Genomic DNA, 230686 nt, shown 5'->3' with positions numbered 1-230686 from the left:
GAAGTATCGTATTTGGTCACGCTTCTTTAAACGAAGCGGCTCTAACAGGTGAATCGGTGCCAGTAACGAAGAAATTATCGGATGCTGTGTATACCGGCACAATTGTTGACACTGGCTATATTGAAATGATGGCAGAAAAAGTAGGGGATGACACTACCTTTGCAAAGATAATGGAGCTTATTGAAGAAGCGCAAGAATCAAAAACGAAGGCTGAGAAATTTCTTGATAAGTTTGGCAATATTTACACACCGGTCATCGCGCTGCTGGCCATCCTTGCTTTTGTAATTACTAAAGATTTGAAATTGGCGATAACTTTCTTAGTGATTGCTTGCCCGGGGGCTTTGGTCATAGGGGCTCCTGTTTCAAGTGTCGCCGGGATTGGAAACGGTGCGAAGAACGGCGCCCTTGTTAAAGGTGGTGAAGTGATGGACCGATTATCCAAGGTAAATGCCATTGTGTTTGATAAAACGGGAACATTAACGAGAGGAAAACCAGAAGTGACCGATATCAAGGTATTTAGTCAACTGGAGGAGAATGAGTTGCTTCAGTTGGTGGCCCAAGCTGAAACCATTTCTGAGCATCATTTGGGTAAAACCATTGTTAAGGAAGCTCTGGCAAGAGATTTATCCATTAATAAGGGCGCAGTGGAGGGAGAGGTCATTAAAGGGAAAGGCATTCGAGTGAACCTAGAAGAGCGTGATTTGGTTGTTGGGAACCGACAGGTCATGTCCTTAGAAACCATTAACATTTCAGAAGAGGTTGAAGCATATGCAGTTGACCGGGAAAAGGCTGGAAATACGGCTATATTTGCTGCAATAGATGGTGAAATTTCTGGAATCCTTTCCATTGCTGACCAAATTCGTGATGACGCAAAAACTGCCTTGTCAGAACTGAGAAAAAACGGTATCGATAAAATTGTTATGTTAACTGGAGATAACCGCTATACGGCTGCAATTGTGGCCAACAAACTAGGTGTAGATGAGTATTTGGCTGAACTTCTCCCGGAAGATAAAGTTGATTACGTAAAAAAGTTAAAGCAAGAGGGTTATGTTGTTGCTATGGCAGGTGATGGAATCAATGATGCACCAGCTATCGCGACAGCCGACATCGGGTTTGCTATGGGCGAAGGCGGGACTGATGTATCCATGGAAACAGCGGATGTAGTATTAATGGCTGATCGGTTAATGCAATTGGCACACGCCCACTTGCTGGCAAAAGCAACGATTCGAAATATCAAACAAAATACGTACTTTGCGGTTACGATTGTTTTTCTCTTGTTAGTCGGTGTTTTGTTTGGTTCAGTTCATTTGGCATCCGGTATGTTTATCCACGAAGCTAGCGTTCTCCTCGTTATTTTAAATGCGATGAGATTAGTCAAATTTAATCCAGGTAAGATAAAAGTGAATAGCATGACTCAGCTTGCACCAGGTTTATTAAAATAACGCTGGACTATATTTCCAATAAAGAAGAAAATAGAAGCAATGGATTATCGGGAGTGGTAGAAATGGAGTATAACCAACATGTATGTACAGGAACTCATAACGCATGTGTTTCTATAGTTCCAATTTTTAATCATTTGGAACAGGAACAAATGGAAGAAATTATGGTGGCGGCCAGGTCGGTTTCATACAAAAAAGGGGAGATCATTTATCAGGCAGGCGATCAATCAAACGCCCTTTATATCGTTAATAAAGGGAAAATTAAAATCTATCGCCTTTCAGAATCAGGAAAAGAGCAGCTATTACGGATTCTGACTCCGGGAGAATTTACCGGTGAATTAGCCTTATTTAACGAAGGTATCCACGAAGCATTTGCCGAGGCTATGGCAGACACGCAAGTGTGTATGATTAGACGCGCAGACTTACAGGCACTTCTGTTGAAATTCCCATCCATCTCCTTAAAAATTTTAACTGAGTTTTCCAAGCGATTGGAACAATCTGAAAAACAAACCGCACGCTTTGCCACTGAAAAGGTGGAAACAAGGCTGGCCCTGTTTTTGGCGGAATGTTTGGATCCAGATAGTCGCGAAGTTGAATTTACCCTACCGATGAGCAAAAAAGACTTGGCGTCCTATTTGGGAACCACCCCGGAAACGGTTAGCCGCAAGCTATCAGATTTTGAAGCAGCAGGTCTAATTAAACAAAAGCCTCATAAAAAAATTGAAATCATCGACTTGGACGAACTGCTCCTATTCTAATTTGTGTTTCAAGGACCAGGGGAACGTTGCTGCTGGATTATTTTTGGCGAAAGCGATTCTAAGAGAATCAAAGTTTGTCTTTTAACTGCCAGAAATCCACAACTCTGGGGTAATTCAAGTCCTTTTTTTTTGACAATATTTATTTTGCTAGAAAAAACAATCCACCCTTGAGTTAGAAACTCTGGTGGATATTTTTTCGAGTAATTTAAATCAGAGACATTAAAGAGAATGATTATTTTCAATCGCCCTCGTTAACTCTATTTTGACTAACTTCACCAAATGTTCCCTATTAAGCGAATTATCATTCTTGGTATAAACATTAAGATGTTCCAAATCACTTCAAATATAAACTCAATTAGGGTATCTTTAAAAAAGCCGTCTCTACTTCTTTTTTTATTTTTCATCTTCTAACTCCCAATTAATCAATCGTTGTTTAACTATCGATTTTAGCTCATTGAAACTTTTCTTACTCACATTTCATTAATATCATATAGAGCACCTCCCAGAACAAAAGGTACTCTATACACACGAATCTTTGAACTCTTTGTTATTCTTTTCCGCTAAACTCTAAAATATTTAAACCCTCAGATGCCTCTGGTGCTTCAAAAAATTTAGTAACATGAATAAACACCGCTTCCGTGTCAAAAGTTGCTCTTTCGGGTTGTTCGTTACGCCTTTGTGCAATTTGACGTAAGCATTGCTCGTTATTTAGATTAAGGAAAATTAGTTGATGGCTTGCATTGACCTCTGACACCATATCCAAAAACCATTTTCGCAGTTTTTGAGTGTTAGCTGGAAAATCCATCACTACATCTGTACCGACACTTAATATGTTTTGGACATGCTTTTTCACCAATGGCTTGAGCTGCGCTGAGAATTTTAGATAATCATCAAATGATGCAATCTGATTGGGATAAAGAGATGAAAGCCATTCATCCTCAGACAACAGTACCGCATGTTTATCTATCGCCAATTGTTTTGATTTAGTTGATTTTCCAGCTCCCATTTTTCCGCAGAAAAAGTATAGCGTCCCCAATTGTTTCATATTTTTTAAACCCCCGCACTTATTTTAGTTTAAACTTTTTACTTCGTTAGTTCCCATAGACTTTTTCCTCTTATTAATATTTAGATGTTAAGATTTATATCAAATTTACTTATTCTACCGATTTCATTTATATTCCTTCTTTAACAAACCTGGTTTAAGTGAAACCTCCACAATCTCCATGTGCAAGGGAATTGGACCAATGGACAGAGGAAAAATGGGAAGAGAATTATGAAAAACTATCTTTTGATGATGGTGGCTGGGTTCCGGCTGTTCCTAAAGCTAGAAGACGATGTCGGGTGGAGGGCTGCGATGGTATTCCTGAGCCTGATGAAAATTATTGTGATGAACATATTAGGGAATCTTAATTTCTTTAGTGGAGTGGAGGGAATACACTCTTTGTAGGTAGCATGGATGACTGCTCAAGCATAACAAGCTTTTTAAATAAAAAGCTCTGTTATAGCTTAATGTTGATTTCAATGTATTTGAAATAAACGTAAAAATTTCGTTTAAATTGGGAAATACCCTTATTTCCTTAAATATAAAGGAGGTTTTTCCGTTTATTTGATCCAAATCTTTGGATTTTGTCTAATTTTGAGCGGTTAATCGGAAATTCTCCGCTTATATCTGCTTCTTAATCTTCATCTATATACATTAGCCGGAAATTCTCCGCTTATTTCTGCTTCTTAATCTCCATCTATATACATTAGCCGGAAATCCTCCGCCTATGAATTCTCATGCCTACACGAAAATCAACAATGAATAATAACAGAGCCAAATAAAAAAGCGTAATATATGAAGGCTCAGAGCATAAGACTCTGGGCCTTTAAATAGTTACATTCTCTTCTTCCCGCATTTCTTTAGTTACATAGAAATATTGATTGGCAGACGCTTTTTTGGGGCTAATAGGAAGGGGATTGAAATGGAATTAAGAGTTCATTCTTTTTTGCCAGGTGTTTTGATTTTTTTCAAAATAAGGTCCGTTGCTTTTTTGGGATGTAAACGATATAGGAAGTCCATGATTTTTGCATCGTTTCCTGCTAATACTCGGTATTTATTGTTTTCCATCCCTTTAATAATGATCGCAGCCGCTTCTTTTGGACTGAGCATCTTATAGGAATGGTTGTCAGCCCCTTCGAATTCTATTTTCGCATTTTGGACTAGGTTGGTGTCGACTGCACCCGGAAAGACGATGGTTACGCCTACATTGGTATCTCTAAGCTCTAAATGCAGGCCTTCCGTTAACATTTTGACAGCTGCTTTTGAAGCGGAGTAAATCGATTGAAGCGGCACCGGAAGAAATCCACCCATGCTCGATACATTGGTAATGTATGCTTCTGGTCGAATTAAAAGGTATGGTAAGAACGATTTGCACATATAGAGCGTTCCATAAAAGTTGACATCCATGACTTTTTGAATTAGTTCATAATCAAGATCGTTAACGGTTTGAAACTGTTGAAGAACTCCGGCATTATTAATGATTCCATCTATGCAGCCGTGAGCCGCGATGATCTCTTCTGGAAGCTTTTCTACATCTTCTCTGTTAGCTACATTAGCCATGTGTATCGAAATCTTATCGCCGTATACAGTAGCGAATGATTTTATTTCCTCTAGCCCGTTTTTGTGAATGATGGCAGCGACTTTAGCTCCTTTTCCCAGGAGTTGGCGGACAAGCTCTTTCCCAATCCCACCACCAGCACCTGTTACGACAATCACTTTATTGAATACTTTCATCCTATTCCCCCATATTTTTGTTATGTAAAATTACCTATTCATCATATGTGAGTAAAGTGGATGAAATTCTTCTTTTATATCCAGCAGCCAAAGGTGTCCATTCATTTAGGATGCTCATTATATTACATTTAGCTATGAGTAAATAAAATCTAATTAGATTAAGCGTTACCATTTACAACTGTTTCTTTTGCATAAGTTTTCACACCAAATAACTTAAAGCATACTGGGGAAAAATTATTGACACAAAGAGAAAACTAATGATAAAATAAAAATTTTGATAAATAAGACAGAATGTGGTATCCTAATAAAGGTAACAAATATTGAATGATTAGTTTCTTAAGTTTGTTTTTCCATCGTTATCCAGTTGCTCATATTTTTAATGCGCCTCTTTATTTCCTCATAATCGATTATTTCTTATTTTTTCACCGCACAAATCGATATTTTCTGAATGAGTTAATTAAAGTAATTTTTAGAGTTTACAATTCTGATTTATACTGGCACGGTCAAGGAGCCGTAAGGATGAAAGAGAGGTAGGGCTTTCATTGTTTTAGGGTCAGGAAAGCAGTTTTTTGACAAATTGGAGGGATTACTTTTGAACATAACAAAATTAATAAATGAAGTTTCAGCAAAGTCAGAGCTGTCTAGGAAAGATGCAGAAATAGCTGTGGAGGCTGTATTCGATATAATCACACAATCACTAGTTAGCGGAGATTCTTTTGCGCTTTCAGGGTTTGGTAAATTTGAAGTTTGTCAACGTGAAGCCCGTACTCGTATCGACCCAAAAACGGGGGAAGAATCGATCATTCAAGCTGGCAAAGTTCCGATTTTCCGGGCAAGTAAGTCATTAATACAGCAAATATAGGTTTAAGGGTTATCCCAATTTAAGATGTGTGCCATGTTGTTACGAAAATCAGCATCGGTCTGTGGCTTCATATTAAATAAACTGAATAAACTTTCATCTATCTAGGGAATAATATAATCATATTCACACAATAGGAGGCAGCAATATTGGAAAAAGGTAAAGTAAAATGGTTTAACAGCGAAAAAGGTTTTGGATTCATCGAACGTGAAGGTGGAGAAGACGTATTCGTTCATTTCTCAGCTATCCAAGGTGAAGGCTATAAATCATTAGAAGAAGGTCAAGAAGTTACATTTGACGTAGAGCAAGGTCAACGTGGACCACAAGCTTCAAACGTTCACAAAGCTTAATAATAAGAAAAACGAATAAATAACAGTCTCTTTATGAGTCTGTTATTTATTTTTCAAAGGAGTTTTGATATGACAACATTTCAGGAAATGGGTATTCGTGAGCCCATTCAAAGAGCGATTACAGATATGGGATTCGAAGAAGCATCTCCTATTCAAGAGAAAGCCATTCCCATAGCTTTGACGGGTAAGGACATTATTGGACAAGCGCAAACAGGTACCGGAAAGACGGCTGCCTTCGCCATACCGATCTTGGAGAAAGTGGATACGAGTAAAAAATATGTTCAGGCGATTGCCATTGCACCTACAAGAGAATTAGCTATTCAGGTTTCAGAAGAGATCAATCGACTGGCGAAATACATGGGCATAACCTCTCTCCCAATTTATGGAGGGCAGTCGATAGATCGCCAAATTAAGGCATTAAAGAAGGGACCCCACATTATTACGGGAACACCCGGAAGACTTTTGGACCATATTCAACGGAAGACGTTAAAGTTAGACCGTATCTCTATGGTGGTATTGGATGAAGCTGATGAAATGTTAGATATGGGCTTTCTTGAGGATATCGAACGAATTCTCAAAGAGACCCCTGAAGAAAAACAAACCTTGCTGTTCTCCGCAACCATGCCAAAACCGATTCAAAATCTTGCGGAAAGGTTTATGAGGGATCCAGAGCTTATAAAGATGAAAGCCAAGGAAGTTACCGCTCCAACTGTTAAGCAAATTTATTATGAGGTTAATGAACGGGATAAATTTGATGTTCTTTGCCGTCTGCTAGACGTGGATAACCCTGAATTAGCGGTTATTTTTGGAAGAACAAAAAGACGCGTGGATGAATTAAGTGATGCATTGAATAAAAGAGGATATCTTGCTGATGGATTGCACGGTGATTTAAATCAACGACAACGAGATGTTGTGATGAATAAATTTCGTGAGGGTAACATTGATATATTAGTTGCGACCGATGTGGCTGCGAGGGGAATTGATGTTTCAGGGGTTACCCACGTCTACAATTTTGACATTCCTCAAGACCCGGAAAGTTATGTTCACCGAATCGGCAGAACGGGGAGAGCTGGGAAGACGGGGTTAGCTATCACATTTGCTACACCGAGGGAAACTGGACAAATTCGCAGTATTGAAAAAGCTTCTAAAGGACATATCCAGCGCAAATCAATACCGACGGTAGCAGAGGCAAGGGAGTCAATACAGCAAGCCGCAGTAGAAAAGATGATTCAATTGGTTGAAGAGGAGCAGTACACGCAGTTTAAACGCGCAGCAGGCGAATTACTCGATCAGTACGATTCTATCGCGTTAGTTTCAGTTGCCTTGAAATTGTTGTCAAAGGAACAGAGTGATGTTCCTGTTCAGTTAACTTCCGAGACACCCCGATATGCCAGTAAGCCTAAAACAAAAGTCCAAGAGAAATCAAGGAAAAACTCTAAAGGGAATATGGAATTTAGGGGGAAAGGGGGAAATAGCAATCGTAAGAAAACTTCCATGTCCTCTCGAAAAAAGAAAGCATAATAAATGAATACGGGAAGGATATTCTCGATGCATTAATAAAGAAGGGATAGCTTAATCGCTATCCCTTAATTTCTCTATCGACTCCCGTTAAATAAATTTGTTGTTTGTTTTTATCGAATGTTTTCGTCGCTTTTGTACTCCAAAATATCACCTGGCTGACAATCCAAAGTCTTACATATCGCTTCTAATGTTGAAAAGCGAACCGCTTTTGCTTTCCCATTTTTCAGAATGGAAAGATTCTCCATCGTAATTCCAACCCTCTCCGAAAGCTCCGTTACGCTCATTTTTCGTTTTGCTAACATCACATCAATATTAATAATAATTGCCATATCAAACACCTCAGATTGTCAAATCATTTTCTGATTTTATGTTAATCGCCTCTTGTAGAAGCCGTTGGAGGATAGCCGCAAAAACGGCGATAACCAACGAAGCAAAAATGATGAATATTCCCAGGAATCCAATAGGAGGGTCAACTTTCTTCGCTATAAAATGAAAGAGTGGCAAACCTAATACATACAAACCACTGATTGTAATCGCACAGTACTTTATGTTCCTTAACGCCTTTACAGATAATTCCGAGAACGCTGTGTTCTTGTCAATGTACCGTAAAAGATTGAAAGCCTGATAGAGAGCAAAGTAAAAAGGCACAGCTGCTCCATACATCACGATGAAAACGAGATATTTCATCTGGGCAATATTTGGATACATTTTTGCTGCGAAATGCGCCATAGGGGGCACTAAAAATATACATAAAGCAAGAACTGGTAGTCCTATTATAAAAACAGCTATTTTTAAAAACAATGTTGTGACTTCTCTCAAAATAAACACCTCACTAATTTAATTATAAAATGACTTTAACACGTAATTTATTGATTTACAATAAAATATTATCGTTATTTATTGTATTATTATTGTTATGAAATATCCTTTTTATTTTAAACAAAAATATAAAGCATTTCTAATTATTAGGCTGTAATTTAAACGTATTAGAACCTCACTTTTCTAAGGATAAAAAAATTTTATGGTAGTGTATAAATAATCAATATTTTTTTTATTTGATAAATTATGATAATTTTTATATAACGCATTTAATAAGCTTATTAAGTTGAGAAAAAGAGACAAAGAGGAGACGGGGATAGAAGATGAAAAGTGGGAGGGAATTGTCATGAGTAGAACTACGGGGCTTAACATTGCAAATCGTATGGACCGTTTACCTATTTCTTCGATTCACAAGAGAGTTATTTTTGCTTTAGCAGTTGCTTATTTTTTTGAATTTGCCGATTTGAATACGTTTTCATACGCAGCACCTGCATTAATGAAACAGTGGAATTTGCCAATGAATGTGATCGCAACCATTAACGCCAGTGCCTTCTTCGGAATGTTTTTGGGGGCAACCTTAGGCGGATGGCTTGGCGATAAAGCTGGAAGAAAGAAAGCTATTATGATTGGACTAGTCCTATTATCTGTATTTTCAGGGTTGAATGCGCTGGCTTGGGATGTTTGGTCACTCTCCATTTTCAGATTTGTAACAGGGATGGCTGCTTCAGCATTATTGGTGAATGCGAATACTTACATAATTGAATTCTTCCCAAAAGCTGTTCGTGGTAAGTATCAAGCATTAGCAGTAGGAATTGGTATTACAGGTATCCCAATTACGGGTTATGTTGCTAGTTTGGTAGTTCCTATGGCGGACTTTGGCTGGAGACTTGTATTTGTATGGGGAGCGTTGGGAATCTTCGCTTTATTCGGTATCGTAAAATTGTTTGAAATACCACGTTGGTATGAAATGAAGGGACAAGTAAGTAAAGCGAAAGCAACCATTGACCAAATTGAAAAAATCGTTGCAAGCGAAAAAGGTCCATTAGCTAAGCCAGATCCTGAAGTTTCAGTTGCTCGAGTAACTACAGGTAAAATGTCCGATGTTTTCAAGGGAATTTACCGTAAACGTACAACGATTTTAATTGCAGTGTGGATTCTTCAAACAATCGCTTTCTATGGATTTGGATCATGGGTTCCAACCCTATTGGTAAATCAAGGAATTGATATCTCGCGTACCTTACTTTATAGCACATTAATTACCTTGGGTGCTCCATTAGGCGCATTTACGGGTGCAATGATTTCGGACCGCTTTGAGAGAAAAACAAATATTATTGCTGCTTGTTTCTTCCTTGCCATTGCTGTGTTTTTATTCGGGGCCACATTAAATCCTGTAATGCTCGTTATCTTCGGTTTCCTTATTAACTATATCGAAAGAACCTTCTCATCCAATCTATATACGTATACATCAGAACTTTATGGAACAGAAGTGCGTTCTTTTGGACAAGGATTGACATATGGTATCGGCCGTGCATCCAATATTATCGGACCATTTATTATTAGTTTTGTATACACCGGATTTGGATACTTAAATGTATTTATTCTAATATCACTTGTTTGGGTTTTAACAGCTGCAGCTATATTCTTTGGTCCGCGTACTTCTAAGAGAAGTCTTGAAGAAATCAACGGGACACAAGTGAATAAAGAATTCCCACGATCATCTAATTTATAGATTGAAAAAATGGCACCCTAAGGGGTGTTGTTTTCATTTACAGATATAAATAGAGGTTTTTTCTGGATTCTCGAATCCGGGTTGGAGAAGCTAAACTAGTTTTAGCTTCTTTCTAGTCTTAACCTTTTTTATTTTCCTAATAATCTATCATAAAATAATTTTATGCACTTGCATAAATTTTTAATATTTTTTTTATTCCAAATACTATATTAAAGTTATATTAAAGGTTGATACATCATGAAAGGGGATTTAATCATGGAGACGGATGTTTTAGTTGTCGGTGGCGGGAACGCTGCTCTTGCTGCTGCACTATCAGCTCGCGATCAAGGGGTACAGGTGCTGGTAATTGAAAGGGCTCCTAAATTTTATCGCGGCGGAAATAGCAGACTTACCCGGGACTATAGGGTCATGAATACACGTGAGAATAAGTATATGACTGGCATGTATCATGAGGAAGAATTCATGGAGGATTTAAGGCGTGTTGCTGGTGGGGAAATAAATGAACCTATTGCACGATTAGTTGTGCGTAAATCCGAGGAACTTCCGGACTGGCTTAACAAACAGGGGATTCAATGGCAGCCGGCACTATCTGGGACCCTTCATTTAGGAAGAACTAATATCTTCCAGCTTGGCGGCGGTAAGGCTGTAATGAATTCGTACTATCAAACTGCTAAAGCAAAAGGGGTAGAAGTCTGGTACGATTCAAAGCTTGAAGATATTGAAATGAGCGGCACGAAGTTCAAGGCTGCTAAAGTTCGCAGGAATAACCGGATCGAGACAATTAAAGCAAAAGCGGTCATATTTGCCGCTGGCGGTTTTGAAGCAAATATAGAATGGCACAAACGTTACTGGGGAGACGCTGCTGAGAATTTTATTATCCGTGGTACCCCATATAATCAGGGGAATGTTCTTGAGATGCTCCTAAATAAAGGTGCATCCCAGATTGGAGAACCCGATGCGTTTCACGCCGTTGCGGTTGATGGCAGGGCACCAAAGTTTGACGGAGGAATTGTTACCCGGCTTGACAGTGTTCCATTTGGGATTGTGGTAAATAAGAATGGTGAGCGGTTCTACGACGAAGGAGAAGATTTCTGGCCGAAACGCTATGCCATTTGGGGAGGACTGATTGCCAGGCAGCCAGATCAAGTTGCTTACTCGATTATTGATAGTCAGACACTTGGAAAATTTATGCCATCGGTATTCGAACCAGTATCTGCAGGAACAATCGAGGAATTGGCGGAAAAACTGGGCCTTAATCCTACAGTGGTTGCTAAGACGGTTGAGGACTTTAACTATGCCGTTCGTCCAGGAACGTTTAATCCAGGTGAATTAGACGACTGTAAAACAGAAGGATTAAAACCTGTAAAAAGCCATTGGGCGGTACGGATCGATAAGCCTCCATTTTATGCTTATCCACTGAAGGCTGGAATTACCTTCACATACCTTTCAGTAGAAGTAAATGAACAGGCAAGGATCAAGTGGAAGGATGGAAGCCTCTGTGACAATATGTTTGCAGCAGGAGAAATGGCAGCAGGTAATGTACTGCGCCGTGGATATCTGGCTGGGTTTGGACTCACAATGGGCGCGGTTTTAGGAAGAATTGCAGGGGAGGAAGCAGCAAATGGAATCACAAGAGCTACTAGATGATGGAAAACGACAAATGAGATTATGTAATGCATGCCGCTACTGTGAAGGATACTGTGCCGTATGGCAATCTATTGAGTGGCGCCGGGATTTCACTGATAATGATATGACGTATTTGGCCAATTTGTGCCATGACTGCCGGGACTGCTATCATGCATGTCCATTTACAACACCACATGAATTTGGCATTAATCCGCCAAAACTGTTTGCAGAATTGCGAGAAGGTACCTATCGAAAGTATGCAAGTCCGAGAATATTTGCTAAGGCACTCGGAGAAAAACGCAGCGGTTTTTGGATTACATTTTTCTTTGGAATCATTTTAATGGTAGCTTTAATTTTGGGAACGAACGGAACTTCTGGACTTTTAGAAGCGCAAGCAGGATCAGGAGCATTTTATAAGTCCATGTCAGAAGCTGTCATGATTATTGTTTTCTTGGCTTTAGGAATTTGGATGGTTGGCGGCTGGTTGACTGGAATGAGCAGATTCTGGAAGGACATTAAGTCAGCTAAGTCTGAAAAAATCATTGGAAAAGATATTGTAACTGGTACAAAATATGCGCTAAGCCTTCGTTATCTGGGAGGAGAAGGGGCAGGCTGCAATTATCCAACAGAGGAGCCTTCTACTATTCGCCGTAAGTTTCACCATTTAGTATCCTATGGTTTTATGCTGGATCTTGCTTCAACAGCATTAGGTGCATTCTACGCACATATATTAAACATTCCTGCGCCATATCCTGTGTACCATCCAGTAGTCATTCTAGGAACCTTAGGCGGCATTGGAATTATTATTGGAACGATTGGACTGTTGGTGCTTAAAGCAAAAAGCGATCCTGAAATCAGCGACGAAAAAGCAGCAAAGTCGGGAACTTCATTTATAGTTGCATTACTAGTTGTTGCAGTGACAGGAATGATTTTGTTGCTGGCTCGTGAAACTGCAGCCATGGGAATTTTGTTGGCAATCCATTTAGGAAGTGTTGCAGCACTATTCTTCACAGCGCCATATACTAAATTTGCCCACTTTGTCTATCGTTATTTAGCTCTTATCCGTTATGCACAAGAAGAGCGCATTGCACATCAGCCTGTTGAAGTGAAAGTGGGAACGCAGCCTGTTAATACAGGTACAAAAGTTGCGGGCAAACATTGATTGCAGTATGTTATAATTATGAAAAAAAAAAGCAATGCCAGGGTTTAGTAATCACATATATTAATAAAATGGCTTTCGGTTGTTTACCGGAAGCCATTTTATTATGATCAAATATTTTTGTAACGGCGTGACAAATTTTAAGGCATTGGTCCATCTTTTAAAATATGGCAGTGTTATTCCTGTATGTATATCACAGTGTTTGAAAAATAAACGTAAAATTCCGCTTAAATTGGGAAATACCCATATTTCCCTTAAAATAAAGGAAGTTTTTCCGTTTATATCATCCAAATCTTTGGATTATGTCTTATTTAAAAAATTTAATCGGAATTTCTCCGCTTATATCTGCTTCTTAAGCTCCCTCTTTATACATTAGCCGGAAATTCTCCGCCTATTAATTCTCATACATTAAACATCAATAATGATAGAAATAAAAAAATAATCACGGCACGACGTTCACAGGTAGAATGTTGTGCCATGATTACGGAAGCAATCACTGATTTATTAATTGTTTTGGCTTTTCGTTAGTATAACTGGCTGCGGTGGCCCCGGCTATTTTTCCAAATACTGCGCCCGACATCAAACCTGATCCGCCAGGATAGTTACCGTAAAAAATTCCACCGATCATTTCCCCAGCAGCAAATAAACCCTCTATAGGTTGTTCTTCCTTGTCTAACACGTGGCCTAATGGATCTACGTGCAAGCCCCCAAATGCGAATGTAATTCCACATGTTACAGGGTATGCATAGAAAGGGGATTGTTCAATACGAAGCGTCCAGTTCGATTTAGGCGGAGTAATTCCCTTAGTACATTTGCCATCTTTCTCTGCAGGCCGATATTCACCTTCCTGGACAGCATTGTTGTACTCTTCAATTGTTTTAAGGAATTGCGATTTATTAACTGGCAGCAAATCAGCAAGCTCTTCTAGGGTATCTGCTTTATAAAAGGTTGCTTCATTCAGGTCGTATTCTTTCCGAAGCATCGGGCGGACCTGTGCATCATAAATTTGATAGGCTACATGACCAGGCTGTTTTAACACCTCGTGGCCATATTTGGCATAGGTGTAGTTTCTAAGATCTGCGCCTTCATCTACAAAACGTTTACCTTGATTATTTAACATAACGCTGTATGGATAGGAATGTTTTTTGAAGATATCTCCTGGCTTTGTAAAGTCACCAACTTTTGGAGCATTATAATCTGTTCCGATTGAATGACACCCAGACCACTCTCCAAATTTTTGAGCGCCTACTTCAAGAGCCATTTTAATACCGTCTCCAGTGTTAAACTCAGTTCCGCGGACGATGGCAGCTTCCCATTCCGTACCAAGGTTTTCCGTTCTCATCTGCTTATTGGCTTCAAAGCTGCCGCAAGCCAAAATAACACCCAATGTACTCACAGAAACAATAGTACCTTCTTTTTCAACCACTACCCCAGTAATTTGGTTATCTTCTGTTTCTAATTTCACAGCACGAGAATTATACCAAATATCAATGCCAAGTTCTTCTGCCCGTTCAAAGAGCCTCTTCATTAAGCCAACGCCTTTATCTTCAGTTTTAAGGGGTAATCCGCCCCAAAAATGACGTTTACCGTCTTGAATAAAGGACTGATTATCATAATTTAATTCAAACTTAATTCCGTGGTCTCGCATCCAGCAAATAGTTTCGTAAGATTTTGAGACCAATTGTTTTGCCAGCTCGGGGTTGCTTTTTCCATTTGTTACACGCATTAAATCATTATAAAAATCTGATTCATCATATTCCGGTAAAACAATCATTTCTGCTTCTTCATCTGTTAACTGAGGAATGACCTTTTTAATAGCCTCTAAATTATTGTATGCAACCCGAATGGCTCCATCGGTAAAAAATGAGTTTCCACCCCGTTTTTCAATCGGTCCCCGCTCCAATACGAGAACGCTTGCACCATTTTCTTTTGCAGAGATTGCTGCACATAAAGCGGCGTTTCCTGCCCCAACAACTACTACATTATAATTTTGTCTATTTTCCAATATAATCACTCCTTTTATGTTGATAATAAGGTAATATTTTGAATAAAAAAAATATTGTTTTTTTATTAGATTCCATAAAATTTATTTATAGATTTTTTTATCAATAAATCCTCCTATAGAAAGATAGATTTCTATAATATGTTGTAATATAATTTTAAAAATAAGATAATTTTTGGTTGAATTTAAATAACCATAAAAAATATTTATGGTAAAGGGAGAAAAAAGTTATGGATGAAAAAGACTGGAGCATGTTGGTCACTCTCTATGAAGAGCGAAATATAACGAAGGCTGCACAAAGATTATTTATTTCACAGCCAGCATTAACCTATCGTATAAAACAATTAGAAACTGAGTTTAAAACAAACTTGATTGCTAGAGGAAAAAAAGGGGTCGAGTTTACATTCAAAGGAGAATATCTTGTTCAATATTCAAAAGATATGCTTAACCAATTAAGAAAAGCAAAAGAACATGTTTCTAGTTTGGATAAAGAGGTGAAAGGAACGTTACGATTAGGGGCATCTGGCTTGTTTGCCCGCTATCAATTACCCGTTTTATTAAAGAACTTCCTCCACTTATACCCCGATGTTGATATTACCCTTAAAACAGGGTGGAGTTCTAATATTCTCCAAATGCTTCAAAAGGAAGAAGCACATGTTGGCATTGTCAGAGGACCATATAATTGGAACGAAAATAAAGTATTAATTCAAAAGGAAAAAATATTTATCGTGTCCAGCAAAAAAATAGATGTTAAGGATCTTCCATTTCACCCAAGAGTCAATTATATGACGGACCAGTCTTTACGAGATGTCATTGAAAACTGGTGGCAGGAAACGTTTACCGTTCCTCCTAATGTGTCAATGGAGGTTGACCGAATTGAAACCTGTAAAGAATTAGTTCTTAACGGTTTAGGTTACGCTATTTTACCGGAAATCTGTATTAAAGAAGATGACCCCCTTTATAAAGAACCGATTGTTTTAAATAATAATAGTTTTTTGCAGCGAGAAACTTGGATTTTTTACAGGGATGTTACGTTGGAATTATCACAGATTAAAGCTTTTATAGATTTTTTAATTGAAAGTAAACAGCCAAAAGGGGAGCTTTCATAAGGGGAGGGAACATGTTGAAAAAGTGGGATTTATCTAACCAAAGCAGAACGATACAATTTATAGCTGCTATTATAACCGCTTGTTTTGGAGGATGGCTCTTTCATCTAATAAAGGTGCCAATTCCCTGGCTTCTTGGGCCAATGGCAGCCCTTTTAATTGCATCACGATTCAAAAATGTTACATTTTATTGGCCAGTTGCCATGAGAGATACGGGATTAATAATTGTAGGGTATTCAATAGGAATTTCTTTTACAAAAAGTTCACTTTCAGACATTATTAGTCATCTCCCTTCCATGTTGATCCTGACAACTTTAATCGTCCTAGCTTGTGCAGGTATGGCGTTTGTCATCTCTAAATGGTCCGGAATTGATTATCCAACAGCTTTAACGAGCAGTATTCCAGGCGGGTTATCACAAATTGTTATCTTTGCTGAAGAAATGAAGGGGATTGATCTTACAATCGTTACCTTTTTCCATGTAACTAGAGTTCTGGTCGTTGTTTTTTTACTTCCGTTTGTCGTTTTCAGTCCTATCTTTTTAAAAGAAAGAACAATAGGCTCAGCAGAAATAGTGAACAACAGTACGCCATGGAATCAGTTTTTTCCGGATATCTTACTTTTCGCCGTCATTTGCTTGTTTGCAGCTATAATCGGGAAAAAAATTAAATTGCCGGCACCATATTTTTTAGCACCCGTCATGGTTGCTGCCTTACTTAACCTTTTTGTTTTAAAGGGATTACCTCTTCCTCCTACTTTCCTTAACTTCGCTCAATTTATGGTTGGCGGTTATATAGGTTTGCTATTAAAACCCGAAAAAATGGAAAGTAAAAAGAAAATTATATCCTTTGCTCTAATCAGCGGGATCATTATGGTGGGGATAACAATGGCTTTTAGCCTGTTGTTAACAAATACATATCATTTATCGACTATAACCGGATTTCTAAGTCTAGCCCCTGGCGGCATGGACCAAATGGGAATAATTGCTCATGAAGTCAATGCGGATTTATCAACGGTGACTAGCTATCAACTTTTTCGAATGCTTTATATCTATATTGCTGTTCCTCCTTTATTAAGATTGGTATTAAAATTAAGCATTAGAAAAAAACAACAAATCATAAATGTTCATGGAGTTCAAAGAAAAGAAGAAATCGAGTGATTTCTTCTTTTCTTTTTTTAAAAGCCAGGAAAGAAAATTTAGGAGAATAATAAATTATTTTTATAGTAAAACGAAAAAAACGATATTTTATTTATTCAGAAAATTAAACTACGATTAATGTAATCTAATAATTCACACTATTGGAAGGTTAAAAAAGGGGTGAACTTGCTTAATAAATGAGAGCTGAGCTATAGGCTGTGACAAGCAATACTCTAAAAAAATAAGGAGAGATTCTATGATGAACAGAAATGAAAGGGATTACAATGAGTCGAGTGTGGGGAATAGGAAAAATAAACTTATTAATTTAGCAAAAATGTCTTTGCTATCCTTAGCATTACTGCTTCCATTGGCAGGTTGTGGAAGCAATGCTAGTTCAGGCGGTGCTTCAAAGGAAGGAAATAAAGACTCAGGTATTCAAAAACTAGAAATTAAACTATCACATGTTGCATCGGATAACACGCCAAAGGGCTTAGCGGCACTTAAATTTAAAGAAATAGTTGAAGAAAAAAGCGCCGGCAAAATAAATGTTAAGGTTTTTCCATCAGGCCAGCTTTACGGTGATAATGATGAGATTGAAGCAGTCCAAGCGGGGAACGTGCAAATAATCATACCTGCAGCAGCTAAACTAAGTGGTTTTGAAGAAACATTCGAGATATTTGATTTGCCTTTTATGTTTAAAAATGAAGAACATCTTCGTGCTTTTGAAGATGGTGAGGCAGGTGAACAACTTCTGGCAACATTGGATAACCATGGAATGAAGGGTCTGGCATTTTGGCCAAATGGTTTTAAGCATATTACAAATAATAAAGTAGCTATTAACGAGCCAAAAGATCTGAAATCTTTAAAAATACGTACACATGGCGGCCAAATAATAAATGAGTTTTATGATGCGTTAGGTGCTTCTTCCACGAAAATATCCTTCAATGAAACATATCAAGCCCTTCAATTAGGTACAATTGATGGTCAGGAAAATAGTATTGTCAATATTGAAACACAAAAATATGGTGAAGTGCAAAATAATCTGACCATTACCGGTCACGCTAGATCAGAATATGCTGTTGTTACTAATAAACAATGGTGGGATGGATTAAATAAACAAACACAAAATCTATTAACAGATGCAATGAAAGCAGCGACTGAAGAAGGAAGAAATCAAGTAGAAAAGCTCGAGACAGAATCAATGGAAAAAATCAAAAATGAAAAGAAAATTAAGATCGTTGAATTGTCCGACCAAGACAAAGAGAAGTTTAAGCAGGCGACAAAACCTGTTTTTGATAAGTGGGCAAAAAAGATGAATCAAGAAATTTTAACTAAAGCTATTGAAGCTGGAAACTAAAAAGAGGGATCTTACTCTCTCTTTTTAGTAAAACAATTCAAATCTTACTATCAGCTTTTATATAAGGAGGCAGGGGCCTTGGGTATGATTAAAAAAATATATTTGTTTTTTGAGGACTTTTCCTCAGCTCTTTTTCTTATAGCAGGTTTAGGTCTTATGTTTTATGAGGTAATTATGCGCTACGTGTTTAATTCTCCGACAATCTGGATTAATGAAACAGCTAGTATTCTAGTAGTATGGGGCATTCTATTTGGGTTATCTGTCGGGCTTCGTGATAACCACCATATTAGCGTAGATATTTTTTATACATTATTTCCAAGAAAAATACAGAGATTCATTGATATTTTCGCCAATCTGGTTGGTATTGGCTTCTGTATGTTCCTGACTTATAACGGATTCGTGTTAGTGGAGCATTCTTTTAATAGCGGTCAAGTTACAATGGACACAAGGACACCGTATTGGATTTACTATCTTGTTATCCCTATTTCTGGGCTGATGTTTATGATCCGCTTTATTGATAAGACCATAAGGATAATCAAGAATGATGGAAAGGGGGAGAACCTAGATGGAAACCATACTGCTTTTTAGTACATTTGCTATACTCCTTCTTCTTAGGATTCCGATTGCTGTAGCTTTAATAGCTGCAACAACATTTATGTTTTGGCTGGATGGGAGTTTTAATATGTGGACTATTCCACAAAAGATTTTCACTAGCATGAATTCTGTTACGTTAATGGCCATTCCCGGTTTTGTCTTGGCTGGTACGATTATCGCTAAGGGGGGAATAGCCAAATATTTAATTGATTCATTAAGAGCTTGGATTGGTCATATATCTGGCGGATTATCAGTGGTTACGATTGTAGCTTGTGCATTCTTTGCTGCGATAAGCGGGTCAAGTCCTGCTACCGCTGCTGCTATTGGATCCATCATGGTTCCTGCGATGGTTAACGCTGGGTATAGTAAACGATATGCGATGGGATTAGTTGCAGCTTCCGGCACATTGGGCATTCTTATTCCACCAAGTATCCCGTTAATTGTATACGGTGTTGTAACAGAACAATCCATTGGTGCGTTGTTTATGGCAGGTGTCATTCCAGGAGTTGGATTAACATTATGTCTTGTTATTTATTCCATTATTTATGCTCGTATTAAAGGCTATGGAAAATTAGAAAAAGCAAGTTGGCGGGAAAGAATTCAAGCTTCAAGGAAAGCCATATGGGGTGCTTTTCTACCTGTTTTGATATTAGGATGTATTTATACTGGTACAACTACACCGACTGAAGCATCCATTGTATCAGCAGTATATGCTGTAATTGTTTCACTTCTGGTGTATAAAGAGACATCGCTTAAGAAATGGAAGGAAATCATTAATGAAAGTATTGGCATAACGGCTATGATTATGCTGATTATTGCAGGTGCAATGACGTTTTCACTGTTTATGACACAGGAACAAATTCCACAAGCACTTGCTGAAAAAATGATGGGTTTAGAGTCTTTAGATGTCTTATTATTTTTTGTTCTAACAGCAATCCTATTCTTTATTTTAGGTATGTTCTTAGAGTCTTCTTCTATTATGCTGATCACACTCCCGTTATTATTGCCAATCATGTTATCACTAGGGATTAATCCAATACATTTTGCAATTGTGATGATTATCAATATGGAAATCGCACAAATTACGCCGCCAGTTGGTTTGAACTTATTCGTCATTGGTGGCATAGCAAAGTCAAAATTAGGTGAAGTATTTAGGGGCTGTGTACCGTTTATCGTCCTCATGGTCATCTACATGGTGATCGTCATGGCGTGGCCAGAACTCTCTCTTTGGTTACCAAAACAACAAACGTAATCTATTTTGACAGTGAAACATGGGGACGGTTCTCGTGCACCATGCAATAATGGGCAAGCCTTTTTTATAGATAAGAAAATTTTGACTGTGTTTAGTTTAATGCATATATTAATTTGTTCAATGTGGAAAATGAGAGGAATAAAAGACCGAAACAGTAACAAAATCGCATACAAAAAGCCACGATTTGAAGTGACCCCCTAAGTTGGATATAACAATCCACTTAGGGGGTTTTTTATTTGGTGGAATTTTCAAGTAAGCTCTAACCTTTATCAAAAATGGCACAATGGCAGCGACAAGCACTGCACGGTCAACCCGATCGTTGCCATGACGTGTTAAATATCGAATCACTTCGCCACCACCTCTGCCAACGAGAGAGCCACCTAAAAAAGCAAGATGGACGAGACGTGCACGATAGGCTTGGGTGCTTTGCAAGCCCTCCCTATGCTTGCTGATTTTTTTTGCTGGAAACTCATGCCCGTAGAGGCTCCCTGGAAAGTGATAAAGTCCTTCCTCTAATCACCATAAGAAACTTTTTTACGGGTGGCATTCTATTTTTTCGGGGTAGATCTCACTAAGGCACAAGTAGCACTAAGTTATGGTTGTATTATATGAAATTTTACAAATATCGAGTAGTGAAAGGCACCCTTGTAACTTCTAATCTATTATTAACAGTTTTCGCTAAATAAGAATGAACACTTTATTCAAAAATATTCCAAGTTAATCTATGGGTACTATTATCAACTTAACTGGAGGACAGGAAAGGTGGAAAAATTACTTTTGTATATCGAGATTAATCAATTAAAAAGGCAGGGGTTTAAGATATCGGCAATTGCCAAAATACAGGGAGAAGTGTTGGATGCACTTCTTTTTTTATATGCAGTTTTCGTAAATATGGTTTCTAACACTATCGTGTACAATAAAGGATTCGTGACCTCTAATAGAGAATATTGTCTATATAAAAAAGGGTTTAATTAAATGCTGTCAGCTAAAAGGAAATATCTTTATTTCATCAAGTTTAGTATCATATTTTCTTTGTTTCTTACACTACTTGATGGCTGTGTTCTAAATCCAAACTAACCACCACTTGTTATCAATAAATATGAAGATGATGGTAAAGAGCACCATTATAAAACTATTAATAGTGACGATAAAATTAAAGATGTCAAAAAAGCCCTTAAAAATGCTAAGTGGGAAAATTCAAAAGCTGAAATGGAACTGATTATACCTTTTACTTTGACAATCCAAATGCAAAGGCAATTGAATATAGATTAAGGATTACACCGAAAAAGAATCAGGTAGAAGTTAGTAAAGGAATTGGCAAATTTGCCAAGTTATCAGAAGGGGACTCTGTAATCATTTTTTCCATTTTTGAAATCAAATACATTAGATGCGTTAGAAATAGAAGATAAATATTTGCAGAATTAAATTGGTACGTAACGTTAATGGAGGCAGGTATGGGACTTTTTGATGTTTTAAAAAGTATAGCACCAAAGTATGATAGCCGTGGGTATGATCAAGAAGGATACAACAGAGACGGATATGATCGATATGGATTCAATAAACAGGGTTTACATATGAACGGTAAAAAATTCAACAATGATGGTTACGATAAAGATGGCTATGACCAAGCAGGCTATAACCGGGTTGGTTTTAATAAGAATAATTTCAATAAAAATGGAATCCATAGAAACGGAACGAAGTATGATTATGATGGTTACGATTGCAAAGGGTTTAATAAGAATGGCTTCAATAAAAATGGAATCCATTTAAATGGAACGAAATATGATTATGACGGCTACGATATAGATGGTTATGATAAAAACCGATTTGACCGGGAAGGGTATAACCGCAGTGGTTATAACAAAGATCATTTTAATCGAGAAGTGTATGTTGCAGAAGGTTATAACGAGGCAGGGTATAATCAAAACGGATATAACAAGGATGAATATAACAGAGATGGCTATAACACTGCAGGATACAATCGTGAAGGTTATAACCGAGCGGGGTATGACAAGAATGGGTATGATAAATCGGGCTATAATATCAAAGGATTTAATCGATTTGGTTTTAATAGAGAAGGCTATGACGAAGCTGGATTTAATAGTTCGGGTTATGACCGTGATGGTTTTAATAAAAAGGGTTTTAATAAGCAAAGCATGCATAGGAATGGTACAAAATATGGTTCTAACGGATATGACCGTCAAGGTTTTAATAAAGAAGGCTATGACCGGGATGGCTATAATAAAGCAGGATTTAACCTAAATGGACGTAACAAGCATGGTCACTATGATATTCAGTATGATTACGTAACGTTTGACAAGGACGGCTATAATAAGGAAGGTTTTGATCGAAGGGGCTATGACCGTTCGGGCTATAATCATGATGGTTTTAACCGCGAAGGTTATAATAAACAAGGGTTTAATCAATCTGGTTATAATCGAAGCGGTTATGACCGTGAAGGCTATAGCCGTTCAGGTTTTAATCGTGCTGGATTAAACCGAGAAGGCTATAATAAGCAAGGGTTTAATCAATCTGGTTATAATGGTTTTGGATTTAACAAAGAAGGCTTTGATTATGAAGGCTATGATCAGGATGGGTTTAATCAAGACGGTTATAGTCGCGAGGGCTATGATCGAGAAGGCTATGATGGCAAATGGCATCATCATAAAGCTGGGTATAATGATGCGGGTTTTGATATTAATGGATATGACCGTGCCGGGTTCAATCAGCTTGGTTTGAGTAACGATGGCTATGATCGAAATGGATTTCATAAAGATGGTTACAACGATGAAGGTTATGATGTCAATGGCTATAATCGATTGGCCCTTAATGGTCACGGTGTAGATCGATATGGCTATGACCGAAATCGAATCCATCGAAATGGCTATAATAAAGATGGCTTGGATGAGAATGGTTATGATCGTGAAGGATACGATAAGCATGGATATGATTGTAGAGGTTATGACAAACAGGGTGTTCCATTGGGTGGATATGGTGAAGATGGTTATGATTTTATGGGCTATGACCGTGAGGGAAGGACTATCAATGGATTCAACCGAAATGGCTTTAATGGGCAAGGCGTGCATCAAAATGGGACCTTATTTGATTATGGCGGATTTGCAGCAAATGGATTTAATCGTGAAGGCTTTAATCGCTTTGGTTATAACAGAGGTGGTTTTGATAAAAACGGTTTTGACGCGGATGGCTATGACCGAGAAGGTTATAATCAATCTGGACTTGACCGGGAAGGGTACGACAAGAACGGCTTCAATCCTTTTGGCTATGACCGCGAAGGTTATAATCTTGATGGGTATGATACGAATGGTTTTAATCGTAAGGGATTTGATCAAAAAGGTTACGATATCCTCGGCTTCAATAAAGATGGATACGATATTCAAGGCTATAACAAAGATGGTGATTATAAACCGTTCGTCCGAAGCTATTTGAGAAAAAATGAAATGCATTTAGTAGATGAGGAGAAGATTCTAAACGTACAAGTTAAAGATATTTTGTGGGAGTTAAATGAAGTCGAAGATCTAATCCAGTATAAAAAATTTGACTCTGCTGTTCGTGCCCTTCGAACATGTGGGGAACTTTTTACAAAGGAATTAGCCAAACAGGCCAACATCGCTCGAGCCTTTCCCGACCAACAAAAAAGGTTGCAGTATCTATTGAATCAATCCATCATTTCAGTAGAAAAACACTATCAATTAAATAAAGTACGTTTACTTGGAAATCAGCCTAGTCACAAAGGAAAAAGCGAACGAAATATTCAAGAAAAAGATTTTACAACCCTTTATATGCAAATTAAAGAGTCTGTTCATCAGTGGATTGTTAGCAGCTAGGATTAAGAGTTAGAGTGCAAAAAAGTGAATTTTCCGTGCCTGTCACCACTCGAAAAATCTTGTTTCACAGAAATGTTTCACTAATAAAAGATTAGGGATTATAGGAAAAGAATAGAACAATTAGAGAATTAAAATAGAGAATTACATCTAAATTTGGCAAAGAGTTAGTAACACACTGGCAAAAATACACTTCCCCTGCCTAAACGAGTATTAGGCAGGGAAATTTAAATGATTAATAAAACTGTTCAAAATTAATTAGCAAAAAGTGTTCAAAACTACTTGACGGATACAACCCTAACTTAGTAGTAAAATCTTTTAGCCTTAATCAATCTCAGAAACCTTACAAACACCCGCTATAAGCCAAATAAAAAAGCCTGCTAGAACCAAGTCTAGGCAGGCCATCCATTAATTCATCGAGCAAACATGCTGTTAAAAATTGAGCAATCGACACTGGACACCGTATCGGGGAGTGATAGGCATAGGTATCTCAGCGGGCAATCCATTAATATGTGCAACTATCTCATGAAACAGAAAAACTAGGGTTGTGACGGCACTTTAACGAATGATTGGAATTACTTTATTTTGCTGCCTTGGAAGTTACCAATTTAAAAATTTCTTTAGCATTACTTTTAGAAATCCATCACTCTTTGCATCTAGTGCATCCTGTTTTTTCCATATTTCTTCTAATTCTTTACACCATCTGTCAATTCTTTGTTGGTCAAAATTTTCCTTTGCCTCTTCTTTATCAATTAATGCTAATAATGATTCAGCACGTTTATGTAATTGTGAACTTATATTATTTCTAATCTGCTTCTGGTTTTCTAAATCGGAAGCTAATCTTTGCCTCGTATAGTCAGCAATAACAGGAATCACTGCCTTTGCTGTTTCTTTTACCAGTGTTTTTCCAAACGAATTTATTTTCTTGGTATCTATTATTTCCATGTCTTTCACATCAAAATTAATAATCTCTAGACTTTCTTTAGATGAATTTTTACTCATTTTTTCCACCTACCTTAACTTTAAGAGTTAAATTTGAGAACAAGACTACGATAACCTTATTATACATTAGTGAATACCCAAAACTATTACCTTTTAAAAAATTTGGTAATTGTATCATTCGGTATACCCAGTGTAATTCTTGAATGAATAATGGCTATGCCAGAAATAAAGATATTATTCCATTCCCTTCAATCCATTGTCCTTATAATAATACTCAAGCATTCACTCCAAATCCTGCATAAACGTGATCCACTTACGTTCAGGGAAGTTGTATTCAAATTGATAGATGAAAGATAACGCACATTGGTTACTGGAAGGGGAAACTCGAAGAGGATTCTGGATAGAGTCCCAATCGATGATACTCAATCCCAACATAAGCCCGGCAGCTACTCTATCGGTAATCCGCAAGCTTCGCAACCATCCCTGCCTCAGCGGGTTAAACTGTATTTATCTCGTCAGCTCCATCTCACACATATAAGGGTTAATTTTCTTTTTCCTTTTTGCTGAAAAAAGAGCCGACGCTCGGCTCTCTACATGGCAAGGGTGCCTCTATTTTTGTCTTAAGTGGCTCTGAAATATGGCAATAATGGCTCTTTTCGATGACCGTAATCAGGTGTGCGATTTACTATATGATTTGCCTATTTTGCCCCCCTGAAGAGAACCCGTTAACATGAAGAACGGTCTTTTTTTTATGTACCTTATTAATAAAAGGGAGTATAGTCCATAACAAAAATTATGAAAAATGACTCTTGTTACATTATGCAGGCGTATTATATTGTTAAAACAACTTCAACATGCCAATTTAATATTTGCTTTGTTTATTAATTACGAAGACTAATAGAGTTGAAAATGTTTTCTTAGGAAAGGAAAAATCATATGCTTTATATGTGGGATATTGAGAAGATCATTACAAATACATTAAAAGAGCTTAAACTAAAAATAAATGTTGAATTCACCAACAAACTCGCTGCACCAATGAGTTATAACGTATCCACAAATACAATAAAGTTTAACTACCTACAAATTAACGGATATAACGCTAAAATTAACTTTAAAGTTAGAGAATCAGATGAAAACTTTACGAAAATTATTCTTTATCATCAGCTAGGTTATTATTTGGAATTCAGGAAAAATCCTCGAGTTTTAAAGACTCTCTATTATGGCAAAGAAGAAGAAAAGAAACAGCTTTTAGCAGAAGTCGAAGAGAATGCTTGGGAACATGGAAGAACACTAGTACCAGTAGATCTATTAAAAGCATATGATCAAGTACGTGAATTGGATAAACAACTGTTAAAGGTGTGAAAAATTGATTCTATTATAAAAATACTTAAGAAGGTTGTTTTTGACTAAACATATGTCTTACATATTTGAAATTTTTAATAGGCCGAAAATATACAAGTGTTTTAAACAAATGTATATTTTCGGCCTATTTTCATTCAAAACAAATATTTTTCTATTAAGCTGATTGCTTTATGTTTCTTTTTATTCGTTCTTCTTCTTTTTTAGATGATTTAGGCATTCTAAATAATAATATCAATCCGGCATTAATCATAAGAGTCCATACAAGGGCGTATTTATTACCACTAAAATATACCCCAGAGACAGGTATCACCAGTAACAATATGCTTTTTACATAATAATTTAGTTTAGGATTTATGACCATGAATACCGAAATAATAACAAGTACTGAAGCTATGGTGTTTTTACCCAAAAAGGAAAGATTCGTATAATTTACATAGATGTAATACGCAAATGATCCTACTATTGCAAATAGAGAGAGATAAAACCTTATCAATGAATTTTTATAAAACAGAATCCAAACGGCAATAAAGTTAATTCCTGCACACACTCCAACTACAAATAACGTATGCGGAAAAGTACTAATAGGATCTTTCATAAAGTTCAGAATGAAGTTGATGTCGAAAAAAACAGCCGCTACAACTAAAATCTTAAAGACTAGTTTTATCCAGAACATTTTTACTTTCTTTTTCTTATTTGTCGAAAAGAACTTGAATATCGAGGATACTCCTGCAAAGCCATGATCATCGGCTTTCTTGTTCTTCCCCATAGGCAATTTATTATTTTCTCGTTCCCTTTTGACAGCTTGCCTCGTCGGGTAATCTCTTTCTATATTTTCTTCTTCATTCTCTTTTTCTACTTGTTGATCTGACTGTGAATCATAATCCAATGAAAATCACCTCAAGTATTTTTTTTTCATTATATCTTATTTTGATATAATAATTAATTTCGAAGCTCTTTTAAAGCAGAGGAGCTTGGAATTACTCCAATTGTTTTAAATGGGGGGTGGAGGCTCCCATTAGGATTGGATAGAATCATAGTACTTAAAAGTTAGGAAACAATAAAGTTAAAATGTAACTGGTAACGAAAAAGGGGCATATAGTTGTCTTCCGAAATAGTTAAAAAGCTTCATGTAAGGTATCAGAAAATAGAGAAAAGGTACCAAAATGTGGAATATGGTGATAGAATACTTCAAGTTATTCCCCACACATGGTAGAATGTTGTGAGTCTCAGTTTTGGGAGAGTGGTTATTTTGAAAAATTTTCTAGACAACTCACGTGCAACGCACAGAGCAAAGAAGAAAAAAATTAATATCATTTTAAACGGATCAATTGTAATTGTCCTTATACTCATTGCTTTTGTATCTTATTCGATTTTTTCGGGAGGAGATGACAAGGCAGCATCTCAAAAAAGTGTTCCAGCTTCAGCCGAAAAAAAATCTGTTCAGAATAATATAGAGAAGGAGAAGCCGGCTGCGAAAGAGAGTTCATCAAGTGATCAAACAAATGACGAATCATCGTCTGAAGATCAAACTCAAAGTGATCAAACGAATAGTGATCCAGCAGCAGGCAATGCATCCTCATCTTCTTCGGATAGTTCACAGGTAAGTTCACCAACATCACCTGCACCGGAAACACCGGCACAAACGGATCAGCAGCATGTTACAAACTATGATTCAAGTTCTCAAGATTGGCAGCAAATGCTGCAAACAATCTCTTCTGCTACTGGAATCGATCAAAGCAATATGACTGTGTGGTTTTTAGGGAGCGACAAAAGCAACCCAGGCGGCTCAGTCGGGACGATATCAGCAAAGGAGCAAGGCTCGCCAAAATATCGTGTGTATCTGCAATGGAATGGCTCAGGCTACCAAGCAACAAAAGTTGAACCAGCTTCATAATAAGGATAAAGGGATGTACTAAGGAATGTCTTAAGGCTGTCTAGAAACATTAGACAGCCTTTTGTTTTGCTTTGAAAGAAAGTTGATATTTTATAACCATATAGAATTAACTGACCTAATTTCTATTGGATGGAATTATTAATACAAGAATATAAGGTGAGAGGATTGAAAAATACTTAAAATTTATGGCCGAAAATGCAATAAGTCTAAAGGATATTTACAAAAAATTCAGAATATAATATACAAAAGGATATAAGAAGGGGTATATTTGAGACGAATAGCTGATTTAATGTGGGAAGGTTTTACTTTAAAACAGATTTTCCATAAAAAAATAGTTATACCGTATCTTCTGTTTTTATGTTTTCTTATTTTATTTGAAGTATATTTGATTATTTTTCTGTTTACCTCACTTCAATTAGTTGCCCCAATTGGTTATAAGGCTACTTTCTATTTTTACGGTATTGTTTTATTTTTAATTTTCCTCTTTGGTTATTCAATAATGGTACTTATTGAAACAATTAAGGGAATTAGGAGAAAAAAAGGTTTGCTTATATAACCAACCAATAATGAGGTTGGTTTTTTTGTTTTACGGCTAATAACCGAACAAGGCTTTTCGAATCAGACAGATTTCGAAAAGGGATAATTAGAAAGGTTAAACTAACGGACAAAGGAATGGATTTAATGATAAGCTGAAGCTAAAATATTATTATATAGAGTGAAGAAAGTAGGAAAAATGAAAATGTATAGAATTGGCGTAGTTGGCCCTAGTTCGTCCGTACAGCGAATTCTCAATGTGGCGAATGAAATGGAACAAGAAATGGTATTTATCCCTTTCACCTATACAGAGGCGAAGGAAGTGGAAAAAATCATTACAGAACATGATAAACAAGTTGATTTTTGGCTTTTTTCAGGATATATCCCATACAGGGTTGCTACAAAAACAATATCATTGGACGAAAAGTCTGTTTATATATACTCAACGGAATCCAGTACCTATAAAAGTTTCATGGAACTGGTTTATTCTCAAGGGAGATTACTAGATCGAGTCAGCATCGATATATTTGCTCCCACGAATGTAGCCGAAGGAGAAAGTGTGAAGCAGTTACAAAAGACGATAACTGATCTTTACTTGAAAACGTTTGACGTTGACATTGATACCGAGGAATTGTTTCAATTCCATTATGATTTATGGGAACAAAAGAAAACTGATGGTGCTTTGACATGTTACCCCACTGTTCATGAGGCTTTAAGTAAAGCTGGTGTTCCGGCAAACGTAATGTCACCAACTCAAATTGAAATTTTTCAAACCATGAGGATTTTTTTCGAGAAGATCAAGACTTCATACTATAAAGATACTCAAATTGGTGTTGTAAAAATCGAGGTAGAAGATTTCGACTCTATTAAAGAGAAAATGGAGAAAACCTATCAAGTCCAATATTTAGAGCTAAGGATGAAGGAGACACTAATCCAGCTTTGTGAAAAAATAGACGGTTCTCTCTTTGAGGAAGGAAATGGACGGTATACCATTTTTAGTTCTCGGGGTGCAATTGAAAGGGAGATTCAGGCATTAAAGGAAAAGACCCAATTCTTGTCTCTTGAAGCTAATACAGCTGTTTCCGTTGGGATTGGATTTGGTAAGACGGTATTAACGGCAGAAATACATGCCCACCGTGCACTTCAACAGTCTAAGAAAAAAGTGGAACATGGGATTGTTATTATTCAAGATGATGGAATGGTCGTTGAGTCAGCAGGTCAGGAGGAGGAACTGACTTATTCTTACCGTACGGATGATAAAAATTTATTGGAGAAATTAAAGAATGGAAACATCAGTGTTAAAACTTTCAAGAAAATAGACGCTTTGATTAAAAAAATGAGTTGGAGTGATTTTACGACGAAGGAATTAGCTGCAAATCTTCAGATGGGTGAAAGAAATGCTCAGCGGATTGTGGCTGAACTGTGCGACATCGGCTTGGCCGAGTGTATTGGTGAAGAGTCGCAACATAATCGTGGAAGGCCAATTAAAATTTACCGGTTAAAATAAGCATTCCTAGAAGGATGCTTATTTTTTTTTGTAAAAAACTATTGAAGGAAACGAAATTTTCTCATAAAATAAATATAACGAAATTTTCGTTATATTGTCGTAAATAGAAAATAACTGTTACTCTTATGTTGGTAAAAGGAGGAAATCACAAGGATCAGCAAGTCCCATTTATTACTTTTAGTTGGATTCAAAAATGAAAACGCTACTAAAATTTGGTATTTCAAAAAAATGATTTTAGCTATTCCCCATTTTGGAATGGAAAGAGCGTATCATTAACAACTTCAAAAATTATTTGCATTTTTAAGAGGGGGAATTGGAAATATGATATCAAAACGCACAAGAAATTGGATTCTAGCGTTACTTTTTCTGGGGTGGTCATTAGGTAATGTAGATCGCTATTTAATGAATTTTGCTGTATTGTCCATTACGGAAGATTTACATTTGAGTGCATCCTCTACCGGACTCTTACTCAGCAGTTTTTTTGCCGGATATGCGATTATGCAAATGCCTGGAGGATGGCTGGCAGACCGATTCGGCCCTAGAAAAGTCCTCCTTGTCGCAGTTATCATGTGGTCAATTTTTACAGGATTGACCGGTGCTGCTTGGTCCCTTGCCTCTATGGCTATAATCCGCTTTCTATTCGGTATTGGAGAGGGTGGTTTTCAGCCTTCCGCTTCCAAAATCATATCGCTTACGTTTCCTAAAGAGGAACGTGCCCGGGCCATGTCGGTCATGCTGTCATCAAGCGGGATTATGACTCTTATTATCCCGATCGCATCTGCAGCGCTGCTTACAACGATCGGCTGGCGAACCACATTTGTCATCATGGGAATCTCCGGTGTTATTATCACAGTTCTTTACTGGTACTTCATTAAACTTCCAAAAAGCAATTTGGGAGATCACGCGACTCAAACTGTTGCATCGAATCAAAAGGGAATTTTCCGTTCGTTGTTTAAAATGCCTATGATATGGAGTTTAGTTATTGCTTATTTCTGTATTTATGCCGTTAACTGGGGACTGGCGACATGGATCCCAACCTATCTAGTGAAAACACGCGGTCTTGATTTAATTTCCCTTGGCTGGGTTCAGACGATTCCTGGTATAACGATGCTAGCTGGGATCTTTTTTGGTGGGTATATCATCGATAAGCTGCCAGCGGGACGAGAAAGATTGGCAGGAGGCCTTTCTTGTGCCGTTATTGGCATATTGCTGTACTTAATGTTTACTGCTACAAGTGTTACCTCTTTTATCACGTATCAAACGATTGTTAACCTATTTATTGCCTTTGTCATTATTCTATTACCAGCTATCATACTTAAACAATTGCCGTCCTCCGTCACTGGTACGGCGATGGGAATTGCCAATACTGGCGGACAATTGGCCGGCTTCATTACTCCGATGGCTATAGGATTTATCGTCGATGCATTTCATGGTTCCTTTAATGCTGCTTTTTGGATGTTAATTGTGTTCGCCATCATCTGTATTGGAGCGATATTAAGTATAAATGGTAAAAAAGCAGATCTCCTCCAGCCAAACGAAGAAGCTACAGCCTAAATGCATCATCCGTAAACAACTTTGAGGGAGGTCTTGTAAATGAATTTGCATGAACATATTTCTAAACTAATCGAAAAAAAGAGAGATAAAATGATTGAGCTGAGTGATCAAATTTGGAGCTGCCCGGAAATCTATTTTGAAGAACATCAATCTTCCAAATATATTTGTCAAGCATTGGAAGAGGAAGGGTTTCAGGTTGAAAGAGAGGTTGCCGGACTGCAAACCGGGTTTATTGGAAGCTATGGAACTGGTAAACCCATCATAGCTATTTTAGGAGAATTCGATGCTTTATCAGGTCTGAGCCAGCAAAAAGGCCTTGCCGAGCATGCCCCGTTGGTTTCAGGCGGTCATGGGCATGGATGCGGCCATAACTTGCTGGGAACCGGTTCATTTGCTGCTGCAGTTGCCGTTAAAGAATATATGGAGCAAACAGGTTTAAAGGGGACGGTCCGTTATTATGGTTGTCCGGCTGAAGAGGCGGGCTCTGGTAAAGCGTTTATGGCACGTGCGGGATTGTTTGATGATGTTGATCTGGCGCTTTCCTGGCATCCGTCGTCCGTAGCTGGTATATGGAATGTGAGCACCCTAGCAAACTACTCTGCGACGTTTAAGTTTAATGGAAAGAGTGCGCACGCTGCAGCTGCCCCTCACCTTGGCCGAAGTGCATTAGATGCGGTGGAATTGATGAACATCGGAGTCAATTATTTAAGAGAGCATATGATTCCGGAAGCGAGAGTGCATTATGCGATTACAGATACAGGCGGAACTTCTCCAAATGTCGTTCAACCACATGCTGAAGTTGTTTATTTTATCCGTGCCCCGAAAAAGCAGCAAGTAATCGATTTATACGAACGTGTATGCAATATTGCAAAAGGTGCGGCTTTAATGACTGGTACAACGATGGAAGTGGAGTTTGAAGGTACTGCATCAGATTTAATTCCAAATACAGCCTTAGCAGAGATTATGTACAAAAATTTAATGGCTGTCGGTGTTCCTTCTTATGATGAATTTGACCGGAAGTTCGCAAAAGAAATCCATGCGACTCTTTCTCCGGAAGACATTCGTGCAGATCTAGCTGGATTAGATAAAGAAACAGCAAAGAAATTAAAAGATAAAGAGATTGCAGATCTCATCCCACCTCTTGGCGATGAGGCTGCCTTATCGGGGTCGACAGATGTTGGCGATGTTAGTTGGGTTGTTCCAACGATGCAATGTTTGACAACCTGTTTCGCAATTGGAACGCCGCTTCATACCTGGCAAGTAGTGTCCCAAGGAGCAATGCCTATTGGCCACAAAGGCATGCTTCAAGCGGGAAAAGTGATTGCATGCACAGCCATCGAAGCTATGCAGAATCAAGATATTATTGATCAGGCGAAAGCAGAATGGAAAGAACGCTTGGAAGGGGAACCATATGTTTCTCTCATTCCTGAAGATGTGGTACGACCTCAAAAGGCGGTCTGTGTACAAAAGTAAGGTTATAAAAATATGTTCAACTAACAATAAGTGGGGGATGAAAACAACCCCCGCTTATTGTGGTTGCCCTTAATTTCGCATCTAAAGAAAGGAAAGATGGACCATGGCTGTTGCAATTCCGTATGATCAAGATAAAACATTTGAAATACAAAGGAATATGGTCAATTTAGATAAATGGGTTGAGGACTTTCGTTCCTATGCCAATGGTGGTCGATGTGCTTCCTATATTCCTGCCTTAGACAAGGTGAATCCATTTCAATTAGGAATTGCGATGGCAGGACCGGATGGAATGGTCTTAAAGTCCGGAGAGTGTGAAGCCACTTTTACCTTACAAAGTATTTCGAAGGTTATTAGCTTTATTGCTGCCTGTTTAGACTTCGGTACTAAATATGTCCTAGATAGAGTAGATGTAGAACCAACTGGAGATGCGTTTAATTCGATTATTCGGTTGGAAGTTCACAAGCCGGGAAGACCTTTTAATCCTATGATTAATGCGGGTGCGCTTACTGTAGCTTCTTTGCTTGGAGGAAGATCACCACTTGAAAAAATCGAATCGTTTTTGACATTATTTGAGAAGATGGTAGGAAAACGCCCGTCCATCAATGAGGAAGTATTTCAGTCGGAATGGCAAACGGCTCATCGTAATCGAGCCTTGGCTTATTACTTGAAAGAGACAGGATTTTTAGAATCAACTGTTGAGGAAGCTTTAGAGGTCTATTTAAAGCAGTGTTCTGTGGAGGTAAATACCCAGGATATAGCTATGATTGGTTTAGTTCTTGCTTACGATGGATTCCATCCAATTCGACGGGAACAGATTTTTCCAAAAGAAGTTGCCAAATTAACAAAAGCATTGATGGTTACCTGCGGAATGTATAACGCTTCTGGTAAATTTGCAGCTCATATCGGTTTACCCGCCAAGAGCGGAGTTTCAGGAGGTATCATGGTTGCCGTTCCGGCCCATGCCAGTACTCAGAAGTCTCCTTTTCCGGATGGATTTGGTATTGGAATATATAGTCCAGCAATAGATGAATGTGGAAATAGCGTTGCAGGGAAGATGTTGTTAAAGCACATAGCAAGAGAATGGGATTTAAGTATTTTTTGATGCTATCATGCACTCTAAACTAGGGCTTTATATCCAGGATATGTTGCAAAACTTGGATAAGCCGTTCATTTATGCACGTACGGATCTGTGAGAGGCGCATGAAATTCTTCATGCGCCTACTCTATTTCGCTAGGATTCTTTAATAAAAGTTTGGAAGAATTTTGATTGGTCTAATATTAAATAAATTAAGTAATTTTGTAGAAAAGTTTTCAGTGAAATGACCCTATAAAATATTGACTTTTCAGAATATTGTAATTAAAATGATAAAGTGAGTGAAAGTTAAAAAAATGAACGTTCATTTAAAAATACAACCTCTTTAACCTCTAAGCATTTCAAAAATTCCCACCTTCAGAAAAGCAAAAGCATATTTCAACCGGCAATAGAAAAAAATTCCAAAGCAATTTGTGGATCATTTAATATCCTTACATAACCTGATTTTTAAAGAAGTAGAATTGATCGTGTATTTGACGTTCCAATTGATGGGAATAGGTTTATCGACCGAAAACTGGCGGAAATTAAAGTTCTGCATCATGTGCGGTTTTTAATGCTGTCTCAATCTGCCGTCCCTCTTTTTGATAACGAAAAATCCACTGACCTAAGGAAGGGTAGACAAGGATTTAGATTGACTTTGTACCATAATCTATTAAATCAATACTGGTTATAAATGAGGGGGCAATTATGAGAGTTGGACATTTAAGGAGGTGGGAGCGGGAGTTTCAATCTAGCGGAATATATCTTTTATGTTTATTTAAAATCTTTGTAAAAAGCAGTCCTAAAAATGTGCAAAGGAGAATCACTAATGGCTAACCATCAATTTAGTATCGGCGTCGATATTGGGGGAACATTTACCGATTTAGTTGTTGTGAACGAAGAGGGGAAAGTTTTTCGATCAAAAGCATTTACCACACCGGACGATTACCCTGAAGGAATCATTCATGCATTAGAACGCATATGCAATGAAGAATTGCACATAAGTGTTTCCGAGCTCCTCCGGCAAACGAAAGTGTTTGTGAATGGGACGACCATTGTGACAAATGCGCTTGCCGAATTAAAGGGCATGAAGGTAGGCCTGCTTACGACACAAGGATTTAAAGATACATTGCGCATCGCCCGTTCTGCACGGACGAATGAATTCGATTTACAAACACAAGTGCCGCCTCCCGAGCTTGTTCAAAGAGATTGTATTGCGGAGGTTTGGGAGAGGGTTGATTACTCAGGTAAAGCGGTTGTCCCATTGAACGAGGATCAGGCACGGCAGCAAATCCGTTATTTGGTTGAGGAAAAAGGCGTTGAAGCCATTGCGGTTTGTTTCTTATGGTCTTTCCGCAATCCAAGTCATGAACAACGGGTGAAATCAATCATTCATGAGATGTACCCGGATTTATTTGTTTCGGTTTCTTCCGATATTTACCCTGTGTCCCGGGAATATGAACGAATGGTAACCACTACTTTGAATGCGTTTACATCAAGAGGGGCCCGTGAATATCTGACAAGCTTAGAAAAACGGCTAGCAGAAAGGGGATTGAGAGTTCCTGTAGGAATGATTCAATCTACCGGAGGAATTACCACAACAAGCGAAGCCAGTGAAAAGCCTATCAGCCTTTTAAATTCCGGCCCTGTTGGCGGAGTGGTTGCAGCCAACAGTCTTGGAAAAGCACTTCAATTGAAAAACATCATTACGGCCGATATGGGCGGTACAAGCTTTGATACTTCGGTTATTGTAAACAATGAAATCACCCATATTCACCGTGCCCGTGTCAATCGTCTTGATACAGGCCTATCGCTTGTTGATATCAATGCGATCGGGGCTGGCGGGGGAAGCGTTGCTTGGCTGAATGAGCAGGGACTCCCGCAAGTTGGGCCAAAGAGTGCAGGCTCACAACCGGGACCAGCGTGTTATAACCGCGGCGGAACAGAACCAACTGTAACGGATATTGCGGTTGCCCTCAATTTTATTGACCCCGACTATTTCCTTGGCGGGTCCGTTAAATTAAATAAAGAGGCAGCCATTAAAGCGATTGATGAAAAAATCGCCCAGCCGCTTGGTATTCCAACCGTAGAAGCTGCCGCTGGTCTATTTGATCTGGTCATCGCGAACATGAGCAATGCGGTTCGGGCCGTTTCCATTGAAAAAGGCCATGACCCTCGTGAATTTACAATGATTTCTTACGGCGGGGCATCGGCCTTGTATATTGCGGCCATTGCTCAGGAGCTTGGCATCAAAAATGTGATTATCCCAAATAATGCTTCGGTTTTCTCGGCATACGGCTTACTTTGGTCTGATTATAGCAGAAGCTACGTCCAAACCGTGAATTGGAATTTGGCAAATGGTGATGTCAATGCGTTGAACGATAAATTAGCTGAATTAACCGCCCTTGCCCAGAAGGATTTGGCGGATAATGGTTTTAATGAAAATGATATCAGGATTGTTTGGGAAGGCGACTTTAAATTTGGAACTCAAGCCTTTGAGTTGACGATTCCGCTTCCAAAACGGTCCTTGACCGAAGACGATCGCGCTGTATTGGCAAAAGCCTTCTCCGAAGAATACGAAAGATTGTACGGTACTGGAACATCATGGGATGGGGCCGATCACTTAACGATTCTATTAAATGTTAGGGTTACCGGAATCGGAACCATTCAAAAGCCATCGTTACAAACTTTTAGCCGAAGCCATTCCATCACAGGTTCTGCCAAGACAGCCGAAAGGGAAGTTTACTTGCCTCAGGAACGGCAGACAAAAGTAGTGTCTATCTATAAGGCTGAACTTTTAAATACTGGAATGGAGGTCAATGGCCCCGCCGTCATTGAAGCAAAAGATACCACCATTTATATACCTGAGGATGCCTACATCAGGGTGGATCAATATGGCAACTATTGTCTGACACTTGAAACTGTGGAGAACGAACAAAAAACGTTAGTTACCGAAGGTCAAGGAGGCAAATAATATGGCAATGGAAAAAGTCCAACCACAAAAAGAGTTTGATGCATTTACCGCCCAGGTGATTCAATCACGGTTGAAAAGTGTTGTGGAAGAGATGGCTACCACACTATTGCGGACTTCCGGTTCTCCAGTCTTAACGGAGGCGCAGGATTTTTCCACAGCTGTCTTTGATGTGAATGGTGAACATATTGCTTTTTCCGGTTACGTTGTAGCCCATATTGGCTCTTCGTTAATTGGCGTACAAGCTGTCTTACGGGAATATGAGCTCGAGGATATTCATCCGGGGGACGCCTTTATTTGTAATGATGTTTATTCCGCCGGGGCTATTCACCAAGGGGATGTTGGGATTATCTCACCGATTTTTTATCAGGATGAATTGGTCGGATGGTCATTTTCTAACGCTCACGTTCTCGATGTTGGCGGAATGTCGCCAGGTGGATGGGCGCCTGCAGCTTATGATGTATATAGTGAAGCAATCAGCTTCCCTGCTGTTCGGATTATGGAAAGAGGAAGAATGAATCGGGATATCCAAAGGATCCTGATGAACAATGTTCGCCTTCCAATCCCTGTCATTAATGATGTGAAAAGTTTAATCGCCGCCAATATTACCGCCGAACGAAGGGTTAATGCGCTGATAGATAAATACGGTTTAGAGGATTACAAGCGGTATTGTGAAATTAACAAGGATTTAGCTGAACAAACGATTCGCAAACGCATCCGGGATATTCCAAATGGAGTTTATCACACAAAAGAATGGGTGGAGTACGATGGTCATGGAGCAGATAATCTCTATCCGGTGGAATGTAAATTAACAGTGGAAGAAGATCACCTCCATGTTGATTTAAGTGGATCCTCCCCACAGGCAGATGGGTTTATCAATGCGGGACCAGGTGCTATTTATGGAGGATTGTATGGCGTCATTGCGATGACCATTGGCTGTGATATCCCGGTCAATGCAGGAATGCTGCGACCGCTCACAATTGAACTCGGACCGCCTGGAACGATTGTAAACCCTGTGATCCCGGCTCCTGTTTCGTGCGGGCACATGGAAACAACAGGAAAAGCGGGTAAAGCTTTTTACGAGGGAATTTTTAAAGCGTTGCAGCTCAGCGAAAATCCTTGGCTTAGGAACCGGGTTGCTGCGATTGGTCACAACAATTGGCCGGGGAATTCTTGGGTCGGGTTGGATCAATATGGCCAGTATACAGCGTTTCCTGCATTTGATTGCGGTTCTGGCGGTGTGGGTGCCCAGGCTACCTGCGATGGACTGGATATTGGCGCATTTGAAATGCAGCAGAATAATGGAATTCCTGATGTGGAAACAAATGAAGGGCTGTACCCGATGTTTTATTTTTACCGAAAAATTAACGTGAATTCCGGAGGTCCCGGATATCATCGCGGCGGTCAGGGAATGGATTATGCCTGGATGCCGTACAACAATCAAGGATTACTCGGTACCATTGAAAACGCCTGTGCCGAAATGCCTGCACATGGCACTCTGGGCGGATACCCGGGTGGAACGAGTTCTTTTAATAAGATTGATGAATTTGATATCAACCAGTTCATTGCTGAACATGGACGTCTGCCAATTCCTAATGAGCTTACCAATTATACGACCCTTCCCAACCATATTGCCGGAATGCCTCTTGGACCAAAGGCAGTGTTTAAGCAAGTGACAGGCGGTGGGGCCGGAATCGGAGATCCGTTATTGCGTCCGATTGCGATAGTGGAAAAAGATTTACAGGATGAATATATTACCCCTGATCTGGCTGAAAAAGCGTATGGAGTAATCTGGAATGCATCTGAACGAAGAGTTGACTTAGAGGCAAGCCATGAAAAACGCCGCTCCATTCGTCGTGACCGGATCGGCCGGAATCCTGAAGTTGAGGTCTCTGAACAGGAGAAATTAAAGGTTCCGTTAAAATTTGTCCATAAAGCAGGCAAAAAATTAGTTTCTTGTAACTTCTGCGATCATGAACTGTCCGAAAGCAATATGAACTGGAAGGAAGGAGCCGTACAGCGAAAAGCTGATTTAGTGGAAACGATGTCTGAACTGGGGATTTATGTCCAGCCCCGGGAATCTGGGAAGGCTGAACTACACGAAGCAATTTGTCCTTCCTGCGGCACCTTGCTGCAACAAGACGTGTTAACGGAAGAAGTTAAAGAATTTAACGATTATGTCCTCACAAACTAATCATTAGATAGTTACTACAAACTGAGTTCAGCTTACTGGACTCAGTTAGTCGTTATTTCTTAAATCAATAATTATATTATGTTAATTTAATTAGGAATATCTTTCCCCAAATCGATGATAGAAGGAAGTAAATGTGCCCCCTTTCTTAATTAGTAAGCATGGTCTTTTCCTTGATCCCTAAACCAAATATTTGCTTCTCATGAAGTATTTGCTATAATACTAGTTGAGTAATTTGCTTGACCAATTGAATCTGACATAGCTAGTAGGTGCCTTATCATTGGATAAGGTTAAAAGGGAAGCCGGTGTGAATCCGGCGCGGTCCCGCCACTGTTATTCGGGGATAACCTCGCAATACCACTGTTCCAGCTAAGGAATGGGAAGGAGAGGAAGTCATGTTACCCGTAAGCCAGGAAACCTGCCTATTAAGCTTGCCAACGAAATCCTTCGCGGAAAAGGATCGGCATAATCAGTATAAATATGTTTATTTTTTCTGATTTTCGCGCGCCCTGTTTCCGAATGGAAGCAGGGCTTTTTCGTTGTTATGGGAAAGACTTCAAGATATCAAGCTCATCTCGAACTATAAACGAAGGGAAGAGAATTGAGTAATGAGAAAGTTTTTGGCATTAATTTTGACTGTAGTAATGATGGTGACGATCAGCGCATGTGGGACAACAAAAGATTCTTCAGGTGCAGATAAAAACCAAAAATCCGAAACAGCAACGAAAGAGGTAACGGACAAAGCAACCGTTTACCCGCTTACAGTGAAGGATGCGACGGGTACTGAAATAACTTTTGATAAGGCGCCGGAACGTATTGTATCTACCTCTCCATCGGAGACAGAAATTCTTTTCGCTCTAGGCCTAGGCGATAAAATTTACGGTGTATCTGATTTTGATGATTACCCTAAAGAAGCAGTGGCAAAGCCAAAAGTAGGCGGGGTGACAAAGCCAAATGAGGAAGCCATTATAGCGGCTAATCCGGATTTAGTAATCGGTGGCATTTCAATGAAGGATGATATTGCTGAAAAATTTCGTGGTTTAGACCTTAAGTTATATAAAACTGAGCCTAAAAAGATGGAGGATATTTTAAATAATATTATCCAAATTGGTATCATTACAGATACTCAGGAAAAAGCAGAAGAACTCGTGGCACAAATGAAGGTGGATATTCGCACAGTAACAGAAGCTGCTGCAAAAATTAAGGAAGAAGATAAGAAAAAAGTCTATATTGAATTTTCTCCAGGTTGGACGGTTGGCAAGGGTGAATTTATGGATGAACTGATTACGATGGCTGGCGGCGTTAATATTGCCTCAGATATGAAAGGCTGGAATGCCATCAATGAAGAGAAGATCATTCAGGACAACCCGGATGTCATTCTCTACTCCGCAAATGTTGTTGATGATAAGTCTGGCAAACCGCTAGAGGAATTAATTAAATCTAGAAGCGGCTGGGATAAGATTACAGCTATTCAAGAAGGTCGACTGACGGGGATCGAAGGAAATATTATGTCCAGACCTGGACCGAGAATAACAGATGCACTGAAGCAAATCGCTGAAGCCATTTATCCGGAATCGTTTAAGAAATGAAAAGAAGATTAGCAATATGGGGGGGAGCGGGTTTCGTTCTCCTTCTTTTCTCAGGGGTCATTAGTTTATCGCTTGGTTCTGCTAATCTGCCGCTTTCGCAAGTTTGGGGAATTCTCTTACACCAGCTGCCTTTTTTACATAGTCTCATAGATTCCAACTGGCCTGAATCAGCTGAGCAAATCATTTTAAAAGTTCGTTTGCCACGGGTTTTTCTTGCCATTCTTGTTGGGGCGTGCTTATCACTTGCTGGTGCTGGCTTTCAAGGAGTGTTACGCAACCCGTTAGCAGATCCGTATACATTAGGGGTAGCATCTGGGTCAGCGGTAGGTGCTGCTTTCATCATTTTATTCGGGTATCATACTAGTTTATTTGGTAATTGGACGATACCACTGGTTGCATTTGTGACAGGGCTGATTAGTTTACTTGTTGTACTCCGTTTAGCAAATGTACATGGCAAATTTAAACTAGAAACCATCATTTTATCTGGGGTTGTCGTTTCTGCTTTTCTAGGGTCACTTGTTTCCTTTATGGTGTCAATGTCCGATCAAGTGGTGAATGAAATCGTCTTTTGGCTGATGGGGAGTTTAGCCCTAAGAGGTTGGTCATTTACCTTTGTACTCATGCCTTATTTAGCAATTGGAATCGTGGTGTTGCTGTCATATGGACGTACATTAAATTTGTTTGCATTAGGAGAGCGGCAGGCAGCACATTTAGGTGTCAACATTAAACGTACACGGCTAGTGGTGTTGGTCGTTTCCACCCTAATCACCGCTGCCGCAGTATCAATCGTAGGAACGATTGGTTTTGTCGGACTTGTCGTTCCACACTTAGTGAGGCTTATAGTTGGGCCGGATTACCGATTATTACTGCCATTGTCCGTGATATTCGGTGCCATATATGTCCTTTGGGCAGATACGATTGCCCGTACCTTACTTAGCCCAACGGAGATTCCGCTCGGGGTTGTGACCGCATTTCTTGGCGCTCCATTCTTTGCGTACTTACTTCGTAGAAGCAAGCAAATGACAGGGGGAAGTTGATGGATGCTTATTGAAGTGGAAAGCTTAAGTAAACGGTTTGATAACCAGTCTGTGCTTGATGAAATTAGTTTTTCTGTCAAACGTGGAGAATGCTTGGGGATCATTGGACCAAACGGAAGCGGCAAGTCTACATTGCTAAAGCTATTGTCGGGAGTGGATCGTGCGACGACCGGAAGAATTGAATTAAATGGGAAACAGATTGAACTTTATACCCGCAAGGAATTAGCAAAGTGGCTGGCAGTATTGCAGCAGGAATCTCTACCTCCAATTGGATTTACGGTAAGAGAGGTTATCGAAATGGGGAGGTTTCCTTTTCAAAATTGGCTCGGTGAAGAAAAAACAGAAATTGAACCACTTATCGATTCCATTATCGAGAAAATGGAGTTATCTGAGTTGAGTGATCGCCTGCTCGAAAGCCTAAGCGGGGGGGAGCGGCAGCGAGTAGCTCTTGGAAAGACGATGGCACAACAGCCAAAGCTTCTAATGCTTGATGAACCGACCACCTATCTCGATATTGGTCATCAAGTACTTTTGATGGATCGGATTCGAGAATGGCAGCAAGAAGATGATATGACCGTTATCGCGGTTCTGCATGATTTAAATATAGCAGCCCTGTATTGTGATCGATTGCTGCTGTTACATAATGGGAGAGTAGTAGCGGCTGGAGCTCCCAAGCATATCATTCGAGCAGATTTGATTCAACAAGTCTACGGTACTACACCAATTGTAATGGTGCACCCCGTTTGTGGTGTACCACAAATCATCCTTCAAGGAGAAAGTATAGCGGAGCGTACAATTCCTATGAAGAGAGGTAAAGAAGGAATCATCAGAAAGCGGAGGAATAGCTATGTCCATCAATAGAATAGTAGTTGCAGGTACGGGAAGCGGTGTTGGAAAAACAACACTGACAATTGGTTTAATGGCAGCGTTAAGAAAGCGCGGTTTAACGGTTCAAGGCTTTAAATGCGGTCCTGACTATATTGACCCTTCTTATCATAAATCTGTCACCAATCGAGTTTCTCGTAATTTAGACAGTTGGATGCTTACACATGATCGAGTTTTGGATATTTTCACGCATGGAAGTCGTGGAGCTGATATTTCGATTATAGAAGGAGTGATGGGATTTTTTGATGGGAAAAGTCCGGAAACGAATGAAGGCAGTACGGCAGAGATCAGTATCATAACCAAAAGTCCTGTATTGCTCGTTGTCAATTGTGAAAGTATGGCCCGAAGTGCAGCGGCGATCGTGAAGGGGTTTCAAATGTTTGCAGAAGGGCCCAAGATTGCAGCAGTAATTGCCAACAAAGTTGGGAGCGAAGGACATTTTCAGCTTGTCAAAAAAGCGATTGAACAGGAATGTCATGTTCCTGTGATCGGCTATTTGAAACGCGAGCTAGACATTGAAATCCCAGAAAGACATCTTGGACTTATTCCTTCTATTGAACGAGGAGAACTTATTCCATTTTTCGATCAATTAGGAGACTTGGTTTTAGAGACGATTGATATGGACAAGCTGCTTGAATTAGCTGTTGCTGAGCCGCTACCTGTAAGTGAAAAAACCTCCATGTTTGAACAGAAGAAAGAAAAGATCATGAAAATGGCAGTTGCAAAGGATGAAGCCTTTAATTTCTATTATCCTGAGAATCTAGAAATGTTGGAAGCGAATGGTGTAGAGATTGTTTATTTTTCTCCTTTGGCTAATGAAGAACTGCCAAAAGATGTTGATGGCCTTTATATAGGAGGAGGCTTCCCAGAGGAATTCGCTCATGTCCTTGAATGTAATGAAATGACAAAGGATTCTATCAAAAATGAAATTGAAGCTGGATTACCTACTCTTGCTGAATGTGGCGGGTTCATGTATTTAACCGAGTCAATCGAAACAACGGAAAAGAAGAGGTATCAAATGATTGGGGTAATCCCAGGCGAGGTACAAATGAAAACATCTTTGCAAGCTCTAGGGTACAGAGAGATTAGTGGTCTGAATGACAATTTTATTCTAAAAAACCAAAAAGCAAGAGGGCATGAATTTCATTATTCCTCCTTTTTGCCTAACGAAGAGAAGCTGCCACATGCCTATGAAACGAAAGGGATGCGGGGTGTAAGCAAGGAAGGATATCTACAACACAACTTAGCAGCTGGCTACACCCATTTTCACTTTGGCTCCAATCCAGCGCTGGTTGAGAATTGGATTGAAAAATGTTTAGAGTTTAAAGCTAGTAAGAGGAGAATAGGATGAAGAAACTTTTCGAATCGATTCCAAAAATTAACAAGGAAATGGGAAGACAGGTTAGTGACTATATTAATACGTTGACAAAGCCAATCGGAAGCCTTGGGAGGCTGGAGGAATTGGCAATTGAACTAGCAGAAATGAAAAACGAAGCATTTCCAAGTGTAACACCACCTGGAGTCCTCGTTTTTGCAGCGGATCATGGAATTACCGACGAAGGTGTTTCTGCCTATCCGCAAGCCGTGACAGAGCAAATGGTTCGGAATTTTTTAAATGGTGGTGCTGCGATCAATGTCTTTAGTAGACAAATAGGTGCCTTACTTGAGGTAATCGACATCGGCGTAGTAAACGATATTGAACATGAGAGTCTAATAAATAAAAAGATTCGTTATGGTACTGGCAATTTTTATCGTGAGGATGCGATGAGCCGGGAAGAAGCTGAACAAGCGATTGAAGTAGGTTACCAGCAGGGCTTACAAATCATCAAAAAAGGAGCACAGTGTCTCATCCTCGGCGAGATGGGGATTGGAAATACGTCTTCAAGCAGTGCCATCTTAGCTGTTCTTAGCGGTAGAGATATTTCTTTACTAGTAGGTAAAGGGACTGGAATTTCGGATGAAACCTTATTACATAAAGCCGAAATTATTAAACAGGCACTTGAAAGGAGAAACCCTAATCCAACTGATCCAATTGATATCCTTGCAAAAGTGGGAGGACTAGAGATAGCCGGAATAGCAGGTGCAATGCTTGCTGCGGCGAACAAAAGAGTACCGATTCTAGTAGATGGATTTATATGTACCGTTGCAGCTTTAATTGCCAAATCAATCTCTCCTGGTGTTGATGACTATATGATTGTCACGCATCAATCGATTGAACCTGGTCACAAAACAGCCCTTTCACTATTAGGGAAGAAGCCGATTATTGATTTAGGACTAAGACTTGGAGAAGGAACAGGTGCAGCCATTTCCCATTCTATTATCCAATCGGCTACATTAATGCTAAAAGAAATGGCAACCTTTCACTCAGCAGGAATTTCAAAAAATGACGAATGAAAACTTCACAAAACGAGGAGGCTCACACATGGAACAAGTTAACAAAAAGAAACAAGGCTTAACACTTGTGTACACAGGTCACGGTAAAGGAAAAACGACAGCAGCAATAGGTTTAACCGTACGAGCAGTTGGTAGAGGGTTAAAAGTAAAGATTTATCAATTTATAAAATCACCAGAGCGTTCGTACGGGGAACAAATTGCCTTACGTAAGCTTGGGGTTGAGATGGAACAGCTAGGAAGAGGATTCACATGGACAAAAACCCCTGATGAGCACAGAGAAGCGTTAAGGACAGGTTGGGCAAAGGCAAAGGAAACAGTAATGAGCGGAGAATATGATTTAGTGATTTTAGATGAATTAAACAATGCCTTAGCAATTGATACATTTCCAATTGAAGATGTTTTACCACTAAATGAAGTGATGGATCTAATAATAAATAGACCGTCCCATGTTCATCTCGTTTTGACAGGAAGAGATGCCAAGCGGGAAATTAGAGAGATTGCGGATCTAGTATCTGTTATTGAAGTGGAAAAGCATTACTACGATGAGGGCATACCAGCTGTAAAAGGAATTGAATTTTAAGGTGCAAAACCCAAAATGAAGGAGTGAATGCTTATGGGGAAAGCTGTTCCTTTAATGATTCAAGGTACTCATTCTGATGCTGGAAAAAGTGCGCTTGTTACCGCTTTATGCCGGATATTTGTTCAGGATGGCTTTAAAACAGCCCCTTATAAATCACAGAATATGGCTTTAAATTCTTATATTACCTTTGATGGGAAAGAAATCGGTCGTGCACAGGGTGTGCAAGCAGAAGCAGCTGGGATTCTTGCAACAACGGATATGAATCCGATTTTGATTAAACCAAGCAGTAACTGCGAATCGCAAATTGTCGTTCATGGAAAGCCATTTAAAAATATGAAGGCAGGAGAGTACCGCCAGGACTTTTTTCAACAAGGCTTAGCATTAATTCGAGATTCATATGAGAAATTGTCTGTTTGTTATGACCGGATCGTTATTGAGGGAGCAGGCAGTCCGGCTGAGATTAATTTAAATGATCGGGAGCTTGTTAATATGCGGGTGGCCCAACTCGCTAACGCACCCGTGATTATAGTTGGAGATATTGAAAAGGGTGGAGTATTTGCCAGTTTAGTAGGAACCTTGCAGCTGCTAGAACCGGAAGATCGAAAAAGAGTAATTGGTGTCATCATCAATAAATTCAGAGGTGATGTATCATTACTACAGCCGGGATTAACCTGGTTTGAAGAATATACTGACGTTCCGATTTTAGGTGTTGTTCCGTATATCGAGAACTTACTAATTGAAGCAGAGGATTCAGTTGTGTTAAACAACTATACTTCTAAACTCGATGCTACAAAGGAAATTGATATTGCGGTTATACGGCATCCCATGATATCTAATTTCACTGATATCGATCCTTTTTTTGAGGAAAAGGATTGTCATGTTCGCTTTGTAAAAGCTGTAGAAGACTTAGGAGAACCGGATTTACTGATTTTACCTGGGAGTAAAAATACCATTGAGGATATGATGATTTTACACAGCACAGGACTAGCCAATCGGATCTTGGATTTAGCACAAAAGAATACGATGATTATTGGCATTTGTGCCGGGTATCAAATGTTAGGAAATCGAATCGAAGATCCATACGGAGTTGAATCATCACATAAAAGTGTAGAAGGACTAGGGCTCCTTCCGATGCAAACCTCCATGACCACCCATAAGACAACCGTTCATTCTGAAGGAATGGCCAGTTTTGGCGAGGAAAGCATTCCAGTTGCGGGTTATGAGATTCATATGGGTGAATCGTACTTTGAAGAAGAATGTGACCATTTTGTTCAGTTAGCTGACAGAAGGGAAGGAACGATAACAAAGGACAAACGAATGATTGGGACGTACTTTCATGGTATTTTCCATAATGATCTATTCCGTGAGGTTTTTCTAAATGAGATAAGGTTAAAGAAAGGATTAGAGCCGATCAAGAACCGAGTCTCTTTTTCCCAAAAAAGAGAAGAAGGATTCGATGTATTAGCCAAGGTTGTGAGAGAAAATATCCAGTTAGACCGAATTAATAAGCTAATAACGGACTTTCAAAAGGAATCGAAATGATGGTAATGGTATATGAGCCAACTATTATATTCTGCACGATTTTATCTTCAGCGATTGTATTAGATTTGTTGATTGGTGATCCTAGGTGGCTTCCGCATCCTGTCGTACTAATAGGAAAATTAATCACATTTTTAGAAAAGAGCTGGAATAGAGGAGAAGGCAGAGTCTGGAAAGGGATTTGCCTTACCGCAACAGTTGTTCTGCTCGTTTTTTTCGTTTCCTTATTTCTCGTCTTTGTCGCCTATCAATTACATCCATTTGTTGGTGTTTTTGCACAGATCTATCTTATTTCCACTACGATTGCGATAAAAGGTCTTTCGTCTGCTGCAAAAGAAGTCCTAGTTCCTTTAGTGAATGGGAATTTAGTTGAAGCAAGATTAAAGCTTAGTATGATCGTAGGTCGTGACACGGACATCTTACCGGAGAGTGAAATTGTTAGAGGAACTGTTGAGACTGTTGCCGAGAATACGGTCGATGGCATAACAGCGCCATTATTTTGGGCCATCATTGGAGGAGCACCACTTGCGATGGTGTACCGTGCAATCAATACATTAGATTCTATGGTGGGACATAAAGATGAGCGATTCATGCAATTTGGATGGGCATCAGCCAAGCTTGACGATCTAGTAAACTGGATTCCCGCGAGGCTAACAGCCCTTTCGATGTGGCTTGCAGCTTTTTTTATAAAAGGATCTAAAAAGAGCAATGGATGGAACATAACGTGGAGGGATGCAAGAAAACACCCCAGTCCAAATAGTGGCTGGTCAGAGGCAATGGCAGCGGGGTTAATCGGAATTCAGCTAGGTGGAATCAATTACTATCGGGGAAAAAAGTCAGTTCGTGCACAAATGGGAGATCCTTTAAGGAATTTGGTGCGCTCCGATATCGAACAAGCGATTCGAATTATGCATGGAGGTTGGATTGTATTTTTTCTGATCGGTGTAAGCTTGCTCCTGTTAGTTAGATCGTGAAAATGAGGTGAAAATGATGAAATGGCCAAATCATGGCGGACAACCTGAAACAATAAAAAAACTCTTCCATATAGAAGGCGATAAAGCTTTGCTAGATTTTAGCGCAAACTTAAACCCTTTAGGACCTCCTTCTTGGATGCAAGATGCATTACATGAACATTATAGGACGATCACACGTTATCCAGAGCCAACTTATTCGAATAGTAGCGCTTCGGTAGCAGAGCATGAAGGTATAGACCAAGACCAGGTCCTATTAACAAATGGGGGAGCAGAGGCCATTTTTTTAGTAGCAAAATATTTCGAAAGAGGGAAAGCGCTCATTGCTCACCCTACCTTCCTGGAATATGAACGAGCCTGTCATCATTACCATATTGATGTGGAAGATATTTTAGTGGGTCATGAAAGTGGATTTACATTACCAGTCCAATTGATTCAACAAAAGTTTATCGAAAAAGATGTTCTGTTTCTTTGCCGCCCTAATAACCCAACTGGAACGGTAATAGCGGAAGAAGAATTGCAGCTTTTGTTAGAAGTGGGTAAAAAAACTGGTACATATGTAGTAGTGGATGAAGCCTTTGTCGATTTTCTACCGACATCCATTCCTACACTTACTCCGTGGTTATCGTCTTACCCACATTTAATATTATTACGTTCTTTAACAAAAATGTATACAATCCCTGGGCTGAGAATCGGATATATAATGGCCCATCCAACTATCATAAGTGTATTGAAAAACGAACAAATTCCATGGAGTATTAACTCTTTAGTAGATGCGTTAATTCCTAGATTACTTGAAGATCGTAGTTTTGTTGATGAAACAAGAGCATGGCTGCATGAGGAATCTCGAAATGTGTTTAAGAGATTAACTTCATTAGGATTTTACCTTTCCCCGTCACAAGTAAACTTTTATCTTTTGCGGGATAAGAAACAGCCGCAACGAACTGACGAGCTTTATTCCTTTTTATTAGAGCACGGAATACTTACGCGGCACACTCATAACTTTAAAGGACTAAATGGTGAGTTCTTACGAATTGCCATAAGGTCAAACTTAGAAAATGAACAGTTACTAACCGCACTTCAAAAGTGGAGAAATGAGTCATGATCCTCTTTATTTCAGGTGGTGCTAGGTCGGGGAAAAGTCATTTAGCAGAGCAAACGGCTCTTTCGTTTTTTCATAAAATGAAGGAGGAAAATCAAAGGGGTTCTCTTTATTACATAGCGACAGCTAAAAAAAGTGATGATGAAATGGAAGAAAGGATTCGAATTCATCAGCAAGATCGAGAGAAGAAGTGGCAAACGGTTGAAGAGTCCTTTCACCTTGAACCGATTCTGTCTCAATTTAAAAAAGGTGATGTTATTTTAATGGACTGTTTGACCATATGGTTAAGTAATGTCATGTTCGAGCTTGAACATAGAATGGAAATGATAGAAAACAGTGTGAATCGCTGGTTATGTCTTGCACGTGAAAAGCAATTTCACCTTCTAATTGTTTCGAATGATGTAAATGAAGGGATTCCTTCCAGCGATGAAGGTGTACAAAGATATATGTATACCTTACAGCGTCTCCATCAATCGATTGTTCAGCAATCAGACCATGCTGCACAGGTCCAGGCAGGGATTCCGATGTATTGGAAGGGAGAAATTTGATGAAGCAAATCTTCTTTGGATTTATACTTGCGGTTCAATTTCTAACACGAATTCCTCTTTCCTTTAAATGTCCATGGACCAAACGGACAAGCAGATGGGCATTAAGGAGTTATCCGCTTGTCGGTATAGTGCTGGGGTCTATAATCACGATCATTTTTTACATATTTCAGTCTTATCTTCCTTTACATTTCATGACATTGCTCATCATTTCTTTATGGGTATATCTCACTGGAGGATTACACTTAGATGGGTGGATGGATGTAGCAGATGCGGTAGGTTCAAATGCTCCTCTTGAGAGAAGGTGGGAGATTATGAAAGACGCACATGTCGGAAGCTTTGGTATCATTTCACTTCTTTTTTTATTAACATGGAAAACATTTTTGATATATTCGGTGATTGAATCTGGTTTCCTCCTGTATTCTTTTCTTTTTATCATGGCTTTTTCACGGTTAGGAGCCGTTGTTTTAATGATTTACCTGCCTACTGCTAAACAACATGGCTTAGCATGGGAGTGGAAGAAAAACGTAAATCGGCTTGACTGTTTGTATGCAGCAATCCCTGTATGTGTACTATTAATCTTCTTTCATGACTTCCTATATTTACTGCCAGCATACATTGTATTTATTGGCTTATTTGGAGCTTGGATTAAACATACCTTTAAAGGGACGAATGGAGATTTATTAGGTACAGCGATTGAAGGAGGCGAATTATGGGGACTAGCAATCACATGGATCTATATCTCGTTCGTCATGGGTTAACAAATTGGAATAAGGAGAAAAGGTATTTAGGCCATTCTGACATTGGAGTAATAAGAAGCGAACTATCACAGTTGAATAATCTGCAAACAGTGTTATCAGGATTAAATTTTGATCATGTATTTACTAGTGATTTACAACGCTGTCAGGAAACTTTAGCCTATTTAAGCATCCCGTCACAGGTTTCCATTGATTGTAGATTAAGAGAAATTAATTTTGGTGACTGGGAAGGAAAGACGTATGACGAGCTAAAGAATCAGATCGCTTATCGGAACTGGTTAGAGAATTGGGAGGCTTATTCCATACCGAATGGAGAGTCAGCTGATACATTTAAATCTAGAATTGATTCCTTTTTTAATGAGTTATTTCAACAAGCGATGGAAACTAGCCCTGCGAAAATACTTGTTATGACCCATGGAGGTGTCATCCGCTATCTTGTTTCCAAATATGTATCCTCCAGGTCTTTTTGGGATCTTACCATTTCACATGGACAGGGTATTCGCTTAACATTTGAGCAGCAGAAGGGGGAATGGGTATGCAGCTCGTTATCGGCGGTGCCTTTTCAGGAAAAAGAAACGTAGTAAAAGCAAATAATGGACCATGCAGTTGGGTATCTGCTTATGAGGGAGATAGTGTGGGAGATTGGGAGGCAAAATGGGAGAATGGTTCAACGTTAGTAATGGAGGGCTGGGAAAAATGGATTGAGTCTGAGCTTCAGAATCGTGAAAACAATGACGAGATTCGAAGGGAATTTAAAACCATATTTAAGACCCTCCTTCAGGAGGAGAGAAATAGAAAAAACAAAATAGTCCTTATCATGTTAGAGGTTGGGAAGGGAATTGTTCCTTTGCAAAAGGATGAAAGAAGACTTAGGGATCTGGCTGGGTGGATTGCACAGGATGCAGCAAGTGTTTCAGATGATGTGGATTTTGTATGGAATGGATTAGTGAAGAGAGTCAAATAGTTATCCGCTGAGATCCTATCAAGCTGGAGCGATACTTTTCTTGGGCTGCACGAGCAAAATAAGCCGCCTATTTTAACCAGTGCGTTACTTTTCTAGCGCTCACGGGCAGAATAAGCTGCTTATTTTACCGATTTGCTATTTTTCTAGCGCTCACGGGCAGAATAGAAGGTGTATTAAAGCCATTTTACATTCACAGAAGCTGTTTTTTTATTTGAACCTAAACTTAGGAGTGTTCTTAATCGGTCTCGGTGGGTTCTTTTGCTTCCTCTTAATACTTCATTTGTTCAAATTTAAAAATAAAAATTCAGAAAATATATTGACGAGATAATAAATATTACTTATTATAATATTCAGATAAGTAATATTTAATATTTTCGGTTTCAGGCATACCCTTTAAAAAGGCAGGTGTTAAAATTCAAGTTTAATAGCACCGACATGGTTTATTCTGCAAAATAACCTCCAAACCAATTTCATATCATGTATCTATTTAGAAGGTAAAAAGCCATGCCAGGGGAGGAGGAAGTTACAAAATGAAAAATAGAAGTGATCAGTTAGTCCATGAGCTTGGCAAGAAAATCGTAACAGGGGAATTCGCTCAAGGTGAGATATTACCAAAGGCAGAAGATATAAGTGAAAGATATGAGGTAAGTCGAACCGTAGTGCGAGAAGCCTTTAAAGGATTAACCACACTTGGGCTTGTTCGGTCAAATCAAAAAGCTGGGACGATTGTCCTTCCTCGTTCTGAGTGGCAATGGTGGAATCTTGATGTATTAACTTGGGTCATAGAGGACGAGAATAATACCGACTTTTTAGTGCATTTGACAGAAGTGAGATTGGGTCTTGAGCCGATGGCGGCAGCATTGGCAGCTAAACGAGCAACTGATCAAGACATGCTAAAAATAACAGATGCTTTTGAGCGTCTGGAGCAATCGCTTGGGGATGAAAAGGCCTGGGCAAGTGCGGATTATGATTTCCATGAAAGAATCCTGCAGGCTTCCTACAACGATCTCATTATAAACACGGTTAAAACACTTCGAAAAGCGCTAGTGAAAAGCCGTGAAAAAACGATAAAGGCTGCCAAGGATTTTCCGGAATCACCATATGATACGCCAACAAAAGAAGTGCTGGATCGACACCGTGCTATCTACGACGCCGTCATGGCAAGGGATGAAGAGTTGGCCCGGCAAAAAATGACGGATTTAATCTTACGTGTGAAAAGAATTTTAGATAAAATATACGGGTTTTAAAGCTAACTTTTTACTAAAAATAGTTCGACATAGAGAGGAGCAAAAAAATGGGATTACAAGTTGTAAGATTCGAAAAGCAAGGTAAAGAGTATTGGGGTGTTGTTTCAAACAATCAAATAATTGCCCTAAAAAATACTTATAGCACTTTAGCGCAATTTTTAGAAGAAGGTGCAGAAGAGGCTAGAAAAGTGAAAGAAAGTGGAATTGGGGAGACTATTTCACTAGATGAAGTGACTGTCCTAAGCCCGGTAACCCAACCGGCAAGAATTGTCTGCCAAGGGGCTAATTACTCATCTCACCGTGCTGAAGCTGGCTTGGAAGCAACGCGCCCGCCGTTTAACCTGATTTTTAGCAAGGCAGATAGCTCTCTTTGCGGAGCCTATTCGGAAATTATCCGACCTTCCCATGTGCAGCTATTAGACTATGAAATTGAATTGGGATTAGTAATCGGAACTGAGATTTCTCAAGCCGTAGAAGTGACAGATGAAACCCTTCATCAATATGTTGCCGGTCTTGTCATTATGAACGATGTATCCGCAAGGGATGTCCAACTTTGTGAAGGTCAATGGTTAAAAGGGAAAAGCTACCGAACATTTGGACCTACAGGGCCGTACCTATACTTATTAGACAAAAATGAAATCGCTCTCATTCATGACCTTGAATTAAAATGTTTTGTCAATGATGAGCTTCGCCAATCGGCCAACACGAACCAACTGCTTTTCAAACCAGCAGAGACACTTACTGAACTATCAGAAATCATGAATCTATCAAAAGGAGATTTAATTATCACGGGCACAACAGGTGGTGTCGCCTTAAATCTTTCTCCAGATGTACTTGGTCAAATTTCAAGCCTAGCACTCCCATACCAACAGAAATTAGACTTACTTGTGGAAAGCCAAATAAACAATGGTAAATATCTTGAAGATGGTGACGTGATTCGCTGCCAAATCAGAAGTGCAGATGGAACCATCGACCTTGGTGAGCAAGTGAACAAAGTAGTACCAAGTAAAGTTGCCATTTCCTAATTTACTTATCACATATTGCTGGGAACTACATAAGCCGTTCTAAATCATCCAGATCCCAGCCTCCTTTTATTGAAACCCAATTAGCATTACATTTTGAAATGGATCATAAGTGTTTAGTTGTTGGCTCTGTTATTATTGATTGTTGATTTTCGCGTAGGTATGAAAATTCATAGGCGAAGTATTTACGGCTATTTATAAAAAGGAAGCTTAAAAAGCAGAGATAAGCGAATATATTTCGGTTAACTGCTCGAAATAGCCCAAAATCCAAAGATTTAGATGGTATAACCGGAAAAACTTCCTTTATTTTTAAGTAAAAATAAGTATTTCCTAAAATAAACGAAATTCTTCCGTTTATTTTTCAAACTCAGTAAAATCAACATTCAGTTATAACAGACTTGTTTTAAATGTATCCGCTTACAAACGAGGGTTTGTTCTATTAATAATAGTTGAAAAGGGGTTTGGTAGATGAATCAAGAAATTCATGATGTTGCTATTGTCGGTTATGGTCCTGTATCAAAGCTTTTAGCCACCTTGCTTGGACAAAAGGGATGGAAGGTTGGCATATATGAAAGATTTCCTCACGAATATCCGCTGCCGAGAGCCGTTCATTTTGATGATGAAATTGCTCGGATTCTACAATCGGTTATTCCTGCTAGTGAAGTTGAGAGAATCACAGAGGTTGCCAACGATTTATACACCTGGTGTAATGCAGATCGGAAAACTCTTTTAGAATTGAACTTTTCTGAATTTGGGGTTTCGGGATGGCCGGGTCATTTATTCTTTAATCAGCCGCAGCTCGAAGGATTATTAGACAAAGCATGCCGCCAACAGGCAACAGTGGACGTGAATATGGGAAAAGAAGCTGTTGCATTAAACGAATTTGATGACCATGTAGAGTTAGTTGTAAAGGATTTACAGGGAGTAGAAACCAAAGTACATGCCAAATATGTAGTTGGCTGTGATGGGGCGAATAGCTTTGTCCGAAGAAATATGGAACATACAATTACCGATCTTGGATTTGTAGCAGATTGGCTTGTGGTAGATATCATTCCTCAAACTGAGCGGGAATGGACACCCATGAATTTACAACTATGTGATCCAGCTCGTCCCACTACAGTTGTTTCAGGTGGTCCCGGAAGAAGACGCTGGGAATTCATGGCCCTTCCTGGAGAAACAAAAGAAGATTTGAACAGGGAAGAAGTGGCATGGAAGTTATTGGAGCCTTGGGATATTACTCCTGCGAATGCTGTGTTAGAACGGCAAGCGATTTATACATTTAAAGCCTTATGGGTGGATGAATGGAGAAAAGGCAGGCTGGTATTGGCTGGCGATGCGGCGCACTTAACACCGCCATTCATGGGTCAAGGGATGTGTGCAGGACTTCGTGATGCCAAGAATTTAGCTTGGAAGCTAGATTTGGTCTTAAGTGGAAAAGTGGATGACAACTTCCTTGATATGTATACGAAAGAACGGAAACCACATAATCGTGATGTGGTCGAAGCAGCCTTGTTTTTAGGAAAAGTGATTTGTGTAACCGATCCAGAGGCAGCTGCACTTCGGGATGAGGCATTCTTTACCGGCAAGGTACCGCCAATGCCAGAATTTCCATTTTTAACCGATGGCCTTCTTGGGGAACCAGGGAATTACACGGGGAAACTATCTTTCCAGAGTCAGGTAAACTATCAAGACAAGAATGGATTGTTTGACGATGTCGTTGGAGACGGGTGGCTGATTATGAGTCCAGTCGATGACCCTAGGAACGTTTTACAGAAGGAACAGGTAACCTTCCTTGAGAATTTAGGTGCGAAATTTATAAAAGTTTCGGAAGCTTACGATCCACAAATAGAATCAGCTAATCAGGTAGTAGATATTGAGGGGAAATACAAACAGTATTTTCATACAACTGGCTTAGAGGCTGTTGTGGTTCGCCCTGATTATTATATGTTTGGGGGCGCTGCAAAATTGGCTGAATTATCCTTGCTTGTTGAAGATTTAATTAAACAAATGGGGCAGTTCATCAATAAGGCAGCTGTTAGATAACGATATGCTTCTAAGACAGCTGCCGAAGGATCATAAAGGACGGGAATCCTTTATGATTCGTTTCTGATTTGTTTGGGGCAAACCAGAAACAGTTGGTAGACTTGGGAAAGTCTAGAAGTACATTATACAATATTTTTTTAAAAAAATAATAATTTTGGGATTATAAACTTTTTAAAAATAAACCTTATGGGGGAATATGCAATGTCAAACGTAAAAATATTTCGTTTAGTGTACTTGGATTTTTTTGCAAAAAACAGTGAAACCATGGTCGACTATTATACCAATACAATGGGATATCGGATTACAGAGGAGAAGGACGGAGTTACCTATTTAAGTAACGGTTTCGACCATCATAATATTGTGATCACGCCAGCAGAAGAAAAGGCGGTTCGCAGATATGGCTATCAATTAGACGGGAATCTCACTTTAGAAGAGGTACAGGAACAATTACATGCAAAAGGAATTGCTTCTAGCTTGAAAATAGATGCCAAGCCGGGTGTTTCAAGATTACTAGAATTACAGGATCCAGCCGGTAATGTCATTGAATTATTTACAGAGATGGAGCAATCGGCTGTTGGCTTTGGTTCTTCAGGCATTGTTCCTCTTAAATTAGGGCATGTGGCATTTTATGCGAAAAACTTTCAGGAGACCATTGAATTTTATCGGGATGCATTAGGCTTCTCATTTACTGACCAAATTGGAGTAGGATTCGCTAATTTCTTAACATGCAATACAGATCATCATGTTTTAAATGTTGTTGCTTCAGATGAGACGCGTTTACACCATATTGCTTTTCAATTAAAGGATGCAAGTCATCAGTATGCCAGCTCAGATTTATTGGCCAAGCATGGTCGTCCAACTCTTTGGGGCCCTTCCCGCCATACTGCAGGACATAATATTGCGACTTACCATCATGATCCGGAAGAAAATGTTGTGGAGTTGTATATTGATATGGATGTATTTGTTCCAGAGCTTGGGATATTCGAGCCACGTCCATGGCATGAGGTACTTCCGCTCAAACCAAAGGTTTGGGAAGCATTGAGTGCTTGGGGAACAGAGTTTGAACTGGATTTGGCTAAAGTATAAGAAGTTACTGTAAGGGGATTCGACTCTATGGTACAGGAAATCATGTTGATTGATGTGAAACCGGGAACGGAGCAGGAATTTGAGAACGCTTTTAAAAAGGCAGCTGTTATCGTATCGTCTGCCAAGGGTTGCTTAGGATATGAACTACATCGATGCATGGAGCAAGAAAATAAATATTTGGTTTTCATTAAATGGGAAACAGTAGAAGACCACGTAACGGGATTTAAAAATTCAACAGATTATCAGGAAATGAAGTCTCTAATTGGCCCTTATTATTTACACGTTCCACATGCAGGGCACTATGAAAAAGTAGACTGAGAATAATACGGTTATTTAGATGAATTTTTATTAACGCAGGGGACATAGGTCAAGATAAGATGACTTTTTCGTCCCCTTTTTTCTTAATGAAATTGCAGGATTCTACATATAGAAAGAAGAAATAAAAGAAAAAATGAATACACAGGGGGAGATACCATGACAACTTATATTGTTGATGGAGCAAGAACAGCTTTTGGAACGTATGGAGGCTCATTAAAGGATATTAGTGATTTGGAATTAGGCGTGGCAGCAACTAAAGGGGCACTTGAAAGAAGTGGCATACCTGCTTCCGATGTTGATGAAATAGTATTTGGAAATGTCGTCCAGACTGGAGCCCATTCCGCCTATTTGGCCAGACATATTGGCTTAAAAAGCGGCTTAATAGATTCATCATCCGCCCTTACCTTGAATCGGCTCTGCGGTTCAGGATTACAGGCTATGGTAACAGGGGCAAAGTCCATTGCATTAGGGGAAGCAAAGGTCATTGTGGCTGGAGGCACCGAGAGTATGAGTTTAGCTCCGCAAATCTTAAAGGGAACGCGGTTCGGCTCCCCTGGCAAGGCACCAGTGGTGGTGGATATGCTATGGGAAACGTTAATTGATCAATATGTTGGCTGCGGAATGGGGATGACCGCAGAGAATCTATCAGAAAAGTATAACATTTCACGAGAAGAACAGGACCAGTTTGCGGTAAACTCACAGCAAAAAGCAGGAAAAGCAAGAGATAACGGACGCTTCGCAGATGAAATAGTCCCAATTATCATCCGTGATAAAAAAGGGAAAGAAACGATTATTAAAGTGGATGAACACATTAGAGAGAGTGTCAGTTTAGAAGGTTTAGCAAAATTAAAACCGGCTTTTAAGAAAGACGGTACAGTAACACCAGGTAATGCCAGTGGAATTAATGATGGTGCTGCAGCGGTCGTATTAGCTTCAGAAGACTACGTAATTGAAAATAGTTTAACACCGTTAGCGAAGATTGTTTCCTGGGCAGTAGCAGGAGTTGATCCAAAAATCATGGGGATTGGACCTGTACCGGCAAGCAAAAGGGCATTAGAAAAAGCAGGCTTAACCTTGGCTGATATTGATTTATTTGAATTGAATGAGGCTTTTGCGGCACAATCATTAGCCGTCATCAAGGAATTGGGAATTAACCAGGAAAAAGTAAATGTGAACGGGGGAGCGATCGCTTTGGGGCACCCGCTTGGTGCAAGTGGAGCGAGAATTACATATTCATTAGCCCTTGAATTGAAGAAAAGGAATTTAAAATATGGCTTAGCTGCGCTTTGCATTGGCGGCGGTCAAGGAATCGCCATGATTATTGAGAGAGTCTGATTTTGAAAAAAAATAATCTATTAAACTTAAGGAGGAATCGATTTGGAAAATAAAGTGATTAGTTTATCCGTTGAAAACCATGTTGGAATTGTCACGTTAAACCGTCCGGAAGTAGGAAATGCACTGGATTTGCAAATGGCCAAGGAACTGATGGATGCAGCGATTGTTTGTTCCGAGCGTGATGCCATTAGAGTAGTCGTGATCACTGGAGCGGGTAATAAGTTTTCAGTTGGCGGTGATTTAAAAAGTTTCGCAAAGGAAGGGGACGAGATAAGTTCTCATCTGAAATCGGTAACGGCATACTTACATCAAGCGATTTCCTTTTTTGCAAGAATGAATAAACCGTTCATTGGGGCGGTGAATGGAGTAGCAGCAGGTGCCGGAATGAGTCTTGCATGCGCATGTGATTTAGTCTATGCATCGGAGAAATCAAAATTTGTGATGGCGTATAACCGAATTGGATTAACACCAGATGGATCAGGCAGCTATTTTTTACCTCGTCTTGTCGGGATGCGTCGTGCCCTTGAGTTAATGTATACGAATCGACAGTTAACTGCAGAAGAAGCATGTGACTGGGGAATTGTCAATCAAGTCGTTCCGGATAACCAATTATGGGAGGTCGTCCTGGGCGTTGCAGAAAGCTTGGCAAAAGGACCGATGAATGCATACGGTGAAACGAAAAAATTATTCTATCATTCGCTCCAAGAAACATTGGAATCACAAATGAGCAAGGAATCCCTGCTGCTCGCTTCAAGAGCAAGCAGTGAAGAGGGAAAAGAAGGGATCGCTGCCTTTCTTGAAAAGCGCAAAGCTGATTTTTTAAAGGGTTAGGATTGTATTCCTAGTAAAATAGTGAATTTTTTATTGATTCATAGCTTGATCTTTAATTGGAGGGATAGGTTTGGAAGCTGAAATGCTGAAAGGGAAGTTACTTTGGGAGCCCTCACAACAAACGATAAACCAGTCGAATATAAAGAAATTTATGATGTGGCTGGAGGAAAATAGAGGGCTCACATTTGAAGATTACAATCAGTTGTGGGATTGGTCTGTAACAGAAATTGAACATTTTTGGACAGCTATTTGGGAGTTTTTTAATATAAAATCAGAAACAGATTACACGGCTGTTTTATCTGGAAATAAAATGCCGAACGTAAAATGGTTTGAGGGAGCCACTTTAAACTATGCAGAGCATGTATTCAGGAATGAAGATCCAGAAAAAGCGGCTGTCATTCATAAATCCGAAATTCGACCAGTACAGGAAGTTACCTGGGCTGAACTAAGAAAGAAAACAGCAGCAATGGCTGCATATTTAAAGTCAATAGGGGTCAAAAGTGGAGATCGGGTTGTAGGCTATGCACCCAACATTCCTGAAACGTTAACTTCCTTTCTGGCATGTGCTAGTATTGGAGCGGTTTGGTCGAGCTGTGCACCTGAATTTGGCATCCAAAGCGTCATTGACCGATTTAAGCAAATTGAACCAACTGTCATGATTGCTGTTGATGGCTATCAGTATGGGGGAAAGAGATATGACCGAATGGAGCTTGTAAAAAAGATACAAGCTGAACTTCCATCACTAAAAGAGACAATTCTAGTTCCCTATCTAGAAACGCAGCCGGAAATATCCGAGTTGAATAATACAGTCCTCTGGGACCAAGTTATTTCTGAAAATGATGATGCCATTTTAACATTTGAGCCCGTTCCTTTTAATCATCCACTCTGGATCCTATATTCATCCGGTACCACCGGAAAACCTAAAGGGATTGTGCAAAGTCAAGGGGGAATCCTCCTTGAGCATCTAAAATTCCTTGGTCTTCAAGTGGATCTTAAGAAGGGCGATCGATTTTTTTGGTACACCACAACAGGCTGGATGATGTGGAACGTAACCGTTAGCGGGTTACTGACAGGTGCGGCTATTGTTTTATATGATGGCAATCCAAACTATCCAAATGATGAAACATTGTGGAGTCTTGCCGAATCTACAAAAATGACAACCTTTGGCACCAGTGCCAGCTTTTTAATGGCTAGTTTGAAAGCAGGAATTAAACCAAAAGAACAATTTGACCTTTCTCATTTAAGAAGCATTGGCTCCACAGGTTCACCACTGCCTGAAAGCGGATTTGACTGGGTTTATGAGCAGGTAAAAGAAGATATATGGCTGACTTCTACTAGTGGTGGAACCGATATTTGTTCCGGGTTTGTAGGGGGAAGTCCGACCCTGCCAGTTTATTCCGGGGAAATACAAGCTCGTGTTTTGGGGTCTGCGGTAAAGGCATTTAATGATGCGGGAGAAGAAGTAATCAATGAAATCGGTGAACTTGTTGTTACCGAACCGATGCCGTCGATGCCGATTTATTTTTGGAATGATGAGAATGGAGTACGTTATAAAGAGAGCTACTTTAGTGTTTACCCTGATATTTGGCGACATGGGGATTTTATCGAGATTACTGATAGAGGTTCAGCGATCATTTACGGCCGGTCAGATGCAACGATTAACCGTGGAGGTATTCGAATGGGAACAAGTGAAATATATAGTGCCCTTGAAAGTATTCCAGAAGTAATCGATAGTTTGATTGTAGATATTCCAATAAGTGCCGAACAATCCTACATGCCTTTATTTATCGTTTTAAAGGAAGGCTTCAGTATTACAGATGAATTGAAAACGAGGATTAATCAATCTATTAGGCAAAACTGTTCTCCAAGGCACGTACCAAATGAAATTATTAGTGTCAATGAACTACCAAAAACACTAAACGGCAAGAAAATAGAGGTGCCGATTAAAAAAATATTAATGGGAGTACCAATTGAGCAAGCTGTTAACTTGGGTTCCCTGAACAATCCAGAAACGTTGGATTACTTTATTGAGTTTAAAAAGTTGTTAGAGTCTAGGTAATGATGCACGGGGACGGTTCTTTTGCCTCAAAAACTGAGGCAAGGGGTACCGTCTTGTTTTTTAGTTTCATATTCTCAGATGTTCAAGGTCTACCTTCATACTGTAGTTGAAACCCTAGATTCTTTTATACAAATAAAAAACTATAAAATTTTTAGTCACTTATTGTGAATTATAAAGAGAGGTTTTGTCGGCAAATTAAAGGGCAGCATTCCTGTAATGAAGAAATATGAAAAGACTAGCTCCGATTTTTAAGCTAGTCTTTCTTTTTCCTATTTCCTTAATATTATTAACGTGGTGCTAGGAACTGGATTCATCATAGGAACTGGACTCATCATAGGAACTCGATTCATCATGGGAACTGGACTCATCATAGGAACTCGATTCATCATGGGAACTGGACTCATCATGGTCTTCTTTACATCCACATTGTTCGTATTCCTCTTGACAGCATTGAGTAAACGAATCATCCGGACACATTTCTGGAATCGGAATGCACGGGTCGAAATTTGGATTTTGGAGTACTTCATACGGACGCATCATTTCGTGATCCTCGTGTTCAAGGATATGACAATGCCAAGGATAGATTCCAGTAAATGGTCCAAAGCGGGCAATAATACGAGTGACTTCTTCAGGATTGGCACGAACGATATCTTTCCAACCTCTTTCATTAGGATCTGGCTCACGTGCAGGACCTACAATAGCGATATTTCCATTTTCATCTACTGTAATGGGTTCACGATTAAGGATTTGGAATTGGACGAGGTGCAAGTGAATGGGATGTGTGTCACCCGTCAGGTTGTACAGCTCCCATACTTCCACGGTACCATTATAAGGGGTTTCAGTAATCGGTAATTCATTCCACTCCATACCGTTCAGTAAAAGTTTCAAGCGGGCAGGAAATTCTGGATCATCAATTTCCATTAAGAAGTTCTGTCTAACCGTCACACCATTTGGTTCGAGTCTTTCTAAGCAGCTTAGTTTTTTAGGAATTTGACTTTTATCTGATTTTGAGCGTTTTTTACGAACTCGAAATTCCATAATTTGCGGAAGGGGAGGGGTATCAGGTGAGCCATTAGGAAATGGTGCTGGTGCGTCGTTTGTTAGGATGATTTTTTGACCTCGATGTTTTGAAAAATCGACAATAACATCTGCACGTTCTCCTGGAGCAAGTAATAGCCCTGTGGCATTGGAAACTTTAACAGGTTTCTCTAGAAAGCCGCCATCCGTTCCTATTTGAATAAAATCTTGGCCGGAGCTTAGACGTAATCGGTAAAACCGGGCATTAGAGCCGTTCAAGATACGGAAACGGTATTTTCGTGGTTCGACTTCAAGAAAGGGCCATACTTTTCCATTAACTAAAGCCGTATTACCGAAAAACTCAGGAACGACAGATGGATTGGGCAGTGCTCTTTCATCAAATGGTGGAGGTGGCGCCGGAGCTGGGAAAATTGGTGGAGGCGGCTGTTGTGCTGGAGGTGGTTGCTGGCCTGGCTGCGATGGATAGAATAATTCACCATTAGGATAGAATGACCGATCTTGTATCACTAACGGAATTTCATATTTTCCCCGAGGAAGATTCAGTTTCTCCTCTTTCGGATCCCGAATCAAATAAAAGCCGGCAAGCCCTGCATATACATTTAATCTGGTAATCCCAATTGCATGGTCGTGATACCAGAGCGTTGTGGGACGCTGACAATTAGGATAGTAGTAAACTTCATGCAAGAATTTAGTGCCAAAATTCTTGAAATTTCGCGTAAACCAGGCTTCTGGATATCCGTCGTTTTCCGGTCGTACACGACCTCCGTGTAAATGTACAACCGTTCTAACAGAGGGTTCGCTGGGTTCTGCACCATGAACCGTTCTATCCACGGGCAGAAGATGTTCAAATGGCAATTCGTTTTCCCACTTGACAAAAATAGGCTGATTCCTGAGAACTTCAAATGTAGGACCAGGATACATTCCGTTATAACCCCAAACTGTAGTAGGCGGTAAGTCTCTGTGTAACTTTTGTCTAACCTGCTTCATCGTTACCTCATAGAAGGGAATTCCGTCTCGATGACCAACAGGTTGTATCACGGAAGGCAGAGGCAAAGCATCAACAAACTTCTTTAAAAACGACAATATTTAGCTGCTCCTTTCAAAAACAGATTCATTGTTTATCCTATGTATGTCCAATAAATCTGTTTGGATATTCGTACATGCTTTAAACAGTTTATTTGATTATGAGGCATGGGGACGGTTCTTTTGCTTCACTTTTTGTCTGCTTGTACGAGAGGAAGGTTGGTTGATTTATAACATGAGTCAACTTTTAGATCATGAGAACCGTCCCCGTGCACCAGAACATTGTTGGGATGGATATTAAATGGGTTTAATCGTAATCATTCTGTCATTTAACCGAAAAAAAATAATCCACCCTTGAGGTGGATTATTTCGACTCTCAGCCGATCCCCCGCTAAGGGAATCGTCTTTTGCCAGACCGGACATGTTACAGCATGTTCGGTCCTTTTTTAATTATTTTGTGTTTATTAAAATAATAAAAATCAAAATAAATTACTACTAACAACTATTTAATTAAATTTCCTGGTGTGTTTGAATTATTTATTAGGTATCATCAGACCGTCGTTAAAACTGCTTCCTTTTCATAACAACCTAAATGCTCATTCCAAATAAAATAACCATCTCTCAATTCTACACTAGATGGATAAGGAACATCGTTGTTATCATTTTGAGCTTTGTTTTTCGCTTCCAGGTTTAGAAATTCCATCAATTCTGCTTGACTTATCAATCGGCATACATGATGTAGGGCAATCGATTGTTCATTGGCTAACCTATATTCTTTTACAATCGCAGTCTTGAAAGGGGCATTAAAATGTAACATGATTTTTAAATCGCTAAAATAAAGAACACCGAATATACTTTTCAGTTTTAGTGAGCCAACATTAAATTCTCTTTCAGATACCCAATCTTTACAGCCAGTTAACGGATTATAAATAAAATAAAGTTTTTCATACATGCTATATTCTCCATTCTTAAGATACATGATTTTAAATGGGTTTAATGGACTTCATGATTACATCAAATCCCCACTCCAAAACAATTGACTCATGTTTCTTCATACCATTATTTTTGGTTTGATCAAACCTCTAAGCTGTTAATCTATTGTTCTAAGGTATTATATCTTGTAGAAACCATGTGCAGCATAGGTGACTATTTCTACTATATAAAACATGATCGCTTTTCTTATTCCTCTAATTGTTAATCAAGTTCACTAATTATATTTTAATTTAAATATAATAAAATGTCAACTTGGTTGACATTGTTGGTGGGATTTTATAAATCTTATCGTCGATGAATGTTTTATGTAGGCCAAATAATATGTATATGAAGATAAGGTGTGTTTTAAAGCAAACCTCACAAATTTCTAGTGAAAATGAAGCACGAGAACCGTCCCCATGCACCACCGGACATGTTACAGCATGTTCGGTCTTTTTTCATTATTCAGTATTTATTGTGGTAGAGAAGTTTTACAATATAGATTTTTTGTTTTTTACATCTTGCTAATATTTTTGTCGATACTTGAAATTTTGAAATCAGTTATTACTGAATTACTAGAAGGAATGGTAAAATAAAATAGGGTGATGATGAATGACGAAAAAGTCTTTAAGAGAACGAATTATCGAAACATCGCTTCAATTGTTTGAAGCACACGGCTTTCACAGAGTCACGGTTGATATGATTGTAAAAGAGTGCGGTGCCTCAAAAGGAGGATTTTATCATAATTTTAAATCCAAGGATGAACTGCTTTATATTATCCACAATCAATTTATTTCCTACGTATTGGAAAAGGGACAAGCCGCTTGCGAGCAGTGGAATACCCCAACCGAGAGGCTTCATAATATCATTAAATCCTTTGTTACGATGATTGATCTGTACAAAAATGAAGTGACGATCTTCTATCAGGAAAGTTCGTATCTGCCTCCGGAATACTTTAATAACATTGAGATTAAAAGAGATCAGTATAAAAATTTAATGTTTCAAGTTATTCACGATGGTATCAAGTGTGGGGAGTTTCGTAAAGAACTGCCGGTACCCATCATTTCTATGGCGATATTTGGAATGATCAACTGGATTTATAAGTGGTATCAAAAAAACGGACGATACACAATAGAGGAAATTGCGGATATATATTCGGATATTATCCTACATTCCATCTTAACAAAAACGGCGAGTGAGAATCCTAAGTTTTCTAAGTTCTTCCTAAACTCCTATCCCGAAGAATTACGATTAGGAGATAACTTTTTTAAGTGAAAATAGTTGGTTTGTCTAAAATTTTGCTATTATTTGCGATTTAGGCAGACCAACTAGTCAGTCTTTTTTTGAAGAAGGTTATTGACATTTTATTCAGAATATTTGAAAATAGAAACCAACTAGTCGGTTCCAACATAACAATTAAAAGCCTATATTTGTTCACTGATGCAATTTTCCATTGGCACGTGATTATTTTTTTAACCTCGACAGACCAACTAGTCCGTCGGTATGCATTACAAAAAGGAGATCCCGGAATATGGGGTGGTCTTTTATAAAGTTTTGAGACCAACTAGTCGGTTTGAGCGAAAAGAACTGCATTTATGGGGAAAAATTTAAATTGATTAAGAGAATGAGAGTTTTATTCAACTGTTATGAAAGCTAACGAAACCAAAAGCTAACGAAACCAAAAGCTAAAGGAGCGTAAATCGATGTTAAAAATGCTTGAATTAAGAGAATTGATTAAATTGATCGATCGATCCTCCACTCAGGAATTCACCTTAACGAATGGGGGAGTAAGGATCTCAATGAAAAAGCCTCTCCCTAAAGTGGCTGAATATCCTCAGGAGGTGCAAACAGCCTTAAACGAAGCGGCAGCAGCTGTAGAAGCTGCAGATTCTCCATTCATGCCCGCAGAACCGGCCGAAAAAGATGAAGAAAAGAATTCTTCATTACACACGATTGTTTCTTCTTGTCTTGGAGTGTTTTCTTTTTCAGGAACTGAACCCGTAAAGGCAGGAGACAAGATACGATCAAACAGTGTTGTCGGCATTTGTAAGGTGGAAGCATTAAAGCTATTCCAAGAGATAACCTCGGATGTAAATGGCACTATCGTTGAGGTTCTTGTACAAGAAGGTCAAGTGGTGGATTACGGAGAGCCGTTATTTATTGTTAAGCCAGAATAAGAAGGAGGAAATATTGATGTTTAAAAAAGTACTTATTGCCAATCGAGGAGAAATTGCGGTTCGAGTGATTCGTGCCTGCAAGGAAATGGGAATTCAAACTGTTGCCGTTTATTCTGAAGCAGACAAAGAGGCACTGCATGTAAAAATGGCGGATGAAGCCTATTGTATTGGGCCGACAGCGTCAAAAGACAGCTATTTAAATAAGACAAATTTAATCAGCGCTGCGGTCCTTTCGAATGCCGATGCGATTCACCCTGGTTATGGGTTCTTAGCGGAAAATGCAGATTTTGCAGAGCTTTGCAGTGAGTGCAATATAACCTTTATTGGTCCTGATGCTGACGCCATCAATAAGATGGGGGCAAAAGCCGTTGCTAGAGATACGATGAAGCGTGCAGGTGTACCTACGGTTCCCGGCACAGAAGGTTTAGTCGAGGACCTGGATGAAGCAGTCAAGGTAGCAAATGCGATCGGCTATCCTGTTATCGTGAAGGCCACAGCTGGAGGCGGCGGAAAGGGAATGCGAGTGGCTAACGATGAAAACGATTTAAGAAAGGCTATCCGGCAGGCGCAAAAAGAGGCAGAAACAGCTTTTGGTAATCCGGGGGTCTACATAGAGAAGTATTTAGAGGAACCGCGTCATGTTGAAATCCAGATTATGGCGGATAAAAAAGGGAATGTGGTTTACCTTGGGGAACGGGATTGCTCGATCCAGCGGCGCCATCAAAAACTGGTAGAAGAAGCGCCATCACCGGCACTTGACCAGGAGCTCCGTGAACGAATGGGGAATGCAGCTGTAGCTGCGGCAAAGTCCGTTAACTATCATGGTGCAGGAACCGTTGAATTCCTATTGGATAAACATGGAAAATTTTACTTTATGGAGATGAATACCCGCATTCAGGTCGAGCATCCTGTAACGGAAATGATCACCGGATTCGATCTGATTAAGGAGCAGATATCGGTAGCTGCGGGTTATCCTCTTTCATTCAAGCAAAGCGATATAAAGATAAACGGATGGGCAATCGAATGCCGGATTAATGCAGAAAACCCGGCAAAGAATTTTATGCCATCTCCGGGCAAGGTGGAAATGTACCTTCCGCCGGGAGGCTATGGGGTAAGAGTAGATAGTGCGGTTTATCCCGGTTATCAAATTTCACCATTTTATGATTCGATGGTGGCAAAAATCATTACCTGGGGAAAGGACAGGAATGAGGCTATTGACCGGATGAAGCGGGCTTTATCCGAATTTGTGATAAGTGGAATTAAAACGACCATCCCTTTTCACCTTGAATTATTAGAGCACGAAGCTTTTGTGAAGGGTGAATTCAATACGAAATTTTTAGAATTGTATTCTATTAAAATTGAAGACTAAAACATGAACGAGCGAGGAGAGAATGAACATGTGGAAAATGCATGAAATCAGAGAAATGATCAAGCTTTTTGAAGAATCATCCCTTCAGGAAATAGAAGTGGATTTGGAGGATGCTGGTTCAAAAATCTCTTTAAAGAAACAGGAAAACGCACTAGACAATTATGTAAGAATCGAACCGCCAAAAGCTCAGGTTGTTTCTCTTGCCGTTAAGGAAACCCCTGTTCCGGTGAAAAAGGAGATCCCAAGACCTGTTGTTCAATCAGTAGCGGTCGAAGCGGAAATTGTCCAGGAAAAGAGCACAAGATCAATCGATGCGAATGATCCAAGTATCTATAAAATTATTTCTCCAATGGTGGGAACATTCTATCAAGCTCCAGGTGAAGATGCAGCTCCGTTTGTAAAAATTGGCGATAAAGTCGAGAAATCGACCATTGTTTGTATACTCGAAGCAATGAAATTATTTAATGAAATTGAAGCGGAAGTTACTGGGGAGATCGTTGAAATCCTTGTTAAGAATGGCCAATTAGTGGAGCATGGTCAGCCCCTCTTCCTGGTAAAAACGGAATAGCATGCAGACTTTGAATTTAGAGGGGGATCATGGATGTCTAAAGTTATTCAAAAGCAAGAATTAAATGAAGAAAACCAGCTTTTCAGTGAGTTTCCCGCTGCTTCCTATCAGGAGTGGCGGCAAGCGGCGGAAAAGACATTAAAAGGTGCCTCATTTGAACAGAAACTAATCTCGCAAACCTATGAGGGTATTGAGCTGCAACCCATGTATTTTCAAGAGGATATTAGGGATCTTTCCTATCTGTCTTCCAGACCTGGATCTGCTCCATATGTACGTGGAACGCGGGCATTAGGTTATCAGGAAAAACCTTGGGAGGTTGCTCAAGAGCATGTCTATAGCACGCCATCAGAGTTTAATGAGGCTGCCAAACATGACTTGAACCGCGGTCAGACGATGGTAAATCTTGTCCTTGATCATGCCTCTGCCTTAGGAAAAGATCCTGACCAAGCCTTACCCGAAAATGTAGGCAGGGACGGAGTATCCATCAGTACCCTTCAAGATGTTAATCAAGCCCTGGAGGGGATTAATCTTGAACAAACTCCACTGTTTATTCAAGCGGGCAGTGCAGGATTTCCGGTCTATTGTATGCTTGTCGCACATGCTCGAAACATGGGAATGGATAGTAGCCGGCTGCACGGTTGTGTAGGCATGGATCCATTAGGAACGCTGGTAAAAGAAGGGACGATTCCCTTTTCCTTAAGACAGGCATATGACTTAATGGCGGAGCTTACATTCTGGGCAAAAAAGGAAACCCCGGAAATGAAGACGATTCAGGTTCAGGGAGAATCTTTCCATAATGCCGGAGCCAATGCTGTCCAAGAGTTGGCATTTGCGTTAGCTTCTGGTGTGGAATATATCCGTGAACTGCAGCAAAGAGGGCTGTCAATCGAAGAGATTGCGCCAAGAATGCTCTTTTCTTTTTCGATAGGTTCTAATTTCTTTATGGAAATCGCCAAGCTTCGGGCAGCTCGTTTACTTTGGTCTACTATCATCGATGCGTTTGGAGGCAATGAAGAATCGCAGAAAATGAACATTCATGCGAGGACCTCTTCCTGGAACAAAACTGTGTATGATCCTTATGTCAATATGCTGCGTGGAACGGCGGAGGCTTTTGCAGCCATTATTGCGGGAGTTGACAGTCTTCATGTCTCACCTTTTGATGAAGCCGTTCGTCCTGCCGATGAATTCTCACGCCGAATCGCTAGAAATACACAAATTATCTTGGAAAAGGAAGCACATCTAGCGAAAGTAGCGGATCCTGCCGGAGGCTCGTGGTACATCGAATCCCTTACTGATTCACTCGCGAAACAAGCTTGGAAACAATTCCAGCTTGTCGAAGAGAAGGGCGGGATGTTCAAAGCTGTTGAGAAAGGGTATGTTCAGGAGCAAATCAAAGAAATCGCTGACAGAAGATTCAACAATATTGGACGGCGCAAAGATAGATTTGTAGGAACCAATATGTATCCGAACTTAATGGAACAAAAGCTATCAGAGAGTAACTTGGACTGGGATTCTGTATATAAATCCCGTTGTGCAGCGGTTGGTTCCCATCGAAGAGATAGCGGTGGAGCCGAAAAGGAAACACTACTTCAACGATTGGGAACAGCTCAAGATGGAATTGTGGATACTACCATGAATGCGATTCAAGCGGGTGTAACAGTAGGGGAATGGGTTCAAGCTGTCAGAGAATCTAGCGAAATTCCTCCAGAAATACAAGCGTTACATCTGCATCGTGGAGCTGAAAGTTTTGAAGCTTTACGGAAAAAGGCAGACACTTATAAAGAAAAAAACGGTTCGTATCCAAAGGTATTCCTTGCCAATCTGGGTGCCATTTCACAGCACAAAGCGCGTGCCGATTTTGCCAAAGGTTTCTTTGAGGTTGGCGGGTTTGAGGTGGTTTCAAATAAAGGTTTTGAAACCGTCGATCAAGCTGTAAAGGCTACACTCGAGACAGGAGCTTCGACCGTTGTGATTTGCTCTAGTGACGCTATATATTCCGAGTCAGTCCCACAATTGGCTCGCGAACTCAAGCAGGAAAATCCGGAAATCACCCTCTTCCTGGCAGGTCTTCCGGATTCAGAAACAGCGGAATTATTCAAACAGGCCGGAGTGGATCAATTTGTCCATCTGGGCTCGAATTGTTATAACATGCTGTTAGACCTTCAACAGCAGAAAGGAATTGGACGATGAGGACGAATCCGGATTTTACTACGATTGATTATATGGAAAAATCTCCATCTGCTATTAAGGAGCCTATGGAAAGGACTGCTTTAGACGAATTTAAATGGCAGACAATGGAGCAAATTGATGTAAAGCCTTTGTACGAGCAAAACGACATGACCGGCATGGAACACTTAGGCTATGTTGCTGGAGTCGCCCCATTTTTACGAGGACCTTATCCGACCATGTATGTAACAAAGCCCTGGACGGTTCGTCAATATGCCGGGTTTTCTACAGCGGAGGAAAGCAATGCGTTCTACCGCCGTAACCTGGCTGCAGGTCAGAAGGGGCTTTCGATTGCCTTTGACCTTGCTACACATCGCGGTTATGATTCCGATCATCCAAGAGTAGTCGGGGATGTCGGAAAAGCTGGGGTCGCAGTAGATTCGATCTTGGATATGAAGATTCTGTTTGACGGTATTCCGCTCGATAAAATGTCTGTTTCGATGACCATGAATGGTGCGGTTCTTCCGATTATGGCTTTCTACATCGTGGCCGCAGAGGAACAGGGGGTTCATCAGTCACAACTGACCGGCACCATTCAAAATGATATTTTAAAAGAATACATGGTACGGAATACGTATATTTATCCGCCTGAAGCATCGATGCGGATTATTGCGGATATTTTTTCTTATACATCACAGCATATGCCAAAGTTCAACAGTATTAGTATTTCCGGTTATCACATGCAGGAAGCGGGAGCAACGGCGGATATTGAATTAGGCTATACACTTGCGGATGGATTGGAATATGTAAGGACCGGACTAAAAGCCGGCATCGATATCGATTCATTTGCCCCGCGTTTATCCTTCTTCTGGGCAATCGGGATGAATTACTTTATGGAAGTAGCAAAAATGCGTGCAGCCCGGATGATTTGGGCAAAGCTCATCAAGCAGTTTAATCCGAAAAATGAAAAATCGATGGCGTTAAGGACACATAGTCAAACCTCGGGCTGGAGTCTTACGGAGCAGGATCCGTTTAATAATGTAACAAGAACCTGCATCGAAGCGATGGCGGCCGCATTAGGTCATACCCAGTCGCTTCATACGAATGCACTGGACGAAGCAATCGCACTTCCAATTGATTTTTCAGCCCGGATTGCCCGTAATACCCAATTGTTTTTGCAGGATGAAACAGGGATTTGCAAGGTAGTAGATCCATGGGGCGGGTCTTATTATGTGGAATCGCTGACCCAGGATTTAGTAAATCGCGCGTGGGCACATATCCAGGAAATTGAAGCACTTGGCGGTATGGCGAAGGCGATCGAAACAGGCCTGCCGAAAATGAGGATTGAAGAAGCAGCTGCCCGGCGCCAGGCTCACATTGATTCGGGAAAGGAAACCATCATCGGTGTCAACCATTATCGTTTAGATAAGGAAGACCCGCTGGAAATACTAGAAGTAGACAATACCGCCGTTCGTGAAGCCCAGATTCAGAGATTAAGAGAATTGCGGGAGAACCGTGATGAAGCACAGGTGAAATCAACACTCGATGCCATTACAAAGGCTGCAGAAACAGGGGAAGGAAATCTGTTGGCATTAGCGATAGAAGCAGCTAGAGCAAGAGCGAGCCTTGGGGAAATATCAGATGCCTATGAAAAGGCAGCCGGACGCCATAAGGCGGTTATTCGCTCCATTTCCGGCGTGTACAGTGCAGAGTTTGGTGAAGATGAACAGGTAGCACAGGTAAGGAAAATGGCTGATGAATTTGAAAAACAGGAAGGCAGACGTCCAAGGATTATGATTGCCAAAATGGGGCAGGACGGGCATGACCGCGGGGCAAAGGTCATTGCTACTGCATTTGCTGATTTGGGCTTTGATGTCGATATTGGACCGCTGTTCCAAACACCGGAGGAAACTGCCAGGCAGGCCGTGGAAAATGATGTCCATATTGTCGGGATGAGTTCCTTAGCTGCAGGCCATAAAACCTTATTACCACAATTAATAGATGAATTAGCAAAACTGGGCCGTGAAGATATCGTCGTCGTTGTCGGCGGGGTTATTCCGGCACAGGATTATGAATTCCTTTTGCAAAACGGAGCTGCAGCGATTTTTGGCCCTGGGACAGTCATACCGGTTGCCGCCCAAAAAGTGATTGAAGAGATCAACTGCCGGCTTGAGGATGACTACTAATCATGGATCGAAAAGAGAAGAAACCGGAATGGGTTCCTAAAGGCGGGGGTGCTGCATTCGCTTCCCATGTACTGGAAGGTGTTACAAAGGTTCACTCTGAAACGGCCGGCAATACGAACAATTTAACACCTTCACTTCCACCGCGGAGGCGCAGGTTAAAAGTGAATGACTATGTTCAAGGTGTTCTTTCGAGAAACCGAACGATCCTGGCGCAAACGATTACTCTAATTGAAAGCAATCAGGCAGCACACATGGAAATGGCCCAAGAAGTGTTGAAGCAGCTGCTTCCGTATACCGGAAATTCAATACGGGTTGGCATAACAGGTGTTCCCGGTGCAGGCAAGAGTACATTAATCGAAGCATTGGGAACCATGCTTTGTGATAAAGGGAAACACGTTGCCGTTTTGGCCGTTGATCCAAGCAGTACGGTTACTGGAGGGAGCATTCTTGGGGATAAAACAAGAATGGAAATGCTTTCCCGTAACCCTAATGCGTTTATCCGCCCATCTGCTTCAGGAGGAACGCTTGGCGGCGTAAATCGCAAGAGCAGGGAGACTATGCTTATTTGTGAAGCAGCCGGATTTGATGTCATTCTTGTTGAAACGGTTGGGGTCGGGCAAAGTGAAGTGACTGTCCGTTCGATGGTCGATTTCTTTTTATTAGTCATGTTGACGGGCGGAGGCGACGAGCTTCAAGGAATCAAAAAAGGGGTCATTGAACTGGCTGATGCCATTCTTGTAAATAAAGCGGACGGTTCAAACAAACAGCGGGCATTGGCGGCAAAGGCTGAATTTAACCGAATTTTGCATTATTTACAGCCGGTAACAGAAGGATGGTTTCCAAAGGCCTTTACATGTTCTGCCCTGACAGGTGAAGGGATGGCTGAAATCTGGGAAGTGATTCAAGAATTCCAAAGCAATACATCTCAATCAGGTGTGTTCAAACAGCGGCGCCAGAAGCAGACAATTAATTGGACTTATACAATGGTTGAGGATTACCTAAGGTCAAGCTTTTTTAATCACCCGGAAGTGAACAGACTAATTCCCGTCATTGAAACCGCTTTGGTAACTGGGGAAATGTCAGCAACAATGGCTGCAAAACAATTGTTAAAAACGTTTGAGGAAGCCAGTTTGAAAAATAGGGATGACGAAGGATTATTCCGATAAAACTTCCAAAATGAATGGAGCATATTGGATTACTGTATTTATTTTGAGGAAATTAATAGAAAGTCAGGTGAGTAACGGCGATGAGCACCCTTTATGAAAAAATAGATGAACTAATGGATCGAAAGCGTAAGGTAGAACTTGGCGGCGGGGACGACCGGATTGATGCCCAGCATAACAGCGGTAAGCTGACAGCCAGAGAACGGATTGACCTGTTGCTTGATGAGGATACCTTCGTCGAATTAAATCCTTTTATCCAACATCGTGCCACGAACTTCGGAATGGATAAAATCGAAGCTCCAGGGGAAGGGGTTGTCACTGGATTTGGCAAAATTGATGACCGTCTTGTTTATGTATTTTCCCAGGATTTCACCGTGTTCGGCGGTGCACTCGGGGAAATGCATGCCCTTAAAATCGCGCGAATTATGGACTTGGCAGCCAAAAACGGTGCACCAGTCATTGGTTTGAACGATTCTGGCGGTGCCCGGATTCAAGAAGGGGTTGTCTCCCTTGATGGTTACGGAGATATTTTTTATCGCAATTCCATTTATTCCGGGGTGATTCCGCAAATATCTGTCATTCTTGGCCCATGTGCCGGCGGCGCCGTCTATTCCCCGGCGATTACAGATTTTATCTTTATGGTGGAGAAGACGAGTAAGATGTTCATTACCGGTCCTAAGGTAATTGAAGCAGTAACCGGTGAAAAAATTTCGGCTGAGAATCTGGGCGGTGCAAAGGTTCACTCCAGTATTAGCGGAGTTGCTCATTTCACCGCAGAGTCTGAGCCAGAGGTATTAGATCAGGTTAGGAAATTAATGAGCTATTTGCCGCAAAATAACATGGAAAAACCGCCAGTGCTCGAGGCGGAAAAAGACGATGGCTGGAACGATGATTTGATCGATCTTGTTCCTATTGAAGGGACCAAAGTTTATGATGTGCTCAAGGTGATTGAGCAGGTAGTGGATGATGGAGACTTTTTTCAAGTCCAAGCAAACTATGCAAAAAATATTGTAGTTGGTTTCGGACGGATTGATGGCCATAGTGTAGGAATTATTGCCAATCAGCCCAAAGTAATGGCAGGCGGTTTGGATATCAACTCTTCTGATAAATTGTCCAGGTTTATCCGTTTCTGTGATTCTTTTAATATTCCGTTAATCACGTTTGAAGATGTAACGGGATTTTTCCCTGGGATCAATCAGGAGCATGGCGGGATTATCCGTCACGGGGCAAAAATCCTTTACGCTTATTCGGAAGCGACCGTTCCGAAGATTACCGTTATTCTAAGAAAAGCTTTTGGCGGTGCTTATGTTGCGTTGAACTCGAAAGCAATTGGGGCAGATATGGTTTACGCATGGCCGAATGCGGAGGTTGCCGTGATGGGACCGGAGGGTGCTGCTAATATTATCTTTGCAAAAGAGATTGAACAAAGTGAAGACCCTGTTGCAACTAGGGCGCAAAAGATTGCCGAATACCGTGAGAAGTTTTCGAATCCATATGTAGCGGCTTCACGTGGGATGGTTGATGATGTCATTGATCCGCGCGAAACACGCAAGAAGCTGAAAGAGTCGCTGGAAATGCTCCGGACAAAGAAAGAAACAAGACCAGCGAAGAAGCATGGGAATATCCCGTTGTAAAAAATATTTGGTTATCCATAAAACGCACTCCAACCTTTACAACTCATTCAGTGCTGTATTTTTGCACAAGGTACGACTGTTCACAGTACAGAAAAAGGCTGGCTCCCTTGGAACCAGGATTTTCTTTTGATTATGGAGACTGAGAATCTCTTTACTCTTATTTCAAGAGATTATTCCGTTAGTAACGAGGTTTTAAAGATTAGCCAAAACTTAGATTAAGAGATAGTATCCATTCAGAAAATATTATTCACTCAAAGCTTTTGACTAGATACCACAGGTGAGTTTGTTTAAATTTGAGCTAAGGTAAAAATCCCGGGATCTAAATCAAACCCCGGGATTTTCTCAAATAATCTTATTCGCCACGTCAAGGGTATTCGTTGAACTAGTCAGTTAAATGTCAACCTCCAAATCTACAATGTCCAGTTTAGTTCAAACTTCAATCTTTTAATCTCTCACGCGCACCTTCCCGCCATTACTTGACTAGGGAATAAGGTGGTGAACAGGAAACAATTCCACTTTATTCTTCAACTCAGATGTTTTTTATGCCAAATCGAACGAACCAACCGAATAATTTCCATACTTCCCTTCAGTGCCATAAGTCCAGTCACTATTTTCAGCCATAGGAATACGTCCGGCTGAAAGATGGTTGCCATATGCCATACCGGTACCACTTGAGTCATACTCAACACCAGGATCATAAACAGACCTGCAAAATTTAGAACAATTCTTGATAATACTTTGATAGATATTTTAGTATGGTTAGAATTGTCAGGACTCCACGGCCCAAGGCAGCACTTCGCAGTTCGAGCGGTCGTATATAATAGCCATGCGCTTAGTATGAATAGTAATCCATTTATAAGCATGTATTTCTGTGAAATGCTTAGACCTGATTCTCCAATCGGCTGTTCATTCAGCAAATTTATGACCCCGGAGGCAATGTGGGTAGTCGTAATAACATGTGTATCGGGCCATTCGGCATCGATTGCGTCTAGGACGTTAGCGAATACAATAACTCCTAGCTGTTGTTCCGAAACCATAAAAGTTTGGGCTTGGAAGCCTAATGAGCCACCGGGCGAACCGATAACCCGTAAACCGTTAATATCATCTGACGACCATCCCATGGCGTACGTTCCTGGAACAGGTTCGGTCTGCATTAGACGTATGCTTTCCGAAGTGAGCACGGAATCATCTTCAAATCGGCCTCCATTCATCTGGGCAATCAAGTAATGGCTCATGTCCTTCGCGCTGGTATACATATAGCCCGCCGGCGAATCCCCTGCAATATAAACAAAGGGGCCATCGTAGGCAACGTTGTATCCAAATATCCGACGGTAGGGCGTAGCCAGTCCGTGTGTGGCCGCTTCATCAAGCGTAACGTAGCTGTCTTGCATAGACAGGGGCTCGAAAATATTTTCTTTTACATAATCTCCATAGGATTGGCCGGATACTCGTTGTACAATATAGCCAAGAAGTACATAATTTGCGTTCGAATAAGTGTAGGGATGTTCGGTTTGCTTGGTTTGCTTTAAAAACTTTTCCGCATAAGACAAGGCGTTTTTCTCTATGGCATCTTGATATTGATCGTTGGCACTTGACAGTGTGTTGCTAAAAGTTGAGATTTGGGTGAACCCGCTTGTTTGATTAAGCAACTGACGTACAGTAATGAACTCTGCTCCTATAAACATGGCGGGGAGATAGCGCTGTATAGGCGCATCTAAGTCAATTTTTCCTGATTCGGCAAGTTGCAGAACGGCAATAGCGGTAATCGACTTGCCAATCGAACCTAATCCGAAAGGTGTTTCAGGTGTTACAGGGCGACCCGATGAATCGGCTTGACCATATCCCTTAAGGTAGAGAATGCGATTACCCTGTACAATCCCGAGAGCAAGCCCCGGAAGACGTTGTCGTTTCATTTCACGGGCAATATACGCATCTATTTCGGAGTAGACTGAAGTTCCAGATCGCTCTTCTTGCATGCTTTCATCACTTCTCGCTGAACTGAATAGGGGAAAGATGATAAAACCACACAAGATTATTGCTATTATTCTTATTTTCATTTACATTCCATCCCTAGTTATTTTTCTGTAAACCTGTTTGACGTAATCGGTGCATGTTTAAGGTTTAAATGTTACGGATGTACAGGTGTTTTGAATTCAGCTAAATCAAGAATTCTTTGCTGTCTATGGTGTTACTGTCTTGGAATAAAAATAAAGAGAACAAGGATACTGGACATTCCATATAGATTAATATATTAGTATATACATACAATTATAGGTCCGGTCAGTTGGTGCGACGGGAGCGGGCCAAAGTCAACCCAGCGAGGATCATGCTAGTCAGCCCCATCACTATGGCAATGATGGCCCCGACTCGCCCGTCACCGGTGCCAGGACCACCAGGGAATATGGTCACGTGAACCCCAGCGTAAGCTGTGACAATTAACCCCACCACCATGGCGACGATGGCCCCACGTCGCCCGCTGCCGGTACCGAAACGACCGTTGGACCGGGCCAGTGACAGCCCAGCGAGGATTGTGCCGATCAGCCCTACCACCGCGTCCATCGTGGCCCAGAGTCTCCCGGGGGTAAATCCGTATCCGATATTACCGTTGGCCACTTCAGCAGAGGCCAGTGTCGGCACAAGTAGAAATGTACAAAGTATTACGAATGTAACTAGCTTCATTTTCATTTATTAATTCCTCCTCTTTGTTGTTCTTGCAAACTGAATATTGCTATTACTCTTGTTTCACAGTCAGTTTAAACAATGAATGTCGAGAACTTATGCAGATCTTCCTCTTTTTCTGTGGATTTCTTCCAGAACATGTTAAATCACGGTATAATTTTCGGTAAGTGGTGTACTCCAGCACTGGATGCAGACAAAAGTGGAAAGAGGTGATTGGAATGGAAACGAAATTGTTGCTTGTGGAGGACGAACCGGGCATGCTTGAGGAAATGTACACCTATCTGCAACGTGAAGGTTTTCGAGTATTGACCGCCTGTACTGGCAAGGAAGCGCTCAGGATTGCCCGGTCTGAACGGCCTGAAATCATCGTGCTTGATTGGATGCTCCCTGAAAAAAGCGGCATCGAGGTATGCCGCGAAATTAGGCATACATCAAATTGCGGTATTATTATGGTCACGGCCCGATCGGATGAATCGGATAAAATCGTCGGACTGGAAATTGGGGCAGACGATTATTTGACGAAGCCGTTCAGCCTACGCGAGCTTGCATCGCGCATTCGTGCTTTGCTTCGCCGTTTGCGCGGACCTGAAGACAGGATGATGTTCTTAGAAAGAGACAACCTGATCATTTCCGAGGCCAAATGTCAGGTATTCAAGGACGGCCAGGAGATCCAACTGACACCAACGGAATTCAAAATTTTATACACATTGGCTGCGAGACCCGGAATGGTTTTCAGCCGCTTGCAATTATTAAAAACTGCACTGTCGGACGAATATATGGGATACGAAAGGACTATGGATTCCCATATCCGGAATCTTCGCCGCAAGCTGGGAGACGATCCGGCCAATCCTCGTTATATTCAAACGGTATACGGTTTCGGTTACCGATTCGGTGAACAATCATGACGTTGACGGTACGCCAAAAAATATTTGTCTGCATGGGAGTGCTCGTTGTTATCCTCGGCGCCTTTCATATCCTTACCAATCACTTTTACATTGATTTTTTGTTTGATCAATTTCGTAAGGAAGAAATGGGATTATCCTATTTGAACGCACCGCCTTGGGAACAAATCGAGATCTTGAAGACTTACGTTTTAGGTGAGATGCAGCAATTTTGGCTTGGAAAATGGGTATTATTTGTAGCAACCGGGCTGTTATTCAGTTTATGGATTTCGGGGATGCTGACAATCCCGCTTAGAAAGCTCGTTGGCGCTATCGAACGCGTTGCAAAGGGGGATCTTGACGTGAACGTTCCTGTACAATCAAAAGACGAATACGGTAAAGTAATCCAGACATTCAACGACATGACACTTCGCCTCCGGGAAGCTGAGGATGCCCGCAGGCGGTTAGTAGCCGATATCGCTCATGAGCTTCGAACTCCGCTGTCTATCATGCAACTAAAATTAGAAAATGCTCAACAGGCAGGTCAATACGTCCCTCCGGAAATGCTGCTTAGACTCCATGACGAAGTGATCCGCTTAGGCCTGCTTGTGGAAGATCTTCATGTCTTGTCGTTGGCTGAGGCGGGCCGGTTGGCGTTGGACTGCAAACCGCTAGATCTGTCGGCAAGACTTGAACAAGTCGTTGAAGATGTGAAAATGGAGGCTGAAGAGAACGAACTGGAATTGCGCTTCTATTCGAACAAGAGGCCGGTAACGGTGATGGCCGACGCAAGACGGATTACGCAGGTGTTCATCAATTTGTTGTCAAATGCAATCCGCTACACGCCGGAAGGAGGAAAAATTTCGGTTGTAATTGAAGACAAGGTCTTGGATCGGAATGGAGTCTATACAAGTGTCTCAGTGATAGATACTGGCATCGGAATTCCAGCCGAAGAGCTGGACCACCTATTCGATCGATTTTATCGTGTGGAAAAGGCCCGTTCGCGGCATACAGGCGGAACGGGGCTCGGATTATCGATCGCTCATCATTTTGTCAGAGCCCACGGCGGGTTCATCGGCGTCGTGAGTGAGCCTGATCAAGGTACGACATTTACTGTTTATTTGCCTTTGGGTAAATGATAGTAAAATTTTTAAACAAATAAATTCAGGTCTATTTAAGATGGGTCTTTTTTTTTATCATTTTATAGCTGCGATCACTACAACTGGTATTGAAAATTGGTAAGTAAAATGGAGGATATTAAAATGAAATATGACTTCATTATTGCAGGAGGCGGGATAGCTGGATTAACTTCAGCAATTGCATTACAAAAAGAAGGATTTCGGGTTAAAGTTCTTGAACGTACCAAAGAATTAAAAGAGGTTGGGGCAGGGCTGGGTCTTGGGGCTAACGCTTGGAAAGGACTTGCTCGTTTGGAGATCACTAATGACTTAGAAGCGAAATGCAATCTAATAAAAAGTACGAAATTCCTAGATCAGGAAGGTAATCTGATAAGTGAAATGGATATTGAACGCCTTAACCAGAAATACGGTGTCGCTTATTTTACTGTCCATCGTGCGGAATTGCAAAAGGCCCTCGTCCAACACCTTCAACCTGGTACACTTGAACTTGGAAAAAAGATCATCCATTTTGAACAAAGTGAAACTGGAGTTACAGTTTATCCGGAAAATGGGGATACCATAGAAGGAGATGCGCTCATAGCAGCAGACGGTATCCATTCCACCGTACGGAAAATTTGTCTCCCGAACATAAAGCCACAGTATTCAGGCTATATGTGTTGGGGTGCTGTTGTTAATGTACCTAAAGAAAAGTATTTATTAGTTTTTCTACGGATGATTTGTATCATCTTTTTCAAACTTATCATTACCCTATACCATAAATAATCAAATGGACAAGTGAAAAAGACCTAATATGGAATGACATCATTGTTTAAAGCCTATGAATCGTTTTGCTTTCAATAAGATTCTGCTTTTAGGTGATGCTGTACACGCGACTACCCCCAACATTGGCCAAGGGGCGGGCCAAGCAATCGAAGATGCACCCACTAAAAGAAGTGAAGTTAGTGGGAGAAGAAATATGAAAATCAATCTCTTATTTATGTCTCATTAGACCCGAACCGCGACATAAAAGAGTGGAAAAGGAAATATTCCACTCTGTATAATTATTTATCTTTTAATCGGACGTTCAAGCGTTAAGATTTCATCTTCAAGAGAAGAAAATTGCTGTTCAACTACATGTTTAACATCCAAGACAGCAGCGTTATAAAAGTGAGGAGCAAGCTTCTCCTTAATGAAATCTAATACCCTTTCTGCAGCAAATTCAGTTATATCTTCATCTCTTTCTTGAGAAAAGAAATATTTAATATCGGAAATCATAAATTGCTGTTGCTCTTTTGAAAGCTTAATAAACATAAGAACACTCCTTAAAAATGATATGACTGTAACTTTACATGGATAATTAAGAAATTCAAAGGCTTTATTTTGATAAAAAATTATGTACACGAGGATGAAAAGCTATTTCGTAGTTCGGATAAATTGTTCAATAACTCGGTTGGTTCTTGTTCAAGTAACAGCTGCAAGAGTTAAAGATCGAAGCTACCATATTGGTGGTTGTCTCTTATTCGACTAACGGGTCAGAATTTGAATAAGAAAATCTATCAATAAGTAAAACTTATTAAATACAATAAAATAATAGCAATTAACTTATGGAGTCAAATCAGTTAGCATAGAAGTTAATAAAAGGTTTACGAATAAGAGGGGGGATTTGATTGAAGACAGAAATAAGGTTTAGAATGGCGACTGAAAAAGATTTAGAAAGTATTGTTGCAATGCTTGCTGATGATGTTTTGGGAAGTAAACGTGAGCGTTATGAGCATCCACTTCCTAATAGTTACATAAAAGCATTTGAGGCTATTACATCTGACCCTAATAACGAGTTAGTAGTGGCTTGTGACGGTGATGAAGTGATTGGGGTACAACAAATTACTTTTACACCTTATATCACACATCAAGGCGGTTGGCGAGCTACTATCGAAGGAGTAAGAACATCCGCTTCTGTAAGAGGTAAGGGTGTAGGCACTGAACTTATAAAATGGGCAATTCAACGTGCAGAAGCACGTGGTTGTCATTTAGTACAACTGACAACTGATAAAAAAAGACCAGATGCGTTAAGGTTTTATGAACGGTTAGGTTTTAAAGCAACACATGAAGGTTTAAAGCTGAAGCTTTAAAAATTGGGTGGCGTACCCCTAACAGCCAATAGCCACTTTATGTAAGGTAGAAGCTGTATTCTGTTTAATTCCATTGGCTCCTCACTTTATCAATCCCTTGTCTTTCATTTACATGAAACGTGGGGACGGTTCTACATCCACAAAAATCTGATGAATGGGTACTGTCTTCTTGTTAACTTTCATAAAAAAGTTATTACTCCACACACTTATTTTTAAATTCAAGTTTATGTCATTTGATGTCTGCGTTATAATTAAGTATGTTGTCATCATTTTTGTAAGATTGACAGAAATGTTCTTAAGCTAATACATATATGTAAAAGATGAGCCTAATCTTAGGCTTATACATATTAACGAAAATAAACTACTTCGAGGAGATGGCTGCATTGTCAATAGAGGTGCTATCGAAAAACACAGCGGACATTTTTAGTGCGATTATTAGGGAACCCAATTGGGATAAAGTGGAGTTGCAAGAAGGGATTAGGAAGATTTTTTTACAAGCAAGAGACAGTGTGGGTTCTCCTGAAGAGTACCTGGAGTCACTATTGGTAAATGTTACACTTCAATATGCATATACCAATACTGCCATAGCTTTTCTAATGGAGTGTATTGAAGAAGAGAAGTTTCTCTCTCATGAAAGCTTCCAATCGACTTTGGTGAATGTTCCTAATCAAGTGAAAGAATCGAATTTCATTGCCGAAAACATGCCTAGGTTTAAGGAGTTAGTATATCAAGGCTCAACCATTGAAGAGCAAGTACCACATGCCGAAAGTGTTTACTTCCAAACCAAGCTAGTAAACGATTTATTGATTGGATTTATCGGGATCTTCCTGGAACCGAATAATAGAAATTATATGGAGAATTACTTGGAATATTCTTCTCAAGTAGTCGTGGATGCCGTTATGAACTATTGCCAAGCCTATTCTAATCATATTTTAGAAGAGATAAACTCGATGAACTCGACTCAATAGAAAAGTTCTGACCCTGAAAATCTATACATTAGAACTCAAATACCAAGTGGAGAAAAGCAATCCGTTTTTCTCCACTTGTTTTATTTAGGGACGCTATACCCATAAAAATAATGGTAAAATAAAGAAAATGAATGTTCTGAGGAGAGGGCCGGGATGGATAATCTCGGAATTATAACATCCAAATTCCTGCAGGAATTCTCCGTTGATTTAAAAGAAATATTTTGACACACGGGAATTTTACTAAGATCCTAAGTACCTATCAAGAAACTGGACAACACGGCGCGTATACTCTTTTTTATTCATAGGATACGAATGAATGTGTTGACCTTCCTCCGTCAGCCATAATTCTTTATAGTTACCAGATGAGACTGAATCGAATAAACTTTTACTTTCGGTATAAGGAATGGCTTTATCTGTTTTACTGTGAATGAATAAGAAAGATTTTCCCTTAGCGTTCTTTACATGATTGATTGGGGAAACCTCATTAGGGTCAATTTTAAGGAGTTTTCGCATGGAGTGATAAATAATTGATGTAAAGGGCTTCTTCGGTAATTTGGACCAATAAGAAAGATTTTCTTTTAAAAAGGGTTCTAAATCACTAAAGGGACTATCGGCAATGATGGCAGAGACTGCAGAATGTTCGCATCCGGCAATAAGTGCAGTGGAAGCACCCATACTCCAGCCAAGAAGAGCGATGTGTTGCTGACTTTTTTTCTGAATGGCATAATCAATGGCTGCATATAAATCGTGATTTTCAAAGAATCCTAACCCCGTCGTTCTTCCTTTTGATTTACCGGCATTTCGAAAATCAAACATCAAAACATTATATCCTTGTTCCGAAAGAACTCTAGCAAGCTTGAGTCCTTCAATCCCTTCCATGGAACGTTCATTCATATAACCGTGTGCAGTAATGACTGTTTTTTTGCTTTGCTTTGAAGCCGAAGGAATCCACCAGCCAGCTAGCTTAACTTTGTCTTTTCTGCTGTGAAATTCAATTTCCTCGAAATCCATACCGTAATCCCTTGGGTTTTTCGTAGTTTTTGCAGGGAACGGATGGGTTAGATACAAGCCGATGCTAAGAGGGGGGAGAAAAAATAAAAGCGGTGCTGCCAATAATGGCCGCCAGAGGGATTTACTTTTTTTCTCCTTTTTCTCCTCATCCATTCTAACTCCTCCTGTCCATTTTAAGTAATCGGTACTTTATCATATGCCGATGAACAAAAAACGGAAAAACCAAAATTGTTATATTGGGATTTTTTGGACGAAATTGTTTGCGGAAAAAATTATGAGTTAACGAAAAAAGGGGGATTGCACAGGATGCAGTAAGTGGTTCAGATGAAGTAGATTTTGTATGGAATGGATTATCAAAGAGACTCAAATAGTTATACGCTGAGTGTAGATTAATAATAAGGAATCCTATTTATAAAATTAATATCGCATCCTCTATGAATTGTTTTTTACCCAAGAAATAATGTTTTTAGCACAGAAATATAAAAATTTAGATACTCATAATAATATTCACCGGAAAGTGATGAAATTGAAGCCCCCTTCCCGCATCTTCAAACGACCAGTGGACAAAAAGAATTAATAAGCTGCTGCACCCATCTATTCTAATATCCGGACTCTATTGATTAAATCATTGATGGGTTTTTAGGATGCTCTAAGAATTAGGAGTTTTATTTGATAGTACCAGGCGAAAGGGAAAAGCTACACTTGTTTCAAACATTGACCCTGCACGTCCTACGAAGGTGGTTTCAGAAGGTAAACTCTAATTCATAATGGAACTCCCTCACTTCTTTATGTAATTACCATAATACACCTTATTTTATTAATTATAAAAGATATTTCTCCCAAAAATAAGATTAAAGAAATGGGGGATTATGAATGGGTGGCTAAAAGCAGTTGGACGATATGGCAAAAGAATGAAGGCGGTTGTTGTACAAATGAAGTCAGAGGACTATCTGGTTATGCGTGTATAACATTTTAAGATGAAAGGATCGAATGTATGAGTGACAAATCATGGAGGGTAGACACTTATCAAGAAGGACCATATAAAATAAGTGTTAGGAAGAATTTAGAAAATGATCGAGTGGACGAAGGGGATATACCTGAAAACCAACTTCCGGAACGTATCAATCTTAATAACAAAGAGTAAGTAAATCGTTTTTAATTATCAATTATAGGAATATCCTCCAATCAGATATTTTTTTTTTAACTTGTTTTTTGATACAAAAGGTCAGGTAAGACTTATAATGAGCATTTTAACGGATTCACCCTGACCCAATTTGACGGAGCGACAATAATAATTGGATAGTGCGAGAACTTCAAAAGGACGTACCAAATGGTTCGCCTTTTTATATTTGTTGAAGAAAGTTGCCATCTTTGTTAAAGGGATAAAATACTATGGTAATCGGCGGTTTACTAGCTTAAATCAGGTCGAATCCCTGTTAAGGGATTGATTATTTATAAATTCTTAAAGGAGCGTTGAGAAGAATATTTTTCAAGTTTAATCATACTTCTCTTCCTAATGTTAACGTTATATTGTATAGCTTGTTCTTTTTTATCACCATACTGATTTGTTGGCGAAATTAATTAAATAAGGAAAATTAACCTCAACTTTTAGTAATTCAATTACTTATTGAAAAGATGTGATTTATATTCTAGTAGAATGAAAGATTGATGCTTGAAAAAATCGAATCATTGTATGGGGGATTTATATGAAAGAATTTGAAGAAATACAAGTAACCAAAAAAATTCTGAAATCAATCACTTGGAACAAATGTGGGAAGTCTAAAGAAATAACTGACTTCGGGTTCGAACAAGATGAATTCCATTCCGTTAATTTAACATTTGGCTATGGATCAATGTATGATGAAGAAAGGTGGAAATTTGATATTTGTGAAAGATGTTTGGTAGATTTTGTGAAAACCTTCAAACATGCTCCCGACATCTACGAAGACTAGCATTTTCTAAACTTTATTCATTGTTATTGTTTACTTTCAATCATTTAAATAAACAAAATTTATACCCAAATAAATACAGGTTGCACAAAGACTGTTAAGTAGTCTTCTGCGATACCTCTTTGTTATTTGGCATCAATATGAGTACTAAAGATACTCAGGTTTAGTCTTGGAATTCTTGAAAGAATATTTCGAATCAGACCCCCAGCAAGCTAGCTTTAACGCGCAGGGGGTCTGACTCAGTTTTTTCCAACTAATCAATTTTATTCATATCTTTTCAATACAATGGCCGAATTATGACCTCCAAATCCAAATGAATTGGAAATGCCAATCGATAATGGAACCTTCCTTGCTCCCTCTGCTACATAATCTAAATCACAATTTGAGTCTTGATTTTCTATATTAATAGTTGGAGGGACGATTCCATCCTGCAGGCTTTTCACCAGTGCAATGGCCTCTACTCCGCCAGCAGCACCAAGCATGTGACCAAGCATTGATTTATTAGCGGTAACTGGTATTTGATAGGCATGATCTCCAAACAACCTCTTTATGGCCATTGTTTCAGAAATGTCGCCGACCTGTGTACTCGTTGCATGGGCGCTGATCATGTCCACTTCCTCAATTGATATATTTGCTTTTTTTAAAGCATTTTTCATAGCTAAATAGGCACCTTTTCCTTCAGGGTGGGAAGCGACCATATGATGGGCATCAGAACTTGCGCCGTATCCAATTACTTCACATAAAATCGGGGCATTTCTGTCAAGAGCATGTTCTAATGACTCTAATACTAAAATTCCTGCTCCTTCGCTCATGACAAAACCATCTCTATCCGCATCAAACGGCCGGCTTGCGAGTGTAGGCTCCTCATTTCTAGTTGATAACGCCTTGGCATTGCCGAAACTGGCCAAAGATAAATTGGTGATCGCTGCTTCCGTCCCACCGGCAACAATAACATCTGCATCACCATAGCGAATGGTATTGAATGCTTCGCCAATCGCCGTGTTACCAATGGAACACGCCGTTACTGGTGACAATGAGGGACCATGCGCACCATATTTAATACTAATTTGAGCAGCTGCTGCATTCGAAATCATCATTGGGACTAAATTGGGGCTGACTCTTCCGGGACCTCGTTCGTTTAATACATTCACATTATCAACAAAGGTCTGGATTCCTCCAATGCCAGATCCAACATATACACCAAAACGTTCATGGTCAATCTCATCCAGCTGTAATTGAGAAGCCGCCAGAGCTTGATCAGCGGCAGCTAGAGCAAATTGGGCAAAACGGTCCAATCGTCTTGCTTCCTTTTGTCCCAAGAGCTCTTCTGGATTGAAGTTCCGTACAACGCCAGCAATTTTTGTTTTAGAATTGGAAACATCAATAGTATCAATATAGGATATTCCAGATTTTCCCTCAATCAAATTACGCCAAAATGTATCAAGATCATTTCCAAGAGGGGAAATAATCCCCATTCCAGTAATCACTACTCTGTTCATCATCATTCCTCCTACAAACCATTTTTTACTATATATTACCGTATATTTATCCTATTACAAGTTGTTGTTTATCATAGTATAATGAATACCATAATAGGAGGGACATTATATGAATCCTGAAAATAGACTGCAAGCGTTATCGGAATTCTTAAAAGCAAAGAGATCAAAACTGCTTCCGCAAATGGTTGGACTGCCATCAGGTTCACGGAGAAGGACTCCGGGTCTTAGAAGAGAAGAGGTTGCTCAAATAGCGGGTGTAAGTACAACCTGGTATACATGGTTAGAGCAGGGGAGAGATATTAAAGTATCGGCTTCCGTATTAGATGCCATTTCAGATGCCTTACAGCTAAATAAAGATGAAAAAAAGTATTTATATGCATTGGCTTTGGAAGAAGGAGCGGATCCTGTCATCTCTAATATAGAAGAAACAATCATTAGCCCGTCCCTGAAAAGAATTCTCCAGGAACTTCAATACTGTCCAACGATTATTACGGATAGACGGTTATTTATTGTAGGGTGGAATCTGGCCGCTGCGAAGGTTTTTTTAGATTTCGAACAGATTCCAAAAGAGGATCGGAATCTGATTGAATTACTATTTTCAAGAAAAGAATTTAAAAGTTTAGCTGTCAATTGGGAGCATTTCGTGAAAGGGTTTATCGCCATTTTTCGTTCCTATTACGGACAATATGTAGCTGACAAATGGTACATACAATTTATTGAGGATATGGAACAGACCTACCCAGAATTTCGCCTATTATGGAATGAAGGCGAAGTAAGTACAGCTCCAGAAATGCAGATTGATTTTCGTCATGCCAAAGCCGGGAAAATGGTCTTTAATCTAACTTCTTTACAAGTACAAGGAAATAATGATTTACGATGCAGTGTCTACACTCCGGCTGACAACACGGCAACCGAAACAAAGTTGAAACGGTTAATGGAGAATAAATAGTAAAGCATGGGGACGGTTCTTTTGCCTCATTTTCTAGTGAAAGTGAGGCACGAGAATCGTCTGAACCTGTGCATTCTTCGGACAAAAACTACTTGAAAAGAGGCGGAATTGTCCGAACCTGTGAATCCTTCGGACAAAAGCTACATGAAAAGAGGCAGAAGTGGCTGAACCTGTGCAACCTTCGGACAAAATCGCTTGAAAAAAGGGGCAGAAGTGCCCGAACTTATGCAACCTTCGGACAAAATTGCCTGAAAAAGAGGCGGAAGTGTCCTAACCTTCTAGAGGTGTTTTTTCAGTGGTCTCGATCAGTTCTTTTGCCTCATTTTCAAACGATAGTGAGGCACGAGAACCGTCCCCATGCTTCACCAGACACGAAAACCATCCTCATGAACCCCCATGCATCAATTCGAAATAACTTCTAGGTTAAAATGTTCTCTTAGAAATGAAATAAAGGATGATATGATGGGTGAGTTTTCTTGTTTGTGCCATGCGACGGCAAATTTATAGGTTGTTAGACTCTCTTGGAGCGGCAGGTAAACAATTTGGTTATTTTTTAAAGATTGAATGGAAGATGGTAGTATGGCAATGCCCATTCCTGCCGCAACGAGTGAAGTGACGGTTGGCAGTTCTAATGCTTCCTGTGCTTTTTGAGGGCTGAATCCTGCGTTCTGGCAAAGACTGATAATTGAGTCGTAATAACTAGTACCCGCTTCCCTTGGAGTCATAACAAAAAGGTCATTTGCAAGAAGAGATAGGTCAATTGCTCCCTGAAGGGAAGCCAATGGATGTGTAATCGGAAGGGCAACAACATACGACTCTTCTCGAAGTATTTCCACATTAAGAGAATCACTGTCAATTGGAGGGATTAATAGGCCCGCATGAATGGTCCTTCCATGAAGGGCATCCACTTGTTCACTTGTTGTCAATTGACGTAACACAATGTTTATATTTGGATGTTTTGCGCGATAGCTCCGAACCAATGATGGAAGGAGATCAAAAGCTAAAGCTCCTGTAAAAGCTAAAATAAGCTGCCCCGCTTCGCCACGATGAATTCTCCCGGCTTCCTCACATGATAAGTTGATATGATTGACAATTTCATATGCTCTTTGGAGAAAAACTTTTCCCGCATTGGTCAATTCAACCCGCTGTTTTGTCCGTTCAAAAAGTACTGCATCCAATTCACTTTCCAGTTGTTTAATCTGCTGGCTTAACGGCGGCTGTGCCATTTGTAAACGCTGAGCAGCCCTGCCAAAATGCAGTTCCTCCGCTACAGCAATAAAATATTTTAAGTGTCTCAATTCCAATCTCATCACCTCGAAATCTAACCTTAATACTTTTTACATATTAACCTATCAATAAATAGGTATTAGAAATATTTTGAAAATCATTATAAAATCAGTTTAACAAATATTCGGAAGGATGTGAATTTTCTAAGTAATTGTACAAAATGTCATTTAAATAGGCAACTATAAAAGGTGTCTATTAAATGAATGCACTTGTTCATTTAAACAAAATAATAGTATGGAGGAATTTGAAATGCAAACAGTTTTATCAAGTGGAATTCGTCAAAAAGTAAGTAGTTATATGAAAGAAAATCGTGAAGAATTAATTAAAGGTCTTCAAAAATTAATCCAAATCCCAAGTGAAACGGGCTACGAGGGTCCTGTACAGGAACATATTCAAAAGGTCATGTTAAACCTGGGCCTTGAGGTCGATACATTTGAAGCAGATCCTGTGAAAGTTCGGCAGCACCCTGAATATACGGAGTCTGAAGTAGAGCGCCGCGTTGGGTTTAAGGGCCGTCCGAATGTTGTCGGTAAATGGGCCGGATCAGAAGATGCCCGTTCGCTTTTACTTTTTACCCATATTGATACAGTGCCTATTGGTGATTTAGTGCACTGGAGTTACCCTCCAACTGAAGGCGTTATTGAAAACGGTCTCATGTACGGAAGAGGAACAGCTGATAATAAAGGCGGTTACGGCTCCGTCCTCGCAGCATTAGAGGTCATCAAAGGAATGGGTCTAAAGCCAAAAGGAAATATTACAACGATTGCCGTTGTCGATGAAGAGGTAGGGGGAGCCGGCGGCGCCGTTGCCATGGTTCAATACCTTGAAGAGCAGAATTTCACAGCAGATGCCTGTATTTACCCGCATCCGCTGACAACGGGTGCAGGACCGCAAATTGCTTGTGCCGGCGGTTTAATTTTTAAAGTAAGAGTAACAGGTTTGGCTGCTCACAACCTAAATGGTCAGGTTGGTGTAAACGCAATCGGAAAAGCAATGAAAATATATGATGCTTTAGTAGAATTAGACAATGAACGAGTCAAAACGGTCAGTTACGCTCCATTCGAACGATATTTTGCAGCCTCTGATATGCAAGTTCGTTCAAGTAACTTAACACCTGCGATGATCAATGCAGGGGAATGGGCTTATAAAGTTCCAGCCGAATGTGAATTGACTGGAACAATCGGTTATCCCCCAAATGAAACAGTAGAAGAAGTGAAGGCACAAATCGAAAATGCCATTAAAGCGGTTGCTGAAAACGATGAATGGCTATCGCAAAACCCGCCGGAAATCAGCTATGAATGGCATACAAGCCCAGCAGAAATCAGCCCGGACCATCCGTTTGTTCAAATGGTTAAGAAAAATATTGATGACGTGGTTGGAAGAACAACAGAAATTTACGGAATGCCTACCTTTAGTGATATCCGCTTCCCGCTGCTTTACATGAATATGCCGGCCATCATTTATGGACCAAAAGGAGGCAACCTCCATGGAGCGGATGAGTGGGTCAATATTCAAGATTGGCTAGACTGTGTTGAAACGAACGTTCTAAATATTCTGGAATGGTCTGGTTTTGAAGAAATTAAATAATAATAACACTTCAATCAACAAATCAAGGTTTTACTAAATGGATTTAGACAATAAAGCGGGCTGAATGCCTTTAAATAGAATGCATTCAGCTCGAATGAATCCCTTTAAGATTGAATTTCGTCTGTTCTTAGTGTTCGGAATCCTAAAAATTTCGTAATAAGAGAACAAATCTAGTAGGTGTAAATTTTTCAGTAATAGATAGATAAGCTAAGGGGAGGACGACTATGGCCAATATCGGAGCTAGAATTGAAAGAATTCCAGATAACAAATACAACAAGGGTTTATTGGTAAAAACGGGAATAGGTAATACATTTGATTCCATGGATATCGCAATGGTTGCGTTCGTATTGCCTTCCATTATTGGTTTATGGAGTTTATCTTCAGAACAAGCAGGGTTACTAGGAAGTTCTGTTTTGATTGGTTACCTGTTTGGAGCGTTTTTCTCCGGCTGGCTGGGTGATAAAATAGGCAGAAAAAAGATTATTATGTGGACACTGATCATTTATTCCCTAGCAACCTTAGTTAGTGCATTTTCAGGAGCATGGGAACATTTCTTTTGGATGCGTGTCATTGCAGGTATTGGGACCGGAGGTGAAAGCGCTATCATTGGGACCGGAGGTGAAAGCGCTATCATTGCTCCCTATTTAGCCGAATTAATAGCAAGTAAATATCGTGGAAAATATATAGGGGCATTGACTGGGTTTCACTCATTTGGTTATGTAGCGGCTGCCATTATTGGTTATATTGTTGTTCCAGCCTCAGAAAATGGCTGGCGGATTGCCCTAATTATAACAGCATTGCCAATCTTTTTAGTTCTTTACTGGAGAAGGGCGCTGCCTGAATCTCCTAGATGGCTGGAATCTAGCGGCAGATTGGAACAAGCTGAGCAAGAAATGAGAAAATTAGAACAAGGCGTCGAGAAATATACAGGGAAACTTCCGGAGCCCGCCGAAATAGCTCCGCCCCAAGTGACCAAAGGAAGCTTCTTTACCCTCTGGAACAAAAAATATGTGAAAAGAACTATTATGATCTATATTCTATGGTTCTCGGTTATCTTTTCCTATTACGGTTTCTTTACATGGCTGCCAACGTTACTATATAAACAGGGTTTTGAAATTTCTAAATCATTCTTGTTTTCGATTCTCATCTACGTTGCTCAAATTCCCGGATATTTTTCCGCTGCCTATTTAAATGATGTGCTAGGCCGGAAAAAGCTCATTTGTACTTATTTAGGATTAGCGGCCATTTCAGCTTTTTGTTTAAGCCAAGCCCATACTTCATCAACGATCCTTATCTCAGGTTTCTTCACATCACTGTTTATGGTAGGTTCAATGGCAGGAATGTATACGTATACACCTGAACAATATCCTACTATCATTCGGTCAACAGGTACAGGTTCTGCTTCCGCATTTGGAAGAATTGGAGGATTGCTAGCACCGATTTATATTGGGTACATGTATCCAATCTTCGGATTTATCGGCGTATTCTTAATGACAACTGGCGTTTTATTAATTGGAATGGTATCTACGTTCATTTTAGGAACAGAAACAAAAGCTAAAATGTTAGATGATTTAAATGATGATAATGTTGATAAAGATGATTCTGATCTTAATAAAGTAGTTTAATTATCTTCTGTTTATCTTCCGTAAATAGGAAAGAAGTAACAAGTTTAATGAAATAAGCAAAAAGGCAGGAAAATATCCGGCAATTAGCGAACATGTTTTTTGGCAAAAAAAGATAGGTTGTGTAATTTGAGAAAGCTTTATGAAGAAGAAATGGAATTTAGGATTCCAGGAAACAGGTTTTGCACCATTTGTTGTTAAAGAAATTTACGCATCAGATGGATGGAAATGTGATATACGACCGTATTTTGTAAACGCTAACAACAATTCTTCCATTCATTTATAACTCCTAAACAATTAGCAGAATGAAAAAACTAATTCCATAAATCTCCTAATCTATGTATAAGTCGGATAATAGTGTCAAATGAAAAGATTCAAATGATCCGAAAAAATCTATGTAAGTTAACCTAACTCGATTTGACGAATGTTCAAAAAAATATGTTAGGTATAAAAACATAGATGACAGGGTAAAGAGGAGATGAACATGTAAGTAGAAAGGCAATACTTATTCTTGTTGGATATGGAATAGCGAAAAATAGTAAATTCATTCAAAAAAACCAATTTAAAGGGGTTTGGTAAATGGCCATTATAGAGCCTAAACAGGTGGAAGAGGTTAACAATTCGCTTAGTAACGATGATTTACTGCCGGTCCCAAAGGAAGAACGGACTTGGAAAACGCAGAACTTTGCCTCAATGTGGATGGGAGTGATCAATAACATCCCAACATATGCGGCAATTGGAGGATTAGTTGTTCTTGGATTTTCACCATTGCAAGTCATTGGAATTGTTTTGCTCGCTTCCCTCATACTTTACGGCGCCCTTGCTCTAAATGGGCATGCCGGGTCAAAATATGGAATTCCCTTTCCCGTTCTTGCAAGAACCTCTTTTGGGGTATTGGGTGCAAACGTTCCAGCCTTGCTGCGAGGAATCGTGGCGATCGTATGGTTAGGAATTCAAGCCTATTCAGGGAGTGCCGCATTTAATATAGCATTTACACTTCTTTGGCCGGGCTGGGCTAAACTTGGAGGAGATTGGTCATTTATCGGGATTAACCTTCCTGGCTTGTTATCCTTCCTGATCTTTTGGGGAATTCACTTCCTTATTTTAAAACGCGGGATGGAGTCACTTAAGAAATTTCAGGCTTATGCCGGTCCAATTGTTTATATTGTATTAATCGGAATTCTTTGGTGGGCGATTGACTCCTCCGGAGGATTAAAGGTAATTTTCTCTCAACCGGGAAAATATGAAACCTTTGGGTCTGCACTATTTCCATTTATTGCCGCGGTAGCAGGGATTATTGGAATTTGGTCCACCCTAATTCTCAACATCCCAGATTTCACTAGATTTGCAAGATCACAGAAAGATCAGATTAAAGGCCAATTATATGGACTTCCGGTCACTTTTACGATATTTACGTTTGTTACGGTAACGGCAACAGCTGCTTCCACCATCGTCTTCGGTAAGCCGATTGGGGATATCATTGTCCTTCTGCAGCAGTTTGATCGTCCAATCGTCATTGCGATTGCGGCTATTATTCTAGCAGTTGCTACAATAACGGTAAATGTTATTGCAAACTTAGTTTCACCAGCTTATGATTTAGCTAACCTATTTCCAAAATATATTACCTTTAAACGGGGCTTTTACCTCACCATGCTGGCAGCATTATTCACCGTTCCGTGGAAATTAATAGAAAACGCAGAAACAATTTTTACCATGCTTAATTTGATTGGCGGTGCACTTGGTCCAATAGCTGGGGTTATGATTGCCGATTACTATATTATTCGCAAACGTAAACTGTCGGTTGCTGATATTTATACGTTAAACGGTGAGTACAGGTATTATAAGGGATATAATTACCGCGCATTTGCTGCAACGTTGGTTAGCGGAGTCATTGCTTTAATCGGTGCCTTTGTCCCATCACTAAAAGCTTTATATGAGATTTCCTGGTTTTTAGGGGTCACGATATCATTTGTCTCGTATATCGGCTTGATGCGCATACATCCTCCAGTTGTGTCAAAAGACCTTGTGGATCAAAGAGAAGTAGAAATAATGGACGAACTAGAGGAAGTCGCAGAATAATAGCTGAATAGGGTTGAAGAAAAGGAAGGATTCTGTAGAATCATATCAGAATATTCAGTCTACTAACACTGAGCATTTCGGGGAATCCTTTCCTGTTAAGAAACCACTTTGCCCTTGAAGGGAGTGATGAAGCTTTTTTTACCACAAAGCCTTTGACACCATCGAAGAATTTACAATTTTTTTCAACGACAATAGGTGAAACGATTTTCTCCCTCATTGGGGAGGAGGTAAATGACAATAACTATTTATTTGAAAAGGAGCCGTGAAATATGATTCGAATTGGTGTAGATGTAGGCGGTACATTCACCGACCTAATATTGGTTGACCAACTTAACAATGAAATCCATGTCCACAAAGTACCTAGTACACTCGATGATCAGTCCAAAGGGGTTATCAGGGGAATTAAAGAACTGTGTGAAAAAGCAGGAGTACCGGTTTCAGAGGTAGATTATGTACTCCATGGCACTACGGTTGCCACTAACATTACAATTGAGCGAAATGGCGCTGTAGTTGGAATGCTGACAACAAAAAATTATCGTGATATTTTACACATTGCCCGTCATAAAAAAGCACAGAATTTCTCCATTCAACAAGATCTTCCTTGGCAGGCCCACCCCCTTGTATTGCGCAGAAATCGTCTCCCCATCACAGAAAAACTAGCAGCACCAGATGGAAAAGTTAAGGTTCCTTTAAATGAGGAAGAAGTACGGCAGGCTGTAAGCCAACTGAAAGAAGCTAATGTAGATGTTGTCGTTGTTTCCTTCCTATTTTCCTTCCTAAACGATGCCCATGAAAATAGAGCGAAGGAAATTGTCAAGGAAATGTGGCCAGAGGTTTTATGTTTTACATCCAGTGAAATTGCTCCGCAAATGCGGGAATACGAAAGATTTAGCACGGCAGCCATGAATGCCTATGTGGCACCAAGGGTTAATAACTATATCGATCATCTTGTCAATGCCCTTGATGATGCCGGAGTGAAAGGCGAGCTGCATATTATGCAATCTTCAGGCGGTATGGCAACAAGCGAGATGGCAGTGGATAAGCCAGTTACATTGTTAAAATCCGGACCGTCCGGCGCTGTATTGGCGACCGCATGGTTTGGTGAATTGGAAGGCATTGAAAATATCATCAGTGTTGATATTGGCGGGACCTCTGCAGATATTTCCGTTATCCCAAATAATACGCCGAAAATTATTAACCCAAGGGATTGTGAAGTAAATGGCTATCCGGTCCTTGTTCCGATGATTGACGTTGAGACAATCGGTGCGGGTGGAGGCTCCATTGCCCATATCGATGCCGGCGGAGCATTTAGAGTCGGTCCGAAAAGTGCCGGTTCCACACCTGGTCCAGCTTGTTATGGACAGGGAGGAGAAAATCCATGTGTAACTGATGCGAATGTCGTTCTTGGCAGGCTTGACCCAGAGCAATTTCTTGGCGGGGATTTAAAATTGCATTCTGAGCTGAGCTATAAAGCCGTTGAAGAAAAAATTGCTTCGCAGCTTAATATGTCTGTAGAGGAAGCTGCGCTAGGTATTTTAAAAATCATCAATAATAATATGGCTCTGTGTATCCGTGCTAAATCCGTAAGTAAAGGAATTGACCCGCGTGAATATGCATTATTTGGCGCCGGTGGTGCAGGCCCGCTTCATATTGTCGATCTTGCAGAAACAATCGGTACTAATTTGGTTATTGTCCCTAACTACCCTGGAATAACAGCAGCAACAGGTTTATTGGTTGGTGACATTAAATATGACTATATTAAATCATTAATTACCCGTTTTGATAGAGCGGATGATGAAATGATCGATTCCATTAATGCGGCTCTAGAGGAACTGACCAATACGGCAAAAGCCCAATTAATCCAGGATGGCGTAGATCCTGAGAATATTGAAATTGAACGGATTGCGGAATGCCGCTATGCAGGTCAAGGGTTTGAATTACGTGCAGCCATTCCGGATGGCCCTGTTACCCAGGAATCCATGAAGGAAATCGTTCAAAATTTCCATGCTGCTCATGAGGAAGAATATGATCATCATTTCCCAAATAATATTGTTGAATTAATTACACTTCGTATAGTTGCAACAGGAAAAACACCTTCATTACGTCTGCCTAAGATTGCAAGCGGTGAGCGTCTCAATCCGAATGAGGCATTAATGTACGTTCGCGATTCGATTTTTGAAGTAGATGGTGAAATCAGAAAGGTTTCAACGCCGCGATATGATCGGAGCAAATTATTGGCTAATGACGTAGTCGAGGGCCCTGCGATTATCGTGCAGCGTGACTCAACGACCACGGTACCGCCAAAATGGCAGGCTGCTGTATCCGAAAACGGAACATTATTTGTAGCCCATAAGGTAATTGAAGGCGGTCCAGCGAAATTGGTTGAAAAACTATTTGCGAAAGTGGGGGTTTAAGATGTTATCTACACCAAATAATAGTCTGACGAAAACTAAAATTGATCCTGTAACCGTGCAAGTCATTGGAGGGGCTTTAAAAACGATTGCCAAGGAGATGGCACACGTCATGTACCGGATGGCATATTCATCCCTGATTCGTGAGTCGGAAGATCTTGGCGCAGGGATCTTCGATGCTGCCGGCAATACGTTGGCTGAGGCAGATTCCACACCCATGCAGCTAGGTTGTTTACCTGGATATATCCGTGGATTTCAGGCAGTAATTGGCGATAATCAGCATCCCGGAGATATTATTTGGAATAACGATCCATATGCGGGCGCATCCCATTCTCCGGATGTTGCCTTGTGCCAGCCTATTTTCTACCAAGGGGAGCTTGTCGGTTATTCGGGGGCAACCGCACACCACTTAGATATGGGCGGTGCTCAGCCTGGTCTAATGGTGGATGTTCCCGATGTTTTTGCAGAAGGTTTAATTTTAAATGGGGTTAAGCTATATGACAAAGGAGTTCGAAATGAAACATTATTTGAAGTCATTCGTCAGAATGTCCGCACCCCCTTCCAGGTAATTGGGGATTTGGAAGCGCAGGTTGCTGCCTGCCGCTTAGGGGCTCGCCGTTATATTGAATTGATGGACAAATACGGTAAAGAGACAGTCCTTTTGGCGAATGAGGAATTGATGAACTATACAGAACGCATTATGAGGAGTCAGATTGCCAAAATCCCTGATGGCGTTTACGAGGCAGAATCATGGCTGGATGATGACGGCCGGCATTTGGATAAGCGTCTGCCAGTTCACGTACAGGTAACCATTAAGGGAGAAGAGCTAGAAGTAGATGTTTCCAAGTCCAGCGATCAAGTCTCCACGGCGTTTAACTCAGCATACTCTGGTGCTTTATGCGTAAGTACTCATAGTGTATTGCGCTCCATCTTTATGGATACGGATGTGATCGACGATGTGCCGGTAAATGAAGGAGCATTCCGTCCAATCACCATTAAAGCACGAAAAGGATGTATCTTTAATCCGATTAAACCAGCAGCAACATTCAGCCGTGCAAATCAGGTAAATACGGTAGCAGACTTAATCATTAAGGCGCTTGCTCCGGTAGCACCAAAACAAACCTGTGCGGGCAGCTCTGCCAATATCCAATTTGCTTCTTATGCTGGGTTGGATGAAAACAATGAATATTGGGTGTACATTGAAGTGAATGAAGGTTCCTATGGAGGACGTCCTGGAAAAGATGGACTAGATGCCGTAGACTTCAGTTCATGGAATACAATGAATAACCCCATTGAAGATCTTGATATGCATATCCCAATGGTATGTGAACAATATGAATTACGGGAGGATACAGGCGGTGCGGGTCGTTACCGCGGAGGACTCGGCATTGTCCGGTGGAATCGATTTATAACTGACGGTTTTATGACGATGGAAGGGGATAAGCACACAGTTCGTCCGTGGGGATATAAAGGCGGGCTGCCAGGGACACCGGCAAACTTAATTAAAAATCCTGACAGTGAAAACCCGGAATTTCTAACGTCCAAACTAAATGGTTACCGTTTTGGAGCAGGGGAATCTGTCTTGATTTTAGTTCCGTCATCAGGCGGCTATGGGGACCCATTAGAGCGCCCCGAGGAGCAAGTTCTAGAGGATGTTCTTGATGGAATTGTGTCGAGAGAAACAGCTTATCGGGATTACGGTGTAGTTCTTATAGGCAGAAAAGTAGATTCGAAAGCAACTAAGAAAAGACGCGAAGAAATTCATGGAACAAGAGGAGAATTACCGCTTTACTCACATTAAGATTGTTGTGAATTGAAAGGATTTAAGGGGAAACCCGCCGGCAACTAATTTGCCGACGGGTTTTTAGAGATTCTGCGAATGAGAAAGCCTGCGCAAGGGCGTAAAAAGAATGGAGTTCATTCCAAATAGCCTTTATATGCGACTGAACGCTTGATAAAAATGCCGGTTCGGTAACATATAACCTTTATATACGACCGATTGCATGATAAAGTCATCGGATCGGTAGCATAGAAGCAAAAGGGAACATCCAATGTTAGTGGTTCCACAGCCTTTAATAAATATAAAGTAACTTATAACCTTGGTTTTCACTAAATAAAACCAAATGTTCCGATTTTTGTTTTAAAATGGTATACTTATCGGCAATAATGGCAGACACTGCAGGATGTTCGCATCCGGCAATAAGTGCAGTGGAAGCACCCATACTCCAGCCAAGAAGAGCGATGTGTTTCTGATTTTTTTTCTGAATGGCATAATCAATGGCTGCATATAAATCGTGATTTTCAAAGAATCCTAACCCCGTTAGTTCTTCCTTTCGATTTACCGGCATTTCGAAAATCAAACATTAACACATTATATCCTTGTTCCGAAAGAACTCTAGCAAGCTTGAGTCCCCCAATCCCTTCCATGGAACGTTCATTCATATAACCGTGTGCAGTAATGACTGTTTTTTTGCTTTGCTTTGAAGCTGAAGGAATCCACCAGCCAGCTTAACTTTATCTTTTCTGCTGTGAAATTCGATTTCCTCGAAAACCATTCCGTAATCCTTCGGGCTTTTCGTAGTTTTTGCAGGGAAGGGGTGGGTTAGATACAAGCCGATGCTAAGCGGGGGGAGAAAAAATAAAAGCGGTGCTGCCAATAACGTTCGCCAGAGGGATTTACTTTTTTTCTCCTTGCTCTCTTCATCCATTCCAACTCCTCCTGTCCTTTTTAAATAATCGTTACTTTATCATATGCCGATGAAGTTGTTTGCGAAAAAACTCATGAGGAATCGAAAAAGCCGGGCATGTGTGTCCAGCTATGCTAAAGAAGCATTCCAAGTTCCTGGCACTTAGTTTTACTGACTATCGGCTATTGATGTTTATTTCCACATGACAGAAATTCTACTTTTTTGTTATAATAAACACAAGAAAGTATGTTCGGTTTTTGGGGTGGCAGTGAATTAACAAATTAACTGGGGGAGTTAAAATGGAACAGAACTTTAAACTAATCCTCAATGAATTACAAAAAATTAATGGCCGCCTGGAGAATTTAGAAGTTGGCCAAAAGAATTTGCAATTAGATGTCCTGGATTTAAAAAACGGACAAGAGAAATTAAAAAAATAATGAATAACTAGTATTGCTAGCACCATATAAGGGGCATGCCGACAACGGTGTGCCTCTTTTGCTGCAGTTCATATTATTGTTTGAATTGTCCATATTAAAATAAGTATTTGTCTTAATTGAAGTTCAGCGCAATTTTGTAAGTTGATCCGTACATCATTTGTTCCCAATCGGTTAACCAAATGAAAGCGGTTGATATTATGATGTTAATAGGAGGGCAAGCCAATGATGATTGATAAACGTCCGTCGCTTTTATTGGATTATCTTTTAAAAGTGAAGAGTGTCAATATGACTCAGATTATGGATGCAACGCAATTAACGAAACGTCAAATATCCTATGATTTGGATAAAGTGAATCAATGGCTAAAGGAGAAAGACCTCCCTATCATCCAATTCAAAGGTGTTCATTATATTGTAGTGCCTGATGCTGTAGTGGAATATTTTCGCGATCAGGAAATAAATCATCATGAGCGGAATTTTGTTTTTTCCGAAGAAGAACGCTTGGCGGTTATCTACCTTTATGTATTTATGCGAAATGATACCATTTCATCCTTTCATTTAACGCAGCTTTTACAAGTCAGTAAGAACACGGTGATTTCCGATATAAAAAAGGCAAATAAAATAAATGGCTCTTTCTTGGTGGAAATCCGCTATTCGCGAAAGCATGGCTATCATCTGGTTGGAACAGAGTTCGATAAAAGAGCTCTTGCCATGCACTACATATCCCGCCTGATCCAGGTCCCTTACTTTGAAGAACTGTTGGATTATCTATTAAAGGAAGAAACTAAAAAAATTGGTTTTCGAGAAGTTTTAACCATTCTTAAACAAATTGAAAAGCAGTTTTCTCTTAATTTTGTAGAAGAACGTTTACATCAATTAGCCAATTTTTTGATTTTTTATTATTACCGGCTGCAGAAAAAAAAGTTTGTCCAATTTCACGTGGATGAAGTTGCTCTATTAAAAAAAGATCCGATGCATAAAGTGGCTTTAACGTTAAGTCAACTTCTCCATCTCGAGAATGAGGAATCAGAGTTATGTTTCTTAACGGTCCAATTTCTTGGTTTATCTTTTAGGAAAAGTTCTCCACCCAAGCGTGAACAGGATTTATTATTTAAACTTTGCGAACAGCTTGTCTTTGATTTTGAGACCAAGGCCTGCATAGTTTTTGAAAAAAAGGATGAAGTGGTCCATACGTTATACCAGCATTTTAAGCCTGCCTTTTTTCGTATGAAGTATCGGATTCCCGTTGAGAATCCACTGCTTCATCAAATTAAGAATGTGCATAAAGAGCTATACATGCTTGTAAAGGAAATACTGCATCCGATTGGAACATTATTGAAAATCACCATCCCTGAGGAGGAAATAGGGTTTATCACAATCCACTTTGGAGCTTTGTTAGAAAGACCAAAACAGGAGATGCCGGAAAAGAAGAAAGCCATCGTGGTTTGTCCAAGCGGGATTAGTTCGTCATTAATGGTGAAACACCAGCTGGAATCACTTTTCTCAGAGATTGTAGTTGAAAAAACCTTATCATTGCGAGAATTTCAGGAAGGACAATTTGACCATTATGATTTAGTTTTTTCGACAGTAAAGCTAGAGACAAAACTACCTTGTTTTTATGTGAAGCCAATTATGACACCAAATGAAAAGCATAATTTAGTCAAGGAAGTTTATCACCTGCTGTTTGGCACTCAATATCACGATATTTCCTTGAAAGAACTAATTCAAACCATTGGAAAGTTCACTACAATTTACGATGAAGAAGGCTTAAAAAAGGAATTAAGTCGCTTCATATTTTATAAAAAAGAAAATGTTTATAAAGGGAAACAGCCGTCATTAGAAGATTTATTGCAATCAGAAACGATCCAGGTAATGGAAGAGGTTTTTGATTGGAAAGAGGCAATAAAAGCAGCGGCAAATCCTCTTCTGATCAACGGGACAATTGAAACATCCTATGTTGATGCGATGATTGAAAATATTGATACATTAGGTCCATATGTCGTCATTGGTCCGGAGGTAGCAATCCCGCATGCTCGTCCGGAAAAGGGAGTTAATCGGATTGGGATAAGTTTATTAAAGCTTGAAAAACCGGTTTACTTTTTAAACAACAATGATTTTCCAGTTCGATTGCTGTTCTGCATTGCAGCAACTGATAATACGACCCATCTTAAAGCGCTGTCACAATTGACAGAACTGCTCAATGAAACGAAAAACCTTGAAATGTTAAAAGAATTAGAGTCGATTGACGACATCACATCATTCTTTAGCCAAAACTCCACAATTGACTGAACTGTCGTTACTAGGAACTAAGCTAAAGAATAATTTAAAACTAGAGGAGCTTGATTTTATTATGGTAAGCAAAACGTTCACAATTATAGATGAAACAGGGATCCATGCACGCCCAGCAACAATACTAGTATCAGCAGCAAGCAAATTTAATGCTGAGATTACATTAGAATACAACGGCAAATCAGTAAACCTAAAATCAATTATGGGTGTTATGTCTTTAGGTATTCCAAAAGGTGCAACAATCAAGGTATCGGCTGAAGGTTCTGATGAAAATGAAGCACTTAGTTTATTAGAAGATACTCTAAAAAGTGGAGGTCTCGTATAATGATTACGGAAGAAGTTTTTACAAAAGAGATTTCAGGCATTGCAGCATCAAGCGGGATTGTGATTGCAACAGCCTTCCGCTTAGAAAATCCTGACTTGAAAGTGGAGAAAAACGCGGTTACAGATGTTAATCTCGAAATAAATCGCCTTGAACAGGCGCTTGAGATATCTAAGGGAGAGCTTAAGAAAATCAAAGAGCATACCTCTTTGAATCTCGGCGACGATAAGGCCGAAATTTTTGAAGCCCACTTGCTTGTTCTAAATGACCCGGAACTTATTACTCAAATCAAAGATAAAATACAAAATGAACACGTTAATGCAGAGTATGCATTACAAGAAGTGGTCAACATGTTTGTGTCGATGTTTGAAGCATTAGATAACGAATATATGAAGGAGCGGGCTGCCGACATTCGCGACGTGGCTAAGCGGATATTGTCCCATCTTTTAGGGGTAACAATCCCTAACCCAAGCTTGATTTCTGAAGAAGTTATTATGATTGCAGAGGATTTAACACCTTCTGATACTGCTCAATTAAACCGTCAGTTTGTTAAAGGATTTACAACCAATATCGGCGGACGCACTTCTCATTCGGCTATAATGGCTCGATCTATGGAAATTCCAGCTGTTGTTGGAACCAAAACGGTCATGGAAGACATTAAAAATGGCGATGTTGTTATTCTTGATGGATTAGATGGAAAGGTAATTGTCAATCCAACTGAAGAGGTCATCAAAGAATATAACGGGAAAAAGGCCGCTTACGAAGCACAAAAGGCAGAGTGGGCCAAGCTGGTCAACGAGCCGACCATCACAAAAGATGGCGAGCATGTTGAACTCGCTGCCAATATCGGAAAACCTGAGGATCTTACCGGAGTTCTCGAAAATGGAGGCGAAGGCGTCGGCTTATACCGAACGGAGTTTTTATATATGGGTCGCACTCAGCTTCCAACAGAAGAGGAGCAATTTGCTGCGTTTAAAACTGTATTAGAGGGAATGGAAGGAAAGCCTGTCGTGATTCGCACCCTTGATATCGGCGGCGATAAAGAACTGCCGTATTTAGAACTGCCAAAAGAAATGAATCCGTTCCTTGGATTTAGGGCGATTCGCTTATGCTTAGAAATGCAGGATATGTTCCGAACACAGCTTCGAGCCTTGCTTCGAGCAAGCATTTATGGAAATTTAAAAATCATGTTTCCGATGATTGCTACACTTGATGAGTTCCGGTCGGCAAAGGCACTTCTAGGAGAAGAGAAGCAAAAGCTTTTGGCTGAAGGCCAGCAGGTAGCGGAAAAAATCGAGCTTGGCATCATGGTAGAAATTCCATCTACTGCTGTTTTGGCTGATCAGTTTGCTAAGGAAGTGGATTTTTTCAGCATTGGTACAAATGATTTAATTCAATATACAATGGCTGCTGATCGTATGAACCAACGTGTTTCCTATCTCTATCAACCTTACAGTCCGTCCATCTTAAGATTGGTTAAAATGGTCATCGATGCTGCTCATGCTGAAGGTAAATGGGCAGGTATGTGCGGTGAAATGGCAGGGGACGAAACAGCCATTCCACTTCTCTTAGGCCTTGGACTCGATGAGTTCTCCATGAGTGCAACATCGATCCTGAAAGCACGTTCCCAAATTCTTCGTCTTTCTAAAGCAGAAATGAAAAACTTAGCAGAAAAAGCCTTGCAAATGAGAACTACAAATGAAGTAATCGAAGCCGTAAAGGAATTTATTAAATAGGGACGACAACAAAAAATGGTTTTTAACGAGGGCGGTTTTATTTTTTAAAAAAAATAAAACTGTCCTCATTAAATATTGTTTTTGATTTGCTATTAAACCAATCTCGATGCTTTAGTTCAATAATAAAATCAACTATAATATAATCTAGTACATATAATTAGGGGGTGGATAAAAATGGAAAAGGCAACACCGTTTTTAATGTTTCAAGAAGGCAACGCAGAAGAAGCGATGAATTTTTATACATCTATCATTGAGGATTCTCAAATTACAAGCATTGTTAGATACGGGGCTAATGAAGCTGGTCCAGAAGGCACCGTCATGCAGGCTACTTTTACCTTGAAAGGCCAAGAATTTATGTGTATTGACAGTTTTGTCAAACATCAATTCTCTTTTACACCTTCTTTCTCAATCTTTCTTACTTGTAATACTGAAGAAGAACTTGACTTTCTTTATGAGAAACTCCTTGAAGGTGGACAAGCACTTATGCCTTAAAACAATTATGGGTTCAGTAAAAAGTTTGGTTGGGTAAATGACCGTTTCGGCGTTTCGTGGCAAATAAATCTTCCTTAGTGAAACGAATCCTCGAAAAAAGGAAAGAAAAAAGCAAGTATATTTCTAAACAAAAAGGACCGGGCATTTTTGCCCGGTTATTCTTATATTTCGTTAGTTGACAATGTAATTATTCAACCCACTCTTTACTTTGATTCTACTGGATTTATTTTTGGTATAAGATTACTCTTTGAATCAGAATCTTGATTCTTATATAGGCTAAGAAACGCATCGGCAACATCGGGGTCGAATTGCGTCCCTTTATTTTGACGAATTACATTAAGAGTGTGTTCCAAATCTAATTCCTCTCTATATACGCGCCTGGAAGTCATGGCATCAAATGTATCAGCAACAGCAACGATTCGAGCACCCAGTGGAATTTCACTGCCCTTTAAACCTGCTGGATAGCCCTTACCGTCATATCTTTCATGATGATATAAAACAATGTCTAAAATACCATCTTGCTTAAAACGGTCAACATGTTTTAGGATTTCGTATCCAATTTTCGGGTGCTGCTTAATAATCTTATATTCATCCGTTGTTAATTTATCATGCTTCGTCAAGATGTTTTCAGGGATGCCAATCTTCCCAATATCGTGTAATAATCCTCCTGTGCGAATGTGATTACATAAGTCCTTAGACAGATTCATTTTTTCAGCGATTCGCACAGCGTATTCCGCTACATTTTCAGAATGGTCAAAGGTATATGCATCTCTTGAATCCAAGGCTTTCGCAAGGGAGGTGGTTAAATCTAAGCTCTTTTTTTTAACTCTTTGAACATACAACATCATAGCCGATGAAATAAACGTTATAAAAAGATAACTTACTAAATGAATGAAAAATAAGCTTTCTTCTTGTCGCGGAACAAAATAAAACCTACAAAAACTCACCAATCCCGTAAAAAAAACTAAAAATATTGGTCTATTATAAAAACCAATACCTAAAAAAATTACAGTAATATTATAAAACACAAAAAAATTATCATTTTGAGGAAAAACAAGGCAGATTATAATGCTTAATGATAAAAATCCAAAAAAACCATAACGATAAAAAATATAATTAACAAACCATTTATCCAAATTACCTACCACTGTTTCCCCCTCATTATTGTAAAAAATGCATAATATAACCTTGTCAAATAGTAACATATTTTATTCTAAATTTTGTCTTTTGTTGAATAGAAAGTTTATTAAAATGATTCAGATATGTTAGCCTTTACAAAAATAGCAACTTAATACAAGTTTTTGACGATCAATTGCGTCGAAAATATGCAAGTCTCTACTCATTTCTTGCATATTTTCAGCTTATAAAGATAAAGACATCAGTGTTTATTATTGTAGTCAGCGTAACTTTTTGTCCTTTATAGCGTCTTAAAATTTAAAGTGAAAATAGGTGGAATTTTTCGGTAATGGGGGTGGGGAATTGAGGAAGAAAATTTATATTGTCACTTTTTTTTATTAGTTGTGGTTATTGCTGGAGTTGTAGGAAAGCAATATGATTATCTATATCTGACAAATAAGATAAATGTAAACGGATTAGAATTATTTATGAAAGAAAAGGAAGTTATTGAGTTGTTTGGAGAAGAGGATAGTGAAGTCTCTTATTGTATGGGATGTGGACCTGATATGTACTATAAGAATTTGGGTATATTCGCTCGGCTTTCAGAGACCAAACAATATGTAAAAGATATAAAAATTACAAATCCGAAATATGACATATTAGGGATTAAACCAAATCAAAATATAACTAAAGCTCAAAACCTTTTAGAGGATATGGGATTCAAATTAATAGATAGAGACCCTATCAGGCAATCATATCAATATCAAAAAAAGAAATTAACTTTTCAATTGATTATAGACAAACAAGGGGCTATAAAAAGCGTTCAAGTGGAATATAAAGTAAAAAAGGATAATAATATTATCTATTGACTAGAAATTCAGGTACAAGGATTCAGGTAATAATTTTACATCAAAAAACGCAAGTGAAATCACTTGCGTTCCTCGTAACCAAAAGGAACTAGCATTGGCACTTTCGGAATCAAAAAGAAGGATTGGAAATTCCTTTCGATTCCACTTTTAAAGCTTTCTTTATCAATAGATACTGCTCCATCTCTTTTATCAATTGGAATAATTGAGCCCTGGCCTCAAATTCCTCCCTGGTTTCCGGGAGAGGTTCATTCTTAAATTGGTCTTGTAATTCATATAAGCGAATTAACAACTGCTGTGCCGTGTTCCCTGGGTGAATGGAACTGCTTACTACTTCAAGAAAATCTGCAATCATATACCTTTGTTGGACTAACGGCTCAATGGATGTCACGATTGGTAAAACCCGCTCAATAATTTCAAATTGTTTTTCACGTATTTGAAAATAATGATAAAAGTAATTTTCTGAACGTAAAAAATGATTTTCTACATTCCTAAACGCCAAACTTTTAGCTTCTTCCAGCAAGCCGGCCGTCTCCGTAATTTCATTCCCCATCCAACGGCTTTCATTTGTTCGTAAATAGGAAACCATTTCCTCAAAGATTTTGCGGAAGTTTTTCTCAATATCTACTTGATACTGCTTTAGCTTAGAATCTAGGCTGGGCATATACAAGTTGACCAGAAGGGCAGTTCCAATGCCAATCACAATAAGAGAGACCTCGTTTAGAACGATTCCCGCCGTTATTTGGTGCCCTGAGTAGATATGTAGAATGATGACGGAGCTCGTTACCACACCTTCCGAGACTTTGAAAAGAACAGTAACCGGTATGAAGAGCAAAAGTAATAATCCAATGACCAGAGGATGGTAGGCGATTCCTTCAAAGAAGATAAAGGAGAAGCCGATGCCGAGAATACAAGCAACAAAACGGGCATACGCAGTTTTGAGGGATTTTTTCTTGGAGTTCTGTATACATAAAATCGTTATAATGCCGGCAGAAGCAAAAAAATTCAAGCCGAAAAATTGAGCTATGATGATCGCTGCTGCCGTGCCAATGGCTGTCTTTAGCGTGCGATAACCGATTTTGTATCTTCCCATATCCGAACCTCTTTTAATCTTATAGTTTTTTAAAAAAATCTTCCAAGACGGAAGATTTTATTTTAACTTGGGAAATCCCTGCTGGCGCAAAGCCTCATACACCAATATCGCAGCTGTATTCGAGAGGTTCAGTGAACGAACATGGTCATTCATTGGTATTCTCAAAAAGTGATCTTTATGTGTTCTTAGTAAATCTTTTGGTAAACCCGTTGTTTCTTTTCCAAACATAAAATAATGTTCCTTTGAAACATCACTGAAATCAAAGGATGAATGTGCTTTTTCACCAAACGTTTCAATATAGTAAAACTCACCTTGATTTTTTGAAAAAAAGTCATCCAATGAGTCATAATACGTTATGTTTACAGACTGCCAGAAATCTAAACCTGCTTGTTTTATCATTTTTTCATCTGTTGAAAAACCAAGTGGCCGGATTAAATGCAGTGCTGTACCCGTTGCAGCACAAGTACGTGCTATATTTGCCGTATTAGACGGAATTTCTGGTTGATATAATACAACATGAATTGCCAAGAATGGTCACCTCTGTCTTTATTTTCCCTCCAAATTATAGCATAAAGTATGGGAGGATATGTACTTATGCTAATGGGGGCAAGGGTTCAACAATACGGTCGCGGCGACCTGTTGCCATATAGAGTCTTTTGGTCGCAAGTTGCACTAATCAAGTTTGTTTTATAGAAAAAACGGTGATGATGATAGGACTAATAATATAAATATGCCGAACAAAAAATCGAGACATTTCGACATTATTCTTGTTGCATTATAAAATATGATATGTTAATCTTTATGTGTAATCGGTTACACATAAGAGGTGAAACTAAATGGCTACAATACGAGATGTTGCCAAAAAAGCTGGAGTATCTGTAGCAACAGTTTCCAGAGCTTTAAATGATAAAGGATATGTTCATGAAGATACTAGGAAACTAATCAATAAAGCGATTCAGGAGTTAAATTATAAGCCAAATGAAGTGGCAAGGTCATTATATAAAAAAAAATCAAGGTTAATTGGTTTATTGCTTCCGGATATTCGAAATCCATTTTTTCCTGAGTTAGCTCGTGGGGTTGAAGACACGATGCAGGAGCACGGTTTTCGGTTGATCATTGGAAATGCGGATGAGAACCCAGCAAAAGAACTTGATTATATCCATACATTTAAACAAAATAATGTAATCGGTCTCATCTCAGCAACCAATCAAACTGAAACAAGCTACTATGAGAGTCTTGGCTTCCCAGTCGTATTTCTTGACCGGACTTCCAGACAACATCCCTCTGTTTATGCAGATGGATTGGCCGGTGGAAAAATGGCGGCACAAGAAATCGTTAAAAGGGGGAGTAAGCGGATTACTCTGCTTAAAGGACCTATGGAATTGAAGACAGCCCAGGATCGATTTAAAGGGGCGATCGATGAGCTTTGCCATTCCAATGTAAATTTTAATGTTATGACCACTGCATCGTTTACTTTTGATGATGCTGAAAAAACAGCGCAGGAACTATTTGATAAATTTCCTGAAACAGATGGAGTGATTGCCGGCAATGACCTTGGTGCTGCAGCTATTTTGCATGAGGCATTAAGAAGAGGCATTTCCATTCCAGATGAGCTGCAAATCATCGGCTATGATGATATCCCGCTTAGCAGCTTGCTGTTCCCGCCGTTGTCGACGATTCGGCAGCCGGCGTATGATATGGGAAAAGAAGCAGCAAAACTATTAATTGCAATTATTAATAATGAGCTCATTGAGCAAAAAAATATTCAATTGCCCGTTACCTTTATTGACAGGCAAACGACTAGAAAGGTTGAGGACAATGGCTAAAATAACGGTAATCGGAAGTTCATCGATGGATTTAGTAGTTACCGCCCCCAAAAGACCGAGTAAAGGTGAAACGATTATGGGAGAATCGTTTAAAACGGTTCCTGGCGGCAAAGGAGCCAACCAGGCTGTTGCCGCTGCCAGATTAGGTGCGAAGGTATATATGGTAGGGTGTATCGGGGACGATGCATTCGGAAAAGCCATCCTTGAAAATTTTAAAAAGAATCAAGTGGTTACGACTTATGTGGAACCGGTTACAGGTGTGGAGAGCGGAACTGCTCATATTACCCTAGCAGAAGGTGATAACAGCATCATTGTGGTAAAGGGTGCAAATGATTATGTAACACCAGGATTTGTCAAAAAGGCCCTGGATGTCATCCGCGAATCTGATATTGTCCTTATTCAGCAGGAAATCCCTGAAGAAACAGTGGAATACGTCAGCGAAAAATGCCATGAATTCGGGGTGCGACTATTATTAAACCCAGCGCCGGCACGGCCAATTCGCAAGGAAGTCATCGAAAAGGCAGCCTATATTACACCGAATGAACATGAAGCATCAGTCCTTTTTGACCATAAAGATTTGCATGATGCGTTACTTGAATATCCAAACAAAGTATTTATCACTGAAGGAAAAAACGGTGTCCGCTTCCATAATGGCAAAACGGAGGTCCTTGTTCCTTCGTATCCGGTTGAGGCTGTTGATACAACAGGTGCAGGAGATACCTTTAACGCTGCCTTTGCTGTTGCCCTTGCAGAGGGAAAAGGCTTTGAAGAAAGTATTCGATTTGCCAATCGTGCGGCATCACTATCGGTTACAAAGTTTGGTGCACAGGGCGGGATGCCAACACGGGAAGAAGTAGAGGAGAGTTTGTAACATGAAACGTCAAGGAATTTTAAACAGCCACATTACTAAAGTGTTAACCGACCTTGGTCATACCGATTATATTGTTATCGCTGATGCAGGATTACCGATTCCAGAAGGTGTTACTAGAATTGATTTAGCACTTAAACCGGGCACGCCTTCCTTTAAAGAAGTGTTGGACGCAGTTGCAGACGATATGGTCATTGAAAAGTGTATTATTGCTTCTGAAATAGAAGCGGGCAATCCGCAAATAGAACAATATTTAACAAACAAATTTGCCGAAATTGATGTGGAACGGGTTACACATGCGGATTTTAAACAGCTAACGAAAAAGGCCAAGGCCGTCATTCGCACAGGTGAAATTACGCCATATGCAAACTGTATTTTACAATCAGGTGTGTTCTTTTAATAGATGAGGTGAAAAAAATGCGAGTTACGATGCAGAATATCCATAAAGCCTTTGGTTCCAATCAAGTGTTAACGGGTGTAAATTTTGAACTGCTGGATGGAGAAGTCCACGCCTTAATGGGGGAAAATGGGGCTGGCAAATCAACGATGATGAATGTACTGACAGGGCTTCATTCTCGTGATGAAGGCACCATCATGATTGATGGAAAGGAAACCTATTTTAAAAACCCGAAAGAAGCCGAGCAAAATGGAATCACCTTTATACATCAGGAATTAAACATTTGGCCGGATATGACGGTATTAGAAAATTTATTTATCGGAAAAGAATTGAAGAGCCCGCTAGGACTGCTTAGAACGAAGGAAATGAAGGCTCTTGCCAAGAAACAGTTTGACCGGTTGATGGTTACGATTCCTCTAGATAAAGAGGCTGGCAGCTGTTCTGTAGGGGAACAGCAGATGATTGAGATCGCTAAGGCGTTGATGACGGATGCCAAGGTTATTATCATGGACGAGCCGACAGCAGCGTTGACTGAAAGAGAGATCAGCAAGCTTTTTGAAATCATTTCTTCATTGAAAAAAGAAGGGGTATCAATTGTTTACATTTCACACCGGATGGAGGAAATTTTTGCCATATGTGACCGGATTACGGTCATGCGGGATGGGAAAACGGTGGATACGAAGGCCATTTGCGATACTAACTTTGATGAGGTAGTAAAGAAAATGGTAGGCCGTGAATTAACTGACCGATTCCCTAAACGGGATTCCAAACCGGGTGAAATGGTACTAGAAGTAAAAGGATTAACAAAAGGTGGAGTATTCCAGGATGTGAATTTTTCAGTCCGTTCCGGAGAAATTGTTGGTTTTTCCGGATTAATGGGATCTGGAAGAACGGAAATTATGCGGGCCATCTTTGGACTTGATCCATTTGACAGCGGCGAGATTTGGCTGAACGGTGAGAAAATCGTCATCAAAAAACCTGACCAGGCCGTAAAGGCTGGAATTGGTTTTATAACAGAAGACCGAAAAGATGAAGGATTGATTCTGGATTTTTCAATCAAGGACAATATCGTATTGCCGTCTTTATCTAGCTTTGCGCCGAAGGGCATTATTAACCAAACTAGCGAAACTGATTTTGTTAATATGCTGATCAAGCGCCTGACAGTAAAAACGGAATCTGGCGATCTTGCCGTTGGTAATCTTTCAGGGGGAAATCAACAAAAAGTTGTGATCGCCAAGTGGATTGGCATTAGTCCGAAAGTGCTCATCCTAGATGAACCGACAAGAGGGGTAGACGTCGGGGCGAAAAGAGAAATCTATCAGCTAATGAATGAACTGACGGACCGAGGGGTAGCAATCATTATGGTTTCATCAGAGTTACCGGAAGTGTTGGGAATGAGTGATCGGATCCTCGTTGTTCATGAGGGGAAAATTACTGGTGAATTAAAAAATGATGAAGCAACCCAGGAAAAAATTATGACATTGGCAACGGGAGGTCAATGAGATGAACGCAATCAATGAAACTGCTAAAGCCGGCAAGGGGAAATTTATGAATACGGTAACACAAAAGCTTGGGCCGCTTTTAGGACTTATAATCTTATTTGTGATTGTTTCAGTGCTAAACCCAAGTTTCCTAGAACCTTTAAATATATTAAATTTATTGCGCCAAGTCGCAATTAATGCTCTGATTGCTTTTGGGATGACATTTGTTATTTTAACAGGGGGAATTGATTTATCCGTAGGGTCGATTCTTGCCTTAGGTAGTGCTTTAACGGCAGGGATGATTGTCTCTGGTTTTGACCCAATCTTAGCGATTATCATCGGCTGTTTACTCGGCGGAATCATGGGAATGGTGAATGGTCTTCTGATTACCAAAGGGAAAATGGCTCCATTTATTGCCACATTGGCAACGATGACGGTTTTTAGAGGACTGACACTTGTCTATACAAAAGGGAATCCCATCACGGGGCTTGGTGATAATATTTTGTTCCAGTTATTTGGCCGAGGTTATTTCTTGGGAATACCTGTTCCAGCTGTAACGATGATCATCATGTTTGTATTATTGTATGTTATTCTCCATAAAACACCATTTGGACGAAAAACATATGCGATTGGCGGCAATGAAAAGGCGGCTATTATTTCCGGTATTAAAGTGTCAAATGTGAAGGTGATGATTTACGGTCTGTCTGGTTTACTGTCTGCCTTAGCAGGGGCCATTTTAACATCACGTTTAAATTCCGCACAGCCAACAGCAGGTACATCTTATGAACTGGATGCCATTGCTGCGGTCGTATTAGGCGGGACAAGCTTATCCGGCGGTAAGGGCAGAATTTTTGGAACGCTGATTGGTGCCTTAATTATTGGTACGTTAAATAACGGCTTGAATCTTCTAGGTGTATCTTCATTCTACCAAATGGTAGTAAAAGGGATTGTTATTGCCATCGCTGTATTACTTGACCGGAAGAAGTCAGCATAAGGAGCGGATTTTTTATGAAAAAATTAGCTGTATTACTCATATCACTGTCACTATTGTTACTGGGCGCCTGTTCCATGCAGCCTCCTGAATGGGCAAAGCCGGCGAAAAAAGAGAATTTAAAAGATATTAAGATTGGTTTATCTGTCTCAACCTTAAATAACCCATTCTTCGTTTCATTAAGAGATGGTGTTCAAAAAGAGGCAAAGGCATTAGGCGTACAAGTAAAAGTAGTTGATGCTCAAAATGACTCTGCCAAACAAATTAATGATGTGGAGGATTTAATTCAGCAGGGTGTGGACCTTCTGCTAATTAATCCAACTGATTCCGCAGCCATCTCCACTGCTGTTCAATCAGCTAACACGATCGGAATCCCGGTGGTTACGCTGGACCGTTCGGCAGAAAAAGGGAAAGTGGCAACATTAGTGGCTTCAGATAATATAAAGGGCGTGGAAATGGCAGCTGATTATATTGTCAAGAAGCTCGGAGAAAATGTTCAGGTGGCTGAACTTGAAGGTGTTCCAGGTGCCTCTGCAACACGGGAAAGGGGAAAAGGATTCCATAATATCGCGGATCAGAAATTAGAGGTAACGGCAAAACAAGCTGCTGATTTCGACCGTACCAAAGGATTAACCGTTATGGAGAACTTGCTTCAAGCAAACCCTGATATTAAGGCCGTTTTTGCTCATAATGATGAAATGGCACTAGGGGCTATTGAAGCAATCAACAGTTCTGGTAAAGACATCATGGTCATTGGTTTTGATGGTAACGACGATGCCCTAAATGCAATCAAAGCAGGGAAAATGGAAGCAACCGTTGCGCAGCAGCCAGATTTAATCGGAAAGCTTGCAATCGATGCCGGCATAGACGTACTCAAAGGAAAGAAAGTTCCTAAAAACATCCCTGCACCACTCAAGCTAGTCGTAAAAGAATAAGCAAAATTAAGGCACGGGGGGTGGTCCCCGTGCCTTTGAAGCATGGGGACGGTTCTCGTGCTTCAAAGATTGGTAGAATGGTGAAGCAGCGGGGTACGGTTCGAGACCACTGAAAAAACTCTTTAGTTCACCTTATTAAGGACAAAACTACCCCGGCTTGGGGTGAAAATGTCTTTAATAAAGCATCTATTTTTCCTGTGAGCGCAAGAAAAGTGAGGCACAAGTAAAATATAAGCCACCTATTTTGCCTGTGATCCGTAGTAAAGTAGTAATTCAGCTTCTAAAGGGATTATTTTTCAGCGGCGTCGGACGGTTCTCGACCTTCAAAGATTACTAATTTGGGAATAGATTACGATCTTTAGGATTAGGAGAAAATTTTATTTGCACCACGAAAAGAAAAAAAGGACCCCCACCAGAAGGAAGGGGATTCATAGGTTTATCGTTTTGTCATGGTGATCTCTCAACCGCTTTACATCTTCTTTAGGTGGTAAACCAAACATGCGTGAATATTCACGGCTGAATTGTGAGGGGCTTTCATAGCCAACCCGGAATGCAACATCTGCTGCGTCCGCTGATTCGGATAATAACAAACTCCGAGCCTCTTGAAGCCTCAGTTGTTTTTGGAATTGAATCGGGCTCATTGCTGTTACCTCTTTAAAATGCCGATGTAGTGAAGAAACACTCATATTTGCTAGTTCCGCAAGTTCCTCAATTTTAAAAGACTTTTCATAGTTATTCATGATATGTTCAATCACGTCACTGATTTGATTGGTGGAACTTCCTTCGATGGCTATTTGTTTTAGCATTCCTCCATGTTCTCCTTGCAGCACTCTATAGATGATTTCTTTCCTAATTAAAGGAGCAAGTACCGGGATATCCTTTGGATGATCTAGGAGTCGAGCTAATCTGGTTACCGCGTCTAACAGAGATGGCTCTATTTTACTTACATACAAACCTCGTCTAGCATTTTCCTTCTTATCAACTCCCATTTGGAATTCTCGTAACACCTCTAGTATTTCACTCGGAGTAAATTCAAGTTTTAGTGCCAGATAAGGGACTTCGCAAGAGGCTTCCGTAACTTGTCCGGTAATTGGCAGGTTAACGGATGCGACAAGGTAATCAGCAGGCCCGTACTGAAAACGTTCCTGTGACAACAAAACTTCCTTCATCCCTTGAACAATAATGCATACGGAAGGCTTGTAAACTCCGTAGTTTGGGCCAGTTTCATCAGAGTAACGCGAGAAAAATAAAGTCGGTATAGCAGTCATTTGAGTACCGTCCCGTCCTGTGCGACCCTCTATGATTTTTGTGAGCTCAACTCTTTGTCTATATAATTGTTCAAACATAGAATTCTCCTTTACTTTCCTCATCCATGATAGTCCCATTATAAAGCTAATTTACGTTCTGCGTAAATGGTTGTGAGAGGATTATGCAATCATTTGACATGATTGTGATACCAGGCGTGATTTCATTTGTTACATAATGAGGATGCGGGTTAAAAGACATTAATTTATCTTTTTGCAAAAAAGAAAGGAAGATAAAATATGCAAAAGCGAAAATTAGGAAATAGCGGCTTAGAAGTTTCTGCTATAGGTCTTGGCTGTATGGGAATGAGTCATGGTTATGGTCCGGCATCGGACAAGAAAGAGATGATTTCGCTGATTCATGCAGCAATTGATCGAGGCGTTACTTTCTTCGACACAGCCGAGGTTTATGGGCCATATGTGAATGAGGAGTTGGTTGGTGAAGCGCTTAAGCCTTTCAAGGGAAAAGTGGTCATTGCCACTAAATTCGGTATCCAAATGGAAAATGGCAAGCAGGTCCTTGACAGCAAGCCGGAGACTATCAGGCAATCAGTTGAAGGTTCGCTAAGTCGCCTTAGAGTTGACACCATTGACTTCTACTATCAGCATCGTGTCGACCCAAATGTCCCAATTGAAGAAGTCGCCGGAGTAGTACAAGACCTAATCAAGGAAGGTAAGGTTAAACATTGGGGGCTTTCTGAGGCAGGTGTAGGAACGATTCGCCGCGCTCACGCAGTTCAGCCAGTCGCTGCCATTCAAAGCGAATACTCCATGATGTGGAGAAGTCCTGAAGAACAACTGCTGCCTGCCCTTGAAGAACTTGGAATCGGCTTTGTGCCGTTCAGTCCTCTGGGCAAGGGCTTCCTAACCGGAAAAATTGATAAAAATGCAACATTCGTTAGCTCCGATTTTCGCAGTATTGTTCCTCGCTTCAAACCGGAAAATATCGAAGCGAATCAGATATTGGTCGAACTGATAAAGAAGATTGCAGCAGAGAAAGATGCAACTCCTGCTCAAATCGCTCTAGCATGGGTACTTGCTCAGAAGCCATGGATTGTTCCAATTCCAGGCACAAGGAAACTGGAACGTCTAGAAGAAAATCTTGGGGCAGCGGAAGTTGAGCTGACTCATGAAGAACTGAAAGATTTGAACGACGCAATATCAAAGATTGAAATTTCGGGAGATCGCTACCCGGCAGAATTCGCTAATAGAGTGGGTAAATAAGAGACAGAGGAGGAATTTTTAATGCAAAAAGTTATTTTAAACAATGGTGTAGAAATGCCGATACTCGGTTTTGGTGTTTTTCAAATTCAAGATGAAAAAGAATGTGAACAAGCTGTTTATGACGCTATTATGGCAGGCTATCGTCTTATCGATACCGCTGCCTCTTATCTAAATGAAGAAGCAGTTGGCAGAGCTATTAAGCGGAGCGGTGTGCCAAGAGAGGAACTGTTTATTACTACGAAATTATGGGTTCAGGATACAGGCTATGAACACACAAAGAAAGCATTTGAAAAATCGCTGGACAGACTGCAACTGGATTATTTGGATTTGTACTTAATTCATCAGCCATATGGCGATGTTTACGGTTCATGGCGTGCGATGGAAGAATTGTACCGCGAGGGAAAGATTAGAGCAATTGGAGTCAGCAACTTCTATCCGGATCGTCTGACCGATTTCCTTATTCATAATGAAGTGGTTCCTGCTGTAAACCAAATTGAAACACATCCTTTCTGTCAGCAAATAGAAAGTGCTAAATTGATGAAAGAGAATAATGTTCAAATCGAGTCCTGGGGTCCGTTTGCAGAAGGAAAAAATAACATGTTCCAGAACGAAGTTTTAGTATCAATAGCCGAAAAACACAATAAATCTGTTGCCCAGGTGGCTTTACGTTGGTTAACACAAAGAGGTGTCGTTGCGATTCCAAAGTCTGTTCGTAAGGAAAGAATCATCGAAAACTTCAATATCTTTGACTTTGAAATAACCCAAGAGGATATGGAGAAAATTGCTGCATTAGATACGAATGAAAGCTTGTTCTTTTCTCACAGGGATCCTGAAATGGTGAAATGGATCGGTACTCGTAAACTAGATATTTAATGTTAACTAGCCTATACATTTAAAGAATTAAGATAAATCTTATATGTATAGGCTTATTTTTATTCTATGTAAGTTAACTATAAACTCTATAATTTATGGTTTTTCCTTTTCTCTTTTTCTTTTTCTAAAAAAATCTTAAAATCGTCTTTAGTAATATTAGATTCCATTGCTTCTTTTACTAACTCAATCCATTCTTTAGGCAAATCAGACTCGTTTTTTTTCATATTTACCACTCCAATTAAAACAGATTTTTTGAAAATTAGAGGATGCATTCGAGATTTATACTAATCTTAATATAATTTTCGAAACATACCGGTTTATTTTTGTGGTATATAAAAGAATGAAAAATAAATGAAAAATACGTAATATGTAATTAATGTGGCTCTCAGATTTTGGAATTAATGTACTTAAACAAACAGGGGATTAAAGAGGATCGGGACATCCCAAATCCTCCTCAGTTATTCAAAACGTTTTCTTTTAACACATTTCTAAAAATGGATCCGTAGGCACCTTCAGTTGATGACTAGCCTTAAACTTCCTCCTCTCGCTCCGTGACTACTTTTTCATCACCACATCGGTTACATACAAACCAAGTAGCAATATACCCCCATCCATCAGGTCTCTGATTTGTTTCTTCATAAACGTGACCTTTTAATTTACAATTGATTTTCGCTAAAATACCCATCATAAAAACCTCCTTTAATTAAAAGTTGATTTTTTGCTTTTTTTATCTCTATGCAGCAATGCTTGTCATCGTTGTTTTAAGTTTTCATGACTATCATTACAAAGAATTAAATGATCTGGACTGGGTCGATTTTCTTCGCAGACAACGCATAACAAATTGACTTCCTCAATGCTCGACCAGAAGATGGGATAGACTGGAGAATAAGAATATCAACTAAATAATGGTGCAGTTTAATAAAGAAGTAACTATAATTAGAAATAAATGCTGCCAATATTGAAAAATAAAAATGTTAACTGTAGAAACAATATCTAAATGATTAAAGGGAGGAAGAGGTATGTCTAATAACGTAAGACAAAGAAAAATAATTTTAGATTTAGCCGTTACTCTAGATGGTTTTATTGAAGGGAAAAATGGAGAAATTGATTGGTGCATCATGGATTCTGAGATGGGATTTATTGATTTCTTACATCAAATTGATACGATTCTGTATGGAAGAAAAAGCTACGATTTATGGGGACAATTTACTCCAACTATTGAAGATTCTGATGCCGATAAAGAAATTTGGGAGTTAGTTCATAGTAAAGAAAAATACGTGTTTTCCAGAACGCAAAAAGAGGCTGGTAATAAAGCTATCTTCATCAACGATCATATTCAAGAAGAAGTTAATAAATTAAAGAATAAGCCTTGCAAAGACATCTGGTTATATGGCGGGGCAAGTCTTATTACAACTTTTATTAATTTAGGGCTTGTAGATGAATTTAGATTATCGGTTCACCCTGTTATTCTAGGAGAAGGAAAACCGTTGTTTATTGATATTAAACAGAGGTTGAATTTAAAACTGGTAAATACAAGAACGTTTTCCTCTGGTGTTGTGCAACTCATCTATCAATTAAATAGGAATTAATCTTATTCAATATACTTACCAGCTGGACAAATTCTCGTGGAATACGATTGCAATCAAAGCTGTGGTCTAGCTGGTAAACACACTAGGACGGACCTATTACCTCAGTAACGAGTGCAAAGGTCCTGTAATTGAAGAAGCTTTATTAATATTTTTCTGAAAATCATAAATCCCTACTAGACTCAAAGTTACAAGGTTGCGTTTGAATTTAGTTTACATATAAACATTTTAATACTATAATGTTTATGGATAAACCTTCTCAGCTTCTTTAGATAAAAATATCTTACACAACAAAGACTTATGGTTGATAGAGGTTCGATTCAAATACGTTAGCTAGAAGGGGTTTTAAATGGACAGTTATAATAATATTTTCAATCTTACCCATATGATTCAACAGATAACCAATGAAAATATTGTTCGTTTTACAAATGAATTTTCTTATCCCATTGGTATATCAACAATTGTTGTTTTAGCCAAAATAGAAGCTAGAGGACCTTTAAAACAAATTGATTTAACCGAAGCACTAGGATATTCGAAAAGTACGATCACGAATATGGCAGAAAAACTTGTTAAGCTTGATTTAATAGAAAGGACTTACGATAAAGGTGATCGAAGGACGGTTTATCTAAGAATCACAAATAAAGGAATCGAAGCTCGAAAAGAAGCTGAAGCTATCGGAGAAAAAATTCATACGGAATTATTTAGTATTCTTTCTGAGGAAGAACTTACAAATTACATTGAAATTCAAAAAAAATTATTAGCTAATATCTCTGATAATAAAAAGTTGTCATTTTAATCTCTAATCATCAATTTTATGACAATCTAAATACTTAAAGTATTTTGCACATAGCAAATATATACAAAAATATAGTAATGGAAAAGGAGAATTTTTATGGCTCGTTTAGAAGGAAAAGTTGCAATTATCACTGGTGCTGCACAAGGTATGGGTGCAGCTCACGCTAGACGCTTTGTTGAGGAAGGCGCAAAAGTTGTATTAACTGACCTAAATGAAGAAAAAGGCAGCCAGTTCGCAAGTGAATTAGGTGAAAATGCATTGTTTTTAAAACAAAATGTTACGAGTGCTGAAGATTGGGCCAATGTTGTTGCTAAGGCAGAAAAAAAATTTGGACCAGTCAATATCTTAGTAAACAACGCTGGTATTACAATGGCGAAATCAATTCTAGAAACGACAGAAGAAGAATACCGTCGAATCGTGGATATTAACCAAGTTTCAGTATTCTTAGGAATGAAAACAGTTATTCCATCCATGCAAAAAGCAGGCGGTGGGTCTATTGTGAACATTTCTTCCATCAATGGTATTGTTGGCGGTGCTGTTGGTTATACAGATACAAAATTCGCTGTTCGCGGCATGACAAAAGCAGCTGCGGTGGAATGTTCACACTATGGCATCCGCGTGAATTCCGTACATCCAGGTGTGATTGCAACTCCTATGGTCGTGCAAGAAGATACAAAAGCGGCGGTAGAGGAATTCGCAAAACATATTCCATTAAAACGAGTTGCGCAGCCAGAAGAAGTAACAAACCTTGTTCTTTATTTAGCTTCTGATGAATCAAGCTACTCAACTGGTGCCGAATTTATCGTTGATGGCGGAATCACTGCAATGTAAGGTAAGATTGTGAAACTAACTAGGGCGTTGATCCATAAAGGATTAGTGCCTTTTTTCATGAGGCACGGGGACGGTTCTCGTGCTTCAATGATAACAGGCTTGGGATTAACGAACACGATTTGTGCAAGGAGGACACATCGAGGGGGTGACAATTTCTGGACCACCATGGTCATTGACGGCTAAATGCAAGGTTGTATTCCTTTCCGGTCCTATTTTGTTTTAGTAAAGATTTTTCCATTGTTTAGCTCACACCAATCCGATAATTCTTCATAGGTTTCCTTATTCCCGTATTTTTCAAAAAAAGCTTCCTTATTTTCGAATACTTCCATTTCACCGTTTTCTAGTAATGTTACCATTTGATACGGATTTAATTGAAAAACCTTGGAAATGGCTATTAGTTCACCTATATGTACATTATCAGCTATATTTTCCATTATTTCCGCTCCTTTTACAGATCGCATCTAATTAAAACTTCTTAAAGTATTTACCAAAAGTGTAGATATTATTTATTGTGACTATAAGTTGAAAAAACATCTCTATAGTTACCTGAAAAATAGGTGTTTTTTTCAAAGCATGCGGGAGAGGGCTGTGAATGCTATTGTCACCTATTGTACAGTGAAAATGAGGACAAAAAGGGGTTTTGTATTTTACATAAATAAAAGCCCGAAATCATATGCTTTCGGGCTTTCCGTATTTGGTAAATTCGTTCAGACTCTTCCTTCAAGTATTTGCTTTCGATACTGGAAGGCGGTTAGTAATTTATAACCTCTAAGGTTAGGAAGCATTTTATCCAGCAGCGCAACCGCCTCTTCCTTTTTCCCATCATAAACGGCTTGATCGATTTCCAATATCTTTAGGAAAAAGGTGTCTGCAATCTTATCTTTATATTGTTTGAATGACGCATCGTCACCTTCATTAATAGCGATATCCGCCAAAGTGTACCACTTTGTTTTATGTCCAGCCATTTTCGAAAGAAGTTCTTTTGCTTTTTCGTATTGTTTATACTCCATTAAAAGCATCAATTCGGAGTTTTGTTTTAATTTTTTGGAACGGATTTTCACCATGGCTTGTTCCGCAGCTGGTAGGTTCCCGTGAAGATTATGGTATAGGAATTGCAAATGTGGAGATTTCGATTTATTTAAGTACGACATTATCTTTTCGGCGTCTTTACCAAATATAAGCGGGTTTCGAACAAGGATAAAAACAACCGCAACAGCTAATACGCCAAACATGATCCAGATGGGAACCTGAAAAAAGCCCATCAAAAAAGCGAACAAAAAGACTAGAACCAAAATCCAAATCATAGAATCCTCCGTTAGCAGGTTTTTCTCCTATTTTATCACACTATTGTTTTCCTGAATTTATCTGAAATGCAAAAGATTTACCCGCATCGTAATTTTTTTGTAAGTCAAAGGAGAGCGGGGAAGCGCTTTTTAAAGTAGAATTACAAAAGTATATATACTTTTATTACAAGTTAATTAAGGCATATTAAAAGGCATGAGTCCAGTTCAATATGGCGTCAATATTCGTCTTCGCTATACATTGCAGCAATAAATTCATGAAGTTTGTCCTCTTCATAATCGCTTAATTCCCTCATGGGGATGACTGTTTGATGTTGAGGATCACGCCCGCGTATTTCTGCCACTAATTTCTCATCTAGAAATACATTAAAAGCGGGTTCATTTTCATGGGATGGTTGAATCGGTTCTTTACGAAAATTCGGTTTATGTTCTGACATATGAACTCCTTTTATCACTAAAGTTTATCTCTTCCCCTCATTATCACCCATTCTTCATTCTTTATGTAATTACCAGCATATACCTTGCTATTTGCAATAATTTTTAATTATATTCCTGCAAAAAATAAGAAATGGGGCAAAATGAATACGTAGTGGATGTCGTACAACCTGATATCATGTGTAAAAAATTGAAGATGAAAGGATAGATAGTATATGAGCGATAAATCATGGAGAGTAGACTCTTATCAAGAAGGAGAGTATAAAATAAGTGTTAGGAAAAATTTAGAGAATGATCGGGTAGACGAAGGTGATTTGCCTGATAACGAACGCCTCGAACGTATCAATCTTAATAATAAAGAGTAAGTATATAGTCTCAAATTATCAATTATAGGAATATCGTTAAATCGGAAAGCCCTGATTTGGGGTTATGTATTGCTAATCTAGTGGTGCTAAAGGGGACTTAAAATAGCCCTTCCAATAAAGAAGGGCTTATACAGTGTATTTGCAAGTTGATAAAACGGACGGTTTTTGACGGTAATTAAATCAGTTGCTTCTCGGATTCCTTCGTATAATGCACTACTTGATCAAGGTTGCCATTTTTGAGTTTTACTGCCCATTCTGGATCAGCTAGCACGGCACGGCCGACGGCTACATAGTCAAATTCGCCTGCTTTGATTTTTTCATCTATAATTTTAAGATTGTCTACAATTGTGACATTATCATTATCCTGATTGCTCAGATAAGCCCGGTTAATTCCAACAGAACCGACCGCAATCGTTGGTTTTTTAGTAATTCGTTTCGTCCAGCCAGCTAAGCCTAATGATGGATCTTCATCCCTAAATTCAGGTTCCCAGATTCGTCTTGTCGAGCAGTGGAAAATGTCTACGCCAGCTTCAACCAAAGGAGTGAGCAATTGTTCAAGCTCAGTAGAGTTATTCGCTAATTTAGCTTGATAATCGGTTCCTTTCCATTGTGAAAAACGCAAGACAATTGGAAAATCAGGACCGACTGCTTTCCGGCAAGCACGAACAACATCTGCTGCAAACTTTGAACGCTCGCCTATATCCCCGCCATACTCATCTGTACGTTTGTTTGTTAGTTCCCAAAAAAATTGATCGATTAAGTATCCATGTGCTCCATGCAATTCAATTCCGTCAAAGCCGATGCGCTTCGCATTTGCTGCGGCTTCGGCGTAGGCGTCTATCATTTCAGCGACTTCATCTTTCGTTAAAGCCTTTATTTTCTCATTTCTTTGGCCTTTTAAAGTAAATCCAGACGGACTGACAGGAGGGGCGTCAACATTTGGTTCGCTGCCTGCTCTTCTTGCTGCACCTACATGCCATATTTGTGGAATGATTTTGCCACCTGCCTGGTGGACTTTATGCACAACATTTGCCCAGCCATTTAAGGCGTCCTCACCATAAAAACGGGGAATATCTGGGCTCATTACTGCAGCTGGGTGGTTAATCGCTGTTCCTTCAGTTATGATAAGCCCAATCCCATTCTCTGCACGTTTGCGGTAATATTGTGCAACATTTTCCCCTGGGACACCTTCGGGCGAAAACATTCTTGTCATTGGGGCCATTACTAACCGGCTTGCTAACTTTTCATTTCCAAATGGTACAGATTGAAACAATGTATGACCTGCGAACTCTTGATCCAAGGCGAGCACTTCCTTCTATTTATTTGTTTAATCATGCTTCCTTTATTCTAACAATTACTCTATATAAATATAAACTTATTAGTCTTATATTTTTACTAATATTATAAATTCTACCAAAAAATCTATTTAATTGAATAAAATTACATTAATATTAATTTTGCGTTTTTTAGGTAAGATGGGGCCGCCACGGTAATTTTTTTCTGGTGAGGGTAAGAAGGAAATTATTTCATTAGTAACGAAAATATTAGTTCAGCGTTTTTAAAGTTTAGAAAGAGAGAAATGGAGTCAGATTATGATTAGTGCAGAGAAAAAGAAAGTAGTAGAGCGGTGGTTTTTTGAATTTTTTACAAAAGGAGATTTAAGCGTTATAGATGAAGTAACCACAGAAGATTTTATTTATCATGGGTCTAGTGGTGATTCTACTCGTCAGAAGCTAAAGGATTTTATGGGGTGGTACCGCACCTGTTTTCAAGACGATCAATGGGAAATAAACGATTTAATTGAACAAGATAATAAGCTGGTTGTAAGATATACAGGTTTCAGCACATATAAAGGAGGCTGGTTTAATATCCCTTCTACCAATCAAAGGGTTAAGGAAACTGGCATAATGATCTATTATTTTGAGGGAAAAAAGGTTAAAGAGCTTTGGTGCGAGTTATCAGATGCAAATGTGCTGTATCAATTAGATGCACTTCCAAAGGGAACTCATGAAACTTTCGAAAACTAGAAGCAAAATGGAACATAGCTCAGAAGCTAACGGAATGGCGAGATTTAAAAAAACAATTTGAATACTTATCCATTAAATGGAGGAGAAGCATTTGAAAACAATCGGTTTAATAGGCGGAATGAGCTGGGAGTCTTCCATAGAATATTACCGAATCATCAATGAGGAAGTTAAGCGCCAATTGGGAGGATTACATTCGGCAAAGTGCATTTTATACAGTGTTGATTTTGATGAAATCGAACGTTACCAGGCTAGTGGAGAATGGGAATCCGCGGGGCTCGCATTGGCTGAAGCCGCTCTGTCCTTGGAAAAAGCCGGAGCAGATTTCATTGTGATTTGCACCAACACTATGCACAAGGTCATCAACTATATTTACGAAAAAATAACTATACCGATCCTCCATATAGCAGATGCAACCGTAAAACAAATACAGAATATGAACCTAAATAGAATTGGGTTACTTGGCACGAAATATACTATGGTAGAAGACTTCTACAAATCTAGAATTGAGGCAAATGGGATAAATGTATTGATCCCCGATAAAGATGAGATCGAGCGAATCAATAGTGTGATTTATGAGGAATTATGTGTAGGTACGATCAAGCAAACCTCGAAAGAATATTATAAAAAAGTGATCAAAAATTTAGTGGACAGGGGAGCCGAAGGGATTATATTAGGTTGTACAGAAATTGGTTTACTGGTGAAACCAGAGGATTCTGTAATTCCACTGTTCGATACAACAGTCATACATGCTATTGAAGCAGTAAATAAAGCGTTAGAATTGTGAAAAATCCACAAGGGCGGTTCTTGCATCATTTCTTATAGCAAAAGTGATGCACGAGAACCGTCCCCGTGCATCTTCCCGTGCATCTTATTTATTCATTTATTTTACTGGACCTCTATTAATCTCTGTAAGTTTAGAATTGATGGCAAAGATTTTTGCGTTCACTTTAGATATACCAAATCCGGCTAACCGTTTAGAATGCATATCTAAATAATGTTCTGCTGTTTCTTTTGTTTCGAAAATATAAATTCCGCCTGCTTCATTCGTTTCAGGACTTTCTGTCCAGATTTTCCACACGAAGCCAGGTTCTTCATTGATACTTTTCGCTAAATCAGAAAATGCCTCCGCCATTTCATCCCCGAATGGACCATTCATGTTGAAATCCACTTGTAATACGTATGCCATCTTTAATCACCTCTATTTTGTAGTAGTAGAAGTAAAATACAATTCTCCTAATATTTCCTTCACTTGATAGCTTTTTGGTGAAAGTTCTTTGCTAATAAAGCTGTTAATCTCCGATTTTTCAACATCATACATCACTTCAATTTCTTTTGAAAACAGAAGTTTCTCTTTTTCAAGCAAGGTCGAAAGAGGTGATTGTTGTTTTGGCTGCAGTTCTTCCAGATTTAGAACCTGCTCTAACCCAGCAGCATAGTTTTCCAATGAGCGGGCACCGACAATTTTTACTCCTTTATTTTCTTCATTGACGATGATAATGGTTGGGAACCCACGAACACCGAGGTTTCGTGCCAACATGAAATCTTCATTTAATAATTGCTGTCCGTTTTGTTGTTCAGCTTCATTTACAATAGCTTTTCCATCAAGTCCAAGTTTGTTGACAATCTCTATCAAAATGGATTCATCTGAGATATTTTGATTAAAGGCGAAAAGGGCTTCTCTTGCACGTCGTAAATATTCAAAGGCCAATGCGTCGTTATGATTTTTTTGAATCACTTTAAAGACGCGAGAAGGGGGATAGGATGACTGAACGGGATTGTCAATCATGAGCGACCCATCAATTGGCATGCGGGAAATTTCACCAACTTCTCTCCAGTGACCAGCCACGTCCGCAGGTTTAAAGATTCCATTTGCAGGATCGATAGGTCCATCATGCCATTTTTCCAGCAACCCGCCCATAACCGTATGGAAGTTAAAATGCTGTCCATACTGCTCTACAAAACGGCGAAGAACTGGTTCGAGTGCCCAGCAATGGGAGCATATCGGGTCCGTCACATAATATACATTTACGGTTTTCTTTGGTTGATTGAAATCAATGATTTCCATATTTTCCTCTTCAACTACACCACAAACACCGGTTTCTAAGTCACAAATCATGTTATTATTTTCATTCATTTCGAGATTCCTCCTTTGTTTTTGTTAAAAAAGTTGCTTACTTAGAATTGATTTCATATTTGTTGTACAATTGGATTGTAGTACATAATGAAAAACACCAATACCAATAGATAATTGGATTTATCGTATATACAACACATTTGAAAAATTGTCGAAAAAGTAGGAGGTACTTTTGTATGAATCAGGAAAAAACGGACCCCCGAATTCTTCGGACACGCAAATTAATCATGGATTCGTTTATTGAACTTTCAGGAAAAAAGGAATTCAAGGATATTACCATTAAAGATATTACAACAGAGGCCATGGTCAATCGTGCGACCTTTTATTATCATTTCGAGGATAAATATGACTTATTAGAAAAGGTCCTATCAGAAGTCCTATTGATCAATTTGAATTCCGATCAGGTTGATCAAAACGAACTAAATGAAGATACCATTGTTAGTATTTTCGTAGCCATTACAAATTTTCAAAATTCCTTATCCAATCGCTGCCATAGAGGCTACGAAGACACCATCGCCCGCATTATCAGGGGTCAACTAGAAGTTATTTTTTACAAAATGTTGTTAAAAAGGCATTCAATGGACGAAAATGATGCGCTAAAGAGGACAGCTGTCATGTTAAGTTGGGGAATCTACGGAGCGTCTGTAGAATGGAGAAGAAACAGAGAGGTACCACCGGAAGAATTTATCAGGTCGCTTATTCCGTTTATTATGTATGGGATTGATTTTGAGACTATAAACCAATAGATATTACCAAAAAGAGGCTAGTGATTTCATTATCGTCACATAAAGAATAAAAGCCAACTATCCCAAAAATAGAGAGGTTGGCATTATTCATAAGTCGGAAATTCTCAATCTATATTTGGAATAACACAACTATAAAAAGCAGAGGGAAGTTTATGAAATATGGAATTTATCATACTTTAAAGATAGGTTCTTTTCCTCCCAGTGCTTCTGTAATACTTCTTGCTGCTTTTTTAAGTTTGTCTCCACAAATTGAAACATAATCTTCGTCTACATTTGTAGCAAAACCGAGACAGGCAATAACCATGGCAATTTGGCCGCTATAATCAAAAATGGGGGCTGCAATACCGAATACCCCTGGTGTATGTTCTTCATAACTTACTGCAAATCCCTTACTACGAACCTCTTTTAAGCTCTCCTTATACGTTTCTAAGTCTGTAATTGTCTTATCGGTAAATTGTTTCAAATTTACTTTTTCAAGAATTTGTTCCATTCTATGTTCTTCCAAATAGGCCAAGTAACACTTACCGAAGGAGGCACTGGTTATTGGGAAATGCTGCCCTATTTTAACAGACACATGAACATGGTAATCTGGAACATCCAGTTCTTCCTTTGCGACGTACATTAAGCGATTATCGGAGATGGGTTCAAGTAAAACACTTGTCATCCGCGTTTCCTCACACACCCATTTAAGGTGGGGCTGAGCCAGTTTGAGGTAATCAATAAATTCTGATGCGCGAGAACCTAAAATGATAAGATAGGAGCCAAGACTATACTGTTTTGAGTCCGCATCATACGAAACGAATCGATTGTGATTTAGTAATTTTAGAATTCTATGGCAAGTACTTTTGTTGATTGATAAATTTTTTGAGATTTGCGACAACGAGCGTTCTTTACTCTTATATCTACTTAAATATTCCAAAATCTTAATTGCGGCCTCAAGCGCAGGGACCTCCGATTTTTCTCTTTCATTGGGTGTATCCATAACGTAAACTCCTTTTTAATAATCTCCCGTAACTCAATTATACAGGGTTAAAGGAAAAAGCAAATATACCGTACAATTATTCCTTATGTATATTTTCAGAAAAAACAAAAAGATATAATGTGTCAAATTATAAATTGTAAACCCTTAATTGTCTAACGATTTATTTTATTGGAAAAATTAAAAATATTATTGACGAATTAATTGAACGAATAGTATTATTGTTCCAATAGCGGTACGCAATTCCCTGTGTGAAATTATAATATGAATCTCTTAAAGTAGCTATTAACCTAACCATTTAGGGATTAGAAATTTTTTTGGGATATATGTTCCGTATACGGAACAAATGTATTATATGTGGAACTAATTCATCCAATTAACTCTCCATCGGATGAAATAGTTGAAATCAACAGGGCAAAGGATTTTAAGGATATTTAATTAAGAAAGGAAAGTGAAAAAGATGGATTTTCGATTTTCAGAGGACATTCAATTTTTAAAGCAAAGTATTCGTGATTTTATTGATAGTGAAGTGGATCCATTGGCAATGGACATTGAAGAGAATAATGAAATTCCTGAAAAAATCATGAACATGTCCAAGGAAATGGGATTGTTCGGATTAAGTATCCCGGAGGAATATGGCGGTATCGGTATTGGTATGGTGGGGAAATGTGCGATTTATGAGGAATTAGGAAGAACCCATAATGGCTATACCACTGTCATTGGTGCTCATACCGGGATTGGGTCCGTAGGGATTGTCGAAATGGGGAATGAAGAACAAAAGCGGAAGTATTTGCCGCCGATGGCAAGGGGAGAAATGATTGGTGCGTTTGCTTTAACGGAACCAAGTGCTGGCTCAAATGCAACAAATCTGAAAACAACTGCTGTAAGAAAAGGTGACAAATACATACTGAATGGGAGCAAACATTATATTACCAATGCCCCGATCGCCGATGTCTTTACCGTCATGGCTGTGACCGATCCTTCTAAAGGTGCAAAAGGCATTACGTCCTTTATTGTTGAAAAAGACTTTCCAGGCTTTACAATTGGAAAAAATGAAAAGAAAATGGGTCTCCGTGGATCCCATTCAGCCGAAATTTTCTTTGAAGATTGTGAAGTCCCAGCAGAAAATGTGCTCGGTCAAGAAGGTCAAGGATATGTAAACGCTTTAAAAATTCTTGCCAATGGACGGGCAGGACTTGCAGCACGTAACTTAGGTTCATGCGAAAAGCTGTTGGAAATGTCTATCCAACATGCCAATACGCGAATCCAATTTGGCAAACCGATTTTTGAACAGCAAATCATTCAACATTATTTGGCTGATATGGCTCTTGATATCGAATCATTACGGAGCATGACCTATCGTGTGGCTTGGATGGTGGATCAAGGGATGAAGGTCATCAAGGAAGCAGCTATGGTAAAACTTCTTGGTTCCGAAGTTTATAATCGTACCGCAGATAAAGCAGTACAAATTCACGGAGGCCTTGGCTATATTGCGGAATTCCCAGTGGAACGTTTTTATCGGGATGCTAGAATAACGAAAATTTATGAAGGAACCTCCGAAATCCAAAAAAATATTATCGCGGCACAGTTGAAAAACGAATACCTTTAAACAAAGAAAAGAGGAGATTGATGATGCGTTGGTTTATTCTTCTGCTTTTATTCTTAGGGGCAGTCGTAAATTTTGCAGATAAATCCATCATTGGACTTGCAGCTGCACCTATTATGAAAGAGTTTAAGCTTAGTCCTGTGGAGTGGGGGCTGGTAGGAAGTAGTTATTACTGGCTTTATCCCGTAACAGGTATCTTTGGAGCAGCACTTGCGGATAAATATGGAACGAAAAAAATACTTGCAGTGGTCATGCTGTCGTGGACAGCCTTACAATTTGGTGTTTTGGCCATTGCTGCATTACCCCTTTTAATCGTTTATCGAGTTTTGTTAGGGGCATTCGAAGGACCGTACAGTCCGATTGCCTATAACCATGCAGATAAGTGGTTCCCGCCGAAACTAAAAGGTTTTGCTAATTCCATGATCGTTGGCGGCGGTACTGTTGGGGCCATGATTGCTGCGCCAATCCTCGTTTCTTTAATTACCATTTTTGGGTGGAAGATCGCATTTGCCATTCTGGGTGCAGTAAGTTTTGTCTGGTTCTTGTTGTTTCAATTCTTCACAAAAGAAAATCCAGTTGAGGTATATAAGGAAGTACAAAAGAATAAGAAAGCGAAGATTGAGAAACTCAAATTAAAAGATTTCCTATTACTTTTGGCGTCGCCAACTGCCTTATTTACCACGCTTGCTTATTTTTCAACTTATATCCTTGTTGTTTGGTTTTCGGTTTGGCTGCCTATTTATTTAGTAGAATCTATTAAAATGTCACCGGCGCAAATGGGATATGGCGTAATGGTCATTGGGATTGTTTCCGTGGTCATTTATACAGGTATTTCCATGCTATCAGATTATTTATTTAAGAAAAATCAAAATTGGCGTTCATCTAGGGTATTCGTTGTTGGAGGCTCCATGATCGTGGGTGCATTATTGTTTGCGTCTATAATGATTTTCCAAAATCCATTCTGGGTTATTGCGGCATTGTGTATAGCAAAAGGTCTTGCCTATACCATTTTACCAATCGGGCCAACCATTATGATTAATGAAATGCGTGAACGGGGCGGATTAATGACAAGTATTTTAACATCGTCAGGTAATCTCGCTGGTATTGTTGCCCCGCTTTTAACCGGGTATATTATCAGCTTAGCTGGAGGGGATAAATTGGCAGGCTATAATCTATCTATCTTGTTTATGGCTGGAGCCGTATTTATTTTCGGGTTACTATTTACCATTTTTGTTAAACCTTCTATTTTAAAAGGCAAGGACAAGGAACAAGGATTGGATTATTTAGAATCGAAAACTTCGTAATGTGTAGAGGAGAGGAAAAACATGAGTGAAAATATTGTGATTGTGAGTGCTGTTCGAACACCAATTGGACGTTATGGCGGTGCATTTAAAGAAATCAGTTCAGGCAATTTGGCGAGTATTGCCATTACGGAAGCCGTTAAAAGAGCAAATATAACGCCTGAACAAGTGGAAGAGGTTATTTTTGGAGAGGTTAGACAAAGTACCGAATCCTCAAATGTAGCAAGGGTTGCAGCCCTCCGTTCAGGTATTCCTGAAACTGCCCCTGCTTTTACTGTTAATAGATTGTGTGCCTCTGGGATGCAGGCAATTGCTTCAGCTGTCCAGCAAATCAGCTCAAATCAGGCTAAGATCGTCGTTGCGGGCGGTACGGAAAATATGAGCAGGGGGCCAATCTATCTCAGAAATGCACGTTTCGGCGGGGATCGTACCATACTAGTAGATTCCAACACAGAAGCAGGGCAGCAGCCTCAAGAACTATATGGAAAAGACTTAGGAATGGGGATTACGGCAGAAAATGTAGCTGAGAAATATCAAATTTCAAGAGAAGATCAGGATGCTTTCGCAGTGGAAAGTCAAAGAAGGGCTGTAAAAGCAATTGCGGATGAAAAGTTTAAGGCAGAAATCGTGCCAGTCGAAGTGAAAGAAAGAAAAGGTACACGAATCGTTGATACGGATGAGCACCCGCGTCCTGAAACAACATTGGAAAAACTTTCAGGCCTAAAGCCAGCTTTTAAGGCAAACGGAACCGTTACGGCAGGCAATGCTTGCGGTAGGAATGACGGTGCTTCTGCATTAGTTTTAATGAAAGAAAGCGAGGCTGAACGCTTAGGGCTAAAACCGCTTGCTAAGATCGTGGATTGGTCAGCTGTAGGTGTCTCTCCTGAAGTAATGGGGATCGGTCCTGTTCCGGCGGTTACGAAACTATTAGAACGGACTGGGAAAAAAGTAGAAGATATCGGTCTTTTTGAATTAAATGAGGCTTTTGCTTCTCAGGCACTGGCTGTTATTCGTGAACTAAAGCTAGATGTAAATAAGGTCAATTTGAACGGGGGCGCAATTGCGCTTGGACATCCAGTTGGAGCAACTGGTGCCCGTATCGTGACAACGCTCATCCATGAAATGATTGACCGTCAAGAAAGATACGGAATCGCCACACTATGTGTCGGTGGCGGCCAAGGCATGGCGATTATGGTTGAAAGGATGTAAGAAAGACTATTTAAGTTTGAAGCTTCATTGATTTAAGAATAAGAGCCGACTATCCCCAAAACACGGTAGTCGGCTTTATTCATGAGTAAGCAATAATTTTCACACCTTCATCCGCTCAGGCAGACTCTGTATCGATTGCACCACTAAATCCAGCTTTGATTCATTTTGCGTGGCCAAGTACAGATTTAAAGGGCGGAAAATACGAGGATGAAAAATCTGTTTTTAAAGATGAGAGTGAATTAAAGAAGCTAGGTTACCAAATTACCGGGTCGACGCGTGAAAAACGCTGGAAAATTCTTGAGACAGCGGTGAATCAGCTTGGTCTAAAAAAAGTAGCCTATACAATTGCTCAAAATGTGAAACTTAGAAAAGGCCAAAAGGATGGGGAAACAAAATTTAGATATGCAATAGGGGAATGGGAATATGACCTAAATAAGCTAAAGCAAACTTACTATAGACATGATTTTAGTTGGCCGACAATATGATGCACGGGGACGGTTCTTTTGCCTCATTTTCTAATGAAAGTGATGCACGAGAACCGTCCCCGTGCATCTGTTATATTTATATTTTTATTGTTTTGGCAGGAAATCACCGATTCCATTTGATAATATCGCTGTATCCCATGGATGCCAATAATAGGTGATACCATCAAACTGCAAATCATATTTATAGGCAATAGGCTGATCCGTATAAAAGACCATGTCATAAACAATGGGATCACCTTTATCCATATTTGCCTGGAAATTTGGACTACTCTCACCTTCATTTAAAACTTGAAGAAATTTCTTTATCTCATCTGGGTTATCTAAGTTTACCAATTTTTTTGGCCCTTCCGGCTGGTAAGCGAGATAAACCTCTATTCGGTTCACTTTCTCGATTGGCATATCTTTAAAATGCCATTTATAATCGAAATCCTCTCTTGAATAATAAACACGATACCCATTAATTTCGCGGTTAGATTTGACGGCAATAAATTGTGGAACACCTTTAATCGCATAAATTTCTGTGCCTTTTTCATGAAACGATGCATCTCCATTACGAATTTTATAATTTGGGTTCGTCACATTGTCCGCTACCTTGAACTTCACTGTCCCAATTTTATCTCCAAGGTACTCTTCGTCAGCCAAAACACCCGAGTAAATTCCATCGTACTCAATACCATCCCATTTTACAAAATCAACCCAATCAATTACCGCATGCCCATCAAATGGTGTGGACCGGCAACCTGTTAAGGCAAATATAATCAAAATAAAGATAGCCCAATTTTTCATAGACAGCACCCCTTTTCAGGTTAGACGAATTGATCATTAACTTTGTTTCTAAATGAGGTGCTAAATACAAAAAGAGCGGAGATAGAAAAATAAAATAAGGCTGACTGGAATTCGGAAATATCGAAGACATGTGAGGGGTTGCATGGACCAATCTGTCATTTTCTTTTATGTATCAGCTCAATATGGCTGGGGAATGGAGAAACTGTACGAAATCAGTCTTATAAGTTATGATACCTGCCCTTTCAGTTTTTACATCATTGCATCTTATATAGTGTACGGGGACAACCTCTCCTAAATCATTGAAAGGGGTGAAAATATATATGAGTTCTAGTCGTAGCCATAATGATGGAGCAATTGAGAGACTAAGAAAGATTTTAAATACCAAACTTGGGCACATGGTTGGTGTCGTTACAAAAGCTGGTGTACTAACAGTTGGCTCAGTAGTAGAAGTTAAGGGTGATCTTCTTATACTGGCTAGTACATTCACTGTTATTGCTCCCGGTTTTGGTGGAATTATTCCTGCACCAATAGTCTATATTCCACTGGAGGATATTACTCAACTATTGGATGATATTGACCCATCCAAACTTTCACTAAAGGAACATTAAAAGAAAATGGGGTCTCCAAAAAAGAGAAAAGTAACCATCCTTTTCTCTTTTTCCATGTATCAAGTAAACTATCAAGGCAGAAAGCCAATTGTTAGAAGAACTTCACGACTAATTGAGGGACGAGTATGTCGCTAACAGTGGTTGATGCTTCATTTGCGAATTACTTAAAATATGTACTTTCCAAAACACAAAAAGAAGCTGATGATAAAGCAATATTTATAAATGATCATATTCTCTAAGAAGGAAATAAATTAATATTACAGATGTTTTAAAAAAGAAAAATGGTTAAAATGGATGGGAAATGCATGGGGCCGGTTCTTTTGCCTCGTTTTCTAGTGAAAGTGATGCACGAGAACCGTCCCCGTGCTTCATTATTTTTTCCTAAGCACTCCCTTTTTAACTAAATTAATTAGCGTCCCTTTATTCTTATACCTCTGATAAGCAATCAGCCTATTCAAATCTTTTACGGTTAATTCAGTAGGCGCTATTGCCAATTCGAATTCGTCCTTTACTTTATCGATTAAAGAAAGGGCATACTCCACCTGTTTAGAAGTTAATTTATAATCATCTTCGCCAGCATTTTGTTTTTCGATGACTTTTTCCGCAACGACGTTTTCAATACTTGCTGCATGTTCTTTCAGTTTCGCATTAATTAATGCCTCGACATCCGCTTGGCTGATGGGCGGTTCCTTTGGTTGAGGTGTAGTTTGTGTTGTCTTAAAAAATTTATCAAGGATTCCTTTAATCAATATTTCCACTCCACTTTCATAAGAGTTCTCATATTTATCAATTTTACTAGGATATATCTTCCATTCTATTATGAAATAATTCCTATACAATTGACAATACTTTTGAAACGCAGGGACGGTTCTTTTGCCTGGTTTTCTAGGTAAATTGATGCACAAGAACCGTCCCTGTGCATCAAAATTTGTAGTATAATGGAGAAAATTGCAAATTTTGGAGCGGTTGTTATGGCGATTACGATTCCTGAAACTATTCGATCATCTGCCACGACGGGAGAACGGTTATTTTTTAGAACTTTAAAAACTTATCTTCCAGATGATTACATAGTGTACTTCGAGCCTGAGATACAAGGGAAAAGGCCTGACTTTGTGATTATAGGTCCGGACCTCGGTATCGTTGTGCTGGAAGTGAAAGATTATACAAAAAATACATTATTTCAACTTAATCACGATGAATGGCATATTGTGTCGACTTCCGGCGATCAAGCGGTTATTAAAAGTCCGATGAAGCAGGCCAGGGATAATATGTTCCATGTTGTGGATGTCTTGAAAAAAGATAAAAACCTTATTCAATTGGATGGAAAATATAAATTTCAATTAAAATTCCCGTATGGCCATGGTGTTGTTTTTACGAGGATGTTTTCCAAGGATTTTGTACAAGAGGGGCTTTACACGGTTATTGAACCACACCTTTGTTTGACAAGGGATGAAATTGACCCGGAGAAGGAAGGATTTTCTGAAGAAATTCTAATGGAAAAGATCCTGATTATGTTTGTTGTCCCGTTTCGCCTTAGGGAACCACTTTCATTAGAGGACATTAATGCTATTCGTTATCATCTATTCCCTGAAGTCCGGATTAGTGCTGAATTTAAAGCGCCTGTCCCATATCAAGATCAGCTTTTATTATCCTTACATGATATTAAGACAATGGATCTTCATCAGGAGAATTTGGCAAAGCAGATTGGTGATAAGAACCGCTTGATTCGCGGGGTTGCCGGTAGCGGGAAAACGATTATTTTAGCAAGCCGGGCGAAAATGTTGTCCAAGCAGAATCCTGATTGGAAAATCCTGATCCTTTGCTATAATATTTCACTGGCCAATGCCATCCAGCAAATGATTACCCACATGCTGAATGAACCGGAGGATTTGTTCGATTTTGATTCAAATGTAAAGACTGTGCAAAATCAAAACATCATTGTTCGTAACTTTCATTCTTGGTTAAGGAATGATTTAAAAGTCAGGGAGCAGCAGCTGCCTGAAATCATTAAGAAAATAGAGAGGAAGGAAGCAATTCTTCCGACCTATGATGCTGTTTTGATTGATGAGGGACAGGATTTTGAAGCTGATTGGCTTCGTTTGGTCAGTTAGCTTATCAATGCCGATACCCAATCACTTTTATTGGTGGAAGATAGAGCGCAGACCATCTATAAACGAAAACGATCTTACCTTCAGGACACAGGTTTGAGCTTTCAAGGACGTTCAAAGGTGTTGTCGATCAATTATCGAAACACCCAGCAGATTGTCAAGTTTGCTTGGGATTTCTACCGTGAACATTCCATGTTTAAAAATAAAGTCGTTAATCGGTAATTGGAAGGGGAAATCATTGCGCCGCAAAGCACAAAAAGAAAAGGACCAGAGCCGGGCATCTTAAAGTCGGCCAACTTCTTTGATGAAATGAGACTCGTTGCCCGCCAGATTAAGAAGTTGAATGAAGATCGAAAAGTGCCTTTTGATGAAATGTTAATCCTTTATAGGGTGAAACGAACATATCAGTATCCGATTATTGATATTATTAAGCGTTCTCTATCTGAAGCTGGTTTACCGTTTTTCTGGATCACTGAAAATGATGTTTCCAAGCGTTCCTATAAAAAAGATGATGGCAAGGTTAAAATTAGCACTATTGACAGCAGTAAGGGCCTGGATTTTCGTGCTGTCTTTATTGTCAATGTGGATTCGATGCCATTTCCATTGGAAGAAGACAAGGAGAGGGAAGTATCACTTCTTTATATTGGGATGACAAGAGCCAAGGAGTATCTTTGCTTGTCTTATTCAGGGGAATCGGAGTACACGAAATATTTGGATCAAATCCTCGTGTTAAGAAACCAAAAGAGGGAGGGGATAGAAAAGGTCAATTAATTTAAGAATGTAAAGGGACGGTTCTTTGGCCTCATTTTCTAGTGAAAGTGATGCACGAGAACCGTCCCCGTGCATCACCCAGAACACACTTCTTATCATCCTGATTCATAAAATCGGTGACAGAAGGCGGGATACGGATTCTTTGATTCGCACGAAACCGGATCGTCCCTGATACCTTGTAAGGGTAAGTTCGGAACAATAATTGGAATCTTCCATGAATAAATCATATAAATCGTGAGCAATCTTTTCGTCATAGATAAGGGCATTGACTTCAAAGTTTAGCCTGAAGCTGCGCATATCAATGTTAGTGGTCCCGACAGAGGCTACCTCTTGGTCCACCAATATCGTTTTGGCATGTAAAAACCCATTTTCATATAACAAAATCTTCGCACCATATGACAAAAGCTCACCGGCATAAGCCAAGTTTGCCCAGTACACAAAGGGATGGTCGGGCTTGCTGGGAATCATGATCCGAACATCTACTCCGGAAAGTAAGGCGATTTTGCACGCATCCATAAAGCTGCTATCTGGAATAAAATAAGGTGTTTGGATATAGACACTTTTTTGCGCTGACATGATCAGCTTCAAGTACATATTTTTCAAATGTTCGGTTGTGGAATTTGGACCACTGGCGATAATTTGGATGGCACTGCTTCCGCTATGCCGCTCCAGATTCATAGAAAAGGCTTCGTGGTTGATTGTTTCTTGGTCCGTTGCCTGCTTCCAATCCAGCACAAATCTCCCTTGAATATGATTGACGGCCTCGCCCAGTATTCGTAGATGAGTATCGCGCCAATTTCCGAACTTTTTATCCAGCCCCAAATATTCATTTCCAATATTGAATCCGCCAATATAAGCAATCTCGCCATCAATAATACAGATCTTCCGATGGTTTCTTGTATTAATCCGGAAGTTGATTAATTTTAAAAAAGAAGGAAAAAACACTTCCACTTCGCCGCCACACTCGATCAGTTCCTTGAAAAAAGAACGATTCATCCGCCGTGAACCCACTTCATCGTAGAGGACGCGAACCCGGACTCCTTCCTTGGCTTTCTTTGTCAGTTCATCCCGTAACTTTACAGCCAAGGAATCACGCTGAATAATGTAATATTGCAGATGAATCTCGATTTTTGCATTCTGAATATCTTGAAACAACGCATCGAACTTGTCTATTCCGTGATGAAAAATTTGTACATCATTATCGTTAGAAAGTAAGGCGTTCGACGACTTCATGTTCATTTTAATTAGGTCCCCATACCTTTGAAGCAAAGGATTATGTAGAAAATCAGAACGAGTTAGGTGATCCATCTGCACACTTACGGCTTCATTTAAAAAACGTCTCTCTTCTTCTGATAGTTTGTAAAAATTCTTTTGCTTTAACTGGCGGCCCAAAAAGATATAGATCAAAAACCCTAGAATGGGCAGAAAAAATAAAACCAAAAGCCACGCCCAGGTAGAACTGACATCCCGTCTCTCAACAAACATCACCACGATGGCAAATAATATATTTAAAACAGTAATAAGTGCGATGAATATCGTATTAATATTCTGTAATTCCATTGCTACCTCTCCAGCGCCAAGATCCTTTACTTCAATATATATAATTCTTGCAGCAAAAGCCAAGGAAATGCCAGAAGGACGGTTCCCAATGCTTATTCTTTCTTAAAAATGAGCTGGCTGAACCGTCCCCATGGTATATTTAAAACTTTCTAGGGAATTGTTTTACAATGGCAAAGGTGATGGTGTCCGCCATTTCTAAAGCTTCCAACTCAATTTTGTCAAACACTGCAATACTTTCTTTAAAATTTTGTTGGAGTATTAATACTGCTTCCCTTTCTGTAAGGGCCAAATGTTCGAAAAACATTTCTTGGAATTCTTTTCTTGATATAAATGGATTGATTCTACTTAAGAATTCGGCAATTTCGGCTCCATTCGCATACCATCTTTTCCGTGCATCTGCCACAGCTCTTTGATTGCCTGCTTTCGCAGCTGTAACCAGTTCCGCAGCAATGACCAGGTGCTCCCTTATTAGGTTGGCGAACTGTGCTGCTATTTTATTTCCATAGAAAGGCTTTAATAAATTTCCCATATCTGTGGCATTCCGGAGAAGTCGTGCAGTATTCGCGGCTAAATCAGGTAAATTAAAAGCTATGCTATTGATGACCAATCTTGTCCAATATACGTGCTGTTCCCAAACCATACGCATGGAACTTTTCAAACGATCTTCCCGTTCACTAATACCATCAGTGTTGAACCATGGTTTCATAGTCTCACCCCCAAACACTAAAACTCAGTTTCAGTATATTCCGATTCTAAAAAAGTGCTTGTACAATTTTGAATGCACAGGGACGGTTCTTTTGCCTCATTTTCCAGAGAAAGTGAGGCACGAGAACCGTCCCCGTGCCTCACGTGTGCCTCGAAAATCTAAAACTTTACTTTTGTTCTGAACAAAAACCTATTATAGTAGTAGATGGAGATAATAATAATTTATAAAGTGGAAGTCTTATATTTTGTAGGGGCAAATGGGAATTAGCATCAAGATGTTATTGGAATTTGGAGGCAAATTGAAAATGTTGAATATCCGTAATGTTAAAATGGAAGATCTATCTGAGATAACTATCATTGAAAGCCTGTGTTTTCCAATAGAAGAGGCTGCGACGAAAGAAACGTTTGAAATGCGGATTCGTGTAATACCAGATAGTTTCTTTGTGGCTGAAAGGAAAGGTGCGATTGTGGGTTTTGTTAATGGACCTGTGATTGAAACACCATATATTACAGATGACTTATTTCGTGAAATTAAGGCTAATCCACTGACCGGCGGACATCAAAGTGTCCTTGGAATAGCGGTTACTCCGCATTTTCAAACACGCGGTGTAGCGGCAGCGCTACTTGCTCATATTGAAGAAGCAGCAACTGCAAAAAAACGTGAGACCATCACACTTACATGTAAAGAAGACTTAATTGGTTTCTATGAAAAATTTGGCTATAACAACATGGGCGTTTCAAAATCAGAGCATGGCGGAGTAATCTGGTACAATATGGTCAAAAAATTAACATTATGATTTAACTCTATTTAGATGGAGAGAATGAAACATGGGGACGGTTCTTTTGCCTCACTTTGGTCGATAAAGTGAGGCGCGAGAACCGTCCCCATGCCTCATTAGTAAAGGAGTGTTAATAATGGCACGTGTTTTGTTTATTAATGGTGGTTCTGAAGGACATGTTAATCCGACTCTTGGAGTTGTGCGGGAGCTTGTTTCGCGTGGAGAAGAGGTAGTATACTTTACGATAGAGGCTTTTCGAGAACGTGTTGAGAAGACGGGAGCTACCGTAAGAACGTTTGATGGTGATAAATTTATAAAAGCTTTTATTTCAGGTGGAAGAAAGTATTTACTCGAAAGAATCAACGGTCTTTTGCGAACGGCAGATATCATGATCCCTAGTGTTCTGGAGCAAATCGAAGGGGAACAGTTTGATTATATCATCCACGATTCCATGTTTGGCTGTGGACGTATACTTGCACAGATCCTGAAACTTCCGGCCGTTAATTCTTGTACTTCTTTTGCACAGACAAAAGCATCATTTGATCAAACGTTGGACCATCTTTCAAAAAATATCCCAACGGAAATTCATGATGAGTATCAGAACCTCACAAAAAAATTGGAAGAAAAATATGATGTGGAGATCCATTCTCCTTACGAAGTTTTTTGTAACCCGGCACCACTTACCATCGTTTATACAACCAGGGAGTTTCAACCCTTTGGAGAAACATTTGACCAGTCGTACAAATTTGTGGGTCCATCCATTTCTTTACGACCAATGCAAGAAAACTTCGACCTACCTACAATTCAGGGAAAAAACCTAATTTACATTTCACTCGGTACTGTCTTTAACCAAGCAATAGATTTCTATAAGCTTTGTTTTAAGGCATTTGGAAACACTGACCATACTGTTATCATGTCTATTGGGGAAAAAACGCATTTATCCGATTTAGGGGAGATTCCTAGGAACTTCATTGTCAAAAATTACGTTCCACAAACAGAAGTATTGAAATACACGAGGGTTTTCATCACTCATGGCGGAATGAACAGTGTTCATGAGGGTCTCTATAACGGGGTTCCGCTCATTGTCATCCCGCAAAGCGCGGATCAGCCAATCATCGCTGGGCAAGTTGCAAAACTCGGGGCCGGTATTACACTACAAATGCAAAACCTGACTGCAAATCAACTCAGTGAAGCTGTGGATCAAGTATTAAAACAACCATCTTACCAAAAAGCTGCTGCAAGCATCGGAGAATCTTTTCAAAAATCGGGTGGATACCACCAAGCTGTGGATGAGATTTTCAAATTTAAAAATTGATGCATGGGGACGGTTCTTATGCCTCATTTTCTAGGGAAAGTGATGCACGAGAACCGTCCCCGTGCGTCACTTAGTGAGGTGATTATAGGATGGGAACTAAAGATCAAGTTTCTGTAAGTGGCCATAAAGATTATCAAGCAGAACTGGAGCGCTTAGAGTTTACGAAGGAATATATACGGACTGTTTTGGAAATTTCGCAGGGGAATAGAGAATTTTTCGTTGAAAATATGAGGCAATCCTTTGCTGAACTGAATTCTAAGGATAGCAGTACGAGTTACACGGATCTCCTCGCCAATGCAAGTTTTCTTGAATTAGCCGAAAGTGAATTGAAAAGACTGGAGAGTGTGATTGGCAAACCATATTTTTCACGGATTGATTTCACTAGCGACAGTACGAAAAAAGAGGAAATTTTGTACATCGGCAAGGTGTCACTGTTTGACCGGGTCACACAGCAACCTATAATTGTGGATTGGCGGTCGCCGATTGCCAATGTCTACTATGATGGTCGGCTCGGAGAGGTGTCCTATGAAGCATATGGTGAGACCCAAACAGGGTATCTATCCTTAAAGAGGCAATATGACATTGTTGAGGGATTATTAAAAGAAATCAGTGACATCGATTTAACCACACACGATGAACTTTTGCAGAAATCTTTGTCAGGTAAAGCGGACAATCGCTTAACAGAAATTGTCGCGACCATCCAAAATGAGCAAAATGAAGTGATTCGGGCATCATTGAAGCACCCCATCATTGTTCAAGGAGCGGCCGGAAGCGGGAAAACAACGATCGCACTCCATAGAATATCCTACTTTCTCTATTCCTTTGGATTTCAATTTCCTCCAGAAAAATTAATGATACTCGCGCCAAACCGACTGTTTATTGATTATATTTCTGCCGTCTTACCGGAACTCGGTGTCAACAAAATCAACCAAACCACCTACATTGATTTTATGAGAAGTTGTCTGGGACAGAAAATAAAACTTTTTTCACCTAACTCGAAGCTGATGAAGCTCCTTGAAAATAACGGATCCAATAAATCGATGCAATGGGTATCTAGTTATAAAGGCTCACTTGAATTTAAAGAATTAATCAACCGATATATCAAGGAATTGGAAAGCAATCTTGCTCCAGAAGAGGATTTTGTGATTGAAATTTCCGTTCTCATGAAAGGGAAAAAGCTTAAAAGACTATTTTTAAAAGAATATACGTACTTACCAATCTACAAAAGGCTTGGAAAAATAAAAAACCTTTTAGAAGATGATCTAAAAAGGAAAAAATCCATTATGTTATCGAAATTGAACAAGAAATATGAAGAAGCACTTGAAAAAGTCCTTTATAACTGGAGGCAGGATCCAGAAAAAAGAAAGCAAAAAGTGGTCACTCTGATGGAGAGGAAAGATCAACGGAAAAAGAGGATCGAGCAGGAGGCAAAGGCCGCTGTAAAAAAATATATGGATGCATTTGACATGAAAGATATCTTTACCTTGTATAAGGAACTAATGACATCTCCAGATTTGCTTCAAAAGCATTCCACCACTCTGACTGATCAAGAATGTAAGGTTCTAAGTAAATATTGTCAGCGTATCTTTGAACGGGGTGCATACGAGCTTGAGGATTTAGCCCCGCTATTTTATATGCTGGCAAAGCTAGAAGGCATTGATGAAAAACATAAAATGCGAAGTATTTTCATTGATGAAGCACAGGATTACAGCTATTTTCAATTTGCTGCATTAAAAGAAGGCTTTGAAACAGACTTGTTCACCATCGTGGGGGATTTGGCACAAGGCATCCATTCCTATCGCGGCTTGAATAGCTGGACACCTGTACTGAAGGAGATTTTCCCAAATGCGAATTATCAAGCCTTGCAAAAAAGCTACCGAACAACCGTCGAAATCATGAACTTGGCAAATGATATCCTGATGTTGATTGATCAGGAATTGCCGAAGGTCGAACCGGTCATTCGTCATGGCCAAAAACCGAGCTATAAAAAAATTGATTCTGTGAATCTGGAACAGGTAAGGATGCTGCTGGAACACGATATATCCTCACTCAAAGAGGAAGAGCTGCACTCCATTGCGATTATTGGACGTACCGATAAAGAATGCCAGAGAATACAACAACTCTTGGAAAATAGCCAACTTCCAATTCAGTTATTAGAAGAAAAACAAGAAATGAAGAAGGGGCATATCGTGATTTTGCCATCATATTTATCAAAAGGCCTGGAGTTTGATGCCGTTTTGCTCGTCTGCTTGGAAGAACCATACTCACAAGCAGACCTGGACATCAAATTGTTGTACGTCTCAATGACAAGACCTATGCACCGCTTGTATCTGTATGGGAGAGACCAGGCGGACTTTTTATTAAATAGGGCGGAATCTCTTCATTTTGAATGAAGCATGGGGACGGTTCTTTTGCCTCATTTTCTAGCGAAAATGAGGCACGAGAACCGTCCCCGTGCATTTCCGTGCATCAAGGGTTCTACTTTTGGAAAACAAATTTAAGTGTAATTTTTTAAAAAATGATGATACGAACATAGCGGACATTTTTAATTAAATTTGCCCTAATCCTCTTTAGAAAGACAGAAAAATGTAAGAGCACATGCCGGAACATTGCCCATTTAGCAATATCTGGTATTTTTTTGTAATTTATAGTTTACTTTATGTAAAGTTTATATTACATTATGTATAACATATTTTACTAAATATAGAAGAAAATAAAATAAGGGGGAAACCATGACCTATCAAGAAAAGAAAAGCATCGTATCGTTAATCAGCGCCATACTCATTTTCGGAACTTATTGCTTGTACATGTACCCACGTCACCCTGAAGGGGGGCTGGAGTCGCTAGAAACCTTTCGCTATTGGGGTTCATTCGTCCTCATCCTGACTTTGCTTTCAATTGTCGCCCACATTATTATCAGCATTCTTTTCAATATCCTATTTAGAATGACAACTGGAGAAAAAGAACCAACATTCGCAGATGAACTGGATAAGTTAATTGACTTGAAAGCGAACCGAAATTCTTTTTTTGTCTTTATACTCGGCTTTTTACTTGCAATGGGATCGCTGGTTATCTTTCAGCCGTCACAGTTCATGTTCATGATCCTGATCATTTCGGGGTTCATTTCCGATGTGACTGGATCCGTTACGAAACTTTATCACTATCGGAAAGGAGTCTAATAATGGGTAAACATCTTGTCGGCAATCATATCAGACGATTACGATTTGACCATAATGAAATGACCCAGCAGCAACTGGCTGACAAGGTAGGCGTTACAAGACAAACCATCGTGGCACTCGAAAAGGGAAATTACTCCCCATCACTAGAACTTGCTTTTCGCATTGCTCGCGCCTTTAACTTACCGCTGGAAGAGGTATTCTTCTATGGGGAAAACACAAATAAGTAAAAAATTTGATGGTTTTTTGCTTTACCGTTTTTGAATTTATTAAGAGAAGGGGATAAGTAAATGAATTCAAATAAAAAAGCTGCGAAAATTGTGGGAGTATTGTTTATTCTTGCGGCAGTTACGGCGGTAATTGGTCTAAACTTATATAATCCTATCCTAACGGGTCCTGATTACCTGATTAAAGGTTCGGAACACTCCAACCAGGTGATAACGGGAGCGCTTATGGAGTTAATTCTTGTCGTTTCAGCGGTTGGTACGGCAACGACTATGTTTCCTTTTTTAAGAAGGTACAATGAAACGATTGCTCTTTGGCATGTTTGTTTCAGATTTCTTGAAGCGATTATCATTACGGTTGGTGTAATAAGCGTCCTGTCCCTATTAACCTTAAGCCGAGAATTTGCAGCGGCGGGTGCTCCGGATATTGCCTCTTTTCATGCTTCAGGTACTGTACTAAAAGCAATACATGACTGGACATTTATGCTTGGTCCCAATTTCATGCTGGGCATAAATACGATGATGTACAGTTATATATTTTATAAATCAAAGCTCGTACCAAGAGTCATACCCATCTTGGGTATGACAGGGGCAACGCTTGTTTTTATAGCAGCGTTGTTAGAAATGTTCGGAGTCATCCAACAAGTTTCGGTTTGGGGTGTTTTATTGTCGCTGCCAGTAGCTGCTAATGAAATGATTTTAGCCGTATGGCTCATCGTTAAAGGATTCAATGAATCTGCGCTTGCTGCCTTGACTACAAAAAAAAGCATTTGAAGCTCCTCTAAAGATAACGAGTTCCTCAAAATAAAGGCTTAGGGATATGGAGGGAAATTAATGAAAGCCATCGTTTATAACAAATATGGTTCACCCGATGTTCTTAATCAGACAGAAGTAGATAAACCTATTCCTGAGGACCATCAGGTACTGGTAAAGATTCATGCAGCATCCTTAAATTATGGTAATCTAGTACTTCTGAAAGGAGAGCCCTTCTTAGCCCGTTTTGCCTTCGGTCTTCTAAAACCAAAATACTCCATACCCGGAGGTGACATTGCAGGCCGGGTCGAAGCAGTTGGTAAAAATGTTAAACAGTTTCAGCCAGGCCAAGAGGTATTTGGAGATCTTTCCAGAGCTGGCTGGGGTGGTTTTGCTGAATATGTATCTGTTCCTGAGAATGCATTGGCATTAAAACCAGAAAATATCACATTTGAGGAAGCTGCTGCGGTACCGATGGCGGCAGTTACAGCCTTACAAGGTCTAAGGGATAAAGGCAAAATTCAGACGGGACAGAAGGTTTTGATAAATGGTGCCTCTGGTGGTGTTGGGACTTTTGCGGTACAGCTTGCCAAATCTTTTGGTGCAGAAGTAACAGGTGTTTGCAGTACGAGAAATTTAGAAATCCTTCGTTCCATTGGGGCTGATCATGTCATTGATTATACAAAAGAGGATTTTACCGAAAAAGTACAGAAGTATGACTTGATTCTCGGTGTTAACGGGCACCATCCGATTTCAGCTTATAAGCGGTCTTTAAATGCTAATGGAACTTTTGTTCACGTCGGAGGTTCGGGTGCACAGCTGTTTCAAACAATGACCTTAGGGCCTTGGATCTCGCTCACTGGAAGGAAAAAAATGTTTAGCTTATTACAAAGGCAAAACCAAAATGATTTAATTTATATAAAAGAACTCCTTGAAACCGGAAAAATAAAACCAGTTATTGATAAAACTTTTAAGATGAGTGAAGTCCAAGAGGCTTTCAGGTATTTTGAACATGGGCATGCTCAAGGAAAAGTTGTCATCACAGTATGAAAACTTTTAAGGAATAATAACTGATAGAATGAAGACTGGCGATACTTTAAGGTAGTATCGCCTTTTCTAATGAGAATTTTTCTTATTATTTGTGAAGTATCTAAGTGATGAATCTTTACCCGGGAAGAAAAATATTAAAGCGAGTAAAGGCATTCGTTATATGTTAAAAGGGAAAGAGAACATAAGAAAAAATAATTGAGCGAGATTCCGTTCAAAGTAGAGTAGTCCACCCTAAAGGACTACTCTATTTTTCTATAATTTTCCCTAAAAAGAAACACGGGGACGGTTCTTCTGCCTCATTTTCTAGTAAAATGAAGCACGAGAACCGTCCCCGTGTTTCAAAACTGATAGAAATATTCTGGCAGTTTTTTTATGTTCGAGATTTAATTCTATTTTGGAAAAATTGTTAATCCAGAAAACCCCAATTAAGTTATAATTAGGCTATAAGACATATATTTTGAATGTATGCAAAGATGGAGGGTTCAAACACGAATGAAACTTTTAAAAAAAAGTGATTATACGATCTCGGAAAACGGAATTAGCCAAATTGAAACTATTCCCATTGGCGGTATAAATCAAAGCATTCTTATTCAGACGGAAAAAACAGGAAGTCCCGTCCTTCTATTTATCCATGGAGGTCCCAGTATGCCTGTTCCTGGTGTATCAAATCGAGGTACTGATTACACATTGGTCATGACCACCAAAGAATTAATTAAACATTTCACCGTGGTTTTTTGGGACCAACGCGGTACAGGAAAATCATATTCCAAAGATATACCGAAAGAAACCATGCAATTGAAACAATTTATCAATGATGCGAGAGATGTCACAGATTATTTAAGATCTCGGTTTAAGCAAGACAAACTGCATCTAGCAGCTCATTCCTGGGGAAGTGTGATCGGACTAAGCCTTGCGTCCAAATATCCGGAAAAATACTATTCTTATACGGGTTTTTCCCAGATTACAAGCTGGGTTGAAAATGATAAGTTAAGCTATAAGTGGCTGATTGAGATGGCCACTGAGACAAACAACAAACGGGCGCTAGAGGAGCTCGCGGCGGTAGGAGAACCGCCTTATACGAAGGACTTTAAACAGTGGGCTGTTATCAGGAAATGGCAGTTAAAATATCGTACTATGTTTTATGATGCGGGTGACAAAAAGTCTGCTACCTTTTTTTCGGGGTTAAAAATCATGCTGCGCTCGCCGGATTATTCTCTTATGGATATTTATAACTCCCTTGTGAGAGGTTTTAAGCTTTCCTATACTGATGAAATGATTCACGATATCAATACATTTGATTTTTTCAGTGAGGTGCCAGCCTTAAATGTACCTGTTATGTTTATCCACGGTAGCAAAGAAAAACATGTTTTACCTGAACTAATCACTCGTTATTTTGAAGTACTTGATGCCCCAAAAGGAAAATCATTATATTGGTCTGAGAAATCTTCACATGCTTTTCACCTTGATGATGCAAGAGAAAATGAGCAAAGACTTATTCGCCATTTATTAGAGGCGCAACATTCTTAACTTATCAACCAAGAAAATTAGAGTTAAGAAGAAGGAGGAAAAATGAGAAAAGATCAAATTATTAAAGAAAAAATAAGTTTAATAGAATGGGTTGATTCTTTAAAGGAAATTTCAAATGATCTTTGGTTTATGCCTTTTAAAGAAGGGGCATGGGGGATTGCAGATGTCATTTCACATTTTATTTCATGGGACAAATTTTTAATAACCAATCGAGTAGCCTGTATTTATCTTAATGAGGAATTTCCAGCGTTAACTATAGATGTAGAAGCTGTAAATAAAAATGCATCACAATATGCTAGATCAGGTATTTCCAAAGAGGAACTTATTACGGAATTTATCACTGTTCGTAAGGAACTTGTATCCTTTTTACAAAAGGTCCCCGAAGAAACATTCACCGAACCTTACCCAGGTAGAGAACACATGACAATAGGAGAATACTTTGCTGGAATGATAGAACATGATTTAAAACATCGAGAACAAATAGAGGAATATATTAAAAAGGAATTTTTCAGCTAATAACAGTTATCACCTCAGCCTCCAGGGCTGTTTTTTTTTTGATTCAAATTTCCTAATTTAATGAATTTTCAGAAAATAATATTGAATTTTTATATATTTATGTTACAATTTTTGTAAACGGTCGATAGTATATTGTCGACAGTATGGGAGGTGTCTTTTTGAATAACAATGTAGTTCGTAGTGTCCCTTTTCATTTACAGATCTATCGACTTATAAGGGAACAAATTATTTCCGGTCAGAGAAAGCCGAAGGAAAGACTGCTTGAGGCGAAAATTGCAAAGGAATTAAATGTAAGTAGAACACCTGTCCGCGAAGCGCTTAGAATGTTAGAGCAGGATGGTCTCATTATAAATGTTGAAAACGCTTTAATTGTCTTTCCAATGCAATTCGAGGATATCGAGGAGGTCTATCAATGCAGAATAGCCACGGAACCATACGCTGCTTATTTAGCTGCTGACACTCTGTCCAACTCTGATTTAGCAAAGCTGGAAAAATATATTCAACAAGCTGAGGCAGCATACCAAAATCAATCATTTGAAGAAGTGGTAGAGTCGAATACACATTTTCATGACTTAATTGTTTGTGCATCCGGTAATAAAAGGTTAATAGAAATCAATGATCGCCTCAGTTCATTAATTCTATTGTTCAGAAACGCAGAACTCAAGGAATTCAGCAGACCTAGAGATTATTTAGAAGAACATAGATTAATCCTAGATGCATTAAAGAGCAAAAATAAATCAGAGGTAGAAAAATTAGTACGTATACACATTGAAAATGACTGGTCTTACCTTAAACAAAAGCTTCTTGATCATTAAAATACATGAATCGATGAATTGAAAAATTTTTAAAATTTTAAGGAGGTGAGGTTTATAGAAGGGGATGAAATGACATAATCCAATAAAAAGGTTGTAGTGAGTATGTAATTAGTTCTGGGAGCGGAGTCACTTCTTTGTCACATAAAAATACGAGTAAGTAAATTAATTAGGGTACTAACACATAAAGTACCTTTGAAAGGGGATTTATGATGGACAAAAATGGAACTGATTTAAATGGTCTTAACCCTATACCCGAAAAGGACCGACCTTTGACTTTGGCACCTTACGTACTTTCTTTCTGGTCTACTGCAATAATTATACAGGTAATGGCGATTGGTACCTTTTTATTAAAGGGCGGACTCAACCTATACCAGGTTTTAGCTGTCGGTGTTATATCCGGTGTGCTTGTAGCGACCTTTTGTACTGTAAACTCATTTGCGGGCATTAAAAACGGAATACCGTTCATTATTCAACTCCGTTCAAGCTTTGGGTATAAAGGAGCAAAAGTCGCCTATATCCTTCGTATTGTTCCGGCTATCTGTTGGTACGGAATAGGTACTTGGCTAGGAGCATTAGCGATTAACCAGGTCATGATGACTCTTTTTAGCTTACCTGAAATGAAGTTTCCTTATTTCTTCATATTAACTTTGATTCATATCTTTTTATCGTATAGAGGGATCAAGGATATTACTTGGTTTAATGCGGCAGTTGCCACCGTCATTTGTGTCATTTTGGTCTATTTCTTTGGAATCATTCTTTTCGAAGGTCAATTGGATTTTAGTAAGTATACTCACACACCAGGATCATGGGGAATCCTTTTCTTTGGTGGAATTTCGGCTGCAACGGCGAACTGGGCGACCGTTATGCTCAATAACTCTGATTTAGGACGCCAGCTTAGACCGGCGACTGGCAAAGCCGGGTTTATTGGTAACTTTATCGGCATTATCCCGCCTTGGATTTCCATGGTGCTAATTGGTATGCTCATTTTTATTGCAAATGGAAATGACGATCCTATTGCAGGGTTAATGGCTTTAGCGCCTAATAAAACCTTTGGATTAATTCTTATGGTATTCATTATTCTTGCACAAATCACCTCTAACTTAACTACTAGTGTCTTACCTGCTGCGTTGGCTTTTCAAGATTTATTTAAAGTAAAGTGGTCCACAGGTGCGATTATCTCAGCCTCTTTATCAGCCGTCACGATGCCTTGGGTACTTTTTACAAGTGAATGGTTCTTTACTTTCCAGAATATCTACTCATCTTTCCTGGGACCTATTTTGGGTATTTTAATTGCCGATTATTGGATTTTAAGAAAAGGCAAACTTAACCTTGATTATCTTTATAACCAAGATACCCGCGCATACAGGTATTTTAAAGGGTTTAGTCCGGCAGCTTTCTTGGCAATGTTGATTGGAGCCATCATCTCTTTCAACAACCTTGATGTTGCGTGGTTGGGTTTCCTTCAACCTTTGTTATTTACTTAATCCTAAAGAAAGCAGGAGTCGAAAAGAAATTTGAGATTCACGATCCTTTACTTACTGACGACACAAAAAATGATTCAGTAAATTTTAATGCTAACTAATCTACCATATTTTTAGAATTAGAGAGGAAGGTTATTGATGAAATTACAAGGGAAAAAGGCGTTAATTACCGGTGGATCAACTGGAATTGGAAAGGAAATCGCCCTTGCATATGCCAGGGAGGGTGCAGACCTTGCTATAAATTACTTTAAAACCGAGGAGCAGGCCAATGCCCTAAAGGCACAAATTGAAGAACAATATGGAAGAAAAGTAATTTTGATTGAAGGAGATGTAAGTGAAGTTGACCAAGTAGAAAATATGGTTCAAGCAGCCCTTGAGGGTCTGGGAGCTATCGATATTCTCGTTACCAGTGCTGGGATTACCCATCAAGGGTATGTTCAGGATTTAACAGTTGAAGAATGGGACCGAATGATTAAGGTGAACATGCGTGGACCATTCCTTTGTGTAAAAAATGTCTTACCACATATGTTAGAAAGAAAATTTGGGAGAATTATCAATATCGCTTCTCAATTAGGTCAAATAGGTGGAATAGAAAATGCCCATTATGCGGCTTCTAAAGCAGGAGTGATCGGATTTACAAAATCAGTAGCACGAGAAGTGAGCAAATACGGCATTACTGCAAACTGTATTGCACCAGGTCCAATCGCTACTCCTTTCTTGTTGGAAGGCTACGACGAAGCGTGGAAAGAAAGAAAACAAAGTTCACTCCCTCTAGGACGATTTGGCAGGCCCGAAGAAGTTGCGCCAACGGCCGTATTACTCGCGTCGGATCCTGACGGAAATATTTATACAGGTCAGACACTTGGACCAAATTCCGGAGATGTTATGCTGTAATGAAATATGTTCGTTTTGAAACCCTGGATACGGTGGTTAAATATGGTGTAGTAGATGGAGAAAAAATTCATGGTATCAAGGGGAGTATTTTCAATAGCTATGAAATCGGCACTAAAAGCTATTTCTTTGATCAAGTAAAACTATTAGCACCTGTTGAACCTTCAAAAATAATTGGCTTCGGACTTAATTACCAAGACCATGCGGAAGAAATTGGTGAAACGCTCCCGAAGGAGCCTATGTTTTTTCTAAAACCGCCTAATAGTATTATCGGACATTATGAAAATATTATTTACCCAAAACAAACACAAAATCTTCATTACGAAGTAGAACTCGCCATTGTTATAGGGAAAACAGCTAAAAATATCTCTTATCACGAAGCTAGCAATTATATATTGGGCTATACTATTGCCAATGATCTTACTGCACGGGATCTGCAAGAAATAGACGGCCAATGGGGGAGAGCAAAAGGGTTCGATACATTCTGCCCCTTAGGCCCGTGGATTGAGACAGATGTACAGGATGTAAACAACTTAAAAATCGTGCTTAAGGTAAATGATAAAGTAAAGCAAAACTCTAACACTAAAAATCTAAGCTTTGATTGTTACAAACTGATAGAATTTGTCTCGCAAATCACAAGTTTATTCCCGGGTGATGTTATTTTGACTGGGACCCCCGGTGGAGTTGGTCCTTTGCAAATTGGAGATAAAGTTGAAGCTTATATTGAAAGCATAGGAACACTAGAAAATACTGTCACCAGCTGTGTTGATAGTGAGTTTGGAGGGATAAAAAAATGCGGACAATTATTCAAAACGGTACCGTTGTGACTTCTGGAGGTATTGTTAAAGCAGACGTTGAGATAAAAGGAGAGTCGATTACTTCTATTTCACAGACAGTCAAACCAGAAATCGGAGACCGAATTATCGATGCCAGTAATCAATATATTTTCCCTGGAGGCATTGATGTCCATACTCATCTCGCTTGGCCGTTTCAGAGTACTGGTACTGCAGATGATTTTGTAACTGGAACCAAGGCGGGAGCAGTAGGCGGAATTACCAGTATTATTAACTTTACGAACCCGAAAAGAGGGGCATCTTTAATTGATACTCAAAAAGAGTGGATTGAAAAGGGAAATCAAGCTGTAATTGATTATGGGCTGCATGCCATTATCAATGAGTATAGTGATAGAGTTCTAGAGGAATTACCCATTTTAGCTGAAGAATACGGTGTCAGTTCGATTAAACTGTTCATGGCTTATAAAGGCGAAATGATGGTCAATGATCTTGAAATGTATAAGATCATGAAAAAGGCCGGTGAACTTGGAATCATTACCAATGTTCATGCTGAAAATGGGGATGTCATTGATGAACTAGTCAGGCAGGCCATCGCTGAAGGAAAAACAGCTCCCATTTATCATGGATATACCCGGCCTACAGTTTTGGAGGCTGAAGCTACAGGCAGAGCGCTTGCCATTGCTGAGGCTGCAGATGCACCGGTCTATATCGTCCACGTCAGCTGTGCGGATGCTTTAAATAAAGTGGACGAAGCAAAGAAACGCGGGGTCAAAGCCTTTGCCGAAACTTGTCCACAATATTTGGTTCTGGATATCAGCTATTTAGATTTGCCTAACTTTGAAGGCGCCAAATATGTTTGTTCTCCGCCACTTAGAGAGAAATGGAACCAGGAAGTATTATGGAATGGCATTAGTAATGGCCTGATATCTGTCATCGGCTCGGATCATTGTCCTTTTCGATTTGAAGGCCAAAAAACTCTTGGCAAGGATGATTTTTCAAAAATACCAAATGGTGTTCCTGGTCTCGAAGATATTTTTTCACTCTTGTATCATTTTGGTGTAAACGAAGGACGGATTTCGTTGCAGAAATTTGTAGAAATCATCAGTACGGGTCCTGCTGAATTGTTTGGAATGTCGAAAAAAGGCTCCATTTCAGTCGGTAAGGATGCAGATATAGTGATTCTTGACCCTAACCGTTCAAGAGTGATTACAGCTGAAACCCAATATCAGAATCTGGATTATAATGCCTATGAAGGTATGAAAGTTCAAGGTTTGATTACGAATGTTTTATCTCGTGGCGAGTTGATTGTAAAGGATGGGATTTTCATCGGGGAGCAGGGCCGAGGCAACTATATTTATCGAGACCGGCTGCATAACAAACAGTTTGAGTTAACAAAAAATAATTTAAAAAATCTTAATAACCCCAGTTCAACGGGGATAAGTTTTAAGGTTCAATATGATAAATAAGAGCACAATCAGAGAGTAAAATCGAAATGGTTTTACTCTCTTTTGAATGTCTTACTTTTTGAATATATTAAAATTTCAAAAAATTATAGTATAATATATTCTGAAAAGAAAATACTACTAAATGTGTAAAGGGTGAGAGAGATGCTTGCTAGAGATTTTATTTTAAAGACTTTTCAAAAATATGAAGTAGAGTATTTGTTTGGAAACCCTGGGACAACTGAATTGCCTTTGGTTGACGGGCTGGTGAACTATCCGGATCTTAAGTATATTCTTTCATTTCACGAAGATGTTTGTGTTGGGATGGCTGCAGGGTACGCCCAAGCAACTGGTAAGCCAGGCGTAGTTAATCTTCATGCTGCCCCCGGCTTGGCTCATGGATTGGGGAACATCTACAATGCCTATCGTGCGGGGGTACCACTTATTGTGACCGCCGGCCAGCAAGATACCAGACTTGCTATCCAGGAACCTGCATTATGGGGAGATATGGTAAGTATGGCCCAAAATTACACAAAATGGAGCTGGGAAGTCAAAAATGCGCAGGAATTACCTATTGTCCTACATCGGGCCTTTAAAGTAGCTCTTACCGAACCGATGGGTCCTGTTTTTCTTTCTCTTCCTTCGGATGTGCTTTGGCAGGAGATTGAGGAAGAAACAATCCCGCTTACCATTGTTTCTTCCAATATCAGGGGAGATCTTGAAGCAGTGCAAAAGGCGGCCGATTTGATTCGGCATGCAAGCAGCCCTGTCTTTTTAGTCGGGGATCACTTGGCCAGCTGCCAAGGGTTGGAAGAAATGGTTCGACTTGCGGAGATGATTGGCGCTCCTGTATATGTAGAGCATCAGGCCTCCAGATTAAATTTCCCTTATGGTCACCGTCAATACGTGGGAAGATGCCTGCCAAACGGGCCTTTTATCAAGAAAGCTCTTTCGGAAGCGGATGTTGTGATTTTCGTGGGAGTCACAAGTCAAGCCCCACTCCTTTACTTTGACCAGCCGATTATCCAAGAGGGAACAAAGGTAATCGCTATTGACAGTGGTGAATGGGAGCTTGGCAAGAATATGCACGTAGATATTGCCATTTCCGCCAGCCCAAGGATTGCGATTCAGGAGATTACACAATTAATCGAAACTCAATCAAATGATAAGGATAAAGCCCGATTCGAAAGGTTAAAAGAAAAGACTATACAGAAGAAAATACATAGTGATGAGCTGCGTTTAAAGGAACTGGAAGATACTAGAGGCCAGTTTCCTTTATCCCCTGCCGAAGTCATGTATGAATTAAATAAAGCACTTCCGGAAAATGTTTTAGTCGTTGACGAATCCGTAACGTCCGGTAGATATACCCACAGTTATTTGGAACTAAACCAGCCTGGTAGCCTTATCGCATTGAAGGGCGGCGGTCTGGGATACGGCATGCCGGCCTCCCTTGGCGCGCAGCTGGGGCGTCCTGATAAGAGGGTTGTCAATATCATTGGGGATGGTTCTTCCCTTTACTATATTCAATCATTATGGAATGCTGCCAAGTATCAACTCCCAGTCGTCTTTGTGATTATGAATAACCAAAGCTACATGATTCTGAAAGGCGGAATTCTTAATATCAAAGGAGAATCGTCAAAGCATAACGTGTTCCCGGGCATGGATTTAAATGAACCTCCGGTAGATTTTGTCAGTGTCGCTAAGGGGTTTGGAATTGATTCTATCAGAATTGAAAGGGCAGAGGAACTTCAACCTTCTTTTGAAAAAGCCTTTCAAAAGAAAAAGCCGATTTTGTTGGATGTGGTTATTGATTCTACGGTTAAGGTTTATCTTCAGTAAAACTATGATAAGTCAGCTTGATTAGTATAGGGCAGTATAGATGTATGAATAAGAAGCCGTGATTCCCATATAAATTGGGGAAATCGGCTTTTTAATCATCATTCCGTCTGATAGGATCGGCCTTATATTTTTTTATAAATAAATTTGTCTTCAGTCATCTAACTGGCGAAATGCTTCTCTATGAAACACGGGGACGGTTCTTTTGCCTCATTTTCTAGCGAAAGTGATGCATGAGAACCGTCCCCATGCATCACTTTCCTAATTCTTTTTGCAACAACTTATTATGTAGTTTGGAAAGAAGTAGTAAGGCTATGATGGTACCAGCTAAGGTTAATCCCATATCCCATTGTGCATCCCAAATATCACCTTGGTTGCCTAGAAAGTTTTTAGCTGTTTTTCCTCCCTGGAGTATAATAAAACTTATCCATTCAATGATTTCATACATAGCAGAAATGGCTAGAGTAATACTTGTCACAATCCAAAATAACCATTTCCCTTTTTTCAATGGGGTTTTCCTTAATAATAATTCTCTAATTACGATGCCCGACATGCCTTTTAAAAAATGTCCAAATCGATCGTAGTGATTTCTTTTGAAATCAAAAGTATCTTTTATCCAATTAAATAGAGGAACCTTTGAATAGGTGTAATGGCCGCCGACAAACATCAATATCGCCATAATAGCGATAATGACGTAAGAGAGGGTAGTAAGACGAAACCTTTTGTACGTTAATATTGCGATTATTAATATGATGATGGCAGGAGTGGCTTCCAATGTCCATGACATGAAGCTTGCAGGTTTGATAAGTGACCAAATTAAAACGGTGATTACAACCAGTAATAACAGAACATGAATCGTCTTGACACTTTTTCCTTTCATTTCTAATTCCACTCCTATATGGTTTCCTCGCAGCTGTAAAAAGGCTGTTGAACCTATTTTTTCAACAGCCCTAAATAGTTTGATTATTTTGGTCTAAAAGGTTGGAAAGGATAACCGAGTTTTCTTGGTCGGCATCATATTGCACAACATCATCATACTCGAACAAACGAAAACTATCGGGGAAATGTTCGCGCATGTAGTTCACAAATACATGCGGATCATTATTTCCTCCACGCCGAAATTCCATCATAATGGCCCGAAATTTATGCGGTGGCAATTCGGTTTGGATGTGATAAGAGTTTGTAAATCCCAATTGATCCGAACTGTATAGGTTATAGGTATAAAACATCCTAAGCCCCTCTTTCTTCAGTATTCAGTTATATTATTTTGCCCTAATTATTGATTGTTATCTGTGTATATTTTTGCAAATCAATTAAAAAATATAAGGGTGAAACATGGGGACGGTTCTGGTGCTTCATTTTCGAGAGCTAATGAAACATGGGGACGGTTCTCGTGCCTCATTTTCGAGCGTTAATGAGACATGAGAACCGTCCCCATGCATCTAAATAGGGGAGCGAGCTTAATTGAACGCTGATAACACGGAAAAATTCAAATTTAGGCTGGAGAATGACGAAGGGGAGGTGGAAGTTGAAGGTGAAATCTACGGGGAAAGCCACATCCCATTTTTAGATGATATAAAGTTTAAAGCAGTTATTGGGCTGCTTAATTCAATTGATAAAAAGAACTTTAGTGATTCAGGGAATCATCAGGTATTTAAATATTTTGTCCGGGAAATTGAAGAGACGATTCATGAAATGAAAAAAAATGATCAATTTCAAGGAAAACTTAATTAATTCTAATTGTGGTATGGGCAAATTAAAATATCAAAGCTACCTAAAATAACACTAAAATACAAATAAATACAGCCTAGGAAGGGGAGCACTTCTTCCCAGGCTGTATTTATTTATATAACTATTTTCGCATATCATGCCATTTTTGAAATTTACCATGTTCAAAGTGTCCCTTGTGTACTTGGTCAAAGTGATGCTCTGAATGAGTTGCCCTTCCGCCGCCAAAGCCAATTAAAACACCGAGTGCAAAGACACAAACAGAATAAATTATTCGATGCTTTCTTTTCTTGCGAGAATGGATGAATTTTTCTTTTAATTCTTCTCTAATTTCATTTTTAATCTCATCTTTAAGAGTTTTGATGTTTTCTTGATTCCGTTCTAAAGGTTGCTCTTGAGGTTCTTCCTGAGGTAGTTCTTGTGGTTCATCTGACATTCCTGCACACACCTCCTTTTCTCCTAATATATAGAAATCGTAATTTATCATTTCTTAACAAATTGTTAAATTTTATGGAAATTTTTTTGCGCTTTTACTCTTACTCTTTGGGATTAAAGAAAAATCAAGATTAATTTCTATATTGGCAGCTGGAAAAAATTGTGATATTTTTGAGCTAATCATGAAAGATTTTTAAGTATCAGCATAGATTCAGTACGTTTTTGAATAAAATGAATTGTTTTTAAGAGGTGTGTGTGATGAATATTAAGGGGTTAGATCATTTAGTTTTAACAGTTAAAGAAATTGAAGTTACATGTAAATTTTACTCTTCAGTTATGGGTATGGAGGTTCAAACCTTTGGTGAAGGCAGAAAAGCAATTAAATTTGGAAATCAAAAAATAAATTTGCATCAAAGTGGGAAAGAGTTCGAGCCAAAAGCAATAAGACCAACACCTGGCTCAGCTGATTTATGTTTTATTACGGAAACTCCTATAGAACAAATAATAGAATCCCTAGAAAAGCATAGAATTACCATTATTGAGGGGCCGATAGAAAGAACTGGTGCATTAGGAAGAATCAATTCAGTATATTTCAGGGACCCGGATCTTAACCTAATTGAGGTTTCTAACTATATAAAACATTAAGCAGACTTAATTTAGAGAACAGAGTAGGCGACTTAGTTCTACTCTGTTTTTATTATTTTGTCAGAACTGTTTATATAGGGGGGCAGTTCACAATCCAAATTTCTACCCTTCGAATTGTGAACTGCCTTTTTATATTGGAAGAAATCTTGGTAATCACTTAAATCCCGAAAATGACTTCTACCAAAATGAGGCACGAGAACCGTCCCTTTGTCTCTTAAGTTTCCAGAAAATTATAAAAATAGGAAATTATTACCTTTCGGTTAATACAAAGGCACTATACAATTTGGATTAAAGAGTTAGTAAGGAGGGCGGTACCTTTGTCATGGCCTGGTATAGAGACAGTAAAGGAAAAAATCCTCTCCAAACGATATCTAGGAAACTTAAATAATGTTACGAGGACCTACTATTACCTTAAGGTTTACAAGAAACATCCGGAACTGGCCTGGTCCCTGCTCGCACATTTGGTTTCACGAAATGCCGGGTATCAGATGAGCGATCTAAAGCGTTTTGAAAACTGGAAGAAAATCATTAGCGGGGCAGCAGTGCCCCCTATAACGGGGCCTTTCCTGAACATTCTGAAGGAAGTGTTTGATTATATTAGCACCAATGAAATTGAAGCGATTTTTGCCTTCCTTGAAACAGGCAATTTCCTGATTTACCATGATGTTTGCCCTCAGTTGGAAGCCTATGAATGGGCGAAACAATATCCGGATCATGTGGATGAATTGTTCGATATGCTCCTTGATCAACCCTTTAATATCGATGAGTTTATATGGGAAAGTTGGAAAAAGTTCTTTCATGAAGCCGAAACCAATAGCTGGTTCCCAAATTGGTGGCTTGTGCCTGAAGTGGAGGCACACAGTTATGCATTGATTATCAATGAACAAAACCAAATTGAAGATCGGCTAGTCCATGATCCCCATAACCGTTATATTGGGAAATTTGGTACTGTCCTCGGCCCACAGCGCATCATTGAATTAATGGGCAGATTTGGTCAAACAAAACTCCTGTTCCCAGTTGCAAACTCCCTGTCAGATTCAAGTGCTGACAATCTCCTAATCTATACAGTTGATGACTTTCTTTATCTAGGTTCACGTATTGATACCGGCAAAAATCTGTTTGCAGGATTGTTTAAGAAGACAGATCTGCAGCGTAGGTGTGTCGAGTTTTGGGCGTTGTCACACCCTGTACATATGGGCACACGCACAGATTACAATCCTGTGAATTACAGCACAGATTACTCGGCCCTTTGGCCGGGGGGGCAGACTTTCAGTCCGCCTGTTATCAAAACCACTACTTCCGAACATGGTTGGCCACGATTACCTGGAAAAACACACAGGTATGCACACCTGCATTCGAAACCAATTAAGTTGCCCGTTCCTGTAATGGGGAGATCTGAAGTGTATAGCTGGCTGAGCTCTCCTGCATCACCAAAGCCGCTTGAACTAAAGCCGCGCAGTGCTCAAGATGAGATTTTTGAACCTATAAAATAATATAGGGAGGTTAAACATGACCAACCCTTCATTTTTGCTCTCAATGATGGAAGAGCTTAATTTTGTATTGGATCCGCTACGACAAAGTCTGGAAAGTGCAGAGAGCTTCACACTTCTTCTAGAGAAGCACGGCTGGCAATCCGCCCCTGGTGCGTACCTAATCGAGGATGTACGTGACCTTTTTGCCGTGACACAGGATTTTGAAGATGTCCAATTGTTAATGGATCAGGTGCTGACAGGGGATGCAAACTCTCTTGTGGATATGGCTGAGGGGCTTTTTCATCTTCTTCCTGGAATCGTGTCAAAGGTGCGTGCCCTCACTGATCTGAATGTGCAGGATCTAGCTTTTCCTTTCAATCAATCTAAATTTTGGGAAGAGTTTCCCGGGGAACTCATCGAAGATTTGTTTGTCAGTTACCTGCATGCCTACCGACCCACTTTGTACGCACCACTCTCCTTACTGGGTATCATTGAATCGCAAATCATTGATGTAGGCATTACCCCTGGTCGCATCAACTATACAAAGTCAGTCATCCTCTGGGATCGGCTTCAGCTGGCTGTTTCTCGCCCCGCAGAGTTAATCGAGGAGGTTTATGGGTGGGGGACGCCGGTGTTTGACGCGGAACGATTATTGCTGGGCCTCAAAAGATTCTTGGAGGTTTTGGGTTACCCGGCGGACCTTTATGTCCCCAATCCAGCCTTACTTGATGCGTATTATGATGCTTCCAACGCCTACCGTTCTGCCGTGAAGGAACTTCGCCTGCCCGTACTTGGTGGCGCCGATTTTTCCAAGCAGCTGTTTGAATTTGGGTTTTCTTTTCTCCCGATCACTCCAGAGGACAACCGGGGAGCAGCGCCTGTCGGTTTGGCTGTTGGGCCCGCCATAAGCGGCACTTTGCCCACCTTTGATTTTGGCGATCTAAGTCTTAGCCTTATTGGGGGATTCAGTTCAGATCAAGGGATCCGTCTGGAAGTTCGCCCGGGTAAGGTAAAGGCTCGGCTTTCAGCTGCTGGCACGTTGGGGGATGCAGAAGTTGCACTAAAGGTCAATCCCGAAAACCCGATTGTCTTGCTTGGGACGGAGCAGTCACATCGCGTTGAGCTCTCTGACTATACACTCCGTCTCCTAGCAAAAGGCTCAGCTGCGGATGCCGATTTTGCCTTTGAAATTGACGTCAATAACGTTGAACTGATTATTGATCTTTCTAATGCCGATGGCTTTCTATCCAAAATTTTGGGCAATGATCCGCAAAGATTCAAGTTTGGAGGTTCCTTGACATGGTCTTCAAAATCGGGACTCACCTTTGGCGGGCGTGCCGGTCTGATCCGGACTCTTCCTGTAAACCGGACAATCGGATTGGTAGAAATCCAGGACCTGCTTTATGGAATCGACGCTTCTGAAAAAAGCATTGATCTGATCCTGGCAGTCAGTGGAAAGTTCACATTGGGTCCGTTTGCGGCGAGCATTGCCGAGGTCGGGGCTAAGTTGTCCATGGTTCCTCTTCAAGATGATGAGCCGCCGGGCACTTTTGGCAACCTCGATTTGCGGTTTGATTTTAAACCTCCAGCCGGGATTGGCTTGAAAATTGATGCAAGCGTAGTAGCAGGGGGCGGTTATCTATATTTTGACCATTCAACTGAGCAGTACGCTGGCATCCTGCAGCTGGAAATCAAGGGTGGCATCTCCATCAAGGCGATTGGCCTCCTGACGACCCGTTTGCCGGATGGTTCCAAAGGTTTCTCACTACTTGTCATTCTCGCCGCGGAATTCCCGCCTATCCAGCTTGGATTCGGGTTCACCCTGAACGGGCTCGGCGGGCTTTTCGGGGCGAACCGCACGATGTCACTCGATGTCTTAAGGGCAGGAATCAAGAACCGAGCGCTCGATTCCATCATGTTTCCGCGTAATCCGGTGGAAAACGCCCCAAAGATTATCAATGATCTGAAATCAAGTTTTCCACCTGCGCAAGGCAGGTTCGTGTTTGGCCCGATGGCGAAGCTTTCCTGGGGAACACCGCCTGTTCTAACAGCCGAATTGGGTATTCTTCTCGAGCTTCCCAACCCGGTAAGGCTGGTGCTGCTTGGGCGGATGAAGCTCGTGCTGCCTCAGGAGGAAGCGGCCGTTGCCAAGCTTCAGATGGATGTCATGGGCGCCATTGATTTCGATAAAGGTGACGTCTCTCTAGATGCCACGCTGTTTGATTCCCGCATTGCTGCCTTTGTGATTACCGGTGACATGGCGATGCGCTTGAACTTTGGCGCCAGTCCGTCGTTTGCGCTCGCGGCAGGAGGATTTAATCCTCGTTTCCAGCCGCCTCCAGGTTTCCCTAAGCTGAACAGAATGACAATCTCGCTAGCCGATTCTGACAATCCGCGACTCCGGCTTGAAGCTTACATGGCCGTCACCTCCAACACTTATCAAGTCGGTGCTCGACTGGATTTGTATGCTGAAGAAGACACGTTCGCCGGAAGGTTCAGTGTCCAGGCGTATCTTGGCTTTGATGCCCTGATTCAATTTGATCCATTTGGCTTCATCGTCGATATCGGAGGGGCAGCTGCCCTGAAGCGAAACGGTGACAGCCTATTCGCGGTCCAGCTGGAAATGACGCTTTCAGGGCCAAAGCCTATTCATGCTCATGGAAAGGCCTTGTTCGATTTTCTGGGGAAGCGGGAGATTGCTTTCGAGGTAAAAATCGGGGATCCACAGCACGCTCCCGCACTGCCTCCGGTTGATGCGCTTGCCGCTTTGCAAACGGCCTTGGCTGACCAGCGCAATTGGAGCGCCGGGCTTCAAGAAGATGGCCGAATGCTCGTGACGTTGAGGGAGCTTCTGCCAGGACCGGAAGTGCTGGTGCACCCGCTTGGCGAATTGTCAGTAAGCCAGAAGGTGGTTCCGCTTGGACTAGAGATTACGAAATTTGGCAATTCCAAACCTGCAGGAGGTAGACAAACCTTTTCAATAACCTCGATGTCTTTTGGAGATTCCGAAGTTAACCAGTTCACCGCTGTCAAGGATGCATTTGCACCGGCCATGTTTTTTGAAATGAGCGACACTGAGAAGCTCTCAAGGCCCGCATTCGAGCAGCTTCATTCCGGCATTCGGGCTCCACTTCAGGATCTCTCGTACGGTACGGCAATGACCGCCGATTTTGAATATGAAACAGCTGTCATCGATAAAACGGAAAAGGTAGCCCGAAGTTTGGGGCGCCACACAATGGATGCAGGTACCTTCACGATTCTCACTGAGCTTGGCTCTGCCGCGAACTCGCCATTGAACCATACTGGTGAGGGACGGTTTGCCGGACCTGCTCGAAAAATTATGATGAAAGAGCAGGGGTACAGCGTAGTGAGCGCCGATGATATGAAAGCCCCAAATGGTTCATTATTTGGAACGACGAGCAAAATCACATATACCGAGGCAGAGGCTGCACGGGTTAAATACAATACGACCAGCTCCAGCAAGAGCAGGCGAGTTCAGGTGGTCGGAAGCTATGAGGTGGTGAAATCATGACAGGATATACCTTTTTGCCATGGATGAGGGAAGGCTTGGCAAGTTCTATCCCCAAAGAAGATTCGTTGATCGGTGCGATGGATAGCCGCGTGCAAGTGCTTGTCAGCCTACAAGTAAACAATACAGTGACGTCGGGAGTTCAAGTCCGACTTTACGGGCCTGGTGATGTCACCGGATTCGACCAGCGCCAGGTACTGCGGACAGACCCTCCTCATCTCGCGACAGGTTTTGAGGAGAATTATTTTGCGTCGATCGAGTTTGACCGTCCTGATTTTCCCTGGATGTTTACACCGGCTGCCGCCAAAGGCAATCGCCTGCGGCCGTGGATTATCCTGGTTGTTCTAAGCAAACAAGAAGCGAAGCTGGAAATACCTAAATCACAAACACTTCCTATTCTTACTATAAAGTCTCCGTATCAGGAAAAGTTGCCTGATTTGGGCGAATCCTGGGCCTGGGCGCATACCCAGGTGAATGGTGAGGCGGCAGGCGATCAAGGGCTGAAGGGCATGTTGAAAGGAGATCCAAAGCTGAACCTTTCACGACTCATCTGCCCGCGGTATCTGCTTCCGAGTACGTCCTATATCGCGTGCGTTGTTCCTGCTTTTGACATTGGCGTGAAAGCAGGACTAGGCGAGCAGATAGATGAAAACGGCAGCCTTCTGCCGGCCTGGGATGTAAAAAACGCTTCAGATACAACTGACCTAAGGCTTCCTGTCTACTATCATTGGGAGTTTGCGACTGGAGAAGCCGGTGATTTTGAGTCCCTTGTATGGGCACTTGAGCCACGTCGGATGGACCCGGATTTGGTCGGGGTAAGACCGCTAAATGTCACCGTTCCTGGCTACAATCTTCCTTCCTGTAAAGTTCCTGGTCTGGAGGGGGCGCTCCGTGTTTCTGAAGGAACCTCCCCTGGCTTGAATGGTGTACCTGAGAATTTTAGGGAAGCCCTAAAAGATTTGCTGAACAAGCCACAAACATTGACGACCATATCAGACTTGAGCGATTCCGTAATCGTTCCGCCGATTTACGGCAGGTGGCATGCAGCAAAGAAATCTATCGATTCAACCTCTAGGCCATGGCTGGAACAGCTGAATCTGGATCCGAGACTTCGTGTTGCCGCAGGTGTAGGTACCAAGATTGTTCAGGAAAAGCAGGATCAGCTAATGGCTTCAGCCTGGGAACAGATTGGCGAGATAGACCGAGCCAACCAAGCCCTCCGCCAGGCGCAGCTTGGCCGTGCGGTCGGCACAGCAATTCATAAAAGCCACATGAGCAATCTGCCCGCAGAATCGCTGCTCCAGTTAACCGGAGCTGCTCATTCGCGCCTTCTTTGGGAGGAGCAGACGATCGTGTCCAAAGAAAGGGGGACTACAATTACTGAGGTCCCTGCTTCCGCCGCATTCCGCAGGATTACCCGTCCGAACGGGCCTGTAGCCCGACGGGTCAATGGTGGCGGGAGTAGTCAGAAGCTAGATCTGATCAAGGGAATAAACTCGCTTAAATATAGGCTGAAGCAGCCGCTCAAGAGCCTTCGCGGCGCTGCCGTACTAGAAGGTATTACCGACAGTAGCGGGGTTAGGCGAAGATTAGAACAGGCCAATAAAGAGGCACTGAGTAAATTGGATGCAAAAAAAACATTAGAAGGGTTTAAGGGTGCTGCAATTATCATTCAGGAAGCCATCCTCCGTACAGTGGACCCGCTCTTGCGGGACCCGAAGGATCCGCCAAGATTGCCGATTGAAGATAGCAAGAAAATTTTATTGGATAGGCTTGACCCAGAAAAGACGGTCACGAATCGCATGCAGGCGCGTATCGTCATTCCGGACCCAATGTGGCGGCCCGCGGATCCCCTCGAGCCGATCATGGCAGCGCCCGAATTTCCTACTCCGATGTATCGGGCGTTGGCAGATCACTCACAGGACTGGCTTTTACCAGGGCTTGAGCATGTGCCGCCTAATACCCTTACGCTATTGGAAACCAATCCCCGGTTTATCGAAGCTTTTATGGTTGGACTTAACCATGAGATGAGCCGTGAATTGCTTTGGCGGAGATATCCAACCGATCAGCGAGGCACCTACTTCCGTCAGTTTTGGGATGCAAGAGGGCGCATCCCGAGGCAAGCATCGACGAAGGATATTCCGCCAATTCACGAGTGGGGCAAAGCACTCGGTGACCATATGTCAAGTACGGCAGCCCAAGAACAAATGGTGCTACTGATACGGGGAGATCTACTCCGCCGCTATCCGAACGCCACTATTTATGCAATCAAAGGGGAGTGGATGACAGTTAACGGAAAAAAGGTACGCCAGCCGAAGTCTTCCCCGTCGACGGATGAACAAAAGTTTCCCCAATTCTCCGGGAAATTGGAACCAGATATTACTTTCCTGGGGTTTGATTTGTCTGCGAGCACAGCCCAAGGAAATGACACAACCGCCCCCGGCTGGTTCTTTATCCTGCAGCAGCAGCCTACCGAGCCTCGGTTCGGTTTGGATGTGTCTCAGTCATCAACCGGAATGCCGTTGACATGGCGGGATTTATCTTGGAATGACGTCCATCTATCAGAAGGGCGTTATGTCCAGCTTTCAGGCGGTTTGAAGAATAGTTTTCAAAAGCCAGGAACGCCTGCAAACATTGACTGGAACACAGCTTCAAACTCTGCAGCTCTGGCCTATATTACCTTGCAGCGTCCTTTTCGAATTGCGGTACATGCAAGTGACCTGCTGCCAATTTAGAGGTACAGAATATTGCCAGGAGGAATCTGACTGTTGATTATTTCCTTTGAGACATAGCAGCGGCTCGCTGTAAAAATCAACTATTCCAATGGTTTACCACAGGAGGTTTTTATGCCGAATAGTGAATTACAAGTCTTACGAGAAGAATTGCTTCTCGCGCGAAAATCCGCGGGTGCCGCGGCTGAAGAAGTGGCAAAGCTAAAGGAGCCAGTCAAGCTTGCGGAAAAGGAAGCTGATGCGGCAAAAAAGGCCGCTGAGGATAAGCAGCTGCGTCTTGATGATTTGATAAAACAAACAAGTTTGCTGCCTTCCTTGCAAACCCGCTTTCAGGCAGAGCAGGCGGAGGCAGATCGATTGGCTGCAGCCGTTAAGGCTGCTACAGCTGAGCTGGCCAATAGAAGAGCGGTTGTCAACAGATTGCCCCCCATTTTTCGCCAGCAACAGCTAATACAGCTTATGGAACTGGAAAAAAAACTGAAGGAGCTGCAGGCTCAGGCTGCTGCGGCTGCACAGAAAGCAGCGAATACTAAACAGCAAATAGACTTGCTCTCACTGCTTTTGGGGCAGATTCCTGTTGCTGAAGCAGAGGTAAAGGCAACCCGAATGGCAGAAGCTTCAACCACACTAAAGCTGAAACAACTGCAGCAAAAGCTTTCTGATGCACAGGGACGCATTGAGGCTGAAAAGGCTGCCATCCAGCGCTATCATGACAAGTTGGAACAATTGTTGCGGCAATTAAAAGCAGACCTGCCAATCGCATTGTTTCCCGTACGGATTGAGACACGATTCGTCATCACCGTAGACGGCACTGACTTGCTCGTGCGTCTCTACCCGGATGATATCGGTCAGGACAGCCTTCGCCGCGAACTGACACCGATTGAAATAAACTGGGGTCAAGCGTTTTGGAAAAAGGCAGACGAAGCCGAAAGCGAGGAAGAGACAAAGCAGGCATGGGCCGAACTTGCTCAGCGATTTGGAGGAGAGCGGGCAGCTTGGATTAAAGAGAAAACCAGACTAGATGGAAACGGGCCCGGTGAACCTGCAGCCTCTGCCTGGGGGAGTGCTGCTGCCAAAGCTGCTTTATTGCCCGACAGGTGGACAGTATTTTTATACAAGGGAGAAAAGAAAGCGGTGGTAGCCCGGAGCAACCCCATTATCGATACCATAGCGACTTCTCCATCCTCGGATTCAGGCAAGCAGCTTGGAAATAGCGGACTATTTCTGGACGAAGGCATCTTGTGGATGGCAGACTTTGAGCAAGCCGTCAGGATCGGCATGGCGCTGCGTATTCGCCTGACAACGGAGCTGTTGTCAGGAATTGACCGGCTCGTAGTGTTGGGCGTAAAGGTTTCGCTGAATGAACAGGAATCTGCAAGTGATTTGGCCGCTCTGATGGATGCCCATCATTACACCCACGGTTTGGGATTTATTCCGACTGGCACCCCATCGAATAATACAGAAGAGGTTCAGTCTGGTTATGGCGAGCAGGATACCGGACATTGGAATAGCTTTGCGGTGGAATTCAACACCTCGTTAGTGCCGGAGGCAAATGGTTCGTTAGCGGCTTCCGCTTTTGGCATTCCGGATGCGACATTTCAGCATGTGCCATATGCAAACGGAGTGGATCAGATTGACGCAAAAATCATCAATCATGTGCTTTGGCCGGCTACTTGGGGCTATTTTCTGTTCCAGATGATGGATGGAATCGAAATGGAGAATGATCTTGAACGGTGGCGCTCCTGGTTTGCTGATTACGTCAGGGCGCGTGGTCCGCTCCCAGCACTCCGAGTAGGGAATCAACCTTATGGACTGCTTCCTGTCACCTCGCTTGATAAGTACAGGCCACTATTTGAGCCGGATCTCCTTATGGTTCACGTTCCGGAGGGACAACTGCAGCTGTTGTCTCGCATCGGATGGAATGTAACGCTGGACCGCGGCGCCAGTCACTGGTCGGATCAGTATAAAATTCCCGTTAATCTGTCTTCCATTTTTTCTCGAACTACCCTTAACAGCAATGTTAGGCCTGTATTGGCACTTACGGCAGCCAATGTGATGGGAACCGGTCTATCTGATCTTATTCTATTTGCTTCTGTTCAAACAATTCTAGGACGTAATGAAGCATATCAGATTGGCTGGCAGGTCAATGAACAGGGGATTGCAAAAAGTTGGAGCAATGCTCTGACGGTACCAAACGGTCCGGCAGGAGACGTGGTTGCCAGTGCTGTAGTATGTGCCGATCTAAATGGAACAGGCCAGCCTGATTTGTTTATCTTGCGGGTAACAGTTTCGAGAGGAATCAGGAATGCATCTTACTGTATTGGCTGGGAATTGGATCAAAGCGGCAAGCCGGCCAGTTGGAGCAACGTGATGTCAATCAAGATACCAATCACAAGCAATAGTGTTCACATTGCTGCAGCTATTGCTGATCTCGACCAAAACGGTCGTCCGGAGCTGATCATCGTGACCGCTCCTGCCGATGGAAGCGGGCCAGCCCAATGCCAAATAGGTTGGGATTTAACGGACAATGGAGTGGTTTCCCGGTGGACGAACCAGCAGATTATCCCTGATTGGCCAACCGGGCAAGTAAAGGGACTCAGCATCAACGTAAATCAAGCAGGAGTCATACCGGAAGTGAACGTCGTTTATTTGGCAGAATCCGATGCCAGCACTGTCTCTTATCTTCATCAATTACGCGGTTTTGACCGGGAGAGTGGTGCCATTAATGAATGGGCCGTTCGCCTTCTGGCTAACGGGCCGGCCAACCAAAAAGGGGGCAGTTTGGCTTTAGCCCTTGCCGATGTGGGCAGAAGCAGCCGTGTCCACCTTGGTACGGCAAGCGGACGTGCAAACCTGCTAAGTGGTTTGCGCAGCATCTGGCGTCGATCGCTGACGAACGTGCCTTACTATGGCAGGAACATAAGCGGTAATAAGGACCTGGTAGAGATGCTCGGTATGGACGGAGTTTCTGGGAGCTATACAGTCCGTCCGGTTATGGGTCCACTTTATACAAATGAACTGTGGAAATTTATGCAGAGGCCTCTTGACGATGTCTGGTGGAAGAACCATCTGGCAGCGGCCGAGACAGGGCTCAAGCTTGTTGGCTTAGAAGGGAAGCCGAGGCTGGTGGAAATGGTGTTAGAAAACGAGGCCGCACAGCTTCAAGCAGCCCTTGTTCAAGAAGGAATATCGGGGGAAGGCCAAGTTAATCCCAATTATATCGCCGAAATTGCCGAACTCGATCCATTGACACTAAATAATTCTAAGCCTCATCGTACCTTGTTATATCTACTATTAAAGCATTCTATGCTTTGGGAGTATGCGTTCGCTGCAATAAGAGCGGGCTTCGTCAAAAAGGAGCAGATGAAGGAACCTGAGTTGATCGACATCCCTGAACGGACCACGATGACTCCGCTGCGCTGGCTTCAAAAACCGTCACCGCCTGAACCGCGCATAAAGATAGCGGACTATTTGCACAAGCTTAGCTACAACGAACCTGCTCATCCGGATATTGCTGCCATTGTCGAGCAGCGGAAGAAACTTCAATATTTGGCCGTGCAGTCTGTGGACGTGTTGGAAGAGCTTTTGAAGGAAAGTCTCGATCTCAGTTCGCATAGGTTGGATGCCTGGATAACAGCTTGTGCATCTGAACGTCTTAGCGTGCTTCGCAGGAAAAAGCCTCAGGGCATCTATACAGGTGGTTACGGCTGGGTTGAGAATTTGCAACCATCGCAGGGTTCGGCCAGCAATGGCTTTATTCATGCTCCATCGCCGGCACATGCTGTCACAGCGGCCATCCTGCGCAGCGGTTATCTTGCCCACTCCGGCACAGGAAATGGAGATCTGCTTGCAGTAGATCTTTCGTCCGAGCGCGTACGGCTAGCACTATGGCTTCTTGATGGCATCCGTCAAGGCCAGCCAATGGGAGCACTTCTTGGCTACCGCTTTGAACGAGGATTGGAGGAGTGTTCACCAGGCCAGTTGAATAAATACATTAAGGTCTTGCGTAATCTTGCTCCTTTGACAGCTAATAAACTGATTCCCAAAACCGGGGATGTGGAGGTTACTGCTGCAACTAGTGTTGTGGACGGTCTTGCACTGCTGCGGCGTTGGCAAAAGGGAATGGAAAACGGAATTTGGGACATAGACACCCTGCCATTTGATGTTCCAGGAACAATGCTGCCTGCGCGTGGAACTTCCAATCATGCTGCGCTGGAGAAAGAGATTAAAAAAATCGCCGATTTAGTAGACGCTTTAAGTGATCTAGCTTTAGCAGAGAGCGTTTACCAAACTGTTCAAGGAAACCCTACTCGTGCAGCTGCCAGTCTTGAGGGCATATCGAGAGGGGAGCTGCTGCCGCCTGAGCCGGAGGTGGTACAAAGTGCACGTAGCGGGATTGGTGTTACGCATCGGGTAATGGTGATGTTGGGCGACGTTCATACAGACGATAAGTATTTGCAAAGTTGGGATTTTGATGAGGATAGACAGATGCGCGCGAAAGCCGAGCCGGCTTTGAATGCCTGGGCGGCCAGATTATTTGGCGACCCATCCCAGGTGATTTGCAGGGTACTATTTGAGGATCCAAAAACCGGTACATTTGAGGAAGCTACCATTACGTTGAAGCAGTTGCGTTTGTCGCCGCTGGATGTTCTATATACCGCTACTCCTCAGAAGCCTGAACCGGTTTTCGGGTCTCAAGACTACAGGGCCTCTGCATCGGAGATTGAACAACGGACTCTGTTATTAGCAGAACAGATGCGTCCAGGCATGCTTGTGACGTTGCTACTTGACCGTGACGGCAGTTGGGGAGCAGATAAGCTCAGTTTCCCTGAGCTCTTCGAGATAGTTCGTTCAGCCCGTGCTGTTATTACCTCGGCCCGTGAACTGGAACATAGCGATTTGCTTGAACCTCTTGAAGCGGTTCGTGCAGATGTTGATCAGGCCAATGAAATGGATTTAGCCGATTTAAAGAAAAGAGCGGACCAAGCTGTAACCGAATTGCAGAATCGCGTGCAACTGTTAGGGGATTTGACCACGGGTCATCCGCTATTTGTGGATTTGTATCAAGCGCTCATTCAGCTTTCCTACTGCATAGGGGATGCGGTTCCTATGTCTGCAAGGGGAACAGTTGATGAAAAGATAAATCAGCTTCAACAGCAAGCAACATGGCTCGTAAATGGTCTGTCCCAACTGATCGATCAGTTGACAAACCTAGAGGCTGAATTCGACCGCGATAAGGCCTCGAGGGCCGAAAGAGTAGAACATGACCGGAAGCGGCTGCAAGCCATTTATGGCGCAGACTTTCGGGTTCTTCCAAAATTAAAGCCAAAAAACGCTGCCCTTCTCAAAAAATCATTCGATGACAAATTGGGGATTCAAGAGGTAACCCCATGGTTTCAACGAATTGCCAAGGTACGCAAGGAAGTTGGAAATCTGGAGATGTTGCTGCTTTATGCGGAAGCTGCTAGTGGCGGCAGGGAAGGAATCTCCTTCGATGTCGCTCAGTTGCCTTATCAGCCCGGTGATAAATGGGTCGGAGAAAAGAGTGCCCAGGGCGAAAAACGTGGTGGGCAATTGTCCCTTGTCGCTCATCGCCCAGGTGGATTTAACAGAAACGATTGGGTATCAGGTTTGGTGATTGACGAGATAGTTGAAGTGTTTCCTAATAAAAGGGAAACAACGGCGGTCGCCTTCCATTATGATGCTCCAGGTGCGGTTGCACCCCAGGCCATCCTGCTTGCAGTGGCGCCGGACGTGAATCGTCCTTGGGATGAAAATACGCTCGAAGCCATTTTGCTAGAGACACTTGAGCTTAGCAAACTGCGGGCTGTGGATTCAGCTGCCTTGGGTGATTTAGGACAATATCTGCCGGCACTTTACTTTGCATTTAACTCCGCGAACGAGACGATCGGCATGAATTTGTATGATTTGGCAAAAGGAAAGTCTTGAGTATTTACCAAAAAAAGGAAGTGAGAGGAGAATAAGATGCCTTCAATTACAACTTGGACCCGTCTAGAACCGCGGTCCCGTAGTGAAGCTATACAGGCAAGTTTGCAGGCCAGGGTTTACGATCCCTTGTGGATGCTGGCCCGCCAGTGGCAGTTTGGCGAATTTCAAGGTGAGGATAACGGCTCACCGGTGGCTGTTCAGTTGCAGGCCGAGCAAAGCCAGTTAAGCCTGTTTTCTCCAGGAAGACCGCAGCGGCTTCCAATTAAAACTGATGCGAGTCCTTACGACAGTACGCTCCTGCCACTAGAGACAATGGTGGAGCGAGAGAAGGGCTCTGTCGCATCAACTGATCACTTCCGAAATCAGGTTGAATCAGGCCTTCATTTTATACGCTTGCTTGGCGTTACACTGGGTATGAAATACCGAACGAAGTATCTCGATGCATATCCTATCGATCCCTTGACCACAGAACAGCGTCAGGAAATGGATGCGGACAGCATCCGCTATCATGATGTGTTCGCAAGGCGTACGGTCAACGGCAGCAGGTTATACACAGATATGAAAAAAGGGATGGATACCAGTACGGGAATCCTGAAGAAGCTTCCTGCTCAGCCACTTATCGATCCAGCAGACCAGGCACAGGTGATAAAGCTGGCAACGGAATGGCTTTCTTGGTATGAATCTTTAGTCAGCCGGCCAGATCCATTCCAGCCTGCTGATACGTGGAAAGAGGAGAGAATGGAATACGACTTTGCCACTGCAGCGGCAGTATCCGCTTCACCAGGGGTTCCGAACGGCCAGCTTGTTATTGTAGCACCGGAATACCAGGGAGGGCACCTTGACTGGTATTCATTCTCCGTTGATCATCAAACATACTTGTCCGTCACAGGATGGTCACCATCCGTCAAAACGATCAATAAGTCGGTTCTGCCTACTCAGGTAAGCTTCCCTGGGATGCCGTCTTCCCGTTGGTGGGAATTCGAGAATGCCAATGTTAATATCGGCGCGATTGACAGTCCTCCTGATGATCTCGTGCGGATGCTCATGATGGAGTTCATGTTGGTCTATAGTAACGATTTCTTCTTGATTCCAATGGATTTAGACGTTGGCTCCATCTGTCAGATCTCCTCTCTTCGAGTTTGGAATACGTTCGGTGAAGAGGTACGGATTGACCCGGTCAGCAAAACCGAACCTGCTGGCAAGCCTTGGCGCATGTTCCAGCTCTCACAGGATACTCGCAGCAATTTGTCGGTTCCTAATGATCCTCTTAATCTATTCTTCCTGCCTCCAGTGCTTGGACCAAGCCTTGAGGGTTCCCCGTTGGAAGAGGTGCATCTGTTAAGGGATGAGACTGCTAACATGGCTTGGGGAGTCGAGATGGTCGTTGAAAGTCCTGCAGGTCTGCCGCTTAATCGACACGAGGACTACCAGGACGTGCTCCGCCGGAAGGAGATGCAAAAGGAGATCAAGTCTTCTGGTGTGACTGCAACTCGTTCCGGTCCGTTGGAGTATCGGGTAAGTACGGTTGTACCAGATCATTGGGTGCCATTCGTTCCAGTTCGACCGCCAGGATCTACCGAGGAAGCCAGAACGATTGGCCTTAAGCGCGGTACAGTCCTCCATCCCGAAAGTGGCCAACTAATCCAGCCAATCGGTAAGATACTTGCCGCCGATCCGCTGATTATCAAGGAGGAAGAGGTTCCACGAGAAGGAATCAAGGTTAGTAGGGCATACCAATATGCCCGATGGATAAACGGCGAGCCCTACCTCTGGATTGGACGCCGCAAAAGCGTTGGGCATGGTGAAGGAGGAATCGGTCTTAGATTTGATGTGGCAGAGCCAGGGGAGCAGTTCTAATGGCTTCGTGATAGGTCAGGCGGAAGGTTCTGGAGGCTTCTAGAAACTGTGGAATCTTTAATTTTTTTCAAAGTAGTAAAAAAATTAAAAACGGATATTAACATAGCCTAATGTAAAAGGATTTCTATAACATGAGTCGAATAAAGAATAACATTAAAAATTTTATGCAGGGGAACCAGATTCATAGAACCATAATTTCCAATCAGGTTGTACTAGATTAATAAAAAATCGGAAGTAGGAAATTTACATGTTATTTGATTTAACTGGAAAAGTAAGTATTGTTACAGGAGCTAGTAAAGGGATTGGTAAAGCAATAGCTGTAGGTTTGGCTGAAGCTGGGAGCCACGTTGTTCTCTGCAGCCGCACAAAAGTTGAGTTGGATGAAGTTGCCAAAGAAATTGAACAAAAAGGAGTAGAGGCCTTAGTTATTCCGTGTGATGTTTCAAATCCTAATGACATTCAAAATGTAGTAGATGATGCAGTTAATAAATTCCATCAAATTGACGTTCTCATAAACAATGCTGGAATAACGGTGAAAAGGCCGGCAGAGGAATACGACCTACATGATTGGAATAAGGTGATCGGTGTTAACTTAACGGGTGTATTTCTATTCGCCCAGGCAGTCGGCCGTCAAATGATTAAGCAAAAGAAAGGAACCATCATAAATGTTTCTTCCATTGGAGGGGAAACGGCACTTACCGGGTCAATAGCTTATTGTGCTAGTAAGGGTGGAGTGAATATGCTGACCAAAGTATTGGCGGTGGAGTGGGCTCCTCATGGCATAAGGGTAAATGGGATTGCACCTGCATATATTGAAACCCCTTTGGTAAAGGCCATTAAGGAGCAACGAAGTGAGTTTGCCCAAAGGATTGAGGCAAGAACACCACTAAATCGATTAGGAATGCCTGATGAATTAATAGGTTCGGCTATTTTCTTAGCCTCTGATGCTTCATCTTATATTACAGGTGAAACCTTAAAAGCTGACGGAGGTTGGACAGCTTTAGGACTTTAATGCATATGGATGAAGGATAAGCCAGGGGACAGGTCTCCTGGCTTTTATATGCAAGCAGAACCGTCCCCATGCCTCACCTCACAAATTCTAACAATATTTCTCCATGTTCCCTACGCCCAGTGTCACGAAATCCGAATGCTTGGTAAAATCGATTGGCGTCTGTATTTTCTTCTTTTACGCCAAGGATGATGGAGTCGCTGCAGTCATCGAGCTTTACCAGAAAGGTGATGGCTTGCGACAAAGCTGCTCGGCCATAGCCCTTTCCTTGGAAGGACTGGTCAATCATAAAGCGAATAATCCAATAGGTTCCATCCTCCGGGTCCTTGCCGTACATCAGAAATCCTATCATTCTAACATCTAAATAAATTCCCATCGGAACAAAGGATTGCTCAAATTTAGACTCTGCCAGCGAATATAAATTTGAAGCAATAAAAGTCTGCTGATGGGGGGCAACCTGCAATTGAATGGAATCCTCCCAATTTTCGTTAGTTATTGGTCTCAATGAAATAGACATGTGTTTTTTATTCTCCTTTTAGTTTTAAAAAATAAATTCCAAATCTATTAGGAAAATTATAAATTATTAGGAAAATATTGTATATATTTTTTATATAAGCACACCTTTGAGAAATGGATATAAAAAAAGTACATATAAAGGAATTTGGCAGCAAATTACAACTTAAGTTCGAATACCTCGCATGCCGTACAAGTCCTTGTTTATTTCTTCTAACAATCTAACAAATTCTTAATTTTATGGTAAAATAATCCTGTATCATACGGTGGGCCAAACTAACTACCTTTTAAAACAAAAATGCCAAGTGATTATATTGAGATAAATAGTGGGGGGACATAAAATGGTTGAAGAAAAAATTGTGGTTGGCGCAGGAACAAAGTACCCGCTTAATGGGATGTTGAGCATTCCTGAAGAGAGGAATGGTACCATTCCAGCGGTGATCTTGGTTCACGGTTCCGGGCCAAGTAATATGGACGGGAAAGTAGGAAATAATTTTATTTTTAAAGAATTTGCCGAAGGTTTGTCGGAAAGAGGAATCGCGGTCATTCGCTATGACAAGAGGACCTTCGTATATGGTAAAGAGATGAGAAACGATACTGGAATGTCGGTTAAAGAAGAAACTATTGAAGATGCCATCCTTGCAGCTGACTTGTTACGAAACGATCCACGGATTGATCAAAACAAAATTTTTATTATCGGACATAGTATGGGCGGGATGTTAGCTCCAAGAATTGACGCGGAAGGCGGAAATTTTGCTGGAATTATTATTATGGCTGGTTCACCGCGAAAATTAGAGGAAATCATGATGACGCAAAATGACCTCGCATTAAAGTCGTTGAACAGGGTTATAAGATTCATTGCAAAGAAGCAGGTAACTGCTTTATCATCCAAGTTAGATAACATTTACAACCTAACAGATGAGGAGGCAAAATCAACCCCCGTTTTAGGCAAACACGTTAAAGCTTACTACCTTAAAGAAATGGGTGAACACCCATCCATTCATTATCTTAAGGATTTAGATAAACCGGTTTTAATCATGCAAGGAGAAAAAGATGTTCAATCAACCGTAGAAGATGATTTTGAAGCTTACAAAAAGCAATTGGATCAAAAGCCGAATGTAACATTTAAACTATACCCAAACCTAAATCACCTATTTATGCCAGCCATCTATGGGAATATCCTAAAAGTCCAAAAAGAGTACAAGGTTGCCCAGAAAGTAGAAAGCCAAGTTTTCAAAGATATCGCCGATTGGATCCATTCAGTTTGAGGCATGGGGACGGTTCTAGACCGCTGAAAAACACACAGATAAAAGACATTTTTGTCTTCTGTTAAGGCAGATTTATCTTTGAGAAAGTCGATAAAAGACTTATACTTTTCGCAAGGGCGATTTTGTCTTTGATACATCGGATAAAAGACATTTTCGGTCTTATAAACCTTTTATAATTCCATTTTTACCATTCTCCACACCAATTACGGTCTTATGAACCTTTTATAAGACCGTTTTCACCATTGCTCCATAGCAATAACGGTCTTATGAACCTTTTATAAGACCATTTCAATCATGCTACATATCAACTTCGGTCTTATGAACCTTTTATAAGACCATTTTCACCATTGCTCCATAGCAATAACGGTCTTATGAACCTTTTATAAGACCGTTTTCACCATTGCTCCATAGCAATAACGGTCTTATGAACCTTTTATAAGACCGTTTTCACCATTGCTCCATAGCAATAACGGTCTTATGAACCTTTTATAAGACCATTTTCACCATTGCTCCATAGCAATAACGGTCCTATGAACCTCTTATAAGACCATTTTCACCATTACTCATAACAATAACGGTCTTATAAACCTTTTATAAAACCATTTTTGCCATTGCTACCCTACAATTTCGATTTATGAATCTTTTATAAGACTGTTTTTACCATACACAAAGGCGATTTTGTCTATGATAAACAGAAATAAGTTATATTTCTCAGTGGTCTCGGACGGTTCTCATGTATCATTTTAAGGTCCTTTAGGAGTGCCGAATATCAGACCGACATGTTGCTGCATGTACGGTCTTTTGGTTTGTATGGTAAAATATTGAAGGATGGAAGTAGTCGGGTTATTCGGAGGGGATACTGTGTATTTTTCAAATGAAGAGTTAAAAAGAATCATTGAAACAAAGCCAGTAGGCGGCTTCTATCCTTATAACCTCAAAGAATACGATGATGATGCTGCGGACGAATATATCTCAAAAGTTGTTGGATCGTTGGCAGCAATCAAAAATCTTGATTATAAAGCTGAATTTGAACACTATGGGAGCGGATATGCTTCCTATGTAGAGGTTTTTTGCTATAAAAAAGATGGAAGCTCTTCTGAAGAACGAAATGGTGTATTAGAGATTGATGGAATTAGAATTTATATATGCCGCCTTACTCCAGTTGCTGTAATTGGGAAGGGGAGAGTTACTAAACACGACAAAGGAGGAAGCAGTGATTTCCTGCCAAGTCAAAATGTCGATGTATTACCATCAGGAGACTGGGAAGAGATGGCAGCAGGAATCAGGGGTGTGTTAGCAAGGTACCATTTCAAGGATCTAGACAGTAATTATGTTAGCCAACCGCTGCCTTTTGAAGCGGATATCCCTACGCTCCTAGGCGATCCACCGTATAAGATTTTCGATGCCTTATTTTATTGGGAAGATTAATTTTTTGTATGTCATCTAGGTCCATTTTAACATCTATGGGGGTGTGAGTTATTCTCGTTATTGACTTTCTAATAGATATTGCAGGCGAAATTATTGAACATTTAATCCCCAATCCTACCGCTAAGTTTGAAAAGAACATCATCCGGTTAAAAGACGAGGCTTGGTTTTCAGAGCTAGAGAAAGATTATCGATTCCAATATATTATTTATAACAACCGAAAAGTAAAGCGCTTTTTAAGTAACGAAACAAATGTTAAAAAGATTACAAGTATGGATTCAGAACGGGAGCAATTCATTCTTCTTGTAAAAGAAGAGCATGAAAAATTCGTGGGCCTGCGAAAGTAGTTAAACCGTCCTCTAATAAAAAGGCTGTATCGCCATTACGATTCAGCCTTTTCCTTATCAGTCTTTTTATTTTTCCGCCAAACCATCAATTGAAACAAGCCGCTTTTCATCATGTGTCCCTCTTTGAGTGACTAACGCCATACTCGAAGTGTCTTCAATGCTTTCAATCCAAACTGGAATACCATGGTACTGAACTGCTATTTCATTTTCTGCTGCCAATATTTCCTTGACCCTATTTAGATCCATTTCCATCACCTCAATGTTATTTTTCCAAAAAGTCATAACATTATAAGAAAATAAACCAAACACAAATTAAAAAAGCAATGCCATCACCCGTCGAAATTTTTTCGAAAAAGAGGAATTTAGTAAAATCTTGTCTAATATTAGGTAATAAATACTATTTTTTTATGAGGGATAAGATGAGCAAACATTACGAGTATATTGGTTCAAAGATAAAGGAATTGAGTGTGGATATTTTTCAAAGAACCGATTCACCTATTGGAAAAGATGAATTCTTCAACCCTATATATGAGGAATTGGTATTTCCGAGGCATTCAGCAGAAGACTTATTCATTCATATAGGGGAGTTCTTAATTAGCCAGACAGAAGAACATAAAATGAACTTAGTTAAATTTGTGGAAGTCTTTGGTCTTCAATTAATAAAATCTAGAGCTTCTTTGGATCAATCGATCCATTTCTTGTACTTAACTCGTTGTTCAATTATCGATTTGCTAGAACAAGAATTACTTCAAGAGAGGATTCCGATAAAAAACTACTTTGAAGTGATGAAAATAATTGAATATTTATACCAGCTAATTTCCAAAACTCTTTTGAATATTTACTCTGAGGAGATGTCAGTCATTAAAATAGCCTTGGATGAGTCGAAAGAGGATTTAAAAATGACACTTCGAGAGCATGCAGATTTAGAGCGAGCCTTAAATGAAGCGACCATATTTGCTATATCCGACCAAGAAGATAATATCTTATACGCAAATGATAAATTTTGTAATTTATATCAATATACTAAAGAAGAATTAATAGGGAAAACACACGATATATTCTCTTCTAACTTTCATCCTCCAGATTTCTTCAATGAGATATGGGAGACCATTCAAAGCGGCAAGGTATGGAAGGGCGAAATTCTTAATCAAGCGAAGGATGGGACAAAATATTGGCTAGATACAACGATCATTCCGTTTGTTGATTCAAATGGAGAGCGTTATAAACATATCTCCATTCAATATGATATTACTGAAAAAAGGAATTCAGAAGAAACGCTACGCAATACCGAGAAACTTTCGATGATTGGAGAATTGGCTGCTGGCATAGCCCACGAAATTCGAAATCCGTTAACAACCATTAGGGGATTTGTACAACTAATGAATCAAAATGGAATAGAACCTTACTACTATACGGACACCATTATTGATGAAATTGATCGTATTAATTACATTGTTAGTGAATTGATGATTTTTGCTAAGCCACACCAGGTTCAATATAATGAATGTAATATTAATAGTATTTTAACCAGTGTGATTAAATTTCTTGAACCGGAGGCAAATCTTAAAAATGTGGAGATTGAATACGAACTTCCCACAGAGGATGTCATCATTTCTGGCGAAAGAAATCAATTAAAACAAGTGTTTTTAAATTTACTAAAGAATTCTATCGAGGCTATGCCTTCAGGAGGTAAGATATATATTTTGCTTGAAAGGTCAACGCAAAATATAGTAATCACCATAAAGGATGAAGGTATAGGAATGGAGACAGAACAGATTAAAAAACTCGGGGAGCCTTTTTTTACGACAAAGCAAGATGGGAATGGCTTAGGGCTAATGGTGAGCTATAAGATCATTCAAAACCATAAGGGATCCATTCATGTGAATAGTAACTTGAACCAAGGCACCACTTTTACTATTTCATTTGAAAGTCCTCAAAAAGACAAAATTGTTAAAGAAAGCTAAAATCTTTTTCTGAAAAAAGGTTGCTTTCTTCACCATCCGGATGAAACATGGGGACGGTTCTTTTGCCTCACATTCTAGCGCAAATGAGGCATGAGAACCGTCCCTATGCATCAGAACGTAACTTTTCTAATGGTTTCTGGTGTATCAGCATAGGCTTTCAACAAACCCTTTATCATTATTTCTTCTTTGTTAACTTCTTTAAAAGGTAAATAAACCTGTAATTGCTTGGAGAGGGGAGAATGTGAAAGTTCAACTGTTTCCAGATCAGTCCAATGTGCGTGGATGGGCTGGTTATTTGCGAATGGAAACGCTTCCGGAAATCCGTTTCGGAAAAAGGGGTGCTCATCTGCTTTTTCTACCCCAGGTTCGTTCAGGCAGATATAGAGGGAGAGGTTATCACAAAACTTAAGAATCTTGAGGTGATACATGAACAGGTTTTCCATGTCTATATTTCCCTTGATTCCCAAATTATCAAATAGGTAGTGGAGCCTCTTTCGTTCATCGGCAACAAATTCCTTAGCAAGTGGATCTACCTCGTTCTGCAGAAATGAAACAAAATGCAAACTACAAAGAAGACTGGCATACTTGCTCATACATTCTACTTCATCAATTCCTTTTTTATAAATAGCAGTCTTTAACTTCATGGGGTGATCGATAAATGAGTATGGTTTGTCTTTTTCGTTATTCCATAAAGGCCATTCGTCAGCCTCAATCCAGCCACGATCGTGTTCACTTATGGCTAGAACCACTTCATCTTTCAAATCCACTCCGTAAAAATAATCATTTTTCCAGGACTGTGCAAATATGCCTGATATCCTGGCGTGGTCATCCTGTTTTATCATAATAAAGCTACCTTCCTGCTCATAAATAATCATTTTCCCACACTCCTTTCTAGAAATGATTGCTCTTTCTTAATAAATATTTATGGGATTAGGAGAAATGCATAATTTTGTAGACGATTCGACTATATGTTTTTTATTTATTTACATGCAATAGGGGGAAGTCATCATGCCAAACTTATCAGAGTTTCGACCTAGCTCAGCTGGGTTTAAATTCGGTAACAGCTTTCCAAGTGTTCCTTTAAAAAAATTTGATATTTGGGGTAGGCAGATTACATTTGGTGATGCATCTTACGGCCTTTGTGGCGGAATGGTTTTTGCAGTCATGGACTACTTTGAAGCAAACATGTCAATCCCGTCAAATCAGGCAGCCCCTTCCGCTGGTCCGTTATTTGACTTTATCGTTAACCGGCAGATTAATAGTTTAAATTTGCCCTTAGGTTTTATTAAATATTTGTATTTGATGAATCCTGTACTACCGGACGATGAAACAATGGCTAGTAAAATAGGGGCTGCACCGCACGGAAGGTCCTGGAGAATGATAATAAATGAATGGCCACGAATTAAAAATGATCTTGATCATGGAAAGCTATCGCCGCTTGGTTTAGTAAGAGTAAAATCCCTCAATCCTTTTCAGTTTGGAAAAAATCATCAAGTTCTTGCATACGGATATCACTTGAATAAGAACGATCTGTCCATTAATATATATGATCCTAATTACCCAAACGATGATCATGTCACGATCTCCTTAAATATTGAAAATCCCGCGTCCGCAACAACCGTTGTGCATTCAAAGTCCTCAGGGCCTATTTATAGTTTTTTTAGGACAGATTACAAATTTAAAAGGCCGGTGGATAAGGGCCGAATCGATAATTAATATAAGCCGTTTTTTCTACCTAAAGGGGACATCAAATCTCAATAACTTTAATCGCAGAAAAAATCTCTTCTTCCGCTGTTTGGTGATGCCATTCATGTGGATAGTATCCTAATGGGTTGCAGATGATTTCGATTCCGTTATAGTGCTCATGGTATCTGGTATGGATATGACCGAAAATATACTTTTTTACGCCATATTTCAATGCCAATTCACCAAAACGTTCGCTGCCCATCATGGCATTGAAAAAATCCCAAGATGGATCGCCCTTTAATTGTAAATATTTTTTAAAGGGAACGACATGTGTAACCATGATGATATTTTTACCGTGATACTCCTTTAACCAGTTCTCGAGCTTTTCAACGTAACGGTCCGTTTCTTCGCCATCCGAACCCGGCCAATGGGCATATTGCTTATCCGGCCATGTAAAGTCGTTGAACGTGCCGATCCTAAATTGTTCTTCCGTGTAACCTTCGATTTGAAAACTATAATCATACCAACCGCCATCACCAATTACGACCCAGTCCTCATTTAATTCAACCGGGCCATTTCCAAGATTCCCGGGGAACTGAAGCAATTTTTCATTAGCGACCTTAGAATCTTCATAATAGACATCATGGTTGCCGTGCACAAATAGGATCTTTGTCTTGGCAAAATCATTTTGTAGCTTATTCAAAAGAGCAAGGCTTTTATCCGGACCCGCTGTCATATCACCGCTGATCATAAACACATCGGGCCGATTGGTTTCCATCCATTTATTTAACACCGCCATAATTTCATTCTGAGTCCGTTTTCGATTCAAGCCTTCATGAATATCTGACAAAATTGCGATTTTCATCTACAGTCCTCCCTGCAAAAATAGTCCTTCCTACAATTTCTTTAAACCCAATCCATTTTCCTTTATTAAAGCAAAAAAGTGCCGGGCACCACCCATTTTAGAGTAGTGCCCGGCACCTTTTAAAAATTACCACCATATCTGCGGTGCTTTCGTTTCCTGAAGAGGGGGTATTGTTTGTTCAACATTTTCCCAATTTAGTTGGTCCAAAAATTGAAAAACATCTTCCTCCACACTATTTCGTTCGTCCTCGAGGGTAATAATATGACCTGAGTTCTCGTACCACTTGATTTCTTTATTGGCAGTTTTAATTCCGTTATATATGATTTGCGGGCTTTCCATATCAATAACATCATCAAGTCGTCCTTGAACGATGCAGGTTGGAACTGTTATTTTATGTAACTGAGTGGAAACATCCGACACTAGCCTCTTTAAACCTTCGACCGCTGGCATACTGTTATCCTGAAATGCACTCAAATCACTTGTGATTTGTTCTTCCGTTTTTCCTTCTAACTCCTTGTACTGTTTGGCATAGGCCCGTACCATTTTTGGCAGCGTTTCTTTATTTTTAAATCCCATCGGTGCACACATTGGGACAACTCCTGCCAATGGAACCTCGGTTGCCAGCTTTAAGGAAAAAACTCCCCCAAGGGAGATTCCAATTACTGCGATTTTTTCGTAACCTTTTTTCTTTAATAGCTGGTAACCCTCCAATACACTTTTCCACCAATCTTCCGGAGTGGAGTTCATAAGCTCTTCGGGCGGGGCGCTGCCATGTCCTTTATATAGGGGTGCATGGGAGGAGTAGCCTTTTTCTTCTAAAAAACGGCCTAACATACGTACATCTGCTGTGTTGCCGGTAAAACCATGAAGAAGCAACACTGCGCGGTCGCCGCCTTCAAATGTAAAAGGTTCGGGTGCTTTTAATTGCATGTCCAAACTCCTTTAACTGAGATATTTTTTGGTTAGTTTTTGTCTCCCTTGAGCAATTCATTACAAAATTACTCATGTTAATTTTAGATAAAGCCAGTGTTTATAATGGATTGAATTACAAAAAACAGCATCAGTTAAGACTGATGCTGTGGGGTTGAAACTAATCTTTTTCGGTTATTGATTGTTGGACTTTGCTTTCTCCTCATTGTGCTGTCTGATAATTTTATAACTTGTAAGAGCTGCATCACCTGAAATTCCGGCAATTAGCGAGAAGAAGATATTTTCTATAAAGGAATTAGGAGCGGTATAAAAAACGAGAAGGAGCGCAGCAATGGCACCTAGAAGCATTTCCTCAAGAAACCCGAGATAAAGAAATTTTTTTGTTCGGCGCGGCATGACAATTTTGCCATGCTTCCGAACATGTCCAAGAATTCCGACTGTCCCACCAATTACTAAAGAGAAAATAATGTCATCCAACACTTGTTTCTCACTCTCCTTAAGCCTATTTTTTTTGACCTAAGGTAAATCTTGGTGTATTACCATTATACTAAACTTGGAAACACAATAAAATTGGGAAAAATTCCAAATTTTTGGTGAAATGAGGCATGGGGACGGTTCTTTTGCATCATTTTTAATCGTAAATGATGCACGAGAACCGTCCCCATGCATCAACTTATCGAAAAAGAACAAAGATAATTATTATGAGTAAAAAGAAAGGGGGAGAATTCATGAATGTTCCGGAAAATGTGATTATTACATCGCTTAGAGGTAAAGAAGTTCTTTCTAATCCTTTTTTGAATAAAGGAACGGCTTTTACGAAAGAAGAGAGGGAGGATCTTGGACTCGATGGTTTGCTGCCGCCTCGGGTGCTCACGCTTGATGAACAGGTAAAAAAAGTCTATGAGCAATATTCAATGCGGACCACCAATTTGTTCAAAAACGGCGTACTTTATGATTTATATAACCGCAATGTCGTTCTGTTTTACCGTCTGTTGAAGGATCATTTGGCAGAAATGCTTCCGATTATCTATACTCCGACTGTAGGTGAAGCGATAGAGACCTATTCCCATACCTACCGTCGCCCAGGTGGACTGTATCTTTCCATCGATGACCTAGATGGCATTGAAACGGCATTTTATAATCTTGAACTTCCTAAAAATGGGATTGATTTAATCGTTGTTACGGATTCAGAAAGCATTCTCGGGATAGGGGACCAAGGGGTAGGCGGCATTAATATCGCAATCGGTAAACTTGCGGTCTATACAGCAGCTGCTGGTATTGATCCAAGCCGCGTTCTGCCAGTTGTCCTAGATGTTGGTACAAACAACCAGACGTTGATTTCTGATCCTATCTATATCGGTAACAAATTTGCGCGTGTTAGAGGAAAGCGTTATGAGGATTTCATTGATATATTCATCCAGACTGCCAGAAAGTTTTTTCCTGAGGTGCTTCTTCACTGGGAGGATCTTGGAAATGTGAACGCACGCAACATCATGGCCAAATATGGTGACAAAATCCTTACCTTCAACGATGACATCCAGGGAACAGGTGCCGTTACCCTTGCTGCAATTATGTCTGCCTTGAAAGTCACAGGCACATCCCTGAAGGATCAGCGGATTGTAATGTTCGGACCAGGGTCGGCCGGCATTGGAAACGCTGACCAACTGGTAGATGCTATGATTCTTGAAGGTTTAACGAGGGAAGAGGCCTATGACCGTTTCTGGGCAATTGATTACCGTGGGTTGTTGACTGACGTATCTGGGGACGTCTTGAATTTCCAGAAACCATATTTGCGGAAAGCAGAAGAAGTGAAGGACTGGGATCGGAATGAGGATGGCATCATTTCATTAATCGAAGTAGTCGGGAGGGTAAAACCAACCATCTTGATCGGTACCTCTGGACAAGCGGGCGCATTTACTGAAGATATTATAAAAGAAATGGTCAAGCATGTTGAACGGCCGATTATTATCCCAATGTCCAACCCGACTGCACTGGCGGAAGCAGTCCCAGAAAACCTAATCAAATGGACTGATGGAAAGGCGTTAATAGCAACTGGCAGCCCGTTTGATCCTGTTGTATACAATGGAGTTTCCTACGAAATTGGGCAGGCAAACAACGCATTTGTATTCCCAGGGCTTGGCCTTGGAGCCATTGTTGCAAAAGCTGAAATCATCTCAAAAGGAATGTTTGCAGCCGCAGCTAATGCCGTTGCCAAAATGACAGACACTAGTAAACCAGGTGCATCGCTCCTGCCAGCCGTTGAAAACCTGCACGAAGTTTCAGAATACGTTGCCGTTGAAGTAGCCAAAGGGGCCATAAACGAAGGAATAGCGAGGGCAGACATTCAGAATGTGGAGCAAGCAGTTACCGAAGCCATGTGGGAACCTGAATATAAGGAAATAAAAAGTGTAGGAATTTGGACAAGTATTTAAAAGGGTGATGCATGGGGACGGTTCTCGTGCATCATTCTTAGTGCGAGGATTTTAAGTTAACCCCTAAGATGAAATCAGACCGGACATGTGAATGCATGTTCGGTCTTTCAAATTTGGATTTATTTCTAGCAGTTTCGCCACATCCATTTATTCCTTCAGGCAGAAACAGATGTTAAAAAGTGTAATACCACATGGTTGAATTCATCAGTTTTTTCGATTTTCCCCACATGGCCCGCTTTTTTGATCGTATAAAACTTGGAGTTTGGTATTAATTTATGCATTCTTTTTTGATTGAAGGGGGGACAAATTCTATCATTCTGACAGGAAATGACCAAAGTGGGAACATTCATTTTTTTCAATGTTTGCCGATAATCAATTTCCAAACATGCGTTTACTCCTGGTAGAAATCCGTCAAGATGTTCGGACCAAATTGGCATGACTTTTTGAACGGCTTCTTCATTTTTATCATGCAAACATCTCGAAGTCGCTCCTGTGTGGAATTTTTCAATCGTCAAGTTACTTGTAAATTTTTTGTTTGTCCGCAGCAATAGTTTTTTTAACCACTTCGGAACGTAAAAAAGAGTGTTTGCAAGGATGAGTGACTTTATTTTTTCCGGACGTATCTTATAAATTTCCTGCGCAACCATTCCTCCCATGGAAAAACCAAGGATATGCGCTTCGTTCAAGCCTAATTGTTCCAATAACTCAACAATGTCTCTTGCAAAGGCGTTGATGGTTATTTCTTGACTTTCTGAACACCTGGTTTTTCCAAAGCCCCGTAAATCAGGGATAATTAAATCGAAATGTTCTGCCAGCTCATGTTGAAATTTCCATCCTTCTTTTCGTTCCCCCAACCCATGAATGAGTACTAGCGGATCGCCGTTGCCTAATCGATCATAGTAGAGATTGACTCCGTTTACCGACGCGAAAAGCAAGGTAATCTCCTCCTATTAATGTATTATTCTATTTTTATAGAGAAAGAATCCTAATTAAATAGTGATAAATATGAATGTTGTTATAATTATAGCGTTTTTTTTACTGTCTTTAGGTTAAAATTTTAAAAATATTTAATTTATGGACCATCCCATGAACCTATCCCCAAAAAATTTATTCTGTTAAAAGGACTTTTAATCATCCAGAAAGAATATATTTGATAGCGCTTACAGATGGCGCGGGGACGTTCTGTTGCATCATGCCGTTTTATTCAGGTGGTCATGGGAAAATACATAGTAAAGTATGAGAATCGTCCCCATTTCCCAAAGGAGGAATTTGCAAATGGCATTGAATCAACAAAGTGGTCAGGTGTTTGATGCTGTGGTGGTTGGGGCTGGGTTTTCTGGGTTGTATATGCTTCATCGGCTGCGGGAGGCCGGGTATTCGGTTCGCGTTTATGAGGCGGCGGATGATGTTGGGGGCACCTGGTATTGGAATCGCTACCCGGGTGCGAGATGTGACATCGAAAGTATTTACTACAATTATACTTTTTCAAAGGAGATTTTGGACGAGTGGACGTGGTCATCCAGATATGCCGAGCAGCCGGAAATCTTAAGCTACATAAATTTTGTGGCAGATAAACTGGACCTAAGGCGCGACATTCAGTTCAACACAAGGATTACAGCCGCCCGCTACAATGAAGAATCGCGTAACTGGGAGATTCGCATGGAAGATGGCACTTTCGTCTTAGCTGAATACTTTATCACCGCATTAGGCTGTCTTTCTTCTTCTAACATCCCTAAATTTAAGGGATTAGACAGCTTCAAAGGCGAGATGTACCACACAGGAAGATGGCCGCACAAGAAGGTGGATTTTAGCAGCAAGCGTGTCGGGGTGATCGGAACTGGTTCAAGTGGAATTCAGGCAATCCCGGTTATTGCCAAAGAAGCGGGACACCTCACTGTTTTTCAACGGACACCGCAGTATAGCTGTCCAGCGCAAAATCATTCACTTGAGGCAGAAGAAATCCGCAAGACTTGGGAAAATTATGATGAGACTAAACAGCAAATGCGATACTCGCAGCACGGTGTACCATATGGACCTCGGATGCGGTCTGCCCTGGAGGATTCCCCAGAAGAACGAGAACGTTTATATGAAAAAGCCTGGCAAGAGGGCGGACTATTTTCACTTACCTACAACTACAATGATATAGCTATGGTGCCAGAGTCGAATGACACCGCCGCATCCTTTATCCGCTCCAAGATTAAGCAAATTGTTCATGACCCCGAAGTAGCACAAAAGTTAATGCCGACCTACTACTACGCTACTAAACGACCTATCATAGATACCAACTATTTTGAAACCTACAACCGAGAAAATGTCTCACTTGTCGATATTAAGACAGCGCCAATTATGGAAATTACACCTGATGGAATCAATACGACAGACAACGAGTATGAACTAGATGTCCTTGTGTTTGCGACTGGTTTTGATGCCATGACAGGACCTTTATTTAAAATTGATATTCGTGGAAAAAACGATGTCTCGCTCAAGGATAAGTGGGCAGACGGCGCCGAGTTGAAGACCTATCTTGGACTATCCACTTCCGGATTCCCGAACATGTTTATGCTGACCGGTCCGCAAAGCCCATCGGTACTAAGCAACATGATGGTTTCGATTGAGCAGCATGTGGATTGGGTTGCCGATTGCATTGATTATCTTCGTGAGCATCATTTGGAAGCATTTGAGGCCACTGAAGAGGCGGAAGCATTTTGGAGCCATCAATGCCGCGCTATTGCCGACATGTCTCTGCTAACTAAAACAGATTCCTGGTACATGGGTGCGAATATCGACGGTAAGCCGCGCGGATTCCTTGCCTTTGCCGGAGGAGTTGGGCTATATCGATTAATTTGTGATGATATTGCAGCAAGAGGCTATGAAGGGTTTACCTCTCTGCTAGCACATGATAACCAAGATGATAGCAAAGTGAAGGAGGGATTTTTCGTGTCAAATATTGATCCTCAAGCATGGTTTATTTTAAAACAATTAGAGTCCGCCGGTGCTCCGCCTATGGAGCAGCTAACTCCGGAACTAGCCAGGATGGGTGATTTTAGTCTAATAGCGGGCGCGCCTGAAGAGGTAGCCAAAGTAGAAAACAGGACCATTCCGGTTCCGGGTGGAGAAATCCCTGTTCGTATTTACACGCCGGAGGGTGAAGGACCATTCCCAGCATTGGTTTACTACCATGGAGGGGGCTGGGTTATCGGCAACCTGGATACGGTTGACGTGCCTTGCCGTATGTTGGCAAACAGAGCAGGCTGCGTCGTCGTATCTGTCGATTACCGATTGGCCCCTGAGCACAAATTCCCGACTGCCGCTGAGGATTCGTATGCCGCAGCAAAGTGGTTATCGGAAAATGCTGCATCCATCCAAGTAGACCCTGAGCGTATTGCAGTAGGAGGTGATAGTGCTGGCGGAAACCTTGCAGCAGTTGTGGCCTTAATGGCTCGTGAACAGGGAGGCCCTTCATTTGCCTATCAAATGCTTATCTATCCTGTCACAAATCACGCTTATGACACGGACTCTTATCGTGATAATGCAGAGGGTTACTTTTTAACAAAAAATACAATGGTCTGGTTCTGGAATCATTATCTACGTAATGAAGAGGATGGCCAAAATCCGTATGCATCCCCATTATTGGCAGAGGATTTAAGCGGACTTCCGCCTGCGCTGGTGATTACGGCAGGCTTTGATCCGTTGCGCGATGAAGGGGAAGCCTATGCGGAACGGCTGAAAGCAGCAGGCGTACCGGTGGAAGCGACACGCTATGAAGGAATGATTCACGGTTTCTTCTGGATGCCGGGAGTGCTGACGGAAGCACATAACGCCATCAACCAGGCAGCCAATGCATTGAAGCAAGCTTTTAGTGCTGTAAAAACTATATAGATAGAATGCTGATTTAGGAGTCTAACTCATAACTGGACGGGACATATATTTTTTTAAACCATTGTTAAAATGACATTAGTAATAAATAGTGAAATGAAAACAGGGTGACCCAATCACATGTTTTTTATGTGAAACAACTGACCTTGATTGCGAATTTAATAAAAATAAATCCACTTCGAGTAGCTGGGCTCAGGTGGATTTATTTATGTCTTGCATTCTTTACCAATTTATAATCAATAATTTACATAAGCCATACAGAGAATTAAAATCTCCTTGCTATTTTATTAATAGGTACTTTTTTAATATTTAATAAAAAGACTTGAGGAGGTTTTGTAATGAGTAATCAGGAGTCACACAAGGAGATGGACAGAAGAAAATTTATCAAAATAGGGGGAATAGGCACACTTGCCTTAACATTGGGAGCAGCTGGCCTTCCAAAAGATTTGTTTTCTGGGACAGCCTATGCCGAATTAAATGATGATATGAAACTTCAATTTAATCCAGACGGCAAATTCAAGATTGTTCAGTTTAATGATACACAGGATGATGAAAATATTGACCGCCGTACCATACAGTTGATGGAAAAAGTCCTCGATACAGAGAAACCGGATTTTGTGGTCCTAAACGGAGACAACATCACTGGTGGCTGTGACACTCCTACCGAAATGAAACAAGCCATAAACAATGTGGCGCAGCCGATGGAGCAAAGAGGGATTAAGTGGGCCATTACATACGGAAATCATGATGAGGATTCCACTCCAAAAAGCGGCCTAAATGAGGAGGACATGCTGGGCATTTATATGTCTTACCGATACAATATGAACACACCTGGGGTAAAAGACATAACGGGTACTGGAAACATGAATCTTCTTATCAAAAATTCAAAAGGTACAGATGCGGCATTCAACCTTTGGTTGCTTGACAGTGGAAGATATGCCCCTCAAACGATTGCGGGACAAGATTTTAAAGGATACCCGACATGGGACTGGCTTCGTATGAACCAGGTCAACTGGTATTATGAGACATCGAAAAAACTTGAGCAGCAGTGGGGGCATAAGGTTCCATCGCTTGTATTTATTCATATCCCGCTTTGGGAACATAGATTTATGTGGTTCGGAAGTGTGGACGGAAGAACAGATGCTGATCACGCAAATGCTGTAAACAAACATAATATTGTTGGAGAAAGAAATGAAGAGGAATGCCCAGGGCCAATCAACAGCGGAATGTTTTCAGCTATGCTGGAAAGAGGAGATGTCAAGGGGGTCTTCTGCGGACATGACCACGTAAATACTTATATGGGTAACTATTATGGAATCCTGCTCGGCTATTCCGGCAGCACTGGTTTTGGTGCATACGGCCTTTCGGGGGCTGATCGAAACAGATTGCGCGGTGCCAGGGTTTTCAATTTAGACGAAAACTCAAAGGACGTACTAGTGGAAACTCATATGGTGTTTGCTAAAGATTATGGCATCGATTTGACAGCCAATGACCAAAGTATTGCACCTGGGCCAATAGATGAAGGCAAAAAGAATGAAAAAGTGGTAAGAAATTAAATCATGGGAATTGAATTCAATTTGATTATTTTTTTCATAACATAATCAATTCAAACCCAAACTGGACGCTTAAAAAATTAAAAGTTTTATTTAACATCCCTGCCAACAAGAAAGCTGGCAGGGATGTTAACAATGGAATCAAATTTATAATTGTCACTTTTCTTAGTTTATGTTTACCATAAAAAATATTTTTATGTAATATTTGAAAAAATTGTAATATAATATAAATAATTAGTTTATTTAGATAAAGGCAAACCACTCGAAAGATTGGGACGCAAAGCTACAGGTCTAAGGGTTCGATGAAACTAGGATGGCTGAGCTGCCTAAAATAGTAGATATTTTAGGGGGATTTCATTTGACTACACTTGCTTATGACAACGAACTTGAAATGGACGTGGTGGAACTTAGTGATGAAAATATTATAGAGAGGTACATAACAGCTTTACTAAAAATGGCCGACAAAAATTACAAATTGTTAGAAAAAGAATTGTTGAAAAGAAGGTTATTTTTGGTTGCCTTAGAACGCTATGATAGAAAAAAGACGTTTTTCCAGACTGGCATTTCTGATTAGAGGCGCAGAAGCCACTCGAAAAAGAAAGCTCCAAGGACTTTTTAAAGTGCTTGGAGCTTTCTTTTTTTTATATTAAAAACTATTCCGATAAACATACGCATCTTTCGGTTGTGAAATAATTTTATAATCCGTCACTTTTAAAATAGGGATTTTCATTTTAAAAGGTTGATAATACATCGTGTCCATCGTTCCCGTTACTTCGTACCACTGATCATTTGGGATGTGGACATTTTCAGGAAATTGAATCATCATTCCGAACACACCAGAGTCAGCAATACAGTGAATAATCCCAAATCGGAATAAAAAGATTTGGTTGCCATTTAACCCCGGACCGTTATATGAAAAACCCTTCATCGTCATGGTTTTCCCAACAAATTCCCCGGAAAAATTGTAGATGACTTCCAGGCCTTTTAAATAGTCCTCATCTGTTAAGGTAATATGGTCATTTCCTTTATACGATTTGAATTCCTTTTTGACTAAATCCGTAAATGCATCCTGGCCCATAAATTTACTCATGTCGGGATTTAATATTTGATGCATGCCATAACGGTCGGCCCCGTCCTCTAAAGTAGGAAAACTAAATCCTTTGGCATTAACTAATTGTGAATCTAGGGTCGCTACCGGCAAAAACACACCTGTCAAAGCGGGAAGAACAATCATCGTATACGAAACCGTTCTTTTTAGCTTTTTTCCAAAAGAAGGCTTTTTATGGTCATGTGAATGATCATGATGGCATTCATGACATTCCAATTCTATCTCTGATTTTTTCTCTTTAAGGTACCATCTGATTCCTTCTACAATAGTTAGGAAGAATAGGGCATAAATCATACTGTAGGAAAGAAAGGAATACTTCATATTAATATACTTCGAAATGTTTCCTGATAAATGCAAATAGAAAAACAAGTTGGTAAACAATAATAAAATCACGACGCGAAACATTTTCTTCCCTCCTTTACAGTAATAGTGAACCGATAAATACGAATGCTGAAATTAACGAAACAAGCAGGATGACGAATTTTGGCTTAAACGTACCAAACATCATCAGCAGGTTCTTGATGTCAACCATCGCACCGAATACTAAGAACGTCACGATGGAACTTTGTGAAAACGTGTTTCTGAATGACGAAGCAACAAAAGCATCCGCTTCAGAACAAATCGACAAAATGAACGCCAGTGCCATCATGACAAGAACACCCGCTACTTTTGAATGTCCAAGTGCCGCCAACGTAGAAGTCGGGATAAAGGTTTGCATCGCTGAAGCGATTAACGAACCCATCACCAAGTACTTCCCGACGTGGAAAAATTCATCGATGGTATGAGTAATCACGCTGACCAATTTTTGCTTCGTATTTTGTTTCGAATGGTCATGGACATGAACATGTTCATCCGCATTCAGCCTTAACTGGTTTGTCTTGATCACGAAAGAAAGAACAATCCCGACTAAAATCGAAACCACAATGGCAAACCCGGCACGGTACCAAACCATCGTCCAGCTATTACCAAATGCGATATACGTTGAAAAAAGAACGATCGGATTGATAATCGGTCCCGTGAGCATAAACGAAATCGCGGCAGGAAGGGCCACACCTTTTTCGACTAACCTTTTCGTAATTGGAACAATCCCGCATTCACATCCTGGAAATATTGCGCCTACGAAACTAGCAGTTATCACCGAAAGAATCTTATTTTTCGGCATGATGCGAACAATCATATTCTCCGACACAAAAACTTCTATTAAAGCCGCAACAAAAGCTCCAATCACAATAAAAGGAATTGCTTCTATTATAATACTGATAAATATCGTGTTTAATTGCAATAATTGATTCATAGGAGAACCTCCTGAAATGAAAAAGCGATAAAAAACATAGCAATTATAACAGATAGGAAGATAAATAGGGATATGTTTTATTTCCAAAAGTGGAAGTGATGCACGAGAACCGTCCCCATGCATCATTCCCATGCATCATTAAACCTTGTATTCTACAAAGCTTTTCCCTTAAAATTAATTAGGTAAATGGGGAATTTTTTTTAGAAAGGGGGGAGGTAAGCTGAAAAGGAAGATTGGTTTTGTTTATGAATGTCTGTTAGCGGGTCTGATTATTTTTTCCTTGGCAGCTGAATTGCCCGAGCGGGAAGATTATGTTTTGGGCTGGTTTGTATGGGGGCTTTTCGCTGTCGATTATGTGATACGGTTGATGTTAAGCAAAAATAAATGGGAATTTGTCAAAAATCATCCGATAGAACTACTTGCACTAATACCCGTTGATCAAATATTTAGAACCCTTCGTTTAATCCGCCTAATCCGCTTGGTCCGGCTCATCCTCGTTGTGAAAAGAAATAATTCGCTTCTAGATCTTTTGATTGAAAAATACCGTTTTGATAAATTATTTATAACCGTTATTGCGTTGTTATTTTTGACAGCCATCCCAATGGCCTGGATTGAACCTAGCTTTGACAGTTATGGTGATGCCCTGTGGTGGACTGTTGTGACTACCACAACGGTAGGGTATGGGGATTTATATCCGGAGACAACTGTTGGACGATTAATTGCAAGTGTACTTATGTTCGTCGGAATCGGTTTAATAGGTGTTGTAACAGGAACGGTTGCATCGCTTTTTTCAAATAAAAAAACGGATCTGCCCGACCAATTGAAATACGTAAGAGATAAAATTGACGACTATCCAACCATTAGTGAACCGGAGCTTCTCGTGATGATCGAGCAGTTGAAGGCCTATCAAAAAGAACAAAAGAAGGGCTAACGCTTACCCTAATTAGTGCCAGGAACGACCAACATGTTGATCGCCCCTGGCATTTTTTCTATATTGATTAATAAAATTTTTTGAAAAAATAATAAAAAACGATTAATATTATACTAACTATTTTTAATACCAAGTCCTAATAATAAGTAATAATTTTGATAAACTGGAGATATTTGCATGTCAATTGAGACGAAACAAAAGAAACCCAATATTGACGACTATTTTAATTCACTCGGAATCAAAGAATGCAAAAGTAAGCTCGCCTTTTGGAAGCACGTCACTGCTGTAGATTCCGTCCTGGCAGAAGAACTGGAACCGCTTATTTCCCGCAAAAGGAAAGGGAACATATATGATGTGAAGAATCAAACTCTGCCATTTAGTTTAGCAGCAGAATCGTGGACGATGTCCTTTCACAAGTCATTGCTCACCTGGGTCAGCCAGCAAAAACAATTAAAGCCAACTAGAATTTTGGAAATCGGGTGTGATAATGGATTGTCGGCATGCTGGTATGCACAGCTTTTTCCTGATGCGGAAATCGTCGGTGTCGACCAGTCGGAAAACGGAATCCAGTGTGCCCGGCAGTTGGCCAAGCAGCTAGGGCTCTCAAACGTGAGTTTTTATCAAATCGGCTTTATGGAGCTCCTCGACCATTTTTCCAAGCATTCTTTTGATATGATTATTTCGGTACGCAGCTTTCATGAGATTATGGGGCCCATTTTCATTCAAAACTATTGGTCGCTGCCTGACCACCTAAAGGAAAAACCAACGTTTGGTGACAGCTGGTATTTACAAATCGTTGACTTCTTTTTAACCCCGAACGGAACCTATCTCTCTTGTGAGCGATTGGAAAGCCCGGCAGATGTCGGGAAGTGGGCCAATTTGCTAAAAGAAGCCAATCTCCATGTACAATGGAGTGACAGTGCGATCATCGACTATTATGAATTTAGAACAAAAAAGCAATCTCCTGTCATCGTAGCGACAAAAAAAGAAACAGGACTTTCCACTTTGGAAGGGATGGAACACCTATATACGAAAAATCAGCCGCTCATAATAGAGGCTGGCCAATCATATACCACGGTACATGCGGAGTTTGCCTTTCACCGACTAGGAGAGAAAACATTTAAATCAGGGCAGTATTTGGCTGTGCCTAACCACTGGTTTATGTATCGATTTGAACTTTGGGAAACGGATGATTTTCTGCTTGTTTATAGCTATGGTAATATGGGGCATAGACATTTGGACATTCTTCTTGCTGGGACATCCGGGGAGGCAGAGTTGCTAATGGAGGAGGCAGTAAGGCAGTTCAGTCACCTTGGACCGATTGTAAAGTACGATAGCCTGAAAGACCGTCCAGAATAAAAGATTGATTTATAAGGAAGGGGGAGTCACGGTTGAAATCCAATGCCCTAAAAGGTTATCGGAAATTAAGAGATATCTATGAAAATAATCTGACAGTAGAATTGCTTTCAGAAGAGATCAAGACATGTGAAGCGGAAGATGATGCTGCCGCTGTTAAAAAGGAAATGTTTGATCGCGATTTTGATATTTATGGGGTTAAACAGGGCGGAAAACTTATTGGATACGTAAAAAGGGAAGATATAAAAAAAGAAGGAATCATAAGTGAGTTTGTTGAGGATTTTCATGCCGATAACCTTATCTCAGATTCCACTTCTTTGATTGATTTGCTGGATATTTTTCAGGAGAGAGAATTCACCTTTATCCTTGAAAAGAACAAAGTTACCAGGATCGTCACGGTGGCCGATTTACAAAAGCAGCCAATAAGGATGCTAGCCTTCAGTTTCGTTTCACTACTGGAAATGTACATCATTTCAGTGATTAAAGAATATTATCCAGATGACAGCTGGTCTGATAAGTTAACAGAGTCAAGATTAACCAAAGCAAAGGAGCTTTTGGAAGAGCGGTTAGCAACAAATGAAGCCCTGACTTTGGTGGACAATTTACAGTTATCCGATAAAGGCACGATCATTCGGAAAACACCAAAATTAGTCGAGCTGCTAGGCTTTGAATCAAATAGTCAATGCAAGGAATTTTTCAGAAAAATTGAGGAATTACGAAACAATACAGCCCATTCTCAGGAAAAAATCTATCATGACTATAAGGAATTCATCCAGATTCTTTTACAAATAGAACGAGTTCTCCGTGCAGATGGGTTGGTGGAAGCTGATAAATGGTAGATGTGCATCCAGTAACGGTAGCGGCTATTATAATGAAAAAAGAGGATGTCTCAGATAGAGATATCCTCTTCATCTTGCGGGACCTCGCTAATCATGCAGAAGCGACTACTTTATAACTAGTTTTCCTCCAAATTAAATTCCGGCCCATCATAAGTTGTAGCCACCTCAATTTGCCCATTTTGAATTTTAGCTGATAAATTTGCAATTGTATCCTTTACCTCCTGCGGGACAGAAGAGGATAGGGTTAACCTAATCGCCTCGAGATTTTCCAAGCCAATTTTTTTGATAACATTTGGCGTATATGTTCCTTCTTTGAGGCTTTTTGCTGCTAAAAACCCGGCCATTCCAGAATCTGCGACAGCGGAGGCAATAAAAACATCAGGCTGTTCTGCCACATAATCTCTTACATTTCCAATATGGTGCAGGCCGTGTTCTTTAAGAGTTTCCGTTACCCCGTTCCGTCCTGAATTCAGCATCGTAAAAATGATGTCGGCACCTTCATTGATCTGAGCTTCCGCATATTTTCTCGATAACTCATTATTATCTTGATCGCCTATGAAACTCGTTAAAATTCTAGCTTCTGGGTTTGTATACTTTACGCCATCAACGTAGGCAGCTCTTCCTTTCAGACCGGGTACAACTCTAATTCCGGACATATGCCCGACGGTTCCTGTTTTTGTTAACAACCCGGCTGCAGCACCTGCTAGCCAGGCAGATTCTTCTTGTAAAACCTCATAACTTGAAAGGTTGGGCCCCGAAACATTTCCTTGTGTTACGATAAATTGGATCTTAGGAAATTCTTGTGAAACGATTTTGGCAGCTTCCGAACCTTGTCCTCCATGCATAATGATGAGATCCGGTTGTTTCTTCGCTAACGTTCTTAATGCTTCGGACATTGCACTCAATTCCGGTTTAATCTGGTCAATGTAGGTGGTTTGCGCATCTAATTCCTTCTCAATTCGAACTAAACCGTTATACCCCGACTCCATAAATCCACGGTCATCAATCTTTCCAGGAATCAGCATAGCAACTCTCAATTTCTTATGTGACATCTTGTTTGCTCCTCCCGGAGAATTTGAACTGCTTTCGAACCCACTAAGAACCAGTACAGCTAAAGCAAGAATCAAAAAAATCTTTTTCATATCTCGACATTCCCCCTTGATTCTAATTTGTTTCGTTATAAGCAACTGTGTTTCATCTTTAAGTTATATTATCTGAATAATAACACTATTCAAAATAAATAACAATTGAAAATAAATGAAATTATTAAATACAGATATTAATGCCTACTGGTGTGTTGGGAAATGGGACAATTATATTATTTTTGAAATTATGAAAGAGATTGATTTTGATTTAAGTGGCCTGATTTGAATTTTGCTACCTTGCTTTAATAAGCCTTTAGTGTTTGAGGATAATTTTTGATTTTGTAATTTTCAAAATAATTAACTATAATATTTACTTAAAGGGAAGTATGAACTGGAAAAATATTGATCGAAACAGTAGCAGAATGGAGCGTGATGAGGAATCACTGTAGTCTTTTTGCTATCGAGGGAAGGATGCTGAATGATGTTAAAGTGTGTTTGTAAAGGTTTCTCTTGTAAAATCGAAGTAGGTGTACAACATGAATAAATCTAAACAGCTCTATTTTGGCTGGTATATTGTCCTTACCGCATCCATTATCGTTTTGCTAACTACAGGAATGAGGATGGGAATCGGACCTTTTATAAATCCGGTAATGGAAGATTTAAAAATGTCGCGAACTGAAATTTCGCTCGTTGTTTCTGTAGGAATGATTGTTTACGGAATTGGAATGGTACTTGCAGGTATTCTTTTAAAAACTTTTAATACCCGTGTTGTTTTGTTGATTGGGCTGGCAATTGTATGTATTTCTACTATATGGACGGTTTATTCCGATGGAATGCTTTCCTTTTTGCTTTCTTTTGGTGTGTTCCTGTCGATTGGGCTTTCCTTTTTAAGCAATATCACTTTATCGCCGATTGTTAGCAAATGGTTTGTCCGCCAAAGAGGGAAGGTACTTTTTTATTTGACTACCGGAGGAATGGCGGGTATTGCGATTATGACACCCGTTGAAACATGGATGATTGGTCTTGTTGGCTGGAGGAATACTCTTTTATTTTTTGGAGGAATCTTTGTATGTATTATTTTGCCTTCTGCGATCTTTATCATGAGGGAAGATGTTCCAGAAGAGGCTGATGGTCCGGGTAATGTCAGCGGATTAACTAGACAGGAAGCTCCGACAAATATCACATTGAAGGATGCTTTAAAGACTCCAACCTATTGGAAAATTGTTTTTGTGTTATTTGCTTGTGGATTTGGGATGAATCTATTAGGATCGCACGGGGTTCCTATGTTGATGGATCATCATTTTGGGCCAATGACTGCTTCCTTTGGGGTAGGTTTGATTGGAATTGTCGCGATCTTCGGAACATTGTTTTTGGGACAGCTCGCCGACCGTTTTCCGAGAAGAAATATTTTATTTTTAGTATTTTTTGTCCGTGGACTTGGATTTTTTGGTCTTGTTTTATCAGCCCACACTTGGCAGCTCTTTCTTGTTTCCATTATCGGGGGATTGGTATGGGCCGGTTCAGTGGCTATGGCTACAGCAATCTTAGGTGATTTATATGGTGTAAAGTTACTAGGAATTTTAAATGGATTAGCCTTTTTTGTAGGGCATCAAATTGGAGCAGCAATTGGTTCCTTCTTAGGCGGATGGGGGTACGAAGTGTTTGGAACGCATCTATTTTCGTTCAGTGCTGCGGGTATCCTTGCGCTTCTAGCCAGCTTAGCATCGATAACTTTACCTCAAAGTCTATCCTTTTCCAAGCCGATTAAACTTGGAGAAAAGCATAACGTAACAACTGGACAATGAGAGTGGTTAACTGGAGTTAACTAAACACATAGACGACCTAATAAGGTTGTCTTTTTGTTTTTAAAAACGTGAGTTGAAGCGGAGGCATGGGGGAAGAAGAATAGTCCCCATGTGTCAGCTAAACGATTCAAGCTTTTTCAATAAGTGTTCTAGTGCTTCCTTTTCATCATGACCAGAGGTTTCTATGGTTACTTGTTGTTTGTTTCCTAACATGAGTGTCGTTACACCAAGCAATGATTTCAAGTTCACTTTTCGGCCTTTCTGCGTTAGAGAAATTTCAGAATGAAATCGTGAAGCTTCCTGAACTAATTGAGTAATAGGTTTTAAGCCCAGAACATCTTTGTTATTAAGTTCAACAGTTTGTTGCATCATAAAAAAACTCTCCTTTCTAAACTTAATTATTCTTTTCAAAAGAATAATCGCTTCTTTATAAAACTATGGTGATTTACCCCTTAGTATTAAGGATTTTAATTGAATACTGGCCTTATTGTCATAAAATTTGTAAGAAGATTTTCCATAATATTTATAGAAAGTGATGGAGCATTTAATGAAAATCATTGGGATTGATTTATCAGGACCGAGCAATCGTAAAGATACTGTCTTGGCTGTATTTGAAAAACAAGCTGGTGCTTTAAAATTTATCAAACAATTAAGTAATATTGGTGATCTGGAAATATTAAATGAAGTTATGCATCAAAGTCAGAATGATGAAGTGGTAATCGGAATCGACGCTCCTTTATCATATCAGGATGGCGGCGGGGACCGGCCGGGTGATAAGGAGCTAAGGCAGTACATCGTGTCCTTAGGGATGAAATCCGGTTCCATTATGCCACCGACTTTTAATCGAATGGTTTATCTTACCTTAAGAGGGATTAAGCTTAGCAGGGAAATCGGAAATTTGAAAACTGAGAATCCTATTTCGATGGTGGAAGTGCACCCGGGTGCCGTTATCGGTTCAAGAATTTCTCGGAGTAATCTTGAGTATGTTTTGAGCTATAAGCAGGATTTGGCTGCGAGGACATTCATAAGAAAATGGTTTAAGGAGCAAAAATTGACCGATCTGCCGGTTGGTATAGAGGAAGAAAGTCATTCCATTGATGCCTGCGCCGCGGCATTAGGGGCTTGGCATTGGCGGGATAAGCAGTTTCGTCCTAAGTGGAGTTTACCTGCAAATCTACCCCTGCATCCGTATGATTATTGTTGTTGATAAACAAAACAGGTATTGTTACAGCACTGGCCGATTACACCAGCTTCAACTGTAATCGGCTTCTTTATTGGTATTAATTATTTTCTGCCATCCGTCCAAGCGGGCCGCTTTCATCTAAAATATCCTGAAGCTCATATACCGATATTGGAAACAATGGAAATCCAAAAGCATATGGGGTAATGTCATAAAGCTGGAAGTAGATGACGAGTGCTTTGTCAGCGATGTAAAAGTCCTGATCAGGCTTTATGCTGGTGAAATCGCCAAGAAGGAAAATATCCCGTTTTTTGATTTGCTCCTGAATAAGGGTTGTGAGCCTTTTGATATAATTACTTCCAGGTTTGAACAGGTCTTTGAGTTGTACCAGTGTTTCTTTTTGAAGGTCGAAGGTGAGGGATTTGATATAGGTCATTCCGTGTGCAGCATGTTCATGATACGTATAATTCGTGAGGTTTAAGCTCAATACATTGCGCTGGTTGTTTTTCATTTCAAAAGTTCCTAGCATTTCACAGACAGTGGAGGGCATATCCCCAACCTGAGTGTCAACCAGCTTTTGGGTTTGTTGCACAATGGCCTGATTGATGGATCTTTCCAGCTGTTGGTTGCGGTGGTTAACCACTTGTGGATAAATAACTTCCTTTTTGGGACCGCTCCTATATATATACGGTTTGACATCTAAGGGTAATATGATTGGCATTTCTCTCCGCCCTTTTTCACTTATCTTATTCGCGAGCGGATGGCAGGTGCGCTTAGAAAAAATCAAATAGGTTCGTCGAGGATTTTTTTATGGTAAAATATCGGAAAGATCTTCCGGATATTAACTTTTTGAGGAGGGAATTAAAAGTGCCACAATTAATTTTTAAAGGAGTAAGTGTAGAGCAAGTCAAAAAAATTAGTTCACCTTTGGTAAAGGAATTGGCTGAACTCTGCGAGTGTGAAACTGATAATTTCACTTTTGAAATTGTGGATTCGATTTTTGTATTTAATGGAGAAGAAGTGCCAGGTTTTCCGTTTATTGAAGTGAAGTGGTTCGATCGGGGCCAAAAAGTTCAAGATGAATTTGCAACCATCACAACCAGGCATGTACATAGTCTGGGAATTCCAGATGTAGAAATCGCCTTTAGTGTGTTTTCTGAGTCAGATTATTATTTAAATGGGAAAAGCTTTTCGTAATTTTCATTTACCAAGTTGTTAGAAAAAAACAAACTCAGAGGGAGTTTAGCATGACATTTTTAGAAAAAATAAAACCACATTTAACTAGTGACGATATTTTAATTCAGGAAACGGTCGTTTACGCGTTGCACGATTATCCATATGTCCCTGAAGAGTGGACGGTGCAATTACTGCAAGAAGCTTTTAGAAACAAAGAAAAGCAATCCTCGATTTTAATCTATCTAGATAATCAGACGATTAATGAGGAAGCAGTCAAGGTCTTGATTGAAAATATTCCCAGCATGGACAAGTCCAAGGTTCATTTAGCAATTAACCTGCTTTTGAAAATTGAACCTGAACTTGCTCTTACATATAGGGAATCCTTGGAAAAATATATCCCCAAGGATATGTGGGCCATTTATGAGTTAACTGCAAATGGGACGGAAGAAGAAGTTTATATGGAATATGGAGGCATCTTAAGTGATCTTGACCAAGCAAATCCATATCAGAACAATTTATACATAAAGGGCAAAATATTAGCTGCCTGTATAGTGGAAAACGGCTGGGTGACGGAACGGGAAATCGACATTATACTTCGCGAGGAAATGGAAGAACAATGGTTTTCTTTTCATGGAATTCTAACGATTTATATGATTGGCTTGTTAAAAATAGAAAAATATATACCTCTGCTGACAGGCTTGTTGGGACGCGATGAAGATATGTTGCTTGAAGAGGTCGCTGCTGCGTTAATTCAGTTTCAATCGGATGACGTGGTGAAGGAAGTCGCGCCATATTTATATAGAGAGGATTCGATTATTTTTGCAGCTTCCGTTGTTGAAAATATTAAAACTGGCTTCGCCCTTCAGGTTTTACGAGAGGCCTACGATGCTGCAGAAGAAATCGGTGACCAAGATATTCTTATTGAATCCATTAGTCATCATTTCTCTAGAGAGGCACTTCCTGAAATCAGCCGCCATATGAAAAACGAGTATACCTCAAACTTAGTGGATATAGAGCAGACAGTTTATAGTTACTATTCTATTTTAGGCGAGAAGCATCCTGAATTAGAAGTCTGGAAAAAAGTTGCCCTTGAAAGGGAAATGGACTTTAGAAATGCCAGTAAGCAAAGAACGTTGGGTAAACATGAGCCAATTCGGAACGAAACGAAGGTAGGGCGCAACGATCCATGTCCTTGTGGAAGCGGGAAAAAATATAAAAAATGCTGTGGGAAATAGATTTTTTGGAATCACATGGAAAAAGACCAATTATATCATTGAAGAGAAGGATGTCTCATAAAGCTGAGGCATCCTTTTCTTTTTAACGGAAAAGGAAAGGATTTTACCTTTTTTTGTCGAATTACTGTGAGAATGTAAAATCCTTACATTAGAAACAATCGGAGGTACAGAATGATTACGAAAAAGACACTAACCATAAATGATCAAAAGATTTCTTATATTGATGAGGGCGGCAAAACTGCCCCGCCCGTTTTGCTAATTCACGGCGTTCCAGAATCCAGCATGCTCTGGAAACATATTATCCCTGAAATTGCTGCATTAGGATTTCGGGCGATTGCACCGGACCTTCCGGGATTTGGTCAGAGTGACCGTTTTCCATACGAGTCTACTTGGGAAAATTATGTTACGTTTATCAATGATTTCATGCAAGCACTAGAATTAGAAAAAATCCATCTTATCGTCCATGACTGGGGTGGAATGATTGGATTAAGATGGGCATGTGACAATCCGGATAAAGTGGAAAGCTTGATTATAACCGACACAGTTTTGTTGCCTGGATATACGTGGCACCCACTCGCCCAAAAATGGAGAACGCCTGGTTATGGTGAAAAAGTAATGGAAGCCATGGCCAATAAGGAATCATGGATGGCAGGGATGAAAAAGGAGATTCCGTCTGTAGAAGAAGGGATATTGGAAGACTTCTTTGCAATTTTTGAATCGGCTGAGAAAAGGAACGTAATTTTAGAATTATATCGCTCTGCCAATCCACAATTAACGGAACCGTATTTGAATCTTGCTGCCATAAAGAATCCTGTTACGATTCTATGGGGTGAAAATGATCCTTACATTTCAACTGATTTTGCTTATCAGACCCGTGACCAACAATTCCCGCACGCAGGGGTACATATCATTCCTGAAACAGGGCATTTTATTCATGTTCAGACTCCCGATAAGGTCATTCCACTTATAAAAGAACATTTTTTATCGATTTTAAAATAACTAAATTTAATGGAGTCTCTTTTTGCGGAGTCATGAGGACAGCCAGATTGAATATTACTTGAGAATGTCTTCATCGCAGGGGAGTTAGTTGTTTTAGATTACCAAAATTTACAGCTGGCTCCCAATTTTAAAAGATGATATATTTGTTTTGTAAGTTATTACTACAGAGAAGTACTCAAGCGGCTGAAGAGGCGCCCCTGCTAAGGGTGTAGGTCGGGTAACCGGCGCGAGGGTTCAAATCCCTTCTTCTCTGCCATTCAAATAAGATTATTTAAAACATCATGCGGGTGTGGCGGAATTGGCAGACGCACCAGACTTAGGATCTGGCGCCTTCGGGCGTGGGGGTTCGACTCCCTTCACCCGCACCAGAAATATTATTCCGCAGTAGCTCAGTGGTAGAGCTATCGGCTGTTAACCGATCGGTCGTAGGTTCGAGTCCTACCTGCGGAGTCATAGTCCAACAAGGCAACTAAGAAAGGGTCAGGGCGGGAACGCAGCAGCCATAATTAGTGAAATTGTGTGGGCTATTACATACGGACACATCAAAAAAAGCTAAACCCTAACATTAATTGGGTTTAGCTTTTTTTCCATGTAAACCAATTCCACCATTTCTTCTGAGTGGCAGTAGCAATTTCCTTTTCTATGCTTCTAATGCGTTCAACTTCTAGTTTATTTAAATATTCTACATGCCGTAAAATTTGATTAATTTTTTCTTCTTGGCAGGCTTCCCGTACAGCCTTTTCCTTCAAGAGTTTGATTAAATCCAAGTTTATTTGCTCTAAATGTTCAATACGTTCCATTAATTCTTCATGGTTGCAATTGTGCTCAACAACTTGGCCGCTAGTATTCTGTATGGGTTCTATTTCCGTAACAATGTCTGTATTTTTTTCTTCAGAAACCCATTTCATCACAGCTTCTGCTGAATGTTCCATTGTCATACCCTCTTGTTTGCTGAATTCCATTAATTTACGGAATGTATGAACATCCTTATCAAAATAGATTCGATGACCTCTATTATTACGATGAACAAGATACCCATTACCTTCGAGGAGAGTGGCGTATTTCCTTAAGGTACTAGCATCTATTTCAAGCAATTTCTGTACATCACTAGGTGAATATATTTCCGTCATTCATTTCACCTCTATTAAATACATTTTAAATCAGTAGCTGGAGAATTCATTACTGTTATTAGCCCGTTGTTATTTAATAAATAGGTTAAAAGCGATTGAAATAAGCCAACCCAGTGCAAGAAAAACTGATAGATATGTACCTAAACCAACTAAAATCTCTGCCATGATTCCTACTCTACTCCTTTAATTCGGGCTTTGGTTTCAAATCTCTTCAATACAATGTCATTATAGCAGGTGATTTTTTAAAATTTGTCGAAACTAGGAAGGTTAATCAATTTGTAAAAAGACTGTTAACTTCCCTTAATAAAAGGTGGGAATGTAACAAGTATTCATGATAGTGAAAACCCACCAAAAGTTTACCGATTTGGTGGATTCCAACGACTAACGATTTTAAATTATTTAGCAAATACGTGATGGCCAATTGTCATTACTACTGGACGAGTACGAATCCATTTATCCGTGGCAATAGCAGGATTATAAAAATAAACAGAATCGTTTAACCGATCTTTTCTGGTCAATGCCTCTTCGACTGCTTGTCTGGACTCATCTGATGCTGGCTTCTTAATCTCACCATTTTGAACGGGTGAAAAGGCATAGGCATGTCCAACTACTTGATTAATAACGCCTGTCACCGTTTTCGGGAAATGAGGTGATTCTACTCGGTTTAATACGACAGTCGCAACGGCTACTTTTCCTTGATAGGATTCGCCTTTTGCTTCTGCTTCTACTAATCTGGCAAAAAGGTCTTTCTCATTATTTGAAATGGAAATAGCCGGTGGTTCTGGTTGTTTTTCAGGCATTTGCCTAGTGATTCCTATTTCGGGTTTTGTAGAGTGGAGGGCTACTTCTTTTGTTTTCTCGGGCTGTTGCATAATTTCTTCTGTATCAATCTGATTGTAATTGCTAGTATTGTCTTGCTGATCATTCTCGGTAATACCACCATATTTTTGCTCAAGGCTTATAGGTATATTTTCTGTTACGACACGGTCTTCGGTAATAGCCTCGGCACTTTTACTTATTCCTATGAAAGAACTTGTAGCTACACAAGCTACAATTAATGTTTTTATGTATGTTTTTTTCATGTGTGCTACCTCCTGAATTTTTTGCTTTATATTACTCTACCATTGGATGGTATTTAATTTACAGAACGATAGCGTTACATTTCTTTTTAGTTTGATGAACAAAATTTCAGAAAATAATCAATTATGACATGATACCTATTTTAGTGTCACAATCGAACCAATATTTCGAAACATAGGAATATCTATCCAAAAATGTTTAGGATTCTTTGCATATACAAGTGGTTCTTAACAGGTGGAATGAATTATTCGAAAAAGATAGTAGGGGAGAAGAGGGAGATTTATCATCAAAAAATTTAAAATAAAAAACTAGCATCAGTTAGTTGCTACAGATGCTAGTTTTTTACATAATTCTTATTTTTTTGATAGATCTACTGGCCAATCAGTATCTGGAAGTGACTTCCCATCAACTATAAGATTTTGATAGATGCTGCCAGCCTGGAACGTATTACCGTCATTGATGTTGACATTTTTCATTGTAATATTTCTAACATATTGGAAATACAATGGTTTGTCAGCATGCACTGTGACGTTCTCCAATGTTAGGCCATCAACAGGGCTTTCATATAGTCCTTGGAAGAAGGAAGCTTCTTGGGCACCTTCAGCGATAATATTTTTGATTGTAATATTTTTAATGTAAGGTGTTGTTTCATCAATTACACCAGTAAATGGCAGTGGAGTACCGTTAGATGTATAGTTAGAGTTAATATTAAATACATCACCTGCAATATCTTTCATCATGATGTTATCAAATGTTAGATTTTCAATGGTACCGCCACGTCCGCGAAGAGTTTTCATGCGAATACCAATGTCAGTTCCGTCAAAAATATCATCTCTTGCTACAACATTTTTAATGCCGCCGGACATTTCACTGCCGATTGTAACGCCGCCATGCCCATGCTTCATGATGTTGTTACGGATTTCGATGTTTTGACTTGGTCTGCCAATTTGTCGGCCTTCAGCATCTTTACCAGATTTAATCGCAATCGCATCATCACCAACATTAAAGGTCGAACCATAAATCTTTAACCCATCAACAGAGTCTGGGTCGACACCGTCTGTGTTTGGTGCATCAACTGGGACAGCTGGATTTTCAACGTATACACTATCAATAACCACATTGTTGCTGTATAAAGGCTGGATTGTCCAAGATGGGGAATTTGTAATCTTTAGACCTTGAAGAAGTACATTCTCCGAGTCTTTGAATTGAACCAATCTTGGGCGAGCAGTTTGCGTTGCTGGATTAGTCGCTTTTGGATTATCCCACCACAATCCCATATTAAAGTATACAGTTTCCTTACCTTCCGCGTTCGGGTCATATTTTCCGTTGTTATAGTCATATTTTCCATCAAGGGTTACTTTTTTGTATGGAAAACCGAACTCATCGATTCCGTTCGCAGGCATTGCTTTGATAGGACCTGCATTTCCATCAACTGTTCCTTCACCGATGACTTTCAAATTTTTAGCACCTTGGGATGCAATCAAGCTTTGATAAGAATTGAATGTAGTCCCTTCCCAGCGGTCTTGGATCACTGGATAGTCATCTTTGTCACGACTTCCAAGAAGCGTTGCATCTTTTTGAATTTCAAATGTCATATTGCTTTTTAAACTTAGCGGAGCAGAATAATAGGTTCCTGCAGGAAGGATAACCACGCTGTTAGGACTTGCGGAAGCTGCATCAATGGCTGCTTGAATGGCTGCGGTATCTTTTGTTTCACCGTCTCCAACAGCCCCGAAATCTTTCACATTGAATACTTTACCTAACACATCCGTTCTAATATTAACGTGAGCGCTTTCGTTTGAATGATTACCTGCAGCATCTCTCGCTACAACTTTGAAACTATACATTGTATCTGGTTTCAAGTCTTTAACGGTAAAGTTTGACATGGCAATTCCATATTCATTTGGTGTTGAACTTCCGGCCAATTTACCATTTACATAGACATCATAAGCTGCTATTCCAGTATTGTCGGTAGATCTATCCCAGATTAGGCTAACAGACTTATAGGTTGTTGCATACGCATAAACATTAATAGGAGCTGTTGGTGCTTGTTTGTCAACAGAAACTTGAGCATTTGATTTTGCTGGAGTTGTTGCTGCAAATGCACCAAATGGGGCAATCACGGAACACCCTAGAGCAAGGCCCAGTGCGCCAGTTAGATAGGTTTTTTTACCAAATTTCATAGAATACCCTCCTGATTTTTAGTAGATTAAATTGAAACTGCTTACATTTTTTGCTGTCACAAATACTTGCATTGTTGGGTATTACTGTTCGATGGATAAAAACGTTTTCATTCCTTGGTATCCTAATTTTTTTAGTCTCGCTGCACCATCCTTTTTATTATTTTAACGTTAACATTTCATAACAAGAGGTAATAATAATAGTTTTTAAAATTTCTATTGCAATAAATGTTAACGTTAACATTTATTTCTGGTATTTATTTTACTATTCAGATTAGATTTAAAAAAGTGACTAAATTACTATCTGTGAACAGTGTTGAAAATAGAAAAATAGTCTCACTTTTCTTATTTGTAAGTTTATTTTATAGGAAATATGGCGGATTATTGTGTTTATTTTCAGATAATTAGAAAGGAAGAGATGAAAACTTTGTATTATAATGATAATAATTACAAGAACACTTTTCTCAATTACTGAAAGTGAGGTTTAACTGAAATGGAAAGCACCGTAGAAACCTGTACTAACCTCCTTAGGGAAGCCCGAAACATTGTCGTCCTGAGCGGCGCGGGTATCAGCACGGAATCGGGGATTAAGGATTTTCGCTCCAAAACAGGCGTTTACCAACTGGCCCCCGAATATATCCTTTCACTTGATTATTTTTATAAAAAACCGAGAGATTTTTATCAGTTTGCATTTGAAAATCTATATCATCCGGATGCCATCCCAAACAAAGGCCACGAAATACTGGCAAAATGGGAGGGACAAGGCAAAGTACAGTACATTATTACGCAGAACATCGATGGCCTTCATCAGAAAGCAGGCAGCGAAAACGTCATCGAGTTTCACGGTACGATGAAAACCGCATCTTGTTTGAATTGTGGAAAAATCTATCCTTCTTCGGAAATGGTTAATCGTTTTGAAACATCGGAGGATTTTTTTGTATGCAGCGATTGCGAAACAAAGAGTGAAAAAGACCGCTATATCAAGCCTGATGTTGTTTTATTCGGAGATACAGGTGAATGGTTTTCAGTAGAAGGATTTAATGCTATCCTCCAACTTATTGAACAGGCGGATTGCATTTTGGTATTGGGCACAAGTCTTCAAGTGACGCCTTTTTCAACCTTTCCACAGTACAGGAGAAAGGGCGTACCGCTGATTATTATTAATAAAGGCGGTACACCTTATGATCGTGGAGCGGGAGCATATGTCATTCATGATTCGATTGGAAAAACATTGTTCCTAATTGACGAAAGTTTATGATGAGCCAAATCCTTTCCAGGAAGTGTGATAACGAATGAAATTGATTGATGCCCACATCCATTTAGATAAATATAAAAATAATGAAATTGACTCTATTCTCGCTGGCGCGGAATGGCTTGAAGCCGTCCTAGCCGTGTCATATGATCTTGAATCATGCAAGAGAAACCTACAATTATCAAGAAAATATCAAAAAGTGAAGCCTGTATTTGGATTTCATCCGGAGCAAGGACTGCCAAGCGAAGCTGAATTTAGCAGCCTGATTGACTGGATGACACTGCATCGGGCGGAAATGATTGCTGTCGGCGAGGTGGGGTTGCCGTACTATTTAAGGCAGGAGCAAAGGGTGTCCAGTGCACAGTCTGGTCAATATATTGAGCTCCTTGAAATCTTCGTGGAGCTGGCCAAGAATTGGGAAAAACCGATTGTTTTGCATGCCGTTTATGGCGATGCTCCAATTGTTTGCGATCTTTTAGAAAAACATTCAGTCGAAAAGGCACATTTTCATTGGTTCAAAGGGGACGATAAAACGATAGAGAGAATGATTGAAAATGGTTATTTTATTTCCGTTACACCGGAAATCGTCTATAAAGAAAAAATTCAAAGGATAGCCCAGGTTTACCCGATAGAGCAAATGATGGTCGAAACAGACGGTCCATGGCCATTCGAAGGTCCTTTTTTAGGCAAAATAACAAACCCCGTCATGATGAAGGATTCAATCTCCATGCTGGCAAAAATCAAAAAACTCACGGAAACAGAAGTATCGGAACGAGTTTTGGAAAACACACAAGAATTTTATAGTATTTAGAGGCATGGGGACGGTTCTCGTGCCTCAAAAATGACTGATGCATAAGAAGCTTAGCCCTGTATCTTAAAAAAATGATGCATAAGAACCGTCCCCATGCATCATAATATGGTTGACAAAATCAACTGTAAATATTAATATTACAGTATAAACTGTAAGGATTTTTATTACATTTTTTTATTAAAGGAGTGATTAGTGGTATGGTGACATTGTTTACGACACCGAGTTGTACTTCTTGCCGTAAAGCAAAGGCTTGGTTTGATGAGCATCAGATTGAATATAAAGAAAGAAACGTATTGGCTCAGCCGCTTTCCGTAGATGAAATTAAGTCGATTCTTCGTTTAACTGAAGAGGGGACCAGCGAAATCATTTCAACTAATTCAAAGATATTCCAGGAGTTAAATATAGATCTTGATACGCTTCCGCTCAATGAATTTTATAAATTAATAATTGAAAACCCGAAAATGCTGCGTCGGCCAATTATATTGGATGAAAAACGATTACAGGTTGGATATAACGAGGAAGAAATTCGCAGCTTTCTGCCGCGCAGGGTTCGTTCATTTTTGAGCATGGAATTGCAAAAAGCGGCAAATCAATAGAATGGAGGAAGAATAAGATGATTGAAGTTTTCGTAACAGTTCATTATAAAGATAGAAATTATCATACCAATGTTATTGTGGAAAAAGAAATGAAATGGGACAGAATTAAAAAGTTAGCAGAAGAACAAGTTAAAAAACAGTGGAATGTTTAAATTTGACAAGCTAATCTGTAACGTTTACTATTACAGTACAATAATTTATTTACAATAAGACATAGAAATAGAAAGATTTGCATTTTTTTGAGGAGGCCAGGTTATGAACAGCGATTTCACACTTGCCATACACAGTCTAACATATCTCGCACTACAGCCTGACCGAATGTCAACAAGTGAAGCCATTTCAGAAAGTGCCGGTGTCCACCCGGTTCGGATTCGTAAAGTCCTAAGTTTGTTGAAAAAAAATGGATTTATAAAATCAAAAGAGGGAATTGGCGGCGGATTTATTTTTGCATTGGAATTAAGTGAAGTTACTCTCTGGGATATCTATAAGATCACCTCTGAAGGTGCATTGCAGCCAAAGTGTCCTGATTCCAATGAAAAGTGTATTGTTGGTGCTAATATGCATACCGTCCTTTTTAAAATATTTTTAGGTGCTGAAGAACATCTTGGGGAGTATTTAAAGGACTATACTATAAAGGAAATCGTCGATCTTATTAATCAATGCAAAGGCTGCGATTGCTGATTTTCTCAAGTCTTCTTTTTGTTTTAAATGTAATAAAAAATATTACAGATTACGTATCCTAAATGGGTGCAACTTCATACAATAACACTAAATAATTTGGAGGTGACCAGTTATGGTACCGAACGATCGTTCTAGTTTAAAAACAGGTGATTGGATTAAGGGAACTTCATGGGATGGTGAATTAATCCTTGGTTTTATAGAATCAATGGATATTCTAGAAGGAGTGGTTAAAGTAACGGTCATTAGAAGTGACAATACGGAGACCATTGGGAAAACCATTCCTATTTTAAGCAAGCGGGTGAAGAAACTGCCTGTCTCAACAGCCACAAATAAGGAGCAAACTAGATTCCTAATAGACCTGGCATTGTCTACAGGTGATGAAGAGTGGTTTATGGAGCTGTCTGCCAAGTTAAACGAAATGAAACAGCTTGTAAGCAGTGAATCATAATACAAAACTAGATTCTTATAATAAAATAACAACCGTTTATTAATAAAACCTTCTCATATTCCGTGAAGGTTTTTTATTTTGTTAAGGGACGATAGTAGCAAAACCTGCATTTATAAATTCCATTGTTTTCAAAAATCTTATATGATATAGTATCCATAACTTATTAAATAACTTTAAAAAGTATTTTAAAAAGTAATCTTAGGTGGTGAATTCAATGAATGAATTATTAGCTACTCCGAAATCTATGAAGAAGATTATCTTTCGGGGCATTCGTTCAACTCTTTTAGAACTTGGAAGTGCAACAAAACTTGAGCTTAGCCAAAAATTAGATATTAGCCTTCCGACAATCGCTAAGTTTCTAACGCAGATGGAGAAGGATGGGGAACTCTTCTCCGTCGGTTTGGATGATTCTAGCGGGGGGAGAAGGGCAAAGAGATTTACATACAATCCTGAGTACACATTAGGCCTTGCCATCTTTTTAGAGAGAACAGAAACGAATTATACAATTTTTAATTGCTTAGGAGAAGTAAAGGAACAAGGAAAAGCTCCTAGTGTATTAATAGACGATGGTTTAAATTTATTAACTGAGCGCATTGAAAACATTATTACGAAATATCCCAAAATCAGTTCTCTTGCAATTGGCGTTCCTGGTTCGGTTGATCGTGGACGAATCTTTTATATTCCAGGATACGAGCAGTTTCAAAATTTTGATTTAAAAGGATACTATGAAGAACATTTTTCTATACCTGTTGTAGTAGAGAATGATATGAATGCTGCTGTTCTCGGTTATCACAATACTAGAGGAATGAAGTCCAAGCAATCGCTTATTTATTTGTATTCTGGCCAAAATGGCCCAGGGGCAGGAATTATGATCAATGGAGATGTGGTGCGGGGAAGTACATTTTTTACAGGAGAGGTTTCATTCGTCCCGCTGTATGATGAGCGAAATTTCGGACAAGCACTGGCAAGTGGTAGTGGGGCTAAGAAACTAGCATTCTATGAGGATGATAAGATAGATGCGATTTGCAGATTAATGGCATCATTTGTAGCTATTATTAACCCCCATACCGTCATTTTTTGCGGTGATGAAATGCAAAAAGAAATAATAAAAAAAATCGCCATCGGTAGCTTAAAATATTTCCCTTCAGAACATCTCCCGGAGCTGACCATAGGTGATTGGAAGCAGGATTACTTATTTGGATTACAAAGTCTTGGACTTGATCTCATGTTGAATGGGACAAGCAATTAAAGTTCAGTTGAACACAATAAAAGAGGTTTAAAAATGACAACATTCCTTTTAATTATTATATACTTGGCATTTATTAGTTTAGGTTTACCTGACTCATTGTTAGGGGCAGCGTGGCCAGTAATGCAATCAGATTTAGGGGCACGCCTTGATACAGCCGGATTTCTTTTTATGACGATTGCTGGCGGTACGATTATTTCCAGTTTAGTAAGTGGAAAGGTACTGAAACGGTTTGGGACTGGCAAGGTCACATTTGTCAGTGTTTTCATGACAGCTTGTGCTTTGCTGGGTTTTCATTTTGCACCATCGGTTGTTTGGATAGTGGTATGTGCCATACCACTTGGATTAGGGGCAGGAGCCGTTGATGCAGGATTAAACGACTATGTGGCAACACATTATAAGGCACACCATATGAGTTGGCTGCATTGTTTTTGGGGAGTCGGAGCCACTCTTGGCCCAATCATAATGGCTCAGTCTATTTCGGGGCAAAATTCTTGGAGAAACGGATATTTCACAATTTCTGCTATTCAGTTTGCGTTAGTGATCATCCTTTTCCTAACATTGCCTTTATGGAATAGAGTGACAAAAAACAGCAATATTGCAGTAAATGAAGATTGCGAAGATGCATCTTTTGCTGAAGATGGTAATGATATAATACCTTTACAAATTAAAGGAGTGAAATTGGCTCTTGCATCCTTTTTGTTTTATTGTGGGGTTGAAGCATCAGTGGGTCTTTGGGGAAGCAGTTACTTGGTAAATGTCAAAGGGATAAGTGCGGCCACTGCTGCCCAATGGGTTTCCTTCTATTACGCAGGAATAACGATTGGTAGATTGATAACAGGCTTTATTACCTTTAAGATTAGTAATCTTACTCTTATTCGGATAGGGCAAATCATCGCATTAGTCGGTGCTGCATTTCTTTTCCTGCCATTGCCAACGATTTTTTCGCTTGTAGGTTTTATATTGATTGGATTGGGATTGGCGCCAATCTTTCCGTGTATGTTACATGAAACACCAACACGTTTTGGGAAGACGCATTCTCAGACGATTATGGGATATCAAATGGCAGTTGCTTATACAGGCAGTACCTTTGTGCCGCCGTTTCTTGGTTTCATTGCATCTCGTTCAACAATAGGGATCTTCCCAATTTTTATAGTTATGTTTGTTGCAGTCATGCTTTTAAGTTCTGAAAAATTAAATTCAATACTGAAAGTGAAGGATTTAATAAAGAGGAAAGAAACCAGTTCAATATAACAAGAAAATGACGTATGTCAAAATGATATGCTCCCGATAAAGTAGACAGATGAAATAATAAAAAATCTGTTTACTTTTATTGGGGGTTTTTTTATGGCGAAAAGTGCTTATTCTGCACAAGAAAAATTAGATTTAATTATCACTTATCAAGACAGAAAAACATCAGTTCAAGTTTTCTGTCAACAACACAAAATAACTGAAGATACATTAAATAAATGGATTTATCTATATCAGACATATGGAATGGATGGGCTTCAGGGATCTAATGGATGGAAACGGTATTCCAAAAATGTCAAAATAGCTGCAGTCCTTGATTATCTATCGGGGAGCTACTCAATGAATGAAGTTGTTCGGAAGTATGAAATGTCCAGTCGTTCCCTTTTGAAACAATGGATAAGGAATTATAATGATCATAGAGAATTAAAAGATACGAAAAGGATGAATAACTCTATGATTAAAGGTCGGTCCACCACACCAGAAGAACGTTTGGAAATCGTTATGTACTGCTTGCAGAACGAGAAAAATTATCATCAGGCATCGGAACACTTCAATGTTTCCTATCAACAGGTATATCAATGGGTTAAGAAGTATGAAAAAGAAGGAGAAGACGGTCTTCAGGATAATCGAGGCAAGCGTAAAGCGGAGCCGGAGTTAACCCCTGAAGAGAAGATCCAACGAGAAATGAAGCGATTGGAGCAGGAAAATGAGCGACTTCGTGCGGAGAATGCATTCTTAAAAAAGTTGGAGGAACTCGAAAGGAGGCGTTTAAAGAAACGTCCATAAGCCAAATTCGATTAACCGATAAATATATAGCCATTCAGGAACTCCATGAGAAAGAGAAATTTTCCCTTGTGCTATTATGCGAGATTGCTAGAATTCAACGTTCTTCTTATTATAAATGGCTTAATCGTACCATCTCTGAGAATGAAAAGTTAAATGAGGAAATTCTGGAGGAGATAAGACGTCTATATGATAAGGTGGACGGTATATATGGGTATCGCCGTATGACGATGAACCTGAACCGTATCTTAACGAAGACTATTAATCATAAACGAGTGTATCGACTGATGAGAATCGCTGGTATCCAATCGGTCATTCGACGTAAGGGCAAAAAATATAAGCCAAGTACACCAAAACATGTAGCTGAGAACATTTTGAACAGAGAATTTAACGCAGAGAAGCCAAATGAAAAATGGTTAACTGATGTGACAGAAATGAAGTATGGAGCCTCAAATAAGGCTTATTTGAGTGCGATTTTAGATTTGTACGATGGGTCCATTGTAGGCTATGTAATTAGGCAATCACAACAATAATCCATTGGTGTTTAGAACCCTGGATTTGGCTTTGGATGCTAACCCGGCAGCAAAACCTCTATTCCATAGTGATCGAGGATTTCAATACACCTCCCCTTCATTTAAAAGGAAAATAGAGAAAGCAGAAATGGTTCAAAGTATGTCGAGAGTCGGAAGGTGCATTGATAATGGACCCATGGAGGCTTTTTGGGGAACATTGAAAAGTGAAAAATATTATCTTAACAAGTACAGTACCTTTGAAGAGTTGAAGAAGGACATTGAGGAGTACATACAATTTTATAATAATGACCGATTACAAAAAAGATTAAACGGCCTTAGCCCCTTAGAATACAGGGCTAACGCCGCTTAGTGTCGTTTTATTATTTCCGCTGTCTACTTGACGGGGGGCACTTCAAAATTCATACGTCATTTCTTATTTTAAGGACATGTTAAGCAAATTAGTCCTTCAAGAAAACTTATTTCACCTTCTCCTCTTCCATCTCCTGCAGCTTTCTCCACAGGATTTTCCCGCTGCCTGACATCGGCAGTTCATCTAAAAATTGAACAATTCTCGGAACTTTATAGGCGGCCATGTGCTCTTTGGACCATGCGATAATTTCCTCTTCCGAAGTTCCTTTTCCTTGTGAGTTCAGCACGATAAACGCCTTTACGGTCTCGCCGCGCCTTGGGTCGGGAACACCGATGACGCAGGCGTTCTGCACGGATGGATGTTTATACAAAGTATTTTCCACTTCCGCAGGCCAAACTTTAAAACCGGAGGCATTAATCATGCGTTTGACCCGGTCAACCAAGAAGAAATAGCCTTCTTCATCATAGCGGCCGATGTCGCCTGTTCTGAAAAATTCCTTCCCTTCAATCGTTACAAAGGAATTCTTGGTTTCCTCAGGTCTGTTCCAGTAGCCTTTTAAGACTTGGGGACCATTGACAATGATTTCCCCCTGTACATTTGGACCCTGCTCCTTTAACGAGACCGGATCAATCACCCTAGAATCCACATCAAACTGTGGCACTCCTAAGCACTGCATCTTCGGCCTTTCAACTGGATTTTGATGCGTTTGTGAAATGGTCTCTGTTAGCCCGTAGCCTTCTACATAGCGAAGCCCTGTCAGCTCTAAAAGCTTTTGGCCGACTGCTTCCGGAAGGGGAGCACCGCCGCCGCTAATCATCTTCAGGGAATCGATTGAATAGTCTTTGAGATTTGGGTGCGCCAATAAATCAACGACCATTGTGGAAATGTTCGTCCATCTTGTGCACCGATAGCGATCGATCAATTTTAAGGCAACATCCCGGTCCCAGCGTGTCATCATTACCATCGTGGAACCAAGAGAGATCGGTCCATTCATGTTATGCTGCAGGCCGGTCACATGGAAAAGGGGAAGCGTTGACAACCCAATATCAGCAGGAGTTGACTGCGACCATACAATTCCACCGAGAAGAGTAGATTGCAAGGTTTTATGTGTGTGCATACAGCCTTTTGGTTTGCCAGTCGTCCCCGAAGTATAAGGGAGGCAGCATAAATCATCGCATCCAGCCTGGCTAGGATTTGCTTCTAAGCCTGCTGTTAATGCATCATCCCAATCTATTATTGCTAATGAGTCAAATGATTCTTTTGGAGCAGCCACGACAGGAGGGACCGTATAGTCCAAATCGGTTTGGGCATAGTCCGAATAGGCTGCAACAACAATCTGCTCAAGAGGAGTGAACCCAATACACGGCTCAATTTCCCGAATTAATTCTTGTCCGGCAATCGCCACTTTGGAATCACAATCTGATAAATAAAATGCCACTTCATCCTTCACATTCATCGGATTAATTGGCACCACGACAGCGTCAGCCCGTAAAATCGCGTAAAAGGCGATGATATACTGTGGTGAATTTTGCATGTACAGCAACACGCGGTCGCCTTTTGCGACTCCAAGTACCTTTTGCAGATACCCTGCTAGTTTGTTTACTTCTGAGTGAAGTTGTTTATAGGTGATTTCTGTTCCGTAATAAACAATTGCCGTCTTATTCGGATAACGCTTTGTCGTCATTTCCAGGTTGTCGTAAATGGTTGATTCAGGAATCGGTAAGGTTTTCGGCAGCCGTTCTGGCCAAAATTCAAAATGACGTGTAAACATTAAACAAATCACCACCAAATAGATTTTTTAAAAACTTCCGTTGAAATCGGTTACAATTATAATAATAATACATTAATAACAGAATATTCTAGTAATTGGGTTAATTTTTTTCGTAGAAAAATAATACCTTAAGATTATTAACGATTCTGGAATTTTTTACAAAAAATAATTGACGTAGTAGGAAGAAGCTTGGTACTATATCTATCAGATAATTCATAATCTTTTAAAATCTTTACAAAGATTATAGTACCAGATACGCAAATTTTTGGACTGATTTGAAAACGTTACCATTTGTAGTGCTCGAGACTTAGGTTATGGATTATTTTTTTAGAAAAATTTCAATGGTCAGAGGATGAAAGGGGAGTATGGAATGACACTTATTAATTCTGTTACAGGACAAGTTGATTCTGCCGAACTGGGTTTAACACTAATCCATGAGCACATGCGTATTCGCTCTGAGTCTGTATTCGTGCAGTTTCCCCATTTGTATGATGAGGAGAAAGACTTCGCTAGAGCAGTGGTACAGGTAAACAAAGCGAAAGCACTCGGTGTGACAACCATCTGTGATCCAACCGTCATGGAGCTTGGCCGTGACATCCGCTTTATTGAGAGAGTCTCCCGCGAAACGGGGGTTCAAATCATCGCGGCAACAGGAATCTACTCCTATCACTATATCCCACCTCATTTCCAAAATCGTGATATCGACTATATGGCTGATTTGTTTGTCCGCGATATTGAAGTCGGAATTCAGAACACATCCATTAAAGCAGGATTCTTAAAATGTGCCACGGATGCACAAGGGGTCACCCCTGATGTTGAGAAGGTTATTCGCGCCGTTGCTCGTGCTCAAAAGCGGACAGGTGTACCGATTATGACTCATTCACATCCGGGAACCGGAACCGGCTTAAATCAAATTGACATCCTTCTTGAAGAGGGAGTGGATCCGAAGCGGATTCTGATTGGGCATACCGGAGATACCGATAACATGGAGTACATATTGAAGGTGCTCGACCATGGGGTATATATCGGCATGGACCGTTATGGCTTAACCGCTGAGTGTACAACTGAAAATAGAAACACAATCGTTATTGAACTCGCGAAGCTAGGATATGCAGACCGCATGTTTTTATCACAGGATCATTGCTGCTCGATGGATTGGTATCCTGAAGGACTAATTGAGCATGTGCTCCCGAAATGGACAATGACATTTGTTCTTGAAGAGATTATACCAGAATTAAAAGCGAGTGGAGTAACGGAAGAACAAATTAACCTGATGATGGTCGAAAACGCTCGCCGCTGGTTTGAGGGGAAATAGAAAAAAATCCACCTTCCATCGTTACAAATGGAAGGTGGATTTTTCAGGAGGGTTTAAATTGAACCACTTACTCGGTTTCTCTTTACTAGAATCCAATACAATAACACTGCCCCACAACCGGCACATACAATCACTACGCCCATCGGAATAGCCGTCTGCCCGCCGCCTATACCAACTAGGGGAGCGACAAATCCACCAAAGGTAAATGAAGTAACACCCAGTAAGGCAGAAGCACTACCCGCATTTTTTCCTTGTGTTTGCATGGCTAGGGAGAATCCTGCTGTATTTACCATTCCTACACTGGATACAACGAAAAATAATGGAATCAAAACGAAGACTAGCTTTGCTTGTAAAAATAAAAGCAGCAATAAAATGATCCCGCCTGTTGCGGACATTCCTAATCCAACTTTGAACAGTTTAGCTTCAGGGATTCTCCCTGCCAACCTGCCTGTCGTTTGACTCATGATCATGATCCCGATAGCGTTGATCGCAAAGATCAGACTGAACATTTGCGGGGATGCACCATAAATATCCTGTACGACAAAGGGAGAACCTGAAATGTACGCGAACATGCCAGCAAAGACTAAGCCCTGCGCTAAAGCATAGCCCATAAAGCTTCGATCCACGATTAGTTTTAAAAAAGGGCTAAATGTATTCTTCATGCCTCCAGCGGAACGCTTTTCTTTAGGCAGCGTTTCCGGCAATCCAAAAAGAATGATAAAAAACATAACGATTCCAATGATACTTAAAACAATAAAGACACCTTGCCAGGGAAACGCCTTAAGCAGCTGAGCACCAATAATCGGAGCAAGGATAGGGGCCAGCCCGTTCACCAATGCAAGGAGTGCAAAAAACTTGGTTAATTCAGTTCCTGAATATAAATCTCTGACAATCGCCCTCGAAATCACAATTCCAGCTGATCCAGCAAACCCCTGGATAAGCCGCAAGATAATTAACCCCCAAATGGAAGGGCTAAATACGCATAAAAGGGACACGATAAAGTAAATCATTAAGCCAACCAAAAGTGGTTTTCGGCGGCCAGTTACATCACTGATAGGCCCAGTTAGCAATTGTCCGGATGCTAAACCGAGCACGAAAAGCGACAAGCTAAGTTGAACCGAAGATGCGTTTGTATGGAAATCTTTTGCGATATTTGGCAGGGCCGGTAAATACATATCAATGGATAAAGGGCCAAATGCTGCAAGTGAACCGAGAACAATCGCCATCCATACTCGTTTAGAACGAGAAAGCACTGCTTGATGATCCTCTGCCTTTTGTATGAAATCCCCCATATTGTAAGTCCTTCCTCCAGTTATGTAAATCCAATCTAGTTACCTAAGATTTTATCATTCTATGTTAACAGATTATTCAATATTTAGGAATTCTTAAAAGTAGAAACATACAACCAATTTCAGAAACGATTAAATTGAAAAAGGCCGCCTTCCATCATAGAAATGGAAGGCGGCCTCTCCTAGTCGGTTTAAATGGTTCCCCAAACATCCTTAGCAATAGCCACTACATGTTTAATCTTATTCCACTGCTCTTCTTCCGTTAAAATATTTCCTTCTTCTGTGCTGGCAAAGCCGCATTGAGGGCTTACTGCCAGGTTTTCTAAAGGAATAAATTGACTTGCTTCTTTAATTCTTGCCTTAATGGATTCTGGATCCTCGAGTTCTGGGAATTTAGAAGTGAATAGTCCTAGTACAACGGTTAGGTTAGGACGCTTGAAGCCTTTTAAAGGTTCGAAGTCACCAGAACGCTGATCATCATACTCTAGGAATAGCCCGTCCACATTTAGCTCAGCGAAAATGGCATCGGAAATTTGATCGTACCCGCCGCTTGTGATGTAGGTGGATCTGAAGTTGCCGCGGCAAATATGCATGGTAATTGTTAAATCTTCCGGCTTATCGGCAATGGTTTCATTGATTGCACTTACTCTTGTTTTGATGATTTCATGTACATCCAAGCCAACTTTTTCAACCACTGCATTGATTCGCTCTTCAGAAACAAAATCAATCCAAGATGTGTCGTCTAATTGCAAGTAACGGCAGCCAGCATCATAGAAAGCCTGGATGGCTTTTTGATAGGCCGCTACGGTATCTTTATAAAGTTGTTCGCTGTTGCCATTGTAATACTCATCGCCTTGAATTCTCGTAAATAACATATTCGGGCTTGGAATGGAGAACTTCGCCACTTGGCTGCCATCTCCATATTTTTCAACTGCCTGCTTTAAAAACTTGAAATGCTTCAGCATATAATGATCATTAAAGTCAACTTTGCCCACTACTTTAATGGCGTTGTTTCTTGTTTGGGCGCCTTTGAAGTTGCTGATATATTCATTTTCGAAAAATGCTACACCTTCCAAACCAGCCAGGAAATCCAAATGCCACCATGAACGTCTAAACTCACCATCTGTAACGGATTTTAAGCCTGCTTCAATTTGGTTTTGAACTAATTTCTCAATTTCTTGATCCTCAACCGCCTTCAGGGCATCTGCATCAATTTCCCCATTGGCAAAAGCCTTTCTGGCTTCTTTAACCGGTTCTGTTCGAAGAAAGCTGCCGACATGGTCAGCCTTGAATGGAGTTTTTACTAGTGTTGCTGTCATTAATTATTCCTTCTTTCTCGGTGTAATAAAAAACCCTCTTCTCAAAAATAAGAAGAGGGGGGTAATAGCCATTGCTAATCTCTTCTTATCTTTAAGCACTCGCTTCTGGAATTGGCACAGTACGAACGTGTCTGCTGCCGAGGCTTCAAAGGGCCAGTCCCTCCACCTCTCTTGATAAGAATATTCGAAAATATTTAATTAAAAGTAAAGATACACTTGTTCTGATTTTCTGTCAACAAAAATCTACAACATTATTGTTGTGGTTAAATGGAAAGGCTATCCAAAATAGGCTCAATGGGACAAATACCTAAACGTATATTATTTATGGTAACGCTATTAAAAAATGAACTCCAGCAAGAAATTAAGATTCAGGTGATGATCTGAGGTGAAAAAATGGAATTTAACAGACGAGAGGGTCATTTTGATGGGTCTTTGCAGCCATTTTGTGCACAGACAACAGATATGGCCCCCCTATTTGAAGCAGAAGCTTATGATCATGCAGAAAAGAAAATAAAAAAGCTTCGTCTAGAAAGCTATCGTGGAAGCTGGGTTATTTTATTTTTTTATGCAAGTGATTTTACCTTTGTTTGACCGACAGAATTGGCAGCGGTCGCTGCTATTAAGGATCAACTAAAGACACTTAATACAAATGTCCTTGCTATCAGCACGGACAGTGTATATGCCCATAAAGTTTTCGCTGAGGTATCTCCTAATGCCTCTCAGGTATCATTTCCACTTCTAAGTGACCGAACACACCAAATCAGTAAAGCATACAGAGTCCTAAATGAAAAAGTTGGGGCAGCCTTAAGAGCAACCGTCATTATCGACCCAGATGGAATAATTGTGTCCAAATTGGTATACCCATTAGAAGTTGGCCGAAATGTTTACGAAATACTAAGGATCATACAAGGGGTACAATACGGAAGAAGCACCGGAGAAGGAGTCCCAGCTAACTGGGTTCCCGGTAACCCAGGAATCATTAGAGACCCAAAGTATATCGGAAGAATTTGAGGCATGGGGACGGTTCTCATGCCTCATTTAGGCTTTTAAGATCGTCTACACACATCATTGATTCATTAATTATGTCGTAATTTGTCGAAAAGTTAATAAAAATGTACGCGTTTTCACCTGATATGATAGTTTCTATACAAATATTCTAAATATTCATCCCTTTGTGACTACCCAGGAAAAATGGATAGATTGGTCTGTCAGGAGGTATAAAATGTGCCAGGAACACAGAAACAAAAATGTAGAAGTAAATTTTGAAATACCAGAAAACATAATCCAAAGTTTTAGAGATGCTGTTGAAAAAAATGGAAAGTCAATGAATGATGTGCTTAGGTTATATATGCAAAAATACATTTGGAAACAAAGTGAATTACAAAAAAATAGACAAATGCGACGTCAAAGTATTGGAGCCAAGTGATAAAATGATAGTAGTATAATATAGAAATACTTTAACCAATTTTATCAAATATTTTCAAAACGGTTGACATGTAAGTTTGACACCTTTAAAAGATTCATGGTATATATATTCAAATTATGACGAATGAGCATAACCACAGGGGGAATTTAAAATTATGGAACATCGCAGCAAAATTTTAGATTGTACGATCCGTGATGGGGGATTAGTTAACAATTGGGATTTCAGTGTCGAATTTGTCCAGGACTTGTATAATGGACTAAGTGCGGCTGGCGTTGAGTATATGGAGATTGGCTACAAAAACTCCGCAAAGCTTCTGAACGCAACTGAACCTAATCCATGGAGATTTCTAGATGATCATTTTCTGAAAGAAATCATTCCTGAGAAAAAATTTACGAAGCTATCTGCATTAGTAGATATTGGCCGAGTCGATCCCAACGATATCCTGCCTCGCGAGCAAAGTGTGTTGGATATGATCCGGGTAGCCTGCTATATCCGTGAAGTGGACAAGGGGCTGGAGCTTGTCCAAATGTTCCATGATTTAGGATATGAGACATCTCTCAATATTATGGCTTTATCCAGTGTGCCTGAACAGAAGCTTATTGAAGCAATGGAAATGGTCAAAGAAAGTCCAGTCGATGTTGTGTATATCGTGGATTCTTTTGGAAGCTTAGATCCGGCTGATATTGCACATCAAGTGAAAAAGTTTCAAGCGATGCTTCCTAACAAGCAGCTTGGTATTCATACGCATAACAATTTGCAGTTAGCATTTGCTAATACCTTGACAGCACATCAAAATGGAGTTACCTTCCTGGATTCATCTGTTTACGGCATGGGACGGGCGGCAGGGAACTGCAATACAGAGCTTCTTGTCAGCTACATAAAAAAACCAAGCTATGAACTTAAACCGTTACTTGGTGTAATCGAAAAGCATATGTTAGAAATGAGAGAAAAGTGGGAATGGGGCTATATCATTCCTTATATGATCTCTGGTGTCCTTAATGAGCATCCACGGGTGGCAATGGCTTATCGAAATAGTGACGAGCGTGACCAATTCGTTGACTTCTATGACAAGGTAACAACACCTGAAGCAACTTTAGCTACAACTTCTAGGTAGTTTATTACATGTACAGCCGCCTGCGGGCGGTTCTTTTTTTGGGGATGAAAGCAACTGGGCAGAATAGTAGCGAAAACACATCGGATTTGTAATCATAGAAAGAAGATTTAAGACTTATGGAGAGTGAAACCAATAATGGATAAAAAACAGATTGAGTATAAAATTCTAGAGTTGAAAGACGAATACTTACAGCTGCAACATAATCTTGAAAAATTAGAGTATGTAAAAGGAAACATAGCCCCGTTGGAAAAACGACTATCTGAAATTGAAGAGGAATTGAATTCTCTTAATCAATTATTACGAAAAATAGCAGGGCAAACACAAAAATAGTAACTTAAGTTCAAGAGACCACAGAATTGATGGTCTCTTTTCTTGTATCAAAGTTTTAATAGATGCGTATTAAATAGTTATAAAAGCACCTTTTCAGCGATAAGTCTATAGGATTCAATGCGATCCTTCGGAGAATGTGTAATCGTTAAAATCATAATTTCATCCGCATTATATGAAGCTTGTAACTGCTCAAGTTTCTTTTTTACCTCCAGTGGATTGCCAATGATCATTCTCTTTTTCATCGCTGCTAATTTTTCTAGTTCTTTTTCATTGAGTTCGTATTGCTTTGCTTCCTGGATAGAGGGCACAAATTGCCCTTCGCCTTTTTCCTTCTGTAATGCCCAGATTAGATTACTTAATGCGATTTCTTCAGCTTTTTCGGCCGTTTCCGCACAAACCACTGAAACAGTTAACAATACCTGAGGGGATTGACCATGTTTGTTAGGTTGAAAGGCATCAAGATATTGTTGGATGATGTCTGCTCCGTCTTTGTCGCTCATGAACTGGCCGAATGCATATGCCAAGCCATGTTCAGCAGCAAGGTGGGCACTTTTTTTACTTGTACCAAGAATCCACGGCATCGGCGGCACTTCCGGCAGGGGAGAGGCCTTTAGTTTTGAAAACTCGTGATCTTCAGGAAAATCATTTTTTAAAAAGTGAAGCAGTTCTTTTACTAAGTCAGGCAATTTCCAAACCTGTTGTAAAAAATTATCGGATAAAGCATTCGTTGCCTCCGCTGACCCGCCAGGTGCACGCCCAATGCCGATATCAATCCGATTTGGATATAGGGTAGCCAGCATATTATAAACCTCGGCCACTTTATATGGTTTATAATGCGGTAATAATACAGCCCCAGAACCGAGGCGAATCCGTTTGGTGTTGGCGCCAATATAACTGATCATCACTTCAGGTGCCGAGCAGGCCAGACCTGGCAAATCATGATGTTCGGAAATCCAATACCGTGTGTAACCTAACTCATCTCCTGCTTGGGCTAGCTTCAATGATTCATCCAATGCCTCTTTTGCTGTTTGGTTGGAGGAGATGGGAGATAAATCTAATATGCTTAATTTCACTGCACCATGCCTTCTTTCTTAATTCTTCACTTCGAGCAAAGTCAATGTAAAAATTGCTACTTGTCCTTTTTCATATAAGTTCGTGACAGAAGTGGAATATTGTTGAATGGTACCTCTAACCGCTAAACCAGTTTCAGGAACTTTTACATCAAAGGACCCTTCATACAGCAACACTGTAGTGTCGTGATAGTCCTCACTCGTCACTTTGAATTCAATAACAATTTTATGTAAACCGTTCTCAAGCTCTTCTTTATATTTTTCAATACGTATAGAATTATCATTTAAGATGATTTCATTAACCAAGGACACCACACCTTTTATGTTTGTATGAAAAAATAATAGCACTGGGCCAATAGGGGAGCAAATGAATTGGACCGAACAGCTCAAAAATTACAACAGTCTTCTTATATAACATAAGCCCATTTCATTTCTAAATTTCTTAACACATACATCGTTCATTATTTGGTAAAAATTTCAGGTTGATGATAAATGAAATTCGCGATATATTATAAATCCGTCACTTACACGAGTGACAGAAGACATGATACATTTTTAGATAGTTTCAAGAAATTAAAAATTTTTTCTTGCGATGTGAAAATGTATGTGTTAATATATTAAATGTCGCTTTTGAAATAAATCATTAACTTCGTGAATTGGAAGAAAATGACGGTTGATAGATTAGTAGAAATGCGATATAATTAAATTCTTGTCGCTTAAACAAGTGACAAAGATAGTTCTTTGAAAACTAAACAAACAAAAACGTCAACAAACAATAATAATCATGTTTCTTCTATATAATATAGAAAACATGAGCCAACGTAACATTTTTGAGCTAATCAACTCAACTTTATTGGAGAGTTTGATCCTGGCTCAGGACGAACGCTGGCGGCGTGCCTAATACATGCAAGTCGAGCGAATCACTGGGAGTTTGCTCCTGGTGGTTAGCGGCGGACGGGTGAGTAACACGTGGGCAACCTGCCTGTAAGACTGGGATAACTTCGGGAAACCGGAGCTAATAC

The 230686-nt window shown here is 40.2% G+C and carries 201 protein-coding genes, 3 tRNA genes, 1 rRNA gene, 1 other RNA gene, 5 pseudogenes and 3 riboswitches (1 of these 214 cut by a window edge); of the genes and pseudogenes, 154 read left to right on the top strand and 57 right to left on the bottom strand.

Translation table 11 applies throughout. The features are described from left to right. Positions 1-1442, top strand: the 3' portion of a protein-coding gene (locus tag ACFPA1_RS08495; protein ID WP_378582045.1) for a heavy metal translocating P-type ATPase. Its footprint begins 463 nt before the window's first position; only the last 1442 of its 1905 coding nucleotides appear in the window; the start codon falls outside the window, past its left edge; it ends in the stop codon at positions 1440-1442. A gap of 62 nt (positions 1443-1504) precedes the next feature. Next, positions 1505-2197 carry a Crp/Fnr family transcriptional regulator gene (locus ACFPA1_RS08490; protein ID WP_378582044.1) on the top strand — a complete coding sequence of 231 codons (693 nt, stop codon included), beginning with the start codon at positions 1505-1507 and terminating at the stop codon, positions 2195-2197. Positions 2198-2744: 547 nt separating this feature from the next. Here the strand turns inward: ACFPA1_RS08490 and ACFPA1_RS08485 are convergent. After that, complete coding sequence (locus ACFPA1_RS08485) at positions 2745-3242, bottom strand: AAA family ATPase (RefSeq protein WP_213145845.1); 498 nt, start codon at positions 3240-3242, stop codon at positions 2745-2747. Between the two features lie 191 nt (positions 3243-3433). On the opposite strand from ACFPA1_RS08485, the gene ACFPA1_RS08480 reads away from it, so the two are divergent. Then, the gene (locus ACFPA1_RS08480) at positions 3434-3607 is read left to right on the top strand and encodes a hypothetical protein (protein WP_213145846.1); all 174 of its coding nucleotides are present in this window, start codon (positions 3434-3436) and stop codon (positions 3605-3607) included. A gap of 568 nt (positions 3608-4175) precedes the next feature. Here the strand turns inward: ACFPA1_RS08480 and ACFPA1_RS08475 are convergent. After that, on the bottom strand, positions 4176-4973 hold the full coding sequence (locus ACFPA1_RS08475) for an SDR family NAD(P)-dependent oxidoreductase (RefSeq protein ID WP_378582043.1): 798 nt from the start codon (positions 4971-4973) through the stop codon (positions 4176-4178). A gap of 592 nt (positions 4974-5565) precedes the next feature. Between ACFPA1_RS08475 and ACFPA1_RS08470 the strand changes: the two genes are divergently transcribed. The 3 genes from ACFPA1_RS08470 to ACFPA1_RS08460 all read left to right on the top strand — a co-directional run bounded on the left by ACFPA1_RS08470 (position 5566) and on the right by ACFPA1_RS08460 (position 7703). Then, a complete protein-coding gene (locus ACFPA1_RS08470; protein ID WP_378582042.1) occupies positions 5566-5835 on the top strand; it encodes an HU family DNA-binding protein in 270 nt (89 codons plus the stop codon). 146 nt (positions 5836-5981) lie between these two features. Then, positions 5982-6182, top strand: coding sequence for a cold-shock protein (locus ACFPA1_RS08465; RefSeq protein ID WP_213145849.1), 201 nt, complete (start codon positions 5982-5984; stop codon positions 6180-6182). Positions 6183-6251: 69 nt separating this feature from the next. Continuing rightward, entirely contained in the window at positions 6252-7703 is a 1452-nt protein-coding gene (locus ACFPA1_RS08460; protein ID WP_378582041.1) for a DEAD/DEAH box helicase, read from the top strand. A 110-nt stretch (positions 7704-7813) separates the two neighbouring features. On the opposite strand, the gene ACFPA1_RS08455 is transcribed toward ACFPA1_RS08460, so the two are convergent. Both ACFPA1_RS08455 and ACFPA1_RS08450 read right to left on the bottom strand, forming a co-directional pair. Beyond that, entirely contained in the window at positions 7814-8032 is a 219-nt protein-coding gene (locus tag ACFPA1_RS08455; protein WP_378582040.1) for a helix-turn-helix domain-containing protein, read from the bottom strand. Between the two features lie 10 nt (positions 8033-8042). Next, positions 8043-8522 (bottom strand): DUF2975 domain-containing protein, encoded by a 480-nt coding sequence (locus ACFPA1_RS08450; RefSeq protein WP_378582039.1) that lies wholly within the window; start codon positions 8520-8522, stop codon positions 8043-8045. A 346-nt stretch (positions 8523-8868) separates the two neighbouring features. Between ACFPA1_RS08450 and ACFPA1_RS08445 the strand changes: the two genes are divergently transcribed. The 3 genes from ACFPA1_RS08445 (at position 8869) to tcuB (ending at position 13039) form a co-directional block, all read left to right on the top strand. Further along, entirely contained in the window at positions 8869-10251 is a 1383-nt protein-coding gene (locus ACFPA1_RS08445; RefSeq protein ID WP_378582038.1) for an MFS transporter, read from the top strand. Positions 10252-10506: 255 nt separating this feature from the next. Continuing rightward, complete coding sequence (gene tcuA / locus ACFPA1_RS08440) at positions 10507-11898, top strand: FAD-dependent tricarballylate dehydrogenase TcuA (protein ID WP_378582037.1); 1392 nt, start codon at positions 10507-10509, stop codon at positions 11896-11898. Next, positions 11873-13039, top strand: coding sequence for a tricarballylate utilization 4Fe-4S protein TcuB (gene tcuB / locus ACFPA1_RS08435; RefSeq protein ID WP_378582036.1), 1167 nt, complete (start codon positions 11873-11875; stop codon positions 13037-13039). Before tcuA (ACFPA1_RS08440) ends, tcuB begins: the two co-directional genes overlap by 26 nt. 490 nt (positions 13040-13529) lie before the next feature. On the opposite strand, the gene tcuA (ACFPA1_RS08430) is transcribed toward tcuB, so the two are convergent. After that, entirely contained in the window at positions 13530-15050 is a 1521-nt protein-coding gene (tcuA, locus tag ACFPA1_RS08430) for an FAD-dependent tricarballylate dehydrogenase TcuA (protein ID WP_378582035.1), read from the bottom strand. 218 nt (positions 15051-15268) lie between these two features. Between tcuA (ACFPA1_RS08430) and ACFPA1_RS08425 the strand changes: the two genes are divergently transcribed. The 7 genes from ACFPA1_RS08425 (at position 15269) to ACFPA1_RS08395 (ending at position 24328) form a co-directional block, all read left to right on the top strand. Then, on the top strand, positions 15269-16147 hold the full coding sequence (locus tag ACFPA1_RS08425; RefSeq protein ID WP_378582034.1) for a LysR family transcriptional regulator: 879 nt from the start codon (positions 15269-15271) through the stop codon (positions 16145-16147). Between the two features lie 11 nt (positions 16148-16158). Next, a complete protein-coding gene (locus tag ACFPA1_RS08420; RefSeq protein WP_378582033.1) occupies positions 16159-17301 on the top strand; it encodes an AbrB family transcriptional regulator in 1143 nt (380 codons plus the stop codon). Between the two features lie 235 nt (positions 17302-17536). Beyond that, a complete protein-coding gene (locus tag ACFPA1_RS08415) occupies positions 17537-18637 on the top strand; it encodes a DctP family TRAP transporter solute-binding subunit (protein ID WP_378582032.1) in 1101 nt (366 codons plus the stop codon). Positions 18638-18721: 84 nt separating this feature from the next. Then, positions 18722-19225: a TRAP transporter small permease gene (locus ACFPA1_RS08410; protein ID WP_378582031.1), complete on the top strand. Its 504-nt coding sequence runs from the start codon at positions 18722-18724 to the stop codon at positions 19223-19225. Beyond that, positions 19203-20483 carry a TRAP transporter large permease gene (locus ACFPA1_RS08405; protein WP_378582030.1) on the top strand — a complete coding sequence of 427 codons (1281 nt, stop codon included), beginning with the start codon at positions 19203-19205 and terminating at the stop codon, positions 20481-20483. Before ACFPA1_RS08410 ends, ACFPA1_RS08405 begins: the two co-directional genes overlap by 23 nt. Before the next feature lie 762 nt (positions 20484-21245). Continuing rightward, entirely contained in the window at positions 21246-21458 is a 213-nt protein-coding gene (locus ACFPA1_RS08400) for a hypothetical protein (RefSeq protein ID WP_378582029.1), read from the top strand. Between the two features lie 479 nt (positions 21459-21937). Further along, on the top strand, positions 21938-24328 hold the full coding sequence (locus ACFPA1_RS08395; protein WP_378582028.1) for a hypothetical protein: 2391 nt from the start codon (positions 21938-21940) through the stop codon (positions 24326-24328). A gap of 597 nt (positions 24329-24925) precedes the next feature. On the opposite strand, the gene ACFPA1_RS08390 is transcribed toward ACFPA1_RS08395, so the two are convergent. Then, positions 24926-25327, bottom strand: coding sequence for a hypothetical protein (locus ACFPA1_RS08390; RefSeq protein ID WP_378582027.1), 402 nt, complete (start codon positions 25325-25327; stop codon positions 24926-24928). A gap of 876 nt (positions 25328-26203) precedes the next feature. On the opposite strand from ACFPA1_RS08390, the gene ACFPA1_RS08385 reads away from it, so the two are divergent. Further along, positions 26204-26629 (top strand): hypothetical protein, encoded by a 426-nt coding sequence (locus ACFPA1_RS08385; RefSeq protein ID WP_378582026.1) that lies wholly within the window; start codon positions 26204-26206, stop codon positions 26627-26629. Between the two features lie 154 nt (positions 26630-26783). On the opposite strand, the gene ACFPA1_RS08380 is transcribed toward ACFPA1_RS08385, so the two are convergent. After that, complete coding sequence (locus ACFPA1_RS08380) at positions 26784-27515, bottom strand: hypothetical protein (RefSeq protein ID WP_378582025.1); 732 nt, start codon at positions 27513-27515, stop codon at positions 26784-26786. A 363-nt stretch (positions 27516-27878) separates the two neighbouring features. Between ACFPA1_RS08380 and ACFPA1_RS08375 the strand changes: the two genes are divergently transcribed. The 28 genes from ACFPA1_RS08375 to ACFPA1_RS08240 all read left to right on the top strand — a co-directional run bounded on the left by ACFPA1_RS08375 (position 27879) and on the right by ACFPA1_RS08240 (position 62130). After that, positions 27879-28523 (top strand): DUF1510 family protein, encoded by a 645-nt coding sequence (locus ACFPA1_RS08375; protein ID WP_378582024.1) that lies wholly within the window; start codon positions 27879-27881, stop codon positions 28521-28523. Positions 28524-29262: 739 nt separating this feature from the next. Next, positions 29263-30564 (top strand): hypothetical protein, encoded by a 1302-nt coding sequence (locus tag ACFPA1_RS08370; protein ID WP_378582493.1) that lies wholly within the window; start codon positions 29263-29265, stop codon positions 30562-30564. 321 nt (positions 30565-30885) lie between these two features. Further along, positions 30886-32118 (top strand): MFS transporter, encoded by a 1233-nt coding sequence (locus ACFPA1_RS08365; RefSeq protein WP_378582023.1) that lies wholly within the window; start codon positions 30886-30888, stop codon positions 32116-32118. Positions 32119-32157: 39 nt separating this feature from the next. Beyond that, positions 32158-33591, top strand: coding sequence for a M20 family metallopeptidase (locus ACFPA1_RS08360; RefSeq protein ID WP_378582022.1), 1434 nt, complete (start codon positions 32158-32160; stop codon positions 33589-33591). Positions 33592-33694: 103 nt separating this feature from the next. Further along, positions 33695-34693, top strand: coding sequence for a glutaminase (locus ACFPA1_RS08355; protein ID WP_378582021.1), 999 nt, complete (start codon positions 33695-33697; stop codon positions 34691-34693). A 799-nt stretch (positions 34694-35492) separates the two neighbouring features. Further along, positions 35493-37637 carry a hydantoinase/oxoprolinase family protein gene (locus ACFPA1_RS08350; protein ID WP_378582020.1) on the top strand — a complete coding sequence of 715 codons (2145 nt, stop codon included), beginning with the start codon at positions 35493-35495 and terminating at the stop codon, positions 37635-37637. Between the two features lies 1 nt (position 37638). After that, a complete protein-coding gene (locus ACFPA1_RS08345) occupies positions 37639-39828 on the top strand; it encodes a hydantoinase B/oxoprolinase family protein (RefSeq protein ID WP_378582019.1) in 2190 nt (729 codons plus the stop codon). A gap of 247 nt (positions 39829-40075) precedes the next feature. Next, a riboswitch (cobalamin riboswitch) is annotated at positions 40076-40266 on the top strand. A gap of 167 nt (positions 40267-40433) precedes the next feature. Next, the gene (locus ACFPA1_RS08340; RefSeq protein ID WP_378582018.1) at positions 40434-41414 is read left to right on the top strand and encodes an ABC transporter substrate-binding protein; all 981 of its coding nucleotides are present in this window, start codon (positions 40434-40436) and stop codon (positions 41412-41414) included. Beyond that, positions 41411-42451 carry a FecCD family ABC transporter permease gene (locus tag ACFPA1_RS08335; RefSeq protein ID WP_378582017.1) on the top strand — a complete coding sequence of 347 codons (1041 nt, stop codon included), beginning with the start codon at positions 41411-41413 and terminating at the stop codon, positions 42449-42451. Before ACFPA1_RS08340 ends, ACFPA1_RS08335 begins: the two co-directional genes overlap by 4 nt. Before the next feature lie 3 nt (positions 42452-42454). Next, positions 42455-43312 carry a heme ABC transporter ATP-binding protein gene (locus ACFPA1_RS08330; RefSeq protein WP_378582016.1) on the top strand — a complete coding sequence of 286 codons (858 nt, stop codon included), beginning with the start codon at positions 42455-42457 and terminating at the stop codon, positions 43310-43312. Beyond that, positions 43299-44687 carry a cobyrinate a,c-diamide synthase gene (locus ACFPA1_RS08325; protein ID WP_378582015.1) on the top strand — a complete coding sequence of 463 codons (1389 nt, stop codon included), beginning with the start codon at positions 43299-43301 and terminating at the stop codon, positions 44685-44687. Before ACFPA1_RS08330 ends, ACFPA1_RS08325 begins: the two co-directional genes overlap by 14 nt. Continuing rightward, positions 44684-45730 (top strand): nicotinate-nucleotide--dimethylbenzimidazole phosphoribosyltransferase, encoded by a 1047-nt coding sequence (gene cobT, locus ACFPA1_RS08320; protein WP_378582014.1) that lies wholly within the window; start codon positions 44684-44686, stop codon positions 45728-45730. The genes ACFPA1_RS08325 and cobT overlap by 4 nt, the downstream gene beginning before the upstream one ends. Before the next feature lie 28 nt (positions 45731-45758). Next, positions 45759-46310 (top strand): cob(I)yrinic acid a,c-diamide adenosyltransferase, encoded by a 552-nt coding sequence (gene cobO / locus ACFPA1_RS08315; RefSeq protein WP_378582013.1) that lies wholly within the window; start codon positions 45759-45761, stop codon positions 46308-46310. 33 nt (positions 46311-46343) lie between these two features. Further along, the gene (locus ACFPA1_RS08310) at positions 46344-47852 is read left to right on the top strand and encodes a cobyric acid synthase (RefSeq protein WP_378582012.1); all 1509 of its coding nucleotides are present in this window, start codon (positions 46344-46346) and stop codon (positions 47850-47852) included. Further along, the gene (cbiB, locus tag ACFPA1_RS08305) at positions 47849-48823 is read left to right on the top strand and encodes an adenosylcobinamide-phosphate synthase CbiB (protein ID WP_378582011.1); all 975 of its coding nucleotides are present in this window, start codon (positions 47849-47851) and stop codon (positions 48821-48823) included. The genes ACFPA1_RS08310 and cbiB overlap by 4 nt, the downstream gene beginning before the upstream one ends. A 13-nt stretch (positions 48824-48836) precedes the next feature. After that, the gene (gene cobD, locus ACFPA1_RS08300; RefSeq protein ID WP_378582010.1) at positions 48837-49925 is read left to right on the top strand and encodes a threonine-phosphate decarboxylase CobD; all 1089 of its coding nucleotides are present in this window, start codon (positions 48837-48839) and stop codon (positions 49923-49925) included. Beyond that, positions 49922-50470 carry a bifunctional adenosylcobinamide kinase/adenosylcobinamide-phosphate guanylyltransferase gene (locus ACFPA1_RS08295; protein ID WP_378582009.1) on the top strand — a complete coding sequence of 183 codons (549 nt, stop codon included), beginning with the start codon at positions 49922-49924 and terminating at the stop codon, positions 50468-50470. The genes cobD and ACFPA1_RS08295 overlap by 4 nt, the downstream gene beginning before the upstream one ends. Continuing rightward, positions 50470-51228: an adenosylcobinamide-GDP ribazoletransferase gene (gene cobS / locus ACFPA1_RS08290; RefSeq protein WP_378582008.1), complete on the top strand. Its 759-nt coding sequence runs from the start codon at positions 50470-50472 to the stop codon at positions 51226-51228. The genes ACFPA1_RS08295 and cobS overlap by 1 nt, the downstream gene beginning before the upstream one ends. Further along, on the top strand, positions 51180-51806 hold the full coding sequence (locus tag ACFPA1_RS08285; RefSeq protein ID WP_378582007.1) for a histidine phosphatase family protein: 627 nt from the start codon (positions 51180-51182) through the stop codon (positions 51804-51806). Before cobS ends, ACFPA1_RS08285 begins: the two co-directional genes overlap by 49 nt. Beyond that, on the top strand, positions 51761-52189 hold the full coding sequence (locus ACFPA1_RS08280; protein ID WP_378582006.1) for a bifunctional adenosylcobinamide kinase/adenosylcobinamide-phosphate guanylyltransferase: 429 nt from the start codon (positions 51761-51763) through the stop codon (positions 52187-52189). The genes ACFPA1_RS08285 and ACFPA1_RS08280 overlap by 46 nt, the downstream gene beginning before the upstream one ends. Positions 52190-52719: 530 nt before the next feature. Beyond that, positions 52720-53436: a FadR/GntR family transcriptional regulator gene (locus ACFPA1_RS08275; RefSeq protein WP_378582005.1), complete on the top strand. Its 717-nt coding sequence runs from the start codon at positions 52720-52722 to the stop codon at positions 53434-53436. A gap of 47 nt (positions 53437-53483) precedes the next feature. Beyond that, on the top strand, positions 53484-54461 hold the full coding sequence (locus tag ACFPA1_RS08270; protein WP_378582004.1) for a fumarylacetoacetate hydrolase family protein: 978 nt from the start codon (positions 53484-53486) through the stop codon (positions 54459-54461). A 465-nt stretch (positions 54462-54926) separates the two neighbouring features. Continuing rightward, positions 54927-56501, top strand: coding sequence for a bifunctional 3-(3-hydroxy-phenyl)propionate/3-hydroxycinnamic acid hydroxylase (locus ACFPA1_RS08265; protein WP_378582003.1), 1575 nt, complete (start codon positions 54927-54929; stop codon positions 56499-56501). 201 nt (positions 56502-56702) lie between these two features. After that, the gene (locus ACFPA1_RS08260; protein ID WP_213145877.1) at positions 56703-57587 is read left to right on the top strand and encodes a VOC family protein; all 885 of its coding nucleotides are present in this window, start codon (positions 56703-56705) and stop codon (positions 57585-57587) included. Positions 57588-57614: 27 nt separating this feature from the next. Next, entirely contained in the window at positions 57615-57905 is a 291-nt protein-coding gene (locus ACFPA1_RS08255; RefSeq protein ID WP_213145878.1) for an antibiotic biosynthesis monooxygenase family protein, read from the top strand. A gap of 156 nt (positions 57906-58061) precedes the next feature. Then, complete coding sequence (locus ACFPA1_RS08250) at positions 58062-59240, top strand: acetyl-CoA C-acetyltransferase (RefSeq protein ID WP_213145879.1); 1179 nt, start codon at positions 58062-58064, stop codon at positions 59238-59240. 42 nt (positions 59241-59282) lie between these two features. Further along, entirely contained in the window at positions 59283-60071 is a 789-nt protein-coding gene (locus ACFPA1_RS08245) for an enoyl-CoA hydratase/isomerase family protein (RefSeq protein ID WP_378582002.1), read from the top strand. Positions 60072-60153: 82 nt separating this feature from the next. Then, on the top strand, positions 60154-62130 hold the full coding sequence (locus ACFPA1_RS08240) for an acetoacetate--CoA ligase (protein ID WP_378582490.1): 1977 nt from the start codon (positions 60154-60156) through the stop codon (positions 62128-62130). 297 nt (positions 62131-62427) lie between these two features. On the opposite strand, the gene ACFPA1_RS08235 is transcribed toward ACFPA1_RS08240, so the two are convergent. Then, the gene (locus ACFPA1_RS08235) at positions 62428-64251 is read right to left on the bottom strand and encodes a multicopper oxidase family protein (protein WP_378582001.1); all 1824 of its coding nucleotides are present in this window, start codon (positions 64249-64251) and stop codon (positions 62428-62430) included. Positions 64252-64741: 490 nt separating this feature from the next. After that, positions 64742-65143 carry a hypothetical protein gene (locus ACFPA1_RS08230; RefSeq protein WP_378582000.1) on the bottom strand — a complete coding sequence of 134 codons (402 nt, stop codon included), beginning with the start codon at positions 65141-65143 and terminating at the stop codon, positions 64742-64744. 632 nt (positions 65144-65775) lie between these two features. On the opposite strand from ACFPA1_RS08230, the gene ACFPA1_RS08225 reads away from it, so the two are divergent. The 8 genes from ACFPA1_RS08225 to ACFPA1_RS08190 all read left to right on the top strand — a co-directional run bounded on the left by ACFPA1_RS08225 (position 65776) and on the right by ACFPA1_RS08190 (position 76426). Next, entirely contained in the window at positions 65776-66438 is a 663-nt protein-coding gene (locus tag ACFPA1_RS08225; protein WP_378581999.1) for a TetR/AcrR family transcriptional regulator, read from the top strand. Positions 66439-66866: 428 nt separating this feature from the next. Beyond that, positions 66867-67340 carry an acetyl-CoA carboxylase biotin carboxyl carrier protein gene (locus ACFPA1_RS08220; protein WP_378581998.1) on the top strand — a complete coding sequence of 158 codons (474 nt, stop codon included), beginning with the start codon at positions 66867-66869 and terminating at the stop codon, positions 67338-67340. 16 nt (positions 67341-67356) lie between these two features. Then, entirely contained in the window at positions 67357-68709 is a 1353-nt protein-coding gene (gene accC / locus ACFPA1_RS08215) for an acetyl-CoA carboxylase biotin carboxylase subunit (protein ID WP_378581997.1), read from the top strand. 28 nt (positions 68710-68737) lie between these two features. After that, positions 68738-69277, top strand: a complete 540-nt coding sequence (gene accB / locus ACFPA1_RS08210) for an acetyl-CoA carboxylase biotin carboxyl carrier protein (RefSeq protein WP_378581996.1) — start codon at positions 68738-68740, stop codon at positions 69275-69277. Positions 69278-69310: 33 nt separating this feature from the next. Further along, the gene (locus ACFPA1_RS08205; protein WP_378581995.1) at positions 69311-71467 is read left to right on the top strand and encodes a methylmalonyl-CoA mutase family protein; all 2157 of its coding nucleotides are present in this window, start codon (positions 69311-69313) and stop codon (positions 71465-71467) included. A gap of 32 nt (positions 71468-71499) precedes the next feature. Beyond that, positions 71500-73629, top strand: coding sequence for a methylmalonyl-CoA mutase (gene scpA, locus ACFPA1_RS08200; RefSeq protein ID WP_378582487.1), 2130 nt, complete (start codon positions 71500-71502; stop codon positions 73627-73629). Next, complete coding sequence (meaB, locus tag ACFPA1_RS08195) at positions 73629-74795, top strand: methylmalonyl Co-A mutase-associated GTPase MeaB (RefSeq protein ID WP_378582484.1); 1167 nt, start codon at positions 73629-73631, stop codon at positions 74793-74795. Before scpA ends, meaB begins: the two co-directional genes overlap by 1 nt. Before the next feature lie 80 nt (positions 74796-74875). Further along, entirely contained in the window at positions 74876-76426 is a 1551-nt protein-coding gene (locus ACFPA1_RS08190) for an acyl-CoA carboxylase subunit beta (RefSeq protein ID WP_378581994.1), read from the top strand. 524 nt (positions 76427-76950) lie between these two features. On the opposite strand, the gene ACFPA1_RS08185 is transcribed toward ACFPA1_RS08190, so the two are convergent. Next, positions 76951-78483, bottom strand: coding sequence for a serine hydrolase domain-containing protein (locus tag ACFPA1_RS08185; protein WP_378581993.1), 1533 nt, complete (start codon positions 78481-78483; stop codon positions 76951-76953). A 223-nt stretch (positions 78484-78706) separates the two neighbouring features. Continuing rightward, complete coding sequence (locus ACFPA1_RS08180; protein WP_378582483.1) at positions 78707-78985, bottom strand: DUF6223 family protein; 279 nt, start codon at positions 78983-78985, stop codon at positions 78707-78709. Between ACFPA1_RS08180 and ACFPA1_RS08175 the strand changes: the two genes are divergently transcribed. From ACFPA1_RS08175 to ACFPA1_RS29420, 5 genes and pseudogenes are all read left to right on the top strand, one after another. Then, a complete protein-coding gene (locus tag ACFPA1_RS08175; RefSeq protein WP_378582512.1) occupies positions 78885-79118 on the top strand; it encodes a hypothetical protein in 234 nt (77 codons plus the stop codon). The two genes, ACFPA1_RS08180 and ACFPA1_RS08175, sit on opposite strands and share 101 nt — an antisense overlap. Positions 79119-79323: 205 nt before the next feature. After that, complete coding sequence (locus ACFPA1_RS08170; protein ID WP_213145893.1) at positions 79324-80010, top strand: response regulator transcription factor; 687 nt, start codon at positions 79324-79326, stop codon at positions 80008-80010. Further along, positions 80007-81125 carry a sensor histidine kinase gene (locus ACFPA1_RS08165; RefSeq protein WP_378581992.1) on the top strand — a complete coding sequence of 373 codons (1119 nt, stop codon included), beginning with the start codon at positions 80007-80009 and terminating at the stop codon, positions 81123-81125. Before ACFPA1_RS08170 ends, ACFPA1_RS08165 begins: the two co-directional genes overlap by 4 nt. 123 nt (positions 81126-81248) lie before the next feature. Further along, positions 81249-81887, top strand: a complete 639-nt coding sequence (locus tag ACFPA1_RS08160) for an FAD-dependent monooxygenase (RefSeq protein WP_378581991.1) — start codon at positions 81249-81251, stop codon at positions 81885-81887. Between the two features lie 46 nt (positions 81888-81933). Beyond that, positions 81934-82044 (top strand): annotated as a pseudogene (locus tag ACFPA1_RS29420) (FAD-dependent monooxygenase); the annotation flags it as partial. A 125-nt stretch (positions 82045-82169) separates the two neighbouring features. On the opposite strand, the gene ACFPA1_RS08150 reads toward ACFPA1_RS29420, so the two are convergent. Beyond that, on the bottom strand, positions 82170-82415 hold the full coding sequence (locus tag ACFPA1_RS08150; protein ID WP_378581989.1) for a DUF2164 domain-containing protein: 246 nt from the start codon (positions 82413-82415) through the stop codon (positions 82170-82172). A 356-nt stretch (positions 82416-82771) separates the two neighbouring features. Between ACFPA1_RS08150 and ACFPA1_RS08145 the strand changes: the two genes are divergently transcribed. Both ACFPA1_RS08145 and ACFPA1_RS08140 read left to right on the top strand, forming a co-directional pair. After that, positions 82772-83233, top strand: coding sequence for a GNAT family N-acetyltransferase (locus tag ACFPA1_RS08145; protein ID WP_378581988.1), 462 nt, complete (start codon positions 82772-82774; stop codon positions 83231-83233). Between the two features lie 383 nt (positions 83234-83616). Beyond that, positions 83617-84201: a hypothetical protein gene (locus ACFPA1_RS08140; RefSeq protein WP_378581987.1), complete on the top strand. Its 585-nt coding sequence runs from the start codon at positions 83617-83619 to the stop codon at positions 84199-84201. Between the two features lie 240 nt (positions 84202-84441). Here the strand turns inward: ACFPA1_RS08140 and ACFPA1_RS08135 are convergent, their stop codons facing one another. Further along, on the bottom strand, positions 84442-85365 hold the full coding sequence (locus tag ACFPA1_RS08135) for an alpha/beta hydrolase (RefSeq protein ID WP_378581986.1): 924 nt from the start codon (positions 85363-85365) through the stop codon (positions 84442-84444). 1553 nt (positions 85366-86918) lie between these two features. On the opposite strand from ACFPA1_RS08135, the gene ACFPA1_RS08130 reads away from it, so the two are divergent. Further along, positions 86919-87164: a hypothetical protein gene (locus ACFPA1_RS08130; RefSeq protein ID WP_213145900.1), complete on the top strand. Its 246-nt coding sequence runs from the start codon at positions 86919-86921 to the stop codon at positions 87162-87164. A gap of 260 nt (positions 87165-87424) precedes the next feature. Here the strand turns inward: ACFPA1_RS08130 and fabF are convergent, their stop codons facing one another. Next, positions 87425-88660 carry a beta-ketoacyl-ACP synthase II gene (gene fabF / locus ACFPA1_RS08125; RefSeq protein ID WP_213146067.1) on the bottom strand — a complete coding sequence of 412 codons (1236 nt, stop codon included), beginning with the start codon at positions 88658-88660 and terminating at the stop codon, positions 87425-87427. Positions 88661-88769: 109 nt separating this feature from the next. Between fabF and ACFPA1_RS08120 the strand changes: the two genes are divergently transcribed. Further along, positions 88770-89609, top strand: a complete 840-nt coding sequence (locus tag ACFPA1_RS08120; RefSeq protein WP_378581985.1) for a helix-turn-helix transcriptional regulator — start codon at positions 88770-88772, stop codon at positions 89607-89609. A 401-nt stretch (positions 89610-90010) separates the two neighbouring features. On the opposite strand, the gene ACFPA1_RS08115 is transcribed toward ACFPA1_RS08120, so the two are convergent. Next, a complete protein-coding gene (locus ACFPA1_RS08115; RefSeq protein WP_378581984.1) occupies positions 90011-90907 on the bottom strand; it encodes a LysR family transcriptional regulator in 897 nt (298 codons plus the stop codon). 238 nt (positions 90908-91145) lie between these two features. Between ACFPA1_RS08115 and ACFPA1_RS08110 the strand changes: the two genes are divergently transcribed. The 5 genes from ACFPA1_RS08110 to ACFPA1_RS08090 all read left to right on the top strand — a co-directional run bounded on the left by ACFPA1_RS08110 (position 91146) and on the right by ACFPA1_RS08090 (position 100396). Beyond that, entirely contained in the window at positions 91146-92483 is a 1338-nt protein-coding gene (locus tag ACFPA1_RS08110; RefSeq protein ID WP_213145903.1) for an ArgE/DapE family deacylase, read from the top strand. Between the two features lie 224 nt (positions 92484-92707). Beyond that, positions 92708-94108 carry an MFS transporter gene (locus ACFPA1_RS08105; protein WP_378581983.1) on the top strand — a complete coding sequence of 467 codons (1401 nt, stop codon included), beginning with the start codon at positions 92708-92710 and terminating at the stop codon, positions 94106-94108. Between the two features lie 576 nt (positions 94109-94684). Beyond that, the gene (locus ACFPA1_RS08100) at positions 94685-96184 is read left to right on the top strand and encodes an NCS1 family nucleobase:cation symporter-1 (RefSeq protein ID WP_378581982.1); all 1500 of its coding nucleotides are present in this window, start codon (positions 94685-94687) and stop codon (positions 96182-96184) included. A 269-nt stretch (positions 96185-96453) separates the two neighbouring features. Beyond that, a complete protein-coding gene (locus ACFPA1_RS08095; protein WP_378581981.1) occupies positions 96454-98598 on the top strand; it encodes a hydantoinase/oxoprolinase family protein in 2145 nt (714 codons plus the stop codon). Position 98599: 1 nt separating this feature from the next. Next, positions 98600-100396, top strand: a complete 1797-nt coding sequence (locus ACFPA1_RS08090) for a hydantoinase B/oxoprolinase family protein (protein ID WP_378581980.1) — start codon at positions 98600-98602, stop codon at positions 100394-100396. A 271-nt stretch (positions 100397-100667) separates the two neighbouring features. On the opposite strand, the gene ACFPA1_RS08085 is transcribed toward ACFPA1_RS08090, so the two are convergent. Together ACFPA1_RS08085 and ACFPA1_RS08080 are read right to left on the bottom strand one after the other, a co-directional pair. Beyond that, the gene (locus tag ACFPA1_RS08085; protein WP_378581979.1) at positions 100668-100955 is read right to left on the bottom strand and encodes an alpha/beta fold hydrolase; all 288 of its coding nucleotides are present in this window, start codon (positions 100953-100955) and stop codon (positions 100668-100670) included. A 78-nt stretch (positions 100956-101033) separates the two neighbouring features. After that, entirely contained in the window at positions 101034-101303 is a 270-nt protein-coding gene (locus ACFPA1_RS08080) for a hypothetical protein (RefSeq protein WP_378581978.1), read from the bottom strand. A 278-nt stretch (positions 101304-101581) separates the two neighbouring features. On the opposite strand from ACFPA1_RS08080, the gene ACFPA1_RS08075 reads away from it, so the two are divergent. The 5 genes and pseudogenes from ACFPA1_RS08075 to ACFPA1_RS08055 all read left to right on the top strand — a co-directional run bounded on the left by ACFPA1_RS08075 (position 101582) and on the right by ACFPA1_RS08055 (position 106633). Continuing rightward, positions 101582-101719 (top strand): hypothetical protein, encoded by a 138-nt coding sequence (locus ACFPA1_RS08075; protein ID WP_213145910.1) that lies wholly within the window; start codon positions 101582-101584, stop codon positions 101717-101719. A gap of 222 nt (positions 101720-101941) precedes the next feature. After that, on the top strand, positions 101942-104005 hold the full coding sequence (locus ACFPA1_RS08070) for a BglG family transcription antiterminator (RefSeq protein WP_378581977.1): 2064 nt from the start codon (positions 101942-101944) through the stop codon (positions 104003-104005). 61 nt (positions 104006-104066) lie between these two features. Further along, on the top strand, positions 104067-104330 hold the full coding sequence (locus ACFPA1_RS08065) for a phosphocarrier protein HPr (RefSeq protein ID WP_378581976.1): 264 nt from the start codon (positions 104067-104069) through the stop codon (positions 104328-104330). After that, positions 104330-106063 (top strand): phosphoenolpyruvate--protein phosphotransferase, encoded by a 1734-nt coding sequence (ptsP, locus tag ACFPA1_RS08060; RefSeq protein WP_378581975.1) that lies wholly within the window; start codon positions 104330-104332, stop codon positions 106061-106063. Before ACFPA1_RS08065 ends, ptsP begins: the two co-directional genes overlap by 1 nt. Before the next feature lie 174 nt (positions 106064-106237). After that, positions 106238-106633: pseudogene (locus tag ACFPA1_RS08055) on the top strand (VOC family protein). Between the two features lie 125 nt (positions 106634-106758). Here the strand turns inward: ACFPA1_RS08055 and ACFPA1_RS08050 are convergent. After that, on the bottom strand, positions 106759-107703 hold the full coding sequence (locus tag ACFPA1_RS08050) for an HD-GYP domain-containing protein (protein WP_378581974.1): 945 nt from the start codon (positions 107701-107703) through the stop codon (positions 106759-106761). A gap of 456 nt (positions 107704-108159) precedes the next feature. Here ACFPA1_RS08050 and ACFPA1_RS08045 point away from each other — a divergent pair, with 456 nt between their 5' ends. Further along, the gene (locus ACFPA1_RS08045; protein WP_378581973.1) at positions 108160-108540 is read left to right on the top strand and encodes a hypothetical protein; all 381 of its coding nucleotides are present in this window, start codon (positions 108160-108162) and stop codon (positions 108538-108540) included. A gap of 109 nt (positions 108541-108649) precedes the next feature. Here the strand turns inward: ACFPA1_RS08045 and ACFPA1_RS08040 are convergent, their stop codons facing one another. Both ACFPA1_RS08040 and trmL read right to left on the bottom strand, forming a co-directional pair. Then, complete coding sequence (locus ACFPA1_RS08040) at positions 108650-109630, bottom strand: aromatic acid exporter family protein (protein ID WP_378581972.1); 981 nt, start codon at positions 109628-109630, stop codon at positions 108650-108652. 57 nt (positions 109631-109687) lie between these two features. Further along, positions 109688-110158 (bottom strand): tRNA (uridine(34)/cytosine(34)/5-carboxymethylaminomethyluridine(34)-2'-O)-methyltransferase TrmL, encoded by a 471-nt coding sequence (gene trmL, locus ACFPA1_RS08035; RefSeq protein ID WP_378581971.1) that lies wholly within the window; start codon positions 110156-110158, stop codon positions 109688-109690. Between the two features lie 308 nt (positions 110159-110466). On the opposite strand from trmL, the gene ACFPA1_RS08030 reads away from it, so the two are divergent. Genes ACFPA1_RS08030 through rbsB form a run of 6 tightly spaced genes read left to right on the top strand, consistent with a single transcriptional unit; the run spans position 110467 to position 116128 of the window. Beyond that, positions 110467-111456, top strand: coding sequence for a LacI family DNA-binding transcriptional regulator (locus tag ACFPA1_RS08030; protein WP_213145919.1), 990 nt, complete (start codon positions 110467-110469; stop codon positions 111454-111456). Further along, complete coding sequence (rbsK, locus tag ACFPA1_RS08025) at positions 111449-112327, top strand: ribokinase (RefSeq protein ID WP_378581970.1); 879 nt, start codon at positions 111449-111451, stop codon at positions 112325-112327. Before ACFPA1_RS08030 ends, rbsK begins: the two co-directional genes overlap by 8 nt. Position 112328: 1 nt before the next feature. Next, a complete protein-coding gene (gene rbsD, locus ACFPA1_RS08020; protein WP_378581969.1) occupies positions 112329-112724 on the top strand; it encodes a D-ribose pyranase in 396 nt (131 codons plus the stop codon). Between the two features lie 17 nt (positions 112725-112741). Further along, on the top strand, positions 112742-114223 hold the full coding sequence (locus ACFPA1_RS08015; protein WP_378581968.1) for a sugar ABC transporter ATP-binding protein: 1482 nt from the start codon (positions 112742-112744) through the stop codon (positions 114221-114223). A gap of 1 nt (position 114224) precedes the next feature. Continuing rightward, entirely contained in the window at positions 114225-115196 is a 972-nt protein-coding gene (gene rbsC, locus ACFPA1_RS08010) for a ribose ABC transporter permease RbsC (RefSeq protein WP_378581967.1), read from the top strand. Positions 115197-115210: 14 nt separating this feature from the next. Beyond that, positions 115211-116128 carry a ribose ABC transporter substrate-binding protein RbsB gene (gene rbsB, locus ACFPA1_RS08005; RefSeq protein WP_378581966.1) on the top strand — a complete coding sequence of 306 codons (918 nt, stop codon included), beginning with the start codon at positions 115211-115213 and terminating at the stop codon, positions 116126-116128. 428 nt (positions 116129-116556) lie between these two features. Here rbsB and ACFPA1_RS08000 read toward each other — a convergent pair whose 3' ends face one another. Then, positions 116557-117474, bottom strand: a complete 918-nt coding sequence (locus tag ACFPA1_RS08000) for an AraC family transcriptional regulator (protein WP_378581965.1) — start codon at positions 117472-117474, stop codon at positions 116557-116559. 198 nt (positions 117475-117672) lie between these two features. On the opposite strand from ACFPA1_RS08000, the gene ACFPA1_RS07995 reads away from it, so the two are divergent. Then, complete coding sequence (locus ACFPA1_RS07995; RefSeq protein WP_378581964.1) at positions 117673-118656, top strand: aldo/keto reductase; 984 nt, start codon at positions 117673-117675, stop codon at positions 118654-118656. Positions 118657-118677: 21 nt separating this feature from the next. After that, positions 118678-119529, top strand: a complete 852-nt coding sequence (locus tag ACFPA1_RS07990) for an aldo/keto reductase (protein WP_213145926.1) — start codon at positions 118678-118680, stop codon at positions 119527-119529. 86 nt (positions 119530-119615) lie between these two features. On the opposite strand, the gene ACFPA1_RS07985 is transcribed toward ACFPA1_RS07990, so the two are convergent. Both ACFPA1_RS07985 and ACFPA1_RS07980 read right to left on the bottom strand, forming a co-directional pair. Beyond that, positions 119616-119753 carry an anti-repressor SinI family protein gene (locus tag ACFPA1_RS07985; protein WP_213145927.1) on the bottom strand — a complete coding sequence of 46 codons (138 nt, stop codon included), beginning with the start codon at positions 119751-119753 and terminating at the stop codon, positions 119616-119618. 305 nt (positions 119754-120058) lie between these two features. Beyond that, positions 120059-120217 (bottom strand): hypothetical protein, encoded by a 159-nt coding sequence (locus tag ACFPA1_RS07980; protein WP_213145928.1) that lies wholly within the window; start codon positions 120215-120217, stop codon positions 120059-120061. Positions 120218-120548: 331 nt separating this feature from the next. Here ACFPA1_RS07980 and ACFPA1_RS07975 point away from each other — a divergent pair, with 331 nt between their 5' ends. The 3 genes from ACFPA1_RS07975 to ACFPA1_RS07965 all read left to right on the top strand — a co-directional run bounded on the left by ACFPA1_RS07975 (position 120549) and on the right by ACFPA1_RS07965 (position 122742). Further along, positions 120549-121118 (top strand): dihydrofolate reductase family protein, encoded by a 570-nt coding sequence (locus tag ACFPA1_RS07975; protein WP_378581963.1) that lies wholly within the window; start codon positions 120549-120551, stop codon positions 121116-121118. A gap of 346 nt (positions 121119-121464) precedes the next feature. Beyond that, positions 121465-121911 carry a MarR family winged helix-turn-helix transcriptional regulator gene (locus ACFPA1_RS07970; protein WP_378581962.1) on the top strand — a complete coding sequence of 149 codons (447 nt, stop codon included), beginning with the start codon at positions 121465-121467 and terminating at the stop codon, positions 121909-121911. Positions 121912-122007: 96 nt separating this feature from the next. Next, positions 122008-122742 carry a glucose 1-dehydrogenase gene (locus tag ACFPA1_RS07965; RefSeq protein WP_378581961.1) on the top strand — a complete coding sequence of 245 codons (735 nt, stop codon included), beginning with the start codon at positions 122008-122010 and terminating at the stop codon, positions 122740-122742. A 209-nt stretch (positions 122743-122951) separates the two neighbouring features. On the opposite strand, the gene ACFPA1_RS07960 is transcribed toward ACFPA1_RS07965, so the two are convergent. The 3 genes from ACFPA1_RS07960 to ACFPA1_RS07950 form a co-directional block, all read right to left on the bottom strand. After that, entirely contained in the window at positions 122952-123176 is a 225-nt protein-coding gene (locus tag ACFPA1_RS07960; RefSeq protein ID WP_213145932.1) for a hypothetical protein, read from the bottom strand. Between the two features lie 273 nt (positions 123177-123449). After that, positions 123450-124046, bottom strand: coding sequence for a hypothetical protein (locus ACFPA1_RS07955; RefSeq protein WP_378581960.1), 597 nt, complete (start codon positions 124044-124046; stop codon positions 123450-123452). 215 nt (positions 124047-124261) lie between these two features. After that, complete coding sequence (locus ACFPA1_RS07950; RefSeq protein ID WP_378581959.1) at positions 124262-124480, bottom strand: hypothetical protein; 219 nt, start codon at positions 124478-124480, stop codon at positions 124262-124264. 213 nt (positions 124481-124693) lie between these two features. Here ACFPA1_RS07950 and ACFPA1_RS07945 point away from each other — a divergent pair, with 213 nt between their 5' ends. Then, positions 124694-124843 carry a hypothetical protein gene (locus ACFPA1_RS07945; protein ID WP_213145935.1) on the top strand — a complete coding sequence of 50 codons (150 nt, stop codon included), beginning with the start codon at positions 124694-124696 and terminating at the stop codon, positions 124841-124843. A gap of 175 nt (positions 124844-125018) precedes the next feature. Here ACFPA1_RS07945 and ACFPA1_RS07940 read toward each other — a convergent pair whose 3' ends face one another. Further along, on the bottom strand, positions 125019-126143 hold the full coding sequence (locus tag ACFPA1_RS07940; protein ID WP_378581958.1) for an NADH:flavin oxidoreductase: 1125 nt from the start codon (positions 126141-126143) through the stop codon (positions 125019-125021). 292 nt (positions 126144-126435) lie between these two features. On the opposite strand from ACFPA1_RS07940, the gene ACFPA1_RS07935 reads away from it, so the two are divergent. Together ACFPA1_RS07935 and ACFPA1_RS07930 are read left to right on the top strand one after the other, a co-directional pair. After that, positions 126436-126870 (top strand): ester cyclase, encoded by a 435-nt coding sequence (locus tag ACFPA1_RS07935; RefSeq protein WP_378581957.1) that lies wholly within the window; start codon positions 126436-126438, stop codon positions 126868-126870. A gap of 91 nt (positions 126871-126961) precedes the next feature. Next, positions 126962-127654, top strand: coding sequence for an aspartate/glutamate racemase family protein (locus tag ACFPA1_RS07930; RefSeq protein WP_378581956.1), 693 nt, complete (start codon positions 126962-126964; stop codon positions 127652-127654). 96 nt (positions 127655-127750) lie between these two features. Here ACFPA1_RS07930 and ACFPA1_RS07925 read toward each other — a convergent pair whose 3' ends face one another. Together ACFPA1_RS07925 and ACFPA1_RS07920 are read right to left on the bottom strand one after the other, a co-directional pair. Continuing rightward, positions 127751-128056, bottom strand: coding sequence for a monooxygenase (locus ACFPA1_RS07925; RefSeq protein WP_378581955.1), 306 nt, complete (start codon positions 128054-128056; stop codon positions 127751-127753). A 12-nt stretch (positions 128057-128068) separates the two neighbouring features. After that, positions 128069-129004, bottom strand: coding sequence for a DsbA family protein (locus ACFPA1_RS07920; protein WP_378581954.1), 936 nt, complete (start codon positions 129002-129004; stop codon positions 128069-128071). 176 nt (positions 129005-129180) lie between these two features. Here ACFPA1_RS07920 and ACFPA1_RS07915 point away from each other — a divergent pair, with 176 nt between their 5' ends. Next, positions 129181-129750 carry a TetR/AcrR family transcriptional regulator gene (locus ACFPA1_RS07915; protein WP_378581953.1) on the top strand — a complete coding sequence of 190 codons (570 nt, stop codon included), beginning with the start codon at positions 129181-129183 and terminating at the stop codon, positions 129748-129750. A 169-nt stretch (positions 129751-129919) separates the two neighbouring features. Here the strand turns inward: ACFPA1_RS07915 and ACFPA1_RS07910 are convergent, their stop codons facing one another. Next, the gene (locus tag ACFPA1_RS07910; protein ID WP_213145956.1) at positions 129920-130732 is read right to left on the bottom strand and encodes an IclR family transcriptional regulator; all 813 of its coding nucleotides are present in this window, start codon (positions 130730-130732) and stop codon (positions 129920-129922) included. A 457-nt stretch (positions 130733-131189) separates the two neighbouring features. Here ACFPA1_RS07910 and ACFPA1_RS07905 point away from each other — a divergent pair, with 457 nt between their 5' ends. The 4 genes from ACFPA1_RS07905 (at position 131190) to ACFPA1_RS07890 (ending at position 135330) form a co-directional block, all read left to right on the top strand. Then, positions 131190-132338 (top strand): acyl-CoA dehydrogenase family protein, encoded by a 1149-nt coding sequence (locus ACFPA1_RS07905; RefSeq protein WP_378581952.1) that lies wholly within the window; start codon positions 131190-131192, stop codon positions 132336-132338. 20 nt (positions 132339-132358) lie between these two features. Beyond that, complete coding sequence (locus ACFPA1_RS07900) at positions 132359-133639, top strand: MFS transporter (protein ID WP_378581951.1); 1281 nt, start codon at positions 132359-132361, stop codon at positions 133637-133639. 21 nt (positions 133640-133660) lie between these two features. Further along, the gene (locus ACFPA1_RS07895; protein ID WP_378581950.1) at positions 133661-134845 is read left to right on the top strand and encodes a thiolase family protein; all 1185 of its coding nucleotides are present in this window, start codon (positions 133661-133663) and stop codon (positions 134843-134845) included. A 155-nt stretch (positions 134846-135000) separates the two neighbouring features. Beyond that, complete coding sequence (locus tag ACFPA1_RS07890) at positions 135001-135330, top strand: hypothetical protein (protein ID WP_213145959.1); 330 nt, start codon at positions 135001-135003, stop codon at positions 135328-135330. An 84-nt stretch (positions 135331-135414) separates the two neighbouring features. On the opposite strand, the gene ACFPA1_RS07885 is transcribed toward ACFPA1_RS07890, so the two are convergent. Then, positions 135415-136116: a hypothetical protein gene (locus ACFPA1_RS07885; protein WP_378581949.1), complete on the bottom strand. Its 702-nt coding sequence runs from the start codon at positions 136114-136116 to the stop codon at positions 135415-135417. A gap of 320 nt (positions 136117-136436) precedes the next feature. Here ACFPA1_RS07885 and ACFPA1_RS07880 point away from each other — a divergent pair, with 320 nt between their 5' ends. Beyond that, complete coding sequence (locus ACFPA1_RS07880; protein ID WP_213145961.1) at positions 136437-136724, top strand: hypothetical protein; 288 nt, start codon at positions 136437-136439, stop codon at positions 136722-136724. A gap of 371 nt (positions 136725-137095) precedes the next feature. Here ACFPA1_RS07880 and ACFPA1_RS07875 read toward each other — a convergent pair whose 3' ends face one another. Continuing rightward, positions 137096-137482 (bottom strand): ABC transporter ATP-binding protein, encoded by a 387-nt coding sequence (locus ACFPA1_RS07875; RefSeq protein WP_378581948.1) that lies wholly within the window; start codon positions 137480-137482, stop codon positions 137096-137098. Positions 137483-137695: 213 nt separating this feature from the next. Between ACFPA1_RS07875 and ACFPA1_RS07870 the strand changes: the two are divergent. Then, positions 137696-139603: pseudogene (locus ACFPA1_RS07870) on the top strand (3'-5' exonuclease). Between the two features lie 105 nt (positions 139604-139708). Here the strand turns inward: ACFPA1_RS07870 and cls are convergent. Continuing rightward, positions 139709-141163, bottom strand: a complete 1455-nt coding sequence (gene cls, locus ACFPA1_RS07865) for a cardiolipin synthase (protein WP_378581947.1) — start codon at positions 141161-141163, stop codon at positions 139709-139711. A gap of 139 nt (positions 141164-141302) precedes the next feature. Next, positions 141303-141869 carry an acetylglutamate kinase gene (locus tag ACFPA1_RS07860; RefSeq protein ID WP_241113691.1) on the bottom strand — a complete coding sequence of 189 codons (567 nt, stop codon included), beginning with the start codon at positions 141867-141869 and terminating at the stop codon, positions 141303-141305. Positions 141870-142173: 304 nt separating this feature from the next. Here ACFPA1_RS07860 and ACFPA1_RS07855 point away from each other — a divergent pair, with 304 nt between their 5' ends. From ACFPA1_RS07855 to ACFPA1_RS07785, 15 genes are all read left to right on the top strand, one after another. Then, positions 142174-142665, top strand: a complete 492-nt coding sequence (locus ACFPA1_RS07855; RefSeq protein ID WP_213146072.1) for a GNAT family N-acetyltransferase — start codon at positions 142174-142176, stop codon at positions 142663-142665. A gap of 118 nt (positions 142666-142783) precedes the next feature. Beyond that, on the top strand, positions 142784-143962 hold the full coding sequence (locus tag ACFPA1_RS07850; protein ID WP_213145963.1) for a macrolide family glycosyltransferase: 1179 nt from the start codon (positions 142784-142786) through the stop codon (positions 143960-143962). Between the two features lie 89 nt (positions 143963-144051). Further along, a complete protein-coding gene (gene helD / locus ACFPA1_RS07845) occupies positions 144052-146355 on the top strand; it encodes an RNA polymerase recycling motor HelD (protein ID WP_378581946.1) in 2304 nt (767 codons plus the stop codon). A gap of 339 nt (positions 146356-146694) precedes the next feature. Further along, positions 146695-147141 carry a hypothetical protein gene (locus ACFPA1_RS07840; protein WP_213145965.1) on the top strand — a complete coding sequence of 149 codons (447 nt, stop codon included), beginning with the start codon at positions 146695-146697 and terminating at the stop codon, positions 147139-147141. A gap of 2 nt (positions 147142-147143) precedes the next feature. Continuing rightward, positions 147144-147368 carry a helix-turn-helix transcriptional regulator gene (locus ACFPA1_RS07835; RefSeq protein WP_213145966.1) on the top strand — a complete coding sequence of 75 codons (225 nt, stop codon included), beginning with the start codon at positions 147144-147146 and terminating at the stop codon, positions 147366-147368. Positions 147369-147428: 60 nt separating this feature from the next. Beyond that, on the top strand, positions 147429-148136 hold the full coding sequence (locus tag ACFPA1_RS07830) for a DUF4386 domain-containing protein (RefSeq protein WP_378581945.1): 708 nt from the start codon (positions 147429-147431) through the stop codon (positions 148134-148136). A 60-nt stretch (positions 148137-148196) separates the two neighbouring features. Then, positions 148197-149165 carry an NAD(P)-dependent alcohol dehydrogenase gene (locus ACFPA1_RS07825; protein ID WP_378581944.1) on the top strand — a complete coding sequence of 323 codons (969 nt, stop codon included), beginning with the start codon at positions 148197-148199 and terminating at the stop codon, positions 149163-149165. 492 nt (positions 149166-149657) lie between these two features. Continuing rightward, positions 149658-150692, top strand: coding sequence for an alpha/beta hydrolase (locus ACFPA1_RS07820; RefSeq protein WP_378581943.1), 1035 nt, complete (start codon positions 149658-149660; stop codon positions 150690-150692). Positions 150693-150734: 42 nt separating this feature from the next. Beyond that, on the top strand, positions 150735-151208 hold the full coding sequence (locus tag ACFPA1_RS07815; RefSeq protein WP_378581942.1) for a DinB family protein: 474 nt from the start codon (positions 150735-150737) through the stop codon (positions 151206-151208). Positions 151209-151366: 158 nt separating this feature from the next. Then, complete coding sequence (locus ACFPA1_RS07810; RefSeq protein ID WP_378581941.1) at positions 151367-152023, top strand: GntR family transcriptional regulator; 657 nt, start codon at positions 151367-151369, stop codon at positions 152021-152023. 206 nt (positions 152024-152229) lie between these two features. After that, positions 152230-153507, top strand: a complete 1278-nt coding sequence (locus tag ACFPA1_RS07805) for a cytosine permease (RefSeq protein ID WP_378581940.1) — start codon at positions 152230-152232, stop codon at positions 153505-153507. Positions 153508-153642: 135 nt separating this feature from the next. Then, positions 153643-154398, top strand: coding sequence for an SDR family NAD(P)-dependent oxidoreductase (locus tag ACFPA1_RS07800; protein WP_378582479.1), 756 nt, complete (start codon positions 153643-153645; stop codon positions 154396-154398). Continuing rightward, a complete protein-coding gene (locus ACFPA1_RS07795) occupies positions 154398-155222 on the top strand; it encodes a fumarylacetoacetate hydrolase family protein (RefSeq protein ID WP_378581939.1) in 825 nt (274 codons plus the stop codon). The genes ACFPA1_RS07800 and ACFPA1_RS07795 overlap by 1 nt, the downstream gene beginning before the upstream one ends. Next, positions 155189-156655, top strand: coding sequence for a dihydropyrimidinase (gene hydA, locus ACFPA1_RS07790; RefSeq protein ID WP_378581938.1), 1467 nt, complete (start codon positions 155189-155191; stop codon positions 156653-156655). The genes ACFPA1_RS07795 and hydA overlap by 34 nt, the downstream gene beginning before the upstream one ends. A 141-nt stretch (positions 156656-156796) precedes the next feature. Further along, the gene (locus ACFPA1_RS07785) at positions 156797-158470 is read left to right on the top strand and encodes a thiamine pyrophosphate-binding protein (protein WP_378581937.1); all 1674 of its coding nucleotides are present in this window, start codon (positions 156797-156799) and stop codon (positions 158468-158470) included. A 250-nt stretch (positions 158471-158720) separates the two neighbouring features. Here the strand turns inward: ACFPA1_RS07785 and ACFPA1_RS07780 are convergent, their stop codons facing one another. After that, complete coding sequence (locus tag ACFPA1_RS07780; protein WP_378581936.1) at positions 158721-159347, bottom strand: DUF2238 domain-containing protein; 627 nt, start codon at positions 159345-159347, stop codon at positions 158721-158723. Between the two features lie 70 nt (positions 159348-159417). Continuing rightward, the gene (locus tag ACFPA1_RS07775) at positions 159418-159696 is read right to left on the bottom strand and encodes a hypothetical protein (protein WP_378581935.1); all 279 of its coding nucleotides are present in this window, start codon (positions 159694-159696) and stop codon (positions 159418-159420) included. Positions 159697-159931: 235 nt separating this feature from the next. On the opposite strand from ACFPA1_RS07775, the gene ACFPA1_RS07770 reads away from it, so the two are divergent. Further along, entirely contained in the window at positions 159932-160201 is a 270-nt protein-coding gene (locus ACFPA1_RS07770; protein ID WP_378581934.1) for a hypothetical protein, read from the top strand. 118 nt (positions 160202-160319) lie between these two features. On the opposite strand, the gene ACFPA1_RS07765 is transcribed toward ACFPA1_RS07770, so the two are convergent. Further along, the gene (locus ACFPA1_RS07765) at positions 160320-160631 is read right to left on the bottom strand and encodes a hypothetical protein (RefSeq protein ID WP_213145973.1); all 312 of its coding nucleotides are present in this window, start codon (positions 160629-160631) and stop codon (positions 160320-160322) included. A 257-nt stretch (positions 160632-160888) separates the two neighbouring features. On the opposite strand from ACFPA1_RS07765, the gene ACFPA1_RS07760 reads away from it, so the two are divergent. From ACFPA1_RS07760 to ACFPA1_RS07730, 7 genes are all read left to right on the top strand, one after another. Next, positions 160889-161275 carry a VOC family protein gene (locus ACFPA1_RS07760; protein WP_378581933.1) on the top strand — a complete coding sequence of 129 codons (387 nt, stop codon included), beginning with the start codon at positions 160889-160891 and terminating at the stop codon, positions 161273-161275. Positions 161276-161592: 317 nt separating this feature from the next. Then, complete coding sequence (locus ACFPA1_RS07755) at positions 161593-162768, top strand: DUF2515 family protein (RefSeq protein ID WP_213145974.1); 1176 nt, start codon at positions 161593-161595, stop codon at positions 162766-162768. A 16-nt stretch (positions 162769-162784) separates the two neighbouring features. Continuing rightward, the gene (locus tag ACFPA1_RS07750) at positions 162785-166279 is read left to right on the top strand and encodes a DUF6603 domain-containing protein (RefSeq protein ID WP_378581932.1); all 3495 of its coding nucleotides are present in this window, start codon (positions 162785-162787) and stop codon (positions 166277-166279) included. Next, entirely contained in the window at positions 166276-169011 is a 2736-nt protein-coding gene (locus tag ACFPA1_RS07745; protein ID WP_378581931.1) for a hypothetical protein, read from the top strand. Before ACFPA1_RS07750 ends, ACFPA1_RS07745 begins: the two co-directional genes overlap by 4 nt. A 111-nt stretch (positions 169012-169122) precedes the next feature. Next, positions 169123-174957 (top strand): hypothetical protein, encoded by a 5835-nt coding sequence (locus tag ACFPA1_RS07740; RefSeq protein ID WP_378581930.1) that lies wholly within the window; start codon positions 169123-169125, stop codon positions 174955-174957. A gap of 126 nt (positions 174958-175083) precedes the next feature. Then, positions 175084-176814 carry a hypothetical protein gene (locus tag ACFPA1_RS07735; RefSeq protein WP_378581929.1) on the top strand — a complete coding sequence of 577 codons (1731 nt, stop codon included), beginning with the start codon at positions 175084-175086 and terminating at the stop codon, positions 176812-176814. 247 nt (positions 176815-177061) lie between these two features. Then, the gene (locus ACFPA1_RS07730) at positions 177062-177826 is read left to right on the top strand and encodes an SDR family NAD(P)-dependent oxidoreductase (protein WP_378581928.1); all 765 of its coding nucleotides are present in this window, start codon (positions 177062-177064) and stop codon (positions 177824-177826) included. Between the two features lie 73 nt (positions 177827-177899). Here ACFPA1_RS07730 and ACFPA1_RS07725 read toward each other — a convergent pair whose 3' ends face one another. After that, the gene (locus ACFPA1_RS07725) at positions 177900-178340 is read right to left on the bottom strand and encodes a GNAT family N-acetyltransferase (protein ID WP_378581927.1); all 441 of its coding nucleotides are present in this window, start codon (positions 178338-178340) and stop codon (positions 177900-177902) included. Positions 178341-178677: 337 nt separating this feature from the next. Between ACFPA1_RS07725 and ACFPA1_RS07720 the strand changes: the two genes are divergently transcribed. Both ACFPA1_RS07720 and ACFPA1_RS07715 read left to right on the top strand, forming a co-directional pair. Next, entirely contained in the window at positions 178678-179604 is a 927-nt protein-coding gene (locus ACFPA1_RS07720) for an alpha/beta hydrolase family protein (RefSeq protein WP_378581926.1), read from the top strand. A gap of 861 nt (positions 179605-180465) precedes the next feature. Further along, on the top strand, positions 180466-181032 hold the full coding sequence (locus ACFPA1_RS07715) for a hypothetical protein (RefSeq protein ID WP_378581925.1): 567 nt from the start codon (positions 180466-180468) through the stop codon (positions 181030-181032). Positions 181033-181442: 410 nt separating this feature from the next. Here the strand turns inward: ACFPA1_RS07715 and ACFPA1_RS07710 are convergent, their stop codons facing one another. Beyond that, entirely contained in the window at positions 181443-181622 is a 180-nt protein-coding gene (locus tag ACFPA1_RS07710; protein WP_213146075.1) for a small, acid-soluble spore protein, H family, read from the bottom strand. Positions 181623-181795: 173 nt separating this feature from the next. Here ACFPA1_RS07710 and ACFPA1_RS07705 point away from each other — a divergent pair, with 173 nt between their 5' ends. Next, positions 181796-183340, top strand: a complete 1545-nt coding sequence (locus tag ACFPA1_RS07705; protein WP_378581924.1) for an ATP-binding protein — start codon at positions 181796-181798, stop codon at positions 183338-183340. 110 nt (positions 183341-183450) lie between these two features. Here the strand turns inward: ACFPA1_RS07705 and ACFPA1_RS07700 are convergent, their stop codons facing one another. Continuing rightward, a complete protein-coding gene (locus tag ACFPA1_RS07700; RefSeq protein ID WP_378581923.1) occupies positions 183451-184215 on the bottom strand; it encodes a DUF3891 family protein in 765 nt (254 codons plus the stop codon). 133 nt (positions 184216-184348) lie between these two features. Between ACFPA1_RS07700 and ACFPA1_RS07695 the strand changes: the two genes are divergently transcribed. Continuing rightward, positions 184349-185056 carry a hypothetical protein gene (locus ACFPA1_RS07695; protein ID WP_378581922.1) on the top strand — a complete coding sequence of 236 codons (708 nt, stop codon included), beginning with the start codon at positions 184349-184351 and terminating at the stop codon, positions 185054-185056. Positions 185057-185087: 31 nt separating this feature from the next. Here ACFPA1_RS07695 and ACFPA1_RS07690 read toward each other — a convergent pair whose 3' ends face one another. From ACFPA1_RS07690 to ACFPA1_RS07680, 3 genes are all read right to left on the bottom strand, one after another. Beyond that, positions 185088-185891: a metallophosphoesterase gene (locus tag ACFPA1_RS07690; protein WP_213145986.1), complete on the bottom strand. Its 804-nt coding sequence runs from the start codon at positions 185889-185891 to the stop codon at positions 185088-185090. 126 nt (positions 185892-186017) lie between these two features. Further along, entirely contained in the window at positions 186018-186821 is an 804-nt protein-coding gene (locus tag ACFPA1_RS07685; protein ID WP_378581921.1) for an alpha/beta hydrolase, read from the bottom strand. A 174-nt stretch (positions 186822-186995) separates the two neighbouring features. Further along, a complete protein-coding gene (locus ACFPA1_RS07680) occupies positions 186996-187301 on the bottom strand; it encodes a DUF4257 domain-containing protein (protein WP_213145988.1) in 306 nt (101 codons plus the stop codon). A 248-nt stretch (positions 187302-187549) separates the two neighbouring features. Here ACFPA1_RS07680 and ACFPA1_RS07675 point away from each other — a divergent pair, with 248 nt between their 5' ends. Beyond that, positions 187550-189253, top strand: coding sequence for an NAD-dependent malic enzyme (locus ACFPA1_RS07675; protein WP_378581920.1), 1704 nt, complete (start codon positions 187550-187552; stop codon positions 189251-189253). Positions 189254-189408: 155 nt separating this feature from the next. On the opposite strand, the gene ACFPA1_RS07670 is transcribed toward ACFPA1_RS07675, so the two are convergent. Beyond that, a complete protein-coding gene (locus ACFPA1_RS07670; protein ID WP_378581919.1) occupies positions 189409-190188 on the bottom strand; it encodes an alpha/beta fold hydrolase in 780 nt (259 codons plus the stop codon). Positions 190189-190489: 301 nt separating this feature from the next. Here ACFPA1_RS07670 and ACFPA1_RS07665 point away from each other — a divergent pair. From ACFPA1_RS07665 to ACFPA1_RS07650, 4 genes and pseudogenes are all read left to right on the top strand, one after another. Then, positions 190490-191173, top strand: a pseudogene (locus ACFPA1_RS07665) (flavin-containing monooxygenase); the annotation flags it as partial. Positions 191174-192256: 1083 nt separating this feature from the next. Further along, complete coding sequence (locus ACFPA1_RS07660; protein WP_378582476.1) at positions 192257-193132, top strand: alpha/beta hydrolase; 876 nt, start codon at positions 192257-192259, stop codon at positions 193130-193132. A gap of 335 nt (positions 193133-193467) precedes the next feature. Further along, the gene (locus ACFPA1_RS07655; protein WP_378581918.1) at positions 193468-194685 is read left to right on the top strand and encodes a metallophosphoesterase family protein; all 1218 of its coding nucleotides are present in this window, start codon (positions 193468-193470) and stop codon (positions 194683-194685) included. Positions 194686-194924: 239 nt separating this feature from the next. Next, positions 194925-195012, top strand: a riboswitch (cyclic di-GMP riboswitch). 28 nt (positions 195013-195040) lie between these two features. Then, positions 195041-195256 carry a hypothetical protein gene (locus ACFPA1_RS07650; RefSeq protein WP_378581917.1) on the top strand — a complete coding sequence of 72 codons (216 nt, stop codon included), beginning with the start codon at positions 195041-195043 and terminating at the stop codon, positions 195254-195256. A 72-nt stretch (positions 195257-195328) separates the two neighbouring features. Here ACFPA1_RS07650 and ACFPA1_RS07645 read toward each other — a convergent pair whose 3' ends face one another. Next, complete coding sequence (locus tag ACFPA1_RS07645; protein WP_378581916.1) at positions 195329-196195, bottom strand: TIGR03943 family putative permease subunit; 867 nt, start codon at positions 196193-196195, stop codon at positions 195329-195331. A gap of 13 nt (positions 196196-196208) precedes the next feature. Beyond that, on the bottom strand, positions 196209-197102 hold the full coding sequence (locus tag ACFPA1_RS07640; protein WP_378582474.1) for a permease: 894 nt from the start codon (positions 197100-197102) through the stop codon (positions 196209-196211). A 298-nt stretch (positions 197103-197400) separates the two neighbouring features. Here ACFPA1_RS07640 and ACFPA1_RS07635 point away from each other — a divergent pair, with 298 nt between their 5' ends. The 4 genes from ACFPA1_RS07635 (at position 197401) to ACFPA1_RS07620 (ending at position 200326) form a co-directional block, all read left to right on the top strand. Next, entirely contained in the window at positions 197401-198015 is a 615-nt protein-coding gene (locus tag ACFPA1_RS07635) for a potassium channel family protein (protein ID WP_378581915.1), read from the top strand. A 177-nt stretch (positions 198016-198192) separates the two neighbouring features. After that, positions 198193-199374: a methyltransferase domain-containing protein gene (locus ACFPA1_RS07630; RefSeq protein WP_378581914.1), complete on the top strand. Its 1182-nt coding sequence runs from the start codon at positions 198193-198195 to the stop codon at positions 199372-199374. A gap of 32 nt (positions 199375-199406) precedes the next feature. Next, complete coding sequence (locus ACFPA1_RS07625) at positions 199407-200210, top strand: hypothetical protein (RefSeq protein ID WP_378581913.1); 804 nt, start codon at positions 199407-199409, stop codon at positions 200208-200210. Next, positions 200204-200326 carry a hypothetical protein gene (locus ACFPA1_RS07620; RefSeq protein ID WP_378581912.1) on the top strand — a complete coding sequence of 41 codons (123 nt, stop codon included), beginning with the start codon at positions 200204-200206 and terminating at the stop codon, positions 200324-200326. Before ACFPA1_RS07625 ends, ACFPA1_RS07620 begins: the two co-directional genes overlap by 7 nt. On the opposite strand, the gene ACFPA1_RS07615 is transcribed toward ACFPA1_RS07620, so the two are convergent. Next, positions 200327-201352: a BMP family protein gene (locus ACFPA1_RS07615; RefSeq protein WP_213145997.1), complete on the bottom strand. Its 1026-nt coding sequence runs from the start codon at positions 201350-201352 to the stop codon at positions 200327-200329. It lies immediately after the preceding gene. A 479-nt stretch (positions 201353-201831) separates the two neighbouring features. Between ACFPA1_RS07615 and ACFPA1_RS07610 the strand changes: the two genes are divergently transcribed. Beyond that, positions 201832-203100 carry an MFS transporter gene (locus tag ACFPA1_RS07610; RefSeq protein ID WP_213145998.1) on the top strand — a complete coding sequence of 423 codons (1269 nt, stop codon included), beginning with the start codon at positions 201832-201834 and terminating at the stop codon, positions 203098-203100. A 114-nt stretch (positions 203101-203214) separates the two neighbouring features. Here ACFPA1_RS07610 and ACFPA1_RS07605 read toward each other — a convergent pair whose 3' ends face one another. Next, a complete protein-coding gene (locus ACFPA1_RS07605) occupies positions 203215-203472 on the bottom strand; it encodes an HPr family phosphocarrier protein (RefSeq protein ID WP_241113694.1) in 258 nt (85 codons plus the stop codon). Between the two features lie 175 nt (positions 203473-203647). On the opposite strand from ACFPA1_RS07605, the gene ACFPA1_RS07600 reads away from it, so the two are divergent. Next, on the top strand, positions 203648-204307 hold the full coding sequence (locus ACFPA1_RS07600) for a DUF429 domain-containing protein (protein WP_213145999.1): 660 nt from the start codon (positions 203648-203650) through the stop codon (positions 204305-204307). A gap of 73 nt (positions 204308-204380) precedes the next feature. Here the strand turns inward: ACFPA1_RS07600 and ACFPA1_RS07595 are convergent, their stop codons facing one another. Then, positions 204381-205001, bottom strand: coding sequence for a DUF3298 and DUF4163 domain-containing protein (locus ACFPA1_RS07595; protein ID WP_213146000.1), 621 nt, complete (start codon positions 204999-205001; stop codon positions 204381-204383). Positions 205002-205147: 146 nt separating this feature from the next. On the opposite strand from ACFPA1_RS07595, the gene ACFPA1_RS07590 reads away from it, so the two are divergent. The 7 genes from ACFPA1_RS07590 (at position 205148) to ffs (ending at position 208224) form a co-directional block, all read left to right on the top strand. Beyond that, positions 205148-205477: a DUF1904 family protein gene (locus ACFPA1_RS07590; protein ID WP_213146001.1), complete on the top strand. Its 330-nt coding sequence runs from the start codon at positions 205148-205150 to the stop codon at positions 205475-205477. Positions 205478-205527: 50 nt separating this feature from the next. Beyond that, positions 205528-206691, top strand: a complete 1164-nt coding sequence (locus ACFPA1_RS07585; protein WP_213146002.1) for a YecA family protein — start codon at positions 205528-205530, stop codon at positions 206689-206691. A gap of 171 nt (positions 206692-206862) precedes the next feature. Continuing rightward, complete coding sequence (locus ACFPA1_RS07580; protein ID WP_378581911.1) at positions 206863-207690, top strand: alpha/beta fold hydrolase; 828 nt, start codon at positions 206863-206865, stop codon at positions 207688-207690. 165 nt (positions 207691-207855) lie between these two features. Continuing rightward, positions 207856-207946: transfer RNA gene (locus tag ACFPA1_RS07575), tRNA-Ser, on the top strand. Positions 207947-207973: 27 nt separating this feature from the next. Then, a tRNA-Leu gene (locus ACFPA1_RS07570) sits at positions 207974-208058 on the top strand. A gap of 10 nt (positions 208059-208068) precedes the next feature. Further along, positions 208069-208140, top strand: a tRNA-Asn gene (locus ACFPA1_RS07565). Beyond that, positions 208140-208224, top strand: an RNA gene (ffs, locus tag ACFPA1_RS07560) — signal recognition particle sRNA small type. Before ACFPA1_RS07565 ends, ffs begins: the two co-directional genes overlap by 1 nt. 41 nt (positions 208225-208265) lie before the next feature. On the opposite strand, the gene ACFPA1_RS07555 is transcribed toward ffs, so the two are convergent. The 3 genes from ACFPA1_RS07555 to ACFPA1_RS07545 all read right to left on the bottom strand — a co-directional run bounded on the left by ACFPA1_RS07555 (position 208266) and on the right by ACFPA1_RS07545 (position 212023). Further along, complete coding sequence (locus tag ACFPA1_RS07555) at positions 208266-208820, bottom strand: MerR family transcriptional regulator (RefSeq protein WP_378581910.1); 555 nt, start codon at positions 208818-208820, stop codon at positions 208266-208268. A 395-nt stretch (positions 208821-209215) separates the two neighbouring features. Further along, on the bottom strand, positions 209216-209902 hold the full coding sequence (locus ACFPA1_RS07550) for a cell wall hydrolase (RefSeq protein WP_378581909.1): 687 nt from the start codon (positions 209900-209902) through the stop codon (positions 209216-209218). 351 nt (positions 209903-210253) lie between these two features. Then, entirely contained in the window at positions 210254-212023 is a 1770-nt protein-coding gene (locus tag ACFPA1_RS07545) for a glycosyl hydrolase family 28 protein (protein WP_378581908.1), read from the bottom strand. 550 nt (positions 212024-212573) lie between these two features. On the opposite strand from ACFPA1_RS07545, the gene ACFPA1_RS07540 reads away from it, so the two are divergent. From ACFPA1_RS07540 to ACFPA1_RS07500, 9 genes and pseudogenes are all read left to right on the top strand, one after another. Beyond that, positions 212574-213338 carry an NAD-dependent protein deacylase gene (locus tag ACFPA1_RS07540; protein ID WP_378581907.1) on the top strand — a complete coding sequence of 255 codons (765 nt, stop codon included), beginning with the start codon at positions 212574-212576 and terminating at the stop codon, positions 213336-213338. 34 nt (positions 213339-213372) lie between these two features. Beyond that, on the top strand, positions 213373-214143 hold the full coding sequence (locus ACFPA1_RS07535) for a TatD family hydrolase (protein WP_378581906.1): 771 nt from the start codon (positions 213373-213375) through the stop codon (positions 214141-214143). Positions 214144-214340: 197 nt separating this feature from the next. Next, the gene (gene spxA / locus ACFPA1_RS07530; protein WP_378581905.1) at positions 214341-214739 is read left to right on the top strand and encodes a transcriptional regulator SpxA; all 399 of its coding nucleotides are present in this window, start codon (positions 214341-214343) and stop codon (positions 214737-214739) included. Positions 214740-214756: 17 nt separating this feature from the next. Continuing rightward, a complete protein-coding gene (locus ACFPA1_RS07525; RefSeq protein WP_378581904.1) occupies positions 214757-214891 on the top strand; it encodes a BA3454 family stress response protein in 135 nt (44 codons plus the stop codon). Between the two features lie 103 nt (positions 214892-214994). After that, positions 214995-215420 carry an RrF2 family transcriptional regulator gene (locus tag ACFPA1_RS07520; protein ID WP_213146011.1) on the top strand — a complete coding sequence of 142 codons (426 nt, stop codon included), beginning with the start codon at positions 214995-214997 and terminating at the stop codon, positions 215418-215420. 112 nt (positions 215421-215532) lie between these two features. After that, a complete protein-coding gene (locus ACFPA1_RS07515; protein WP_378581903.1) occupies positions 215533-215868 on the top strand; it encodes an IDEAL domain-containing protein in 336 nt (111 codons plus the stop codon). 214 nt (positions 215869-216082) lie between these two features. After that, positions 216083-217117 (top strand): ROK family protein, encoded by a 1035-nt coding sequence (locus ACFPA1_RS07510; RefSeq protein ID WP_378581902.1) that lies wholly within the window; start codon positions 216083-216085, stop codon positions 217115-217117. A 33-nt stretch (positions 217118-217150) separates the two neighbouring features. Further along, positions 217151-218368: an MFS transporter gene (locus ACFPA1_RS07505; RefSeq protein ID WP_378581901.1), complete on the top strand. Its 1218-nt coding sequence runs from the start codon at positions 217151-217153 to the stop codon at positions 218366-218368. A gap of 93 nt (positions 218369-218461) precedes the next feature. After that, positions 218462-220030 (top strand): annotated as a pseudogene (locus tag ACFPA1_RS07500) (IS3 family transposase). A gap of 106 nt (positions 220031-220136) precedes the next feature. Here ACFPA1_RS07500 and ACFPA1_RS07495 read toward each other — a convergent pair. After that, positions 220137-221801, bottom strand: coding sequence for a long-chain fatty acid--CoA ligase (locus tag ACFPA1_RS07495; RefSeq protein WP_378581900.1), 1665 nt, complete (start codon positions 221799-221801; stop codon positions 220137-220139). Between the two features lie 370 nt (positions 221802-222171). Between ACFPA1_RS07495 and ACFPA1_RS07490 the strand changes: the two genes are divergently transcribed. Continuing rightward, positions 222172-223116: a phosphotriesterase-related protein gene (locus ACFPA1_RS07490; protein WP_378581899.1), complete on the top strand. Its 945-nt coding sequence runs from the start codon at positions 222172-222174 to the stop codon at positions 223114-223116. Positions 223117-223169: 53 nt separating this feature from the next. On the opposite strand, the gene ACFPA1_RS07485 is transcribed toward ACFPA1_RS07490, so the two are convergent. Beyond that, positions 223170-224408, bottom strand: a complete 1239-nt coding sequence (locus ACFPA1_RS07485) for a multidrug effflux MFS transporter (RefSeq protein ID WP_213146017.1) — start codon at positions 224406-224408, stop codon at positions 223170-223172. 188 nt (positions 224409-224596) lie between these two features. Next, complete coding sequence (locus ACFPA1_RS07480; protein ID WP_378581898.1) at positions 224597-225724, bottom strand: 5-methyltetrahydropteroyltriglutamate--homocysteine S-methyltransferase; 1128 nt, start codon at positions 225722-225724, stop codon at positions 224597-224599. A gap of 82 nt (positions 225725-225806) precedes the next feature. After that, a riboswitch (SAM riboswitch) is annotated at positions 225807-225905 on the bottom strand. A 212-nt stretch (positions 225906-226117) separates the two neighbouring features. Here ACFPA1_RS07480 and ACFPA1_RS07475 point away from each other — a divergent pair. The 4 genes from ACFPA1_RS07475 to ACFPA1_RS07460 all read left to right on the top strand — a co-directional run bounded on the left by ACFPA1_RS07475 (position 226118) and on the right by ACFPA1_RS07460 (position 228594). Next, a complete protein-coding gene (locus ACFPA1_RS07475) occupies positions 226118-226735 on the top strand; it encodes a peroxiredoxin (RefSeq protein WP_378581897.1) in 618 nt (205 codons plus the stop codon). 211 nt (positions 226736-226946) lie between these two features. Next, entirely contained in the window at positions 226947-227150 is a 204-nt protein-coding gene (locus ACFPA1_RS07470) for a hypothetical protein (protein ID WP_378581896.1), read from the top strand. A 154-nt stretch (positions 227151-227304) separates the two neighbouring features. After that, complete coding sequence (locus ACFPA1_RS07465; RefSeq protein WP_213146022.1) at positions 227305-228264, top strand: aldolase catalytic domain-containing protein; 960 nt, start codon at positions 227305-227307, stop codon at positions 228262-228264. 135 nt (positions 228265-228399) lie between these two features. Continuing rightward, complete coding sequence (locus ACFPA1_RS07460) at positions 228400-228594, top strand: SE1832 family protein (RefSeq protein ID WP_213146023.1); 195 nt, start codon at positions 228400-228402, stop codon at positions 228592-228594. A gap of 77 nt (positions 228595-228671) precedes the next feature. Here the strand turns inward: ACFPA1_RS07460 and ACFPA1_RS07455 are convergent, their stop codons facing one another. Together ACFPA1_RS07455 and ACFPA1_RS07450 are read right to left on the bottom strand one after the other, a co-directional pair. Further along, positions 228672-229667: an LLM class flavin-dependent oxidoreductase gene (locus ACFPA1_RS07455; protein ID WP_213146024.1), complete on the bottom strand. Its 996-nt coding sequence runs from the start codon at positions 229665-229667 to the stop codon at positions 228672-228674. 18 nt (positions 229668-229685) lie between these two features. Beyond that, positions 229686-229970 carry a DUF3219 family protein gene (locus ACFPA1_RS07450; protein WP_378581895.1) on the bottom strand — a complete coding sequence of 95 codons (285 nt, stop codon included), beginning with the start codon at positions 229968-229970 and terminating at the stop codon, positions 229686-229688. A gap of 544 nt (positions 229971-230514) precedes the next feature. On the opposite strand from ACFPA1_RS07450, the gene ACFPA1_RS07445 reads away from it, so the two are divergent. Further along, positions 230515-230686: ribosomal RNA gene (locus tag ACFPA1_RS07445) — 16S ribosomal RNA — on the top strand; the annotation flags it as partial.

The sequence above is a fragment of the Neobacillus sp. GCM10023253 genome (assembly GCF_042653105.1).
GTDB classification, from domain to species: domain Bacteria; phylum Bacillota; class Bacilli; order Bacillales; family Cytobacillaceae; genus Neobacillus; species Neobacillus citreus.
This window is presented reverse-complemented; position numbering and strand designations above follow the sequence as displayed.

Excerpts from the sequence above, each read along its gene's own strand:
- ACFPA1_RS08075 (WP_213145910.1), top strand. The coding sequence starts at position 101,582 with ATGGAACAGAACTTTAAACTAATCCTCAATGAATTACAAAAAATTAAT.
- ACFPA1_RS08340 (WP_378582018.1), top strand. The coding sequence starts at position 40,434 with ATGAGAAAGTTTTTGGCATTAATTTTGACTGTAGTAATGATGGTGACG.
- ACFPA1_RS08240 (WP_378582490.1), top strand. The coding sequence starts at position 60,154 with ATGCTGAAAGGGAAGTTACTTTGGGAGCCCTCACAACAAACGATAAAC.
- hydA (WP_378581938.1), top strand. The coding sequence starts at position 155,189 with ATGCGGACAATTATTCAAAACGGTACCGTTGTGACTTCTGGAGGTATT.
- helD (WP_378581946.1), top strand. The coding sequence starts at position 144,052 with ATGGGAACTAAAGATCAAGTTTCTGTAAGTGGCCATAAAGATTATCAA.
- ACFPA1_RS08390 (WP_378582027.1), bottom strand. The coding sequence starts at position 25,327 with ATGAGTAAAAATTCATCTAAAGAAAGTCTAGAGATTATTAATTTTGAT.
- ACFPA1_RS08445 (WP_378582038.1), top strand. The coding sequence starts at position 8,869 with ATGAGTAGAACTACGGGGCTTAACATTGCAAATCGTATGGACCGTTTA.
- ACFPA1_RS07835 (WP_213145966.1), top strand. The coding sequence starts at position 147,144 with ATGGGTAAACATCTTGTCGGCAATCATATCAGACGATTACGATTTGAC.
- ACFPA1_RS08325 (WP_378582015.1), top strand. The coding sequence starts at position 43,299 with ATGTCCATCAATAGAATAGTAGTTGCAGGTACGGGAAGCGGTGTTGGA.
- ACFPA1_RS08285 (WP_378582007.1), top strand. The coding sequence starts at position 51,180 with ATGGGGACTAGCAATCACATGGATCTATATCTCGTTCGTCATGGGTTA.
- ACFPA1_RS07795 (WP_378581939.1), top strand. The coding sequence starts at position 154,398 with ATGAAATATGTTCGTTTTGAAACCCTGGATACGGTGGTTAAATATGGT.
- ACFPA1_RS07780 (WP_378581936.1), bottom strand. The coding sequence starts at position 159,347 with ATGAAAGGAAAAAGTGTCAAGACGATTCATGTTCTGTTATTACTGGTT.
- ACFPA1_RS07465 (WP_213146022.1), top strand. The coding sequence starts at position 227,305 with ATGGAACATCGCAGCAAAATTTTAGATTGTACGATCCGTGATGGGGGA.
- ACFPA1_RS07535 (WP_378581906.1), top strand. The coding sequence starts at position 213,373 with ATGAAATTGATTGATGCCCACATCCATTTAGATAAATATAAAAATAAT.
- ACFPA1_RS07785 (WP_378581937.1), top strand. The coding sequence starts at position 156,797 with ATGCTTGCTAGAGATTTTATTTTAAAGACTTTTCAAAAATATGAAGTA.
- ACFPA1_RS07850 (WP_213145963.1), top strand. The coding sequence starts at position 142,784 with ATGGCACGTGTTTTGTTTATTAATGGTGGTTCTGAAGGACATGTTAAT.
- ACFPA1_RS08190 (WP_378581994.1), top strand. The coding sequence starts at position 74,876 with ATGAGCACCCTTTATGAAAAAATAGATGAACTAATGGATCGAAAGCGT.
- ACFPA1_RS08275 (WP_378582005.1), top strand. The coding sequence starts at position 52,720 with ATGAAAAATAGAAGTGATCAGTTAGTCCATGAGCTTGGCAAGAAAATC.
- ACFPA1_RS08420 (WP_378582033.1), top strand. The coding sequence starts at position 16,159 with ATGTTGAAAAAGTGGGATTTATCTAACCAAAGCAGAACGATACAATTT.
- ACFPA1_RS08265 (WP_378582003.1), top strand. The coding sequence starts at position 54,927 with ATGAATCAAGAAATTCATGATGTTGCTATTGTCGGTTATGGTCCTGTA.
- cobT (WP_378582014.1), top strand. The coding sequence starts at position 44,684 with ATGAAGAAACTTTTCGAATCGATTCCAAAAATTAACAAGGAAATGGGA.
- ACFPA1_RS07915 (WP_378581953.1), top strand. The coding sequence starts at position 129,181 with ATGAATCAGGAAAAAACGGACCCCCGAATTCTTCGGACACGCAAATTA.
- ACFPA1_RS07975 (WP_378581963.1), top strand. The coding sequence starts at position 120,549 with ATGTCTAATAACGTAAGACAAAGAAAAATAATTTTAGATTTAGCCGTT.
- ACFPA1_RS08395 (WP_378582028.1), top strand. The coding sequence starts at position 21,938 with ATGGGACTTTTTGATGTTTTAAAAAGTATAGCACCAAAGTATGATAGC.
- cobO (WP_378582013.1), top strand. The coding sequence starts at position 45,759 with ATGGAACAAGTTAACAAAAAGAAACAAGGCTTAACACTTGTGTACACA.
- ACFPA1_RS07950 (WP_378581959.1), bottom strand. The coding sequence starts at position 124,480 with ATGTCAGAACATAAACCGAATTTTCGTAAAGAACCGATTCAACCATCC.
- ACFPA1_RS07920 (WP_378581954.1), bottom strand. The coding sequence starts at position 129,004 with ATGAATGAAAATAATAACATGATTTGTGACTTAGAAACCGGTGTTTGT.
- accB (WP_378581996.1), top strand. The coding sequence starts at position 68,738 with ATGTGGAAAATGCATGAAATCAGAGAAATGATCAAGCTTTTTGAAGAA.
- ACFPA1_RS08410 (WP_378582031.1), top strand. The coding sequence starts at position 18,722 with ATGATTAAAAAAATATATTTGTTTTTTGAGGACTTTTCCTCAGCTCTT.
- ACFPA1_RS08345 (WP_378582019.1), top strand. The coding sequence starts at position 37,639 with ATGGCAATGGAAAAAGTCCAACCACAAAAAGAGTTTGATGCATTTACC.
- ACFPA1_RS07970 (WP_378581962.1), top strand. The coding sequence starts at position 121,465 with ATGGACAGTTATAATAATATTTTCAATCTTACCCATATGATTCAACAG.
- ACFPA1_RS08015 (WP_378581968.1), top strand. The coding sequence starts at position 112,742 with ATGCGAGTTACGATGCAGAATATCCATAAAGCCTTTGGTTCCAATCAA.
- ACFPA1_RS07730 (WP_378581928.1), top strand. The coding sequence starts at position 177,062 with ATGTTATTTGATTTAACTGGAAAAGTAAGTATTGTTACAGGAGCTAGT.
- ACFPA1_RS07955 (WP_378581960.1), bottom strand. The coding sequence starts at position 124,046 with ATGATTTGGATTTTGGTTCTAGTCTTTTTGTTCGCTTTTTTGATGGGC.
- ACFPA1_RS07820 (WP_378581943.1), top strand. The coding sequence starts at position 149,658 with ATGAAACTTTTAAAAAAAAGTGATTATACGATCTCGGAAAACGGAATT.
- ACFPA1_RS08000 (WP_378581965.1), bottom strand. The coding sequence starts at position 117,474 with ATGTTTGAACAATTATATAGACAAAGAGTTGAGCTCACAAAAATCATA.
- ACFPA1_RS07555 (WP_378581910.1), bottom strand. The coding sequence starts at position 208,820 with ATGACGGAAATATATTCACCTAGTGATGTACAGAAATTGCTTGAAATA.
- ACFPA1_RS08030 (WP_213145919.1), top strand. The coding sequence starts at position 110,467 with ATGGCTACAATACGAGATGTTGCCAAAAAAGCTGGAGTATCTGTAGCA.
- ACFPA1_RS08295 (WP_378582009.1), top strand. The coding sequence starts at position 49,922 with ATGATCCTCTTTATTTCAGGTGGTGCTAGGTCGGGGAAAAGTCATTTA.
- ACFPA1_RS07740 (WP_378581930.1), top strand. The coding sequence starts at position 169,123 with ATGCCGAATAGTGAATTACAAGTCTTACGAGAAGAATTGCTTCTCGCG.
- fabF (WP_213146067.1), bottom strand. The coding sequence starts at position 88,660 with ATGAACAGAGTAGTGATTACTGGAATGGGGATTATTTCCCCTCTTGGA.
- ACFPA1_RS07485 (WP_213146017.1), bottom strand. The coding sequence starts at position 224,408 with ATGGGGGATTTCATACAAAAGGCAGAGGATCATCAAGCAGTGCTTTCT.
- ACFPA1_RS08080 (WP_378581978.1), bottom strand. The coding sequence starts at position 101,303 with ATGGATGAAGAGAGCAAGGAGAAAAAAAGTAAATCCCTCTGGCGAACG.
- ACFPA1_RS08330 (WP_378582016.1), top strand. The coding sequence starts at position 42,455 with ATGCTTATTGAAGTGGAAAGCTTAAGTAAACGGTTTGATAACCAGTCT.
- ACFPA1_RS08170 (WP_213145893.1), top strand. The coding sequence starts at position 79,324 with ATGGAAACGAAATTGTTGCTTGTGGAGGACGAACCGGGCATGCTTGAG.
- ACFPA1_RS08355 (WP_378582021.1), top strand. The coding sequence starts at position 33,695 with ATGGCTGTTGCAATTCCGTATGATCAAGATAAAACATTTGAAATACAA.
- ACFPA1_RS07685 (WP_378581921.1), bottom strand. The coding sequence starts at position 186,821 with ATGCAATTAAAAGCACCCGAACCTTTTACATTTGAAGGCGGCGACCGC.
- ACFPA1_RS08280 (WP_378582006.1), top strand. The coding sequence starts at position 51,761 with ATGCAGCTCGTTATCGGCGGTGCCTTTTCAGGAAAAAGAAACGTAGTA.
- ACFPA1_RS07990 (WP_213145926.1), top strand. The coding sequence starts at position 118,678 with ATGCAAAAAGTTATTTTAAACAATGGTGTAGAAATGCCGATACTCGGT.
- ACFPA1_RS08110 (WP_213145903.1), top strand. The coding sequence starts at position 91,146 with ATGCAAACAGTTTTATCAAGTGGAATTCGTCAAAAAGTAAGTAGTTAT.
- scpA (WP_378582487.1), top strand. The coding sequence starts at position 71,500 with ATGGAAAAATCTCCATCTGCTATTAAGGAGCCTATGGAAAGGACTGCT.
- tcuB (WP_378582036.1), top strand. The coding sequence starts at position 11,873 with ATGGAATCACAAGAGCTACTAGATGATGGAAAACGACAAATGAGATTA.
- ACFPA1_RS07980 (WP_213145928.1), bottom strand. The coding sequence starts at position 120,217 with ATGATGGGTATTTTAGCGAAAATCAATTGTAAATTAAAAGGTCACGTT.
- ACFPA1_RS07830 (WP_378581945.1), top strand. The coding sequence starts at position 147,429 with ATGAATTCAAATAAAAAAGCTGCGAAAATTGTGGGAGTATTGTTTATT.
- ACFPA1_RS07525 (WP_378581904.1), top strand. The coding sequence starts at position 214,757 with ATGATTGAAGTTTTCGTAACAGTTCATTATAAAGATAGAAATTATCAT.
- ACFPA1_RS08120 (WP_378581985.1), top strand. The coding sequence starts at position 88,770 with ATGAATCCTGAAAATAGACTGCAAGCGTTATCGGAATTCTTAAAAGCA.
- ACFPA1_RS07745 (WP_378581931.1), top strand. The coding sequence starts at position 166,276 with ATGACAGGATATACCTTTTTGCCATGGATGAGGGAAGGCTTGGCAAGT.
- ACFPA1_RS08130 (WP_213145900.1), top strand. The coding sequence starts at position 86,919 with ATGAAAGAATTTGAAGAAATACAAGTAACCAAAAAAATTCTGAAATCA.
- ACFPA1_RS07705 (WP_378581924.1), top strand. The coding sequence starts at position 181,796 with ATGAGCAAACATTACGAGTATATTGGTTCAAAGATAAAGGAATTGAGT.
- ACFPA1_RS07925 (WP_378581955.1), bottom strand. The coding sequence starts at position 128,056 with ATGGCATACGTATTACAAGTGGATTTCAACATGAATGGTCCATTCGGG.
- ACFPA1_RS07655 (WP_378581918.1), top strand. The coding sequence starts at position 193,468 with ATGAGTAATCAGGAGTCACACAAGGAGATGGACAGAAGAAAATTTATC.
- ACFPA1_RS08230 (WP_378582000.1), bottom strand. The coding sequence starts at position 65,143 with ATGTATGAAAAACTTTATTTTATTTATAATCCGTTAACTGGCTGTAAA.
- rbsD (WP_378581969.1), top strand. The coding sequence starts at position 112,329 with ATGAAACGTCAAGGAATTTTAAACAGCCACATTACTAAAGTGTTAACC.
- ACFPA1_RS08165 (WP_378581992.1), top strand. The coding sequence starts at position 80,007 with ATGACGTTGACGGTACGCCAAAAAATATTTGTCTGCATGGGAGTGCTC.
- ACFPA1_RS08040 (WP_378581972.1), bottom strand. The coding sequence starts at position 109,630 with ATGGGAAGATACAAAATCGGTTATCGCACGCTAAAGACAGCCATTGGC.
- cbiB (WP_378582011.1), top strand. The coding sequence starts at position 47,849 with ATGATGGTAATGGTATATGAGCCAACTATTATATTCTGCACGATTTTA.
- ACFPA1_RS07520 (WP_213146011.1), top strand. The coding sequence starts at position 214,995 with ATGAACAGCGATTTCACACTTGCCATACACAGTCTAACATATCTCGCA.
- cobD (WP_378582010.1), top strand. The coding sequence starts at position 48,837 with ATGATGAAATGGCCAAATCATGGCGGACAACCTGAAACAATAAAAAAA.
- ACFPA1_RS07690 (WP_213145986.1), bottom strand. The coding sequence starts at position 185,891 with ATGAAAATCGCAATTTTGTCAGATATTCATGAAGGCTTGAATCGAAAA.
- ACFPA1_RS08045 (WP_378581973.1), top strand. The coding sequence starts at position 108,160 with ATGAAAGAAAAGGAAGTTATTGAGTTGTTTGGAGAAGAGGATAGTGAA.
- ACFPA1_RS07675 (WP_378581920.1), top strand. The coding sequence starts at position 187,550 with ATGAATGTTCCGGAAAATGTGATTATTACATCGCTTAGAGGTAAAGAA.
- ACFPA1_RS07855 (WP_213146072.1), top strand. The coding sequence starts at position 142,174 with ATGTTGAATATCCGTAATGTTAAAATGGAAGATCTATCTGAGATAACT.
- ACFPA1_RS07660 (WP_378582476.1), top strand. The coding sequence starts at position 192,257 with ATGGAGCAGCTAACTCCGGAACTAGCCAGGATGGGTGATTTTAGTCTA.
- ACFPA1_RS08090 (WP_378581980.1), top strand. The coding sequence starts at position 98,600 with ATGTTATCTACACCAAATAATAGTCTGACGAAAACTAAAATTGATCCT.
- ACFPA1_RS08135 (WP_378581986.1), bottom strand. The coding sequence starts at position 85,365 with ATGGATGAGGAGAAAAAGGAGAAAAAAAGTAAATCCCTCTGGCGGCCA.
- rbsB (WP_378581966.1), top strand. The coding sequence starts at position 115,211 with ATGAAAAAATTAGCTGTATTACTCATATCACTGTCACTATTGTTACTG.
- ACFPA1_RS08415 (WP_378582032.1), top strand. The coding sequence starts at position 17,537 with ATGATGAACAGAAATGAAAGGGATTACAATGAGTCGAGTGTGGGGAAT.
- ptsP (WP_378581975.1), top strand. The coding sequence starts at position 104,330 with ATGATTACGGAAGAAGTTTTTACAAAAGAGATTTCAGGCATTGCAGCA.
- ACFPA1_RS07480 (WP_378581898.1), bottom strand. The coding sequence starts at position 225,724 with ATGACAGCAACACTAGTAAAAACTCCATTCAAGGCTGACCATGTCGGC.
- ACFPA1_RS07460 (WP_213146023.1), top strand. The coding sequence starts at position 228,400 with ATGGATAAAAAACAGATTGAGTATAAAATTCTAGAGTTGAAAGACGAA.
- ACFPA1_RS07985 (WP_213145927.1), bottom strand. The coding sequence starts at position 119,753 with ATGAAAAAAAACGAGTCTGATTTGCCTAAAGAATGGATTGAGTTAGTA.
- ACFPA1_RS07760 (WP_378581933.1), top strand. The coding sequence starts at position 160,889 with ATGAATATTAAGGGGTTAGATCATTTAGTTTTAACAGTTAAAGAAATT.
- ACFPA1_RS07800 (WP_378582479.1), top strand. The coding sequence starts at position 153,643 with ATGAAATTACAAGGGAAAAAGGCGTTAATTACCGGTGGATCAACTGGA.
- ACFPA1_RS08335 (WP_378582017.1), top strand. The coding sequence starts at position 41,411 with ATGAAAAGAAGATTAGCAATATGGGGGGGAGCGGGTTTCGTTCTCCTT.
- cobS (WP_378582008.1), top strand. The coding sequence starts at position 50,470 with ATGAAGCAAATCTTCTTTGGATTTATACTTGCGGTTCAATTTCTAACA.
- ACFPA1_RS07505 (WP_378581901.1), top strand. The coding sequence starts at position 217,151 with ATGACAACATTCCTTTTAATTATTATATACTTGGCATTTATTAGTTTA.
- ACFPA1_RS08150 (WP_378581989.1), bottom strand. The coding sequence starts at position 82,415 with ATGTTTATTAAGCTTTCAAAAGAGCAACAGCAATTTATGATTTCCGAT.
- ACFPA1_RS07900 (WP_378581951.1), top strand. The coding sequence starts at position 132,359 with ATGATGCGTTGGTTTATTCTTCTGCTTTTATTCTTAGGGGCAGTCGTA.
- ACFPA1_RS08070 (WP_378581977.1), top strand. The coding sequence starts at position 101,942 with ATGATGATTGATAAACGTCCGTCGCTTTTATTGGATTATCTTTTAAAA.
- ACFPA1_RS08460 (WP_378582041.1), top strand. The coding sequence starts at position 6,252 with ATGACAACATTTCAGGAAATGGGTATTCGTGAGCCCATTCAAAGAGCG.
- ACFPA1_RS07610 (WP_213145998.1), top strand. The coding sequence starts at position 201,832 with ATGAATAAATCTAAACAGCTCTATTTTGGCTGGTATATTGTCCTTACC.
- ACFPA1_RS07935 (WP_378581957.1), top strand. The coding sequence starts at position 126,436 with ATGATTAGTGCAGAGAAAAAGAAAGTAGTAGAGCGGTGGTTTTTTGAA.
- rbsK (WP_378581970.1), top strand. The coding sequence starts at position 111,449 with ATGGCTAAAATAACGGTAATCGGAAGTTCATCGATGGATTTAGTAGTT.
- rbsC (WP_378581967.1), top strand. The coding sequence starts at position 114,225 with ATGAACGCAATCAATGAAACTGCTAAAGCCGGCAAGGGGAAATTTATG.
- ACFPA1_RS08175 (WP_378582512.1), top strand. The coding sequence starts at position 78,885 with ATGGCCCCACGTCGCCCGCTGCCGGTACCGAAACGACCGTTGGACCGG.
- ACFPA1_RS08350 (WP_378582020.1), top strand. The coding sequence starts at position 35,493 with ATGGCTAACCATCAATTTAGTATCGGCGTCGATATTGGGGGAACATTT.
- ACFPA1_RS08220 (WP_378581998.1), top strand. The coding sequence starts at position 66,867 with ATGTTAAAAATGCTTGAATTAAGAGAATTGATTAAATTGATCGATCGA.
- ACFPA1_RS07840 (WP_213145965.1), top strand. The coding sequence starts at position 146,695 with ATGACCTATCAAGAAAAGAAAAGCATCGTATCGTTAATCAGCGCCATA.
- ACFPA1_RS07645 (WP_378581916.1), bottom strand. The coding sequence starts at position 196,195 with ATGTTTCGCGTCGTGATTTTATTATTGTTTACCAACTTGTTTTTCTAT.
- ACFPA1_RS08065 (WP_378581976.1), top strand. The coding sequence starts at position 104,067 with ATGGTAAGCAAAACGTTCACAATTATAGATGAAACAGGGATCCATGCA.
- ACFPA1_RS07750 (WP_378581932.1), top strand. The coding sequence starts at position 162,785 with ATGACCAACCCTTCATTTTTGCTCTCAATGATGGAAGAGCTTAATTTT.
- ACFPA1_RS07965 (WP_378581961.1), top strand. The coding sequence starts at position 122,008 with ATGGCTCGTTTAGAAGGAAAAGTTGCAATTATCACTGGTGCTGCACAA.
- ACFPA1_RS07825 (WP_378581944.1), top strand. The coding sequence starts at position 148,197 with ATGAAAGCCATCGTTTATAACAAATATGGTTCACCCGATGTTCTTAAT.
- ACFPA1_RS08225 (WP_378581999.1), top strand. The coding sequence starts at position 65,776 with ATGACGAAAAAGTCTTTAAGAGAACGAATTATCGAAACATCGCTTCAA.
- ACFPA1_RS07580 (WP_378581911.1), top strand. The coding sequence starts at position 206,863 with ATGATTACGAAAAAGACACTAACCATAAATGATCAAAAGATTTCTTAT.
- ACFPA1_RS07515 (WP_378581903.1), top strand. The coding sequence starts at position 215,533 with ATGGTACCGAACGATCGTTCTAGTTTAAAAACAGGTGATTGGATTAAG.
- ACFPA1_RS08490 (WP_378582044.1), top strand. The coding sequence starts at position 1,505 with ATGGAGTATAACCAACATGTATGTACAGGAACTCATAACGCATGTGTT.
- ACFPA1_RS07630 (WP_378581914.1), top strand. The coding sequence starts at position 198,193 with ATGTCAATTGAGACGAAACAAAAGAAACCCAATATTGACGACTATTTT.
- ACFPA1_RS07720 (WP_378581926.1), top strand. The coding sequence starts at position 178,678 with ATGGTTGAAGAAAAAATTGTGGTTGGCGCAGGAACAAAGTACCCGCTT.
- ACFPA1_RS07885 (WP_378581949.1), bottom strand. The coding sequence starts at position 136,116 with ATGAAAAATTGGGCTATCTTTATTTTGATTATATTTGCCTTAACAGGT.
- ACFPA1_RS07540 (WP_378581907.1), top strand. The coding sequence starts at position 212,574 with ATGGAAAGCACCGTAGAAACCTGTACTAACCTCCTTAGGGAAGCCCGA.
- ACFPA1_RS07550 (WP_378581909.1), bottom strand. The coding sequence starts at position 209,902 with ATGAAAAAAACATACATAAAAACATTAATTGTAGCTTGTGTAGCTACA.
- ACFPA1_RS08485 (WP_213145845.1), bottom strand. The coding sequence starts at position 3,242 with ATGAAACAATTGGGGACGCTATACTTTTTCTGCGGAAAAATGGGAGCT.
- ACFPA1_RS07880 (WP_213145961.1), top strand. The coding sequence starts at position 136,437 with ATGAGTTCTAGTCGTAGCCATAATGATGGAGCAATTGAGAGACTAAGA.
- ACFPA1_RS07695 (WP_378581922.1), top strand. The coding sequence starts at position 184,349 with ATGCCAAACTTATCAGAGTTTCGACCTAGCTCAGCTGGGTTTAAATTC.
- ACFPA1_RS07910 (WP_213145956.1), bottom strand. The coding sequence starts at position 130,732 with ATGGATACACCCAATGAAAGAGAAAAATCGGAGGTCCCTGCGCTTGAG.
- ACFPA1_RS07860 (WP_241113691.1), bottom strand. The coding sequence starts at position 141,869 with ATGAAACCATGGTTCAACACTGATGGTATTAGTGAACGGGAAGATCGT.
- ACFPA1_RS08260 (WP_213145877.1), top strand. The coding sequence starts at position 56,703 with ATGTCAAACGTAAAAATATTTCGTTTAGTGTACTTGGATTTTTTTGCA.
- ACFPA1_RS07725 (WP_378581927.1), bottom strand. The coding sequence starts at position 178,340 with ATGTCTATTTCATTGAGACCAATAACTAACGAAAATTGGGAGGATTCC.
- ACFPA1_RS07490 (WP_378581899.1), top strand. The coding sequence starts at position 222,172 with ATGACACTTATTAATTCTGTTACAGGACAAGTTGATTCTGCCGAACTG.
- ACFPA1_RS07700 (WP_378581923.1), bottom strand. The coding sequence starts at position 184,215 with ATGATTATTTATGAGCAGGAAGGTAGCTTTATTATGATAAAACAGGAT.
- ACFPA1_RS08095 (WP_378581981.1), top strand. The coding sequence starts at position 96,454 with ATGATTCGAATTGGTGTAGATGTAGGCGGTACATTCACCGACCTAATA.
- ACFPA1_RS07895 (WP_378581950.1), top strand. The coding sequence starts at position 133,661 with ATGAGTGAAAATATTGTGATTGTGAGTGCTGTTCGAACACCAATTGGA.
- ACFPA1_RS07600 (WP_213145999.1), top strand. The coding sequence starts at position 203,648 with ATGAAAATCATTGGGATTGATTTATCAGGACCGAGCAATCGTAAAGAT.
- ACFPA1_RS08255 (WP_213145878.1), top strand. The coding sequence starts at position 57,615 with ATGGTACAGGAAATCATGTTGATTGATGTGAAACCGGGAACGGAGCAG.
- ACFPA1_RS08250 (WP_213145879.1), top strand. The coding sequence starts at position 58,062 with ATGACAACTTATATTGTTGATGGAGCAAGAACAGCTTTTGGAACGTAT.
- ACFPA1_RS08310 (WP_378582012.1), top strand. The coding sequence starts at position 46,344 with ATGGGGAAAGCTGTTCCTTTAATGATTCAAGGTACTCATTCTGATGCT.
- ACFPA1_RS08205 (WP_378581995.1), top strand. The coding sequence starts at position 69,311 with ATGTCTAAAGTTATTCAAAAGCAAGAATTAAATGAAGAAAACCAGCTT.
- ACFPA1_RS07615 (WP_213145997.1), bottom strand. The coding sequence starts at position 201,352 with ATGAAAAAGATTTTTTTGATTCTTGCTTTAGCTGTACTGGTTCTTAGT.
- accC (WP_378581997.1), top strand. The coding sequence starts at position 67,357 with ATGTTTAAAAAAGTACTTATTGCCAATCGAGGAGAAATTGCGGTTCGA.
- ACFPA1_RS07765 (WP_213145973.1), bottom strand. The coding sequence starts at position 160,631 with ATGTCAGATGAACCACAAGAACTACCTCAGGAAGAACCTCAAGAGCAA.
- ACFPA1_RS08370 (WP_378582493.1), top strand. The coding sequence starts at position 29,263 with ATGTATAGAATTGGCGTAGTTGGCCCTAGTTCGTCCGTACAGCGAATT.
- ACFPA1_RS07595 (WP_213146000.1), bottom strand. The coding sequence starts at position 205,001 with ATGCCAATCATATTACCCTTAGATGTCAAACCGTATATATATAGGAGC.
- spxA (WP_378581905.1), top strand. The coding sequence starts at position 214,341 with ATGGTGACATTGTTTACGACACCGAGTTGTACTTCTTGCCGTAAAGCA.
- ACFPA1_RS08105 (WP_378581983.1), top strand. The coding sequence starts at position 92,708 with ATGGCCAATATCGGAGCTAGAATTGAAAGAATTCCAGATAACAAATAC.
- ACFPA1_RS07470 (WP_378581896.1), top strand. The coding sequence starts at position 226,947 with ATGTGCCAGGAACACAGAAACAAAAATGTAGAAGTAAATTTTGAAATA.
- ACFPA1_RS07585 (WP_213146002.1), top strand. The coding sequence starts at position 205,528 with ATGACATTTTTAGAAAAAATAAAACCACATTTAACTAGTGACGATATT.
- ACFPA1_RS08455 (WP_378582040.1), bottom strand. The coding sequence starts at position 8,032 with ATGGCAATTATTATTAATATTGATGTGATGTTAGCAAAACGAAAAATG.
- ACFPA1_RS07710 (WP_213146075.1), bottom strand. The coding sequence starts at position 181,622 with ATGGATCTAAATAGGGTCAAGGAAATATTGGCAGCAGAAAATGAAATA.
- ACFPA1_RS08425 (WP_378582034.1), top strand. The coding sequence starts at position 15,269 with ATGGATGAAAAAGACTGGAGCATGTTGGTCACTCTCTATGAAGAGCGA.
- ACFPA1_RS07495 (WP_378581900.1), bottom strand. The coding sequence starts at position 221,801 with ATGTTTACACGTCATTTTGAATTTTGGCCAGAACGGCTGCCGAAAACC.
- ACFPA1_RS07905 (WP_378581952.1), top strand. The coding sequence starts at position 131,190 with ATGGATTTTCGATTTTCAGAGGACATTCAATTTTTAAAGCAAAGTATT.
- ACFPA1_RS08405 (WP_378582030.1), top strand. The coding sequence starts at position 19,203 with ATGGAAACCATACTGCTTTTTAGTACATTTGCTATACTCCTTCTTCTT.
- ACFPA1_RS08185 (WP_378581993.1), bottom strand. The coding sequence starts at position 78,483 with ATGAAAATAAGAATAATAGCAATAATCTTGTGTGGTTTTATCATCTTT.
- ACFPA1_RS07510 (WP_378581902.1), top strand. The coding sequence starts at position 216,083 with ATGAATGAATTATTAGCTACTCCGAAATCTATGAAGAAGATTATCTTT.
- cls (WP_378581947.1), bottom strand. The coding sequence starts at position 141,163 with ATGGAATTACAGAATATTAATACGATATTCATCGCACTTATTACTGTT.
- tcuA (WP_378582037.1), top strand. The coding sequence starts at position 10,507 with ATGGAGACGGATGTTTTAGTTGTCGGTGGCGGGAACGCTGCTCTTGCT.
- ACFPA1_RS07815 (WP_378581942.1), top strand. The coding sequence starts at position 150,735 with ATGAGAAAAGATCAAATTATTAAAGAAAAAATAAGTTTAATAGAATGG.
- ACFPA1_RS07960 (WP_213145932.1), bottom strand. The coding sequence starts at position 123,176 with ATGGAAAATATAGCTGATAATGTACATATAGGTGAACTAATAGCCATT.
- ACFPA1_RS08160 (WP_378581991.1), top strand. The coding sequence starts at position 81,249 with ATGAAATATGACTTCATTATTGCAGGAGGCGGGATAGCTGGATTAACT.
- ACFPA1_RS08360 (WP_378582022.1), top strand. The coding sequence starts at position 32,158 with ATGAATTTGCATGAACATATTTCTAAACTAATCGAAAAAAAGAGAGAT.
- ACFPA1_RS07945 (WP_213145935.1), top strand. The coding sequence starts at position 124,694 with ATGAGCGATAAATCATGGAGAGTAGACTCTTATCAAGAAGGAGAGTAT.
- ACFPA1_RS08475 (WP_378582043.1), bottom strand. The coding sequence starts at position 4,973 with ATGAAAGTATTCAATAAAGTGATTGTCGTAACAGGTGCTGGTGGTGGG.
- ACFPA1_RS08385 (WP_378582026.1), top strand. The coding sequence starts at position 26,204 with ATGCTTTATATGTGGGATATTGAGAAGATCATTACAAATACATTAAAA.
- ACFPA1_RS07805 (WP_378581940.1), top strand. The coding sequence starts at position 152,230 with ATGATGGACAAAAATGGAACTGATTTAAATGGTCTTAACCCTATACCC.
- ACFPA1_RS08100 (WP_378581982.1), top strand. The coding sequence starts at position 94,685 with ATGGCCATTATAGAGCCTAAACAGGTGGAAGAGGTTAACAATTCGCTT.
- ACFPA1_RS07995 (WP_378581964.1), top strand. The coding sequence starts at position 117,673 with ATGCAAAAGCGAAAATTAGGAAATAGCGGCTTAGAAGTTTCTGCTATA.
- ACFPA1_RS07620 (WP_378581912.1), top strand. The coding sequence starts at position 200,204 with ATGGTAGATGTGCATCCAGTAACGGTAGCGGCTATTATAATGAAAAAA.
- ACFPA1_RS08365 (WP_378582023.1), top strand. The coding sequence starts at position 30,886 with ATGATATCAAAACGCACAAGAAATTGGATTCTAGCGTTACTTTTTCTG.
- ACFPA1_RS08270 (WP_378582004.1), top strand. The coding sequence starts at position 53,484 with ATGGGATTACAAGTTGTAAGATTCGAAAAGCAAGGTAAAGAGTATTGG.
- ACFPA1_RS07775 (WP_378581935.1), bottom strand. The coding sequence starts at position 159,696 with ATGTTTTATACCTATAACCTATACAGTTCGGATCAATTGGGATTTACA.
- ACFPA1_RS07605 (WP_241113694.1), bottom strand. The coding sequence starts at position 203,472 with ATGATGCAACAAACTGTTGAACTTAATAACAAAGATGTTCTGGGCTTA.
- ACFPA1_RS08180 (WP_378582483.1), bottom strand. The coding sequence starts at position 78,985 with ATGGACGCGGTGGTAGGGCTGATCGGCACAATCCTCGCTGGGCTGTCA.